The sequence below is a fragment of the Bacillus sp. CH_70 genome (genome assembly GCF_038007045.1).
GTDB classification, from domain to species: Bacteria; Bacillota; Bacilli; order Bacillales; family Bacillaceae_G; genus Bacillus_A; species Bacillus_A cereus.
The window spans coordinates 4,144,489-4,375,174 of the sequence record NZ_JBBOWL010000001.1 but is presented as its reverse complement, the minus strand read 5'-3'; the positions used below and the strand labels follow the sequence as shown (position 1 = coordinate 4,375,174).

Here is a 230,686-nt window from a genome sequence, read left to right as displayed (position 1 = left end):
CAACACCTTGCAGGTGTTATGACAGGTCTTGCTCTTCACCATGCATGGCAAGGTGAGAAGAAAGTAGTAGACTTCTTCGTTATGAAAGGTGTACTAGAAGGACTATTCGACGTACTTGGCGTTTCAAACCAAATCACATATGCACCAGCAAAACGTGAAGGTATGCATCCAGGCCGTACAGCTGATATCGTATTAGATGGCGAAGTAATTGGTTTCATCGGTCAATTGCACCCAGAAGCAGAAAAACAATTAGATGTGAAAAATACATTCGTATTTGAACTATCTCTTGTAAAAGTATTCGGTGCAGACGCTGAAGAAACTTACTACTCATCAATTCCACGTTTCCCATCTATGACACGTGACATGGCTGTTGTGGTAACAAAAGAAACAAAAGCTGGTGAAATGAAGCAAGTCATTGCTGAAGCTGGCGGAGAACTTCTGAAAGACGTAACACTATTCGACTTATACGAAGGTGAAAAAATGGAAGAAGGCAAGAAATCACTTGCATTCTCTATGACTTACTTCGATGCAGAACGTACGTTAACAGATGAAGAAGTAACAGAAGCGCATAACCGTGTATTAACAACGGTAGAAGAGAAATTTGGTGCGGAGTTACGTAAGTAATTAGAAAATTGCCGGATTCATTCCGGCAATTTTTTTTATTGCACAATCGTCGAAAGATGTCGGTAAGTCGATATATTACAAAAATCGCTTATATATTTTCTGGCATCTTGCATCTTTCTCTCGAATGTAGTACATTAATTTTAGTTTAACAAAATGAAAGACGATGATAAGGAAAAGTAGTATATACTATAATCCAAAGCGAGTCAGGGGCGGTGAGAGCCTGATGAGGCGGTATATGTGAAGAACACCTTGGAGTTGCTAACCGAAATTGAATCTTGTATTCAAGAGTAGACTTAGACGGGAATCCGGCCTGTTACAAACCGGGAAGTATGTATTACATACGAGTTAAAGTTGGTCTTTATGACAAATTGGGTGGTACCGCGAAGTTTAACCTTTCGTCCCTTTATGGATGAAAGGTTTTTTTGTATTTAAATATATCAGCAAAGGAGAATTTCACTATGGAAAACACATTAGTAAAAAGTCTGTATAGAGATACAGAAAAGTATGCAGGTCAAACAGTACAAGTATCAGGGTGGATTCGTAACTTACGTGATTCAAAAGCATTTGGTTTCATCGAATTAAACGACGGTAGCTTCTTCAAAAGCGTTCAAATCGTTTTCGATACAGAATTAGAGAACTTTAAAGAAATTGCAAAGCTTCCACTTAGCTCTTCAGTGAAAGTAGAAGGTAAAGTAATTGCAACGCCTGGAGCGAAGCAACCATTTGAAATTAAAGCAGAAAAAATTGATATCGAGGGCTTATCAGATTCTGATTACCCACTTCAAAAGAAGCGTCATACGTTTGAATACTTACGTACAATCGCTCACTTACGTCCAAGAACAAATGCATTCTCTGCAACGTTCCGCGTACGTTCTATCGCAGCATTTGCGATTCACCAGTTCTTCCAAGAGCGTGGATTTGTACATGTTCACACACCAATCATCACTGGTAGTGATACAGAAGGTGCTGGCGAAATGTTCCGCGTAACAACACAAGATTTAAACAACGTACCAAAAGGTGAAGACGGACAAGTTGATGAATCAAAAGACTTCTTCGGTAAAGAAACAAACTTAACAGTAAGTGGACAGCTGAACGCTGAAGCGTATGCATTAGCATTCCGTGATGTATATACATTCGGACCTACATTCCGTGCGGAAAACTCAAACACAACTCGCCACGCTGCTGAGTTCTGGATGGTTGAGCCTGAGATTGCATTCGCTGAGTTAGGCGATGTAATGGATCTTACAGAAGATATGCTGAAATATGCAATGAAATATGTATTAGAGCATGCACCAGAAGAAATGGACTTCTTCAACAGCTTCGTTGATAAAACAGTTCTAGAGCGTATGAACAACGTGATTAACTCTGACTTCGGTCGCATCACATATACAGAAGCAATTAAAGTACTTCAAGAATCAGGTGCTGACTTCAAATACCCAGTAGAATGGGGTATTGACTTACAAACAGAGCACGAAAGATACTTATCAGAAGAAATCTTCAAACGCCCTGTATTCGTAACTGACTACCCGAAAGACATTAAAGCGTTCTACATGCGTATGAATGAAGATGGAAAAACAGTAGCTGCTACTGACCTTCTAGTTCCTGGCATCGGCGAATTAATCGGCGGAAGTCAACGTGAAGAAAGAATGGACGTTTTAGTAGACAGAATTAAAGAATTAGGTATGAACGAAGAGGACTACTGGTGGTACTTAGAACTTAGAAAATACGGCGGTACAAAACACGCTGGATTCGGTCTAGGTTTCGAGCGCTTCCTAATGTACATCACTGGTATGGCTAACATCCGTGACGTAATTCCATTCCCAAGAACTCCAGGTTCTTCTGAGTTCTAAAATGTGAAAAAAGCGAGAGGATTTCCTCTCGCTTTTTATTTTGCATAGTTTATTACCCTGTAGCAAAAAGTAACGCGAAGGGGTGAATATAAATGAGTAAAAAAGTAAAAAAAGATCATTCAAGATCGGGCCTAGGTTCTCCAGAAGTAGAAGGACAAGGAACGACGACACATGAAACAGGTTCTCATAAAGTACCTTCATCTAATAAGAAGCAGAAACGAAGCTAACATAACAAAGGAGAGTCTTAAGGGCTCTCCTTTGTTATGTGTTACATCTTATTATCGTTAATTTCTTTTGTAATCTTATTTATGTCTTTGTCTAATCGATCTAAATAGAAAAACCACAGTAAACTTATGAACACGTAATAGATGGCCATCACGCCAAGATTATCAGATATATTTTCAAATGTAGATTTAGTAGTGAAAAAAGCTCCCCAAATGGTAGAAATAGTGAGGTAAGAAAGAGGACCTACGATGTGTACGAAAGCATAAAGTACCTTTTTTATTTTTACAGCGTTCATATGAAAAACCTCCTTTTTCTAATCATACATTCAAGTTCCTCACAGAAGTGTTGTAGTTTTGCTGGATTATGTATTAACAAGCGGGCATCGTGTTTCCCGATAAACCTGCGGATCCGAAAGGTTAATAAAAAAGATCGACCATAACGCTCTATTAAATCGTTGAACTCTCGTTGTTCACTTAGTAGCTGAATGTTTTCCCTAATTTTGAACTGTCTTTCATGTGGATCACCTAGTAAAATATTTAGAATCATTTGTAGAAGTAGTAATGGGAATCTCCTCCTATGTTGGAATAATATGTACATTGTAATTGTAACAAAACTATAAGGACAATAGTAGGGTGAAACAAAAAACAGGAGTTTGTAGGCTCCTGTTTTTGTCGATACTATTTTAATAAGCGAAACGCCTTCTCCGTATTAGCGAAATGCAGTTTCACAAACTCGGGTAATCGTTCTTTACCAAGCTTTTGAATTAATTTAGCTGCAGCGATATCAACTTGTTTACCAGCACCTTTTGGAAGTGGCATACCAGCTTTTTTACTTAGTTCGTCAAACTGTTTTACGAATGAGTAGCGAGCTAAAATAGAAGCAGCGGCTACTGCTAAATGGACACTTTCGCCTTTCGTTGCGAAGTAAACATTCTCACGCTGTACCTGTTTTTGTTTTGCTAAATATTTATAGTATGTATCAGGTTGTGTGAATTGATCGATTAAGACGCCTTCAGGTTTTGTAGGTGCCATTTTAGCTAATAAGTTTGTAATAGCTTTATTGTGTAGTAAAGCTTTTAACTTACCTTGATTGTTTCCTTTATCAAATAGCTCGTTATATTTTTCATTATGAAGGACAAGAGAGCTGTAAGGAACAACGTGTAGAAGTTGTTTCGCAATGGCAGTAATTTGATCGTCATTTAAGTTTTTAGAGTCTTTTACACCAAGTTCTTTTAGCAGTGGGATTTGCTTTGCATCCACATATACAGCAACGACTGTCATCGGTCCAAAGAAATCTCCCGTACCAACTTCATCAGACCCTACAATAGACATTGTACCGATGGAAGCGGGCGGCGCATAACGATGGGAATCGACAGATTTTTTTACAGCTGTTTTCGGTGTTTGAGAGACAGTTTGCCAACGAGAAGCTTCTGCTTCAGCGCGGCCTCCTTGGAACATTACTTTTCCAGATTTATACGCTGTAATTGTGCAAGATGGTACCTTTGCCATGAAGATTCCGCCTTGTGGAATTTTTGGGCTAAGCGAATGTTTATATTGTTGTTTCATGTCTTCAATTACTGTAGAATTTGTTTGAATTACGATAGAATTTGACATAATGGTCGCCCCTTTTTTTATATTGTTATTTTTATCATATCGGATTGTTCTTTCTGTTTCCATATTATGAAGGTTCATGGTATGATAAACTTTAGGATTCTGTACGTGATTGGAGGCCGGTGAGTTGTCACAACAAAAGGGAAAGAAAAGTCGAATTAATGTAGAAATCTATGGTCAGCAATATTCAGTTGTTGGCGATGAAAGTACAAGTCATATCCGCATGGTAGCAGCGATTGTGGATGATAAAATGCGCGAACTCAATGCCAAGAATCCTTCGCTTGACACGAGTAGACTAGCGGTATTGACGGCGGTAAACGTCATACACGATTACATAAAATTAAAAGAAGAACATGAGAAATTGAAAGAAAGTATGACAAAAAAAGGAATGGAATAACATGATTGATATTATTATCATTTTACTGCTTGTTATGGGATTTTTCCTCGGCTTACGCAGAGGGTTTATTCTGCAACTTGTAAAGTTAACAAGCTTTATTATCGCATACCTTGTTGCATACTGGTACTGTAAAGATTTAGCGCCAGCACTTGCGAAATTTATTCCGTATCCATTTGATAAAAACGTATCTGTTCCAGAATGGATTGATGCAAATAATATTGAGACAGTATTTTATCAAGCGCTTGCGTTTATCATATTGTTTATTATCACTAAAATTGCACTTTCATTACTTGGTAATTTGTTAAATATGTTTGCAGAAATACCGGTTTTAAAGCAAGTAAATGCGTTTGCGGGGGCAATCCTCGGATTTTTAGAAGTATATATTATTTTGTTTGTCTTAATTATCATTGGAAATATTCTTCCGATTGAACAAGTACAAACACCATTACAAAAATCATCAATTAGCAAAATAATTGTAGACGATACACCGATTCTATCTGAAAAGGTGAAGGAACTATGGCAGACAGGTAGCAGAGTATAACTTCTCTTTTTTCGGAAAGAGAAGTTTTTTTCTATGAAAGAAAGGCGGGGCAATGATGAAAGTAAATAAAAAACAAGTTATCAAATTATTAGAGACAATCGGGCTTTTTATGGAACTAAAGGGTGCGAATCCATTTAAAATATCTGCATTTCGTAAAGCGGCAGCAGCATTAGAAAGTGACGATCGTAGTCTTTCTGAAATTGAAGATTTTACAAAGATTCCAGGAATCGGAAAAGGAACAGCAGCCGTTATTCAAGAATATATAGAATCGGGAACATCTGAAGTATTGCAAGAACTTGAGAAAGAAGTACCAAGTAGCTTATTGCCGTTATTAAAACTACCAGGACTTGGTGGTAAAAAGGTGGCTAAGTTATATAAAGAACTTGGTGTTGTTGATATGGAATCGCTAAAAGCTGTTTGTGAGGAAAATAAAGTACAGGCTTTAGCAGGTTTCGGTAAGAAGACAGAAGAGAAAATATTAGAAGCAATCGATCAAGTAGGCTCTCGTCCAGAGCGTTTACCAATTGCGATGGTATTGCCTATTGCCGGGGAAATAGAGGAGAAATTGTCGAATATTGCTGAAGTAATTCGTTTCTCTCGCGCTGGTAGCTTACGCCGTGTTCGTGAGACAGTGAAAGATTTAGATTTTATCATTGCAACGACAGAACCAGCAGCGGTACGTGAGCATTTACTACAATTCGATAACATGATTGAAGTAATCGCGAGTGGAGATACGAAAGTTTCTGTCCGTCTTCAATATGAATATGATATTTCAATCGATTTTCGTTTAGTAAAACCAGAAGAGTTTATTACAACTCTTCACCATTTCACAGGATCAAAGGACCATAACGTAAAAATGCGTCAAATCGCAAAAGATAAAGGCGAGAAAATTAGTGAGTACGGTGTAGAGAACTTGGAAACAGGTGAAGTGAAAACATTTGAGACTGAAGAAGACTTCTTCGCTCATTTCGGTCTGCCATTTATTCCGCCAGAAGTGCGTGAAGATGGAAAAGAAATTGAATTAATTAAAGAGTATCCAAACTTAATTCAGTTTTCCGATATACAAGGTGATTTACATATGCATACAACTTGGAGTGACGGTGCTTTTTCTATTGAAGAAATGGTACAAGCGTGCCGTGCTCATGGATACAAGTTTATGGCGATTACTGATCACTCGCAATATTTGAAAGTAGCGAATGGTTTAACGAAAGAGCGTCTTCGTGAGCAAGCGAAAGAAATTGAACGTATGAATGAAAAGTATCCAGACATTACAATTTTACGCGGAATTGAAATGGACATTTTACCAGATGCCTCTCTTGATTTTGATGATGAAGTATTAGAAGAATTAGACTATGTCATTGGAGCGATTCACTCTAGCTTCTCACAAGACCGTGAAACGATTATGAAGCGTCTGCGTACTGCACTTGAGAATAAACATGTCACAATGATTGCCCATCCGACAGGACGTCTTCTCGGGCGCCGTGAGGGTTATGATGTAGATACAGATTTATTAATTGAACTCGCAAAAGAGACAAATACAGTTTTAGAATTAAATGCGAATCCGAACCGTCTAGATTTAAGCGCGAAATTATTAAAACAAGCACAAGATGCTGGTGTAAAAGTAGCGATTAATACGGATGCTCATACACTTGAAATGTTAGAGGATATGGAAACAGGTGTAGCTGCAGCACGTAAAGGTTGGATTCAAAAAGATAACGTGATTAACACATGGGATATTGAACGTTTATTAGACTATATTAAACGTAATAAGTAACACAAGGGGGACCTGCAACATGTTAGAAAGAACGTTGCGTGTATTAGAATACAATAAAGTAAAAGAACAATTACTTGAACATACAGCCTCTTCACTTGGCCGTGATAAAGTGAAGAATTTAGTGCCGAGCACTGATTTTGAAGAAATTGTAGAAATGCAAGATACAACGGATGAAGCAGCGAAAGTCATTCGTTTAAAAGGTAGTGCACCATTAGGTGGCATTACGGATATTCGCTCGAATGTGAAGCGTGCAAAGATTGGAAGTATGTTAAGCCCGAATGAACTACTTGATATTGCGAATACGATGTATGGTAGTCGTAATATGAAACGTTTCATTGAAGATATGGCTGATAACGGTGTCGAGCTTCCGATTTTAGAAACTCATGTCGCTCAAATTGTATCTTTATATGAGTTAGAAAAGAAAATTACAAATTGCATCGGTGATGGCGGTGAAGTAGTCGATAGTGCGAGTGATAAACTGCGTGGTATTCGTACTCAAATTCGTACTGCGGAAAGCCGTATTCGTGAAAAGTTAGAAAATATGACGCGTTCTTCAAACGCGCAAAAGATGCTGTCTGACTCGATTGTAACAATTCGTAATGAACGTTACGTAATCCCAGTAAAACAAGAATACCGCGGCGTATATGGCGGTATTGTTCACGACCAATCTGCTTCTGGACAAACATTATTTATTGAACCACAAGTAATTGTAGAATTAAATAATGCACTACAAGAAGCACGAGTGAAAGAAAAACAAGAAATTGAACGCATCTTATTAATGTTAACAGAAGAAGTGGCAGTAGAAGCCGATATCGTTTTATCAAACGTAGAAGTAGTTGCAAATCTTGATTTCATCTTTGCGAAAGCTTTTTATGCGAAACGAATTAAAGCAACGAAACCAATTGTAAATAACGAGCGTTATATGGATTTAAGACAAGCTCGTCATCCGCTAATCGATCCAGAAATTATTGTGCCAAATAACATTATGCTAGGTAAAGATTTCACAACAATTGTTATTACAGGACCGAATACAGGTGGTAAAACAGTTACGCTGAAAACAGTTGGTATTTGTGTATTAATGGCGCAATCTGGTCTTCACATTCCAGTAATGGATGAGTCAGAGATTTGTGTATTTAAAAATATCTTTGCTGATATCGGTGATGAGCAGTCGATTGAACAAAGCTTAAGTACGTTCTCCTCACATATGGTGAACATTGTAGATATTTTAGAAAAAGCTGATTTTGAAAGCTTAGTTTTATTTGATGAATTAGGTGCTGGAACAGACCCGCAAGAAGGTGCTGCACTAGCAATTTCGATTTTAGATGAAGTATGTAACCGCGGTGCTCGCGTTGTTGCTACGACGCATTACCCAGAATTAAAAGCGTACGGATATAACCGTGAGCAAGTTATTAATGCGAGTGTTGAGTTCGATGTGAACACATTAAGCCCAACGTATAAATTATTAATCGGTGTACCAGGTCGTAGTAACGCCTTTGAAATTTCGAAGCGCCTTGGATTATCTGATCGCGTTATTGACCAAGCACGTAACCACATTAGTACAGATACAAACAAAATTGAAAATATGATTGCGAAGTTAGAAGAAAGTCAAAAGAATGCAGAGCGTGACTGGAACGAAGCAGAGGCACTTCGCAAACAATCTGAGAAACTTCATCGTGAGTTGCAACGTCAAATTATTGAGTTTAACGATGAGCGTGATGAAAAACTATTAAAAGCGCAAAAAGAAGGGGAAGAAAAAGTCGAAGCTGCGAAGAAAGAAGCAGAAGGTATTATTCAAGAACTTCGTCAATTGCGTAAAGCACAGCTTGTAAATGTGAAAGACCATGAGCTTATTGAAGCGAAGAGCCGTCTAGAAGGAACAGCGCCAGAGCTTGTGAAGAAACAAAAAGTAAACGTGAAAAACACTGCGCCGAAACAACAGTTACGCGCAGGTGATGAAGTAAAAGTATTAACGTTCGGTCAAAAGGGTCAATTACTTGAAAAAGTAAGTGATACAGAGTGGAGCGTACAAATCGGTATTCTGAAGATGAAAGTAAAAGAATCTAACATGGAATACATTAACACACCGAAGCAAACAGAGAAAAAAGCAGTCGCAAGTGTGAAGGGTAGAGATTACCACGTTTCATTGGAACTTGATCTTCGCGGTGAACGTTATGAAGATGCAATGATGCGCGTTGAAAAATATTTAGACGATGCCCAGCTTGCAAGTTATCCTCGTGTATCAATCATTCACGGTAAAGGAACAGGAGCGCTTCGCCAAGGTGTACAAGATTACTTGAAGAAGCATCGCGGCGTGAAGAATTACCGTTACGGTGACATGGGCGAGGGAGGCCTAGGCGTAACAGTTGTCGAATTAAAATAGCAAACAACGAAACAAAGGGGAAACCATTATATGTTTATGGACAAACTTGCAAAAGTATTGTTAGCTTGTTGTGGAATATTTTTGGTGATTGGGGTTATTTATTTAGTTGTTTTTGCGAAGTGAAAAAGCGTCAATCGTGGCATAATGATATTGCCATAGATTGACGTTTTTATTATATATGAAAAGGAATAAAACATGAAAATCAACCAATACATAAGCGAAGCAAAATCATGCTCAAGACGTGAAACAGACCGCCTTATTAAAGCTGGACGCGTGGCTATTAATGGCGAAATATGTACGCACGGTGCACTTGTGAGCGATGGTGATGTTGTAACGATTGATGGACAGGTTATTGCGAAAGAAGAGAAAGAAAAGGTGTATATCGCATTCCATAAACCAGTCGGAATTACTTGTACAGCAGCTGATCATATTGAAGATAATATTATTGATTATATCAATTACCCAGAGCGAATCTTTCCAGTTGGGCGATTAGATAAAGCATCGGAAGGACTTATTTTATTAACGAATGATGGCGCGATTGCCAATCAAATTTTACACGGTGATCACGAACACGAGAAAGAATATGTTGTCACAGTCGATAAACCTTTTACGGACTGGTTTATTGATGAGATGTCTAGCGGTGTAAAGATTAAAGATGGTATGACGAAGCCGTGCAAAGTGACGAGAGTCGATCAATCAACATTTCGTATCGTTTTAACGCAAGGAATGAACAGGCAAATTCGTAGAATGAGTCGTGCTTTCGGATTTACTGTAATAAAGCTAAAGCGAGTGCGCATTATGAATATAGAGCTAAATGAGCTTGGAGTAGGAAAATGGCGGAACATTGCAACTGAGGAATTAGAGATATTAAAAGGGCAGTTATAGGGAGGAAAAATTTTCTCCCTATATTTTTTTGTCAGAAAAAATAAAACTATTGATTTTTTTAAAAATAGCCCATATAATAAAAAACAACAAGTTTCGACAAGATATTTTATAAAAGTAATGATGAGGACATGAGTTGTATTTTACGATTCTCAGAGAGGGGAGCCTTAGGCTGTGAGCTTCCTAATACGAAAAGACAAGCTTACCACCTCTAAACTTCAAGAGTGAACTGCATGCATGATGCATTGTAATTCTTGACGGATAAAACCGTTATCAATTTACACGAGCTATAAAATGAGCTTATTTTGCTATAAATTCATTTTATTAGAATAAGGGTGGAACCACGATTTCAACACTCGTCCCTTTGTTAGGGACGGGTGTTTTTTGCGTTCTTTTTACGGGGAAGTATGCTTGAAAGAGGATATGTGACGGATTTCAATTCAGAATATTTTGTCAATTTATTATTTTAGGAGGTTAGTAGAAATGAAATCATCTTTAAAGTTTTCAGAGATGTTTGCAATAAGTTTAATGTTATTTGCACTGTTTTTTGGTGCAGGCAATATGATTTTTCCACCAGCGTTAGGGCAAGGTGCTGGAACGGACGTATGGATCGCGCTGTTTGGTTTTATCGTAACAGGGGTTGGACTACCTTTATTAGGAGTAATTGTTATAGCTTTAAAGGGAGATATTAATGAGCTAGCAGGACGTGTACATCCTATATTCGCACTTGTTTTTATCACTGCAATTTATTTATGTTTAGGCGTATTCGTAAGTGTGCCGCGTACAGGAACAGTAGCTTATGAGATGAGTGTTGCACCGTTTTTACCAAGTGAGATAGCTGGTCAGTCATATCCACTTGTTATCTTTACACTTATTTTCTTTGCAGTCACTTTCTATTTAGCTTTAAATCCTTCGAAATTAGTGGGGCGTATTGGTAAAGTACTAACTCCAATATTATTAGCAGTTATTGCAATTATCGTAGGTAAAGCACTTATTACACCAATTGGAGAATTTGGTGCACCGACAGAAGCGTATAGTGCTCCTCTCTTCAAAGGATTTATTGATGGATATTTAACTTTAGATGGACTTGCAGCACTTGTTTTCGGAAATGTTGTAATTCATGCGTTAAAAGAAAAAGGCATTACAAATAAAAATAGTATTGCAAAAGTAACAATCTTTGCAGGATTTATTGCAGCACTTGGTTTACTACTTGTATATTTAGCGCTTGCGTATCTTGGAGCTTCTAGTGTATCGCTTGGAATGGGCGCAAACGGAGGAATTATTTTAACAAATGTCGTGAATCATTTATTTGGTAGCTACGGAACTTTATTACTAGGGATCGCAATTACAGCAGCATGTTTAACAACTTCTGTAGGTATTGTTGCAGCTTGTGGTGATTACTTCTCTTCCTTATTACCAAAGCTTTCTTATCAAAAAGTCGTTTTCATTTTCTGTGTATTAGCATTTATGGTAGCAAACCTTGGGTTAACTCAGTTAAATGCATTAGCATTACCAATCTTAATCGCCATTTATCCAATTGGAATCGTACTTATCGTATTATCACTTGTTGAAAACTACGTTCGTCTTCCATTAGCGATGTATGTGGGCGGGATTGTAGGAGCATTTGCAATAAGTTTCTTTGATGGGTTACACAATGCAAACCTTCAAATTGCAGCGCTAGCACCTATTTTAGATAAGATTCCATTATATAGTGTAGGAATTGGTTGGTTAGTTCCAGGCATAATCGGTATAGGATTTGGTTATATAGTTTCTAAGTTTCAAAAGCAGGAAATTGCTGTAGAAAAATAGGGAAAAGAGGCTTTCTATAATAGAAAGTCTCTTTTTTTGTAGAAAAAGCCACATATAGAGAAATTCAGATATTAAAAATTTTATACGTAATATAGTTGACAAAAAATTTATGAGTAGGCTAAGATTGACTTAGTTGTGGAAATATTGGAAGGGAAGTGAGGGAAAAGGGTTTTCTATAACTAAAGTGTTGTTAGGGGGAAGAGGTGAAAGAAGAGGAGAAGAGATAGTTTATTTTTTTTGATTTATATTGAGAATGATAATCAATAAATAAGTTTTGAAATTTTTTCTCAGTTTCTATGCCTTCATATAAGGAATAGGGTGAGATATTATTTTTAACATTCAATGAGAATGATAATCAATAATACTTATATTACATAAAAGAATGCTAATTAAATAATAGGTAGAAGAGATTATTTTTTTTCTTATAAATTGAGAATAATTATCATTTTCAAAAAGTGAAGTGAAAGATAACCAAGGAGGAAACAAGAAAAATGAAAAAGGTTTCTGTATTACCCGCTTTTATTATAACGTTCGTATGTATGCTAGCTTTTCTTGTAATGCCATACGGGAATGCTTCAGCAAAACTAGCTGATGGTACTTACGATATTAATTACGTAATTCAAAAAGCGGAAAATGATTCAGCTTCAATGGCAAATGACTATTTTGAAAAGCCAGCAAAATTAATAGTGAAAAACGGTGAGATGAGAGTACAAGTTCCGATGAATCATAGTGCTTGGATTACAGAATTTAAAGCACCAGAGAACGGGAATTTTGTTGATGCGAAAGTTGTTAGTAAAGATGAATCGGCAGATAAAAGAACAGTAGAGTTTAAAGTAGATGATTTATCCAAACCAGCAGCTGTAAAAATTCATGTTGTTGTACCAAATGCAAACTATGACCACCACTACACAATTCGTTTTGCTTTTGATGCAAATGTAAAAGCTGTAGGTGGCGATAACGGCGTAGCTGCTACAACAAAAAATAATGATCAAGCGAAAACAGATACACAAGTAAAAGAAGAGAAAACAAAAGTAGAGAGTAAGGAAACAGCTAAAGAAGCGAACAAAGAAACAAAAAATGAAAATGTAAAAGCTGAAAAAACAGATAACCCAAAAACAGGCGATGAAGCACGTATTGGATTGTTTACAGCGTTAATTCTTATTTCAGGTGCTTTCTTAATTCGTAAAGTGAAATTGAGTAAATAAATCTTTTGAAGGGTGATGAATATATGTTTAAACAATTTAAAATGATTATTGCCGTATTTGCTGTTTTATTTACGTTTATCGCAACACTAGGTTTACAAGATGCAAAGGCTGCTACAAAACTAGCTGATGGAAAATATAATATTGCTTTTACTGTATGGAAAGGCGATAAAGATGAATCGTCTAGAATGAATAGTTATTTTGAAAGCCCAGCAACATTAACAGTTAAAAATGGAAAACAATATGTTTCATTTAAAGTGAAAGATAGTGCTTCTATTAAAAGTTTCCAAGTAGAAAAAGATGGTCAATTTGTAGAAACAACCGTGTTAAGTGAAAACAAAAAAGATAATACTAGAGTTGTAGAATTTGAAGTTGCTGACTTGTCAAAAAAACTAAATGGCAAGGTGAAAATTAATATTCCAATTATTAATTATAATGCTTCGTATGATATTCGCTTTGTATTTGATGGGAACAGTATTAAATAATTTTCAAAAGGGAGAGTCGTTCCATTGAACAGGTATACAAAAATTATTGTTGCTATGTTTTTAATGATATTTACATTCGTATCAACATTACAACCACTTGCAGTTCAAGCAGCTACCAAGTTGGCTGACGGTGAATATTCAATTGGCTTCAAAGTTTTAAAAGATACATCAGATGAAGAATCGATGATGAATCAATATTCAGTAAGCCCGGGAACTTTAAAAGTGAAGGATGGGAAAAAGAAAGTATCCTTTACATTAACGAATAGTTCATGGATTACGAAGTTTGAAACAGAAAAAGCAGGTAAGCTAGTTGCGACAAATGTAATTAGTGAAGATAAAGAAAAAGACACAAGAGTAGTAGAATTTGATGTAGAAGATGTAGAGAAGGTATTAAATGCAAAAGTAAAAGTAGATATTGATTTTTTAAATTATCATCATGAGTACGACGTTCGTATTGCATTTGATCAAAATAGCATTACACCAATTCATGTAGAAAAACCAAATGAAAAAGAGGACCCAGCTAATAAGCCAGATCCAAATGAAACTACCGATCCAGGTCAGAAGCCCGACCAAAAGCCTGACCCAGATCAACAACCAAATTCTAACACAATTACAGATGGTGCGTACAGCATTCCATTTAAAGTATTAAAAGATCAAACAGATGAAGAATCTAAGATGAATACTTACATGGTAAATCCAGGAGTATTAAAAGTAGAAAACGGTAAGAAAAAAGCAATTGTAACACTAAAAAGTAGCTCATTAATTAAAAATTTCCAAACGGAAAAAGATGGCGCATTTGTTGATGCAAAAGTAGTGAGTGAGGATAAGGAAAAAGATACAAGAGTAGTAGAGTTTGAAGTAAACGATTTATCTAAAAAACTAAATACAAAAGTATTTATCGAAATGGCATCAAGAAATTATAAGCAAACGCATGATGTACAACTTTTATTTGAACAAGATAAACTTGAACAAATTAAAAATGAAGAGAAACAACCAGAAGTAGAAAAACCGGAAGCAGAAAAACCAGAAGTAGAAAAACCAGAAGTAGAAAAACCAGAAGTAGAAAAACCAGAAGTAGAAAAACCAGAAGTAGAAAAACCAGAAGTAGAAAAACCAGAAGTAGAAAAACCGGAAGTAGAAAAACCGGAAGTAGAAAAACCGGAAGCAGAAAAACCAGATGAAAATAAAAAACCAGATGCTGAAACAATTAAAGATGGTGAATACAGCATCAATTTTAAAGCATTAAAAGATCAAACAGACGAAATTTCAATGATGAACACATATACAAAAAGTCCAGGTGTGCTAAAAGTAAAAGATGGTAAGAAGTATGTATCCTTTACGTTAACGAACAGTTCTTGGATTACAAAATTTGAATTTGAGAAAAATGGTTCATTTGTTGATGCAAATGTAATAAGTGAAGATAAAAAAGCTGATACACGCGTAGTGGAAGTAGAAGTACCAGATTTATCGAAAAAGTTAAATGCAAAAGTAAAAGTAGATATCGATTCAATGAATTATCACCATTTTTACGATATTCAATTTGCATTTGATAAAGGTAGCATTAAGCCGTTAGATAACCAAGGTGGAAACAACAACCAAGGTGGAAACAACAACCAAGGTGGAAACAACAACCAAGGTGGAAACAACAACCAAGGTGGAAACGACAACCAAGGCGGAAATAACAACCAAGGTGGAAACAACAACCAAGGTGGAAACGACAACCAAGGCGGAAATAACAACCAAGGTGGAAATAACAACCAAGGTGGAAACGACAACCAAGGTGGAAACGACAACCAAGGCGGAAATAACAACCAAGATAATAACACAACAATTGATCCAAAAGCTCTTAAAGATGGTGAATACAGCATTGGCTTTAAAGTGTTAAAAAATCAAACAGATGAAATCTCAATGATGAACACATACACAAAAAGCCCAGGTGTATTAAAAGTAAAAGATGGTAAGAAATACGTATCGTTTACATTAACAAATAGTACATGGATTACGAAATTTGAATTTGAGAAGAATGGTTCTTTCGTTAATGCAAAAGTGTTAAGTGAAAATAAAGAACAAAATACAAGAGTAGTAGAAGTAGAAGTAAACGATTTGTCTAAAAAATTAAATGCAAAAGTAAAAGTAGATATTGATTCAATGAATTATCACCATTTCTACGATGTTCAATTTGTATTTGATCAAGACAGTATTAAAGCTTTAGGGAACCAAGGAGGAAACGACAACCAAGGAGGAAACGACAACCAAGGCGGGAATGGAAACCAAGGTGGGAATGGAAACCAAGGTGGAAATAATAACCCGAAAGTAATAGTTGATCCGAAAAATTTAGTAGATGGCCAATATGATATTACATTTAAAGTATTAAAAGATAAAACAGATGAGATTTCAAAGATGAATGACTATGTTGTAAATCCAGCGAAATTAATCGTAAAAGATGGTAAAAAATACATTGAGATGACGCTGAAAAATAGTGCGTGGATTACGAAATTCCAAACGGAAAACAAGGAACTATTCGCTGATGCGAAAGTAGTAAGCGAAGATAAAAATGCAAATACGCGAGTAGTACAGTTTGAAGTAGAAGATCTATTTAAAAAATTAAATGCAAAAGTAAAGGTAGACATCGATGAGATGAACTACCATCATTTCTACGATGTACAAATTCAATTTGATACAAATAATATCGGCGCGTTAGGAACTATTAAAGAGGAACCGAAAAATGAACCGAAAAATCCAGTGACTACACCGAAAGTAGATAATGTAAAAACAGTAGGTACTCCTGATTTTAACCGAAATGCAGATGGTCAGAAGAAAAAAGAAGATACAAAAAATGATTCGAAAAAAGAGAAAAACTCAAAAACTGCAGATACAGCACAACTTGGTTTATACATGGTGTTACTGCTAGGTTCACTTGCTTTACTAGTTCGTAAATATAGAGCAGGTAGATTGTAATTTTTGGAGTCTTGATGCATGTTCGCGTGCATCAAGACTTGTTTCATATTGTATGGAAGGGAGTGGTGATTGAGAGTGAAGAAAATCGTAAGTGTACTAATGGCTATCATTTTGTTAATGAGTATAGCCGGGTGCTCATCACCAAAAAAAGAAACAGCAAAGCAGGTAAAGAGTGAGAGTAAGGAGCGCGTTGTTGCAACAACAGTGGCTGTTACTGAAATTATGGATGCGTTAGAAGTAGATTTAGTCGGCGTTCCAACAAGTTCTAAAACTTTACCGAAGCGATATAAAGGTTTACCTGAAGTTGGGAATCCAATGAGTCCAGATATGGAAAAGGTAAAGTCATTAAAGCCTTCAGAAGTGTTATCTGTGACAACACTTGAATATGAATTAAAGCCAGTTTTTGATGGTGTGGGTATGAAAGCAAACTTTTTAGATTTAACGAGTTTAAAAAATATGCAAAGTTCTATTAGCGATTTAGGTAAGAAATATGGACGTGAAAAGCAGGCTGAAGCAGTAGTAACTAAGTTAGATAAAAAGGTTGCTAGCATTCAAAAGGAAGTAAAAGGAAAGAAAGAACCGACAGTGCTAATTTTATTAGGTGTGCCGGGCAGTTATTTAGTAGCAACAGAGCATTCTTATATTGGAGATTTAGTGAAACAACTAGGTGGTAAAAATATTGTGCAAGGTGAACAAGTAGAATATTTAGCTTCTAATACAGAGTATTTAAAGAAAGCTGATCCAGATATTATTTTACGAGCAGCTCATGGTATGCCTGATGAAGTTGTAAAAATGTTTGATAAAGAATTTAAAACAAATGACATTTGGAAACACTTTGCTGCGGTTAAAAATAACCGTGTATACGATTTAGAAGAGCGTTTATTTGGAACGACAGGCAATTTAGCAGCAATTGAAGCGTTAGATGAATTGAAAAAAATGATGTATCCGTGATGCATTTTAATATAAAGGAAGAGCAGAATGAATAAAAAAACTTGGAGTTTCCTCATTGTTACTGCATTGCTCATTGTTATGACATCATTGTCAGCGATGAAAGGGAGTTTAGAAGTAGGTATTGTTGAACTTGTGCAAGGGATATTTACAGGTGGGAATGAAGATGTTGAAGTCATTAAAGATTTACGTTTCCCGCGTATTATTATTGCGCTGTTCACTGGAGCGGCTCTTGCTGTTTCAGGGGTGCTTTTTCAAGCTGTTATGAAGAATCCACTCGCTGATGCTGGGGTAATCGGTATATCTTCAGGAGCTAGTTTTATGACACTCGTTATTATTACGTTGTTCCCGCAATTCTTTTTCTGGACACCCGTATTCGCCTTTTTAGGTGGTGCGTTTGCGTGTTATCTCGTTTATTCGTTTTCATGGAAGTCAGGGTTAAGCCCGCTTCGCATTATTTTAATTGGTATTGCCATTAATGCGATGTTTACTGGATTAAATGAATCATTCGTTACGATTTGTGGGTATTTTATTAAGAGTATTAAGCAAACGACGACTTCTAACATAACAATGAAGACGTGGGGCGATGTAGAAATAATGGTGACTTATGGAACGATTGGTCTTATTCTTGCTCTGTTCGTAGGAGCTTGGTGTAACTTATTATCGCTACAAGATAAGACTGCGAAAAACTTAGGCTTGCACGTGACGAGAGTTCGTCTTATTATTTCTGCCATTGCAGTACTCTTAGCGGCAGTATCAACAGCGATTGCAGGTGTTATTGCTTTTGTAGGATTACTAGTTCCGCATATTTCAAGACAATTAGTCGGTTCAGACCATAAAGTATTAATTCCATTTTCTGCTCTTGCAGGCGCGTTATTAATTTTGACGGCGGATACGATTGGAAGGTTAATTGTGCCACCTAACGAAATTCCAGCAGCAACAATTATGGCGGTTATTGGTGGTCCATTCTTAATATTCTTGCTTAGAAAGAGTGATAAAGTTCATGGAAATTAAAAATGTAACCTTTTCATACGATAACGTAACAAATCGTTTAAAGTCTGTTAGTAGTGAAATAGAAATTGGGAAAATTACAACAATCATTGGCCCGAATGGATGCGGGAAATCAACATTACTTAGTGTCATGTCTAGAAATCACGTTCCTAGCAGTGGAGAAGTAATACTTGATGGGAAAGCGATTAGTGAATATAAACCGAAAGAGTTTGCTAGAAAGCTAGCAGTTGTCCATCAACAAAATGAGGCTCCAGCAGATATTACAGTGGAAAAGCTAATAAGCTTTGGGCGTATGCCATATAAAAATATTTTCTCTCCGCAAACAGATGAAGATAGAGAAGCGATAGAGCGCGCACTAGTATGTACGAATTTACAAAGTAAGCGTGATAAGCCAATCTATGCTTTATCTGGTGGAGAGAGGCAGCGAGTTTGGATTGCAATGACATTAGCTCAAAATACACCAATGCTTTTCTTAGATGAACCGACAACATATTTAGATATTTACTATCAGCTAGAAATATTAGAGTTAGTGAAAGAGTTAAATGAAGTGTATGGGCTAACGATTGTAATGGTATTACATGATATTAATCAAGCCATTCGTTATAGCGACCATATTATCGTTATGAAAGATGGAAAGATCATTACGAAAGGTAATCCTAATGATGTAATAACAGAAGAAATGGTTAAAGCAATATATGGTGTAGATGTCATTGTAAAGCAGGATGAAGATACCGGATTGTACATGGTACCTATGGGAATCTAAAGGCTGAGCATAATCCGTTTTGAGGTGATAATTTGAATAGTAAGAAAGGACGGAAAAAGAATTCTTTTTTTCAACGTATACTTACAATTGTGTTTTTAGGAATCTTTTTCTATTCAATGTATGAGTTGGGCGGGATTTTCATGGATTATTATGAAAATCGTAAAGTAATGGCTGAGGCACAACATATTTATAAAAGAAGTCCAATGGAAGAAAAATCAGAAGATGGAGAGGTACGTAAACAGTTTCAGGATCTCCAGAAAATTAATCCAGAGATAGTCGGATGGATTACGATGGATGATACACAAATTAATTATCCAATCGTTCAAGCAAAAGATAATGATTACTATTTATTTCGTAATTATAAAGGTGAAGATATGAGAGCGGGCAGCATTTTTATGGACCATCGTAATGATGTGAAATCTCGAAATCGCAATACGATTTTATATGGTCATCGTATGAAAGACGGTTCTATGTTTGGTAGTTTAAAAAAGATGTTGGACGAAGACTTTTTCATGTCCCATCGTAAATTATATTACGATACATTATTTGAAGGATACGACGTTGAAGTTTTTTCAGTATACACGACAACAACGGACTTTTATTACATTGAAACGGATTTTGAAAATGATGCAGCATATACATCGTTCTTAAAGGAAATTCAAGAAAAATCACTGTACAAAACGGATACGGAATTGACGGCTAATGATGAAGTTGTAACACTTTCTACTTGTGACTATGCGCTTGATCCAGAGGCTGGAAGGCTAGTTGTACATGCAAAATTAGTAAAAAGAAATTAAAGAAAAAAGTATAGAATATGAGAAGTGATAGATAACGCTCCTCATATTCTATACTTTAAAAAAGAACTGTTTTTACTGTGCTGCAGCCATTGGCATACGTACAACTTTTACATCATAGTAAGCAATTTTATTATCAAGAATATATTCTGGCATCCCGCCTTGATGTGAATGAGCATCTTTAAATGCGGCGCTCTTTGTCCAACCTTGGAAATCTTCTTTTGCATTCCAGCGAGTGCTAATTGTTACTTCATCATAATCAACTGTATTTTGCGTTAAAAGAACTTCTAGACCTAAAAAGCCTGGCATCGTCTCAACTTTACCTACTTTATTAAAACGCTCAATTAATTTATGTCCATTTCCCTTTGTAATTTTAGCTGTATTTGTAACAATAATCATGTTTATTCCTCCTATAAATGTAGCTATATTTTCAAGAACTCATATACATTAAATGATAATGAAAATCATTATCATTGTCAATGGTAAATGTGAAATATATAATTTTTTTCTATTATTTTGGACAGTGAGATTTCCATTTCAAAACGTAGTAAATATGTGGCGGTTAAGTGCGAGAATGAGCGAGTTGTACTAGCAAAGCAATAATATGGTATAGTGAAACGAGGCTGTTTTTTCAGGCTCGTTTTTTAAATGCTTCCTATAGAGAAAGCATGCAAATGGAAAGGAAGTTATTATATGCGATCAGAAGTAACTATAAAAATAAAACCGAAATTTATAAAAGAAATTAAAAGTGGATATCCACTTATTTTAAAAGATGCAATTCAAAATTTAAACGATGTTCGTGAAGAAGGGACAATCATCAAAGTAGTAGATGAGAAGAACAACTTTGTCGGAAAAGGTTATTATGGAAAACAAAATAAAGGATACGGCTGGATTTTAACGAGAAAAGAGAGTGAACAAATTAATCAATCTTTCTTTGAAAGTAAAATCAAATCAGCCTTACATAAACGAAAACAATTTTATAAATCAAGTGATACGACAGCATTCCGTGTGGTGAATGGTGAAGGTGATGGTCTTGGCGGATTAATTATTGATTACTATGACGGATACTACGTAGTAAGTTGGTATAGTGAAGGGATTTACACTTTCAGAGATGAGATTATAGCAGCTCTTCAAAAAGTAGCAAACTTTAAAGGCATTTATGAGAAAAAGCGTTTTGATACGAAAGGGAAATACATTGAAGGTGATGATTTCGTAGCAGGAGAGCGCGGTGAGTTTCCACTTATCGTAAAAGAGAACGGTGTGAACTTCGCTGTTTATTTAAACGACGGGGCAATGGTTGGTGTATTTTTAGATCAACGTAACGTTCGAAAACAAATTCGTGATAAATATGCAAAGGGAAGAACAGTGTTAAATATGTTCTCTTATACAGGTGCTTTCTCTGTATTTGCAGCGCTGGGCGGAGCGAGTAAAACGACGAGTGTTGACCTTGCAAATCGTAGTTTAAGTAAAACAATTGAGCAGTTTAGTGTCAATGAAGTTGATTATGAAGCACAAGATATTATTGTAGAAGATGTATTTCTTTACTTCAAATATGCAGCGAAGAAAAAGATGAAATTTGATATGGTCGTACTTGATCCTCCAAGCTTCGCCCGATCAAAAAAATATACATTTAGTGCAGCAAAAGATTATAAAAATTTATTAAAAGAAACAATTGCTATTACAGAAAATAACGGGATTATCGTTGCTTCTACAAATTGTAGTGCGTTCGATATGAAAAAGTTTAAAGGCTTTATCGATACGGCATTTAAAGAAATGAATGGCAAATATAAAATATTAGAAGAACATTCTTTACCAGAAGATTTCCGTACCATTGATCAATTTAAAGAAGGAGACTATTTAAAAGTAGTTTTCATCGAGAAAATTAAAGGGTAATAAAGAAAAGGAGCTCGAGTTTACTTGAGCTCCTTTTCTTATTGAACGATATTTTGTACTCTACCGACTTGCCCGTCTTGCAATCGTACTTTAATGCCATGCGGATGGGAAGGGGAGTTTGTTAAAATATCTTTTACAATTCCACGTGTTAATTTGCCGGTGCGTTGATCTTGTTTTAATACAATATCAACTTCAAGGCCGGGTGCGATATTAGAACGTTTTTGTCCGTTCATTTATACACCTGTACGTCTACGTTGGTTGTTTGTTTTCTTCGTTTGTTGGTTTTGTAATTTTTTTGTTTCTTGGCTTTGGTTTTTGGCATTCTGACCATTACCGTTACCTTGCTTTTTCTTTGCAAGTTGTTCGCGCATTAAATCAGCTAAGCTTACTTTTTTGTTTTCTGACATGATAAGTCTCCTTTATATAAAGTTAATTATGAACTATCGTAGTAAATTTCATCATATCATTGTTATGGAAGGAAGGGAAGTTGGTTTGAAAATTCATATTATTCTTCACAGTGTTCATTCGTTACGATACAATTAGCATGTTAATGTTTGTAAAAAGGGGATAGACATATGTCACATCATATTTTATTAGTGGAAGATGATATTTCAATTCAAGAGATGGTGGAAAAGTATTTAATAAAGGAAGGCTTTCAAGTTACGATTGCGTCTGACGGAGAAGAAGGGGTGCAAGCCTTTTTTAAATCATCTTTTGATTTAGTAATCCTTGATATAATGATGCCAAAGTTAGACGGATTAGAGGTTGTACGTATTATTCGTGAAAAAAGTGCAGTTCCGATTTTAATGATGTCGGCAAAAGATACAGATGTTGATAAAGCTGTTGGATTAGGACTTGGAGCAGATGATTACATTTGTAAGCCGTTTTCTATGATTGAATTGGCTGCACGTGTAAAAGCAGGTATTCGGAGGTCTACGAAATACTCGGCTACAGAAACAATAGAAAAAATGATTCAAATTGGTGATTTAACAATTGATCCAATTAATTTTACAGTTGAAAAAAACGGGAAGCCTCTCAAACTTACTTTAAAAGAATTTGAGATTTTAAAGCTATTCGTAAAGAACCAAAATCGTGTATTTACAAAAGCGCAAATATATACGTTAGTTTGGAATGAAGAGTATTACGGTGATGATAACGTTATTAATGTTCATATGAGAAGATTGCGTGAGAAAATCGAAAGTGATCCATCTAATCCAGAATATATTAAAACGTTATGGGGCATCGGCTATAAGTTGGAAGTGATGTAATATGGTCAATTTGTTAATAGGTATTATTTTTATATTGTTATGTGTTATTTATATGCAATATAGAATGAGAAAAAATAGTAGTAAAAATTTACGATACACATATGAAAAGTTAGAAAGTATTGTAAATGACAAAACAGGCGAGACGTTACTCGTTATGACAGATGATCTAGAATTGCAAAAATTATTAGTGGCAATTAATCAATTATTAGATGCAAAACAGAAAACGAATGCAGATCATGCAAAAGTAGAAATTTCGATGAGAAAAATGCTTTCAAATATTTCGCATGACTTGAAAACACCACTAACAGTTATTCTTGGATATACAGAAATGTTAAATAAGGATAAAACGATAAATAAAGAAGAACAACAAATATTACTTGAAAAAGTGCATACGAAAACACTAGAAGTGATGGAGTTAATTCATAAGTTTTTTGACTTGGCAAAATTAGAATCTGGTGACAAAGCAATTGAAATGACAAAAGTAAATATGAATGAAGTTTGCCGCGAGAAGATTTTATCTTTTTATGATTTAGTGACGACGAAAGGTTTTCAGGTTCATATTGATATACCAGAAAGAAATATATACGCACTTGGAAATGTAGAAGTATTAGGTAGGGTATTGAATAATTTAATATCAAATGCGATTACATATGGAGACGATGGAAAGGCACTTGGTATGACGTTAAGAGATGATGAAACGAGTGTGTATATAGACGTATGGGATAAAGGAAAAGGGATTGATGAATCTCATATTGATAAAGTATTTGAGCGTATGTACACACTTGAAGATTCAAGAAATAGATTGTACCAAGGAAGCGGTCTAGGATTAACGATTACGAAACGGCTTGTGGAAGCGATGGACGGAAAAATTCACCTTTCTAGTAAACCGTATGAAAAAACAATTTTTACAATTGTATTAACAAAGATGCAGTTTTAGCTTGTAGAGCAGTAGATTCTACAAGCTTTTTTTCAGCGTAAGGAATTTGTAAGAAACGGGTAAGAAAAAAGAGATTTCCGTTGTCTATTATAGAAATATAGAGTATTGCGAAAGGGGAAAGTAACATGACATATATATTAAAAACAAACCAGTTAACGAAAGTGTTTAAAGGGAAAGAAGTTATTTCCGGTGTTAACATGCATGTGAAAAAAGGAGAAATTTACGGTTTTTTAGGACCAAACGGTGCTGGTAAAACAACGATTATGAAAATGATTACAAATTTAATAAAACCGACGAGTGGTGATATTGAAATCTTCGGTGAAAAATTAACAGATACATCTTATGAAGTATTAAAAAGAATGGGGACAATTATTGAATACCCAATCTTTTATGATAAATTAACGGCGAAAGAAAACTTAGACCTGCATTGTGAATATATGGGCTACTACGATAAAAATGCAATTGACCATGCTTTACATTTAGTGAAACTACAAGGGATAGATAATAAAAAAGTAAAAGATTTTTCATTAGGAATGAAACAACGACTCGGTATTGCAAGGGCAATCGTGACAAAGCCAGAATTGCTCATTTTAGATGAACCAATTAACGGTTTAGATCCAATTGGTATTAAAGAATTACGAGACTTATTTAAAATGCTCTGCAAAGAATACGGTATTACATTATTAGTTTCTAGTCATATTTTAGGTGAGATGGAACTAATGGCGGATACAATTGGTGTGATTCAAAATGGAAAACTAATAAAAGAAGTTTCAATGAAGAGTATTAACGGAAAACAAACAGAGTACATTGAAATCACTGTTCCTGATGTGAAACGTGCAGCTTATATTTTAGAAGATAAACTTGGTATAAAAAACTACAAAATAATGAGTGGAACCATGATTCGTGTGTATGATACGTCAGCGTCTCAGCAGGCCATTTCAAAAGCACTTATTATGAACGATGTGGAAATTGAAAGTATTAATAAGAAACATAGTTCCTTAGAAGAATATTTCTTAAATGTAATGGATGGAGAGGGTATTCATGCTTAATGGACTGTGGCTGAACCTGGTAAGTGGATTTATCGTAATGCTAATAAGTGGAATTTTATATTATAGAAAACCAGAGCGGAAATGGTTGTTCATTGTACTAGTGATAGGAATGTTAAGCTTCGTTACTGCTGGAATTAGAATGTTAGCAGCGTAGAGACAGGTATATAAAGAATGGAGGCGTAATTTATATGTTTAAATTAATGAAGCTCGAATGGAAGAAACATAAATTATCTAGTTACTTTAAAAGTGTAGCAATTTGTATTATAGCAATTTTCGCTGCAGTAAGCCTTATGGCATTGGGAATGAAAGCCGAGGAAGACATGCTCTTCTCTGACTTCACACAGAATATGGCTTTAGTAAATATTTTTATTAGGATAACATTCATTATTTTTAGTTCGGTCATTTTATCACGTTTAGTAATTGATGAGTATAAGAATAAAACGATACAACTATCATTTATGTATCCGCTTCAAAGGAAAATGCTAATGAGTGCGAAATTAACAATTGTTTTTTGTTTTTGTTTTGTGAGTACCATTATCGCGACTTTCATTATTAGTTTGCTCGTATATTTTGTGAGTCCAATGATGGGACTGATTGAAACACCAGCTACGATAGGTGAAATAATAGCTATCGTTCCAGGTACTATTATAAGTGCATTTATGATATCTGGTATAAGTTTAATTCCTTTATTTTTTGGAATGAGAAAGAAATCGACACCGACAACGATTACTTCGGCAGTAATAATTGGTATGCTGATTAGTGGTAACTTTGGTCCTGGAAACGGTCAAGTAAGTATGTTTGATTTTATAGCTATCCCAATCGTGCTCTGTTTATTAGGAATTTTCATTAGCTATCTATCGTTTCGTAAAATTGACAAGATAGATGTGGCGTGAAGTAAGCCTAAAACAACAACGAACTGGGGTATAAATGGTGAAAAAAATAATAGTAATTGCAATATTATTCATTACAATTGCTAGTGTAGTTTTTGGTATTAAGGTATTTCAGGGGAAAGATTTTAAGAAAGAAAAGTCTTTTGAGATAAATAATATAAAAGCAATAGAAGTAGACATTGAAAACTGGAATCTTGAATTTAAAAGTACAGACGCTAATAAAATAGTAATTTCCGCTCAAGGTGAACAAGCAGATAAAGAGATAGATCCCGTCAAAATAGAAAATGATGAAAATAAACTTGTGATTAAGCAAAAGCAAAAGGTGAACAGATTTTTTTATGGTTTTACGTTTAGGAAGAAAAATAGTATATCTATAGCTATTCCGAAGAAAGAAATAGATAAAATTGTATTAAATAATAAATCGGGTGATGTGAAAATAAACGATATAGTAGTAAAAAGCATCGTGACAAAAGGAAAATCTGGAGATGGAATGATTACAGGACTATCGGCAGAGAAGGGTGAATTTACATCCGAAAGTGGAGATTTAATGTTAAAAGATGGTTCATTACAAGAAGTAAATATAACTTCCACTACTGGTGATAATTATGTAAAAAATGTAAAAAACGAAAATATGAACATCACTTCAACATCTGGGGAAGTATTACTGAAAGATATGACAGAAGGAAAATCATTATTTGTAGAAACAAAATCAGGGGATATTGGCGTACGATATAAAGGTGTCCCGGCATCATTGAAGCTTATGGCTAAAAGTAATTCGGCTGACGTAATAGTGGATTTAAAAGGATTTAAGAAAGATAAAAGTACAGAAAAAATAAAAGTAGGAACCATTGGTGATGCAAAAAACAAAGTGGAGATTTTAAGTAAGACAGGGGTAATTTATATCGATTAAAATATAAATGAAAGGAGGACTATCATGCTACGTCTTATGAAGCTAGAAATGAAGAAGTTTAAGCTTGGATGGTATGTAAGGAGAGCGATTATTGCAAATATCGCTATACTGGCATTAATGATCTTTACGAGCATCGTTGCTCAAGTAGAAGGGGATCCGGAAATAAGGGATCCACAGATGATGTTGTTAACGGCTAGTACATTAGTAAGAGCAACATTTATTATTTTTGGTAGTGTGTTAATCGCAAGGTTAATAATTGGTGAATATAAAAACAAAACAATACTACTTATGTTTTCTTATCCTATTAATCGGAAGAAAATGATGATTAGTAAGTTGGTTATTACAGCAACATTAACATTTATAACAGTTATTGTATCTAACATTTTAGTAGTAGGAGTTTTCTTTGGGATAGATAGCTATTTTTCAATTCTTCCTAATCCATTTACAGTAGAGCAATTGACGCAAGAAGGAATAAAACTGGTTCCTTTAGCCATTGCCACTGCGGGAATAAGTTTAATCCCAATATATTTCGGAATGCGTAAACGTTCAGTGCCAGCTACAATTGTTTCGTCTCTTATCGTTGTATCAATTGCAATGAATACCAACCCAGCGTTTTCTACAGCAACTTTTCTTCCCCTTCAACTAGCACTTGCAGCAATTGGAGTTGTGATTGCATATTACGGCATTAAAAATATAGAGAAGGAAGATATAACTGTATGATAAGAATATACAAAAAAGAGTTGGCGTTACACCAACTCTTTTTTGTATATGTACGCTTCGTTACTACTCTGTAAATTTAGAGTGTGTGCTTAAATACTTTTGCACTTCTGGAGAAATGTTAAAGTTATTAGGACTTTTATATTCGATAGTAAACTCGCCGTCGGTACTTGTTTCAAAGGAGATTGCATAGCTATTCATTTTAGCATCGTAAGAAGTGTTTTTGACTTCTGCATCTAGATTAAAATATTTTGTAATATATTCTTTTGATTCCGTAATTGCTACTTGTTTTCCCCAAGGGGTACCATAATAGGTGAAATAAAGAGATACACTAATAACTCCAATAAGAGAAGTTAGTAAAATAGTTCCCATAGCTATTTTTTTATTTTTTGTATTCAATTTGGTTACTCCTCTTCGTAATATGTATTCATTTTAACCTATCTTTTCCATAAAACAACCATTTTTAAAAAATAGTTTCACATGAAACAAGTTACAGAAAAAGACAAGATATGTAAACATCTTGTCTTTTTTGTCGTTACATTTTAGGAGCTTCCATTCCAGCCGCAGCCCATTCTTCTTTTGCGGGGCCATATACGCCAGGAACTGTTAAGCCAGCTTGTCGCATTAAAACCGTCATTTGTCCGCGGTGGTGATTTTGATGATTAATGAGTGTCATTAAAAATATAGAATTCGGCATAGGGCGACCAAAGAAGTCATTAATAGTAGCTAAGTCTTTATCAGTCCATTTACTTTGAAGTGTTTCAACAAAAGCCGCGTTTACTTTACGGTATTCATCTGCAATTTTTTTTGCAGAAGTTGGAACAGGATAATCTTTCGTTTCTCCTTCAAACTTTAGCCCTGTGCCAGATAGTATAACAGGAATTGCTGTCACGATATGCCAAGCAACTCTTCCTAAAGTCCAATGTTCAGGTGCAATTTCCCGTGATAAAGATGCATCGGTTAATGAATCAAGCATTTTCTGAGTAGACTCTGCTTCGTATGTCCATGATTGCAAGAAGCCTTCAATTGTTTGGTACATTATTGTTATCCCCCTCTACTTATGTTCATAGATTAAGTTCGAGAAGAAATGACAAGTTCCCTTTATGTTTTAATGATGGTATTTAAAATTTTATATATAAATTTTATGATACTATTGAGTGTATATAGAATTATATTAATTTAGGGGGATATTATGAAAAGATTGATTTTAGGAATCATAATTTTATTTTTAATGGTAGGGTGTAGCAATGAAACCTATAAAAAAGCAATGGATCAAGGGAAATTGGCGTTAGCGAGTAAAGAATATGACACGGCAGTAGCATCATTTGAGCTAGCATTAGAAGAGAAAAAGGATGATAAAGAAGCAAAGGTATTAAAAGACCAAACTACTAAGATGATAAGTTCGATAAAAGAGAAATCGAGTGGAAATATAGAACAAGCAATAGGTTTGTTTCAAGAAGTAGAAAAGATGAAAGATGGTTCCGCAATCCTTCAAAGTCAAGCGAAAGAACAAAAAGATTCGCTCATAGAGCATAAAGAGTTAAAAGGTCAATATATAGGTCAATTGGAAAAGGCAGAGAAGTTAAAGAATGATAAAAAGTATGAAGAGGCTAAAGGGATAGTAAATAAAATTGTTAACGATACTGGCCAAAATCAACAATTTATTTCGGAAAATCAACGGGCCGAAGAGCTGAATAAGCAAATAGATGGCTTACTAACTCAACAAGCAGAAGTTAAGAAAAAAGAGGAAGAGTTAAAAAATGAAAAGAAAAAAGAGGCTGATATTGGAAAGTTAAAGGGGTCTTGGATGTCATCAGAAAGTACAGACAGGCCAGTTGGGTTGGAAATAGAATCTATTAATAGTGAGAAAACAGGCGGAGAATTTATGGAACATAATATTTTTGGGAAAGGGACTACTATAGGAGACTTTCGAATATTAAGTGTGGACCAAGGGATTATTTCCATAGAGCTTGTATTTTTAATGGGAGAAAGAAAACAGAAGGTTGATTTGAAACTTGAGGAGAACACATTAACTGTACATCATGAGTTTATGGGAGGGACTAAATCTGTGAAATTAGTGAGATCAGAGTAATTTATCCCGCTATTCACCTGCAGTAAAATTCCCACCTCAAGATTCGGCTGGAGCAAAGAAGTTGGGTGGGAGATCTACTGCTCATAAAAGCCCAATTGGTTTGGGTTAATAATCAGTGGGGATGAAGAACCCCCCACTAATTAAAGTTTCACTTTATTTAGTATATAAAAAGGAGGCTTCTAAAACGAAGCCGTCTTTTAATTAACCTTCTTCCCACTCTTCCTCATCAACCATAAGAAATAAGGCGCTCCAAGTACAGCGACGACAAGGCCAGAAGGGATTTCTTTCGGATATGCGATTGTACGTCCAAGTAAGTCAGCAACAGAAAGAAGGATTGCTCCAAATAGTGCTGAACAAACGAATAGTCTTTGATGGTTCATACCAACAACAATTCTTGCTAAGTGAGGTGCGACAAGGCCTAAAAAGGCAATTGTACCGACAGCAGCGATATTTACTGATGCAAGTAGTGTCGCTAGCACAATTAGAGCAAGACGTGTTTTATTTACTGGTTGCCCAAGTCCAGTTGCTAGATCGTCTCCCAGTACGAGAACGTCAAGTTGTTTTATTAAGAAAAAGATAATGAATACAAGAATTAGAGATGGATATAGAATGATATTTTCTAAGTGATTCCACCCTCTTGCATACGTACTGCCAGATAACCATGTTAAAGCAGCGGCAACATTCAAATTGGCTCTAACGATAAAGATTTGAATAATTGCTGAGCCAAGTGCAGAAATACCAATCCCTATTAAAGCAAGAGCTGTGGGGCTAAACCCTGATTTCCATGAGAAGAAGAGGACAATTCCTACTGCAAGTAGTCCACCAATAAATGCACCAATTGGTAGGAAGAAACCAGGAAGTGCAGGAAAGACATACATAACAGTTAAAGCACCGACACCAGCTCCCGATGAAATACCAATAATAGAAGGATCGGCAAGTGGGTTTCGTAATATACCTTGGAAAACAAGCCCACTTATTGCAAGGCATGCACCAGCAATAGCGGCAACGAGCATTCTTGGTAATCGAAGATTCATCATCATGTTTTTGTCAAATTGTGTTAATTGACCTGATATAACATTTGTAATGCTTTCGATATAAGCGTTACTACCGATTGTAACACCAAGAGCAATCGTCACAATACAAAGTGTGATAGATATAATGATTACCTTTTTATAAGAGTAATAGCGGGAACTAGCTCCAGCTGCATTCGCACCGTTATCATTCATATATTGTTTCGACTTCATCATTCGATAAACTAAGTAAATAAGCCAAGGAGATCCAATCATTGCTGTGACTGCCCCAACAGGAAGTTCTGCACCGGTTGGATCTATTAATCTACCGACAACATCTGCTCCAAGCAATAATACTGCCCCCCATAAGAAAGAAGAGAGAAGAAGAGTAAAGTGTTGACGGTATCCGATAAGGCGCATTAAATGAGGTGCAACTAAGCCGACAAATCCAATTGGTCCAACAACAGTAACAATTACTGCTGTTAAAAAGATTGCAGCAATGAAGGCGATAAGACGTGTTACTGCTGTTTTTTCACCAAGAGAAACAGCAACATCATCACCAAATAAGAGAATGTTGAGTTTACGAGATATAAATAGTAAAACTAGGAAAGAAATAATGATAAATGGAAAAGCAAATTGAACGCCATCCCAGTTATTTTGAATAAGAGATCCAGCTCCCCATAAAAATAAACCAGCTGTTTCATTTTCATAGAAAAGCTGCATCGTTCCGGTAAAGGCAGAGAGCATTAATGTAACGACCATACCAGCTAATGCCATTCTGAGTGGGGTTCCCTTTTTTCCACCAGAAATACGGTATACAAATAAAGCAATAATAGCACCGCCGATAAATGTGAACAGAAGAGAATTAATTTGTAAACCTTTCGGTAAGAAAATTGTAGCCGCTACTAGAAAGAAATATGCACCAGAGTGAATACCCATTGTACTGGATTCAGCAAGTGGATTTTTCGTTAACGTTTGTAAAATAACCCCAGATGCAGCAAGAGCACCTCCAGCTAAAATGGCAATTACAGCTCTAGGTAATCGAAGCATGATTAAAGTTTGATGTTCTAGCGATTGGTTCGGTGAGATAAGAGCATCAATAATCATACTATAGGAAATGTTTGCTTGACCTTGTCCGATATGAATAAAGAAAAGGAGGAGCAAGAGAGCTGCTCCTCCTCCGAATACAAAACTTGCTCGAAGTGTATGTTGTAGGCTATTCATCGCTTAATCACTTCTTCGCTGTCATTACATCTGCTACTTGTGTTGCTAAAGATGTTGCAGACTCAGGACCACCGAAAATCCAAGTGTCGCCTTTTAATTTATATATTTTGTTTTCTTTTTTGAACTTTAATTCTTCCCAAGCAGGGTTGCCTTTTAGTTGCGTGTCAAAAATGTTATCTTCATCCGCTACAATGTAAATGAAGTTTGAATCTTGTACACTTTGTAATGATTCTACAGTTGTTTGTTTAAAACCATCTGGCTCAGATTTTCCTGCTTCAAAAGTATTTGTTAAACCTAGTTTTTTTGTAACTTGTAAAGCTAAAGAATTGTCAGTTAAGATACGGAACGTTGGTACGTTTTTAGCAGTAAATGCTTGTGCCATTGCGATGTTTTTATCTTTTAAGTCTGCTTTCTCAATTTTTGCTTTTGCATCAGCGAATGCTTTATCCATATCAGCTAATACTTTTTTACCTTCTTCTTCTTTTCCAACTGCTTTTGCAATTTGTTTAAATGTTTCTGTCATTTCAGCAAAGTGATCGTTATTGCTTGTTGATGGATCAAACATAACTGTTGGTGCAATTTGCTCTAATTCATTTTTAATTGCTTTACCACGGAATGAAGCTGTGATAATTAAGTCTGGTTTTAAACGGCTAATTTCTTCTAAGTTTGGTTGTTGACGTGTCCCTACATCTACAACATCTTTACTTGGTTTTGTTTTTGTATTTACCCATTTATTATAATTCTTAATGTCTGCCATCCCTACTGGCTGAACACCAAGTGCTAATAAGTCTTCTGAATATACCCACTCAAGTACAACTACTTTTTTCGCTGGTTTATCTAACTTCGTTTCCCCTTCAGCGTGTTTAATTGTTATAGCTTGATTTTTATTGTCCGCTTTTGTTTCTTTTTTCTCCTCTTTTTGCTGTCCGCATCCAACAGCGAATAGAAGAACTACTATGAAAATACTGAGAATTTTCTTCATCTTCTGCCCCCAAATTAAGTGTTTTTTGTAACTAGCACCATAAGTGAAAATGGTTATCAATTACAACACCCAAATCATACTATGAGGGTATTTTAAGTGTCAATATATTTTTAAAATTTTGACGAAAAATAACAAATTATATGAATTTTTATATATTATAGTCGTTATTTATCCCGTTATTTGCCCGGCTGTAAGATTCACATCTCAAAATTTGGATGGAGCAAAGAAGTTAGGTGGGAGTCGGGCTGATTAAAGTTTCACTTTATGGAGAGTAAGTCTCTTTACTAAAAAGATTGGCGAATGTGAAAAGTTTAAATGGGAACTTGGCTGTACGAAAGTGTAATGTGTATGGTTAATAATCTGTGGAGATGGGGCGAAAGTACAAGCAAAAGGAGTGAGAATCGCATGTAATAATTACTAGAATGTATGGAATAAACCTGTGTTTATCCCTAATAGGTAAAGTATTTCTTTGTTATTTAGATAGATGTTTTCTAACTCGGTGATTGTACTTAAAAGATTGCATGTAAAGGAAGTGATCAACATGTCTTCATGGAGCAATAACGTAAATGGATATTGTGGGTGTAATAATCAAAATGGTGTACATGTTGATTCATGCTGTTTTAGTTGCGATGGGACAGTTCCTAAGGTTGGTCCAACCGGTCCGACGGGGGCAACAGGTGGCACAGGCCCAACGGGGGCGACAGGAGTAACAGGCGATACAGGGGCAACGGGTCCAACAGGAGCGACAGGAATAACAGGAGCAACAGGCCCAACGGGAGCGACGGGAGTAACAGGCGATACAGGGGCAACGGGTCCAACAGGAGCAACAGGCCCAACAGGAGCAACAGGCCCAACGGGAGCGACAGGAATAACAGGGGCAACGGGTCCAACAGGAGCAACAGGAGCAACAGGCCCAACAGGCCCAACAGGAGCAACAGGTCCAACAGGAGCAACAGGCCCAACAGGAGCAACAGGTCCAACGGGGGCAACAGGAGTAACAGGCGACACAGGTCCAACAGGAGCAACAGGCCCAACAGGAGCAACGGGTCCAACGGGGGCGACAGGAGCAACAGGCGATACAGGTCCAACAGGAGCAACAGGCACAAGTATAACGGCAACATACGCATTTGCAAATAATACGTCGGGTACAGCAATATCGGTACTACTAGGTGGAACAAATGTCCCGCTTCCAAACAATCAGAATATTGGTCCAGGTATTACAGTGTCTGGGGGGAACACAGTATTTACGGCTGCAAATGCAGGGAATTATTATATTTCATATTCAATTAATATAACGGCTTCATTATTAGTTAGTTCACGAATTACAATTAATGGGGCACCGCTTGCTGGGACTATTAATTCTCCTGCATTAGCAACGACATCATTTAGTGCGACAATTATTACGACTCTTGCGGCGGGGAGTGCAATTAGTTTGCAATTATTTGGTTTGTTAGCTGTTGCGACATTATCAACAACTACCCCAGGAGCGGTATTAACAATTATAAGATTAAGTTAATGACAAACTCTCTTACTCTTTTAAGAGTAAGAGAGTTTCTACATATAATAAGAAGTTAATGAAGTAAAGCATAGTTATACAAAAGTCAGAATATTATGATTGTAACGCTATGGTGACTATAATATAATGAAAATAACCATCATGAATGAACATTCATTTATTTTTTATGTATTTGAAGGGGGAATGAAGGTGGAAAAACCATGGTTGAAAAGTTATCCAGAGGAAATTCCGAGTACGATTTCTTATGATATTCAGCCGCTTCATAGATATGTAGAACAGATGGCTTCTCGCTACCCAGAAAAGAAAGCGCTTCACTTTTTAGGGAAGGATATTACGTTTTCGGACTTCCATGATAAGGTGAAGCGGTTTGCAAATTATCTTCAAAAGCTCGGTGTGGAAAAGGGTGATCGAGTTGCTATTATGTTGCCGAATTGTCCGCAAGCTGTAATTGGTTATTACGGTACATTACTTGCGGGAGGTATCGTAGTACAAACCAATCCACTGTATACAGAAAGGGAATTAGAATATCAGCTTCATGACTCGGGAGCAAAAGTAATTCTTTGTCTCGATTTAGTGTTTCCAAGAGTAACGAATGTTCAATCTGCTACAAAAATTGAGCATATTATCGTAACTCGTATTGCAGACTTTTTACCATTCCCTAAAAATCTATTGTATCCATTTGTGCAGAAAAAACAGTCGAATTTAGTTGTGAAAGTATCAGAGAGTGAAACGATTCATCTTTGGAATTCAGTAGAAAAAGAAGTGAATACGAATGTTGAGGTGCCTTGTGATCCTGAAAATGATCTAGCTCTTTTACAGTACACAGGAGGAACAACCGGATTTCCGAAAGGAGTTATGTTAACGCATAAAAACCTCGTCTCTAACACGTTAATGGGAGTTCAATGGTTATATAATTGCAAAGAAGGAGAAGAAGTCGTTCTTGGGGTTCTTCCATTTTTCCATGTTTATGGTATGACAGCTGTTATGAATTTAAGTATTATGCAAGGATACAAAATGGTCCTTATTCCAAAGTTTGATATGAAAATGGTTTTTGAAGCGATTAAGAAGCATAAAGTGACATTGTTTCCAGGGGCACCAACTATTTATATCGCTCTTTTAAATAGTCCGCTTTTAAAAGAATACGATATTTCTTCTATTCGTGCTTGTATTAGTGGATCAGCACCACTGCCAGTAGAAGTACAGGAAAAGTTCGAAAAAGTTACAGGTGGTAAACTAGTAGAGGGATATGGTTTAACAGAATCCTCTCCGGTTACACATAGTAATTTTTTATGGGAAAAGCGAGTGCCAGGTAGCATCGGAGTTCCGTGGCCAGATACAGAAGCAATCATTATGTCGCTTGAAACTGGTGAGGCATTACCGCCAGGAGAAATAGGTGAAATTGTAGTGAAAGGCCCTCAAATTATGAAAGGATATTGGAATAAGCCAGAGGAAACAGCGGCTGTATTGCAAGATGGCTGGCTCCATACAGGTGATGTTGGCTACATGGATGAAGATGGATTCTTCTATGTAAAAGATCGCAAGAAAGATATGATTGTCGCGAGTGGATTTAATGTGTATCCTCGTGAAGTTGAAGAAGTATTATATGAGCATGAAAAAGTGCAAGAAGTAGTGACAATTGGAGTTCCAGATCCGTACCGAGGAGAGACAGTTAAAGCATTTGTTGTGTTAAAAGAAGGTACGGAATGCTCTGAGGAAGAATTAAATCAGTTTGCACGTAAATATTTAGCGGCTTATAAAGTTCCGAAAGTATATGAGTTTAGAGATGAATTGCCGAAAACGACAGTAGGGAAAATTTTGCGCCGTGTTCTAATAGATGAAGAGAAGAGAAAGAATGAGGATGAGCAAACGGGCTAAGGCCCTTTCTTTTTGAAAAAATAGGATTGACACTTTTCTAAATAGTCAGTATTATAAGAATATGAATGACTATTCATTCAGTCATCTTCTTGAAGGAGACAGTAAAGTGAAGAAAAATAGACCGAAATACAATCAAATTATTGATGCGGCAGTCATTGTGATTGCGGAGAATGGGTACCACCAAGCGCAAGTTTCTAAAATCGCAAAGCAAGCTGGGGTAGCTGATGGCACGATTTATTTATATTTTAAAAATAAAGAAGATATATTAATATCCTTATTCCAAGAGAAGATGGGAGAATTTGTCGAAACAATTCGTCAAAAAACAGCAGGAATTGAAAGCGCTGTATCGAAGTTATTCATGTTGGTAGAAACGCACTTCTTGCTGTTGTCGCAAAATGATCCGCTTGCTATCGTTACGCAATTAGAGCTAAGGCAGTCCAATCAAGACTTGCGCCTTAAAATAAATGAAGTATTAAAAGGCTACTTACAAGTTATGGATGAGATTTTAGAGACTGGTATAAAACAAGGTGAATTTCAAGCAGATTTAAATGTTCGCGTGGCAAGACAAATGATCTTTGGAACAGTAGATGAAGTTGTGACCAATTGGGTAATGAGCGATCATAAGTATGATCTGGTCGCACTTTCAAAAACGGTACACGGGCTACTTATTGCAGCTTGTGGTTATCGTCAATAATGGGAGGGATCATGTTGAAATTCCTATCTGTAAGAGTTGAAGATCATATCGCGGTGGCGACGTTAAATCACGCACCAGCGAATGCGATGTCTTCACAAGTTATGCATGACGTTACTGAATTAATTGATCAAGTGGAAAAGGATGATAACATTCGTGTTGTTGTTATTCACGGTGAAGGACGTTTCTTCTCAGCAGGAGCAGATATTAAAGAATTTACATCTGTTACTGAAGCGAAGCAAGCAACAGAATTAGCACAGCTTGGACAAGTTACGTTTGAGCGTGTTGAAAAATGTTCAAAACCAGTTATTGCGGCAATTCATGGAGCGGCACTGGGCGGCGGCCTTGAGTTTGCTATGTCTTGCCACATGCGCTTTGCAACTGAAAGTGCAAAACTTGGTTTACCTGAATTAACACTTGGATTAATTCCTGGCTTTGCAGGTACACAGCGCTTACCACGTTATGTTGGGAAAGCGAAAGCTTGTGAAATGATGTTAACAAGTACACCAATTACTGGTGCAGAAGCATTAAAGTGGGGACTTGTTAACGGATTGTTCTCTGAAGAATCATTTTTAGATGATACGCTTAAAGTTGCAAAACAAATTGCTGGAAAAAGTCCAGCAACAACTCGTGCTGTACTAGAGTTATTGCAAACGACAAAATCGTCTCATTACTATGAAGGTGTACAACGTGAATCACAAATTTTTGGTGAAGTATTTACGAGTGAAGATGGAAGAGAAGGTGTAGCCGCATTTTTAGAAAAGCGTAAACCTTCATTTAGTGGCAGGTAGTTCAATTATTTTTTTAATATAAATTAACAGAAAATTAAAATTGATAGAATCTTTCTGAAAAACAAGGGGGTAAATGGAATGAACATCTACGTACTCATGAAACGAACATTTGATACAGAAGAAAAAATCGTAATTAAAAACGGTGCAATTTACGATGGCGAAGCGGAATTCATCATCAACCCTTACGATGAATATGCAATTGAAGAAGCAATTCAAGTAAGAGACGCACAAGGTGGAGAAGTTACAGTTGTAACAGTCGGTGGCGAAGATAGTGAGAAAGAACTTCGTACTGCATTAGCAATGGGCTGTGATAAAGCGGTATTAATTAATATTGAAGATGATGTAGAAAATGGTGACCAGTTCACGACAGCAAAAGTACTTGCTGAGTATTTAAAAGATAAAGATGCAGATTTAATTTTAGGCGGAAACGTTGCAATTGATGGTGCATCTGGACAAGTAGGGCCACGCGTAGCTGAAGCGTTAAATATTCCATATGTAACGACAATTACAAAACTTGAAATTGACGGTACAAATGTGAAGATTGAGCGTGATGTTGAAGGTGATACAGAAGTGATTGCAACTTCATTACCAGTTTTAGTAACAGCACAGCAAGGTTTAAATGAACCTCGTTACCCATCGCTTCCAGGTATTATGAAAGCGAAGAAAAAGCCACTAGAAGAATTAGAATTAGATGATTTAGATTTAGAAGAAGATGATGTGGAAGCAAAGACAAAAACAATTGAAATCTATTTGCCTCCTAAGAAAGATGCAGGAAAAGTGTTACAAGGCGAGCTGCAAGATCAAGTAAAAGAACTTGTATCGTTGCTCCATACAGAAGCGAAAGTAATCTAATAAAATACGAAATTATATATGCAGGAGGGAAAATCTATGGCTCGTAAAGTATTAGTAATGGGTGAAGTTCGTGATGGATCGCTACGTAACGTTTCGTTTGAAGCGGTAGCAGCAGCAAAAACAATTGCAGAAGGCGGTGAAGTAGTAGGTCTTCTAATTGGAGACAGCGTTGCCTCTTTTGCAAATGAATTGATTCATTACGGTGCAGATCGCGTTGTGACAGTTGAAAATGATAAATTAAAATCATATACATCTGATGGTTATGCACAAGCGTTTTTAGCTGTACATGCTGAAGAAAATCCAGAAGGTATTGTCTTTGGACATACGGCACTTGGTAAAGATTTATCACCAAAATTAGCAGCGAAGCTTGAAGCTGGTTTAGTTTCTGACGTAACTGCTTTAGAGGTTGAAGGTGGAAATGTTATCTTCACTCGTCCAATTTACTCTGGTAAAGCATTCGAGAAGAAGATTGTAACAGACGGCATCTTATTTGCGACAGTGCGTCCAAATAACATTGCAACTCTGGAAAAAGATGAGTCTCGCAGCGGTGACGTATCTTCTATTACAGTTGATGTGAAAGATTTACGTACAATTATTCAAGATGTTGTCCGTAAAACAGCAGAAGGTGTGGATCTTTCTGAAGCGAAAGTTATTATCGCTGGCGGACGCGGTGTGAAGAGTGAAGAAGGATTTAAACCATTAAAAGAGTTAGCTGACGTACTAGGCGGCGCTGTTGGGGCATCTCGTGGTGCTTGTGACGCTGAATACTGTGAGTACTCATTACAAATTGGTCAAACTGGTAAAGTTGTTACGCCAGACTTATACATTGCATGTGGTATTTCTGGTGCGATTCAGCATTTAGCAGGTATGTCTAACTCAAAAATAATCGTTGCGATTAATAAAGATCCAGAAGCAAGTATCTTCAAAGTAGCTGACTACGGTATTGTTGGTGACTTGTTCGAAGTTGTACCTCTTTTAACAGAAGAGTTTAAAAAGTTAAAAGTACATTCATGATTTAAGTACCCTTGAGTTCCAAGTGAAGTACCCCTATATATAGAAAAAGGTGAGAGATCCCCTGTCTCTCATCTTTTTAGTATTTAATCCATATTTTTATATAGTATAAAGGAACATTTTTTTGTTACAATACATAACGATACATATTATTCGCCACGTATATAAGTTAATGATATACTCTTGGTAGAATATACTTGAAGGAGGAAATAAAATGGCAATTGTAAACGCAAATGACCAAAGCTTCGCAGCTGAAACTAGCGAAGGTGTTGTATTATTAGATTTCTGGGCACCTTGGTGTGGACCTTGTAAAATGATCGCTCCTGTATTAGAGGAGATCGATGCAGAACTAGGCGAAAAAGTAAAAGTAGTAAAAGTAGATGTTGATGAGAACCAAGAAACTGCTCGTCAATTCGAAGTAATGAGCATTCCAGCTCTTTTCGTATTAAAAGACGGTAAAGTAGTTGATCAAACGTTAGGTTACAAACCGAAAGAAGCGTTAGTAGAATTAGTTTCTAAACATTTCTAAAATAAAAAAAGCTACCAGTTGGTAGCTTTTTTTATTTTCTTTTTTACAGTCTTTCCGTTACAATAAAAGAACGTATGTTGGGTGTTTGAGCATAGTATGTTTTCAAGGGAAAATAAAAATGCTAAGTATGTAGAAATGGAGGGAGACGAGTGCACGAACATTTGAAAGAGAAGTTGGCTATTTTACCAGATCAACCTGGTTGTTATTTGATGAAAGATAAGCAAGGAACGGTTATATATGTTGGAAAGGCAAAAGTGCTTAAAAATCGTGTGCGCTCGTACTTTACTGGTTCACATGATGGGAAAACACTGCGGCTTGTAGGAGAAATTGTTGATTTTGAATATATTGTAACCTCTTCGAATTTAGAAGCACTTATTTTAGAGTTAAATCTAATTAAAAAATATGATCCGAAATATAATATTCAATTAAAAGATGATAAAACATATCCTTTTATTAAAATTACGGCGGAGAAGCAACCGCGCTTACTCATTACTCGAAATGTAAAAAAGGATAAAGGAAAGTATTTTGGTCCTTATCCAAATGCACAATCTGCTCATGAAACGAAAAAACTGCTAGATCGTATGTATCCACTTCGGAAATGTACGAATATGCCAGATAAAGTTTGTTTGTATTATCATATGGGTCAATGCTTAGCGCCGTGTGTGAAAGAAGTGACGGAAGAACAAAATAAAGAAATTGTAGATGAAATTATTAAGTTTTTAAATGGTGGACATAAAGAAGTTCGTTCAGAATTAGAAGTAAAAATGTATGAGGCCTCAGAGAAACTAGAGTTTGAACGTGCAAAAGAGTTGCGTGATCAAATTGCTCATATTGATGCGATTATGGAAAAACAAAAGATGATTATGAGTGACTTAGTGGATCGTGATGTGTTTGGATATGCAGTGGATAAAGGATGGATGTGTGTTCAAGTTTTCTTCGTTCGAAAAGGAAAGCTAATTGAACGTGATGTTTCTATGTTTCCAATTTACGATGAACCAGAAGAGGGCTTTTTAACGTTTATCGGCCAATTTTATGAAAACAGTAGTCATTTTAAGCCGAAGGAAATTGTCGTTCCAGGAAGTATAGACTCGGAATTAGTAGAGCGCTTTTTAGAAGTAGAAGCGACACAGCCGAAACGTGGTAAGAAAAAAGACCTTGTAGAATTAGCAAATAAAAACGCGAAAATTGCTCTTGAAGAGAAGTTTTACTTAATTGAACGTGATGAAGAACGAACGATTAAAGCAGTAGATCATTTAGGGAAGCAGCTTGGGATTGAAACGCCGTATCGTATTGAAGCGTTTGATAACTCAAATATTCAAGGAACAAATCCTGTTTCTGCAATGATTGCTTTTATCGATGGGAAACCGGCGAAGAAAGAGTATCGAAAATATAAAATTAAAACGGTTCAAGGACCAGACGATTATGAGTCTATGAGAGAAGTTGTGAGGCGCCGTTATACAAGGGCCCTTAAAGAAAATTCACCTTTACCTGATTTGATTATTATTGATGGAGGAAAAGGCCATCTAGCGGCTGCAAGTGATATTCTAGAGAATGAGCTCGGATTATATATTCCGATGGCAGGTCTTGTGAAAGATGATAAACATAAAACCTCCCATTTAATTATTGGGGACCCACCGGAACCTGTGATGCTTGAGAGAAATAGCCAAGAATTTTATTTATTGCAGCGTATTCAAGATGAGGTGCATCGATTTGCGATTACATTCCATCGTCAATTACATGGGAAATCTGTCATTCAATCAGCATTGGATGACATTCCAGGAATAGGTGATAAACGGAAAAAGGTATTGTTAAAACATTTTGGTTCATTAAAGAAGATGAAAGAAGCTTCTATAGAGGAATTTGTCGAAGCGGGTATGCCGAAAAATGTCGCGGAGACGATTTATACGTATTTAACAGATAAGAAGACGTTGTAGTTTACAACGTCTTCTGTTTTTTGGTATAATTTCTGAAGATTTAAAATAAATGCATCTGAATGAAAATACAAAAAAGTCAACTAAACTGATATGTCTAGTTGACTGTAGGTAATGCTTACACTTCAATGAGATCTTTTATATCCCATTTTACAAGAAATGTAATAGAGTCAGAACGTTTTTTCTTTTCTTCGTATGACTCTGCAACGACGTTCCGTTGCTTTTGAATTTGTTCAGCGATGAATCCAGCTTCTAGTTGATAAGAAGAATGTCGTTTTTGTTTTTGACGTTCTGCAATGAGTGTGCCTTTAAGTTGGAACTGCATTTCACGACGCTTATGTTCAATAATGCTTAAAGTGCCCCAGCCAGCTTTTTCAAAGAACTGAATGACTTCTTCAATTGTTTCTAGCGGATATTTTCTTGCAAGGTTTCTACCAGACCAGTATAAAATACCATCTAAATCGTTGCCGATTAAATCAGGTAGTAATTCTTCACGTAGCAATTCATAAGCGAAGGCGTTCAATGAAACATCTTCTAAAGATGTTATATCGATTGTATTTTTACTCACAATATTCCCCTCTTTCTATAGGGATTATTATATAACATTTTTCATTTATAAAAACAGATTTTTCTTTAGGGAAATCTGAATATCTAAGAAGAAAAAAAGAATTGCCAAATTATATGCAAATTATGTATACGTTTTCTTGACGCTTCGACAAAAATAGGGGTAAAATGAACTTGTTATCAAATTATGCTGAAATATTTCGAATAATTTTTTCAGTTTTTCTTATGCCAATAGTGAAAAAACATTATTGTTATAAATTAATCTGAAAACAGCAGTCAAACATTCAAGGGGGTAATGGGGACATGAAAGGCCGCGAGTATACGTTTCGTAAGTGGCACTCATTAATGGGGGTCATCCCGGTTGGTGTCTTTTTGACGCAACATCTAATTGTAAACAACTTTGCAACAAGAGGAGCAGAGGCTTTTAACAAAGCTGCAGGCTTTATGGAGCTCCTTCCATTCCGGTATGCGCTAGAAATTTTCATCATCTTTTTACCGATACTGTACCATGCTATATATGGCTTATATATTGCATTTACAGCTAAGAACAATGCGGTTTCTTACGGTTATTTCCGTAACTGGATGTTCGTTTTCCAAAGAATTTCAGGTATCGTTACGCTGATTTTCATTTCTTGGCACGTCTGGGAAACTCGTATTCAAGCAATGTTAGGTAAAGAGGTAAACTATGATATGATGGCAGATATTTTAAACAATCCAGCTATGTTTGCATTCTACTTAGTTGGTGTTGTTTCAACAATTTTCCACTTTGCAAATGGACTATGGACATTCTGCATCAGCTGGGGAATTACAGTATCTCCACGTTCACAAAGAATCTCTACTTATGTAACATTAGCTATTTTCTTAGGTCTATCTTATGTAGGTGTGAGTGCATTATTAGCGTTCATCGATCCACAGCTAGCAAATCAGTAAGGAGTGGGAGAGCATGAAAGGGAAACTTATAGTAGTCGGCGGTGGCTTGGCTGGCTTAATGGCAACGATTAAAGCGGCAGAAGCAGGAGTAAATGTTGAACTGTTTTCTTTAGTACCAGTAAAACGTTCACATTCTGTATGTGCTCAGGGCGGAATTAACGGTGCCGTAAATACGAAAGGTGAAGGGGATTCTCCATGGATCCACTTTGACGATACAATTTATGGTGGGGACTTCTTAGCGAACCAACCACCAGTTAAAGCAATGTGTGAAGCAGCACCTGGTATCATTCATTTAATGGACCGTATGGGTGTTATGTTCAACCGTACGGAAGAAGGACTTCTTGATTTCCGTCGATTTGGTGGAACGCAACATCACCGTACAGCATTTGCTGGTGCAACAACTGGACAGCAATTACTTTACGCATTAGATGAGCAAGTACGTCGTCACGAAGTAGCAGGACTTGTAACGAAATATGAAGGCTGGGATTTCTTACGAGCTGTTGTTGATGATGAAGGTGTGTGCCGAGGAATCGTTGCACAAGACTTACAAACTATGGAGATTAAAAGTTTCGGAGCTGATGCCGTGATTATGGCAACAGGGGGCCCTGGTATCATTTTCGGAAAATCAACAAACTCCATTATTAATACAGGTACAGCAGCTTCTGCTGTATATCAACAAGGTGCATATTATGCAAATGGTGAGTTCATTCAAATTCACCCAACGGCAATTCCTGGAGACGATAAATTACGTCTTATGAGTGAATCTGCACGTGGTGAAGGTGGACGTGTTTGGACATATAAAGATGGTAAACCATGGTACTTCTTAGAAGAAAAATATCCGGCTTACGGAAACCTTGTACCTCGTGATATCGCAACGCGTGAAATCTTTGATGTTTGCGTAGAGCAAAAACTAGGTATTAACGGTGAAAACATGGTGTACTTAGATCTTTCTCATAAAGATCCGAAAGAACTAGATATTAAACTTGGTGGAATTATTGAAATCTATGAGAAATTTACAGGGGATGATCCTCGTAAACTACCAATGAAAATCTTCCCAGCTGTTCACTATTCAATGGGTGGACTATGGGTTGACTATAAGCAAATGACTAGTATTCCAGGTTTATTTGCAGCAGGTGAGTGTGATTATTCTATGCACGGTGGTAACCGCCTTGGTGCAAACTCACTATTATCAGCAATTTACGGTGGTATGGTAGCAGGACCAAACGCAATTGAATATATGAAAGGTCTTTCTAAATCATCAGATGCTGTTTCATCTACTGTATATGAGCAAAATGAATTAATCGAAACAGAGAAATTTAACAATATTTTAACGATGGATGGTAATGAAAATGCATATGTTCTTCATAAAGAGCTTGGAGAATGGATGACAGATAACGTTACAGTAGTTCGTGAAAATAAAAAGTTATTAGAAACAGATGCGAAAATTGAAGAGTTAATGGATCGTTACAAACGTATTAACATTAACGATACAGCGAGATGGAGTAACCAAGGTGCTTCATTTACACGTCAACTTGCAAATATGTTTGAGTTAGCACGTGTTATTACAATTGGCGCATATAACCGTAATGAGAGCCGCGGGGCGCATTACAAACCTGAATTCCCAAATCGTGATGATGCAAACTTCTTAAAAACTACTATGGCAAAATTTGAAGGAGAAGGAAATGCACCAGCATTCCATTACGAAGACGTTGATGTTTCATTAATTAAACCACGTAAACGTGATTATTCTTCAAAACATGATGTAGCTGCTAAGGGTGAAGAGAAGGGGGATAAACAACATGTCTGAGAAAACAATCCGCCTCATCATTACGAGACAAGATGGACCAGATGCACAAGAGTTTGACCAAGAGTTTGAAATTCCATATCGTCCTAATATGAATATTATTTCGGCGCTTATGGAAATTCGTCGTAATCCTGTTGATTCAAAAGGAAACCAAACAACTCCGATCGCATGGGATATGAACTGCTTAGAGGAAGTATGCGGTGCATGTTCGATGGTTATTAACGGAAAGCCACGTCAATCATGTACGGCTCTTATTGACCAATTAGAACAGCCAATTCGCTTAAAGCCGATGAAGACATTCCCAGTTGTACGTGATTTACAAGTTGATCGCAGTCGCATGTTTAATGCTCTAAAACGCGTTAAAGCTTGGATTCCAATTGATGGTACGTATGACTTAGGTCCAGGACCAAGAATGCCTGAGAAAAAGCGTCAATGGGCTTATGAGCTTTCAAAATGTATGACATGTGGTGTTTGCTTAGAATCATGTCCAAACGTAAACAGTAAGTCTGACTTTATTGGACCAGCGCCGTTATCACAAGCTCGTTTATTCAACTCACATCCAACGGGTGAAATGCATAAAGCAGATCGCTTACGTGCAATTATGGGAGATGGAGGACTAGCAAACTGTGGTAACTCTCAAAACTGTGTGCAATCATGTCCGAAGGGTATTCCTTTAACAACTTCAATTGCGGCATTAAACCGTGATACAACAATTCAATCGTTCAAAGATTTCTTTGGTAGCGATAATAACTATTAATAAATATTGCCTCTTCATCTTGAAGGGGCAATATTTATAACTTCATTTTTCAGTTTATTCTGTTTTTTTGGCAGGAAGGGGAGATAGCGTTGAAGAGAATTTCTTATATTGAAGACTTCGAGAAATGGGAAAGTGGTTTTTCATTTTACAATCCTGTAAAGGTTCGTTTTGGTGAAGTAGATATGTTTGGACATGTAAATAATGTCGTTGCTTTTACTTATTTTGAAGAAGCTCGTATCGCGTTGTTTAAAGAACTTGGATTTATGCAAGAGTGGACACATGCATCATCAGAAACGATGATCGTTGTTGCGGATTTACAATGTAATTTTATTAAGCAAATATATTTTGATGAACAGTTGAAGGTGTATGTAAAGGCAGGATCGGTTGGGAACTCTTCTTTAGATCTACATTATATGGTGAAGAATGCAGAAGGAGAGGTTTGTTTAGTAGGTCGTGGAATGATGGTTCAAGCGTCGAAAAAAACAGGAAGAGGCGAACCATGGCCTGAAGAATGGAAGAAGAAATTACTACAATGATAGAGTGAAAGAAAAATAAGAGAGCAATTTGCTCTCTTATTTTTTGTCTTCCATCGCTTCTTCTAATGTTAAGTGATGTTTATATAGGTATGTAGCGTATGGATTACCAACGTAGCGTAAGTGCCATGGTTCATATGCATATTCTGTTGTATCTGTTTTATCTTCTAAGTAACGAATGACAAAGCCGAATTCATGAGCGTGTTCCGCGACCCATTTTCCTTCTGCTGTCTCCCCGAAAATAGGCTCTAATTGAAATTTAGCTGTTTTTGAACTAATATCCATTGCTAAACCCGTTTGGTGTTCACTCGTACCAGGAATTGCGCTTACTGAATTAGCCTCAGCTTTTCCTTGACGCCTAACGTATGTATCATGCAACGATTTTTGGCGTTTGTATGAACGATAACCAGATACAGCTGTAAGATCAAGCCCTTCTTTTTTCGCAGCTTTGAACATGTTTTCAAGTGCCTCTGCAGCATCTTTGCGTAGCAATGTTTTTTCTTTATCTTTTGGACTAGCAAATGGTACGTTTGGTCTCGTTAAGTCTTCAGGAATGTATCCATCTGGTAGTTTTCGATGTTTATTAATTAAGACAAGATTAGATTTTGGATTTGTTACAACTGAAAAGTCATTGTCTATTTTCTTTGCATTATGATCAGCTTTTGGAAAAGCAGGAATCTCTTCTTTTGGGTGGTTAGTATGTTTTTGACTTTCGACAGCTTTCGCTTCATTATGTAGTGGTGATTTAGAACCAAAGTAAGTGAAAGATGTGATACCGATTACAATAGTAGTGGCAGAAATAATTATTATCTTTTTCATAATGCCTTGTAATCACAGTCCCTTCTTAATAAAATGTGTATCGTTTTTTTATTATAAGTCTAGTTTGTTGGAAAAGGAATATAAGAGTCATAACGTAATAGAAATGCAAAGAAAATGTCAGAAAATGTGTGAATTTGTAGTATTTTTTTATATAATTCATTTCTTATCTTTCATGAATTGCATTTTTTATGTAATATATATACATAAGAAGATGTAGCGATTATCGAGAATAAAGAACTTCTTGTATAGACTAGGAGTGAATGGGAATGGATTTTGCAACAATTATTGGACTTGTTTTAGGATTTTTAGCAGTGGTAGTAGGGATGGTCGTCAAGGGCGCTGACGTAACAGCCTTATTAAATCCTGCCGCAGCATTAATTATTTTTATCGGTACATTTGCTGCAGTATGTATTGCATTTCCGATGAATCAACTAAAAAGGGTTCCAAAACTATTTAAAGTTCTTTTTGGTTCAAATAAAAAGGATTTAAGTTATGAACAGTTGCTAGAATTATTTGTTCATTGGACATCTGAAAGTAGAAAATACGGTATTTTGTCTTTAGAGCAACAATTAGACAAAATTCAAGATGAATTTCTTTTGCGCGGTATGAAATTTGTGATTGATGGCGTATCCGCAGAAGATTTAGAGCAGATTTTGGAATCTGAATTAGAGGCAATTGAAGAAAGACATGCAAAGGGAGCTGCTATTTTTTCACAAGCTGGTACGTATGCACCGACATTAGGAGTTTTAGGTGCTGTTATCGGTCTTGTAGCTGCGCTTGGTAACTTAACTGATATTGAAAAGTTAGGTCATGCTATTTCGGGTGCGTTTATTGCAACGATTTTTGGTATTTTTTCAGGTTATGTATTATGGCATCCATTTGCAAATAAGTTAAAGCAAAAATCTTCAGCTGAAATTGAGAAAAAACGTTTAATCATTGATTGTTTATTAATGTTACAAGAAGGTACATATCCGTTTATTATGAAGAACCGCATTTTAGGTGCACTTTCTGCAACTGAGCGTAAAAAGCTAGAAAAAGGAGCAGAAAAAAATGCGGAGTAAGAAAAATAGAAGAGGCAAAAAGAAAAAACATGATGAGCATATCGATGAAACGTGGTTAATTCCATATTCTGATATGTTAACGTTGTTATTTGCATTGTTTATCGTTTTATTCGCAATGAGTAGTATAGATGCTGCGAAGTTTAAACAGATGGCAGTTGCTTTTCGAAGTGAATTAGCTGGGGGAACAGGTAACAAAGAATTTTTAAGTGATCAAAAGCCAAATGAGGAAAAAGAATTATCAGCAAGTAGCCTTGAGGCAGAACAAGCAAAAAAACAAGAAGAAGCTAGAGCTAAAGAAAAAAAAGAGATGGATGAATTGAAAGCATTACAAAAAAAGATTGATCAATATATTAATGAAAAACAATTATCCTCTTCTTTTCAAACTAAATTAACTGAAAAGGGATTAATGGTGACAATATTAGAAAATATACTGTTTGATTCGGGGAAAGCAGATGTGAAATTAGAATCTTTAGGGATTGCGAAAGAGATGTCTAGCTTACTTGTTTCAGCGTCACCTCGTGAAATTACAGTATCGGGTCATACGGATAATGTCCCTATTGCCAATGCGCAGTTTGCGTCGAATTGGGAATTAAGTACGCAGCGGGCAGTTAATTTTATGCAAGTATTACTGCAAAATAAAGAATTACAACCAGAAAAATTTAGTGCGATTGGATACGGGGAATACCGTTCAATTGCTCCAAACGATACACAAGAAGGAAAGGCAAAGAATAGACGTGTGGAAGTGTTTATCTTGCCTTTAACAGAGAAAGTAAAATAAAAGAGGATGGCGAATGCCATCCTCTTTTATTTTACTTCAAATGATTTTAAGTTGTTGCGACGGATTTTATCTTTTTCTGCATCTGATTTTTTGAAATCATAATCATATAAAGCGCCTTCCCAATCGCCATACATTGGATTCGGGAAAATAATGAATTTCTCACCAAATTGTGCTTTTGAATCTTCTACTGTTTGGTTACGATCTTTTACAGATTTTCCATCAAAACCTGTGAAATCAGATAAGTTATCACCGAAGAATAAGACAATATCATGGGTTTGAGAAACGAGTTCACGGCGTTTTTCTTTTCCTTTTTCTTTCGGATCTTGTAGTAATATATGTTCTTTCGTTGCTTGAGGAGCACCTACACGCTCAAGATTTTTAATTGTTGCATCTAGTTGGTTCGTTTTACGATTTGAGACGTAGTAAATATCTACACCTTTAGACTCTGTATATTTTAAGAAATCAATTGCGCCTGGAAGGGCTTCAGCCTCAGCTTTATTAATCCAATCATCCCATTTGTAAGGATAGCCTTTGCCTGTTTTTACGCTCATTGCTTGATGAGGACTGTTATCTAAAACAGTTTCGTCTAAATCAAGTACGATAGCAGGTTTTTTCTCTGTCCCTTTTGCAAGAACTGCATCAAGCTTTAATTGACCGATATTGTACCCTTGGTAGTAAAGTGCTTTCGTTTCGCCAGCTGTTTGATACCATAAATCAGCCATTAATTGCTGTTCTGTTAATTTTACTTTCTCTTCTTTCGCCACTGTTTTCTCTGGTGTTCCTGAACATGCTACAAGTGATGTAGATAGAACCGCTACAGATAATAGAGTGGTAATGCCCCTCTTCATCTTCATATGTACCCTCCTTGATGTTAGAAAATCATTTTATATTATATATTAAAATATAATATTTTTATATGAACATTTGCATATTGTCTTTTGTATATATAGTAGTATGTCCTATATTAGAAAGATGAGCAAAATAATAATAGTTATTTTGACAAGTTTTATTGTCGTAATGACAATTATAATTGACAAAAAGAGTTTTGTTATTTACAATTTTAACTAAATAGAACAAATGATGGATTAATGACGGTGTTTACATATAAGAGGATGAAGTGTAGTGCTATATTTTTTCTTGAATAAACATAGTCTTTGAAAGAGAGTACGAATGATACTAAAGGGGAGGCTTTATACTTTGAGTTTACAAATTCAAAACTTAACGAAACAATTTGGGGAATCAAAAGCAGTTAACGGTTTGCAAATTTCGTTACCAAAAGGTGAAGTACTAGGATTACTTGGACGAAATGGTGCAGGGAAAACAACAACAATCAAAATGCTTCTCGGATTATTAACGCCTAATGAAGGTACGATTACGTGGGATGGAAAAGCATTTGGGGATAGTGGCGTAACAATTGGGTATTTACCAGAAGAAAGAGGTTTATATACAAAAAGTAGAGTAATAGATCAGTTGCGATATTTTGGTAGATTAGAAGGAATGTCGAAGAAAGAAGTAGATCAAGCTATTGATCATTGGTTAGAGCGTTTAGCGATACCAGAATATAAATTTAAAACGGCTGGAGAGCTTTCAAAAGGGAATCAGCAAAAAATCCAATTAATTGCTGCTCTTCTTCATAATCCGGAACTTCTCATTTTAGATGAACCATTCAGCGGCCTTGATCCAGTTAACGCCGGGATGTTAGCTAGTATTATTGAAGAACAAGTACAGAGCGGAAAGACGATTATTTTATCAAGTCATCGTATGGAACAAGTAGAGGCTTTTTGCCAACATGTATGTATTTTGAAAAAAGGTGAAGCAGTCGTAAAAGGACAGCTAAGTGATATTAAGAAAGAATACGGTTTCCGTAATTTAACGATTGAAGATACAGTAGAGAATGAAAAGGGATTAGAAGCTATACATGTATCGTATGAAAAACAACAAGGCCTTCTTTATGTGAAAGTACAAGACGATGCGGAAGCTCTCAAGATTTTGCAACAGTTGCAAGAGCAAGGTGTTAGCTTACGACAATTTAAAATGTTAGAGCCGACGTTAAATGAAATCTTTGTAGAGAGGGCGAAATAACGATGCGTAAATTTTCTCACGTATTTTCATTTTATTTTAGGGAAGCATTTTTATCTAAAAAATCATTAATTACGAGCGCGATTTTATTTTTAGTTGTGTTTGGGATTTTTGCATTTAATCATTTTACTTCAGGCGATGATAAAAATAAGGATAAAGATAAAATTGCAGTTGTAGTAGAGAGTTCCACATATAAAGTACAAAAAGATGAGCTAAATAAGCTATTGCCATCAGCAAAAATAACACTTGGTTCAAAGGATGATTTTGATAAACTGCATAAGCAAGTAGAAGAAGGCGATTTAGATGGTCTATTCCATGTGACGGAAAAGGGGGGGGCTCCATCGATTACATATATGTATAATGGATTTCCAAGCCAAGCAACTTCTGCAATTATGGCAGGATATTTAAAGCAACAATATACGATGGTGACAATTGCCAAAAATAATGTTTCACCAGAAATTGCACAGCAATTACAAACAGAAATTCAAGTAAAGCAAGAAGCGATAAAAGATCGTACATCTTCTTTCGGAATTGCCTATTTCTTTACATTTGCTTTATATATGTTTATTGTAGCGTTCGGAAATACAATCGCAATGAATATTGCATCTGAGAAGGCGTCACGTGTAATGGAAGTAATGCTTCCGAAAGTGAAACCTCTTACGATGATGTATGCGAAAATTTTAGCGGTTGTTTCAACGGCTTTATTGCAACTTGTCATATTGGCGTGTGGTTATCTTATTCCATATTTGTTAGGTTGGGTCGATTTAGAAAGTGCCTCACTATTTGGTATTCCAATTGACTTTACGAAATTAGATGCAAAGGTTGTAAGCATGTTTCTTGTTTATTTCATTACGGGATATTTACTTTATGCAATGATGTATGCTGCTGCTGGAGCTGTCGTGTCTAAGACGGAGGATTTACAAGCTGTATCTTTCCCGGTAATGATTTTAATTATGGCTGCATTCTTCATTAGTATTAAATCATTAAGTGATCCGAATAGTACTATCGTTGTTGTAAGTTCTTACGTTCCATTTTTTACACCGATGGTTACCTTCTCACGTATTGTAGCTGGTGAAGCAGGTATGCTAGAAATTACGATAACATTAGCAGTCTTATTGGCGACAATTGCGATATTAAATGCTGTTACAAGCCGCATTTACGTAAATGGCGTAATGAATTACTCAGATAAAGTGAAATTTAAAGATTTAGCGAAATTTATAAAGCGTCAATAATGAGAGAAAAGCATGATTTCCTATTGAAATCATGCTTTTTCTTTATGTATAAATTAAAAATAGTATATAATAATAAGAGTCGTCTTTTAATAGAATGAATAAAAAGGAGGGTGTGCAGATGGGGATTAGTAGTCGTTTTACAGTAGGTGTTCATATGCTGACATTACTTGCGATAGATCGAAACTCTCGCTGTACCTCTGAATGGATTGCCGGTAGTGTGAATACAAATCCAGTTGTGATTCGTCGCATTACAGGAATGTTGAAGAGAGCAGGACTTGTTGATGTACAAGCTGGTAAAGGTGGTACGACACTTGCTCGAGATTTAGAAGAAATTACATTACTTGATGTATATAAAGCAGTGGAAGTTGTAGAAGAAGGACAGCTATTTTCCTTCCATGAAAATCCCAACATTGAATGTCCAGTAGGAGCTAATATTCAATCAGTATTAGAAATTATTTTAATGCAAGCGCAAGAAGCGATGGAAAACGTGCTTGCAAATGTAACGGTAGATCAATTAGTTACAAATTTAAAGTCTAAAATGAAAGAATAAAAAAGCGAGCTTCCTCATAATGAGGGCTCGCTTTTTTTTATTCAGAAATATTGAAAATTCTATTTTTCAGTATTTAAAATGAATTTACCTACGATAGCTGCGAAGATACCACCAAGAATTGGTGCTACGATGAATACCCATAGTTGAGAAAGTGCTTCTCCACCAACAAATAAAGCTGGTGCGATACTACGAGCTGGGTTAACAGATGTTCCAGTTAACGGAATTCCTAATAAGTGGATTAAAACTAATGTGAAACCAATTACTAGTCCAGCTAAAGAAGAACTTCCTTTTTTACCTGTTACAGCGACGATAACTAAAATAAATACGAAAGTTAAAATGAACTCAACTAAAAATGCTCCAGATAAACCAAGAGTTCCGAAACCATTTTGTCCTAAATTATCTAAAGGTGTTTTAGCAGATTTTAAAATTGTTACTAACGTTGCAGTTCCTAATAAACCACCTAAAATTTGAGCTAATACATAATAACAAAGTTCCATAGCGTTCATGCGTTTGTTGATGAACATAGCTACTGATACTGCTGGGTTAATGTGACATCCAGAAATTGTTCCGATGCTATATGCCATAGCTACAATAGATAAGCCGAAAGCCATAGCGATTCCTAATGTTCCAATTCCTTCGATTCCGCCGCCAGTGACAGCTACTCCAGTTCCGAATAATACAAGTACAAAGGTACCAATAAATTCAGCGATTGCTTTTTTTAACATAATTTACCTCCTATTAATGCGCATGAAACGTATTATAACATACGTTTTAGTATAAACAGCCAATGAAATACTATTCTGATAAGGCAAAATAGGGGGACAATAAAAAAGAGTATGGTTCATCTCTATAGAACCATACTCTTTTTTTATGCTGATTTTTTCTGTTTAACGGCTGGAATAGATCGGTTTAAAATACTATTTGCAACCATTCCTAACATAATAATAATCATTCCAAGTAGGGAAAGCCCGCCAGGAAACGAACCATTCAAGAAAACAATTTCTCCAAGTACGGTAAAGACCATCGTTCCAGCTTGTGTTGCTTCAACAGCTCCAAGTAAAGCCAGGTTATCTTTTGCTAAGTCAGTAGCAAAGAAAAATGTCATCGTTGCAATAACGCCGGAACATAATGCTAACAAAAATCCTTGAAGCATTTGGCTAGATGTTGGAATACCCGTAGTAGAAAATCCGTATACACCAAGCAAAATTGTTATAGGAAGACTTCCAATTGCCATTCCTAATACACGTTGGAACGTATCAAGGCGTCCGCCAACAAGCTCCATCATTTTTCGGTTACCGAACGGATATAAGAAAGCGGCTAATACGACAGGTAAAAAACCTGAAATGAACTGAGTCATTGTAATATGGCCTGCGGCAGTTGCTTGCATACAAATTACACCAAGTAAAATAAATAAAGCAACATATAAGCTACGAAGTGGAATTTTTCCACGTACAAGTTTCGTACCTGATTTTGTTTCTATTTTCACAAAAAATAGTGGTGATAGTAGTAAACCAGCTAAAATCGTAACTTGCCAAGTTCCAGCAACGAGCCAAGCTGGAGAAAAGACAGCTGCGAAACTTAATAAAGAATAAAAAACAATACCGGCAACAGAACCCCATCCGATCCACGCCAATGGATGTTTTTTTAACTCTTCCCATAATCCCCTAAAGTTTTTGCGAAATAAAACGATAAGGAATAAAATAGGGAGAGCAAATAAAAAACGGAAGGAAGCTGTCCAAGCCCAGCTCGTTCCAGATACATTCATTGCTCTATTAATAATAAAGGTTGCAGAAAAAAAGGCCGATGATAAAAGACCTAATAAAATTGCGCGCATGAAGTATAGCACTCCTTTCGAAAATAAATAATTATGTATAGTATGATATACTTTAATTTAATAAAAGTAAACTATTTTATACCTAGAGGTGGTTTTATATATGAAAGAAAATGAAGATATGCAAACGAAAGAAGTCATTCAACAAGTTGGACAGTTATTGAGACAAATTCGAAATGAACAGAAATTAAGTTTAGAAGAATTAGCTCATAAAACAGGAGTTAGTAAATTAACACTAGGAAAGATCGAAAGAGGGGAAACAAATCCGACGCTAGCTGTCATTTGGAAAATAACGAAAGGGTTATCAATTCCTTTATCTAGATTAATGGTTTTTGGAGAACCAGTAGCCGTTGCGCGCTGTGGAGAAGGATTTGCAGTAGATGTAGGACAAGCATGGCATTTAGAAACGATGTTCCGTTATACGAAAGAAACAGGGATGGAAATGCACCGTGCTTGTTTACGATCAAATAGTATATATGAACCAGAAGCTCATCATGAAGGTGCGATTGAGCTTGTAACGGTAATGAAAGGGAAAGTGTCTATTCAAGTGGAGAATGATGTATATGAATTAAATGAGTTTGATTCCATTCAATTTGAAGCGAATAAGAAGCATATTTATAAAAATGAAGAAGAAGAAGTGGCGGTATTACATTTAACGATGAAATATTCTTCATGAAAAAATCCCCTATAGAAAAATCTATAGGGGATTTTGTATACACTATGCTCAAATATATGAAAGAATGTTATTAGTAAGAGCGTGGCATAAGTAATAAACAAATAAAATAAACTAAAAACCCCGTCCCAAAACATAAAACTGCAATGACCCAAAGTATGCGAATGAGAGTAGAGCTAATATCAAAATATTCTCCTAAACCACCGCATATACCAAATAGCATTTTATCAGTTTCGGATTTACATAATCTTTTTGACATCTTCCAATACACTCCTTTTTATAGCAAACTCTATACTTCCATTCTATATGGAAATCTATGAGGAGACTATGAGGTTGTATGACATTTTTTTAGGGAACAGTCATATTAATTGTCTTAATTTTCAGTTGATATTAAAATTATAGTAAGAGGTAACTTTTAATAAAGGGTGGGGAAATAGAGATGACGGTATATTGGTTGACTAATGTAACGCTTGAATCGGGGTATACATATGAAGAGGGGAGAATTTCAAAAACAGAAACAGAGTTATGTAGTTTACTTATTGAAGAGGGACGAATTAAAAAAATTATAGCAGGGACTGTTCAAGAGGAAGGGGTACTCATTCTTGATGCTAATCGTTTATTAATTTTGCCCGCTTTCGAAGAGATGCATATTCACATTGATAAGACATATTATAGTGGTCCTTGGAAAGCTTGTATGCCAGCAGAAAGTATTTTTACACGTTTTAATGAAGAAGAAAAAATTTTACCAAAGCAATTAGCGACTGCCCAAAATAGAGCGGAAAATATGCTAGAGTTACTACTGCAAAATGGTGCAACGAATATTAGAACGCATTGTAATGTTGATCCAATTATTGGGCTTGGTAATTTGGAGGCGACGTTAGCGGCATTAGAAACATATAAAAATCGAGTGTCTAGTAGAATTGTTGCGTTTCCGCAACATGGATTATTGCGCAGTAATTCTGTGCAACTCGTGAAAGATGCGATGCGTATGGGTGCTCATCTAGTCGGAGGCGTAGATCCAGCTACAGTGGATAATGACATTGAAAAATCATTACATACAATTATGGATATCGCAGTAGAATTTAATGCGGATGTTGATATTCATTTGCATGATGCGAATAATCTTGGAACATTTACGATGAAGAGATTGGCAAGTTTAACAGAAGAAGCAGGATGGCAAGGTCGTGTAACAATTAGTCATGCACTTGGACTTGGTGGTGTTACTGATAAAGAGGCTGAAGAAGTGGCAGAAAGACTCGCAAATGTAAATATTGATATTACTTCAACGGTACCAATTGGTAAACAAGTAATCCCAATTCCGTTATTAGATAAAAAAGGTGTTAAGGTTTCATTAGGAAATGATAGTATTACAGATCATTGGTCACCGTTTGGAACAGGTGATATGCTTCAAAAGGCGAATCGATTAGCAGAGCGTTTTGGGTGGAGTGACGAAAGGTCTTTAGGAAAAGCACTTCGCTTTATTACAGGAGGAAAAGAAACGTTAAATAATGAAGGGAAGCGAGTATGGCCGAATGTAGGGGATGAAGCGAGTTTTGTTTTGACAAATGCGACATGCGCTGCTGAAGCAGTAGCGCGTCAAACAGAAAAACGTTTAGTCGTGTATAAAGGAAATATTGTTGTTGGAAGTTTAAATGAGGTGGAATTAAATAATCTTGTGTAGAAGAATCGTTTAAATATTTTGAGGGGGGGTTCTAATGGTAAGTCTAGAACTCTTCTTTTTTATTCTTACAGTATATTTTTTATAGGAAAGCTAGAAGGGATGAAAATTTTGGACAATCAACATAACCAAAATCATATTATGGGAACTTTGCAATGGTTTATATTTTTATTAGCAAATTCAATCGCACTACCAATTGTCGTTGGCGGATTATTTCATCTTACGACGGAAGAAATATTTTATTTAATGCAGCGTACGTTTTTTGTAGTTGGTATATCTTCTTTTTTACAAGGCTGGCTTGGGCATAGACTGCCAATTGCGGATGGGCCGGCTGGATCTTGGGTTGGTGTATTTACCGTGCTTGCTTATGCAACGGCCGGACAGGATCAATTACATAGTACACTGCAAATTTTAGAATTAGGAATGATAATCTCCGGTGTTATTTTAATAGGATTAGGAGTAACTGGTTTTATAGGACGTATTTTATTTTTATTTACGCCGCTTGTGACAGGGACGTTTTTACTTTTATTATGTTTACAATTAAGTGGTGTATTTTTAAAAGGAATGTTAGGGATTACAGCTACTATTTCTCAAATTGACGGATTTACAGCAATGATCGCGTTTAGTATATTTTTGTTCGTTATTATACTATCTAATTTCGGAAAAGGCTTTGTCAAAAGTTATGCAGTTTTAATAGGATTAATTAGTGGGTGGATTATTTTTCTCATTGCAGGAAAAGTGACAATCCCATCTCAAGTAACTCATTTTGTGCAACTTCCACATATATTTGCTTGGGGACTTCCAAAATGGAATACAGGTATGGCTGTATCAAGTTTCGTTATGGTATGTATTTTAGTTTCGAATACGGTGGCAGCTATTATAGCAATTAATCAAGCAACTATTCATAAAGTGACTATTGAACAAAAACAGTTGAAAGATGGAACATGGGTTGGGGGGATTTCACATATCATCTCTTCTGTATTTTCAACTGTAGGTGTCGTTCCGTTACCAGCAACGGCAGGATTTATACGTTTAACAAAACAAAAGTATATACGATCGTTCTTAATGGCATGTGCGTTACTAGTCGTAATGTCTCTTTTTCCAAGTATTATTCGTTACTTAGCATCTTTACCATCTGCTGTCGCATCGGCTGTTTTAATGGCTTCGTTCGTACAGTTAATTGGAATTGGATTTAATAATATAAAACAAGTGCCGATGAGTGAAAGGAATGTAACGATTTTAGGCGTTGCAGTATTATTTGGCAGCGGCGTTATGTTTTTACCGTCTGGAGCACTCCAATCCTTACCGTCTGTTATGCAATATATATTCGGTAATGGTTTATTTGTAGGTACGGTTGTAAGTATATTGCTAGAACAAATATGGCGCGTTGGAAAGTAAGTGGATAAAAAGAGTGTACGCACTGTATAAAAGTCTAAAATAACATAGGAAATAAAGCCCATTTTCATTCACCACCTGCACATTTCGTTCATACAATATCTTGACTAAATAAACACCCAACTTACACATACACAGCTCTGGCTTAAGCAAGGAGGGTTATACCAGTTGAAGGAAAAAGCGTATCAATCTAAACCTTTACTCACAAAGAGAGAAAGAGAAGTATTTGAATTACTGGTTCAAGATAAAACAACGAAGGAAATTGCAGGTGAACTTTTTATAAGTGAAAAAACAGTTCGCAACCACATCTCAAACGCAATGCAAAAGCTAGGGGTTAAAGGACGTTCACAAGCAGTTGTGGAGCTTCTTCGTATGGGAGAGCTCGAACTATAAGAAAGCAGCCGACTTTTATACAAAGAGTCGGCTATTTTTTTGTTTGCTTCACTTGCTATATGAATGATAAGAACACTCCATATATAAATAGGTAATAAGGAGGGGATAAGTTGAAAAGGATACTGTTAGTTTCAACAAGTGCTCATGATATGAATGGACACCCGACTGGTTTGTGGCTTGAAGAGCTCGCAGCTCCTTATCATTTATTTAAAAAGGCTAAGTTTGATGTTGATATTGTGTCAATAAAAGGCGGGAGAGTACCTATAGATAGAGTGTCTATTCCGAATGGTATACCTCGTGAATTCAAGCATGTAGCTTCTTTATTGCAAAATACGAGGCCGATTTCAAATGTTCATTTCTCGGATTATGATGCGGTTTTATTTGGTGGTGGGCACGGGGCGATTGTAGATTTTCCAGGTAATCCATATGTAGCAAATTTGATTGAGAATATGTATAACGATAACCGGATTGTAGCGGCTGTTTGTCACGGAGTAAGTTCCTTTGTCGGTGTGAAAAATAAGGATAGCTCGTTTTTTGTTGCCGGTAAGCGTATAACAGGTTATACAAACGATGAAGAAAAAGCTGTACATTTAGAAAAGCGCGTTCCGTTTTTGTTAGAAAGTAAGTTGAAAGAAGAAGGAGCTTTGTTTTATGTAGCTCCCAATTTTACGCCGCATGTGGTAGTAGATGGGCATTTAATTACAGGACAAAATCCACAGTCTAGCGTGGAAATAGGTAAGGCTATAAAAAGGGCTGTAAATAAATTATAGAAAAAGTACCCGCTACTAACAAAGGTAGTGGGTATTTTTATCCCGCTATTTGCCGAGCAGCCCGTAAAAGCCCAATTGGTGAGGGTTGATTAAAGTTTCACTTTATCCTAAAATTCCCCCCTCAAAATTGGTTTGTAACCGTCCAGTTGGTGATAATGGATTATAGTTTTTTATGTATAGTATATGAAAATGTAATAAACTAAAAAGGCGTAATAAGTATAATAACTTCATTTATAATCATTCGTGAATTTGCTATACTATTTTGTATGGACAAAAGGGGAGGCTCTTTTAAATGAGAAAAGTCGCATGTGCAAATACTTATATTAATAAAATAAAGCCCGTTATTAGAAAGACGAGTTTTAGCCAATTGAAAATAGATGAAATTGCGAAATATATGGATATTAGTAAAGCTACTTTATATAAACGTTTTTCTTCGAAAGATGAAATTATTGAGGCGGTAGTAGAGGATTTCATGAATTATCTACTCGAAGGTGATGTGGATAATCAAGATGAAAGCATGTCTTTTGCAGAACGTTTCCAAAAGACGTTTATCCACTCTTTAAAATGTGTGACATATATTTCGGATGTTTTTTTGCAAGATTTGAAAGAAGCATATCCGCATTTGTCAGATCAATTAGTCGCTGCACAACAAAATCGTAATCATAATTTGCAAATGTTTTTTGAAGCGGGTATGGAACAAGGTTATTTTAATAAAATGAATGCACAATTATTTATGGTACAAGATGATGTGATGTTACGACGTATTATAGATCATTCTTTTTGTATTCAGTACGATATTACTTTAAAGAAAGCGATACTTGATTTTTATCAATTAAAGAAGTATCAACTTTTTAAACCAGAGTATATAGAAGCAATTGATGATTCTGAAATTGAAAAAGAAGTTATTGCTATTTTGCAAATGATTTCGTAAAAAAGCAGATCTCCCTTAATAGAGGGAAATCTGCTTTTTTTAGTACATATTATTTTTGCAACTGTTTTAATACTAATTCGGCTACTGGACCACCTGAAGCTGGGTTTTGACCAGTGATAACACGATTATCTTCTAGAGCAAAAGCTTCCCAAGGCTGTGCAGCTTTTTCGTAAAGTCCTCCATTTTTAATGAGTTCATCTTCTGTTAAAAATGGAACGAATTGATCTAATTCAGCTAATTTTTCTTCTTCATTTGAAAAGCCTGTTACCTTCTTACCGCTAATTAAACGATCCCCATTACTTAATGTAATATGAAATAAACCAGCAGCTCCATGACAAACGGAAGAAACAATACCGCCGTTTTCATAAATATTGCGGCTAATATTTTGAAGTTCTTTATTTTCTGGGAAGTCCCAAATAACCCCGTGACCACCTGCGTAATAAATAACAGCGTAGTCTTCTGGATTTACTTCACTTGGTTTCATTGTAGAACCGAGGCGATTCATAAACTCTTTCTTTTGATACCATTCCCAATCGATGCTCTCCGCCATTGCTAAACTATGTGGATCAATTGGTGTATAACCGCCTTGTGGACTGACGTAATCAACTTCGTAACCCGCTTCTTCTACTTTTTTTACGAAATGTACAGCTTCACCGAGCCAAAGTCCGGTAGCCCTATTTAAATTTGGGTATTTTTCTACGCTTGTTAATACAACTAACATTTTTTTCTTCATCATAATCCTCCTATAATGTCTCTTCTATATAAAAGTTCTGTATTCGTTTCATTTTATTAAGTTAAAAAATGCAAATTTGAATAATCATGCCAGTCCTCCTTATATCAGCTTCGAAATTAGTGTATAATAACTTTTGAACAAAGTAAACTAAAAAGACTAAATTAGTTTACTTTGTATTTTTTTCGTTGACAAACTGTAATGCTGAAACTATGATAGTTCCATGAATATCGAACAATATACGTGTTTCGTTTCGAATTCAATTTATCGCACGATAAATTAGCACCATTTATACATTTAATGAAGTTGTTTAGTGGTGATACAACATTTAAATGACTTCATTTTTTTATCAATAGTTTGACAGTTTTAAAATTGTAATCAGGAGAGTGTTACACATGGGGAAAGATATAAGTAACCATTCGAAATGGTTTGTTTTTACATTATGTTTTATTGTTTTGTTAGGACCGATGAACGCTGTGTTATTTAATGTAGCGTTAGAGGATATTGCCAATGATTTATCAATTAGTCAATCGAAAGTAAGTTGGGTTGTAGTAGGGTATTCTTTAGTCGTCGGTATCGGTTCGATGATATATGGAAAACTGGCTGATCGTTACAGTGTAAAAAGGCTATTAATTATTTCTATTATCATATTTGTAGCTGGTTCTATTGTTGGGTTTGTGAATCAATCTTATGAGATTATCATTTTCGCAAGGTTAGTGCAGGCGAGCGGAGGAGCAGCGTTTATTGCGCTTAGTATGATTGCGGTGGCAAAATTAGTTGCTCCAGCTAAAAAACCGGGTGCGTTAGCAATGATTAGTTCTTCTATTGCATTAGCGGTTGGTATTGGACCTTTAGTTGGTGGGGCAATTACAAATACGTTAGGGTGGCCGTATTTATTTTTATTTATGGTTATTTCAATGGTTGGTATTTTCTTGCTCGTAAAATTTATGCCAGAAGAGGTGCAACATACCGATGAAGTGTTCCACTTTGATTTCATTGGAGCAGTTTTATTATTTGTATTGATTACGACCGTTTTATTAGGAGTGAATATTAATAGTTGGCTTTTTGTGTTATCTGTTGCTTTCCTATTTTTATTCAAGGCTCATATGAAGAGAACAGAGTCGCCGTTTATTGATATTGAGTTGTTTACAAATAAACCATTACTGCGTTTAATAGCGGTCGGATTTATCATTAATGTGGCGTTATGTGCTAGTTTATTATTATTACCATTACTGTTAGGAAGAGGGCACGGATTGTCTCCGTTCGTTATTGGAATTGTATTGTTTGTTGCATCTCTCTTTGGTATTGTATCTAGTTTTATTACCGGAAAGATTATTCCTGCGTTTGGGAATGTGAGGATGATGTATGTAGCGTCTGTAGTTATGATCATTGGCTTTTTAATTTTAGGGATTATTCCAGACGGGAACTTACTCTTTATTTTATTTGCGGTTATTTTAACATTTATGAGTTATTCGGCAATTCAAGTATCATTAAACACATTTATTCCGAAAACATTAAATCCAGCTAAAGTTGGAGTCGGCCTTGGTTTATATAATTTAATTAACTTTTTCGGTATGGCATTCGGGCCAGCTGTAGCGAGCAAAATTATGGAATCTACAAATAGTTATCGATTGAATTTTATTTTGATCGTCATTTTAATTTCTGTTCATTTCGTCTTATTAATGGGAATGTCTTCTTTTCAAAAAAAGATGGAGCAATGAATATGCACTTTATATAGAAGAAACCGACTTTCTTATAGAAGGTCGGTTATTTTTCTATCTTGCAAATTATGAAAAAAAGGAGCAAAATAAAAAAGGTCCTAGTCTATACATGGGCAAATGAAAATTTTCATACAGAAGCATTTGAAGTGAGCGAACTTAAAGTGTGTAAAATATAATGATAAACATAAAAGATGATGAATGAGAAAACGGGTGATGAAGTTGAATAGAGCAATCGGTGTTATCGATTCAGGAGTTGGCGGTTTAACAGTAGCGAAGGAATTAATTCGTCAGTTGCCGAAAGAACGTATCATATATTTAGGAGATACAGCACGTTGTCCTTATGGTCCGCGTTCTCGAGAAGAAGTGCGTCAATTTACGTGGGAAATGACGGAGCATTTACTAGATTTAAATATCAAAATGTTAGTTATTGCGTGTAATACAGCAACTGCGGTTGTATTAGAAGAGATGCAAAAACAATTACCAATTCCAGTAGTGGGAGTTATTCACCCAGGATCACGTACAGCTTTAAAAGTGACAAACACGTATCATGTTGGGATTATTGGAACGATTGGAACTGTGAAAAGTGGTGCATACGAAGAGGCGTTAAAGTCTATTAATAACCGTGTTATGGTAGAAAGTTTAGCTTGTCCACCTTTCGTTGAACTTGTAGAGAGTGGGAATTTCGAAAGTGAAATGGCGTATGAAGTTGTAAGAGAAACGCTGCAACCACTGAAAAGTACCGATATTGATACACTTATATTAGGGTGTACACACTATCCAATTTTAGGACCTGTTATTAAAAAAGTAATGGGAGATAAAGTACAACTAATTAGTTCTGGTGATGAAACAGCACGTGAAGTAAGTACAATCTTATATCATAGTAAAATGTTGAATGAAGGAGAAGAACAAAGCGATCATCTCTTCTTAACAACAGGAAAAATAGGCTTGTTTAAAGAAATTGCATCAAAATGGTTCGGTCAACCGATTGAAAATGTGAAGCATATTCATTTAGAAAAAGAATAATAGTAGAATTCATATAAGTGAGCTCCTGAGAAATCAGGAGTTTTTTTGTTTTATCTTGCTATTTGCTGGGCAGTTAGAACCTCCACTGATTAAAGTTTCACTTTATAAGAGGCACAGCTTGTTCTAAAATGTGAAACGGCTCGTATACATAATAGTACAAACTTAGATTTTAGGGGGGAATGGCATGCCTAAATCCACTTTTAAATGGGTTGTTGGTGCTACTGTGAGCGCTGTTTTACTAACAGGGTGTGGCTTTATAAATCAGGAGAAAGCAACTGAACAAATTGATCCGCCAAAACAAGTTACGTATACAGAGGGTGGGAAGAAAGAAGTAGCTAAAAAAGATAAGCAAGGGCAAATGGTAAATAGAGAACTATACCTTGTTGATAAAAATGGTTATGTTGTACCACAAACGTTAGCTATACCTACTCCGAAAGCAAATGAGACTGTGAAGCAAACGTTAGAATACCTTGTGAAAGATGGACCGGTAACGAATTTATTACCGAATGGGTTTCGTGCAGTCATTCCGGCGAATACAACGATGACTTTAGATTTGAAAAAGGACGGGACGGCAGTTATTGATTTCTCTAAAGAAATGAAAAACTATGCGAAAGAAGAAGAGCGTCAAATCATTGAATCTATAGCGTGGACGTTGACGCAATTTACAGAGATAAAACAAGTGCAGTTCCAAATAAATGGTGAGAAATTGGCGAAGATGCCGGTTGCTGGTACACCGCTTGGTGAAGGAGTGAGCCGTGCAAATGGTATTAACTTCGATGATGAACAAGTAGCAGATGTAACGAATACAAAACCAGTCACACTATATTTCATGGCGCAAAATAATAATAAACAGCAATACTACGTACCAGTCACACGCCGCGTTGCGGAAGGAAAAGAAAATGATTATGCAGCAATTATAGATGAACTTGTAAAAGGTCCGATTCATCAATCACTCCTGAATGATTTTAATCCAGGCGTTAAGCTTATTACGAATCCGAAATTACAAGACGGAAATCTTACATTAAACTTTAATGAAAATATATTTGTAAACCCAGATAAAAATATGATCTCAAATTACGTATTGAAGTCGTTAGTTTTATCTTTAACAGAAAAGAAAGGTGTGAAAAATATTTCTATTGAAGTGAATGGAAAAGCAAATCTTATAGATGAAAAGGGCGGAAAGTTAATAAAACCTGTAGATCGTCCAGAAAACGTGAATACAGGTAGTTTTTAATCTTGAATAATTTGATATACTTAAGTAAGAAAGGAGAATTGCTTTTTGGGTTCTCCTTCTTTTATTGTATACATATCATACATTTAAATTTGGCTATACTAACGAGTAGTAATTAAGAGGAGGTTATTTTTATGCGAGTAGATGGTAGAGAGAAAACAGAATTACGCCATATACATATTCACACGAATTATTTAAAACATCCAGAGGGATCTGTATTAATTGAAGTTGGGGATACAAAGGTGATTTGCTCAGCAACAATTGAAGAGCGTGTACCACCGTTTATGCGTGGAGAAGGAAAAGGATGGGTAACAGCTGAATACGCGATGATTCCGCGTGCAACAGAACAACGTACAATTAGGGAGTCAAGCAAAGGGAAAGTAACAGGACGTACAATGGAAATTCAACGTCTAATTGGACGAGCATTACGTGCGGTAGTTGATTTAGAAGCGCTTGGCGAGAGAACAGTTTGGATTGACTGTGATGTTATCCAAGCAGATGGTGGAACGAGAACAGCGTCTATTACAGGTGCATATGTAGCGATGGTATTAGCTTTCGAGAAATTATTACAAGCAGAAAAAGTATCTAAAATTCCAGTAAAAGATTATTTAGCAGCAACGTCAGTAGGAATTGTTGAAGAGCAAGGTGTTGTTTTAGATTTAAACTATGCAGAAGATTCTAAAGCAGACGTTGATATGAACGTAATTATGACTGGAAAAGGCCAATTTGTTGAAGTGCAAGGAACTGGAGAAGAAGCGACGTTTAGTAGAGCGCAGTTAAATGAACTACTTGATGCTGCGGAAAAAGGCATTTTCCAACTGATTGATATACAAAAAGAAGCTTTAGGTGACATCGTATCTCATATAGAGTAGAGGTGGAAAGTATGAAACAAGTTGTTGTAGCGACAAAAAATATGGGAAAAGTACGTGAGTTTGCTGAGTTATTTGAGCGATTTGATTTAGAAGTGAAATCATTACACGATTTTCCTCATATTGAAGAAGTCGAAGAAACTGGTGAAACATTTGAAGAAAATGCGATCTTAAAAGCGGATAGTTTGAGTAGACAGTTGAATTCTATCGTAATTGCGGATGATTCGGGTCTTATTGTAGATGCTTTAAATGGAAAACCAGGAGTGTATTCAGCGCGTTTTGCTGGTGAACCGAAAAATGACCAAGCAAATATCGATAAAGTGTTACAAGAATTAAATGGCGTTGACTTTGAAAAGCGTAAAGCTCGTTTCTATTGTGCATTAGCAGTTGCTTTCCCTGAAGGTGATAAAAATCCTGTCATTGTAAATGGGACATGTGAAGGATTTATCTTAGAACAACGCCGCGGAGAAAATGGCTTTGGATACGATCCGATTTTTTATGTGGAAGAATACAAAAAAGCAATGGCGGAATTAAGTTCAGATGAAAAAAATGCTATTAGCCATCGTGGCCGTGCTCTTCGTAAGTTAGAAGAAAAAATCCCGGAATGGTTTTTAGGAGAATAAGGGAGAGAGAATGATGAAAGCTTTAATCGTAAGCGATAGTCATAGCTCTGTGAAGGAATTACAGCAGTTGAAAGAGAAATATGAAGGGAAAGTAGATATCATGATTCATTGCGGTGATTCAGAGCTAACGCCTGCTCATGAAGAACTGCAAGGTTTCCATGTTGTAAAAGGAAACTGTGATTATGCTAACTTTCAAGACGAAATTGTAACTGATGTAGATGGAATTCGCTTCTTAGTAGTGCATGGACATCGCCATAATGTGAAAATGACATTACAAACGCTAGCGTACCATGCTGAAGAAGTGGGAGCGCAAGTTGCATGCTTCGGACATTCTCACGTATTAGGTGCGGAATTAATCGAGGGCGTTTTATTTATTAATCCAGGCAGTATTTTATTACCACGTCAGCGTGTAGAAAAGACATTTGCTTTATTAGAAATGGATGAAAATCAAATGGAAGTTCGTTTTGAAACGTTAGACGGACAACTAGTTGAACAAGCAGTTTTTAAAAGAGGATAAGAAAATTTATCCTCTTTTAAAAAAGGTGTTGACTTTATGTGTGGTTATACATATAATAAATATTGTCGATAGGGCAACGGCGCTAACGAAGAAAAGAAAATAAAATATGCGGGTGTAGTTTAGTGGTAAAACAAGAGCCTTCCAAGCTCTGGTCGAGAGTTCGATTCTCTTCACCCGCTCCATGTCCCAGTAGCTCAGCCGGATAGAGCATACGCCTTCTAAGCGTACGGTCGGGAGTTCGAATCTCTCCTGGGACGCTAAAAAAACCTTGTTATCTTTTGATAACAAGGTTTTTTGTTTGTCTACAAATTGATGTATGTGCAAGAAGTGTAAAATATAACGCAATATATGATAATTATTATTTATTATGGATTGAAGTACATTAAGAAAAGAGCGCCATTTATGCGCCCTATTCCTCTTATTTAATTTAAAGAATCAATAGGTTTATGATGGAACTCAAATCCATATCCAGATTCTCCTAATTGTTCACTTACAATATTATAAAACTTTTTCCCGTAAAAACTAGGTTCATTCTGCGAATACACTTGTATAATGAAATGTGTTCTTCCTATTGTACTTGGAACTTTTTCGTAGATTTCATCACTTTCAATGAATCCTAAATATGTATTGATTTTGTCTTGTAAAAGTAAAATGTGTTCATCGTCAAGTTCCTCGCTTTTATTCCACTCTAAAGCATCAAAGATTGTTAAGTATACATTATCTTTATTATCCTCATCTATTAAAACTAAATCGACTTGATCCGTATCATGTAATGCCATATAAAAGCCTCCTTATTCTTCTTTTCTTATTACATTTATTTTCGTTGGTGGAATCTCTTCTAAATGTTCAAATGGTGGTTTGTTCCTACTTTTAACTATTGCACCTGATTCCGCAATTTCAGGGAAGGCTTTTTTCTGATTTTTAGTAAGAGGTGCAGTAGGTGAAGATTTTAACTCTACTAAGTCAATCTTGCCATTTGCGTCCTTGCCTCCTATATCTATACGAGTGCGTACGCCCGATTTTGTTTGTACGGTTATTTGTTCATTCAATTCAGATTTAGGTTTTTGTTGTTTTATAACCTCGAACATTTTTGTTTCGTATTCTTTACCTGCTAAGCTATTAGCTTTTAAAGTTTTCCGTTGTTTTTCTAGTGTGGCTGCTGCATCTATTGCATTGGAAACTTTTTTTGCGCCTTTGACTACTTTTATTCCCTTACCAACAGGCGTAAGCCCCGCAAAAACCATGACACCAGCACCAGTGCGTTCCCACCATGAAAGTTTTTCGCCAGTATCGGGATCAACACCTTCTATAACACGTCGTACATCGTATTCTCCCGATAACTCGCCCACTAGGTCTCTAGTAACTTTCTCTAAACTTTCACCATCTTTTTTCGAAGAAGATGCACCAGGTGATGTGTTGTTATTTTCTGAAGAAGGGGTATTAGCTATAATCTCACTTTCAACTAGATTGCCGTCGTACTCAGCATCTGCCGTGCGGAACTTTTCCGCAACTCTTTCTAATTCGGTAGCTATTTTATCGAATTCCGTTAAAACTGTGAACATTTTTGGTTTAGCTTCGTTAAACATTTGATAGAAATGTTGGCTAGTTGCTCCTGCCCAGTTTGCGGCAATATGTTCTGTTTGATTGTATAAACCATTATGTATTTGTTCTAAGTAAGGTGTACCGTACGTTCTTTACCGTCTTGGCTACTTGCTCTAGACGTTCAGGTGTTACTTTTATTTGTACCATACCATCCCTGCTTCTCCTATAATATTTTCACAAGAAGTGATTACTTATAAGTTTCGCGTCTAGTTTGGGTTATAATTGTAGCTCATTCTTAATATCTGTAACCGTTCCTTCGATATTAAGCAGTTAGTATGTAATTCTTTTTCTTAAATAAAAGGAGCGCCGTTTATGCGCCCTGTTCCTCATAGTATTTAATTTAAAGAATCAATAGGCTTATGATGGAACTCAAATCCATATCCGTATTATCCTAATTTTTTACTTAGAATGTTCTAAAACTTTTTACCATTCTAGTAAGATTGAGCATCGATTGTCGGAACTTATCCCCGGCAGTGTGTTACAATTAATAGAAGCGGAAAACGAGAATCTCCAATTGACTGGACCTGTGATTGGTTAGAGGGTTTAAGAAGGTCGTATAAAAAAGGGAGATGGCGCAAAGATGGCGAGATCAAACGAGAATGATTTAACGGAGAAATTGGCAGAAGGTCACCGGAAATATGGTGATGGCAATTTTACAGTACAGAACATCGGTGATGAAACTAACCCGAATTGGACTGTTGTAAAAAATGTGAGGAAGGGATCAGCAGGCATTCGCGAGGGCGAAGATATATTAAGACTGCGATCAAAATATATAAAATAGTACGGAAATGGCCGGAGTGGGAGTTCTCATCTCTCCTAGGACGCTAAAAAAACCTTGTTATCTTTTGATAACAAGGTTTTTTGTTTAATTATTAATAAACTTCTCAAATACAAAACCATAATCTTTCACATTATATTGTTTCTTCGTATCAACAAGCCAGTTAAAGGCAATCTCGTTCATTTCTTTAAATTGCTCTGCTAAGTTTACTTGTGCGTTTGAAATACGGCTAAAGGCATTAGATGCCATATCTAAACTTTTATGTGCATATTGTAATGTAATATCGTTGTCGTATGAAATTTCTTCGATTTTAAGTAAAGCCTTATATAAATCTTTTAATTCTTCAATATGTTTTTTATGAACATCAATTGAGTAATGTTCATCGCCCATTTGAAACTTAATTTCTACATCTAAATCAATTGTTCCTGCAGTTTCAAGTGCTACGTTTTTAATTTGATATTTGCTATAACTAAAGCGGCGTAGTGTACGTTTTTTACTTGTTGCGCTTGTACCGTCTAAGTGAATTAACCCTTTGTTTGTGAAGCAATATTCATCTGATTTGGATTTAATTAGAAAGTAAATTTTCTCCCCATCTTCATGCATCACATAATCATCAGCATCGACCTTATCATAGTCTTTAGGTGTAATGACAGAACCTACATCGCTTAGTCCTAATACATCTGCCGCCATTTTTTTAAACATATATAATCCCCCTTGTAAATTAAATTCTTAATTGTACAAAAATATATTAACACGATTTTCACCAGTTGTTTTCTTGTAATACGAAAATATCTGAAAGTAAGTTAAGAAAAGTAACGAATAATTATTTTGATTCTAAATTATTTAGTAAATCTATTAGTTTAAGAGTCGATTCGTCCAAAAATAACTAAAAGAAAAAAGTTGATTTTACAAGTGATTATAGAGAAATTCCGTGAAAGCACCTCAAGCGATATGAGGTGTTTTTCAATCTCTTTTTGAAATCTTACAATTCTGTAAGGTAACTGTAAGGTAGTTCGATGGTAAGAAATTGCTAATCTTTTATAATGAAGATAACAACGATAAAACGAGGAGGAAGAAATGATGAAAGGATTAGTTGTAACGGGCTTAACGGTTGCTTTTGGATTTGTAGCGTATGAGAAATTAACGTATGTAGTTGATGTTGTGAAACATTTGATCGCTTAGAGAAAACAGCCATGAGAGGGAAAGGGAATGAGTGAATGAATGGAATGGTTATTTGGAATTATAGGTACTTGTAGTGTAGTGTTATTGTTCTTTGTCCCAAGTGGTATACTTAGTTCGACAACAAGTTTGTTCTTCTTAAGTTTGTTTGCTTGTACGATGCTTATTATTATGTTTTTAATGAAGCGAAGTAAACCAATCTTCTATTTTAGCATGATTGTTATGGCAATTATTGTTCTCCAAATTATTACCCTTGTAATATACCCCACAATTATAAAAGCTTTCCATTAATGATGAATCCTCTGCGCTTGTTGCTGGGGATTTTTATTTGTACAATTTTAATTTTTAGTAGAGATTTATTCGTATTGGAATGTAAAAATTAAATATTTTTATATTTCAAACAAATAGTTTAGGGATGTTGTGTTCTCATTACGCATTTGATATATTTACTTTGAACATAATTAAAATCAAGAAAAAGAGGCGGACGTATGGATAAAAAAGAAAATACGGTCGTATTGTTTCCACAACTATCAGAGCGCTATATTGATGAAGGTTTTTTAGCGCTGAAAGAGCGGGAATTCGAAGATGCATTGCGTTGCTTTGAAATACTACGTCAGTATAATGCGGAAACGGAACAAACGGAATTAGCTTCAGTTATTTGTTTACTTGAATTAAAACGTATGGAAGAAGCGAAAGACAAATGTGAACAGTTGCTTAAAACAGGAGTTGTCTTATTTGGTGATATTCTTGAAACGTACGTAACTATTTTAGTTCAAACAAATGATTATGAAGGTGTTATTGAAACTGTTGAAAAGGTTTTACAAACGAAAGATATAATGCCTGATCAAAAGGAAAAATTAGCGCAGCTTGCTTTATTTGCAGAAGGTATGCTAAATGAGGGAGACGCATCGCTAGTGGATTCAAATTTTGAATTGGATGAGTTTACTAATGAAATTTTTGGAGAAAACTTTGGACAGAAGCTAAGAGCGATTCAGCGACTTTCGTTAAAAGACTTAGATCTTGCATTACCTGTTTTAAAGAAATTTTTAATAGACGAAGAGCAGCACCCCTATTTGAAAACCTCTATTTTGTATAAAATGATAGAAAGTCAGGTAGAAGAAGAAATAGAGGTAGAAAAGTTTGGAAATACGATTAAGGTGATTCCAGCATTTACAGGTCATAATGAGGAGCAATCCAATAACATTATACATAAATTATCAAGCCGATTAGAGCAAAATTATCCCGATATATTTGAAGCAATGGTTACATATTGGAAAGAGTTGCAAATTAGCGTTTTCCCATTCGCTCTATTAATGGATAAAGAAGAGATTTGGTCAGCTGTTTTAGAGAGAATTGGAAGAAAGCGTTTCGGATTGGCTATAGATGAAGAAGAGCTTATGGCAGCATATAATATCGAATTGGAAGAGTTTCATATTGCCTATCAATGGTTATTACGTGTTGAAAGAGAAGGATATTTGCCCGTATAATTATGAAAAAGAATCGTTCAGTTCTTGAAACGAGCATATTCTATGTTATAATGTAAGGGTTGCAAAAGGCAGAAATCTGCCTGTTTGTAAGAGAAGAGAAGTGTAATTCTCTTACTTAATATGTTTCATATTATTCTCGAACAAAATATACCGTAGTTGTCTTCTGGGCAATTAGTAGATTGGAACATTATATCTGAAAGCTTTTGCTAGAGGATTATTTGTTTATTTGTTATTTCAAAAAAGAGATAATGAAGATCTTAATCTATAGAGGTATGTGCATACATTATTATAGTTGGAGGGAAAGAATAAATGTCTACAAAATGGGAAAAATTAGAAGGTAACGTTGGCGTTTTAACAATCGAAGTTGATGCTAAAGAAGTAAACAACTCTATCGACGCTGCGTTCAAAAAAGTAGTAAAAACAATTAACGTACCAGGTTTCCGTAAAGGAAAAATGCCTCGTCCATTATTCGAACAACGCTTTGGTATTGAATCTTTATACCAAGATGCTTTAGATATCATTTTACCAAAAGCATACGGTGAAGCGATCGAAGAAGCTGGTATCTTCCCAGTTGATCATCCTGAAATCGACATCGAGAAGTTCGAAAAAAATGCTAACCTTATCTTCACTGCAAAAGTTACAGTGAAACCTGAAGTTAAATTAGGTGAGTACAAAGGTTTAGCAGTAGAAAAAGTTGAAACAACTGTAACTGACGAAGATGTAGAGAACGAATTAAAATCTTTACAAGAGCGTCAAGCTGAACTAGTTGTTAAAGAAGAAGGAACTGTTGAAAACGGTGATACAGCTGTAATCGACTTCGAAGGTTTCGTTGATGGCGAAGCATTTGAAGGCGGAAAAGGCGAAAACTACTCTCTAGCAATCGGTTCTGGTACATTCATCCCAGGTTTCGAAGAGCAAGTAATCGGTCTTAAATCTGGTGAGTCTAAAGACGTTGAAGTATCATTCCCAGAAGAGTACCATGCTGCTGAATTAGCTGGCAAACCAGCAACATTCAAAGTAACAATTCACGAAATCAAAACAAAAGAACTTCCTGAGTTAAACGACGAGTTCGCTAAAGAAGCAGACGAAGCGGTTGCAACTCTTGATGAATTAAAAGCAAAACTTCGCACAAACTTAGAAGAAGGCAAAAAGCACGAAGCTGAGCACAAAGTACGTGACGAAGTAGTAGAATTAGCTGCTGCTAACGCTGAAATCGAAATTCCAGAAGCTATGATCAACACTGAGTTAGATCGTATGGTTCGTGAATTCGAGCAACGTTTAAGCCAACAAGGTATGAACCTTGAGCTTTACTACCAATTCACAGGTACTGACGCTGACAAATTAAAAGAGCAAATGAAAGAAGATGCACAAAAACGTGTAAGAATCAATCTTGTTCTTGAAGCTATCATTGAAGCTGAAAACATCGAAGTTACTGAAGAAGAAGTAACTGCAGAAGTTGAAAAAATGGCTGAAATGTACGGTATGCCAGTAGACGCTATCAAGCAAGCTCTTGGAAGCGTAGACGCTTTAGCTGAAGATCTTAAAGTGCGTAAAGCTGTAGACTTCTTAGTAGAAAACGCTGCATAATAAAATAACAAGGCACGATTTTAATCGTGCCTTGTTTTATAAATATAGAAATATATTTATAAAACTTTTCGATGGAGAAGGAAAAGTTCCTTTACAAGTCGAATATACATATTTCAAAAGTTTTAAAATTTTTTTTATTTGTACATAACTAGTCATATTATTTGTATTTCTCGCCACGTAGTGACATAATATGTATTTACATACGATACATTTATCGTGTACATACGAAGGCAAGAGGTTAGCACTTTGTAAGGGGTGTGAAAATATGTTTAAATTTAATGATGAAAAAGGGCAATTAAAATGTTCTTTCTGTGGTAAAACACAAACGCAAGTTCGAAAGTTAGTAGCAGGTCCAGGTGTTTACATTTGTGACGAGTGTATCGAACTTTGTACTGAAATTGTACAAGAGGAGCTTGCGAAGGACGAAGAAGTAGAATTCAAAGATGTACCGAAACCGGTAGAAATTCGTGAAATCTTAGATGAGTATGTCATCGGGCAAGATAGCGCGAAAAAAGCACTAGCGGTAGCGGTATATAACCATTACAAACGCATTAATTCTAACAGCAAAATTGATGATGTAGAATTAGCGAAGAGTAATATCGCACTTATCGGGCCAACAGGTAGTGGTAAAACATTACTTGCACAAACGTTAGCGCGTATTCTAAATGTTCCATTTGCAATCGCGGACGCAACATCTTTAACAGAAGCTGGATATGTTGGGGAAGATGTAGAAAATATCTTACTAAAATTAATTCAAGCAGCTGATTATGATGTAGAGAAAGCGGAAAAAGGAATCATTTATATTGATGAGATTGATAAAGTGGCACGTAAGTCCGAAAATCCATCAATTACACGTGATGTATCTGGTGAAGGTGTGCAGCAGGCACTTCTGAAAATTTTAGAAGGTACTGTAGCAAGCGTTCCACCTCAAGGTGGTCGTAAGCATCCGCACCAAGAGTTTATTCAAATTGATACAACGAACATCTTATTCATTTGTGGTGGAGCGTTTGATGGCATTGAGCCGATTATTAAACGTCGCCTTGGTGAGAAAGTAATTGGATTTGGTTCTGAGAAGAAAAATGCTGATGTAAATGAGAAGCATGTTTTATCTCACGTATTACCAGAGGATCTTTTAAGATTTGGTTTAATTCCAGAGTTTATCGGTCGTCTTCCAGTTATTGCGAACCTAGAGCCACTTGATGAAGATGCTCTTGTTGATATTTTAACGAAACCGAAAAATGCACTTGTTAAGCAATTCCAAAAACTATTGGAGCTTGACGATGTTGAGTTAGAGTTTGAAGAAGGTGCACTGATCGAAATTGCGAAAAAAGCAATTGAACGTAAAACGGGTGCTCGTGGACTTCGTTCTATTATTGAAGGCTTAATGCTTGATGTAATGTTCGAACTTCCATCTCGTAAAGATATCGAGAAGTGTATTCTTACAAAAGAAACAGTAGCTGATAATGAACCGCCAAAATTGGTGTTACAAGACGGTACTGTACTTGATACAAAAACATCTGCATAATGCGAAAGGGAAACAGCAATTTTTATAATTGCTGTTTTTCTTTATGTTTAGCTACGTTCCTCCGCGGAAATACTAAGAGATAAAATATTGCGGGAGGAAATAAATAATGAGCTGGACAAATATATTTTTAGTTGTTCAACTTGTTTTTGGTGTAATTGTCGGATTATATTTCTGGCATTTACTTCGAAATCAACGAACACAAAAAGTTTCAATTGATCGAGAATCGAAAAAAGAATTAGAACAGCTTCGTAAAATGCGTGAGATTTCTTTAACAGAGCCGCTAGCAGAAAAGGTGCGTCCTACAACCTTTTTAGATATTGTAGGGCAAGAGGACGGGATTAAGTCCTTAAAAGCGGCTCTTTGTGGTCCGAATCCGCAACATGTAATCATATATGGCCCGCCAGGTGTTGGGAAAACAGCGGCAGCACGTCTTGTATTAGAAGAAGCGAAACGAAATCCTAAATCTCCATTTCGTACGAATGCAACATTTATTGAACTTGATGCGACGACAGCTCGGTTTGATGAACGTGGTATCGCAGACCCTTTAATTGGTTCGGTGCATGATCCGATTTATCAAGGTGCTGGGGCGATGGGGCAAGCAGGTATTCCGCAACCGAAAAAAGGTGCTGTAACAGATGCGCATGGTGGTATTTTGTTTATTGATGAGATTGGCGAACTCCATCCGATTCAAATGAACAAAATGTTAAAGGTGTTAGAAGATCGAAAAGTATTTTTAGAAAGTGCGTACTATAGTGAAGAAAATACGATGATCCCAACATATATACATGATATTTTCCAAAAAGGCTTACCGGCAGATTTTCGCTTAGTTGGAGCAACGACACGTTCGCCAGAGGAAATTCCTCCTGCTATTCGGTCACGTTGCTTAGAAGTATTTTTCCGTGAATTAGATACGGAAGAGATTCAAAAAGTAGCGAAAAACGCCGCGGAAAAAGTGGAAATGCAAATAGGTGAAAATGGTATTGAAATGATTGGGATGTATGCAAGAAATGGACGAGAGGCGATTAATCTCGTACAAATTTCTGCTGGTATGGCGATAAATGAAGAACGTTCTTTCATTAAAGATGAAGATATAGAGTGGGTTGTTCACTCAAGTCAGCTTACGCCGAAATACGAAAAGCACATTTATCCGATTCCAAGGATTGGTCTTGTAAATGGTCTTGCTGTATACGGACCAAATACAGGTGCGTTATTAGAAATTGAAGTAACAGCAATTCCGGCGAAAGATAAAGGGTCGGTAAATGTTACCGGAATTGTAGAAGAAGAAAGTATTGGTAGTCAAACGAAATCGATTCGCCGTAAAAGTATGGCAAAAGGCTCTGTTGATAATGTATTAACAGTACTTCGTTCTTTAGATGTGTTGCCAGAAGGATACGATATACATATTAATTTTCCAGGTGGTATCCCAATTGATGGACCTTCTGCAGGAATCGCTATGGCAACAGGTGTATATTCTGCGGTGCATCGCACATATGTAAATAATGAAGTAGCGATGACAGGTGAAATAAGTATACACGGAGAAGTAAAGCCTATTGGTGGCGTGTACGCAAAAATAAAAGCTGCGAAAAAAGCGGGAGCTAAGAAAGTCATTATTCCTGCTGAAAATATGCAACCATTTTTGTATACGATAAAGGGAATCGAAATTATTCCTGTCCGTAAATTAAAAGAAGTATTTGAGTTAACGTTTATGCAAGAAAATATGCATAGAGAGCTAGATGTACATACTAACGTAGACGAAACAGATGCACAATCTATGTAAAAATAAACAATAATAAAATTTGCCAGACTTCGTTTAAGTTTGTATGCTTAATCGGAGTCTTTTTTCTTTTCGTGAGGTAGAAAAACAAGCTATTTACAATTGCGAGGAATCTCAGCAATTGCATCTAGGTGTATTGTAATATAAAATAGTTGAACAGGAGTTTAATTTATTATGGAGGTGCTATGTCTAGTATGAATACGAACGAAAGAATCGTGCCCCTCCTACCATTAAGAGGCGTTCTCGTATATCCAACGATGGTTTTGCATCTTGATGTAGGACGTGATAAATCGATACAAGCACTAGAGCAGGCGGCAATGGATGAAAATATCATCTTTTTAGCAATGCAAAAAGAAATGAATATCGATGATCCGAAAGAAGATGACATATATAGTGTAGGTACAGTGGCGAAAGTAAAGCAAATGCTAAAATTGCCGAACGGTACGCTTCGTGTCCTTGTGGAAGGTTTACATAGAGCAGAAGTAATAGAGTTTATCGAAGAAGAAAATGTAGTACAAGTGTCTATTAAAACGGTAACTGAAGAAGTAGAAGATGATTTAGAAGAGAAAGCTCTTATGCGTACGTTACTGGAGCATTTCGAACAATATATTAAAGTTTCGAAAAAAGTTTCAAATGAAACATTTGCAACGGTAGCTGATGTAGAGGAACCAGGGAGATTAGCTGATTTAATTGCTTCTCACTTGCCGATTAAAACGAAGCAGAAACAAGAGATTCTAGAGATTGTATCTGTAAAAGAACGATTACATACACTTATTTCAATTATTCAAGATGAACAAGAGTTACTTAGCCTAGAAAAGAAAATTGGGCAACAAGTGAAACGTTCAATGGAGCGCACGCAAAAAGAATATTTCTTACGTGAGCAAATGAAGGCGATTCAAACTGAACTTGGCGACAAAGAAGGTAAGGGCGGAGAAGTAGAAGAACTTCGTGAAAAAATTGAACAGTCAGGAATGCCTGAAGAAACAATGAAGGCTGCGCTGAAAGAATTAGATCGTTATGAAAAGTTACCAGCAAGTTCTGCGGAGAGTGGTGTTATTCGCAATTATATTGATTGGTTATTAGCGCTTCCGTGGACAGAGGCAACAGAAGATATAATTGATCTTGCTCATTCGGAAGAGATTTTAAATAACGATCATTACGGTCTTGAAAAAGTGAAAGAGCGTGTACTTGAATATTTAGCTGTACAGAAGTTAACGAATTCATTAAAAGGACCTATCCTTTGTTTAGTAGGCCCTCCTGGGGTCGGAAAAACTTCGTTAGCGCGTTCAATTGCAACATCATTGAATCGTAACTTTGTCCGTGTATCTCTTGGTGGTGTGCGTGATGAATCTGAAATTCGTGGTCACCGCCGTACATATGTTGGAGCAATGCCAGGACGCATTATTCAAGGTATGAAAAAGGCGAAAACAGTTAATCCAGTCTTCTTATTAGATGAGATTGATAAAATGTCTAACGATTTCCGTGGAGATCCATCAGCAGCATTACTTGAAGTATTAGATCCAGAACAAAACCATAACTTCAGTGATCATTACATTGAAGAACCATATGATCTATCGAAAGTTATGTTTGTAGCAACTGCTAATACACTTTCAAGTATTCCAGGTCCGTTACTTGACCGTATGGAAATCATTTCGATTGCTGGCTATACAGAACTTGAAAAAGTACACATTGCTCGTGAGCATTTATTGCCGAAACAATTAAAAGAGCATGGCTTACGAAAAGGTAATTTACAAGTACGTGATGAAGCGCTTCTTGAGATTATTCGTTATTATACACGTGAGGCTGGTGTTCGTACGCTAGAACGCCAAATTGCAAAAGTTTGCCGTAAAGTAGCGAAAATTATCGTTACAGCAGAACGTAAACGTATCGTTGTGACAGAGAAAAAGATTGTTGATTTACTTGGTAAACACATATTCCGTTATGGGCAAGCTGAAAAAACAGACCAAGTTGGTATGGCAACAGGTCTAGCTTACACAGCAGCAGGCGGCGATACACTTGCAATTGAAGTTTCTGTAGCGCCAGGAAAAGGGAAACTAATTTTAACAGGGAAACTTGGGGATGTTATGAAAGAATCAGCACAAGCTGCGTTTAGTTATATACGTTCTCGTGCAGAAGAGCTTCAGATTGATCCGAATTTCCATGAGAAAAATGATATTCATATTCATGTTCCAGAAGGAGCAGTTCCGAAAGATGGACCGTCAGCAGGTATTACGATGGCAACGGCACTTATTTCTGCACTAACAGGTATTCCTGTAAGTAAAGAAGTAGGTATGACAGGTGAAATTACACTTCGTGGTCGTGTATTACCAATTGGTGGCTTAAAAGAAAAAACATTAAGTGCTCACCGCGCAGGCTTAACAAAAATTATTTTGCCAGCAGAAAACGAGAAAGATTTAGATGATATTCCAGAGAGCGTAAAAGAAAACCTTACGTTTGTGCTTGCATCTCATTTAGATGAAGTATTGGAGCACGCATTAGTAGGAGTGAAACAATGAAAGTAACAAAAGCAGATATTGTAATTAGTGCTGTTAAACCAGAACAATATCCAGACAGTGATTTACCAGAAATTGCATTAGCAGGTCGTTCAAATGTCGGGAAGTCTTCCTTTATTAATAAAATTTTAAATCGTAAAAAGTTAGTGCGTATTTCTTCTAAACCAGGAAAAACGCAAACGCTGAACTTTTTCTTGATCAATGAGATGATGCATTTTGTTGACGTTCCAGGTTATGGATATGCGAAAGTGTCTAAATCGGAGCGCGCGGCATGGGGGAAAATGATTGAAACGTACTTTACAACGCGTAAGCAATTAGACGCAGCTGTATTAGTAGTTGATTTACGTCACCAACCGACAAGTGATGACGTGATGATGTATGATTTCTTAAAGCATTATGAAATCCCAACAATTATTATTGCGACGAAAGCTGATAAAATCCCGAAAGGGAAATGGCAAAAGCATTTAAAAGTTGTAAAAGAAACGCTTGCTGTTGAAATTGGCGATGAAATCGTTCTATTCTCTTCTGAAACAGGACTTGGAAAAGAAGAAGCGTGGAAGGCAATTCATAAAATGACAAAAACAAAAAACGCGTGACGAATGTCGCGCGTTTTTTTCTTTATATAAGCTGTTAACGTACGTTTAATGTAACTTCAATATTACCTCGTGTTGCTTTAGAGTAAGGACATACACCGTGAGCCGCTTCTACAAGTTCTTGTGCTTCGCTATGTGAAACGCCAGCGACATGTACATCAAGCACGGCAGATAGGCCAAAACCACCATCTGTATCTTTTCCGATAGAAACGTGAGCGGTTACTTCTGTACTTTCTACTTTCATACGTTTTGTACGAATGACAAGTTGTAATGCACTATCGAAACAAGCTGCATAACCAGCTGCAAATAGTTGTTCTGGATTTGTTGCTTCTCCACCTGCACCACCTAGTGCTTTCGGCATTTTCACATCAAGATTTAATATGCCATCATCTGAAACTACTTTCCCATTTCTTCCACCTGTTGCTGTTACTGAAGCAGTATATAATTTATCCACATTTATTCCCCTTTTCCATCATTAATTGTTTTCATTGTTTCAATTAGTTTATTTAGTTGAATTAATAAAGAGCGATATTCTTGCTCTGTAATTCCTAAGTTTGTAGCCATCGTTGTCGGTAATGAACAAGCCTTTTCCTTTAAATCTTTGCCTTGTTCTGTTAATTCAATACAAACTTTTCGCTCGTCTTCTTTGGAACGAACACGTTTTACAAGTGTTAATGATTCCATTCGTTTTAACATAGGTGTTAACGTACCGGAATCTAAAAATAGACGTTCTCCAATTTCTTTTACTGTTAGTCCATCTTGCTCCCATAGTACGAGTAAAGTAATGTACTGGGGATACGTAATACCCATCTCTTCTAAATAAGGTCGATAAAAACGAGTAACCTCTCTAGAACAGGCATAAATAGAAAAACAAAGTTGGTTATCTAGATGCAAAGAGTCCTCTGTCATACATAACTCCCTTCTTATTAAGTTGTGCACAATTTAATTTTGTAAAATCAATATAACGAAAAAGAAATAAAATGTCAAATACATTGTATTGAGAAAGTGTCTGCTACATTTTGGAACAATCATACATATTTTCCTTCATGATGAAAGAAGATAGGAAAGATGATGTTATAATTTATATGGAATAGTTTCCATCACTTGATTATGAGGACTTTTTTTGGTAACGTACAAATAGAGTTATTAATTTATAATCATTATAAAGTAGAAGTTTTTTTATTAGTTTGCTGAATCTCCTTTACTACATACGGAGAATAATTAAAAAATAATCGGTTGTTCACACGATTGTCAGATTCATAAGAGGAAAGTTGTATTATGATAGTAGATAAAGTGATAAAACGGGTGAAGGGGGACATGCTGCGTGCATATTCTTGTTGTTAGTGTAAATTATCGAACAGCCCCTGTAGAATTTCGTGAGAAACTCACATTTCAGGCAGCAGAGCTAGAGCGAGCGATGACTACATTACAAAATCAAAAGAGCGTGTTAGAGAATGTCATTGTATCAACTTGTAATCGCACTGAGATTTATGCTGTTGTAGATCAATTACACACGGGACGGTATTATATTAAGAAATTTTTAGCTAATTGGTTTCAGCTTGAAATAGAAGAAGTCGCACCATATTTAACTATTTTTGAACAAGATGGTGCAATAGACCATTTATTCCGCGTAACGTGCGGTTTAGATTCTATGGTAGTGGGAGAAACACAGATTTTAGGCCAAATAAAAGATAGCTTTTTAGAAGCACAACAAGTTAAAGCAACAGGCACAATTTTTAATGAATTGTTTAAGCAAGTCATTACATTAGCAAAACGTGCCCACTCAGAAACAACAATTGGTGAAAGTGCGATGTCTGTTAGTTATGCTGCTGTTGAGCTTGGAAAGAAAATATTTGGCGAGTTAACAGATTGTCATGTGCTTATTCTTGGTGCTGGTAAAATGGGCGAACTTGCATTGCAAAACTTATATGGAAGTGGTGCTCGTAAAGTAACAGTTATGAATAGGACGCTTTCGAAAGCAGAAGTAATGGCTGAGAAATATATGGGACATGCAAAATCGTTAAGCGAATTACAATGTGCATTATTAGAAGCAGATATTTTAATTAGTTCAACTGGTGCATCAGAGTATGTCATTACGAAAGAGATGATGACAAAGGTAGAGAAAATGCGCTCTGGTCGTCCTTTATTTATGGTTGATATTGCAGTACCACGTGATATTGATCCAGCGATTGATGAGTTAGAAGGTTCTTTCTTATATGACATTGATGATCTGCAAGGAGTAGTGGAAGCAAATCGTGCTGAGCGTTTGAAAGAAGCGGAGAAAATTCAATTTATGATTGAAGAGGAAATTGTTCTATTTAAAACGTGGTTAAGTACACTTGGTGTTGTTCCGTTAATAGCAGCTCTTCGTGATAAGGCACTTGCAATCCAAAGTGAAACGATGGTAAGCCTAGAGCGAAAAATACCAAACCTTAGTGATCGTGAGAAAAAAGTTATTAGTAAGCATACGAAAAGTATTATTAATCAATTATTAAAAGACCCAATTTTAGTAGCAAAAGAAATAGCTGCTGAAGAGGGAGCGAGCGAAAAACTAGCGTTATTTGCAAAGATTTTTGATTTAGAAACGGAAGAAGTAGAGAGTCGTGCGGAAGAAGTAGAACATAAAAGAGTGTGGACACCATCCGTTCCATCTTTATAATTTGGAAGGATGATCGGATGAGTTTTTTAAATAACAGTATTATTTATCATATTGCAATTATTTTATATGCTTGTAGCATTAGTTTATATTTTATAGATTATTTCCAAAGTAACCGAAAGGCGAACCGATTTGCTTTTTGGTTACTTTCGATTGTATGGGTATTGCAGTCTATTTTTATGTTGCTTAGGGCGACAGATTCAGAAACGAATCCCATTTTAACTTTATTATCAGGGATTTATTTTTATGTTTGGTTATTGATTACGATGTCGTTAGTCATAAATCGATTTATGCGCGTTGACTTTTTAGTCTTCTTTACAAATGTTGTTGCATTTGGCGTAAGCGCTTTTTCTATTTTTACACCGCTCGGAAAGATGTCGCCAGTACTTGCAGAGCAATTAGTTTCAGAACTTGTATACGTGCATGTTGGAATGGCGATTATTTCTTATGCAACGTTTACGGTATCGTTTATTTTTTCTATTATGTATTTACTGCAATATCGCCTATTAAAAAAGAAAAAGTGGAATGCGAGATTAAGAAGGTTAGGGAATTTACCGAAGCTTGAATCTACGTCTTACGGATTAAATTTATTTTCTGTTCCATTTTTCTTACTAGCAATTTTATTGGGGTGTATATGGGGATATACAAAATTGGACAATTTCCATTGGTATGATACGAAAGTAATCGGATCTTTTGTCGTTCTATTTGTGTATTGCACAGGTTTATATTTACGAGCGGCAGATGTGTTGCAAGGTAAGAAAATTGTACAGTGGAATATCGGATCGTTTCTCGTAATGCTAGTAAACATTTTTCTATTAAGCAGTTTATCCAATTTCCACTTTTGGTATTTATAATGAGGAGAGAGAATTATGCGCAAAATTATTGTAGGGTCACGAAAGAGTAAACTAGCATTAACGCAAACAAACTGGTTTATTGATCAGTTAAAAGCGCTAGGTCTACCATATGAATTTGAAGTGAAAGAAATTGTCACAAAAGGTGATGTTATTTTAGATGTTACTCTTTCAAAAGTAGGCGGAAAAGGCTTGTTCGTTAAAGAAATTGAGCATGCGTTACTTACGAAAGAAATCGATATGGCTGTACATAGTATGAAAGATATGCCGGCCGTACTTCCAGAAGGTTTAATGATTGGCTGTACACCAAAGCGTGTTGACCCTCGGGATGCTTTTATCTCAAAAAATGGAGCATCGTTTAAAGAGTTAGCGGAAGGTGCTATTTTAGGTACGAGTAGTTTAAGACGTAGTGCACAGCTACTCGCTGCGAGACCAGATTTACAAGTGAAGTGGATTCGCGGGAATATCGATACACGTTTACGTAAATTAAAAGAAGAAGATTACGATGCGATTATTTTAGCGACAGCTGGATTACAAAGAATGGGCTGGGATGATGAAGTTATTACAGAACATTTAGATGAAACGTTATGTGTACCTGCTGTAGGACAAGGTGCATTAGCGATTGAATGTCGTGAGGATGATAAGGATTTATTGCAATTGTTAGCGCATATTAATGATGCGATAACAGAAAGAACAGTGGCAGCGGAGCGAGTATTTCTTCATAAACTTGAAGGTGGATGCCAAGTTCCAATCGCTGGATATGCAACCCTTACAGAAAACGATGCAATCGAATTAACAGCTCTTGTCGGCTCTATGGATGGCTCTGTTTTATTAAAAGAGACAGTAGTGGGTACTAATCCTGAAGAAGTAGGATTAGAGGCCGCGGACCGTTTAATTAAACAAGGCGCCAAAGAACTCATTCTTGCTGCAAATAAGGAGCAACAATAAATATGAACGCTCTCGCTGGAAAAACGGTATTGATTACACGTGCCCAGCATCAAGCGAAACAAATGAGTGTAGCAGTGAAAGAAAAGAGCGGAATTCCATTGGAAATTCCGCTTTTGCGTATGGAAGGTATGTCTCATAGGCAAATTCAACATATTGAAGAGCAGCTACATTCATACGACTGGGTTATTTTTACGAGCAGAAATGGTGTAGCTTTTTTTCTAGATAGTTTAAAAAAGAAACTACCACTAACCATTAAAATCGCTGCGGTAGGTGTGAAAACAAAATTAGAGTTAGAAAAAAGGGGCTATCAAGTTCATTTTGTCCCGAATTCATTTGTTGCAGAAGCATTTGCCGAAGAGTTTCTAAAAGAATTAAATGGAAACGAACGTATTTTATTTCCAAAAGGCAATTTAGCAAGAGATGTAATACCAGTTAAACTGCGTGAAATTGGTGTTTCTCTAGATGAGTTGATCGTATACGGTACGAAAGTGAATGTAGAAAAAAAGCAAGAGCTTATAGCAGCGTTGAAGTTAGGAGAAGTAGACATTATTACATTTACGAGTCCTTCAACTGTTACTAGTTTTGTTCGTTTACTTGAGGGTGCAAACTGGAGAGAATGGACAAAAAAATGTACAATTGCTTGTATAGGACCTATTACGGAAAAAGAGGCAAGTCGTTATTTTCCGTCTGTTATTGTGCCGAAAGAGTACACTGTAGAAGCATTACTACAATGTGTTTGTGAATCTATAAAATGAAAGAATGGGGATAGAAATCTATGAACTCTTTACAATTTAATCGTCATCGTCGTTTAAGACAAAGCGAGGGCATGCGTGCGCTTGTGCGTGAAACGTTTTTACATACGGAAGATTTTATTTACCCTATTTTTGTATTAGAAGGTGAAAATGTTCGTAATGAAGTTCCTTCTATGCCAGGCGTATATCAAATTTCTTTAGATTTATTGCAAGCTGAAATGCAAGAAGTTGTTGATTTAGGTATTCGTTCTGTTATTGTATTTGGTTTACCTGCTGAAAAGGATGAAGTTGGATCATCAGCATATTGTGATCATGGAATTGTACAACGTGCTATTCAGCAAATTAAAGGTGATTTCCCTGAGCTAGTAGTAGTCGCAGACACATGTTTATGTCAATTTACAAGCCATGGTCATTGCGGTGTAATTGAAGATGGTATTATTTTAAATGACGAGTCTCTTTCAGTTCTTGCGAAAACAGCTGTAAGTCAAGCGAAAGCAGGAGCGGACATTATTGCGCCATCAAACATGATGGACGGCTTCGTAACAGCAATTCGCCATGCATTAGACGAAAGTGGTTTTGGACACGTGCCAGTTATGTCGTACGCTGTGAAATATTCATCAGCATTTTATGGACCATTCCGTGATGCTGCGCACGGTGCACCGCAATTTGGTGACCGTAAAACATATCAAATGGATCCGGCAAACCGTATGGAAGCGTTCCGTGAAGCAGAATCAGATGTAATGGAAGGTGCAGATTTCTTAATCGTAAAACCAGCTCTTTCTTACTTAGATATCGTTCGTGATGTGAAAAATAACTTTAATTTACCAGTTGTCGCTTATAATGTAAGTGGTGAATATTCGATGATTAAAGCGGCAGCGCAAAATGGCTGGATTAATGAAAAAGAAGTTGTTCTTGAAAAATTAATTAGTATGAAACGTGCAGGAGCAGACTTAATTATTACGTATCATGCGAAAGATGCAGCAAAATGGTTACAAGAAGGAGGCGCTAAATAATGAAAAAGTTTGATAAATCGATTGCGGCGTTTGAAGAGGCACAAGACTTAATGCCTGGTGGCGTAAATAGCCCGGTTCGTGCTTTTAAATCTGTTGGGATGAATCCGTTGTTTATGGAGCGTGGAAGAGGCTCTAAAGTATATGATATTGATGGGAATGAATACATCGACTACGTATTATCATGGGGGCCTTTAATTCATGGTCATGCAAATGATCGTGTTGTAGAAGCGTTAAAATCTGTTGCTGAAAGAGGTACAAGCTTCGGTGCACCAACAGAAATTGAAAATAAATTAGCAAAACTTGTTATTGAGCGCGTGCCATCAATTGAGATTGTGCGTATGGTTAACTCTGGAACGGAAGCAACAATGAGTGCACTACGTTTAGCTCGTGGTTATACAGGTCGTAATAAAATCTTGAAATTTATTGGTTGTTACCACGGTCATGGTGATTCGCTATTAATTAAAGCTGGTTCTGGTGTGGCGACTTTAGGTTTACCAGATAGTCCTGGTGTACCAGAAGGTGTAGCGAAAAATACGATTACAGTAGCTTATAACGATTTAGAAAGCGTAAAATACGCGTTTGAACAATTCGGTGATGATATTGCTTGTGTAATTGTAGAACCAGTAGCAGGAAATATGGGGGTTGTTCCTCCGCAGCCTGGATTTTTAGAAGGTCTTCGTGAAGTAACAGAACAAAACGGTGCATTGCTTATTTTTGATGAAGTAATGACAGGGTTCCGAGTAGCTTATAATTGTGGCCAAGGTTATTATGGCGTAACACCTGATTTAACATGCTTAGGTAAAGTAATCGGTGGTGGTTTACCAGTAGGAGCATACGGTGGTAAAGCAGAAATTATGCGCCAAGTTGCACCAAGCGGACCGATTTACCAAGCTGGTACTTTATCAGGTAATCCACTTGCAATGGCAGCAGGTTATGAAACGTTAGTACAGTTAACGCCAGAATCATATGTAGAATTTGAGCGTAAAGCTGAAATGTTAGAAGCAGGATTACGTAAAGCAGCTGAAAAACATGGCATTCCACATCATATTAACCGTGCAGGTTCTATGATTGGTATTTTCTTTACAGATGAGCCCGTTATTAATTACGATGCAGCAAAATCTTCAAACTTAGAATTCTTTGCGGCTTACTATCGTGAAATGGTAGAACAAGGTGTATTCTTACCGCCATCTCAATTCGAAGGTTTATTCTTATCGACAGCACATAGTGACGCAGATATTGAGGCGACGATTGCAGCAGCTGAAATTGCAATGTCAAAATTAAAATAATGTATTAGAGAAAAATCGCTCTCCATAAGGGGAGCGATTTTTTTTTATTCATAAAGTAAGCTTTCCCTACATAAATCTGTAATGACATATAGTTTGGGAGGGGGAAAAGAAGTGGCTGCAGATCATTCGTTACGATTTTCATTAAAAGAATCTGTTTGGTTCCAAAAGGGACAGGAAGTCGATGAACTTTTGTCAATTTCGTTAGATCCAGACGTTGAGATAGAAGAGCTTGATCATGAAGTAATCGTGAGAGGGCAATTAGATTTAACGGGAGAGTATGTTGCACGAAAAGATGATTCGGCGTATTCATTAAGAGAACTATCGCCAGCAAAGTCAATTGATTATGTAGAAACAAGGGAAGATGGGGTTAATGAACTTGTTCATTCCTTTCCGCTTGAAATATCAATTCCGAGAAATCGAGTGAAAGTAATTGAAGAGCTATATGTATCAATTGAGGAATTTGATTATGAATTAAAGGAAAATGGTTGCTTACAATTATTAGCGGATATATCTATTACCGGTTTGTGTGATGAAGAGAGAAACGAGGATGAAGCTGAAGAGGAAGAAACGGTGTATGCTGAGTTAGAAGAAGATTCAGCGCAAGAGGATGAAAATAGACCGGCGCCGCATGTAGAAGAACCAGCATATAAGGAATCAGATGAGTGGGAAGATTACGCATTTGAACCGTTCCAATTAGAGGAAAGAAAAGAGCAGGAATTAGAAGAAGAGAAGATAGAGGAACATGAATTTGTGGAGCGTGAAGAGGAGCAAGAAACAACGCCGCAATTTGAATTGTTTGGGCGAAAAGATTTCAAGAAAGAAAAAGCGAAAAAGCAGGAAGAACAAGAAGAAGAGTACTCACAGCGAGATGAAAATGCGCTTTATTTAACAAAACTATTTACGAAAGAACCGGAAGAAGAATTTACAAAGTTAAGAATGTATTTCGTGCAAGAAGGGGATACAATTGAATCTATTGCAGAACGTTATGAAACGTCTGTGCAAAATGTGTGCCGTGTCAATCAAACAGAAGATATATTTTTAAATACGGGGCAAATTATTTATATTCCCGTTTCAAGGGTAAAGGCGAAATAAGGAAGTGAGTGTTTTCACTCGCTTCTTTTCTTAGAGGCTATGTTTTGAATAGAAAGGGTTATTCGTATGGATATTGAATTACGAAATCACTATGAACCTATCGTGAGGCAATATAGATTGGATACGCAGCATATGGAAGAGCACGGAAGCGTAATGAAAATTTATACGAATCAAGGTCCATATGCACTCAAGAAAATAGAAGGCAGAAAGTTAGAGCGGAATAATTTTCTGCATCATATTCAATATTTGAAGGAGAAAGGTTTTTCAAATTATGTACCTATATACCACGCGACGGATGGAAATTATATTTTAAGTGACGGGACCTATAATTATTATTTAATGCCTTGGTTAGAACGTGCAGAAGGAAACGGCGAGGATAATGATCAATACCATAAAATGTTTCAGACACTTGGAACGTTGCATCAAAAAACTGTGAAGGAAGAAACATATACGGAAGAAGATTTAGAAAAACATTATACAACTATATCCGATCGCTGGGAAAATGATGGTGAGATGTTAGAAGAGTTTCTCGTAGAATCTGAATCAAAATGGTATATGTCCCCGTTTGAATTACAATATTGTACGTACTATCATCATGTAATGAGAGCGCGTGAATTTGCAACGAAGCAATTAAATGAGTGGAACGATGCGATGAAAGAAAAAGAGAAAACACGTATTACTTTTGTGCATGGTAACGTGTCACTTAATCATTTTTTATTTGACTATGAGCGAAATGGCTATTTTATTAGTTTGGAAAAATCGAAGTTTGCAACGCCTGTGCAAGATATAGTAGGTTTTTATTCACGGTCTTTAAACACATATCCAATCGCAAGAAGTGATCGGTTTGAATGGTTTCAAATGTATCAAAAAAATTTCCCTTTTACGAAAGAAGAGCAACTACTTATGTTTGCGTATATGACGTATCCATCGCAATTTATTCGGCAAATCGGGTCTTATAAGAAAAGAAGAGATAATCGCAACGAGGAAAATGAACTGCGCGGAGTAAAGAGTTTGCAACAATCGCATTGGCTTGTTAGCAATATAGAATATTTCCTGTCACAATTACAAGCTGCCCAGCAAGGGAACGGGTAAAGTGAAACTTTAATCAGTGGGTGGCTCCCATCTAACTTCTTTGCTTCAGTTGAATTTTGAGGTGGGGGTCTTACTGCCCGCAAATAGCGGGATAAAGAAGATAAGTAGAGAATGCTACTTATCTTTTTTGTATTCACCCGAAAAGCCATAGTTTTAAATTTATCTTGACGAATAAGGTTTCGTTTTTTACACTATTGTATATAATAATTAACAATCATATAAATGCCTTGAAGGGGAAGAGTATAACATGAAACGTCTTCAGAGAGGAGAATCAGTAGCTGGGAGATTCTCTAGATAGTTATGTTAGAAGGTAGCCCTGGAGCATCTTTTCTGAACAGAATAGTTCTCATTAGGAAAAGACGGATTTGTCCGTTATCAAATTAAGAGTATAAGCAAATTATGAATTTGTTTGTAAATAAAGGTGGTACCGCGATGTCCCTCGTCCTTTTTGGATGAGGGACATTTTTTATTTTAAGGAGGGAAAATAATGTCAAACACGGAAAAGAATTTACCAACTAAATATGATCATATGTCCGTTGAAGAAGGCCTTTATCAATGGTGGCTTGAAGGCAAATATTTTGAAGCAACAGGAGACGAGAAGAAACAACCGTATACAATTGTAATTCCACCTCCGAACGTAACTGGTAAGTTACACTTAGGTCATGCTTGGGATACAACTCTTCAAGATATTTTAACTCGTACGAAGCGTATGCAAGGTTACGATGTGTTATGGCTTCCAGGAATGGACCATGCCGGTATCGCAACACAAGCGAAAGTAGAAGGAAAACTTCGTGAAGAAGGTATTTCACGTTACGATCTTGGCCGTGAGAAATTCCTTGAAAAAGCTTGGGAGTGGAAAGAAGAGTACGCTTCTCACATTCGTCAACAATGGGGGAAAGTCGGTTTAGGACTAGACTATTCTCGCGAACGTTTCACATTAGACGAAGGTTTATCTGACGCGGTTAATAAAGTATTCGTTCAATTATACGAAAAAGGCTTAATTTACCGCGGTGAATATATTATCAACTGGGATCCAGCAACACGCACAGCTCTTTCTGATATTGAAGTAATTCATAAAGAAGTTCAAGGTGCATTCTACCATATGAACTATCCGTTAACAGACGGTTCAGGTCACATTCGCCTTGCTACTACTCGTCCAGAAACGATGCTTGGTGATACAGCGGTAGCAGTTCATCCAGAAGATGATCGTTACAAACATTTAATCGGAAAAACAGTTACACTTCCAATCGTAGGCCGTGAGATTCCGATTATTGCTGATGAGTACGTAGAAAAAGACTTCGGAACAGGCGTTGTAAAAATTACACCAGCTCATGACCCGAACGACTTTGAAGTAGGTAACCGTCATGACTTACCACGCATCTTAGTAATGAACGAAGATGGATCGATGAACGAAAAAGCTGGTAAATATAACGGTATGGATCGTTTCGAATGCCGTAAAGAATTAGTGAAAGACTTACAAGAAGCTGGCGTATTAGTAGAAATCGAGCCACATATGCATTCAGTAGGTCATAGTGAGCGTAGCGGTGCAGTTGTTGAGCCTTACTTATCAACACAATGGTTCGTAAAAATGGCTCCACTTGCTGAAAAAGCAGTAGCGCTTCAACAAAAAGAAGAAGAAAAAGTAACGTTCGTACCAGAGCGTTTTGAAAACACATATTTACGATGGATGGAAAATATTCATGACTGGTGTATTTCTCGTCAATTATGGTGGGGGCACCGTATTCCAGCTTGGTACCATAAAGAAACTGGTGAAGTATACGTAGGTACAGAAGCACCAGCAGATATTGAAAACTGGAATCAAGATAACGACGTACTTGATACATGGTTCAGTTCAGCGCTATGGCCATTCTCAACACTTGGTTGGCCAAATGAAGATTCAGCAGACTTCAAACGTTACTATTCAACAGATGCACTAGTAACGGGTTATGACATCATCTTCTTCTGGGTATCTCGTATGATTTTCCAAGGTTTAGAGTTTACAGGCGAGCGTCCATTTAAAGATGTATTAATTCACGGTTTAGTTCGTGATGAGCAAGGTCGTAAGATGAGTAAATCTCTTGGTAACGGTATTGACCCAATGGATGTTATCGAGAAGTACGGTGCAGATGCAATGCGCTATTTCTTATCAACAGGAAGTGCACCAGGTCAAGATTTACGTTTCAGCATGGAAAAAGTAGAATCTACTTGGAACTTCATTAATAAAATTTGGAACGCATCACGTTTCGTATTAATGAACATGGATGATATGAAGTATGAAGAAATCGATTTAACTGGTGAAAAATCAGTTGCAGATAAGTGGATCTTAACTCGCTTAAACGAAACAATCGAGAGTGTAACACGTAACATGGATAAATATGAGTTCGGTGAAGCTGGTCGTTCATTATACAACTTCATTTGGGATGATTTCTGTGACTGGTACATTGAAATGGCGAAACTTCCACTATACGGTGAAGATGAAGCAGCTAAGAAAACGACTCGTTCTATTTTAGCTTACGTATTAGATCAAACAATGCGTCTATTACACCCATTCATGCCATTCGTAACAGAGAAAATTTGGCAACATTTACCGCATGAAGGCGAATCTATTACAGTAGCTGCGTGGCCAACAGTTCGCGAAGATTTACAAGATACGGAAGCTGCGGCAGAAATGCACCTTCTAGTTGATATCATTCGCTCTGTGCGTAACATTCGTGCAGAAGTAAATACGCCAATGAGCAAAAAAGTTCAAATGCAAATTAAAGCAAAAGATGAGGCTGTACTTGCTCAACTTACGAAGAATAGCTCTTACATTGAGCGTTTCTGTAACCCAAGCGAATTAACAATTCAAACGGACTTACAAGCGCCAGAAAAAGCAATGACTGCAATCGTATCAGGTGCAGAGTTATTCTTACCGTTAGCTGATCTTATCAATCTTGATGAAGAGAGAGCTCGTCTTGAGAAAGAACTTGAGAAGTTCGATAAAGAAGTAGAACGTGTACAGAAGAAACTTTCTAACCAAGGTTTCGTAGCGAAAGCTCCTGCAGCGGTTATTGAAGGAGAGCGTGCGAAAGAGCAAGATTACCTAGAAAAACGCGAAGCAGTTCGTCAACGTCTAGCAGATCTTGAAAAGTAAAAATATTTTTAGAGACTCACTATATTGGTGAGTCTCTTTTCTTTGCGTATAATAGAACTATGAAAGTTGTCTTTTGAAAGGGGAAAAGCATACGTGATACATACATACGAAGAAGCGATAGGGTGGATTCATAGCCGATTGAAATTTGGTATTAAACCAGGATTAGAAAGAATGAATTGGATGCTAGAAGAGCTCGGAAATCCAGAGCGTCATATAAAATGTGTTCATCTTGCTGGTACAAATGGAAAAGGTTCAACGTTAACATATATGCGTTACATGTTAGAAGGCGCGAAATATAAGGTAGGAACGTTTACCTCCCCTTACATCGAAACATTTAATGAACGCATTAGTGTGAATGGAACACCAATTGCAGATGAAGAGATTACTGAACTCGTAAAGATGGTAAAACCAGTCGTGGAAAAACTAGATGAAACGGATTTAGGGGAAGCGACTGAGTTTGAAATTATTACTGTTATGGCAATTTGCTATTTCGGTAAAGTCAATTTCTGTGATGTTGTTTTATTTGAAACAGGGCTCGGTGGACGTTTTGATTCTACCAATGTTATACACCCTGTTCTCACGATTATTACGAATATCGGTCACGATCATATGCATATTTTAGGGAATACACTAGGAGAAATTGCATATGAAAAGGCGGGGATTATTAAGTCTGGTGTGCCGGTAATTACTGGTGTAAAAGATGAAGAAGCTTTGCAAGTCATTCAAAATGTTGCAAAGGAAAACCATGCAAACTTATACGAACTTGGCAAGCATTTTACAGCGTTACATAAACAGTCTAACGAAGATGGGGAACAGTTTGATTTTACTTGTCCTTTTACCGCATTTGAAGATTTGCAAATCTCAATGAAAGGTATTCATCAAGTAGGAAATGCAGCGCTAGCACTTATGGCAGTAATGTATGTAAAAACATATTTATCATTTTTAATTGAGGAAGAGGGAATAAGAACGGGATTACGGGAAGCGTATTGGATTGGGCGCTTTGAAAAGCTACAAAGTAACCCGGATATTATTATAGATGGTGCTCATAATCCAGAAGGTATCGAAAGCCTTGTGAAAACAGTAGAAGCGCATTACAAAGATAAAAATGTAATAATTTTATTTACTGCCCTTGGTGATAAACAATTGCATAACATGGTAGGCGGATTAGAAACCATTGCAGATGAAATGATTTTTACAACATTCGCCTTTGATCGTGCTATTTCTGCAGACAAGCTTGCATCATATTCACAAAAAGAATCAAAATTAGTTTTTGAAAATTGGAAAGAGGCAATTGATACAAAAGTTGAAATGATAGGGGAAAATGATGTTTTTATCATAACAGGTTCTCTTTATTTCATTTCTGAAGTTCGAAAATATATTCGAGAGAAAAACTAGATAGTCTTTGCTATCTAGTTTTTTGTTCTACAAATGAAGTCAAATGCATACATATAAGATAAATATATAGGGTTATTTGGCGAATTCCTCTGACAAATATCTCGTTTTTTTGTGAAATGAATATGATATGATGCGGACAACGATAAGAGGTGAGGTGTGAGTGTATGGACAAGCAATCACGAACGATCTCAGTGAAAGTGAATGGAACAGAAGCGAAGTATGAGGAAAAGAAGAAAGATGAATTTGAATGGATGGTAGTAGAAAGTGAACGACCTAAAAATGTTGTTCCGTTTCAAAAAGCGAAATCAGTGTCTGTAGAAAAATACCGAAAGAAGTGGAGTAATACATTAATTGCAATCGTTGCAACCGCAATTATTATCGGTACGACGTTTGGAATGGGGATGCTTCATTTACTTACTGGACAAGGAACAACAGGAGGAAGTGAAGTAACTGCTTCAAGGCCGACTGGAAATGGAGAATCAAAGGTGGGTGGAACGGCAGAACAAACACCAGCACCGAAAGAAGAAAAACAAAAGGCGCAGACAGGAACGTCATTGGATCCGATGAAATTATTCTTTGTTCAAGGGGGGCTTTATTCTTCTGAAGAAAAGGGACAGGCAGCTCTTGAAGAATGGAAAGGCAATGGGGGCATTGGTGCTTTGAGACCGAGCGGGGATAAGTATGCAATAGTTGTTGGTATTGCTAGCGATGAACAGGCTATAAATCAATTGATGACTAAGTATAAAAATGATGGTGTCTCCGTTTTAAAAAAGAACTGGGATATAACAGATAAAGCATTGCTGAAAGATGATAAAGAAGTAGGAACATTTTTAACAAAAGTGCAGCCATTATATACTCATTTAGCAAAATATGCTTCTAGCGTACAAGTTGGTGGAAAAAGCAGCGCAAAAGATATAGAAGTGATTGAAAAAGAATGGAAAGCGATTGAAAAAGAAGGGAAAAGTATGAAGCGAGAAGAAGCAAAGAAACTGTATATGTATACGTCGGTAGCTGTACAAACAGTAAAAGATGGGAAAATGGATAAGGAATCTTTGGCGAAATTAAATCAAGTTATTATTGATGGCTTACTCTCGTATGAAAAAATTGTTTCGTAGAAAGTGAAATGATAGGATAATAAAATGAGTAAGAAAGAAGTACATGTACTTCTTTCTTTTCTTTTGAATTTAGAGCAAAGTGCTTTCTCTATGACAGGAATATAATCGTATGCAATAAAGAAGTGTTATTTTTAGTTAGAGAAATTAATATTTCTTTCATTTGTGGGCAAACTATTCCTTTGATACGATTGATATAAATTGTTCTGCTTCATGTGAGAAAGGAAGGAGAAAATATGAAAAAAATAATTTTAGCTTCAGGGTCACCTCGGAGGAAGGAATTGCTTGAGTTAGCTAGCGTGCCATTTGAAATCGTTGTAAGTGAAGTAGAGGAAACAATTGGTGCATATTCATCGCCTTCTGATATTGTAATGTCGCTTGCCTTGCAAAAAGCATCAGCGGTTGCAGAAAATAATAGTGATCACATTGTGTTAGGTGCAGATACAATTGTTACATATGAGTCGCGTATCCTTGGTAAGCCTTCTAATGAGGATGAGGCGAAAGAGATGTTACAATTACTATCTGGGAAAACACATGAAGTGTATACAGGTGTTGCGATTATATCAAAAGAAAAAACGGTTACTTTTTATGAGCGTACAGAAGTTACGTTTTGGGAATTAACAGAAGAGGAAATTGATACATACGTTGCGTCGAAAGAACCTCTTGATAAAGCAGGTAGTTATGGGATTCAAGGTAAAGGGTCTATTTTCGTTCAACATATTCAAGGGGACTACTATAGTGTAGTTGGCTTACCAATTGCACGTCTCGTTCGAGAATTAAAACAATTTGATATTGATGTAACCCATGCGTAAAATTGCATGGGGTTTTCTTTGAGAGAACAAATAAAGGGGTGGAGAGATGAACGGTATTCGTGATGTTGTAAGAGAAGAACAACCACGGGAGCGTTTATTGTCAGAAGGTGCTGGAAGTTTATCAAATCGAGAACTCCTCGCAGTGTTACTCAGAACAGGTTCTAAAGAAGAAACAGTTTTAAAGTTGTCAGATAAAATTTTACACCAATTTGATGGCTTACGTATGTTGAAAGATGCAACATTAGAAGAGCTAATTAGTATACATGGTATTGGGATTTCAAAGGCATCGCAACTTATGGCAGCCTTTGAGCTAGGCAGAAGAATGGTACGTTTAGAATATCAAAATAGATATAGTATTCGAAGTCCAGAAGATTGTGCGAAATACATGATGGAAGAAATGCGCTTTTTACAACAAGAGCATTTTGTTTGTTTATATTTAAATACAAAAAATCAAGTTATACATAGGCAAACGATCTTTATTGGAAGTTTAAACACGTCAATTGTACACCCAAGGGAAGTTTTTAAAGAAGCCTTCCGTCGTGCAGCAGCCTCTATCATATGTCTTCATAACCATCCCTCAGGAGATCCCACGCCGAGCCGTGAAGATATTGAAGTAACAAAACGCTTAGTAGAATGCGGTCAGATTATCGGAATTGAAGTGCTTGATCATATTATAATAGGTGACCATAAATTCGTGAGTTTAAAGGAAAAAGGTCATATTTAAGACTATGCTTTTTACTTATTTTGTTTTATAATGTGATTTATGAGTTTTTTGTAGAAATTTATCTACAAAAAGGATAAAGATATAAAAAACGTACTGTTTTTATAATATAAAGTAAGAAAAAATGAGTCCGTGAAAACAAGAAAGGAAGATAAATAATATGTTTGGATTTGGTGGATTTACTCGCGATCTTGGAATAGACTTAGGAACTGCGAACACGCTTGTATATGTAAAAGGAAAAGGTGTAGTTTTACGTGAACCTTCAGTAGTTGCGTTACAAACTGATACGAAACAAATCGTTGCTGTAGGTAGCGATGCAAAACAAATGATTGGTCGTACACCAGGGAACGTTGTGGCACTTCGCCCGATGAAAGACGGTGTAATTGCTGATTATGAAACAACTGCAACAATGATGAAATATTACATTCAACAAGCTCAAAAATCAAACGGTTTCTTCTCACGTAAGCCGTATGTAATGGTATGTGTACCATCTGGTATTACAGCTGTAGAAAGACGTGCAGTAATCGATGCGACTCGTCAAGCGGGTGCTCGTGATGCTTACCCTATCGAAGAGCCATTTGCAGCAGCAATTGGTGCAAACTTACCTGTTTGGGAACCAACTGGTAGTATGGTTGTTGATATCGGTGGTGGTACAACAGAAGTTGCAATTATTTCTTTAGGTGGTATTGTAACAAGCCAGTCAGTTCGTGTTGCTGGTGATGATATGGATGATTCAATCATTCAGTACATTAAGAAAAGCTATAACTTAATGATTGGTGAAAGAACAGCTGAAGCATTAAAATTAGAAATTGGTTCTGCAGGCGAGCCAGAAGGTATCGAGCCTATGGAAATTCGCGGTCGTGATTTAGTAAGTGGTTTACCAAAAACAGTACTAATTCAGCCAGAAGAAATTGCAGATGCATTAAAAGATACAGTAGATGCGATTGTAGAATCAGTTAAAAATACGTTAGAAAAAACGCCACCTGAATTAGCGGCTGATATTATGGACCGCGGTATCGTATTAACAGGCGGCGGGGCATTACTACGTAATTTAGATAAAGTAATTAGTGAAGAAACGAAAATGCCAGTTCTTGTTGCAGAAGATCCATTAGATTGCGTAGCAATTGGAACAGGTAAAGCATTAGACAATATCGATCTTTTCAAAACTGCTGCTCGATAATATTGCAAAATAAAAATCAGTGAAATTAAGAGGGTGTGAACGTGCCACAGTTTTTCTTAAACAAAAGATTAATTGTTTTGTTGGTTAGTATTATTCTTCTCGTGGCATTGATTGGAATCTCATTGAAAGAACGGAACAGTTTAACATGGCCAGAGCAGTTTGTTAAAGACACTGTCGGTGTTGTAGAACGTGTATTCCAAAAGCCAGCGAAATACGTAGCTGGATTCTTCGAAAATGTAGAAGATGTAAAGCGCACGTATGAAGAGAATAAAGAATTAAAAGCAAAATTAGATAATTATGCAGGTCTATCAGGGAAAGTAAAACAACTAGAAGATGATAACAAGAAGCTACAAGAGCTAACTGGTAAAAAAGAGTTAAATAGCGGGTATACTGAAATTCCAGCTACTGTTGTTTCTCGTAATCCAGATAAATGGTACGATTTAATTGGAATTGATAAAGGGGCACAGCAAGGAATTAAAAAAGATATGGCTGTAGTAACTTCACAAGGGTTAGTTGGAAGAGTGAAAAGTGTATCTCAGTTTACATCATCAGTAGAATTACTAAGTTCTATGAGCCGAACAAATCGCGTTTCTGCTATTGTACAAGGGCAAGAGAAAATCTTTGGTTTGATTGAAGGTTATGACAAAGAAAAACAATTACTTCTTTTCACAAAGATTGGCTCTGATGCACCGGTAGAAAAAGATCAACTAGTTGTAACATCTGGACTTGGTGATATTTTCCCGAAAGGTCTTGTAATTGGAAAAATCGTTGATGTTCAGCCGGATGCATATGGCTTAACAAAAACAGCTTATGTAAAACCTGCCGCTGATTTAAATGACGTAGAGCATATTACGGTTGCTAAACGTGCAACACCTTCAGCGCCATTAGAATAGGAGGAGAAGAAGAGATGATGAAGATATTAAAAAGAGCAGCTCTTCCTCTTTTGCTCCTTTTTGTGTTTCTATTTGAAAATATGTTTGCTACTGTTGTTCCAACGGATGTGTTTTGGAAAGACAGTATAGCAGCACCGCATTTCTTTATAATCGTCTTATGTTTTATTACAGTGTATTATAGTCCGGTCCAAGGGATTTATTACGGACTATTATTTGGCTTCTTATTTGATACCGTATACACAGAACTTGTCGGGATATATATTTTTGCTTATCCGATTTTAGCTTATTTAGTTTATAGTGTGATGAAAGTATTACAATTGAATTTATTTATTGTTGTTTCTATCATATTAGCTAGCATTGTAGCACTAGAGTATTATGTGTATGGATTCTTAACTTTGTTAGGACGTACTCATATGCCAGCGCATGTCTTTTTCACAGATCGTCTCCTTTCTACTTTATTGTTAAATGCTATTTTCTTATTGATAGTTTGTTTCCCACTGAGACGATATATAGTGCGTCTTTCAAAAGCGATGGAAGAAAAAGAAAAAAGGATTTTCTAATTTTATGTCGAATTGAATCGGTGGGGTGAACTTTAGTGGAAGAAAAAAAGCAACAAAATGTAACGATAAAAGGGACAAAAGATGGGATAACGCTTCATTTAGATGATTGTTGTTCATTCTCAGAATTATTGATGGAATTAGACGAAAAACTTTCTACACATTACTACGATGGTGATGGGCGCTCTTTAATTGAAGTGCATGTGAAAGTAGGAAATCGTTATTTAACAGAAGTCCAACAAGAAGAGATTCGTACGTTAATTCGTAATAAAAAGAATCTTGTTGTGGATTCAATTGAAAGTGATGTTATCACTAAAGCAGAAGCAATAGCTTGGAAAGAAGAAACAGAAATTGTCCCTATTTCCAAAATTGTTCGCTCTGGACAAGTTTTACATGTAAAAGGAAATTTGTTGTTAATTGGAGATGTTAATCCAGGCGGAACGGTTATCGCTGGGGGGAATATTTTTGTCGTAGGATCATTAAGAGGAATTGCACATGCTGGGTATTATGGGGATTCAGATGCTGTAATCGCTGCATCTGTTATGAACCCGATGCAACTTCGAATTAGTGATGTGGCAATGCGGGCTCCGGAAGAGAAAGAAGACGGAGTGGAGGCGGCAGAATGTGCGTATATTAATGAGAACAATCACATTGTTGTCGATCGCCTGCAACTTCTCACTCATCTTAGACCTAATTTAACAAAGTTAGAAAGGGGAATTGTATAGCTGTGGGAGAGGCAATAGTAATTACATCTGGAAAAGGCGGAGTAGGTAAAACTACTACATCTGCGAACATTGGTACGGCCCTAGCGTTATCTGGAAAGAAAGTGTGCTTAATTGACACAGATATCGGTCTTCGAAATTTAGACGTAGTAATGGGGCTGGAAAATCGTATTGTATTTGATCTTGTTGATGTCGTTGAAGGGCGTTGCCGTTTACCTCAGGCTCTTATTAAAGACAAACGTTTTGATGATCTTTATTTATTACCTGCAGCACAAACGAGTGATAAATCAGCGGTAACACCTGAACAAATGGATGAATTAATACAAGTATTACGTCAAGATTATGATTACATATTAATCGATTGTCCTGCGGGGATTGAGCAGGGATTTAAAAATGCGGTAGCTGGTGCGGATAAAGCAATCGTTGTTACGACTCCAGAAGTATCCTCAATGCGCGATGCGGATCGTATTATTGGGCTTTTAGAAAAAGAGGATATTGAACCACCGAAACTTGTTATTAACCGTGTACGTAGTCATATGCTTCATGAACAGGATATGTTAGATGTTGATGAAATTGTACGTACATTGTCAATTGAGCTTCTTGGTGTTGTCGAAGATGACGATGAAGTTATTCGAGCTACAAATACAGGTGAACCTGTGGCGTTGCAACCAAGCGGAAAAGCAGCGTTGGCTTATCGTAATATTGCAAGACGCTTGTTAGGTGAGAATGTACCATTACAAGCATTTGAACAAGAAAAGGTATCGGTATTTGCAAAGGTGAAAAACTTCTTTGGAATCCGTTAAGAGCACTTCGCACATATGCGAGGTGCTTTCTTTTTTCTTCACACGAATATCTTTCTTTCTTAGCTCATACATATGTACAAACTGTATACAACTGTTTCTATTGAAATTAGCTTAACGAAAGAAAGGAGACAGTATGAAGAATAGACGCGTAGAAGAAATTAAAAAGCGGATTGCAAAAAGGAAGGCCGAGCAAGAAAGGATGGAGGAAGAACAGTATTTTACCGGAGGGAATTTTGATAGCGAAACAGTAGTTATTGAAGATGGAGAAAAGGAAATGCATCCTTTATTTCGAAAGGAAGTCTTTTTCTTCAAAGTTTTATTATCGGCAATATTAGTTCTTTCGGTTGCTATTTTATATAAGAATGCTCCTTCTTCATTCAATGGAGCTAAAGCTGTTACAGAAAAAGTGATGAAAGAGGAATTTCAGTTTGCTACTGTAGCGAAATGGTACGAAAAGCAATTTGGAAAACCGCTCGTATTCTATTCGCCAAACGAGAAAAAAGAAGGAAGTATTCAGCAAAAAGATTATGCAATTCCCGCTTCTGGAAAGGTAATGCAAGGGTTTCAAAAAAATGGCCAAGGTGTATTTGTCCAAACAGCTACAAATGCAACGGTTGAGTCAGTGAATGAAGGATTAGTTGTTTTTGCGGGTAAGAAAGAGGAACTTGGAAATACAGTTCAAATTCAACATGCAGATGGTACGGAGTCATGGTATGCAAACTTAAACGATATGTCAGTGAAATTATATGATTACGTTTCAAAGAAACAAAAAATTGGAACGGTGAGTAATGATACAAATGATAAAAATGGAAAGTTTTATTTCGCGATAAAAAAGAATGAAAAATTTATTGATCCGATCCAGGTGATATCATTTGATTAAATATAGAGACGTTTTGACGAAAATTTCCGTGCATCCATTATTTTGGGTTATTATTGTCATTGGTATTTTTACTGCACGTTTTAAAGAGTTACTGCTGTTATTTTGTATCGTTCTTATTCATGAACTTGGGCATGCTATTGCAGCAGCACACTATAATTGGCGTATAAAAAGAATTCAGCTTTTGCCGTTTGGTGGCGTGGCCGAGCTTGAGGAACATGGTAATAAGTCATTGAAAGAGGAACTTGTTGTCGTAATTGCAGGGCCGATTCAACATGTTTGGATGATGCTGGTAGGTTATATGTTGTTTGAAGCCGGTTGGTTGAATGCAGATTTATATTATTTCTTTATGTGGAATAATATAATTATTTTAGCGTTTAATTTACTCCCTATTTGGCCGTTAGATGGCGGGAAAGTATTGTTTAATATACTATCATATCGTTTTCCTTATTTACAAGCACATGAAAAGATGATGAAATTGTCATGTGTTTTTTTTGGTGTAATATTAGGATGGCAGTTGCTCTGGAATAGTAACAATATTATGATGTGGGTACTACTCATATTTTTGGCAGTGTCGTTATATCAAGAGTGGAAACAAAGACGGTATGCATTTATGCGTTTTTTATTAGAACGTTATTATGGAAATAAAAGAGGAATTGAAAAGATTGCACCTATTGAAGTGCAATCAGAAGATCATTTATATAAGATATTCACAAAATTTCGTAGAGGATATAAGCATTCTATTATCGTCCGTGGAAAATATAAAGAGCATTACACATTGGATGAAAATGAATTGCTCTATGCATATTTTACTGAAAAACGAACAACCTCATCAGTTGAAGAATTAATCGGTTAGTGTTGACGATAGCACTAACCTTTTATTATTGTAAAAGCAAAGAAGATTATAAAGTGAGGAAATAATTTTGAAAACGTTATATGTGAATTACGCTGGTTCGGAAAAGCGCGTTGCAATTGAAGAGAAGAAAAAGATTGTTGAGTTTTTATGGAAACGTAATGAAGAGCAAGAGATTGTTGGGCATATTTATGTTGGACGTATCGTAAGAACAATTGCTGGAATGAACGCAGCTTTTGTAAATATAGGTTTAGAAAAACATGCGTATCTTTCATACGATGATGTACCACCTTCTTATCGTATACATGAAGGGCAAGCGATACTCGTACAGGTTGTGAAAGAGGCAATTGATACGAAAGGGCCTAAATTGACAGCGAATATAGAATTTACCGGGAAATATGTCGTTTATATGCCGTTTGATGAGATGCGAGCTGTTTCTCGGAAAATAAAAAATAATAAAAGAAGACAACAGTTACTTGAAATTGAAGTAGAAGGAACGGGAGGTTACATTTTCCGCTCTGCTTCTGAAAAAGGGGGAATTGAAGAAATACAAGCTGAAATGCAAGGGTTACAACAGTTGTATGAAGAGTTAAAAAGAAAAGAGGATCAAGGAAAGGCGCCGTTATTACTTCATCGACCGGCGACCTTTTTAGATCGTGTATTTCAAGAGAATCCAATTGAAACAATTGAAAAAGTAGTTGTAGATACAAGAAGTATAGTAAAAGAGTTAGAAGACAAAGTTGGAAAAGAAAAAGTATCTTTTTATAATGAAAAGTCTTCGATGTTTAACCATTTTGGAATAGAGCGTGAAATTGAGAAAGCACTCCAAAAAATTGTGTGGCTTCCAAATGGTGCTTATTTAATTGTAGAGCAAATGGAGACGATGACTGTAATTGATGTGAATACGGGCAAGTTTACTGGAAAACAAAATTTACAAGATACAGTACTTCGCACAAATGAGATGGCAGCTGAAGAAATTGCACGCCAATTAAGACTTCGTGATATTGGTGGTATGATATTAATTGATTTTATTAATATGAAAAAAAGAGAAGATAAAGAAAAGGTAAGAGAATGTCTCATAGCTGCTATGAAAGATGATCGTACTTATACAAGAGTACTTGGATTTACTGAGTTAGGAATTTTGGAGATGACACGAAAACGTAAAAAACATTCTTTACGTGACGTATTACTAGAAGAGTGTGTATCTTGCAAAGCGACGGGTTATGTAATGTCGTATGAAACAATTGCGTATGAGCTAGAGAGAGAATTAATCACATATGGCAACATAGAGGATGAGGCAGTATTAATCGCTGCGCCTAAAGAACTGCAAAAACAATTTTTGCAAAAAGAATTACAAAAAAATATTCCATTTGAAATTTATTTCAAAGATGATATTATCGAAAAGTACGCTATTATCCGTTTTGGAAGTAAAAAAGAAATTGTAGAACGGAAAAAATAGTTAGTAGAAGATTCATTGACAATACTCAATGAATTATGGTAACATCTTTATGTTATAGTTTATAGCACCTAAACGGCTATATGCTACAACCGCACAAGACAGGTTCCCTAAAGGCATTTATGTCTACCTCGTTTTTGGCGAGTCTTAGTAATTAAGAGGAGGTGCAAGTATGTACGCAATTATCGAAACAGGTGGAAAACAAATTAAAGTTGAAGCTGGTCAAGCAATCTACATTGAAAAATTAGATGTTGAAGCTGGTGAAACTGTTACTTTTGACAAAGTTCTTTTCGTTGGTGGTGAAAACGTTAAAGTTGGTAGCCCAGTTGTAGAAGGTGCAACAGTTACTGCGAAAGTTGAAAAACAAGGTCGCGCTAAGAAAATCATCGTTTTCAAATACAAAGCGAAAAAGAACAATCGTAAGAAACAAGGTCATCGTCAACCTTACACTAAGCTAGTTGTTGAAGCTATCAACGCTTAATTCTGGTTAACATGATTAAAATTACGATAAGTCGCACGAAATTAGGAAGTATCCAATCATTTAAAATGACTGGACATGCCGATTATGCGCCACATGGACAAGACCTTGTCTGTGCTGGAACTACAGCGGTTGTGTTTGGTTCTATAAATGCAGTGGAAGAACTTTGTAATGTGCAGGCAACTATTGAACTCGGAAGTGATGGCGGATTCTTAACGTATGAATTGCCTAATGATTTAGACGTTCATTCAGCAGAAAAAGCACAGATACTTTTAGAAGGATTGGTTGTTTCGCTTAAGACGATCGAACTTGATTACGGAAAGTATATCCGTTTAATAGAAAAAGTGCAGGAGGTGTAACGTATGTTAAGATTAGATCTTCAGTTTTTCGCATCTAAGAAAGGTGTAGGTAGTACAAAGAACGGTCGTGACTCTCAGTCAAAACGTCTTGGTGCTAAACGCGCAGATGGTCAAACGGTTTCAGGTGGTTCAATTCTTTACCGTCAACGCGGTACAAAAATTTATCCAGGTGTTAACGTTGGTCGTGGTGGCGATGACACTTTATACGCGAAAGTTGACGGCGTAGTACGCTTTGAGCGTCTTGGCCGTGACCGCAAACAAGTGAGCGTATATCCTGTTGCTCAAGAAGCATAAGAACTCACGGAAAACTCTAACCTGAGTGCAGGTTAGAGTTTTTCTATATTAAGGGGTATCTAAATGAATGAAAAATGGACAATTATAGATGCATTGCGCCATTCAAGACATGATTGGCTCAATCGTATGCAGATGGTGAAAGGAAACCTTTCACTTGGAAAAGTGGAAGAAATTCATAGTCTCATCGATCGTTTTGTCCAAGAAGCGAGACAAGAATCCAATCTGATGGGGCTATCAATGCCTTTATTTTCAGAGTGGATTTTAACATATAATTGGAAACAGCAGCCGTGCTTATTGGAGTACGAAGTATTAGGGAAATTACATAACTTATCTCACTTAGATGAGACTGTATGTACATGGACGAATCAATTTTTCTCAATGCTTCAGCATAGTTTAGACGTATATGTTGAAAATTATGTTTGTATCACAATTGAATGTGACGCGGAGAATGCTCGTTTCTTTTTTGATTTTCGTGGTAAGCTAACGAGTGTAGAAGAACTACAGAATTGGCTTGCGACCCAAAACAATAAATGGTATTCCATTTCTTATACAGTGCGAGACGAAGAAGTCTCAGTTATATTACAACCAATTGAAAAAAGTGTGGTGAAATAATGTTTGTAGATCAGGTCAAGATATATGTAAAAGGCGGCGACGGTGGTAACGGTATGGTTGCGTATCGTCGTGAGAAGTATGTTCCTAAAGGTGGCCCAGCAGGTGGCGACGGCGGTAAAGGTGCAGATGTTGTTTTCGTAGTTGAGGAAGGCTTACGTACATTAATGGACTTCCGCTACCAACGTCATTTCAAAGCTGATCGCGGTCAGCACGGAATGAGTAAAGGTCAGCACGGGCGTAAATCTGAAGATTTACTTGTAAAGGTTCCGCCAGGAACAGTAGTAAAAGATGAAAAAACTGGTCAAATTCTTGCCGATTTAGTAACGCATGGACAAACTGCTGTAATTGCAAAAGGTGGCCGTGGTGGCCGTGGTAACTCACGTTTCGCAACAGCTACGAACCCAGCGCCAGAAATCGCTGAGAACGGGGAACCAGGTCAAGAGCGTGATGTCATTCTAGAACTTAAAGTACTAGCAGACGTTGGACTTGTTGGATTCCCAAGTGTAGGTAAATCTACATTATTATCTGTTGTATCATCAGCGCGTCCGAAAATTGCAGAGTATCACTTCACAACAATCGTTCCGAATCTTGGTGTTGTTGAAACTGGTGATAACCGCAGCTTCGTTATGGCTGACCTTCCAGGACTAATTGAAGGCGCACATGCTGGCGTCGGACTTGGACACCAATTCTTACGTCATATTGAGCGTACACGTGTAATCGTGCATGTTATTGATATGTCTGGTTTAGAAGGCCGTGATCCATATGAAGATTACGTAACGATTAATAATGAATTAAAAGAATACAATCTTCGCTTAACTGAGCGTCCACAAGTTGTTGTTGCAAACAAAATGGATATGCCAGATGCAGAAGAAAACTTACAAGCATTTAAAGAGAAAGTGGGAGACGAAGTAAAAATTTTCCCAATCTCAGCTGTAACAAGACAAGGTGTTCGTGACTTACTGTTTGAAGTAGCAAACTTAATAGAAACAACACCAGAATTCCCAATACATGAAGTTGCGGATGAGTCTGATACAAGTGTAATGTACAAATTTGATACTGAAGGTGTTAAATTTGAAATTACACGTGAAAGTGATGGCACGTTTGTTATCTCTGGTTACGATATCGAGAAAACATTCAAGATGACAGACTTCTCACGTGATGAATCTATACGTCGTTTCGCTCGTCAAATGCGCGGAATGGGTATCGATGAAGCGCTTCGTGCACGTGGTGCAAAAGACGGAGATATTGTGAAAATTCTTGAATATGAATTTGAATTTATCGATTAAGACTGCCGAAATACGGCAGTCTTTTTTTATATCGTAAAAATCGGATTTATATAGGAAAAAATCCCCACTAATTAAATTTTCAATTTATAATGGAAAAAGGAGTAAATGTAGAAGAATTCTTTTATGGGGAGAAAAAGAACATGTATAAAATATTAATTGTAGAAGACGATGAGAAAATTGCGGGAATATTAGAGGAGCATTTAGAAAGGTATGGCTATCAATCATTTAGAGCAAGTGATTTACGTCATATAAAAGATGAGTTTGTAAAAATAAATCCTCATCTTGTGTTACTTGATATTAATTTACCGTACTTTGACGGTTTTTATTGGTGTCGTCAAATTCGTACTGTATCCAATGCGCCGATTATTTTTGTTTCTGCAAGAACAGGGGAAATGGATCAAGTAATGGCGATTGAAAATGGCGGCGATGATTATATTACGAAGCCATTCCATTTAGATATCGTAATGGCAAAGGTGAAGAGTGCGCTTCGCCGTGGCTATGGAGAGTATGCCTCTGCTGCTGAGAGTGATTGTTTAGGTGTAAATGGACTGTTGTTATTCCCGTCCCAGCATATCGTTGAGTGGCAGGGACAACAAACTGAACTGACAAAAAATGAGTTTTACTTATTAGAGTGTTTAATGAAACAGGTGAATCAATATGTAACGCGTGAAGAACTGTTAGAAGCTCTATGGGATGAAGTAGCATTTGTGGATGATAATACATTAACCGTAAATGTAAAACGTGTAAGGAAGAAACTAGAAGAGCTAGGCATTAAAAATGCAATTGTAACGAAACGTGGATATGGTTATGCGCTTCTTACAGAGTGGGGCGAAGGGCATGAAGGTTAAAAATTACCTCATGGACCGTTTTTCTTTAATTCTTTCTTATATTGTTAGCCTTTGTTTATTTGGGCTTGTTTTGCAGTTGCAAAGTCTTTTAGAAAAGAAATCCATTGATTGGAGTACGTGGTTATATGGACTTTTATTAGGAACAGTTGTGTTTACTGTATACCTCATTTACGATTACCGAAAACGGAGTGTGTTTTTAAAGAGTATCAAAAAGTATGTTACTGGCGGAAATACATTACATGACTCTTTACTTATTGATGAATCTTATACATTAGAGCAAGAAATGGTCGTTGAATCTTTTACGTTATTAAGACAGCAATATATGAATGAAGTTCATAAACAGCATGCGAAAGAGCAACAGCAAATGATATTTATGAACCAATGGATTCACCAAATGAAAACACCAGTATCTGTTATTGAATTATTGCTGCAAAAGTTTGGCAAAGAGCATCGTGAGGCAAGAGCAACAGTTGAAAGTATTCGTGAAGAAAATAACCGTATACTAAATGGTTTAGATTTAGCGTTACATATGGCAAGACTAGAGCAGTTTGCGAAAGATTATAAGGTAGAAGTAGTAAATGTTATAGATGTCGTGCGAGGTATTATTAATGAAAATCGGAAATCCTTCATTCAATCGTCTGTATTTCCGAAAGTGATGTTTGAAGAAGATACTTGTATGGTTGCCTCTGATAGAAAATGGCTAAGTATTGCTATAGGTCAAATTGTTGTAAACGCAATTAAGTATACAAAAATTTCAGCGGCAGAGAAAAAAGAAATTCAATTTCAAATTGAAGAGAAAGACCAAAAGGTGTTATTACATATTAAGGACAATGGAATCGGTATTCCAGAGCAAGATGTAAAGCGCATATTTGATCCATTCTTTACGGGGGTAAATGGCCGTAAAACGAGAGAAGCGACTGGAATGGGTTTATATATTACGAAGGAAATTTGCGATAATTTACATCATGGAATGTATGTTCAATCGGCTGAAGGAGAAGGGACAACATTCACGTTCCAATTTGCAAAAGATGAAGAATATCATACATTGATGAGAAAAATGACAAAACTGTAAGATAACAAAACGTTTTGTAAGGGAAATCACTCGTTTCTTTTTCTTATTTTTCTTATAGTAAATGTAAGAAGAAAACACATAGGGGGATTAGAAATGAGTGTTCTTGAAGTAAAAGGATTAACGAAGGTGTACCAATCAAAAGGTTCAGTAGCGACGACTGCTTTAAACGATATAAATTTTAAAATAGAAGAAGGCGAATTTGTAGGGATTATGGGTCCTTCAGGAAGCGGGAAAACGACGCTTTTAAATTTATTAGCAACAATTGATAAGCAAACTTCAGGTCATGTGCTTGTAAATGGTGAAGAAATTAATCAAATGCGTGCTGCAAAATTAGCGGAGTTTCGCCGTACACATTTAGGGTTCATCTTTCAAGATTTTAATTTACTTGATACGTTATCCATTAAAGAAAATATTATTTTACCACTTGTAATGGCGAAGAAATCTGTAAATGAAATCGATGCGAAAGTACTGGAAATTGCGAAGTTTTTAAACATCGAAGAAATTTTAAATAAAAAAGTATACGAAGTATCTGGGGGACAACAACAACGTGCAGCAGCAGCGAGAGCAATCATTCATGAACCGACGTTAATTTTAGCAGATGAGCCAACTGGAAACTTAGACTCGAAGTCAGCGAAATCGCTAATGGGCGCTCTGCAAGATTTACACGAGCAAAAGAAAGTAACGATTGCAATGGTTACGCACGATCCAGTAGCGGCTAGTTATTGTGAACGTATCCTTTTCATACGCGATGGGGAAATTTTCTCGGAAATACATAAAGGAAGAACGAAACAAGCCTTTTTCCAAGAAATTCTGGACGTACTTGCGATGCTAGGAGGAGAATATCATGAACTTTCGCCAGCTCGCGCTTAATAACGTAAAAGGAAATTGGCGTAACTATAAAGCGTTTCTTATAAGTAGTTGTTTATCGATTGTCGTATTTTTCATGTATGCTTCTTTTATTTATCATCCAGATGTCGTAAGCGGTAATATTAGTATGAGAAAGATGATCACAAAAGGATTAGAATCGATGAATTATATTGTGGTCATCTTCTCGGCACTCTTTATTTTATATGCAAATTCAACGTTTTTACGAGCAAGAAAAAAAGAGTTTGGTCTACTAACATTAATAGGCGGAACGAAATCGCAGCTCGGCCGAATGATTATATTAGAGCAACTGATGTTAGGTAGTATTGCAATTGTAGTTGGTATTGGGGCTGGAATGCTTTGTTCAAAATTATTTTTCCAAGCGTTAAGCGTATTATTGAAAATAGATAAGACACTTCCACTCGTTTGGAATAGTAAAGCAATTCTTATTACAGCTGGTGTATACTTTATCCTATTTTTAATCCTATCATTGTTTAGTGTTTGGACAGTCGGACGCTTGCAAATTATTGATTTATTAAGAGAAGCAAGAAAGCAAAAAGTAGAGCCGTTTGCATTTACATGGTTATGTGTAGTTGGTATAGGATGTATTATTGCTGCGTATGTACTTAGCTTCCAAGTAACGTTTCTGAATTTCCTCATCCTCTTTTTACCGGTTGTAGGACTGACAATTGGCGGAACGTATTTACTATTTACACAAGGTAGTACAGTCGTATTAAAAGCATTGCAAAAACGAAAACAATCTTTTTATACGTACCCAAATATGTTCGTCCTTAGTAACCTTATTTATAAAATGAAAGATAATGCTCGTTTTCTATTTGTAATTTCTATTATTACGGCGGTTGTATCCTCGGCAGTTGGCACGCTTTACGTATATTTTGAAAATTTGAGTGCGAAAACGGTAGAACTTACACCACACGCTATTTCATATGAGGAAAAGGGGTTAAATACGCATAGCCTTATTAATGAAGAAAAGGTACAGGAGCTTGTGAAGAGACATGGGTTTGAAGAAGCGCGAAAAGTAACCTACGTTAAACTACCGGCAACACAGAAAATAACGTTGTTTAATAGTGAACATGAAGTACCGATGACGATTATTTCAGAAAAAGAATATAATACGGAAGTGCGCAAACAAAAGAGAGAGCAACCTACAGAAGTTCATAATGCACCAGGTAGTGCAACAATGGTTATGGTTGATATGTCAAATGAACTGATGAAGCTAGACCGCACGAAACCGTATGAATTTACAATTAACGGACAAAAGCAGTCTGTTCAATTAAATAATCCAACGCAGTATTCTGTTTTTAATGATAGTGAATATCTCGTTGTAAATGATCAAGATTTTGAGAAGTATGCAAAACTCGTACCAGATGAAGAAAAGACGAAATATTACGGTTATTATATTGAGGATTGGAAAAGTACAGAAGATCTTGTATTAGATTTGAAAAATGAAATTGCACCAGAAAAGCAAGGAGAATTGAGAAATTCAGTGTTTGCGTATAAGGATATAAGAGAAGGTGGAGCGATTACAATGTTCATCGGTTTCTTCGTGGCGGTACTATTCTTCTTCTTCGCTTGTAGTATGACATACTTTAAATGGTTTAACGATAAAGAACAAGATCGCATTCAATTTAAATCGTTAAAGAGAATCGGTATGACAGATAAAGAAATTCGCAAAATTGCGATTCGACAAATGGGAGTTATCTTCTTTATACCAATTTTAATCGGTTCCATTCATAGTGGATTTGCTCTTCATACGTTAGGGAAAATGCTTTATATTAATTTGTGGAAATCAGGTGCGCTTGTAATTGGAGCATACATTTTAGCTTCTGCCATTTACTTTATGATCGCGCAAAGAGGATATTTAAAACACGTAAAAAGCTAGGGGAACCTCTAGCTTTTTGCCTATGTAGTAAGTTACAGGAGGAAGATAGATGAACATTCGGCAACTAGCGCTGCAAAATATAAAAGGAAATTGGCGTAATTATAAAGTGTTTTTCTTAAGTAGTTGTTTTGCGATATTTGCATCTTTTGCATATATGTCTGTCATTGTACATCCGTATATGCAAGAGACGATGTGGTATCAAAACGTACGTTGGGGACTTATCATATGTAATGTTATAATTATTTCTTTTTTCGTCATATTTATTTTGTACTCTACTTCTATTTTCATAGAAGCACGTAAGAAAGAATTAGGGTTATATATGTTAATGGGAGCAACGAAGTCTAACGTAATAGGAGTAATTATGACCGAGCAAATATTAATTGGAATTTTTGCTAATATTTTCGGTATAGGGCTGGGCTTGATCTTTTTAAAGCTCTTCTTCATGGTGTTTAGTATGTTACTGGGGCTTCCGAAAGAACTCCCTGTTATATTTGACGTAAGTGCGATTGGTGTAACATTTATTACATATATGGTCGTTTTTATTCTGTTATCTTTTATAAGTGCTTTACGTATATGGAATATAAAAATCATTCGGTTATTGAAAGAATTTCGAACAGATAAAAAAGAGAAGAAAACATCAAAGTGGCTTTGTATATTCGGCTTTATTTGTTTAGGGATAGGATATGCGTTAGCGCTACAAGTGACGATGGCTACGATAGCAATATACTTTTTCCCTGTGTCTATACTTGTCTTTTTGGGAACGTATTTTTCTTTCGCGCATGGTGCTACCCAAGTGTTAGAAATGATAAAGCGAAATAAAAAGATTATGTATACATATCCATATTTGTTTATAGTGAATCAATTGTCACATCGAATGAAGGAAAATGGTCGCTTTTTCTTTCTGATGTCTATGGCAACGACGTTTGTAGTTACGGCAACAGGTACGGTGTTCTTGTATTTTTCTAGCATGCAAGATATGTGGCGAACTGGAGGGGTACACTCGTTTTCGTACATAGAAAAAGGTATTTCTACTTATGAAGTCTTTGAAGAAGGTGCGGTTGAAAAATTACTGAATCAATATGGGTATGATGATTTTCAATATATGAGTTTTGTTGGAGTGTATGCATCCTTTCAGTCTAATAAAGGAGAAACAACAATAGCACCGCTTATAAAAGAAAGTGATTATAACCAAGAAGCGAGGAAACAAAAACAGAAAACATATCATCCTAAAAAAGGTACAGTGACACTCGTTTATTATAATAAATACAATAATTCGAATGTATATAATCAAAAAGAGATTCAATTGCAAGTAATGAATCAACCATATCAATTCGTATTTAACGGTCAGAAAGAAGAGGTTCAATTTAACTATCACCCTTCGTACATTAATGGTCTGTTCTTCATTATGAATGATGAAGACTTTGATAATATAGCAAATAAGGTTCCTGATTCTGAAAAGATGATATATAGAGGCTACACATTATCAAATATCGAAAAGACGAAGGAATTGAACGAAGATTTACGGAAACATATGAAACAAGATAATAATAATGCATTTCGAAGTAATATGGAGTTATATGTAAGTATGAAAGAAGGCGGCGATATTACTCTATTTGTGGGCTCGTTTATTAGTATATTATTCTTTCTTACTTCATGTAGTATCGTGTATTTTAAATGGTTCCATAATATTGCATCGGACCGAAAGCAGTATGGTGCACTCTCTAAACTTGGAATGACGAAGGAAGAAGTATGGAAAATTTCTCGTTGGCAATTATGTATGCTATTTTTTGCGCCAATTATAGTAGGGAGTATGCATAGTGCAGTTGCGTTATATACGTTTCATAATACTTTTTTTATGGATGGATCATTAAAAAAAGTAGGTTTGTTCATTCTGTTTTATATCGTAGCATGTATCATTTATTTCTTCTTCGCTCAAAGAGAATATAAGAAACATTTAGACTAGCAAATGCTAGTCTTTTTTTAATATTCGAAATTTACATAGAAGAATATAAAAAAGTATGGTATAACAGTAAGAAAACGAAAAAGAGGGGAAAAGACGATGATTCGAGTAGGATATTTAGGACCAGAAGCAACATTTACAAATATGGCGGTGAGTCGTTTTTTTCCGGAAGCAGATCATGTACCGTATCGAACGATTCCAGATTGTATAGATGCAGCTGCAAATGAAAATGTAGACTTCGCAGTCGTACCGTTAGAAAATGCAATAGAAGGTTCAGTGAATATAACGGTTGATTATCTTGTACATGAGCAGCCGCTTTCTATTGTAGGAGAAATTACAGTACCAATTCAGCAGCATTTACTTGTACATCCGCAGTATGCAGAAGTGTGGGATGAAGTATATGCGGTGCATTCTCATCCGCATGCCATTGCACAGTGCCATAAGTTTTTAAATGAAGAATTAAAAGGAGTAACTGTTCGAGATATGACATCCACAAGTGCCGCTGCGCAATATGTGAAAGAACATCCTGAAGAAAAAATTGCCGCTATTGCAAATGAAGCAGCTGCAGAAAAATACGGATTAACAATTGTAAGACGTAGTATTCATACGCATAAAAATAATCATACACGCTTCCTAGTACTCCATAAGAAAAAGAAAGCAATACTCCCGAATAACGGAGAAAACCGCGGAGAGAAAACGACGCTTATGATAACGTTACCTGCAGATTATGCAGGTGCCCTATATCAAGTGCTATCAGCTTTCGCATGGAGAAAATTAAACTTATCAAAAATCGAATCGCGTCCGATGAAAACAGGTCTTGGAAATTACTTTTTCTTAATCGATGTCGATAAAGCATACGATGACGTATTATTGCCAGGCGTAACGATGGAACTTGAAGCACTCGGTTTTTCTGTTACTGTACTGGGGAGTTATTCTTCTTATTGGTTGTAAGATGTAGATGGAATATTTGTATTTGCCTAATCGTCCATATCATTTCATTGCCTAGTATATTTTTTGATAGATTAATAAAATCCCACCTGCAAAAGGTGGGATTCTTTATCCCGCTATTTGCCGGGCAGCCCGATTGGTGAGGGCTGATTAAAGTTTCACTTTATTTTAACTTCGCAAGACGATCTTCTAACTGACCACGCCAAATATCAGCTAGTTCTGGAACAGCAAGAATTTTTTCAATGCCATCTTTATCTTTTCTATTATGAAAATAAATTTCGTTAGAGAACAAAACAGAAACATTGCTCGGCTGACGTTCTAGTAATGTAATTTTAGAATCTTTACGTACAGTACCTTCTTGAAGAACACGGCATAGGTAGCCTGTAAATCCAGTTGCTACAATGCGCGGCAAAATGCCAGGGATGCCAAGGCGTTTTGAAATTGTGCTACAAGGTACGCGAGCTTGCGTTACTTGAATGATTGCTTCGCCTAGTTGATATGTATCTCCGATGCATACATCATGCTCTAACATATTTGTTACGGTAATGTTTTCACCAAATGTGGAAGCTGGAAGCATAGTTTGAAATTCCTCTTCCCATAGTGCGTAATGCTCGTGTGGGTACACACAAACAGCACGATCAGGTCCCCCGTGATGTTTTAAATCCGCTACGTCATCACCACGAAATCCGTCTTTTGAGAGAAAGGCCTCTTCTGTAGGAGCTTTACATATACCTGTTATCATTTCTTTATCTTCGCCATATTTCATTTGTTTCGGTTTGCCAATGCTAAAGTGAACGAGTTCAATTCCCATATTTGATCTCCTTTACGATTGATTACAATATTATAGCATTAAAAAAGCACAGAGAATGATAAAAACTCTGTGCTTTACATTAATAAACGAGAAATCCTGCTTTATCCAGTGCCTCACAAGCAGCATTTAATTTTTCTTTAGAATCTGCCTCGATTGTATGTAAGTGAATACCATCTGTTAGTTGTGAAAGATAGGAAGCATTTGTGTTTTCGATTTTTTGTAAATATTGCTCTACATCAAAGCGATTGCTTACCATAATGGATGCTGTTAAGTCACCGTATACAGGATGCTCAACTTTTACGTCTTTAATCGTAACGCCATGGTCAACAAGCATTGTAAGTTCCTGACGTACTTCTGCTGGTTTATGTTGGCATACAATTACGCGTTCGAAAGTTTGTTGCTTCTCTTGTGGCTTTAAATATAAATAACCTTGAGCAGTCGCAATAATTGGTTCGTTTCGTGCTTTAAGCAAGGAAATATCTTGCACGATAACTTGTCTACTTACGTTCGTCTTTTTCGATAGTTCATTCCCCGATAACGGTTCATTTGCAGCAAGAAGCCACTGGAGGATAAGCTGTCGTCTTTCTTCACCTAAAATCTTTTTTTGTTCATTTTGTTTCATTATGATTTAACACCTCTATAAAATTGATTTCCAATTGTGTGTAGTGCATGAATAGTAGTATCAATTTGATCTTTCGTTGTTTGTTGTCCGAAAGAGAAGCGGACATATTGTTTGGCCTCTTCATACGTTTTTCCAATTGCAAGCATAGTTTTCGAAGGTTCTTGTTTACCGACTTGGCAAGCACTTCCGGTGGAAATGGCAATACCATGACGATTACATTCTAGCATAGTATATTGACCTTCTATTCCTTTTATTGTAACCCCAACAATATGTGGTAAACAAGAAGTAGAATGACCTTCTACTTCAATTTCTAGCGGAAGTGTTTGTATTTGCTCTAAAAAGTAGGATCGTAACTCTTTAAAACGTAAACTTTCTTCCCATTGAGTTTTTAATATATTTTCAGCAGCTGTTAAAAAAGATGCGATGCCGGGAACATTTACTGTACCTGGGCGAAATCCTTTTTCGTGAGAAGTTCCTGGAAATACTTGTTCCCAGCGAGATTGCGGATTTATGTAGCAAGCGCCGACACCTTTTGGTCCGTATATTTTATGTGCTGAAACAGAAAGACTATCAATCCCCATCTCAAAAACATGGATAGGCAGTTTACCAAACGTTTGCACACAATCCGTATGAAATAAAACATTATATGTTTTTAAAAGTGCCCCGATTTTTGTAATGTTTTGAACGGTTCCGATTTCAGAGTTTCCATGCTGTATACTTGCTAGCACAGTATCTTCTGTAATAGCTGCCTCTAAATCTACTAAACAAATGAGTCCGCTTTTATCAACAGGAATTTCAGTGATCGTATAGCCTTTTGATTTTAGAGATTGAAAATAACTTCGAATGGATGCATGTTCCATAGGTGTCGTAATAATATGCTTCTTATTTCGGGCATTTAGAAGTGATTGAATCGCAAGATAGTTCGATTCCGATCCACCGCTTGTGAAAAATACTCCTTGTTCTTTGCCTCCAATCATTTCCGCAAATGTTTTTCGGCAAACTTGTAATAAAGAAGAAGCCGTTCCTCCAATATCATGTAAACTTTGTTCATTTCCGAAGTATTGCGAAGCTGCTTTCATATATGTTTGTAACGCTTCCTCGCTCATAGGTGTAGTAGCTGCATAGTCAAGATATATCATCATGTAAGTTCCTCTCTCTAGTAAGAGTTACATTTCTTTTACTTTTTAAATGGTAGTGAAAATAAGAATTATAAAAAAACTCTTGTCATTATTTTAAAACTATGTAAATATAGGTGTCAAGACAGTTGAAAAGTGTAAAGTAGGAGGCAACAATTATGCCAAGTGCAGATGTCTTAATTATTGGAAGTGGCGTTGCGGCACTTCGTGTTGCAAAAGAGATTTGTCACGAAAAGAATGTGATTATTATCACAAAGGAGACGAAACGTAATAATAATACACATTTAGCTCAAGGTGGAATTGCCGCAGCGGTAGCTACATATGACAATCCTAATGATCATTTTGAAGATACGTTAGTAGCAGGGTGTCATTATAACAATGAAGAAGTGGTCCGTTATTTAGTCGAGGAAGGACCGAAAGAAATTAATAACCTTATTGAAAGAGGAATGAAATTTGATGGAGATGAAACAGGTCCTCATCTTGGAAAAGAAGGAGCGCATCGAAAACGTCGTATTTTACATGCAGGTGGCGATGCAACAGGAAAGAATTTATTAGAGCATCTTATTCAAGAAGTAGCTCCATACGTTACGGTAGTGGAACAGGAAATGGTGCTCGATTTTATTATAGAAAAAGATAAATGTGTTGGGGTTTTAACTCGCAACAATAAAGGAGAACTGAAACGTTACAATGCAGATTATACGGTGTTAGCTTCAGGCGGTATTGGCGGTTTATACGCCTTTACTTCTAATGATGAGACAATTACAGGTGATGGACTTGCAATGGTGTACCGTGCAGGCGGAGAGCTTGTAGATTTAGAGTTTATACAATTTCATCCGACGATGTTATACGTGGGTGGGCGTTGTTCCGGCCTCGTGTCCGAAGCTGTTCGCGGAGAAGGAGCTGTCCTTATAAATGGCAAAGGGCAGCGTTTTATGATGGATATACATTCCGAACAGGATTTAGCGCCTCGTGATGTAGTCGCAAGGGCTATTCATGAACAGCTACTTGCGGGTGAAAAAGTGTACTTAAACATCGAAATGATTCAAAACTTTGAACAACGCTTTCCGACTGTGTCATCGATATGTAAAACGAATGGAGTCGATATAAATAAAAACCTTATTCCAGTCGTGCCCGGTACTCATTTTCACATGGGTGGCGTGAAAACGAACTGTGATGGAGAGACGTCTATTCCGAACCTATACGCAGTCGGGGAAGTAGCTTGTAATGGGGTTCATGGTGCAAATAGATTAGCGAGTAATTCATTATTAGAAGGTCTTGTGTTTGGAGGAAGAATCGGAAGACACATTTTATCTAGAGAGACAAAAGAAAAGGTGAACATGCTAGCCGAAAAAGAAGCAAAGTTTATCGTTCTGAATCATTTACCGACGAAAGAAGAAATACAAAAATGCATGATGAAATATGTTGGGATTGTGCGAACAGAGCAAAGTTTATCTTATGCGAAGAGATGGCTTAGTAAGTATGGTGTTCGAAATATGATATTACAACATGATGTTCTTACGAATGAAGAGATAACGCTTATTAATATGTTAACAGTTTGTGAGCTTATAGTTGTTTCAGCCCTGCAAAGAGAAGAAAGTATTGGCGGGCATTACCGAAGTGATTATCCAGATAGAAATATAGGAAAGAAAGAGATTGTTCGAGTAAAGAGAAAACTACAACTTGTGTGATGAGGGGAAGAGGGGCTTTATGAACACGATAAAAGTTAAAGAAGCATTAAATCGATTTTTTTTAGAAGATATAGGAGAAAGAGATGTAACATCTCAGCTTATTTTTCCAGATAACTTACTTTCGAAAGGAACGTTTCTTGCGAAGGATACAGGGGTCTTTGCAGGACGTTTAGTAATTGAATCAGGATTTAAATTAATTGATGAGAGAATTGAAGTAGAGCTTCATAAAAAAGATGGGGATCTTGTAGAAAAAGGCGAAATCATTGCAACTGTGCAAGGGCCAATTGCATCGTTATTAACAGCAGAGCGCGTTATATTAAACGTTATTCAGCGTATGAGCGGAATAGCGACGATGACGCGTAAAGCGGTTCTTGCTTTAGATAGTAGCCATACTCGCATTTGTGATACGCGAAAAACGATGCCAGGACTACGTATGTTTGATAAGTATGCAGTCGTGTGTGGTGGTGGATTTAATCATCGCTTCGGTTTATATGATGGTGTCATGATTAAAGACAATCATATTGCGTTTGCTGGTTCTATTACAAAAGCTGTTACATCAGTGAAAGAAAAGTTAGGACATATGGTGAAAGTAGAAGTAGAAACAGAAACTGAGGAACAGGTGAGAGAGGCTGTTGCTGCTGGTGCGGATATTATTATGTTCGATAATCGTACGCCAGATGAAATCCGGGAGTTTTCGAAAATTGTACCAAGCGCTATCGTTACAGAAGCTTCAGGGGGCATCACAATTGAAGATTTATCGAAATACGGAAAAACAGGGGTAGATTATATTTCACTTGGAGCGTTAACACATTCAGTGAAAGCACTTGATATTAGTTTCAATATTGAAGGGTAAGGAAAGTGGCTTAGAGGGGGAGAAACGTATATGAGTATTTTAGAACAAGTACAGCCAATTGAAACGATGTTACCAGAGCGTTATTACACGATGTCAACGGAAGATATGGAAAAGCGTGTTCGTGAAATTAAAGAGAAGATGGGGAAAATGTTATTCATTCCAGGGCATCATTATCAAAAAGATGAAGTGGTACAATTTTCAGATGCAGCAGGGGATTCACTTCAGCTTGCGCAAGTTGCAGCGAGCAATAAAGACGCAAAATATATTGTGTTTTGCGGGGTGCACTTTATGGCGGAAACAGCAGATATGTTAACGACAGATGATCAAGTTGTCATCTTACCAGATATGCGTGCAGGTTGTTCGATGGCGGATATGGCAGATATTGAACAAACAGAAAGAGCGTGGAAAGAGTTAAAGAAATTATTTGGAGATACGATGATTCCGTTAACATATGTGAACTCTACAGCTGCAATTAAAGCGTTTTGTGGTCGTAACGGAGGAGCAACAGTAACTTCTTCTAATGCAAAGCAAATGGTATCTTGGGCGTTTACTCAAAAAGAGCGTCTCGTCTTTTTACCAGACCAACATTTAGGGAGAAATACAGCGTACGATTTAGGTATCCCGTTAGATAAAATGGCAGTATGGGACCCACACACAGATTCATTAGAGTACGATGGGGATATAGAAGAAATTCAAGTGATTTTATGGAAAGGGCATTGTTCTGTTCATCAAAATTTTACAGTGAAGAACATTGAGAGCGTACGAAAAAATCATCCTGATATGAATATTATTGTACATCCAGAATGTTGCTATGAAGTTGTAGCTGCTTCAGATTATGCAGGCTCAACGAAATATATTATTGATATGATTGAATCGGCGCCATCTGGTAGCAAATGGGCGATTGGTACAGAAATGAATTTAGTGAACCGAATTATTCAGCAACATCCAGATAAAGAAATTGTTTCACTTAATCCATTTATGTGTCCATGCTTAACGATGAACCGAATTGATTTGCCTCACTTATTATGGGTACTTGAAACGATAGAAAGAGGAGAAGAAATTAACGTTATTAGCGTAGATAAACAAGTAACGGCAGAAGCGGTTCTTGCATTAAATCGTATGTTAGAGCGTGTGTAAAGCAACGGTATTCCCGTTGCTTTTTTTCATACATATAATCATAACAAGAACAAAATGGGCATACATTGTTTTGAAGAAATCATTGTGGTTCTTTATGCTTATTCCACTTCGAATGATATTGAAAATCGAAGAAGTGATAAAAGTGAAAAGAAGTTAATGTTATTTAGAAAGAGTTACTTCATGAGATTTGTTACTTATAGATAAGTTATACAGGAGGGGGAAAATTTGAAAATTCATATCGTGCAAAAAGGGGATACCCTTTGGAAAATTGCGAAAAAGTACGGAGTGGATTTTGATACGTTGAAAAAAACAAATACACAACTTAGTAATCCAGATTTAATCATGCCAGGTATGAAAATTAAAGTGCCATCCAAGAGTGTTCACATGAAACAACAGGCTGGAGCAGGTTCAGCGCCTCCAAAGCAATACGTAAAAGAAGTGCAACAAAAAGAATTTGCAGCAACACCAACTCCACTTGGAATAGAAGATGAAGAAGAAGTTACGTATCAATCAGCACCAATTACACAGCAGCCAGCTATGCAACAAACACAAAAAGAAGTGCAAGTAAAACCGCAGAAGGAAATGCAGGTAAAGCCGCAAAAAGAAGTACAGGTGAAACCGCAAAAAGAGGTGCAAAAAGAACAGCCAATTCAAAAAGAGAAACCAGTTGAAAAACCGTCTGTTATTCAAAAACCACCTGTGATAGAAAAACAAAAACCGGCGGAAAAAGAAAACACGAAGTTTTCGGTAAATGTATTGCCACAGCCGCCACAACCACCAATAAAACCGAAAAAAGAATATAAAATTTCAGATGTAATAAAAAAAGGAAGCGAGTTAATTGCTCCTCAAATTAGTAAAATGAAACCTAACAATATCATTTCTCCGCAAACGAAAAAAAATAATATAGTATCGCCGCAAGTGAAGAAAGAGAATGTAGGGAATATAATATCGCCACAAGTGAAGAAAGAAAATGTAGGAAATATAGTATCGCCGCAAGTGAAGAAAGAAAATGTAGGAAATATAGTATCGCCGCAAGTGAAGAAAGAAAATGTAGGGAATATAGTGTCACCGCAAGTGAAAAAAGAAAATGTAGGGAATATAGTGTCACCGCAAGTGAAGAAAGAAAATGTAGGGAATATAATATCGCCGCAAGTGAAGAAAGAAAACGTAGGGAATATAGTATCGCCAAATGTATCGAAAGAAAATGTAGTTATTCCACAAGTCATACCGCCAAATATTCAAATGCCAATTATGGATAACAACCAGCCACCGAATATAATGCCAATTATGGATAACAATCAAATGCCGAATATGATGCCAATTATGGATAACAACCAACCACCGAATATGATGCCAATTATGGATAACAATCAAATGCCGAATATGATGCCAATTATGGATAACAATCAAATGCCGAATATGATGCCGATAATGGATAACAATCAAATGCCGAATATAATGCCAATCATGGATAACAACCAACCACCGAATATGATGCCAATGATGGATAACAATCAAATGCCGAATATAATGCCAATCATGGATAACAATCAAATGCCGAATATGATGCCAATCATGGATAACAACCAACCACCGAATATGATGCCAATGATGGATAACAATCAAATGCCGAATATAATGCCGATAATGGATAACAATCAACCACCGAATATGATGCCACATCAAATGCCGTATCAACAGCCCATGATGCCGCCGAATCCGTATTATCAACAACCAAATCCATATCAAATGCCATATCAGCAAGGAGCGCCGTTTGGACCACAATATACGTCTATGCCAAATCCGAATATGATGCCAATGGATAATAATATGCCGCCGCTTGTGCAGGGTGAGGAAGATTGTGGATGCGGAGGAGAAAGTAGACTATATAGTCCACAACCAGGTGGTCCGCAATATGCGAATCCTTTATATTATCAACCAACTCAGTCTGCATATGCACCACAGCCAGGAACGATGTATTATCAACCAGATCCACCAAATGTATTTGGAGAGCCCGTTTCAGAAGAAGAGGACGAAGAAGAAGTTTAAAAAGGCGGGAGTATTCCCGCCTTTTTTGCATGCGTGTTAATTAAGAAAATGAAGTTTTTTTTATGAGGTGCTAGAAAATTCCCAGTGAAATATTAACAGTGTAAAAACCTTCTCTGTTACTCATCATAAGAGGGAGCTTTTCAGTAGAGAAGCTCATTCTAACAGAGGGGGTTTTTGTATTGAATACGAAAGTAAAAGTGATTGCTGCTTCTTTGTTAGTTACCAGTGCATTAGCTGCATGTGGTACACCAAAAGATAACAATGCAATGGATGGACGTAACTACAATTACGAGCGTACATCTTATAATGATACACACCAGTATCGTGATAATGTAACGCGTAATGATCGTTATACAGATTATGTAACATATAGAAATGGTCGTAACGATACAGGATATAATAATTATTACCGCGATGTAAATTATAATGGCCAAATTGCTAATCCACATCCAACACGTAATATTACAATGAACAATTCATACATTAACAATGATGGTAAAACAGCTGAAAGAATTACAAATCGTGTGAAACGTATGAATAACGTAGACCGTGTGTCTACAGTTGTATATGGAAACGATGTAGCGATTGCGGTAAAACCACGTAATCCAGTATCGAACGAAACAGCGCTTGCAAATGAAGTTCGTCAAGCTGTTGCAAATGAAGTTTGAAACAGAAACGTATATGTTTCTGTAAGAAATGATATGTTTACTCGTGTCGATGCAATGAGCACGCGTCTACGTAACGGTACAGTTACAAACGATTTTAATCGTGACATAGTGAATATGTTCCGAGACATTCGTTACGGTTTAACTGGTACAGTGCGATAACAAAACAAAAGAGGAAGGGTGAGCCCTTCCTCTTTATTCATCGTTGTCTTGTAAACGACGTTTTTTAATAAAATAACCAACGGAGTAAGAAACTAAAAAGCATATGAAAAGAATACTACCTGTTAAAATAGCTTCAAACAGTGGTCTTTCTGGACTGAAAATAATATAAATAATAGCCATAACGATTCCTACAATAAGGGAGCGGAAGACAAGTTTATAATAAGGAGTTAACTTTATTTCCTTTTCACTTTCTTCTACATCGATTGAAACACTTAACTGTAAATAACTAAGGACGATACTTGTAAGAATAAATAATAGCCATAATGGAGATTTCGTAATTTGATCCATTCCTTCAGTGAATCCGATATAGCCTAAAATGCCAATTATACCAAGCGATTGAAAAAGAAAGGCAATACGTATGTTTTTTAATGTTTTCAGAATGAGACGTTCATCCTTTATTTTTTTCACAATATCCATCTCCTGTTTATTATGATTTCGCTGTTATATTAATTGTAACATATATATTACTTTTATCAATTTATAATTTACATATTATTCAGTTGGATAAAAGAGGGAATAAAATATTTTTATAAACATGTTGCACTTATAATTTATTAATGTTATATTAACAAAGCGATGAGCTAATTTACGTAAGACGAGAGATATGCTTAAGTGCTAAACACGCGAATGTGGTCGCCTGGTCTCTCGCCGTAAACGCATCAAGACGCCTGCTTTGCAGGCGTCTTTCATTTTATATAAAAGTAAATGATACATGCAGATGAGGTAAACCCTTATCTGCATTTTTTATTTTTCGAAAGAAATGTAATATGGATAAAACCACCATTTCCGGAAAAACTACTAATGAAAGTATGATCTTGCCTAAAAGAGGTGAACGGAAATGAAATGGATACTGATTGCGATGCAAGCTTTCGTTATGATGTTTTGTTTCGTTTATGAAACGAATGTGAAGGCGGAAGGGCCAGTACCAGAAGTAACGGAAAAAGAACCTGAGGTTACAATTTTATTAGAGCGTATGTATGTTGATGGAGAAGTAAGTGAGGAAATCTTTACAGAAAAAGTAGCGGACTTAGAAAAATTTTTACGGCAGTATAAAGAATGGCAGCTTGTTGATCGTGATGATGTACAAATTGTATTGCAAAAGAAAGTTGATGATATTTCTCCGTTATTGAAAACAAGTGGGTATTTTGGTGTTTCAGAGGAAGGGATATTACAAATTTTCAAAGGCGTGCCGAAAAGTGATAATGCGATCCATTCTTTCTTTCAAATTGATATGAAAAAGCTTGAGAGCTATGAGCGTGCGAAATTGAAACGTGGTATTCGTATTAAATCAAAAGAAGGTTTTGTGAAGACGATTGAAAAAATGAAGCAATATGCAGTGCAAAATAAGAAAAAAAGCAGCTCATGGTGAGCTGCTTTTTTTCTTATTTATTCTTAGCTAAAATTTCTTTTGCGATTTCATCAATTAGCATATCTTTTCCAATTGGATTGAATGCTTTCGTATTGAATGCTTCATTTGATACTTCATATACGTGATTGTTCTTAACTGCTTTATTGTCTTTCCAAACAGCACTATTTTTGTAGTCTTCGTACACTTTATCAGCTTCGCCACCAAAGTTTACAATAAACATTTGGTCAGGCTGGAATGCAACTAGACCTTCTAGTGATACTTGCGCCATCGTTTGTTTTAAATCTGTACCTTTTGTTGCAGGAAGTTTTAAGTCGTTAAAGATGATGTCACCGTATCCGAAGCTGCCGTATACACGGAAGTTTTGAGGTGTAACTGCAACGAACATAAAGTTCTCATCTTTTGTTTTCTCTTTAATTTTTTTAGATAAAGAGTCTGCTTTCTTATCGTAGTCTGCAATCCATTTGTCTGCTTTCTTCTCTTCGTCAAATAGCTTACCTACTTCTTTAAACTTACCACGCCAGTCTTCTAAGTTTGTTTCTAGAACAACTGTAGGTGCAACCTTTTCTAGTTGATCATAAATTTTTAATTGACGGTTGTTTAAAATTATTAAGTCTGGTTTTAAAGCAGTAACAGCTTCTAAATCAACTTTAGGTGCCCAGTACCAACCAACTGCTTTTACTCCATCTAATTTGTCTGTTAAGTGATTTTGGATTTTATCTTTATATGTATTTGCTGTACCAACAGGTTTGTGTCCAAGAAGTAATAGTTCTTCTGTTGATCCAGATAAGTCAACAATTCTCTTTGGATTTACTGGAATTGTAGCTTCACCTTTAGCATGTTTTACAACTTTTGTTTTCGGTTGTTCTTTTGCTTTTGATTCTTCTTTTTGAGAAGAACAGCCAACGATAGAAAGAACAACAAGCATAATAGTAAATAAAATAAATAGCTTACGTTTCATCCTAATGTAACCCCCTTTAATTAGTATTGATAATCATTATCGACCTCTGTATATTAAGGTGCTTTAACCTTTCTGTCAATGGAAAATAACAGAAGTTTCAAGTGGAGAACATTTGTTGGGGCAGTCTCGCTTTTCTATCATTAAATATGTTAAAATGGAATACATGATTTAAGAGGGAGAGATCGTATTTTGTTTGAATATGTTACAGGTTACGTGGAGTATGTAGGGCCGGAATATGTCGTAATTGACCATAATGGAATTGGTTATCAAATTTTCACACCGAATCCGTATGTATTTCAAAGAAGTAAGCAAGAAATCCGTGTCTATACATATCATTATGTGAGAGAAGATATTATGGCACTTTACGGGTTTAAAACACGTGAAGAGCGTTTATTATTTACAAAGTTGTTAGGCGTGTCTGGCATTGGGCCAAAAGGCGCTCTTGCAATTTTAGCTTCTGGTCAAACAGGACAGGTCGTTCAAGCAATTGAGCATGAAGATGAGAAGTTTTTAGTGAAATTCCCAGGCGTCGGAAAGAAAACAGCACGCCAAATGATTTTAGATTTAAAAGGAAAACTAGCAGATGTCGTACCAGATGCATTTGTGGATTTATTCTCAGACACAGAACGTTTTGATGAGAAGAAAGGTTCATCAGCTGAGCTTGATGAGGCACTGGAAGCTCTGCGCGCACTTGGATACGCAGAACGCGAAGTTTCTCGCGTTGTACCAGAGTTATTAAAAGAATCATTAACGACGGATCAGTATATTAAAAAGGCACTTAGTCTTTTACTAAATGGTAAGAGGTGAGTATAATGGACGAACGTCTCCTTTCAGGGGAATCTGCATATGAAGATGCGGATTTAGAATATTCATTACGGCCACAGACGCTCCGTCAGTATATTGGCCAAGATAAAGCGAAACATAATTTAGAAGTATTTATTGAAGCAGCGAAAATGCGTGAAGAAACGTTAGATCACGTGCTTTTATATGGACCGCCAGGTCTTGGTAAAACGACGCTTGCGAATATTATTGCAAATGAGATGGGCGTTAATGTTAGAACAACTTCAGGTCCCGCGATTGAAAGACCAGGAGATTTAGCTGCTGTATTAACAGCGCTTCAGCCAGGGGATGTATTATTTATTGATGAAATTCATCGTTTGCATAGATCGATTGAAGAAGTATTGTATCCTGCGATGGAAGACTTTTGCCTTGATATCGTAATTGGAAAAGGGCCTTCAGCACGTTCTGTACGCCTAGATTTACCGCCATTTACATTAGTTGGAGCAACGACACGCGCCGGAGCATTATCGGCACCGCTTCGTGACCGCTTCGGTGTACTTTCAAGGTTAGAGTACTACACAGTAGATCAGCTTTCTGCGATTGTTGAACGTACAGCAGAAGTGTTTGAAGTTGAAATCGATTCGTTAGCTGCATTAGAAATTGCAAGACGTGCTCGTGGTACACCTCGTATTGCGAATCGTCTTTTAAGACGTGTACGTGATTTCGCGCAAGTTCGTGGTAACGGAACGGTTACGATGGAAATTACGCAAATGGCATTAGAGCTACTGCAAGTAGATAAATTAGGTCTAGATCATATTGATCATAAATTACTGCTTGGTATTATTGAGAAATTCCGTGGTGGTCCAGTTGGATTAGAAACGGTTTCAGCAACAATTGGAGAAGAATCTCATACGATTGAAGATGTGTATGAGCCGTATTTATTACAAATTGGCTTTTTACAACGAACGCCAAGGGGCCGAATTGTAACGCCGCTTGCGTATGAACATTTCGGAATGGAGATGCCAAAAGTATGATGGAGATGCCCAAAATGCTTATTACAGCGGGAATCTTACTCATCGTTGTTGGATTAGCTTGGAAGTTCATTGGCAGGCTTCCAGGCGATATTTTTGTGAAAAAAGGAAACGTTACCTTTTATTTTCCTATCATTACATGTATTGTGTTAAGTATTGTACTATCTTTTATTATGTATATAATAAATCGATTTAAATAAGAAATAGGTGGATATAGCTATGGATATAAATCTGTTTGATTTTCATTTACCAGAAGAACTTATTGCACAAGTCCCGTTAGAAGATCGTGAAACATCAAGATTAATGGTGTTAGACCGTGAAACAGGTGATATTGAGCATAAACATTTTACGGACATTCTTTCTTACTTACATGAGGGGGATTGCTTAGTTTTAAATGAAACGAAAGTTATGCCTGCTCGTTTGCACGGTGTGAAAGAAGATACAGGCGCGCACATTGAAGTACTTCTTTTAAAACAAGAAGAAGGCGATAAGTGGGAAACGCTTGTAAAGCCAGCGAAACGTGTAAAAGAAGGAACTGTTATCTCTTTTGGCGAAGGGAAATTAAAAGCAACTTGCACAGGAACTGCAGATCAAGGTGGACGTCAGCTTGAATTTTCATATGACGGCATCTTCTATGAAATTTTAGATGAACTTGGGGAAATGCCACTTCCTCCATATATTAAAGAGACGCTAGAAGATCGCGATCGCTATCAAACAGTATATGCGAAAGAAATCGGTTCAGCAGCAGCGCCGACTGCGGGACTTCACTTTACAGAAGAGTTACTTGAGAAGTTAAAGCAAAAAGGCGTTCAGTTGGCATTCATTACACTTCACGTAGGGCTTGGAACATTTAGACCAGTTTCTGCAGACACGATTGAAGAACACCATATGCACGCAGAATATTACCATATGTCTGAAGAGACAGCGGCATTATTAAATCGTGTGAAAGAGAATGGTGGACGTATTATTACTGTAGGTACGACATCAACTCGTACGTTAGAAACAATTGCAACAGATCATGACGGTAAGCTTTGCGCCGCTTCTGGATGGACAGATATTTTCATGTATCCGGGATATGAATTTAAAGCAATTGATGGTTTAATTACAAACTTCCACTTGCCGAAATCAACATTAATCATGCTTGTAAGTGCATTTGCAAATAGAGATAATGTACTTCATGCTTATAATGAAGCAGTAAAAGAAAAATATCGTTTCTTTAGCTTCGGTGATGCAATGTTCGTTGCATCTCACGCTAAAATGAGAAACAAATAAAAGGAGTAAGTTATGACAGCAATTCGTTATGAATTTATTAAGACATGTAAACAAACGGGTGCCCGTTTAGGTCGTGTGCATACACCGCACGGTTCATTTGATACACCAACATTTATGCCAGTTGGTACACTTGCGACAGTTAAGACAATGTCACCGGAAGAATTAAAAGCAATGGATTCTGGCATTATTTTAAGTAATACGTATCATTTATGGCTACGTCCAGGTCATGAAATTATTCGTGAAGCAGGCGGCTTGCATAAATTTATGAACTGGGATCGTGCAATCTTAACAGACTCTGGTGGTTTCCAAGTATTCAGTTTAAGTGACTTCCGTCGTATTGAAGAGGAAGGCGTTCACTTCCGTAATCACTTAAATGGAGATAAATTATTCTTATCACCAGAAAAAGCGATGGAAATCCAAAATGCATTAGGTTCGGATATTATGATGGCATTTGATGAGTGTCCGCCATTCCCGGCTACTTTTGAATATATGAAGAAGTCTGTAGAGCGTACGAGCCGCTGGGCAGAGCGTTGTTTAAAAGCGCATGAACGTCCGCAAGATCAAGGTTTATTCGGTATTGTACAGGGCGGGGAGTACGAAGAGCTTCGTCGTCAAAGTGCGAAAGACCTTGTTTCAATGGACTTCCCTGGTTACGCTGTAGGTGGTTTATCTGTTGGTGAACCGAAAGATATTATGAACCGTGTACTTGAGTTTACAACACCACTTCTTCCAGATAATAAGCCTCGTTACTTAATGGGTGTAGGTTCTCCTGACTCATTAATCGATGGTGCAATTCGTGGTATTGATATGTTTGACTGCGTACTTCCAACTCGTATCGCTCGAAATGGTACATGTATGACAAGTGAAGGTCGACTCGTTGTAAAAAATGCGAAATTCGCAAGAGACTTCGGTCCGCTTGATCCAAACTGTGATTGCTACACATGTAAAAACTACTCACGTGCGTATATTCGTCACTTAATGAAATGTGATGAAACGTTCGGAATTCGTTTAACGTCTTATCACAATCTTCATTTTCTGTTAAACTTAATGGAGCAGGTGAGACAAGCTATTCGTGAAGACCGTCTTGGCGATTTCCGCGAAGAGTTCTTTGAACAGTATGGCTTTAATAAACCGAATGCTAAAAACTTCTAATACATAATTTAAAAGGAGGAACAAAAGATGAATGCAGGTATGATGAATATCGTTATGATCGTTGCGATGTTTGCGATTTTCTATTTCTTATTAATTCGCCCGCAACAAAAACGTCAAAAAGCAGTTGCTCAAATGCAAAGTGAGTTAGCAAAAGGTGATGCTATCGTAACAATCGGTGGTTTACACGGTACAATCGAATCAGTAGATGAGACGAAAATCGTTATTAAATCTGGTGGTTCACACTTAACTTTCGATCGCAATGCGATTCGTGAAGTTGTGAAAAACTAATGTGGAAGGCCCTGCATGAAATGTGCAGGGCCTTTTTTTAGTTACTTTGCTTTGACATATTTACACCGAAAATACCACCTAGTGTACTCGCCCCCATTAATGCTAATTGATAAAGTAATTGTGAGTTCGATAAGGTTTGAGAAAAGCCTAAATAGTTAACTAGAAAGACGAGTATAGTGAATGTGAGCCCTGTTGTGAAACCTACTAGCCAACCTTTTCCTTGAGCCTTTTTGCCGGCAGTAAATCCAGACATAAGCATAGATAAAAGAGCGAGTATAAAAATAGTAACGGTTAATGTCCCTTCATTTATATTTGTAAACTTTAATAAAAGAGCCATAATCATACTAGTAATAGATGCGAGAATTAGTAGTGTAACAATACCGAAGCCAATTGCAGTTGATAATTTTTTCGTTCCATCCATTTATGCATTCCCCCTTTTTAATACAAGCATATTTTCCTTTTGCCCAAGTTAGACTAGTTTCTTTTTTATAGGGGAGTCTATACGTAAAAAAGGAGATGTAGAAATGGAATGGATATCAATAATTGGACGGACAATGCTTTTGTATATCATCATCTTAATTATTTTTCGTCTTATGGGTAAACGTGAGATAGGAGAGCTAAGTGTATTAGATTTAGTCGTATTTATTATGCTTGGAGAAATGGCCGTAGTGGCAATTGAAAATACCGATAAATCACTTTGGCATCAATTAGTTCCGATGACTTTTCTTATGTGCATCCAAATTATTTTGTCAGTCATTTCCCTAAAGTATCAACGCTTTCGGCATTTAATAGAAGGTGAGCCAGCTATTCTTGTAAACGCGGGGAAGATTGATGAAAAGAAGATGAGAAAGCAACGGTATAATATAGATGATTTAATGATGCAATTAAGGGAACAAGGAGTTGGAGATATTCGGGATGTAGAATATGCTATTTTGGAACCGTCTGGGAAGTTATCTGTCTTTCAAAAACAAAAAAATAAACAAGATACATTACAGTTTACGCTTCCTCTTATTATTGATGGAGAAATTCAATCTAGTCATTTACAAATGATTGAGCATACAGATGAATGGCTTATTGAGAAATTAAAAAACTTAGGTTATAACGATGTAACACAAATTTTATACTGTAGTTTTCAAAACGGACAATTTTTTGTTGATGTAAAAGAAAATTAGAGATTTATCCTTTGAAAGAGTAAGAATGATTGGTTTAACTAATAATCAGTGGAGATTACCCCACTGATTAAAGTTTCATCTTATTTCAAAAATGAAAGTTTACGAATGATAGGGAGACGACTTAACTCTTCTTTTCGAATGAGTTTGAAAGTGAAGAGAAGTACGATATAAACAATTGTTGTTAAAGTGATTTCCCATAATGTTTGTATGCCAAGGGAATGAGAGAAAATAATATATTTATGGAGATAAAAACCGAAGGCGCCTGAGATACCGATGGCAAGTCCGCCGAAAATATAGTCTTTTGCGTAAATGGTAAATGTAATCTTTTTTAAAACAGTAGCGTAGTGAAGAAATGTTACTGTTACAATATTTGCAGCGATAGCAAGTGCAACCCCCATCATTTGAAATTCTGGCCTTGATGCTAGTACAAAAATAACGATTAATTTCACGATGGCACCAATAAATGTATTCATCATTGCAGCCCTTGCTAAGTTTAAAGCTTGCAAAACAGAGGTAAGTGGACTTTGGAAATAATGAAATAAAAAGCAAGGCGCAAGAAGTTGAATGAATGCTGTTGCGCTGTCTGATCCATACATAAGAGTTAAAACAGGAGAAGCGAATACGTATAATATAACGACAGACCATCCGCCGGTAATTAATGAAATTCGAAGTGCTTGTTGTAAACGGTGCTCCACTAATTTATGTTGTCTTTTTGCCATTGCTTCACTAATAGAAGGGACGAGCGCTGTAGAAAGAGCGTATGTAATAAAGGCGGGTAGTGATAGAAGCGGGAATGCATAACCGTTTAATATACCGTATTGCTGGGTTGCAACAGAAGCAGCGACACCAGCGATTGCTAAGCTTTGCATAACGACAATAGGTTCAAAAAAATATGAAACGGAGCCGATTAAACGACTTCCTGTAGTTGGAAGGGCAATATCCATCAGAGAATAAAATGTCCCTTTGCTTTCCTTTACAGTAGTGAAAAATCCAGAGCGTATTGATAAATGTTTTTCTCGCTGAAATAACGTGAGTAAAAATAATAAGGATGCAACTTCACCGAGAACAGCTGATAACATAGCGCCGGCTGCAGCGTATTCTATGCCGTAAGGTAAAAATAACTGGATGCATATAGCGATAATGGTAATGCGGACGACTTGTTCTAGAACTTGCGCATAAGCGCTAGGTTTCATGTTTTGTTTCCCTTGAAAGTAACCACGCAAAACAGAAGAAACAGCAATAACCGGGACAACGGGCAAAATGGCCATTAATGGATAGTACGTTCTTTCGTCGGTTAATAATGTTTTTGCTAAAATAGGCGTGAGGAACATAATTCCGATTGTTAAAATGATACTAATAACGGATGTAACAGCTAGTGATACGGTTAATATTTTTTTAACTCTTTGTTTATCGTTTACAGCTTCCGCTTCTGCTACAAACTTTGCGATTGCGACAGGAAGACCAATTTGTGTCAATGTAATTGCTAAAATGAATGTAGGAACGGCCATCATATAAAGACCAACGCCTTCTTCTCCTAAAATACGTGCCATTACTATGCGGTTGATAAAGCCAAGTATTTTTGTAATAAAGCCGGCTATCATTAAAATAAATGCGCCTTTTAAAAAGCTTTGTCTCGTCATGTTCTTCTCCTACCTTCTCAAAATCAATGGAATGATTTACAATAATTTATATGCACGTACGAGACAAGAATGACAAGCATTTAAGAGAGTGAAGTATGATAGTGCTCTTGAAAGTAGTTATTGCTGTCCATTAGAGCGGGATTAAAGCGACTTTTTCGTGCTGAAATAAGAAGGAGATGTTATAAATGTTAGATAGAGAGGCTTTGGTAGAATCATACCGCGGACAGTTACAAGTCGTTTTAGAAAGTAAAGTAGAAGAGTTTCAAATGTTCGGTTACGACCGAGTAACAGATGATGACATTTGGAAGTTTCTCAAAGTGAAAAAGTGGAAGAAGATAGACAGCGATGTTAGATTGTATGAATTAGTTAATGACGTATTAACAGTAAGTACTAATGAATATATGACATATTTAACTGTTGAAGCTTACCAAGCACCGCTTTGGTCATTTGATGAGTACGAAAATAAATAACCGACTGCAATTGGTTTGTTCTTCCTTTTGCAGTATAATGATATGTATTGATAAAGAGGAAATAATTGTGTCTAAGATTATATATAAAGGAGGTAGTGAAGAGGAAAATAAATGATGAAAGTGTAGGGAGTGTAAAAGCTTACCTATACAGCTAGTGATGAGCTAGCAAAAATTATAGAAAGGAAGTCTACTAACTAGGCGTATGCACACGTATAGCAGTGAATCGTAAAAGATTTATTGAAAGTGTTAGTAGCAGAAAGAGGGTACATATGGCAAAGCGTGGTACGAGAATTGCCGCCTTTTTCCTCATCGTCTTATTAATCGGTGGAGTAATTGGTGCGGCAGGAAAAGACATAGCAAAAGGAATTAGTCTAGGACTAGACCTTCGCGGTGGTTTTGAAATTCTGTATGAAGTAAAACCAGCCAAAAAAGGTGATAAAATCGATCGAGACGTACTTGTAAGTACAGTAGGTGCTCTTGAAAATCGTGTCAATGTTCTCGGTGTAAGTGAGCCGAACATTCAAATCGAAGGGCAAGATCGAATTCGTGTACAGCTTGCTGGTGTACAAGATCAGCAAAAAGCACGTGAAATGTTATCAACACAAGCGAAATTAACATTCCGTGATGTGGATGATAACCTTCTTATGGATGGAACGGATTTAAAAGGCGGCGGAGCGAAGCAAACATTTGATGAGCAAGGCCGTGCGAGCGTAGGTCTTACACTAAAAAGCGCTGAAAAATTCCGTGAAGTAACTGAAAAAATTTCTAAAATGCCACCACCAACGAATTTAATGGTAATTTGGCTTGACTTTGAAGAAGGAAAAGATTCGTATAAAGCAGAATCTGCAAAACCGAATCCGAAGTTCTTATCAGCAGCAACAGTAAACCAAGTATTTAACCAAGCTGAAGTATCTATCGTAGGTGGAAACTTCACAGTTGAAAGTGCGAAACAACTTTCATCTTTATTAAATGCAGGTGCACTTCCTGTTGATTTAAAAGAAATGTATTCAACATCTGTTGGAGCGAAATTTGGTCAACAAGCGTTAGAGCAAACGATTTTCGCTAGTGCGATTGGTATCGCTCTTATTTTCTTATTTATGCTTGTATTCTACCGTTTACCAGGACTTGTAGCGGTTATTATGTTAGGTTTATACATTTTCGTTACATTACTTGTCTTTAACTGGATGCATGCAGTTCTTACGTTGCCAGGTATTGCGGCGTTAGTGCTCGGAGTAGGTATCGCAGTTGATGCGAATATTATTACGTACGAGAGACTGAAAGAAGAGCTGAAAATTGGTAAGTCAATGATGTCGGCATTCCGAGCTGGTAACCATCGTTCCTTAGCAACAATTCTAGATGCAAACGTTACGACTCTTGCAGCAGCTGGTGTATTATTCGTTTATGGTAATAGCTCTGTAAAAGGATTCGCAACAAGTTTAATCGTAAGTATTTTAGTTGGTTTTATTACGAACGTATTCGGTACTCGTTTCTTATTAGGTTTACTTGTAAAGAGCCGTTACTTCGATAAAAAACCAGGATATTTTGGTGTGAAACAAAAGGATATTATTCCTTTAACAAAAGGTGTAGTACATCCACCGACAAGATTTGATCGTATTAATTTCGTAAATATCGGTCATAAATTCCTTATCTTCTCGATTGTAGTTGTAATTGCAGGAGCAATTATCTTACCAATTTTCAAATTGAATCTTGGTATTGACTTTGCGAGTGGTACACGTATCGACTTGCAATCAAAACAAGCCGTTACGGTATCTGATGTTCATAAAGATTTTAAAGAATTGAACATTGATGTGAAGGAAGAAAATATTGTACCGACTGGAGATGACAATAAAGGTTTCGCAGTTCGTACATTAGGTGTTTTATCAAAAGATGAAATTGCAAAAACAAAAACATTCTTCCACGATAAATATGGTACAGATCCAAACGTAAGTACAGTTTCACCGACAATCGGTAAAGAAATTGCACGAAATGCATTTATCGCTGTACTGATTGCTTCTGCAGTTATCATTTTATACGTAAGTATTCGATTCCGATTTACGTATGCGTTATCTGCAGTGCTTGCATTATTACATGACGCATTTGTTATGATTGTTATGTTTAGTATTTTCCAATTAGAGGTAGACTTAACGTTTATCGCTGCAGTGCTAACAATCATCGGTTATTCTATTAATGACTCGATTGTTACATTTGATAGAAACCGTGAATTATACAAACAGAAAAAACGAGTGCGCGATATAAAAGACCTAGAGGAAATTGTAAATGCAAGTATTCGCCAAACGCTTGGTCGTTCGATTAACACCGTATTAACAGTGTTATTCCCAGTAATTGCACTGCTTATCTTTGGTAGTGAGTCGCTACGTAACTTCTCGTTTGCGTTACTTGTTGGATTAATTGTAGGTACGTACTCTTCTGTTTTCGTTGCCTCTCAAATTTGGTTAATGCTTGAAAACCGTCGTTTGAAAAAGGGGAAAAACAAGAAGAAGGTTGAGAAAGTAGAATCTGAACCGCAAGTATAGAAAAGATGATGCCTCATTATGAGGCATCTCTTTTTTCGTTTGTGGATACAATAAGATAGCAACTTTTTGATGGGAAGAAGATGGAAGAAAGTGGTGGTGTTATCGCTGTTTTTGTTAAAATAAAAAGATAGGTTAAGAAAAGAAGGGATTTTAATTATGGAAAAAGATGAACGTTTTAAACAGGCCGAGTTTGGTGCTATTGTCGGGATCGTTGGTAATATTATATTAGCAATTGTAAAGGCGGTAATTGGTTATATTGGGAACAGTAAAGCACTGCTAGCAGATGCGGTGCATTCTGCATCAGATGTAATTGGTTCGCTAGCTGTACTTTTTGGATTGCGAGCGGCAAAGCAGCCACCTGATGAAGATCATCCGTATGGTCATGGTAAAGCGGAATCGATTTCAGCGATTATTGTTGCGGTATTATTATTTATTGTGGGACTTGAAATCGCGATTTCATCTATAAAAGCTTTTTCGCAAGAACTAGAACCGCCGAAAGGAATTACGATTTTTGCTGTTGTTCTTTCAATCGTCGTGAAAGAAGGAATGTTTCAATATAAATTCCGATTAGGGAAGAGGGTAAATAGTGATGCAATTATTGCAAATGCATATGAGCACCGTTCGGATGTATTTTCTTCAATTGCAGCTTTAATCGGTATTTGTGCAGCTATACTCGGTGGTAAGCTTGGTATAGACTGGCTTGTATATGCTGATCCGATTGCAGGATTAGTTGTTTCGCTTCTTGTTGTAAAAATGGCATGGAGCATTGGAGCGGAAGCAATTCATGCAACGCTTGACCATGTTCTTCATGAGGAGGATGTTATTCCGCTTAGAGAAGCGGTTCTTCAAGTAGATGGTGTGAAAAAAATTGGTTCTTTATATGCACGGGAGCATGGTCATTATGTTATTGTCGATATTAAAGTGTCTGTAGATCCATACATTACTGTAGAAGAAGGACACCGTATTGGAAAACATGTGAAAGAAATACTTATGAAACAAGATAATGTACAAAATGTATTCGTACATATAAATCCGTATTCTCCAAATTAAACATCATTAACATTTTAGTATATAGATATTGCATCGTAGTTTGCATTATATTGTCACCCCTTAATCTGTCTTGTATAATGAACAGGTTAAGGGGTGATTTCGTGTTACAACCGAAGACGCGTTGGAAAGAAAAAGAATATAATGACGAACGAGTGAGTGAATTAGCAAGTAAATTACAGTTATCGCCACTTGTCGTTTCATTATTCCTCGGTAGAGGACTAGATACAGAAGATAAGATTTTAGATTTTTTAAATACAGAAAATCAAGAATTTCATGATCCATTTTTATTAGAAGGAATGGATAGAACGGTAGAACGTGTAAATAAGGCGATTCAAAATGGAGAACAAATATTAATATTTGGTGATTACGATGCAGACGGAGTAAGTAGTACAACTGTGTTATATCTTGCTCTTCAAGAATTAGGTGCAGAAGTAGAATTTTATATTCCAAATCGTTTTACAGAAGGGTATGGGCCGAATGAAGAAGCGTTTCGTTGGGCGCATAGTGCAGGGTTCTCACTGATTATTACTGTCGACACTGGCATCGCAGCAGTACATGAAGCGAATGTAGCGAAAGAGCTTGGAATAGATCTAATTATTACAGATCACCATGAGCCACCGCCAGAATTGCCAGAAGCACTTGCGATTATACATCCGAAATTAGATGGCGGTGTATATCCGTTTCACTATTTAGCTGGTGTAGGTGTTGCGTTTAAAGTTGCGCATGCACTATTAGGCCGTGTACCAGAACATTTATTAGAGATTGCAGTAATCGGTACAGTAGCCGATTTAGTGTCACTTCATGGTGAAAATAGGTTGCTAGTGAAACGCGGTTTAAAACATATGCGTATGACGAAAAATATTGGTTTAAAGGCATTGTTTAAAGTTGCTAACGTTTCGCAAAGTGAAATTACAGAAGAGAGTATCGGCTTCTCAATTGCACCGCGTATTAATGCGGTTGGGCGTTTAGAAGATGCAACGCCGGCTGTACACCTTTTATTATCAGATGATCCTGAGGAAGCAAAAGAGTTAGCCGAAGAAATTGATGAGCTGAACAAACTGCGAAAAGATATTGTAAAGCAAATTACAGAAGAGGCTATCGCTGAAGTTGAAAATAACTTCCCGCCAGAAGAAAACAAAGTGTTAGTACTTGTAAAAGAAGGTTGGAATCCGGGTGTAATTGGGATTGTCGCTTCTAAATTAGTTGAACGTTTTTATCGTCCGACTATTGTATTATGCATTGATCCTATAAAAGAAACAGCAAAAGGCTCAGCGCGTAGTATTGCAGGATTTGATTTGTTTGCAAATTTATCAGATTGTAGAGAGTTATTGCCACACTTCGGAGGGCATCCGATGGCAGCGGGAATGACGCTACATATGAATGATGTAGCTGAATTACGTCGCCGCTTAAATGAACAAGCAGATGCAATTTTAACAGAAGAAGATTTTATTCCAATTACAGCAGTTGATGTTTTTTGCAAAGTAGAGGATGTAACACTAGCGGCAATTGAAGATATGCAGAAGTTAGCACCATTTGGTGTTGGAAATCCGAAACCACGTATTGCAGTGAAAGATGCAGAGTTAGAAAGTATTCGCGCAATCGGATCAGATGGCTCTCATTTAAAAATGGCTCTTCGTGATGGACAAGCAACACTGGATACAATTGGATTTGGTTTTGGTGCATATGCGAAAGAAATCTCTCCAGTTGCAAAAGTATCTGTAATAGGAGAAGCATCCATCAATGAATGGAATAATTTTAAGAAGCCACAATTAATGGTACAAGATATTGCTGTAGAGGCGTGGCAATTATTTGATTGGCGTAGTATGCGTAATGCAGAAGCAAATTTAGCAGAACTTCCGAAAGAAAAAATAACAATGGTGTATTTTTCTGAAGAGGTATTGAATAAATTTTCTTTAGAGAGCTATAAAGAGAAGCTCATGCATGCTTCAGAAGTAACGCATTTAGATGATCAATATATCGTGTTACTTGATTTACCAAAAGGAACAGATGAATTAAGTGAGCTATTTAAAGTAGGATTCCCAGCGCGAATTTATACGCTGTTTTATCAAGAAAATAACCATCTATTTAGTACAGTTCCTACGAGAGAACACTTTAAATGGTACTATTCTTTCTTAAGCCAAAAAACACCATTTTCTTTAAGACAATATGGAGAACAACTATGTCGCCATAAAGGCTGGTCAAAAGATACAGTAAATTTCATGACACAGGTGTTTTTTGAGTTAGAATTTGTTACAATAAAAGATGGCGTCATTTTTATGGCAGACAAAAAACAAAAGCGTGATTTAATTGAATCGAACACATATCGTGAGAAAATGAACCACTTACAATTAGAAAAAGAATTGGTTTATAGCACATATCAGCAACTATATACATGGTTTGAAACGATTCGTAATCATAAAGAAGTAGAACAGTTAGGGTAAAGGATTTGTATTTACAAACCTTTTAGATCTGAGGAGGATTCAGAAATATGGATTTCAAGCAACATATCGCAATTGTACCGGATTATCCGAAAGAAGGTATTGTGTTTAAGGACATTACGCCTTTAATGAATGACGGTAAAGCATACAAAGCAGCAACAGATGCAATCGTTGAGTACGCAAAAGAAAGAGATATCGATGTTGTAGTAGGACCAGAAGCTCGTGGTTTCATTATCGGTTGCCCAGTTTCTTATGCGTTAGAAGTAGGATTTGCGCCAGTTCGTAAATTAGGAAAATTACCACGTGAAGTAATTACAGTTGACTACGGTAAAGAATATGGTAAAGATGTTTTAACAATCCATAAAGATGCAATTAAGCCAGGTCAACGCGTATTAATTACAGATGATCTATTAGCTACAGGTGGAACAATCGAAGCGACAATTAAGTTAGTTGAAGAGCTAGGCGGAGTTGTAGCAGGGATTGCATTCTTAGTAGAGCTTACTTACTTAGATGGTCGTAAAATGTTAGATGGTTACGATGTATTAGTATTAGAAAAATACTAATCACTATATAGGTAAAACTACGGTGATAAAAAGTACCCGTGAATCTCTTGGAGAGGAGCGGGTACTTTTGTATAATTGAACAAAAAATCATGGTGAAATGTCAGTAAAATCTTTTCCTTTTCACAATTCACAATCATTGGGTTATAATGATAGAATATAATTTATTCTATTAAATAAAGATAAAGTCAATTTTCAATAAAAGGTGATTCGATGGCAAATGAGCAGGTACTAACAGCTGAACAGGTACTCGAGAAAGCAAGTCAATATTTAGCGGATGAAGATATTGAGCTAGTGGCGCGTGCCTATGAATATGCACGTGATGCGCATAGCGAACAATATAGAAAATCGGGTGAACCGTATATTATTCATCCGATTCAAGTTGCAGGTATTTTAGTTGATTTACACATGGATCCAGCTACGGTATCAGCAGGTTTCTTACATGATGTAGTGGAAGATACAGAGATTACGTTAGAAGATATTGAACGGGAATTTAACAAAGAAATTGCTATGCTTGTTGATGGTGTTACAAAACTTGGGAAGATTAAATATAAATCTCACGAACAACAACAAGCCGAAAACCATCGCAAAATGTTTATTGCAATGGCTCAAGACATTCGAGTTATTTTAATTAAACTAGCTGATCGTCTTCATAACATGCGTACATTGAAACATTTGCCTCAAGAGAAGCAGCGTCGCATAGCGAATGAAACGTTAGAAATCTTTGCACCTTTAGCACATAGACTCGGAATTAGTACTATTAAATGGGAGCTAGAGGATACGTCACTTCGCTATTTAAATCCCCAACAATATTATCGTATTGTAAATTTAATGAAGCGTAAACGTGCAGAACGTGAAGAATACTTAGACGAAGTAATGACTGGTATTCGTGAGAAATTAAAAGAAGTTGCAATTCAACCTGAGATTTCTGGAAGACCGAAACATATTTACAGCATTTATCGTAAAATGGCACTGCAAAATAAGCAGTTCAATGAAATTTACGATTTATTAGCTGTACGTGTCGTTGTAAATAGTATTAAAGATTGTTATGCGGTGCTTGGAATTATTCATACGTGCTGGAAGCCGATGCCAGGTCGTTTTAAAGATTATATTGCAATGCCAAAAGCAAATCTATATCAATCTCTTCATACGACTGTAATTGGACCAAAAGGTGATCCACTTGAAGTGCAAATTCGTACGAAAGAAATGCACGAAATTGCAGAATTCGGGATCGCGGCACACTGGGCGTACAAAGAAGGAAAAACAGCAGAAACAACAGGTACATTAGAGAAGAAACTCACATGGTTCCGTCAAATACTAGAATGGCAAAATGAAGCTTCTAATGCAGAAGAATTTATGGAGTCATTAAAAATTGATTTATTTTCTGACATGGTATTCGTCTTTACACCGAAAGGCGATGTAATGGAATTACCACTTGGATCGGTTCCGATTGATTTCGCGTATCGTGTCCATTCGGAAATTGGGAATAAAACAATTGGTGCAAAAGTAAACGGTAAAATGGTGACGTTGGATTATAAATTAAAAACAGGCGACATCATTGAAATTTTAACGTCGAAACATTCATATGGCCCAAGTCAAGATTGGGTAAAACTTGCTCAAACATCTCATGCGAAAAATAAAATTCGTCAATTCTTTAAGAAACAACGTAGAGACGAAAATATTGAAAAAGGCCGTGAACTTGTTGAAAAGGAAGTACGTGGTCTAGAGTATGAGATGAAAGAAGTATTAGCGCCTGATAACTTAAAACGCGTCGCTGAGAAATTTAACTTTGCAAATGAAGAAGATATGTTTGCAGCAGTTGGATATAGCGGAATTACAGCTTCGCAAATTGTTACGCGACTAACGGACAAGTTCCGCAAACAACGCGAAGAAGAAGAAATTGTTGAAGTTAAAGAAGTTCGTAAACCGATGAAAATTCGAAAATGGGATTCTGGTGTAAAGGTAAGCGGTGCTGATAATTTATTAATCCGTTTATCGAAATGCTGTAACCCAGTTCCAGGCGATGATATCGTTGGATATATTACGAAAGGCCGAGGTGTATCGATTCACCGCCGTGATTGTGTAAACGTTCATACAGAAGAAGCTGTAGAACGTTTATTAGAGGTAGAGTGGGAAGGTAGCCCTGAAAAAGAAATTGAGTATAACGTTGATATTGAAATTTCGGGTTACGATCGCCGTGGTTTATTAAATGAAGTACTGCAAGCTGTTACAGAGACGAAAACGTACATTTCAGCTGTTTCTGGTAGAAGTGACCGTAATAAAATGGCAACAATTAATATGTCAATCTCGATTCGTAACTTACAACACTTGAAAAAAGTAGTAGAACGCATTAAACGCGTTCCAGAAATTTATGCAGTACGACGCATGATGCATTAATAGGGAGTGTAGAAAGATGAGAGTTGTTTTACAACGATCAAAGAAAGCGTCTGTCACAGTAGACGGTGAGATCGTAGGACAAATTCCGTTCGGTTTAACATTACTAGTTGGCATTACGCATGAAGATACAGAAAAAGATGCAACTTATATTGCGGAAAAAATTGCAAACTTACGTATTTTTGAAGATGAGAGCGGAAAGATGAATCATTCTGTACTTGATGTAGAAGGACAAGTTCTATCTATTTCGCAATTTACATTATACGGAGATTGTCGCAAGGGAAGACGTCCAAACTTTATGGATGCTGCGAAACCTGACTACGCAGAGCGTTTATACGATTTCTTTAATGAAGAAGTTCGCAAACAAGGATTGCATGTGGAAACAGGAAAGTTCGGAGCAATGATGGACGTTTCTTTAATCAATGATGGTCCGGTGACCTTAATTGTTGATAGTAAATAGTGTTGATAAAAAAGAGAGGATTATATAATCCTCTCTTTTTTATACATTGTTGTGTGTTTTGTTTATTTATCCCGCATTAACGGGCAGTAAGACCCTCCACCTCAAAATTCAGCGGAAGTAAAGAAGTTAGGTGAGGATTAACTGCCCGTAAAAGCCCGATTGGTTCAACTAATAATCAGTGGTGGATGAACAAAACCCCCACTGATTAAAGTTTCACTTTATCATAGGATTAATTTAAAGGGGAATAAAAGAAAAAGAAGGTGTAGCATGCTTCAAGAATTTAATATAGCTTTACGTTTTATGTTAGAGTTATGTATTCTTGGGATTGTTGGATACTGGGGATATCGAGTAGGAACAACAATGGCTATAAAAATTACACTTGCTATTATTATTCCAATTGTTATTGCTGTCATTTGGGGGCTATTTGGAGCTCCACATGCAGAATGGGAAGTACAAGGTATATTACATGTATTATTAGAAATTATCGTATTTGGAGTAGGTGTTGCAGCGTTATATCATTTGAAGCATCATATGCTCGCAAGTGGACTGGCTATTGTTATTGTTGTAAATCGAATACTAATGTTTATTTGGAATCAATAGCAGTTTCGGTTATGTATAACTCTCTCATCAATATGGAACAATAAAAAGTAAAACATCCATATTGAATGTGAGGGATATACGTATGCGTATGAATGAAAAAGGGCATTCTGTTACAAATGGTGCAAATCAACTGTTTAACGTGAATTTTCATGATTTTATTTCAAAAGAGCAAAATAATACTTCAATGGAGCTTGCTTCCGAGTTTGGGATTTCTCTTCAAGATGTAAAGCGTTTAAAGAAGCAGATTGAACGTTCTTAGAGCACTTGACAATCCTACTTAACAAACGTATAGTAATTTTATATTTACATATGAATATAACCGTTGATAGAGAAGAGTAAATGAGATACACATGGAAAGAGAAGGAATGTCTTAGGCTGAAAACATTTCTGCATGATGACTGATTGAATGACACTCTAGAGGTTTCAACTTGAACGGCATATATGCTTAGTAGGGATGAACGCATATTTAAGCGTTATTAAAAAAGTGGAAGCATACGTGCTTCAATTAGGGTGGCACCACGGGTATAATACTCTCGTCCCTACTGTTTAAACAGTAGAGGCGGGAGTTTTTTTATTTTTATTAAGATTAAAACAATTTGAGGAGGAACTGAATATGTCTATTCAAATCCCACGCGGAACGCAAGATATTCTTCCAGGCACTGTTGAGTTATGGCAGTATATCGAAGGGCAAGCACGCGAAATTTGCCGTCGTTACAATTATAAAGAAATTCGTACACCAATTTTTGAGCACACTGAGCTATTTTTACGCGGTGTTGGTGATACGACAGATATCGTACAAAAAGAAATGTACTCATTCCAAGATCGTGGAGAGCGTAGCTTAACATTACGTCCAGAAGGTACTGCACCTGTTGTACGTTCTTACGTTGAAAATAAAATGTTTGGTGATGCAACACAACCAACGAAATTATACTATATCGGTCAAATGTTCCGTTATGAAAGACCACAAGCAGGTCGCTATCGTCAATTCGTACAATTCGGTATCGAAGCAATCGGCAGTAATGACCCTGCAATTGATGCAGAAGTAATTGCACTTGCTGTTGAATTTTACCGCGGCATGGGCTTAAAAAATATTAAAGTTGTATTAAACAGTTTAGGTGACGCAGCGAGTCGTCAAGCACACCGTGATGCATTAATCGCACACTTTGAGCCACGTATCGGCGAATTCTGCTCTGACTGTCAATCTCGCTTAGAAAAGAACCCACTTCGAATTTTAGACTGTAAGAAGGACCGTAACCATGAATTAATGGCAACAGCTCCATCTATTACAGAATACTTAAACGAAGATTCAGCAGTATACTACGACAAAGTACAAGAACTATTAACGATGATGGATGTTCCATTTGAAAAAGATCCGAACTTAGTGCGTGGTTTAGACTACTATCAACATACTGTTTTTGAAATTATGAGTGAGGCAGAAGGTTTCGGTGCGATCACTACATTAAGCGGTGGTGGCCGTTATAACGGACTTGTACAAGAAATCGGTGGACCAGAAATGCCAGGTATCGGTTTTGCAATGAGTCTTGAACGTTTAATTATGGCGCTAAAAGCTGAAAACATTGAATTACCACTTGAACATAGCATTGATTGTTACGTTGTAGCGCTTGGTGAAAAAGCGAAAGACCATGCTGCAAAAGTGGCATTCGATCTTCGTAAAGCTGGATTGTCGGTTGAAAAAGATTATTTAGATCGCAAAATGAAAGCACAATTTAAATCAGCAGATCGTCTAAAGGCGAAATTTGTAGCTGTATTAGGAGAAGATGAGCTAGATAAAGGCATCATTAACTTAAAAGATATGGCAACAGGTGAACAAGAAGAGGTAGCTTTAGATGTATTTGCTTCATACGTAGCAGAGAAATTAATATAGGGGGAACTTACAGTGGCTGAAAGAACACATGCATGTGGAAAAGTAACAGTAGAAGCTGTTGGACAAACAGTTCAATTAAAAGGTTGGGTACAAAAACGCCGTGACTTAGGTGGATTAATCTTTATCGATTTACGTGACCGTACAGGTATCGTACAAGTTGTATTTAACCCAGAAACATCAAAAGAAGCGTTAGAAGTAGCAGAAACAATTCGTAGCGAATACGTATTACACATAGAAGGTACAGTTGTTGAACGTGGTGAAGGCGCAATTAATGACAATATGGCAACTGGTCGTATTGAAGTACAAGCAACAAAAGTAAATGTACTAAATGCAGCGAAAACAACACCAATTATTATTGCTGATGATACAGATGCATCAGAAGATGTGCGTTTAAAATATCGTTATTTAGACTTACGTCGTCCTGTAATGTTCAACACATTCAAAATGCGTCACGACGTAACAAAAACAATTCGTAACTTCTTAGATACAGAAGAGTTCTTAGAAGTAGAAACACCAATTTTAACGAAAAGTACGCCAGAAGGAGCTCGTGACTATTTAGTACCAAGTCGTGTACATGACGGTGAATTCTATGCATTACCACAGTCACCACAGTTATTTAAACAGCTTCTTATGGTCGGCGGATTTGAGCGTTACTATCAAGTAGCACGTTGTTTCCGTGACGAAGATTTACGTGCAGATCGTCAACCAGAATTCACGCAAATCGATATTGAAGCTTCATTCTTAACACAAGATGAGATTTTAGAAATGATGGAGCGTATGATGACGAAAGTTATGAAGGATGCAAAAGGTGTAGAAGTTAGTGCACCATTCCCTCGTATGAAATATGCTGATGCAATGGCTCGCTACGGTTCTGATAAGCCAGATACACGCTTTGAAATGGAACTAACAGACTTATCTGAGTTTGCAGCAGGTTGTGGCTTTAAAGTGTTTACAAGTGCTGTAGAAAGCGGCGGACAAGTAAAAGCAATTAATGCAAAAGGTGCTGCAAGTAAATATTCTCGTAAAGACATCGATGCATTAACTGAATTCGTGAAAGTATACGGTGCAAAAGGTCTAGCTTGGCTTAAAGTTGAAGAAGACGGCTTAAAAGGACCGATTGCGAAATTCTTCGGTGAAGAAGATGCAAACGTGTTAATGAGTACATTAGAAGCTACTGCTGGCGACTTATTACTATTCGTAGCAGATAAGAAGAGCGTTGTTGCAGATAGCTTAGGCGCACTTCGTTTACGTCTAGGTAAAGAGCTTGAGTTAATTGATGAAAGTAAATTTAACTTCCTATGGGTAACTGATTGGCCACTTCTTGAGTACGATGAAGATGCAGATCGTTATTTCGCAGCTCATCACCCATTCACAATGCCATTCCGTGAAGACGTTGAGCTACTAGAAACAGCACCAGAAAAAGCACGTGCACAAGCATATGACCTTGTATTAAACGGTTATGAGCTTGGTGGTGGATCACTTCGTATTTACGAGCGTGACGTACAAGAAAAAATGTTCAAAGCACTTGGATTCTCACAAGAAGAAGCGCAAGAGCAATTCGGATTCTTATTAGAAGCATTCGAATACGGTACACCACCACACGGCGGAATCGCATTAGGTTTAGATCGTCTTGTTATGTTACTTGCAGGCCGTACGAACCTTCGTGATACAATTGCATTCCCAAAAACAGCAAGCGCAAGCTGCTTATTAACAGAAGCTCCAAGCCCAGTTGCAGAAGCACAGCTTGAAGAGTTAAACTTAAAATTAAGCTTAAAAGAAGAAAAGTAAGAATAGGGTCTAGATGGTTATACTATAACCATCTAGACTTTTTTTGAGGGGAAGTTTAAAAAGTCCGGTGCTCGAGTAGTTAAAGCTACACTGCGCTCCTCCTGGCATAAGCGCCTCGATCTGCTCGGTTCTTTAAATCCTCTTTTTTAAACGTGTATTTAGGAAGAAGTAAAATTCTGGTCTATGTTTTCATTCTCGAAATATGTATTTTTAGGAATTCTATAACTTTTTCTATACAAATAGTCGGAAAAACGCTAGAATACATGGTAGACCATTTTTGTAATAGGAGTGTAGAGCTGAATGTTACATCAATTTTCACGTAATGAATTAGCCTTCGGTAAAGAAGGACTTGAAATATTAAAAAATAGTACAGTCGGTATTTTAGGAATTGGCGGCGTAGGTTCATTTTCAGCTGAAGCGTTAGCGCGTTCTGGAGTAGGACGTCTCGTATTAGTTGATAAAGACGTTGTAGATATTACAAACGTAAACCGTCAAATTCACGCTTTAGTATCTACTGTAGGACGTTCAAAAGTAGAATTAATGAAAGAGCGTATTGCAGACATTAATCCGGAATGTGAAGTAATTGGATTAGAAATGTTTTATACAGATGAAACATATGAAGAGTTCTTTAAACACGGTTTAGATTTCGTAGTGGATGCATCTGATACGATTACGTTCAAAATCCATTTAATTAAACAATGTTTACGTCGTAAAATTAAAATTATCTCATGTATGGGTGCAGCAAATAAAATGGACCCAACTCGTTTCCGTATTGCGGACATTTCTAAAACACATACAGATCCAATTGCGAAAGTAATTCGTACGAAGCTTCGTAAAGAGGGTATTAAAAAAGGTGTAAAAGTTGTCTTCTCTGACGAAAACCCAATCGTAATTCGTGAAGAAGTACGTAAAGAAATCGTACCAGACGAGAATGCAAAAATTCGTAAAGCGAAATTACCGCCTTCATCAAATGCATTCGTACCATCTGTGGCAGGCTTAATTATGGCAAGTCACGTTGTACGTGAACGTATTAAAAATGTAGAAGTGAAACGTGTAGGGCAAGAATAAAAGAAAAGCATATATCCATTTTGGATATATGCTTTTTTATATGTATTAAAGAAATATGAATATTTGCATCACTACTAGTTCAAATGTAAGTAAGGTTAGTAAGTAATAATCATATTTATCTGATTTATAGGCGGATGTCTTTTTTAGACTGTTAATGGTGAAAAGAGCTAAAGTCAGGACGAGAAGGCCAAGAGTTATTTTGAAGATTATTAATGAAATAGCAACCATCTCCCTTTAAAGGTATATGGTTATAATAACATTTTAGTAAAAATTATCCAATATGTTTTAGGGGTTTTCTTGTATGACAGGGAGTAATGTTATTGTAAATATTTGTAATTGAATCGATCTCCTTTATTGAAGCGTTGATATATTGTAAGTTGTGATAGATATATTTGAAAAATCGTTGATATATTGTAAGTTGTGATAGATATATTTGAAAAATCGTTGATATATTGTAAGTTGTGATAGATATATTCGAAAAACCGTTGATATATTGCAAGTTACGATAGATATATTCGAAAAATCGTTAATATAATTTCATTTACCGATATGTATATATGGTTTATCGAAAACAAACAAGGATGTCACTTAGTCAAAAAAGTGACATCCTTATTTTTAATTCTCTGCAGAATATATAATATCTAAATTTCCATTTTGATCTGTCTTGAAAATGGGAGCAATCTGTTCTTCTTGTTCTTCAACCGAAACGAGTTTTCGAGCGCGATCCATAATTCGAACAAGCATCGCGTAATCTTCTTCGATTGCTTGTTGTTTTTTTGTGAGTACCGCTAATTTCGTTTCAAGTTCATGATTCGTTTTTTGCAGAGAAGTGAGCTGAGCTTGTAATACATCATTTTCAGTTTGCAACTTTGCAAGTGAAGGATTGTTATGTTCTAAATTTTGTAAAAATGAGATGACATTTTGCATTGTAAGATCTTGTTTACTTGGCGTAATATCTTCTGAAAAATCGGCGTCAATTACGAGTTGTTTCGTTTTCGTGAACCGATCTTTTTCTATATTAGCTTCAGAACGTTTTAATTCTTTACGTTGTTTTTTTGCAAGCTGCACCGCATCTTCGTAATCCGGTCTTACTTCAGCATTCCATCTAAAACCACAAGCTGCGGAAGTGCGGTTTAAAGCGTCGCCAACTTCATCAAACGCTTTTATTTGTGTACTTCCGCTGCGAATATGTCGCAAAACAGTTTCTGCTAAAAGGAGATCATCTTCTTTTGTCCATGCATCTTGACGTGTTTTCATAAGCGAAGCCTCCATAATGGTGACGTTTTCGTTTATGTTACCCTTTATTTTTCGTTTTATTCGAAGTTTGTAATCTTTCATAAACAGTAGAAAGTGCTTGCTCAAATTTCCCTGTCGTTTTCGGTTTATAATATTGCTTGTTTTTTATTTTATCAGGTAAGTATTGTTGCCTTACCCAGCCATTTGGATGGTCGTGTGGATATAAATATCCAATGCCTCTTCCGAGTGATTCTGCGCCTTTGTAATGACTATCTTTTAAATGGCTTGGAATGTCACCTGTTTGACCGTTGCGTAAATCGTGTAATGCAGCATCAAGTGCTTTATAAGCTGAATTTGATTTTGGTGATAAGCATAGCTCTATAACGGCATTTGCAAGTGGGATGCGTGCTTCTGGGAATCCAACTCGTTCAGCTGATTCAATTGCAGCTAGTGTACGCGGTCCAGCTTGTGGGCTAGCAAGTCCAATATCTTCATAAGCCATAATAAGAAGGCGTCTGCCAATACTTTGTAAATCACCTGCTTCAATAAGGCGTGCTAAATAATGGAGCGCTGCATTTACATCACTTCCGCGTACTGATTTTTGAAATGCTGATAATACGTCATAATGAGCATCGCCGCCTTTGTCATGAACGAAGCTCTTCTTTTGTAAGCATTCTTCTGCAATCTCGAGTGTGATTTCAGCCGCTTGATCGTCTGTAGTAAAGCTAGATAATACAGCAAGTTCAAGTGCGTTATAAGCGGAACGCATATCACCACCAGAGGCATTTGCAAAATGATGTAGTGCTTCATCTGTTACCGTTACAGCATATTCTCCAAGGCCTTTTTCTTTATCTTCTAAAGCTCTTTTTAACCCAATTAAAATATCATCTTCTGTTAGTGCGTGTAATTCGAAAATTTGACACCTGCTTCGAATAGCGGAGTTTATTGCATGGAATGGATTACTTGTCGTTGCACCAATTAAAGTAAGAAGTCCGCTTTCTAAGTGAGGTAATAGAAAGTCTTGCTTTGCTTTATCTAGACGGTGAACTTCATCTAAAATTAAAACGAGGTGTCGATGCATCTTTGCTTCTTGTACGACAACTTCCATATCTTTTTTATTGTGAGTAACAGCGTTTAATAGACGAAACGGGGTACCGGTACTTCCTGCAATTGCACTGGCAATGGATGTTTTTCCTGTACCTGGAGGACCGTATAAAATCATAGATTGAAAATGATTTGCTTGGACCATTCGCCATAAAATCTTTCCTTCACCAACTAAATGTTGTTGCCCAATAATTTCTTGAATATTTGTAGGGCGCATTCGATGTGCGAGTGGTTGTTTCATTTAGACCGTCTCCCTTAATATATAATCTCGTTCTATCGTATCATTTTTTTCTACGAAATTTGAAATAGGATGCTGTTTTATGGGAAAAATGAAGAAGAATATTTTCATTTTTCTTTCAATTGTAATAATTTCCGAGTTTTTCAATGTGATTTTATGTTATCATTTTGATACACAAGTTGAAATTTCTTATAATACTATATTATGCTATAATTTCATAGGATTTTAAATTGTGTTCTTTTTATAAATAAGATATAACCAATAGAAGTGAAAATTTGAAAAGAGGTGCAAAATAGATGAAGATTTCAACAAAAGGCCGCTATGGCTTAACAATTATGATTGATCTTGCAAAAAAGTTTGGTGAAGGTCCAATTTCATTAAAATCAATTGCGCAGGCGCATGACTTATCCGAGCATTACTTAGAGCAATTAATTTCACCACTTCGTAACGCTCGTCTTGTAAAGAGTACGCGCGGGGCATATGGCGGATATGTATTATCTGATCAACCGGCTAACATTACAGCTGGGGATGTAATCCGTGTATTAGAGGGACCGATTAGTGTTGTAGAAATGATAGAAGAAGAAGAGCCAGCACAACGCCAGTTATGGATGCGTGTTCGTGATGCGGTGCAAGAAGTGTTAGATAGTACAACGTTAGAAGATTTAGTACGTTATGAGGAAGAAAATCACGGGGGCTATATGTTTTACATTTAATTCCTTGTGAAACGATTTGGAAAGAAGGAGATTTAATGGAACGCATTTACTTAGATCATGCTGCGACATCTCCGACTCACCCAGAAGTGGTCGAAAAGATGATTCCATATATGACAGAAATATTCGGGAACCCGTCTAGTATTCACTTTTATGGACGTCAAACTCGTCACACAGTAGATGAGGCGAGACGAGTGTGTGCACGCAGCATTCATGCGAATCCGAATGAAATTATATTTACGAGCGGTGGTACAGAAGCTGATAATTTAGCGCTTATAGGTGTAGCACGTGCGAACCGTCATAAAGGTAACCACATAATAACGACGCAAATTGAACATCATGCGATTTTGCATACGTGCGAATTGTTAGAGCGTGAAGGGTTTGAAGTGACATATTTACCTGTCGATGAAACAGGACGCATTCAAGTTTCTGACATACAAAAGGCATTAACAGAAGAGACGATTCTTGTATCTATTATGTTTGGGAATAATGAAGTAGGGACAATGCAACCAATTGTGGAAATAGGAAAGCTGCTAAAAGAGCATCAAGCTTATTTCCATACAGATGCGGTACAAGCTTACGGTTTAGTAGAAATTAATGTGAAAGAGTTTGGTATTGATTTATTATCAATTTCAGCTCATAAAATTAATGGGCCAAAAGGTGTAGGGTTCTTATTCGCTGGTGCAAATGTGAAATTTGAGCCGTTATTAATAGGCGGAGAGCAAGAAAGAAAACGCCGTGCTGGTACGGAAAATGTGCCTAGTATTGCTGGACTTCAGCATGCAATTCTTATAGCTGAAAAAACTCGTGAGCAAAAAAATGCCCAATATGAAGAGTTTAAAGATATAATGGTATCTGTCTTCAAAAATGAAGGCATTACTTTCGAGGTAAACGGAAACTTAGAACATCGCTTACCGCATGTACTTAATGTAAGTTTTACAGGAATGAACATTGAACCGTTTCTTGTGAACTTAGACCTAGCTGGCATTGCAGTATCAAGTGGTTCTGCTTGTACAGCTGGTTCGATTGATCCATCACATGTATTAGTAGCGATGTTTGGAAAAGACTCCGATCAAATACGTTCATCCGTACGCTTTAGTTTTGGACTTGGAAATACGAAAGAGCAAATTGAAAAAGCGGCGTACGAAACAGTGAAAATCGTGAAGCGATTAACACAAAATTAGCATGGGAGGTGACATGATGAACAAACTACCTCACGAAACACGCGTTGTCATCGGAATGTCCGGTGGCGTCGATTCATCTGTAGCAGCACTTTTATTAAAAGAGCAAGGTTATGATGTAATCGGAATTTTTATGAAAAACTGGGATGATACAGATGAGAATGGTGTCTGCACAGCAACAGAAGATTACAATGATGTAATTGAAGTGTGTAACCAAATTGGTATTCCGTATTATGCAGTAAATTTTGAAAAACAATACTGGGATAAAGTATTTACGTACTTCTTAGATGAGTACCGAGCTGGTCGTACACCAAACCCAGATGTAATGTGTAATAAAGAAATTAAATTTAAAGCATTTTTAGAGCATGCAATTGCGCTTGGTGCCGATTATGTAGCAACAGGCCATTATGCACGCGTTGCTTATATGGACGGCGAATATAAAATGCTTCGCGGCGTTGATGACAATAAAGATCAAACATACTTCTTAAATCAATTAAGCCAAGAGCAATTATCAAAAACAATGTTCCCGTTAGGTGAACTGAAGAAACCACAAATTCGTGAAATGGCGAAAGAAGCTGGCTTAGCGACAGCGGCGAAAAAAGATAGTACAGGTATTTGCTTCATTGGTGAGCGTAACTTTAAAGATTTCTTAAGTAACTACTTACCAGCACAACCAGGTGTAATGCAAACATTATCTGGTGAAGTGAAAGGGAAGCATGACGGTTTAATGTATTATACAATTGGACAACGTCATGGTCTTGGAATTGGTGGTAATGGTGATCCATGGTTTGCTGTTGGAAAAAATCTAAAAGAAAACATTTTATATGTTGATCAAGGATTCCATAACGAACTTCTATATGGTGATGAAGTTATTGCTACGAATGTAGGATGGGTAAGTAACAAAGAAAAAGAAACAGAATTTAAGTGCACGGCGAAATTCCGTTATCGTCAAGAAGACAATAAAGTAACGGTTCAAATCGTTGATGAAAATACAGTTCGTATTCTTTGTGATGAGCCAATTCGTGCAATTACACCAGGACAAGCAGTCGTTTTCTATGATGGAGATGAGTGCTTAGGCGGTGCTACAATTGATGAAGTATACCGTAGTGGTAAGAAATTGGATTATTTAGGATAAATGAGAAGCCTCTGCCGATTAGCGGTTAGAGGTTTCTTTTACATAAAGCGAGTTTTCGTTCGCTTGGAAAATACATTCTTTGTTATAATTTGTTGTAGAGGTGAAGGACATGTCAAACAAACTTGAAACAGGTATTCAATATATGCAAGAAGGAAATTGGGAAGAAGCAGCTAAAAATTTTACAGAAGCAATTGAAGAAAATCCGAAAGATGCGCTTGGATACATTAATTTTGCAAATTTATTAGACGTATTAGGAGATAGTGAGCGAGCGATTTTATTTTATAAACGTGCATTAGAGTTAGATGATAAATCTGCAGCTGCTTATTATGGCTTAGGAAACGTATATTATGGCCAAGAGCAATTTACTGAGGCGAAAGTTGTATTCGAACAAGCAATGCAAGCTGGATTACAATCAGCTGATGTAACATTTATGTTAGGTATTACACATGTACAGCTTGGAAATGATCGTCTTGCACTACCATTCTTACAAAGAGCAACAGAATTAGATAAAAACGATGTAGAAGCTGTATTCCAGTGCGGACTTTGCTTTGCGCGACTAGAACATATTCAAGAGGCGAAACCTTATTTTGAAAAGGTATTAGAAATGGATGAAGAGCATGCAGATGCGTATTACAATTTAGGTGTTGCTTACGTATTTGAAGAAAATAACGAGAAAGCTCTCGCTTTATTTAAGAAAGCAACTGAAATTCAGCCAGATCACTTTTTAGCTGGTAATGGCGTTCGTTTATTAGAGCAAGAAGCTGAATAAGATAAAAATATAGTTTAATGGGTAGTTATCCCTCATCTAAAAAGGTGGGGGATGTACTGCTCATTAAAGTGAAAATATCGGAAAGGAGAGGAAAGATGGGAAATCAACATGCAATGGATTTGTTTGAGGAAGAGAAAAAATTTATAAAAGCGCAAGTTCTTCATACCATTTTCCACAACGAAGAAAACCTCTATTCCGTTGTCAGTATGAAAGTCATTGAAACGAATGAAACGTATGACGAAAAGAAAGTAATGATAAACGGTCATTTTCCCCGCATGCATGAAGATGAAGTGTTTACATTGACAGGTCACTTTAAGGACCATCCAAAGTATGGAAAACAATATATGGTTGAAACATTTAAAAAAGAATTGCCGCAAACAAAAGCAGGTATGGTGCAATATTTAGCGAGTGATTTATTTAAAGGGATAGGAAAGCGTACAGCGGAAAAAATTGTGGATCATCTCGGGGAACATGCTATTTCTAAAATTATGGATGACCCTGAGGCGTTAAATGGTGTTGTTAACAAACAAAAGGCTCAGGAAATATATGAGACAATTGTTGAACATCAAGGATTAGAGAAAGTAATGAGCTTTTTAAATGGTTACGGTTTTGGAACGAAACTTTCTATTAAGATTTACCAGCAATATAAAGAGATGACATTAGAAGTGATTCGTAATAATCCGTATCAACTTATTGAAGAAGTGGACGGGATTGGTTTTGGACGAGCGGATGATATAGGGCGTGCGTTAGGGATATCGGGTAATCACGACGACCGTGTACGAGCGGGATGTTTTTACACATTAGAGAATGTCTCATTGCAACTTGGTCACGTTTATATGAAGAAAGATCAACTTGTAAGAGAAACGATGTCACTTTTAAACAATCAAGAAGGAAGAGTGACTGAAGAAGATATTATAGGTTGTATTGAAACGATGCAAAGTGAAGGGAAAGTCATCATAGAAGAAGAACGAGTGTATTTAGCAACTTTATTCTACTCTGAAAAAGGTGTTGTAAAGTCTATTCGTCGATTGATGAATCAAGAGGAAACACCTTCATTTCCTGAAGCAGAAGTGTTAAAAACATTAGGTGAAATTGAAGAACAGTTGAATGTACAATATGCACCGTTTCAGCAAGAAGCGATTCAAACGGCACTTCATAAACCGATGATGTTATTAACAGGTGGACCAGGAACAGGAAAAACAACCGTTATTAAAGGGATTGTTGAAATGTATGCGTCACTTCACGGATTATCGTTAAATCCGAATGAATACAGTGATGATAACCCATTTCCAATACTATTAACAGCTCCAACAGGAAGAGCAGCGAAGCGGATGAGTGAATCGACAGGACTTCCAGCTTGCACAATTCACCGTTTGCTTGGCTGGACGCCAGAAGGATCTTTCCAGCGTAATGAAACGGATCCTGTCCAAGGTAAGCTCCTTATTATCGATGAATTTTCAATGGTTGATATTTGGCTCGCAAATCAGCTATTTAAGTCGCTACCAACGAATATTCAAGTTATCGTTGTAGGTGATGAAGATCAGTTGCCATCTGTAGGACCTGGACAAGTATTAAAAGATTTATTAAATGCAGGTGCAGTTCCGACAGTGAAGCTTACTGAAATTTATCGTCAAGCAGAAGGCTCATCTGTTATTCAACTTGCCCATGCGATCAAAGACGGCACACTCCCGCCAGATTTAGCGCAAAATAAAAAAGATCGTTCGTTTATCAGCTGTACAGGGGCTCAAATTGTTGAGGTTGTGAAAAAAGTTTGCGAAAACGCTAAAACAAAAGGCTTTAGTGCAAGGGATGTTCAAGTATTAGCACCGATGTACCGCGGGCCTGCTGGTATTAATGTATTAAACGAAGCGCTGCAACAAGTATTTAACCCGAAAAGGGAAAAGAGTAAAGAAATCCAGTACGGTGATGTTGTATACCGAAGAGGCGATAAAGTACTGCAACTCGTTAATCAGCCGGAGAGCCAAGTGTTTAATGGGGATATCGGAGAAATTGTTTCGGTGTTTTATGCGAAAGAAAACGTTGAGCAACAAGATATGATTATCGTTTCATTTGATGGAATTGAGGTAACGTATACAAAGCCGGATTTAAATCAAATTACACATGCATATTGTTGTTCGATTCATAAATCACAAGGTAGTGAATTTCCGATTGTTATTATGCCGATTGTGAAAAGTTACAACCGTATGTTACGCCGTAATTTAATTTACACGGGCATTACAAGAAGTAAGAAGTTCCTTATTATTTGCGGGGAGGAAGTAGCTTTCCAATCTGGTGTAAATCGCCTTGATGATGCAATGCGTCAAACAACTTTAGCTAGTCGCTTGCAGGAATCACAAGGAGAAGTACAGATGGTCACAGTTAATGGCGAGGAAATGGACGTGGAAAACATTTCACCGTATGATTTCATGTAACAAGGTGAAATTATATAGTGAAACTTTCAAACGCATAGCGTTGAAAGGCTCCAGCAATGTATAAATGAATGCGGTTTGGACATAATGGCGAATAGAATCTGGGAGACTGTAAGGAGATGAAAGCCATATGTTCATTTGTCCAAATTGCAAAGGGAAAGACATTGGGAAAATAGGTGTCAACCAATTTTATTGCTGGAATTGTTATATCGAATTATCGGTTTCAAAGGGGAAAATCCATACGCATCAAGTTGAGGAAGATGGTTCATTAAGCTCTCTTGATGATTTATTTGATGAGAATGAAAGAACGATCGGATAACGAAAAGGGGGATTTACTTTGAATCTACGCAATTCATTAATCGCATTAGGTGTTGGAGCTGCAGCATATCAATATGCTCGTAAGCAAGATGTATTTTCAAAACGCAATATGAAAAAAGCACGTAAGATGATTAAGTCTTACTTATAATCATTTCGATAAAGTGAAAACTCCCTTATAGACAAGGGAGTTTTTTTATGCACTCATATGCAAATAAAAAAGTCCAATTTCTGAGAAAAGATAAGATAGACCGTAACAGCCGACGCCAAGTATTCCATACTGCCATAATTGCTTCGCTTTTTCTTTACGTGAGGAACGAATAAAGAACCCCTTCCAAATACCAAAGCCGATACAAATCCATTCAAGAATCATAAAAAGTGCTGATAATCCAAGCATAAACAAAACCATAATTAGCCCTCCTGATTACATTATTTCATGCTGTATTCTCAGGGGTGGTTGTCCTTGTTATGTTATTTATATGTACGTCTTTAAAAAACAGTATGGTCCGTATGAAAAGATTTTAAAAGTTTCACACATAACCTAACCCATTTATTTTCAAAATAAAGGTGGAGGAGGTTTTTCATGTGAAGAATCTTAAAATCATTTGGATATATCGTTTAGGGTTATTGTTACTTGTTTTTCTTTGTTTGCTCGTCTTTTTAAAAATTAAGCCACTATGGGCACCGATTATTTTTGTATTTAAAGTAGCAATTACGCCGTTTCTTATCGCCTGTTTTATTGCGTATTTATTGCACCCTTTAATTGAAAAAATTCATAAGGAAGGGATGCCCCGTACACTTGCCATTTTGCTCATTTATATCCTTTTCTTCGGCGGAATTGGTTATGGGATTTATAAAGGAACACCAGTCGTTATTAAACAGTTACAAGAGATTAATGAACAATTTCCGCAGTTTACAAAGATGTACGATTCGTGGATGGATGGCGTTACAGAACAAACAGCGAATTTCCCTTCGTTCATTCATGAAAAGGTGAAACAACTTTTTGTGGGTGTGGAAACGAAGATTCAAGCGCTTTTAAATAAAGTGATGAGTACAGCTCGTGGTGTACTCGATTCATTGCTCATTATTTTCTTAATACCGTTCATTGTATTTTACATATTAAAAGATTATGGTGAGTTTTATCATATCTTTTGGAAACTAGTCCCAAGTAAATGGCGAGGTACGGGGCAAATGCTTGCGAAAGAAATTGATAAGTCACTTGGAAGTTATATTCGAGGACAGTTATTTGTTTGTTTAGTATTAGGGGGAGTATCAGCTCTTTCTTTTTGGTTTATCGGTATGAAATATCCATTATTGCTTGGCATTATTATTGGGGTAACGGATATAATCCCGTACTTTGGTCCTATTTTAGGAGCGATCCCGACGTTAATGATTGCAGCAACAGTATCAACGAGTTTACTTATTAAGGCGGGGATTACGATTGCTATTTTGCAATTTGTGGAAAGTAACATTTTATCGCCTTACATTGTTGGCAAGTCACTTCGTATGCATCCTGTTATTATTATGCTTGCATTACTAGTTGGGGGGGAAGTAGCTGGTATTGTAGGATTACTAATATCGGTTCCGATTTTAGCAGTTATTCGTACTGTCATTGTTCATGTGAGACCTCTCTTGAAAAAAGAAAATGTGTAAGTATAGAAGCCCTCTATGTAAGAAATAGAGGGCTAATCATATATTTATTTAGAAAGCTGCTCGTGTATCTTTTGAACGAGGGAGCTCACATCATTTGTTTGAATATGTTTTATTTTTTTCCATTCGTTATCATACATAAATACAATTTGATTGTTGAAAAGATGCTTTTGTTCTTTTAGATTAGAAATTTTTGCGAAAGAGTACTCTTCAAATATTGGATTCTTACTTACATCTGGCCCGTAAAAGAATAGCCTTTTGTTCGTTAAAATTAGCAATCCTGACCTTGCGACGGAACGATAAATAAATATGTCTAATGAACATGCTGCGTAAAATAATATCGTTTCGTCAGTCGCTAATATGTTTTTAGCTTTGTTAAGTAAGGTTGTCATTGTGATCGCTCCTTTATTTTATTCACAATAATTTAATTATAGCAAAAAAAGTAATATTTAGAAATTTTTATAAATTATTATTGTAAGGAGATTCCAATTTATTAATAAACGCATAATATATGAAAAGGCTGTTAAGAATGAATAGTAGAATACCTATGATTAATAAGCGATTAATACAATATAAATGATTATCTACATTGACAAACTTAAGAGAATTCTATTATATTTAGTCATATAATACATTAAATCAATGACGGAACAAGTACGTTACAGTCCATTTATAGAGAGAAGCTTCCATATGGCTGAAAGAAGCTTTAAATGAAGGGTAACAGAAAGCTAATCCTGAGAGCAGCTAATCACTGCCGTCTTGCCACGTTACGGCACCATGAGGTGATGAATTGATTGTTATTGTAATCAATTCATAATTAGGGTGGTATCGCGAGTTAACTCTCGTCCCTTTTATAGGGACGGGAGTTTTTTATATTTAAGGAGGAAAATACAATGAAACAACTAACAGGCGCACAAATTCGTCAAATGTTTTTAGACTTTTTCCAAGAAAAAGGACATGCAGTAGAACCTAGTGCATCACTAGTTCCACATGAAGATCCATCTCTTCTATGGATTAATAGTGGTGTAGCAACATTAAAAAAATATTTTGATGGACGTGTAATCCCACAAAATCCACGTATTACAAATGCTCAAAAATCAATTCGTACAAACGATATTGAAAACGTAGGGAAAACAGCTCGTCACCATACATTCTTTGAAATGTTAGGAAACTTCTCAATCGGTGATTACTTCAAAGAAGAAGCAATTACATGGGCTTGGGAATTCTTAACGAGCGACAAATGGATCGGATTCGATAAAGAATTACTATCAGTTACAATCCATCCAGAAGATGAAGAAGCATTCACAATTTGGAATGAGAAAATGGGCGTTCCAAAAGAGCGTATTATCCGCTTAGAAGAAAACTTCTGGGATATCGGTGAAGGACCAAGTGGACCGAATACAGAGATTTTCTATGACCGCGGAGAAGCTTACGGTAATGACTTTAGTGACCCAGAATTATATCCAGGCGGAGAAAACGAGCGTTACTTAGAAGTATGGAACCTTGTATTCTCTCAATTTAATCATAATCCAGATGGTTCATATACACCACTTCCTAAGAAAAACATTGATACAGGGATGGGTCTAGAACGTATGACATCTATCGTTCAAGATGTGCCTACGAACTTTGATACAGATCTATTCATGCCGATGATTGGTGCAACAGAATCAATTTCTGGTGAGAAATATCGTAATGGCGATTTAGAAAAAGATATGGCGTTTAAAGTAATTGCTGACCATATCCGTACAGTAACATTTGCTGTTGGTGACGGTGCTCTTCCTTCTAACGAAGGCCGTGGTTATGTATTACGTCGTTTATTACGCCGCGCTGTTCGTTATTCGAAGAAATTAAACATTAACCGTCCATTCATGTTTGAATTAGTACCGGTTGTTGGAGAAGTAATGAAAGACTTCTATCCAGAAGTACTTGAAAAGAAAGATTTCATTGCGAAAGTTGTGAAAAACGAAGAAGAGCGTTTCCATGAAACACTTCATGATGGTGAAGCAATTTTAGCTGAAGTTATTACAAAAGCAAAAGAAGAAAAAACAACTGTTATTTCTGGAGTAGATGCGTTCCGTCTATATGACACATACGGTTTCCCAATCGAATTAACAGAAGAATATGCAGAAGAAGCTGGTATGACAGTTGACCAAGAAGGCTTCGAAAATGAAATGGAAAAACAACGTGAGCGTGCACGTGCTGCTCGTCAAGACGTTGACTCAATGCAAGTTCAAGGCGGTGTACTTGGAGAAGTTAAAGTAGCGAGTGAGTTCGTTGGTTACGGTACAGTTGCAACAGAAAGTAACGTTGTTGCACTTGTGAAAAACGGCGAATACACAGACAGCTTACAAGCTGGTGAAGAAGGACAATTAATGCTTGATGTAACACCATTCTATGCTGAGAGCGGTGGACAAATTGCAGACCGTGGTTACCTTCTTGCTGATGGCGTGAAAGTTCTTGTAAAAGACGTGCAAAAAGCACCAAATGGTCAAAACTTACACAAAGTTGTTGTTGAAGAAGGTACATTAACGAAAGATGCGGCTGTGAAAGCTATTATCGATACGAAAAACCGTAGTAGCGTTGTGAAAAATCATACAGCAACTCACTTACTACACCAAGCATTAAAAGATGTACTTGGAACACACGTTAACCAAGCAGGTTCTCTTGTAACTTCTGAACGTTTACGCTTTGACTTCTCTCACTTCGGTCAAGTACAAGCTGACGAATTAGAAAAAATTGAGCGTATGGTAAACGAGAAAATTTGGGAAAGTATTGATGTTGAGATTTCTCAAAAAGCAATCGAAGAAGCGAAAGAAATGGGCGCAATGGCATTATTCGGTGAAAAATACGGTGATGTTGTACGCGTTGTACAAGTTGGCGATTACAGCTTAGAGCTTTGTGGTGGTTGTCACGTTGAAAATACAGCTTCTATCGGTATTTTCAAAATCGTTGCTGAGTCTGGTATCGGTGCAGGAACTCGTCGTATTGAAGCAGTAACTGGTAAGTCTGCATACGAATTAATGAACGATCAAGTAGGTTTATTAAAAGAAGCAGCAGGAAAAATGAAAACAAATCCGAAAGATATCTTAACAAGAGTTGATGGTCTATTTGCCGAAGTAAAACAACTTCAAAAAGAAAACGAATCTCTTGCTGCGAAATTAAGCAATATCGAAGCTGGAAACTTAACTGATTCTGTAATGACAGTTGATGGCGTAAATGTATTAGCAGCGAAAGTAAATGTTGCAGATATGAATAACTTACGTACGATGATGGATGATCTAAAAAATAAATTAGAGTCAGCAGTTGTTGTATTAGCGTCTGTTAATGACGATAAAGTAAACATCCTAGCAGGTGTAACGAAAGACTTAATTGGCCAAGGTTACCATGCTGGTAAACTTGTGAAAGAAGTAGCTTCTCGTTGCGGCGGTGGCGGTGGTGGCCGTCCTGATATGGCACAAGCAGGCGGTAAAAACCCAGCTCAAGTCGAAGAAGCTTTAGCATTTGTACAAGAGTACGTTAAATCTGTTTCAAAATAAAGAGATAGTAGTGTACAATGGTAGGGAGAGGAGAAGTTCTTCTCCCTATACTTACTATATAAGTGAGGTGCTTGAAATGGACGGTTTTGATAAAACAATGAAGTTTAGCATTCAAGATGAAAAACAGAGTGTCCATGTAAATGATGTACTTTTAACTGTGTATGATGCACTTCAAGAAAAAGGCTATAATCCGATTAACCAAATCGTCGGTTATTTATTAAGTGGAGACCCAGCATACATACCTCGCCATAAAGATGCACGTAGCATCGTTCGCAAGCTTGAACGTGATGAGATTATTGAAGAGCTTGTGAAGTCTTACTTGAAACATCATCGTGAGGAGTAGTTTATGCGGATATTAGGTTTAGATGTAGGTACAAAAACAGTCGGAGTTGCAATTAGCGACGAAATGGGCTGGACAGCACAAGGATTAGAAACAATTAAGATTAACGAAGAACGAGGTCACTTTGGTTTTGATCGTATTTCTGAGTTAGTAAAGCAGTACAATGTGGATAAAATAGTAGTAGGTTTACCTAAAAATATGAATGGTACAATTGGCCCACGTGGTGAAGCGTGCCAACAATTTGCAGAAAACCTACGAGAGCTGTTACAATTAGACGTTGTAATGTGGGACGAGCGTTTGTCAACGATGGCAGCGGAACGTCTACTCATTTCAGCTGATGTAAGTCGTAAGAAGCGAAAACAAGTAATCGATAAGATGGCTGCAGTCGTAATCTTACAAGGATTTTTAGATAGAAAATAAGAGGTGACCAAAATGGAAGAACGTCAAATTACAATTGTAGACGAAAAAGGTAACGAACATTTATGTGAAATTATTTTCACTTTTGATGCTGACAAATTTGGTAAAAAATCATACGTAATCTTCTCTCCAATCGGTGAAGTAGATGAAGATGGAGACCCAATTTATGATGCAATGGCTTATGAGCAAAATGAAGAAGAGGGCGGAGTTTTACTTCCAATCGAATCAGAAGAAGAGTGGGAAATGGTACAAGAAACGTTTAACACTATTGCTGATGAGCAAGAAGCTGAATAATAAGTACTGAAAAGATGGACGACATACAGTCCATCTTTTTTTGTATTTATATGTAAAATGAAAGATTTTTTGTCGAAACTGTGTAAGTCTTTGTAGTATAATGAGACGGATTGTAGAAAAATAAAGTGCCAATTAAAAAAGATAAGTGAATTTGTTGCGTTTTTACATCGTGCTGTATAGAAAGGTGTACATACGGTCTACAATTAAGTAAGGAGGAAATGTTTTGATAGAGAATCAAGTGAAAAAGAAGCGTAGACGCATCTTTTTATTTTCGATTATTGCACTGCTTTTAGTTTGTGGTTCAGTCTATGCGTATATTTCATCCGCATTAGGACCAGTTGATAGCGGGAATAAAAAAGAGATTGAAGTAGAAATTCCGAAAGGATCATCTACAAGTAAAATTGGAGAAATTTTAGAAGAAAAAGGCGCTGTAAAAAACGGTACAGTTTTTAGTTTTTATACAAAGGCTAAATCGAAAAGTTTACAAGCAGGTACATATTTATTAAACCCTTCAATGAATGCTGAAGATGTGATCGAACAAATGTCATCTGGCAACGTGCATCGTCCAGCTCTTTATAAAGTGACGATTAAAGAAGGGGCGCAAGTAACTGAAATTGCAGAAACGATTGCGACAGAACTAAAGTGGAATAAAGATGATGTTACGCGTCAATTAAACGATAAAGCATTTATTCAAAAAATGCAGCAAAAGTATCCGAAGTTATTAACGGATAAAATCTTTGATAGTAATATTAAATACCCATTAGAAGGTTATTTATATCCTGCAACGTATTCGTTTTATAAGAAAGATACAACGTTAGAAGAAATTGTAATTCCGATGCTTGAGAAAACAAATGCAATCATTGTTCAAAATGAGGCGAAAATGAAAGCGAAGAACTGGGATGTTCATCAGCTTTTAACATTATCTTCACTTATTGAAGAAGAGGCAACTGGTTTTACAGATCGTCAAAAGATCGCTAGTGTCTTTTATAATCGTTTAGCAAAAGGTATGCCGCTTCAAACGGATCCAACGGTATTATATGCACTTGGAAAGCATAAACAACGTGTATTATACGAAGACTTAAAGGTCAACTCACCGTACAATACGTATGTTGTAAAAGGATTGCCGGTAGGGCCGATCGCAAACTCTGGTAAACATTCAGTGGAAGCTGCGTTAGAACCTGCGCAAACAGATTATTATTATTTCTTAGCTGCACCAAGTGGTGAAGTGTACTATGCGAAAACATTAGAAGAGCATAATGCATTAAAGCAAAAATACATTACGAAAAAACAGTGAAATGGGGAGGGATAGCGAAAAAAGTCGCACATCCCTCTTTTTTGTGGTAAAATATATCGGGTTAAAAACTGGCAGAAGAATCGTTTTTAATATCAAAACGGGACGTACAAGCTAAGGGTAAAGCTGGCTTGTATTTTTATTGCATTCTATGTAGGAAAAGACGTCATAGAGGCACTTCTCCATGTAAATAAGGAGGACCATTTATGGAGGATGCAGTTAACGAGTACCTATTATCATTTATTGATCCGAAAGATAAATTAATTCTTGAAATGGAAGAATATGCAACAGAAAATCATGTGCCGATTATGGATCGACTTGGAATGGAATTTATGCTGCAATTTTTACGTTTAATTGGACCGAAAAGCATTTTAGAACTTGGAACAGCAATCGGTTATTCTAGTATTCGTATGATGCAAGCTATTCCAAATTCACGTATTGTGACAGTTGAGCGCAATCGTGAGCGATATGAAAAAGCACTTGAATATATAGAACGTTCCCCAGTAACAGATCGTATTTCAGTTATTTACGGTGATGCGTTAGAGACAGGTGAACAAGTAAAAGAACACGGGACATTTGACGTTATTTTTATTGATGCAGCAAAAGGACAGTATCGTCGCTTTTTTGACTTATATGAACCGTTATTAAATCCTGGTGGCGTAATTATTTCAGATAATGTTATGTACCATGGTCTTGTAACGACAAAAGAGAAGATTGAAAACAGACGTACACGTGGTTTAATCCGTCGTATTAAGACGTACAATGAGTGGCTTATGAACCATGAAGGATATGATACAACGATTTTCCCAATTGGTGATGGAGTAGCTGTTAGTAAAAAGAGAGGGTGACCAAGGTATGAAGAAACCTGAATTGTTAGTAACGCCAAGAGCGGTGGCGGATATCGAACTTCTTGCGAAAGCAGGAGCAGATGCGGTAATGATCGGTGAGCAAAAGTTTGGTTTACGTTTAGCAGGGGAGTTTTCACGTGAAGATGTAAAACAAACTGTGAAGATTGCGCATGAAAATGGTGTGAAAGTATACGTAGCAATGAACGCTATGTTCCACAACGATAAAGTAGAAGAATTAACAGATTACGTTTCATTTTTAAATGAAGTAAATGTAGATGCAATTGTTTTCGGAGATCCAGCAGTATTAATGGCTGTTCGCGAAGTAGCGCCAAATATGCAGTTGCACTGGAATACAGAAACGACAGCAACGAATTGGTTCACTTGTAATTACTGGGGCCAAAGAGGAGCGAAGCGTGCTGTATTAGCTCGTGAGCTGAGCTTAGATGAAATTGTTGATTTAAAAGAAAATGCTGAAGTGGAACTAGAAGTACAAATTCACGGTATGACTTGTATGTTCCAATCGAAGCGTTCATTAGTAGGAAACTACTTTGAGTATCAAGGACGTAATCTTGACATTGAAAAGAAAAAATATGAAGAGAATATGTTCTTATATGACCCAGAGCGTAATAATAAATATCCAATCTATGAAGATGAAAATGGTACTCATATTATGAGTCCGAACGATATTTGTTTCATCGATGAATTAGAGGAACTAATCGAAGCTGAAGTTGACAGCTTAAAAATCGATGGTGTACTGAAAAGTTCTGAATACATTATTGAAGTAACGAAGAAATATCGTCAAGCGATTGATTTATGCGTAGAAGATCGTGATGCGTATTATGACGTGAAAGATGCTCTATATAAAGAAATAGAAGAAATGCAACCAGTAAATCGTCCGTTAGACACAGGATTCTTCTTTAAAGAAACGGTTTACTAAACGAGGAGGGTGTAGGAAATGACTGTACAAGAAATTTCACGAGTGATCGATGGCAAGCGCGTTATTGTGAAGAAACCTGAACTGTTAATCCCTGCGGGTAACTTAGAAAAATTAAAAGTAGCTATCCATTATGGGGCAGATGCTGTATATTTAGGTGGACAAGAATTTGGTCTTCGTTCGAATGCAGGTAACTTTACGCTGGAAGATATGGCAGAAGGCGTTGAATTTGCAAAGAAATATGGAGCGAAAATATATGTAACAACAAATATTTTCGCACATAATGAAAATATGGACGGGCTAGAGGAATATTTAAAAGGGATTGAAAAAGCTGGCGTAACGGGAATTATCGTTGCTGATCCGCTTATCATTGAGACGTGTAAACGTGTAGCGCCTTCTGTTGAGGTGCATTTAAGCACACAGCAATCACTATCCAACTGGAAAGCAGCACAGTATTGGAAAGAAGAAGGTTTACATCGTCTTGTATTAGCTCGTGAAGCAAGCTATGAAGAAATGAAAGAAATTAAAGACAAAGTGGATATTGAAATTGAAGCATTCGTCCATGGTGCAATGTGTATCGCATATTCAGGAAGATGTACACTAAGTAACCATATGACAGCGCGTGACTCTAATCGTGGCGGTTGTTGCCAATCTTGCCGCTGGGATTATGATTTAGTTCAAACAGTATCACAACATAAAGATGCAAAAGAGCTTCCTCTATTCCAAGAAGAAGATGCTCACTTTGCGATGAGTCCAAAAGATTTAAATTTAATTTTATCAATTCCGAAAATGATTGAAATTGGAATCGATAGTTTAAAGGTAGAAGGACGTATGAAATCAATCCATTATGTAGCGACTGTAGCAACTGTATATCGTAAAGTAATTGATGCTTATTGTGCGGATCCGGATAACTTTGAGTTTAAACAAGAATGGTTAGATGAGCTTGATAAATGTGCAAATCGTGATACAGCTCCTGCATTCTTTGAAGGGGTTCCAGGACATCAAGAGCAAATGTTTGGAAATCATAGTAAGAAAACAACGTATGATTTTGCTGGTTTAGTGTTAGATTATAATGAAGAAACGGGCATCGTAACGCTTGAGCAACGTAATCATTTCAAACCAGGACATGAAGTGGAGTTCTTTGGACCAGAAATAGAAAACTTTACGCAGACGGTGGAGAAAATTTGGGATGAGGATGGAAACGAATTAGATGCAGCGAGACATCCGTTGCAAATCGTGAAATTCAAAGTGGATCAACCAGTGTATGTGAATAATATGATGCGCAAAAGCATACTTCAATAAGAAAGAGTGGTAGTCGAATGGGGACGAATAAGCCTGTTGTAATTGGAATCGCTGGTGGTTCAGGATCAGGAAAAACAAGTGTAACGAAAGCGATTTTTGACCATTTTAAAGGTCATTCCATTTTAATCTTGGAGCAAGATTATTATTACAAAGATCAAAGCCATTTACCAATGGAAGAGCGTTTAAAAACAAATTATGATCATCCGCTTGCGTTTGATAATGATCTGTTAATTGAACATTTGCAGCAGTTGCTTGCATATGAGCAAATTGATAAGCCTGTATATGACTATACATTGCATACGCGTTCAGAAGAAATTATTCCAGTTGAGCCGAAAGATGTAATTATTTTAGAAGGAATTCTTATTTTAGAAGACCCACGTCTTTGTGAGTTGATGGACATTAAGTTATTCGTTGATACAGATGCTGACCTTCGTATTCTGCGCCGCATGCAGCGTGATATTAAAGAGCGCGGTCGTACGATGGATTCAGTTATTGATCAGTACGTAACTGTTGTACGTCCAATGCACAATCAATTTATTGAGCCTTCTAAGAAGTTTGCGGATATTATTATCCCTGAAGGTGGACAAAACCATGTTGCAATTGATATTATGGTGACAAAAATTGCAACAATTCTTGAACAAAAAGTAAATTTGTAATAGCATAGTAAAAGATATACGGTAGGAAGGGATTTTTTCCCTTCCCATCGAATACAATGAAACATGCAACCTCATCTATATATAGGTGAGGGCATATTTATATCAACTTTCCATACATATCTTCTTTATATAAAGAAGAATTGGAAATACGGGGTTGTATGTGACAACTCCGCTAGTGCAAGGGTACTAGAAACCTCCGCTAACAATGGAAGCGGAGGAGTTTTCATATGGAACTCCTCTTTTTTTCGGGGGATTGGTATATAAAAGGAGTGGAAAATATGTCAACAGAAAAAACATACCCTATGACGCAAGAGGGTAAGCAAAAACTAGAGAACGAACTTGAGCAATTAAAAACAGTAAGACGTAAAGAAGTAGTAGAACGTATTAAAATCGCACGTAGCTTCGGGGACCTTTCTGAGAACTCTGAGTACGATGCAGCGAAAGATGAGCAAGCATTCGTAGAAGGACGTATTACACAATTAGAAAATATGATTCGTAACGCAGTTATCATTAAAGATAATGGCGAAGTATCTACTGTTGTTACATTAGGTAAAACAGTAACATTTAAAGAATTACCAAATGGAGATGAAGAAGCGTACACAATCGTAGGTAGTGCGGAAGCTGATCCATTTGAAGGAAGAATTTCTAACGATTCTCCAATCGCAAAAAGCTTATTAGGTAAGCAAATTGGTGAGAAAGTAACAATCCAAACACCAGGCGGAGAAATGCAAGTAGAGATTGTCTCTGTAAAATAATAAAAAAATCACTCGTGTAAAAACGAGTGATTTTTTTATTTGTATAAAAGATGAAACACTCCGTCCAAACTATAACAGACGAGGTGTTTTTTTATGAAAATAAAACGGAGAATTACAATTGTTTTAATTTGTTTTATGGGCATTATGTTTTTATTGCTTTGTCGTTTAATTCAAATTCAAATTATAGATACAGAATCATTTACTGATCGCAAAATAAATTTAATTGAAAAAAGTGTTACGCAACGTACGCAATCCATTGCAGTAGACGATGGACGTGGGCAGTTTATAGATCGTAGTGGTAAAGAAATAGGTGAGGAAAAGTATCCTGTTTTAATTGTTTTTCCATTTTTACAAATAAAAAATGACATGTTAGAGAAAATCGCGCATATCATTGGTGTGTCGAGACAAGAGATCAGAAGACAAATGAAAAATAAAAAAAATGCATTTATACTGCAAGGGGAAACTGCTCCATTTCGAGTGACAAGAGAGCAGATGGAGAAGGTGAATCAATTAGATGTATTAGGTATTGTAGCAGCTGAAGTGCGATTAAAACAAACTGGGGAGATAAATCATTTAATTGGTGATGTAGGGGAGAACGAAAGAGAATTTCAAAAGCGATATGGAGAAGTGAAAAAAATTTCAAAACAAACGCCGATAGGTATTTCAGGATTACAGCAATCATTTGATGAATTTTTATTGACTGATGGAGAGGCAAAAGTATTGTATCAAGTAGATCGGCAAGGAGAACCGATTTTCGGAAAGCAAGCGAAATATACTTCACCAGGAAATCCATTTTACCCCGTTAGGATTCAAACTACTTTACATAAAGGGTTGCAGCAAAAAGCAGAAGAAGTGATTGAAGCAAATGAAATAAAGAAGGGGGGATTAGTATTACTTGATGTAAAGACAAATGAAATATTAGCGATGGTCAGTAAGCCGTCTTTACAAGTAAGAGATAAGAATTTATATAAGACTACACTTGAAAATCAAATGTTAACGCCGCATTTTCCAGGCTCTGTTTTTAAAACAGTAGTTGCAGCTGCAGTCATTGATCAAAAAGTAAATTTGTTTAATCGGACATTTAATTGTAATAAAGATTTATATGGTGAAAACGACCCACAAGTTATGATGGGTACACTTAACTTCAAAGAGAGCTTTGCTAGGAGTTGTAACAGGACATTTTCCGAGTTAGGTAACGACCTATTACAAAAGGATAGGACGGTGCTAGAAACATACGTAGCAGCTTTAGGAGCAAATGAAAAGGTCGGATGGAAAGGTTCTGTATTTCATACACCTCATTTCGAGCAAATGCCAGAAGAAAAAGGCACTACTATTTGGGGGAATGAAGAAAACAAAAATAGTAAAAAAGCGGTAGAGCAAACAGCGATTGGACAGAAAGATGTACGTATATCACCTCTAGCAATTGCTAATATGATGGCGACGATTGCGAGGAATGGAGAAAAGATGGAAGTGAAAGCTGTTGAAAAAATAGTATATAAAAATGGAGCGGATTTTTTTACATTTGAGAACCATACGTTACATGGAAAACAGCTTTCGTATGAAACAGTGAAAACATTACAAGAGTTATTAAGAGGCGTTGTAACAAGGGAGAAAGGAACAGGAACGGCATTCCGCTCGTTACCGCTCAGTGTCGCTGGAAAATCCGGGACAGCGCAAACAGGGAAAGGGACGAGGGTGAATCGCTGGTTTGCAGGTTATTTTCCGTATGAGAATCCAAGATATGCTTTAGTTGTTGTTGATCTAGAGACTGATAACAAAGTGAATAAAGTCACACCTATTTTTAAAGATATGGTAGGAGCAATCTATCAATTGGAGAATGAAAAGTAATCTTGCAATTTATAGTGAATTGTTTTCATTTCATGAAAATATCATTGTAAATGTTCAACCTTTCTAGATTTAATGTTACAATAGCAATTAGGAAAAACTGCATGGAGGTTTGGAGAATGGCAGGAGGATCAAGATTCCAACAGAAACAACAAAAACGTCGTCAAAACGGTGTTTTAAATATTGCAATCGCTATTGTATTACTATTAGTAGCTATTGTAGCATATCAATTGTTCGTTCCTAGTACGAAAGAGCAAGCATCTTCTACTGATAAGAAAGTCTCTCAACAAACAACAAAGAATGAGAAAGCTGGAAAATCAGAAGATAAAGAATCTGCTAAGAAAAAAGAAAAAGAAAAAGAGCAAGCAGAAGCTAAGCAAAAAGCTGAAGAAGAGAAGTTAAAGGCTGAGGAAGAAAAGAAAAAAGCTGAAGAAGAAGCGAAAGCTAACGAGAAAGTATCAGCTGAAAAAACTGTATCCAAGGCAAAAGAGGCTTATACAAAACCTTCTTGGAAAGCTGTAGGAACAGAACAAGGTTCATCACCAGCGATGACGTTTAAACAGGGGTCATCAGATTGGAATGAGATGCAAAGTGCAATTGCTGCAGGTATTGAAGTGCCGAAGGAGCAATTAGTATTCCATTTTGTTGGAAGAGACAAAACTGGAAAGAGTAAAGCTTATGGTGACGTTCAAGATAAGCAAAGTGGAAAAAGATATTACGTAAATATTGATTGGGTAGACAATGAGGGCTGGAAACCAGTACTTGTTCAAACTCTAAACTAAAAAAGAGAAGCTCCTTAGGAGCTTCTCTTTTTTAGTTAACGCAATTTCTTTAATTTAAAATGAACAACCGCGCTATAATACGGTCTTTTGCTTTCAGGATCCATAACCATTTGATGTGAGATGTGATGAACTTCAAGCATAAGTGCTTTATTATTATCGATTTGTTCACTAATTTTTCGTTCTAAAGAAGCTAAGTCTCCCGCTTCAAAAAATTCTACTTTATCTTCTAACATTTCAAAGGTAAATGACATGAAGACGGCCCCTCTCCTATGTAATCAACTATAGTGTAACAAAGAAAAGAAGGAAATACCATGTACATTTCAATTGACATTTTTAGAAAGAGGGAATATCATACTGATAAAACCGATAAGAAAAAGGGGAATTTTTATGGGCACAGAATTTAATGGTTTATTTGATGAGTGGGCTCATACGTACGACTCATTCGTACAAGGCGAAGATATACAATATAAAGAAGTTTTCGCCCATTATGAGGATATTCTAGAGGATGTAGTTAACAAGTCATTTGGTAATGTATTAGAATTTGGTGTCGGTACAGGTAATTTAACAAATAAATTATTACTTGCTGGCCGCACAGTTTACGGTATAGAACCGTCGCGTGAAATGCGTATGATTGCAAAAGAGAAATTGCCAAAAGAATTTTCGATTACAGAAGGTGATTTTCTTTCGTTTGAAGTCCCAAATTCAATTGATACCATTGTAAGCACCTATGCATTTCATCATTTAACAGATGATGAAAAAAATGTAGCGGTTGCGAAGTATAGTCAATTGCTAAACAAAGGTGGTAAAATAGTGTTTGCTGATACGATATTTGCAGATCAAGATGCATATGATAAAACTGTTGAAACAGCAAAACAAAGAGGTTTTCACCAGTTAGCAAACGATTTGCAAACGGAATACTATACACGCATTCCAGTTATGCAGACTATTTTTGAAAACAATGGCTTCCATGTAACGTTTACGAGATTAAATCATTTCGTTTGGGTAATGGAGGCAACTAAGCAATAGAAAGAGGGATTAGATTGAGAATTGCTGTAATTGGAGCAATGGAAGAAGAAGTACGTATTTTACGTGACAAATTAGAACAAGCAGAGACAGAAACGGTTGCAGGTTGTGAATTTACGAAAGGACTATTAGCAGGACATGAAGTAATCTTGTTAAAGTCTGGTATTGGTAAAGTAAACGCAGCGATGTCAACGACAATTTTATTAGAAAAATATAAGCCTGAAAAAGTAATTAATACTGGTTCAGCTGGTGGATTCCATCATTCTCTAAACGTTGGTGATGTAGTTATTTCCACTGAAGTTCGTCACCATGACGTAGATGTAACAGCATTTAACTATGAATATGGTCAAGTACCAGGAATGCCGCCTGGATTTAAAGCTGATGAGGCGTTAGTTGCATTAGCTGAGAAATGTATGCAAACTGAAGAAAATATTCAAGTTGTAAAAGGCATGATTGCAACAGGCGATTCATTTATGAGTGATCCGAACCGCGTTGCAGCCATCCGTGATAAATTTGAAAATCTTTATGCGGTAGAAATGGAAGCAGCAGCTGTCGCACAAGTATGCCACCAATATGAAGTTCCGTTTGTTATCATTCGCGCACTTTCTGATATTGCTGGTAAAGAATCAAATGTTTCATTTGATCAGTTTTTAGATCAAGCAGCTCTTCATTCTACAAACTTTATCGTAAAAGTGTTAGAAGAGTTAAAGTAATGTAACAAAAAGGCAACTGTCTCATATAAAGAAAATACATACAGTTGCCTTTTCTTTATTGGCAAACAAGGGGGAGAACACGATGAATGTATATCGTGGAGTTCATGAGTTAATTGGTCATACACCAATTGTAGAAATTACTCGTTTTTCACTTCCGAAAGGGGTCCGCTTATTTGCAAAGCTTGAATTTTATAACCCAGGCGGAAGCGTTAAGGATCGTTTAGGAAGAGAATTAATCGAAGATGCGCTAGAAAAAGGGCTTGTTACCCAAGGTGGAACAATTATTGAACCGACTGCTGGGAATACTGGTATTGGACTGGCACTTGCAGCATTAGAACATGATTTACGTGTTATCGTTTGTGTACCAGAGAAATTTAGTATTGAAAAACAAGAATTAATGAAAGCACTAGGTGCAACGGTCGTGCATACACCGACTGAGCAAGGAATGACCGGTGCAATTGCAAAAGCAAAAGAATTAGTAAATGAAATACCGAATTCATACTCTCCAAGTCAGTTTGCGAATGAAGCAAACCCGCGTGCTTATTTCAAAACACTAGGTCCTGAACTTTGGGATGCACTGAATGGAGAGATTAACATATTTGTTGCTGGAGCAGGAACTGGCGGTACGTTTATGGGGACTGCATCTTATTTGAAAGAAAAAAATATAGATATTAAAACAGTTATCGTAGAGCCAGAAGGATCTATTTTAAATGGTGGTAAGGCTGGTTCACATGAGACCGAAGGAATTGGACTGGAATTTATCCCGCCATTTTTGAAGACATCTTATTTTGATGAAATTCATACGATTTCTGATCGGAATGCATTTTTACGAGTGAAAGAATTAGCGCAAAAAGAAGGACTTCTCGTTGGGAGCTCTTCAGGAGCAGCATTTCATGCGAGCTTACTTGAGGCAGAGAAGGCAGCACCAGGTACAAATATTGTAACCATTTTTCCTGATAGCAGTGAGCGCTATTTAAGTAAAGACATATACAAAGGATGGGAATAAAAAATGAGAGCAAAGACAAAGTTAATTCATGGTATTCGCATAGGAGAACCTTCAACTGGATCTGTAAACGTACCGATCTATCAAACAAGTACGTACAAACAAGAAGCGGTTGGTAAGCATCAAGGATATGAATATTCACGTACAGGCAACCCAACACGTGCAGCTTTAGAAGAAATGATTGCCGTATTAGAAAATGGTCATGCTGGATTTGCATTCGGTTCTGGAATGGCTGCTATTACAGCGACAATTATGTTGTTCTCAAAAGGTGACCACGTTATTTTAACAGATGATGTTTATGGTGGAACGTATCGTGTTATTACGAAAGTATTAAACCGCTTCGGTATAGAACATACATTTGTAGACACAACAAACTTAGAGGAAGTTGTAGAAGCAATTCGTCCAAATACGAAAGCTATCTATGTGGAAACACCAACGAACCCATTACTAAAAATTACTGATATTAAGAAAATATCTACTCTTGCTAAAGAGAAAGATTTATTAACAATTATTGATAATACATTCATGACGCCATATTGGCAGTCGCCGATTTCTTTAGGAGCAGACATTGTACTTCATAGTGCAACGAAATATTTAGGAGGTCATAGTGACGTAGTTGCAGGTCTAGTAGTGGTAAATAGCCCACAACTAGCAGAAGACCTTCACTTTGTACAAAACTCAACAGGAGGTATTCTTGGACCACAAGATAGCTTCTTACTACTTCGCGGTTTAAAAACATTAGGAATTCGTATGGAAGAACATGAAACGAATTCACGCGCTATTGCTGAATTCTTAAATAATCATCCAAAAGTAAATAAAGTATATTACCCAGGTCTTGAATCACATCAAAACCACGAATTAGCAACAGAACAAGCAAATGGATTTGGTGCTATTATTTCGTTTGATGTAGATAGTGAGGAAACATTAAATAAAGTACTTGAGAAACTGCAATACTTTACACTTGCTGAAAGCTTAGGAGCAGTAGAAAGTTTAATTTCTATCCCATCTCAAATGACACATGCATCAATCCCAGCAGATCGCCGTAAAGAATTAGGAATTACAGATACATTAATTCGTATTTCTGTCGGTATTGAAGATGGTGAAGATTTAATTGAAGATTTAGCACAAGCGCTAGCGTAATAAAAAATGCACTGCTAATGTGGAGCAGTGCATTTTTATTATGTTAATTTGTGAAATATTTCACAAATTAGACATACACAAATGAAATGATTTCATGTATATTGAATTCATGAAATGTTATTCACGAGTAAACTTGTGAAATGTTTCACAAACAATGGGATTCATGTAGGACGGTAACTCTATTTTTTTTCGCTAATCGGGACTTTTTATGACCTATAGGGACTTATAAAGACCGTGATAACAGAATAGGAGGAAATTTACATGGTAGTCAAAGAGAAAGTTGTCAATGAAATGCAAGAGGTAAAAGAGATGATTGATACGTTAGTAAATAACGGTCAACAAGCTTTACAAGCATTAGAAAGTTTTACACAAGAGCAGATTGACAACATTGTTCATGAAATGGCATTAGCAGGTGTTGATCAACATATGCCACTTGCAAAATTGGCTGTTGAAGAAACAGGCCGTGGTGTCTATGAAGACAAATGCATTAAAAATATTTTTGCCACTGAATATATTTGGCATAGTATAAAGCAAGATAAAACGGTAGGAATTATTCACGAAGATCCTCATGAAGAAATAATAGAAATTGCAGAACCTGTCGGTGTAGTAGCTGGGGTAACACCAGTAACGAATCCAACGTCGACAACAATGTTTAAAGCTTTGATTGCGATAAAAACGAGAAATCCAATTATTTTCGCATTTCATCCTTCTGCACAAAATTGTTCGGTGGCAGCAGCGAAAACCGTATATGATGCAGCAATGAAAGCTGGTGCACCAAAACATTGTATTCAATGGATTGAAAGACCGTCTGTCGAAGCGACGAAACAATTAATGAACCATGAGGGTGTGGCACTCGTTCTAGCAACTGGAGGCGCTGGTATGGTGAAATCAGCTTACTCTACTGGAAAACCAGCGCTAGGTGTAGGTCCTGGTAATGTACCGTGTTATATAGAAAAATCAGCACATGTAAAACGAGCTGTTAATGATTTAATTTTATCGAAAACATTTGATAACGGTATGATTTGTGCATCGGAACAAGCAATCATTGTCGATAAAGAAATCTATGATGATGTTAAAACAGAAATGATCGAAAACAATTGTTACTTTGTAACAGAAGAAGAAAGAAAAAAATTAGAAAAGCTCGTTATAAATGAGAATACATGTGCAGTAAATAGTGATATTGTAGGGAAATCAGCACAGTATATTGCCGAATTAGTTGGGATTACTGTTCCTGAACATACAAAAATGCTTGTAGCTGAAATTCAAGGTATCGGAGCAGCATACCCGTTATCTCGTGAGAAACTGAGCCCAGTATTAGCCTGTGTGAAGGCGAATTCATTAGAAAAAGGATTTACATATTGCGAAGAAATGTTGAACCTCGGTGGTTTAGGACATTCAGCAGTTATTCATTCTACAAATAAAGAAGTGCAAAAGCAATTTGGATTACGTATGAAAGCTTGCCGTCTCATTGTAAATGCACCTTCATCACAAGGTGGAATAGGGGATATATATAACGGATTTATTCCATCACTTACACTTGGTTGTGGTTCTTACGGAAAAAATTCAGTTTCCCAAAATGTAACAGCGACTCATTTATTAAATATAAAAAGGCTGGCAAATAGAAAAAAGAATATGCAGTGGTTCAAATTGCCACCAAAAATTTATTTTGAAAAACATGCTACAGCGTATTTAGCAAATATGCCTAACATTTCACGTGCATTTATTGTAACGGATCCTGGAATGGTTGAACATGGCTATGTGGATACAGTCACGCACTATTTAAACAAGCATGCAAATGATGTGAAAATTGAAGTTTTCTTTGAGGTCGAACCAGATCCATCAGATGAAACTGTCTTTAAAGGTGCGGAAATGATGAGAAGCTTTAAGCCGGATGTAATTATCGCACTTGGTGGTGGTTCAGCTATGGATGCAGCAAAAGGAATGTGGTTATTCTATGAGCATCCAGAAACGACATTCTATGGCATTAAACAGAAGTTTTTAGATATAAGAAAACGTACATGTAAATATCCGGAATTAGGAAATAAGGCGCAGTTTGTTGCGATTCCAACAACATCAGGAACAGGATCAGAAGTGACACCATTTGCGGTTATTACAGATAAGAAAAATAATATAAAGTATCCGCTCGCAGATTATGAATTAACACCAGATGTAGCAATTGTTGATCCACAATTTGTAATGACAGTACCACCACATGTAACAGCAGATACTGGTATGGATGTTTTAACACATGCAATTGAGGCGTATGTGTCTGTTATGGCAAATGACTATACAGATGGATTAGCATTAAAAGCTATTGATCTCGTATTCAAATATTTACCGAGAGCATATAAAGATGGAAATGATGAAGAAGCACGGGAAAAAATGCATAACGCTTCTGCAATTGCAGGGATGGCATTTGCAAATGCTTTTCTAGGTATTAATCACAGCTTAGCACATAAAATTGGTCCAGAATTCCATATTCCGCACGGACGTGCAAATGCAATTCTTATGCCGCATGTAGTCCGCTATAATGCTATTAAGCCAAGAAAACACGCATTGTTCCCAAAATATGAGCACTTTGTAGCAGATGAACGCTATGCACATATTGCGAGAATGCTCGGGCTGCCAGCAAGCTCAGTAGCAGAAGGTGTGGAATCACTCGTCAAAGCAATTATTGAGCTTGGAAAAAGCTTAAATATTAATATGAGTATTGCAGGACAAGGGGTAGATAAAGAGCAATTTGAAGAGGTTGTTGGAGTATTAGCAGAAAGAGCTTTTGAAGATCAATGTACAACTGCTAATCCAAAGTTACCGCTTATTTCAGAGCTGAAAGAAATTTATATGGAAGCATATAAAGGTGAATAATGATTAAAAAAGAGCCGCAGTAAAGCGGCTCTTTTTTTGTTGGAAAACATCTCCCAGAATGGCTGTATTTACTGGTCTTTCAGTTTCATAGAATATGATAAAGTGAAATGGAGGAGTGAGAATATAATGAAAGAATTACAAGGAAAAATAGAAGATTATACTAGGTTCGGACAAATTCTTCTCGCTGTAAGTACATTGTTAATGGTTGGCTTGTTGATTCCGGATGGAGCAAAAGAGACAATCCAATTTTTTGTTATGATGGGGAGCATCGTTATATTTTTAAGTTTATCGTTCTTTTTCTTTCAGCGTGTGAAAGTGATGCGTGACCAGTTAGAGGAAAACGAATGTGAATAATATTGTTAACTAGAGCGCGGCGAAAAGAAAGAATCTTTTTGTCGCGCTTTTTGTTTTTTGTAGAAAAATGTATGCGTTTCATGTTGACAATGATAATCCTTATCAATTAAAGTATAATAGTAGTTAATGATTATCATTATCAATTAGAGGTGAAGGAATGAAAAAATCTATTACGCTATTTACAGCGATTTTATCTATTTTTTTCTTGTTAATAGGTTGCAGTGCCAAAGGGGACGAGAAAGCGTCTGCAACCAAAACAGAAAAAGGAAAAGAAAAAATCGAAATTACCGACCTGTCAGGGAGAAAGGTAACATTCGATAAAGTACCAGAAAGTTTTGCAACATTAAGTATGGGAGACATGGATATTATTCATGCTTTAGGTGGAAAAGTAGTAGGTCGTCCGGATACGAAATTAACTCTTCCAGAGGAGTTAAAGAAAGCAAAAGTAATCGGGAATGCACATCAACCGAACTTTGAGCAAATTGCTAGTTTAAAGCCCGATGTACTTGTTGCTAACAATGGATTCCAAAAGAATGTGCCAACGGTTGAAGGACAGGGAACGAAAGTAATCATTTCTTCTGCGAATTCTGTACAAGATATTCAAAAGAATATTGAATTATATGGAACGGTAATGAAGAAAGAAGATAAAGCAAAAGAACTTAATCAAAAAATCAATGATCAAATGAAGAAATATGAGAAAAAGAGCGATGTGAAAGCATTGCTAGTGTATGGCGCACCAGGTACTTATTTAGCGGCATTACCAACATCTTTATCAGGTGATGTTTTAGAAAAAACAGGCGGGAAAAATATTGCTTCTGATTTTCCAGAAACGAAAGAATATCCGCAATATGCACAGCTAAGTGTAGAACGTATTATTGAGGCGAATCCAGATGTCATTTATTTAATTACACACGGAGATCCCAAAAGTGTGAAAAAAGCATTCGAAGGCGAAATGATGAAAAATGAAGCGTGGAAAAATTTAGATGCAGTAAAACAAAACCGCGTAGTTATTTTGCCACCTGATTTATTTGGATCTAATCCTGGGACAAAAGTTACAGAAGCAATGGACTTTATGTATAAAAGTATACAAGATGTAAGGAAATGATACGTATGGAAAGTAGTGAAGTAGTAAGAGAAAAGGAACATCCTTTTGCGAAAAAAAGATGGATAATAGCAGTTACTTTAGTTGTATTAACAATTCTAGGCCTCTTTTACGGACTTTTCGCAGGAAGTTTATCTTTTTCTGTACGAGACATTCTAACAGGTATACAAGATGAAGGTTCGACAGTTCATCGAATTGTATGGGATCTTCGCATACCGAGAGTTCTCGTTGGGTTTATAGTAGGAACATGTTTAGCTGCATCTGGTACACTGCTGCAAGGGGTTATGAGAAACCCTCTTGCAGATCCTGGTATTATCGGGGTTTCATCTGGAGCAGGCCTTGTAGCAATTGTCATCATGATTTTATTCCCACAGCATCTAGCTTTTTTACCACTAGGGGCGTTTTTAGGAGCTTTCATAACAGCGATGGTTATTTATGCTTTATCATGGCAAAAAGGGGCACCACCTTCAAGAATCGTCTTAGTAGGAGTGTCAATCAATGCATTAATTGGTGCAGCAACGTCAGCTTTAATGTTATTACATAGTGACAAAGTACAATCCGTGTTACCGTGGCTAGCGGGCGGCATTGGTGGTGTAAGTTGGGCACATTTAAACATGATTATTTATTATGCAATATTCGCCATTATATTAGCTTTCTTTGGTATTAAGCATATTCGAGTGTTAATGCTTGGAGATGAAATGGCAAAACTATTAGGACATAATGTGGAAAAAAGTCGGTTTTATTTAATCGTAGTAAGTACATTATTAGCTGGAATTGCGGTAAGTGTGTCTGGTCTTATTGGATTTGTCGGTCTTGTCGTACCACATATGCTACGTTTATTAGTTGGAAATGATTATAGATATTTGCTACCTTTATCATGCCTTGGCGGCGGGGTATTACTTGTTTTTGCAGATGCAATAGCTCGAAGTTGGTTTGACCCAATCGAATTGCCTGTTGGTATTTTACTGTCCTTCTTAGGTGGTCCTTTCTTCTTATATTTAATTCATAGAGGAGGAAAACAACGTGATTTCCGTTAACAAAGTGTTTTATGCACACTCTGAAAGATTTCAAATGCAAAATATGAATGTACATATTAAGGCTGGAGAAATCGTTAGTTTAATTGGTCCGAATGGATCGGGAAAATCTACTTTGCTTCGTTTAATAGCAAGGCTACTGAAACAAAGCGAAGGGGACATCATTTTAGATGGGAAAAATATTCATATGATGAAGAGTGCTGATGTAGCGAAGCAATTAGCGATGTTACCACAAATGCATGATCATCAATTAGATTTGACAGTGAAAGAACTAATTGAGTTCGGAAGAGGTCCACATAAATCATGGAGTAGCCGCTTAAATAAAGAAGATGAAGAAATTGTTGATTGGGCATTGTCTGTTACAAATCTTGAAGGGTATGAATATCGTCTTTTACATTCTTTATCAGGAGGGGAACGGCAACGTGCTTGGATTGCGATGACGCTAGCGCAACGTACAAATGTCTTATTATTGGATGAACCAACAACCTTTTTAGATATCGTTCACCAGTTGGAAGTAATGGAACTTGTGAAACGATTAAATGAGGAGTTTGGAATGACAATTATAATGGTTTTACATGACATTAACCAAGCTGCTCAATATAGCGATCGTTTACTCGTATTAAAGCGAGGAAAGATTCAGTATGATGGTATACCAGAAGAAGTACTATGCCATGAAATGTTTCAACATGTATTTGGCATAGATGTAGATATTTTTCAAGGAAATGACAAACCGTTTTTTACACCGAAACGAATTTCTAGAAGGGGAGAAGAGCGATGCAAACAGAAGAGCGTATTACCACTGAATTAGTAAGAGAATTTGTTATGGCAGCTCACGGGAATTTAGAGAAAGTACAAGAGCTATTAGCTGAATCGCCAAGCTTACTTCACGCCTCTTATAATTGGGGTGGATCAGATTGGGAAAGTGCGTTAGGTGCATCGGCACATGTAGGTCGTAAAGATATTGCTCTTTATTTACTAGAAAAGGGTGCTCGGATGGATATTTTTGCAGCAGCTATGCTTGGTGAATTAGAAGTTGTACAAGCTATTTTAGTAGCTCAACCAGAAGCATTGCGTGCATCTGGCCCTCATGGTATTTCTCTTCTTCAACATGCACGAATGGGTGGAGAGAAATCTAAGCGTGTATATGATTATTTAGCAATACTATCTTAATGAACGAAGGAAGTTCTTATGTGCGGTAAACTTTTCACTTGAAACAATTGGAAAGTTTACCGCCCGTTAGAACGGGATAAGTATCTAGTATATTTGAAAATCCTACACCCCCCTCAATTGTAGTTTTCTTTATGCTAGTTATGATATGGATGCAGTGGACAATATTTGTCTACTGCTTTTTTTAGTTATTAAGAATGAATATTCTGTATTTTATTGTTGGTTCATTTATCCCGCTATTTTCCAGGCAGTAAGACTCCCGCCTAAAAATTCGGCTAAAGCAAAGAAGTTAGACGGGAGATACACTGCCCGTAAACGCCTGGTTGGTGAAGGCTAATAATCAGTGGGGATGAACAAAATTTCCCACTGATTAAAGTTTCACTTTATAATAAATAGTAACATTTCGTATACACACAAAACGTGATCGTGAAATGAAGAAAAAATTAGTGGAAAGGAGTGCCAGCATGTTTCATACAGAACGTTTACAAATTCGCAAATATACAATGGATGATTTACAGTTCTACGCTTCACTGTGGGGGAACGAGAAGGTAATGCGTTATATTGGAAATGGGACGTTAAAAACATATATGCAGTGTAAAAAAAGTCTGGAGGAATGGGTGATTCCTAGCTATAAAAACGGTCTCGGTTTATTTGTATTGATTGAAAAGGAAACGGGAACAAGAATTGGTCATGCAGGGCTGGTAAAGCAGAAGATAGATGGAAAAGAGGAAATTGAAATTGGTTATTGGTTACTTCCTCAGTATTGGGGAAAAGGGTATGCAAAAGAAGCGGCGGCAGCATTTCGTGACTATGGTTTCCAAGCATTACGAATGAATAAATTAATTTCTCTTATTAATCCGAATCATCCCGCCTCAATATTTGTTGCTAGAAAAACCGGGCTCAGCTATGAGAAAACAACGTCATTTCATGGAATCGATGTTCTAGTTTATTCTATTAAGCGTGTTGGATGAAAAAATTACTTTTTTAAAGGTAAATTGCATTTTTTGAAGAATGGTATATGAAAATAAAGGGAGGGGTTACATGTACATTTATCATAATGGACTTATTATTCGTGAGGGAACGAGTAGCGTACCAGCATATGCAATTAAAGCTTTGTTTGAAGATGCTGGTTGGAGTAATGATAATATCCCTTCTTGGCAAATTGAAAAATTTACGATAGCATTCGAAAATTCAACATGGGCTTTCACAATTTGGGATGAGGAAGAGATGGTTGCGATGGTTAGAGTCATTTCTGATGGAATTATGATTGCGAACATAGTAAATTTAGTTGTGAAGTGTGAATATAGAGGGAAGGGATTAGGTAAGAAGCTTGTAGCTCTTTGCCTGCAAAAACTTCCCCACGGTGATTGGTTTGCGCATACATCAGCGAACAATTTTGATTTTTATAGAAGTTGTGGATTTGAAGTTAGAGAGCTATCGAGAAATGGAACATGTGCGTATTATGGATACCAAGTCGCGAAAAGAGATGGTCACCGATAAATGAATGGAAAGTAAAAAAGTATAGCGAGGTAATTTTGAGACTTTTGATAATAGAGAATGGATTGAGGCTCGTTTTATGATAAAATAAAAGAAAATTCTGTTTATTATTAGGGGGATAAAAATGAGTGTAAAAGCTGGGGATGTATTTAAATATGAAAGAAGATTTACTGAGGAAGAAGTTTTTGAATTTTCAAATATTACCGGTGATAAAGGTAGACACCATGTGGAATACGATGAAAATGGAAGATTAATGGTTCATGGTTTATTGACTGCTAGCATTGGGACGAAAGTGGGAGAAGAGTTACATTACATAGCAAGAGAATTAGTAAGTGAGTTTATTAGACCAGTTTTCACAGGAGATACGATCACTTGTGAACTAACTTTAACAAATGTTGAGCAAATGGAAGGCTATAAAAAAGTTTCAATCGAGTCAGTTTATCGCAATCAGCATGAAAAGACTGTACTAGTTGGGACAAGTTATGGAATTATAAGGGGATAAAAAAGAAGCCTGTTTAACAGGCTTCTTTTTTTTATTATTTAATAAACACGTTTTCGATTTTCCGCATAACTAGAGATGAGTAATAATGCAGTTTCTTCTCCTATATTACGAACAATATGAGGAACGCATGCATTCCATGAGAAAGAATCACCTTCTTCTACAATTGCAATATCTTCACCGTGCTGAACTTCTAGTTTTCCGCGTAATACAAGGTGACATTCTTCCCCTTCATGGGCATTTGGTGAGTTTTCTTTCGGGAATCCAGTAGGGATTTCTACTAAAGATAGGCGAAGGCCCCCTTGCTCCGCAACATGTTCAATTCTTTGCTCATCTTTGCCGTATACACTGTATTTCCGTTCTTCTTTTTTGACAATTTTTAATCGATCTTTTTGCTCTAACAATAAATAGGGAAGGGGAACGTTTAAAAAATTGGAGATCGTTTCTAAAGTTGAGATAGATGGTGATGTTTTATTATTTTCAACCTGACTCATAAATCCTTTAGAAAGACCTGTTCCCTCGCAAATTTGTGCAATTGTTATGCCTCTACGTTGACGAATTTCACGTATTGCAGAACCAATATTCATAAAATCAAGCTCCTTTTTGTAAACAACTATTTGTATCATAGCAAAAAAAATATATTTTTTCCCAGTGAAAATGAATTGACGAATAAAAAAAATTAGTGTATGTTTTGTAATGTAAATAAAAGTTTTGTATAAGGGAACTATAAAGGAGAGAATGAAATGAATCAACATATTGGTAACTTAATTATTCGTATCGTGTTAGGGGTAACATTCTTCATGCACGGTTTAACAAAATTCCAATCAGGAATTGACAATATTGCAGGATGGTTTACAAGTATTGGTTTACCAGGAGGACTTGCATACGGTGTAGCAACGTTTGAATTAGTTGGAGGTCTATTATTAATTCTAGGTTTAGGTGTAAGATATATTGGATTATTATTTGCACTTGTTATGGTTGGAGCAATCGTAAAAGTGAAATGGTCAGCTGGTTTATTGGGAGATGGAAAAAATCCTGGTTTCGAATTAGAACTTGCATTATTAGCAATGGGTGCATACTTATTTGTTGCAAAAGCTGATGGTTTTGTAGATAATTTCTTAAAAGAAAAAATGTCAAAAAAGAACTAATTTAAATGGGGGGGCTAACAAGATGAGTTTTCAACTTCATCCCGATACAACACTTGATGTTGTTCATTTATACGTATCTAATGTAAAGAAATCACTAGAGTTTTATACGGAAGTACTAAGTATGAAGGTGCTAAGAGAAGAAGAAGCAGTCGTTACATTTGGGAATGAAAATGATGAACCACTTCTTATCATTGAAGAAAAGAAAGAAGCTTTTCCGAAGCAAAGAGGAAGAACAGGGTTATATCATTATGCAATTTTATTACCAAGTAGACAGGATTTAGCGAATGTTCTTCGTCATCTTGTAGAGATGGTATATCCACTACATGGCGGAGCCGATCATTACTTTAGTGAAGCTCTTTATTTAGCTGATCCAGATGGAAACGGGATTGAAATTTATCATGATCGACAAAAAGAAGTTTGGCGTGATGAGAATGGAGAACTCCCATTTGTTAGTAACCCGTTAGCTGGTGAAGAATTATTACAGCAAGGAAGTACATGGAATGGCTTTCCAGCTGGTACTGTGATGGGGCATATTCATTTTCATGTAGCTGATTTAGAGGAAGCGAAACGTTTCTATGTTGATGGTCTTGGTTTTGAAGTAACGATTCCAGCTCGTAATGGAGCATTGTTCGTATCTGCAGGTGGTTATCATCATCATATCGGTTTAAATACATGGCAAGGTGAAGGGGTACCACCGCAAATGCCAGGTTCTGTTGGTTTGAAATATTTCACAGTTGTACTAGCGAATGAAAAACAAAAAGAGCAAGTATGTGAAAGCTTAAAAAATATTGGCAAGATTGCTACGTACAAAGATGGAATATTACAAGTCGAGGATCCATTTGGACATTGTATCCATTTCAAAATAAAAGGAGAAGCCTAAAAAGGCTTCTCCTTTTATTTTCTTATAATTGCTTTTTCGTTTTGTAAAAATAGTTCATCAAATTGTTTTGCAAGCTCAAAATCTAGTTTCGTTAAACCTTTTGCATTCCAAGATGACAAAGTAATAATAACTGCTTTATACTGGATAAGGATAAATGGATGGTGATTATGTTCTTCTGATAGTTTGGCGGCTTCAGAGACAAATTCGACTCCTTTTAAGTAGTCGGAAAACATATATTTTCGTTCAATCCATTTCTCATCTTTTACCATCCATTTATCTACCTTCAATAATTCTTCGTGAACTTGTTCTTCAGTTAATCTTAGCATCATTTTTCACATCCTTTACTGGAAGTAACGCAAGACCATTGTTAATAAGGCGTGTTACAGCTTCGTCAGTTGTGAAAGTAGAAAGTTGATGTAGTAATGCTGCCGATGTTTCATGCCCTTTGTTATGCTCTAAAAGTAACTCTAATACTTCAAGGCGCAGCAACCATTCTTTCGCATAAAATTTATTTAATACTTCTTGAATTGCTACTAATTGATCGATATGCGCGTCGTGTAAAATCCCCTCACTTCGAATATCTCGAACTGTTTGATACATACGTTCAAGTTCATTCAGTACAAGTGGAGCAGGAATTTCGTGAACTTCTTCATCCATTGGGAAAAATGCTGCGGCATCTGCGGCACCTGGGAATACTGAAGTGATTTGTGAGCCAACAGCCATATCAAATGCGCCCCATGAAGCATCAAATAAAACGCGGGCGTTATAAGTAACTGTGCAATCGATAAAGGAAATAAGAGCAATTTTCTTATCGTTTTTTACAATATCTGTTACTGTTCCTTTTACATGAATACCACTTGCAAAAGTAAACTCAGCGATAGTTCCAATTGTAATTCCTAATGATTGTAGTTGTTCGTCTGTACAATTTTCTAATGCAATATTTTCAGTGAGTAATCCAATCGGTGTTCCAAATCCGTCACTGTGTACAGAAGTAGAATGATTTGCTAACTGTTTATTATGAAGCGCTAATGCCGTTGGCGAATTTGTTCGCATGTAAATTAATTCACCTGCATCGTTTTCAATTGTCTCGCTAAATGTACCTGTAATTTGTAATCCACTATTTAGCTCAGCTGTTGCATAGTTCTCAGAGCGAATTGCTTTTTCTAAACCTTCTTTTCCACCTGTTTTAAAGGCCATTGTTTTAGAAAATGTTTCAAGCGCATCTGTTAATTCTTCAAAGGATTCACAAACAAATAGTTGTGGTTGCATTTTTGTTACGTCATAAGTTGTCCCTATACATGCTTCGATAGAAAATGGAACCTTTTCTACAGCGTCTGTTAAGCAATGTTTGCTTTCGCCAACAGAAGAAAGGAGACCAGCACCATATATCTTTGGATCATCTATATTTCCGATCAATCCATATTCTACTGTCCACCAGAAAAGACGTGAAATTTGTTCAGCTTCTGATAAACCAGAAACTAAGTTTTGTTTTTCAATTACAGCATTTTCAGCAGCCTTAACTTCATCAGGAGTAGAAGTAGGGCTTTCTTTCACTATCGTTAATGTACGAACAGCTTCAAATGCATCATGTTCTTCTTTTGTAGAGAAAGCTTTTGCACCAATTTGCCCAAAACGTTTCACATATTTTGCATATGTAGGATCAAGTAAAATCGGTGCGTGTCCTGCGGCTTCGTGTACGATATCTGGAGCTGGTGTGTACTCGATATTTTCTACTTTCCGAATATCTGTTGCGATCGGTAGTAATCCGTGTCCTTGAAAATCGAAGAATGCTACGCCGGGAATAAGTCCGTCAATCGTTACAGCGCCCCAGCCACTTGGTGCCAAACACTCATTCATTTCTTCTACTTTTGGAATTGCATCTATATTAATACCAGATGATTGTAGTCCGTTCACATAGGCTGGATGAGCAACGTCTTTTAAGAAGCTATGATTTTGTCTCATAATGTAACGCCACACAGCGTGATTCACCGGTGTGTATTGATCATAATGTTGTGTGGATACGAATGGTTTTAAATGCGATGGAATTTCTGTTTTCTTTGTCATTTAGACATCCTCCTTTTTTTCTATAAAATTGAATATCGATTTCGTATAGCTTGTATCACCTCCCTTCATTATTTGTAAGCGCTTATAAAATTTTATCATAAGATTCGGAATTATTTAACATCTGTTTCAGTGAGAAATAGAAAAAGCCCCTATCGGAAAATCCGATAGGGGCGAAAGAATCGCGGTACCACCCTATTTGTAAGTGAAAATATACTTACATCTCAATTAATGATAACGGAAAAATTCCGTCTTTTCCTTCATGCATAAAAGCACTACGAAAAAGAAGCTCCAGAATTGTAATTCATACTTATATATGTGCTAATTTCCACCGACCATTAGCTCTCTGTAACAGGGATATAAGATACTACTGCGATTCTTTCAACGCGTATATATGAAATTGTGTAAGAGGATGGACGCAAAAAAGTCCCTATCGGAAAATCCGATAGGGACGATAAAAATCGCGGTACCACCCTATTTGTAAACAACTAATTGTTTACCACTCACTTTACGATAACGGAAAGATCCGTCTTTCTCTTCATGCATAAAAAGCATTACGGGAAAGAAGCTCCAGAATTGTAATTCACGCTTGTATATGTACTGATTCGCACCAACCATCAGTTCTCTGAGACAGTGATATAAGTCGCTACTAGTATTCCTTCAAAGCCGATATATAATTCGTTCAACTAAACTATGTTTTGTATTATAAAACTATATTAAAAAAATTGTCAACAAAAATTTTTTATCCCGTGTTAATGAGCAGTAAAATTCCTACCTCAAAATTCGGTTGGAGCAAAGAAGTGAGATGGGAGATTAACTGCCCGTAACTCCCGATTGGTGAAGGGTAATAATCAGTGGGGATGAACGAAATCTCTACTGATTAAAGTTTCACTTTATTTCACTTCTAAATTAACAGTTAAATTAGAGGTATTGCCAGCTGCATCAGTTGCTACAATGTGAATAGTATTTTTTCCTTCTTGTAATTGAGTACGATCGAAATAAATGTCATAGCTTTTCTCCCAAGGGTTCAGGAATGCCTGGTCCCATACACCATTTCCGTTAATTTCATATTGCATTCTCACTGGAATACCAGGTGCTATCCAACCAGATTCTGACATCCAATCTAGTAGAATATCATCAACTTTTCCTCTAATTACGAGATTTTCTTGGTCAACTTTGTATGTTAACTTAGGTGCAGTTTGATCAAGAAATACAGCAGCTGTTTGTTTTGTTTCTCCGCCAGAATTAGAAGCAACTGCTTCGATTTGATATAGCCCGTCAGCTAAAGGAGTTCCATCGGTTTTTGTACCATTCCATTTGAAAGGTTTGTATCCAGGAGTTGCATTTTTAGCTTGATGGATAATCCCTTGATACGTTACACGTTCTTTCGTAACTAAATTTGCATGCAATGTTACATCATCCACAGGCGCAACTAAATAGTAGTTGATGAGATTATCATCTAGTACGTGGTCGCCATTTGGGCTAAAAGTAGAATTAATAATTTCAAGTCCATCGATACGTTTATAATCTTTAGGATCGATACTAAATGTGAATGGAATTCGAATTTCTTCTTTTGCCCCTTGTTCTTTTACATATACATTTCCAGTATACACACCTTGTGGTAGTGAGCTATCTACAGTGATAGTAAATGGTTTTTCGGTACTACTATTCGGTTGAATGCTAATCGATGAAGGGACAGAAGCTTTTAATTTTGTGTTTGTGTTTGCATCTAGTAACTCCACACGAGTTACAAAACTTTTCTTTTTACTAGAAAGGTTTTGTAATGTAACATTTTGCGTCAGTTTTACTTTTCCGCTATTTGGCTTAATAAGACCAAAGCTGACATTGTTAGGTTTTACTAATACATTTGTTTGAGCTGCTTTCGGAATGTTAATTAAACCTGATCCTTGTGCCATAACAGGGTATGTATTTTCATTGACATCATGTAATGTTTTTGCATTGTTAGCAAGAGCCGCTTTCAATTGTTCTGTCGTCCAATCAGGATGCATTTGACGCAAGAGGGCAACCGCTCCAGCTACTTGCGGAGCAGCCATACTTGTTCCGTTATGCGATTCATAGCCGCCTCGCGGTACTGTACTAGTAATTTGTACTCCAGGTGCAACAACATCAGGCTTTATTAGCCAACTTCCTTGTGATGGTCCTCTTGAACTAAAGTTACCGATAAGTTCTGTTTGCTTTGGTTGTCCAATTTTTATATTTTTCTTTCGTTTTGTAATTAAAGTTTTTAATTCTTCCCCATTTGTATTTGATAATTGCATTACTGGGACAGCTAGATGTTCACGTGAAAAATATTCCGGCATCATATTAATTTCTTTTTCGCTAGAGATTAATAACACACCAAGTGCCTCAGCTTGCTTCGCTTGTTCTGATTTTACTAATGTACTAGAAGTACCTTGTAAAATAAGTGCGAATTTCCCTTTCACATCTTGTTTTGCATAATCACTTGGATTGCCATAACCAACGTATACAAGAGGGGAATCATTTCCTATTGGAAAATCGGATTTTGATAACGGTAACCCTTGATATGTTTTGCTGGAACCAGCTACTTGGAATGTTGGAAACGGGATAGAAACCGTAGATGCTCCAACAGAAATGACACTACTTGCGTTACCGGGAGCATCAACAGACCAAGGCTTTGGTCCGTCATTTCCATTTGAAACGACAGTAGTAACACCAAGTTTCGCTGCTCGTTCTAACGTTAATGTTACAGGCTGATCAGGTACATTTAAATCCTGCCCAAGGGAGAGGTTTAACACATCCGCACCATCTTGAATCGCTCGCTCAATCCCTTGGATAATATCATCTGTTGTACCAGTTCCACCGTCATTCATTACACGATAGGCTAGAATAGAAGCGTTTGGAGCAACGCCTTTAATTTTTCCATTACCCGCAATAATTCCAGCTACATGAGTACCATGTACGTTACCATCCATTGGATCGCTATCTTCATCAACCGTGTCATATCCACCGATATAATTTGCCTTTAAGTCAGGGTGTGTATAGTCTACGCCAGAGTCGATAATGGCTACTTTCATGCCTTTTCCATCAAGCGGTTTGCCAGATGGATCTTTTAAATTCCACGCTTCAGGTGCACCAATTGTCGGTCCACCGATATTTGGTGCTTCTTCGTTAGTAGTACTTTTTGATGTTTCATGCAATTTATATGTTAAGTTCGGATAGACTGCTTTTACTTCAGGTAAAGAGGCAAGAGAGGTAATTTGATCTCCAGGAACTGAAATAGAGAATCCGGAAAATAACGTATTATACACTTCTTTAATTTTTGCACCAGGTGCTTTTTCTTTTATTTTCTTAGTCGTATCTTCTTGTGCTTTTTTTAGCTCAGCATGATAAGACTGCGCATTACTATTTTGTAAATCTGGAGCATGCTGAATATTACTTTGAGCAGCGAGAGGTGCATGTTGCAATTCTACAATTACTGATATTTCTTTTGTTGTTTTCGTTTCAACATTTTGAGCAATTTTATGTTCTCCCCACTGTTCAATCGTTGTTTTTAATTGTGGACTAAATTGCTTCTCCTTTTGTAGTGATTCAGCATGAGCGCTTAAAGCTCCAAAACTAGAAAAGACAAGCGCCATGCTTAATAGTGTAGATGTAGTTTTTTTCATTGATACTCCCCCTAATAAAAAGTGCCAATATTCAGAAATGTAATCTTACATTTTAGTTAGAACTTATAAATATAAATGTTGGCTAAACTATACTTTCGACATAATTCATACCAATCCTCTATGAATTGAAAATTTCTTGGGGAATTTTTTCTGATTATGTCGAATCGATATTTTTCACATATTGTAGGAAGAAAGTGAGGAATGCTATGAGGGAAATGGAGTGATGGTATGAAAAGGCTAATAGTAAGTGGTAGTGTAGTGTTGTTTATGTTTTTATGTTCTATCGCTATTACTAGCGCAGAAAATAATAGTGTGAAAGTTGCTTTTATTCGTCATCATAACCTTTGGATTAAAGTTGATGGGAAAGAAAAACAACTTACAAAAGGAGAGAACATAACAGGGCCAAAGTGGTCACATGATGGAGAATGGCTGGCATATGTAAAAGGGGAGAAACAAAATGTTCTTGAGTTATATCGGCTGAAAGATGGAAAGAAAGTTACGCCGTTTCACTCAGAAGCATCGAATTATCAATGGTCACCAACAGAAAATATAATTGCATTTATATTTACAGGTACATTGAATACATTTGATGTAGAAAAAAAGAATGCAGATTTTGAAAATGTATCGGCTGGTGTGGGTGATTATGCATGGTATCCTGATGGAAAGAACTTTCTTGTATCCTCTGAAGCGCACTTACTTCCAACAGGATGGACAGGGGCTCAGCTATATGAAGTGCAAAAAGATGCACATATGAATCCTCACAAAATGAAGCATTTGTATGCATTGCCAAATGAACATGATGATTTTCTAGCGCTAGTAGCAAGTGGCTTTAAGTGGTCACCAGATCAAAAGTGGATTTCATTTTTAGCGGTACCGACAGCTTCATGGTCAGCTGATAGTAATACGCTTTGCTTAGTTCGAGCAGATGGTAGTCGGTTTGAAATAGTAGATCAAATGCTATTAAATACAGAATGGTTCAAATGGGCGCCATCAAAAAACATATTGGCTTATATTGAAGGAAGCGGGAGAGTTGCATTAGAGAATAAACATTTAAAAATAAAAGAACTGCCAGTACTCCAGCAGCAAACATTTACGCCGAAAGGATATGTGGATTGGGATTTTACATGGAAGAACAATAATGTAATTATCGTTTCACGAGCAAAAGAGGGAGGGTTTGAAACTCTGCCAGAAAAAAGGCCATTCCCATCTTTATATGAGATAAATAGCACAAGCGATAAACAATATCAAATTACAAAGTCATCTAATAAGCAAGGCGATTATCATCCAATTTTCATGAAGAAGAGCAATCAATTAATATGGATACGTTCAGATCGTAAGAAAGCTGATATATGGATAGCTCATAGTGATGGAAAACATGAAAAGAAGTGGATTGAAAATGTAGATGTACCAGAGTGGCATTATGAGAAATGGAATTGGGAAAATGTTATCTCGGTGAAAGAAGAATAAAAAACTGCCTAAAAGATTGTTTTAGGCAGTTTTTTACTGTTATTTATGTGTTTTATTTGGCTTTTTTTTCGCTGGGTTTCCGTTCCCTTGGCGCTTTCTATTTCGTTCATCTTTTGCTTGTTTTTCATGTAGTGTATCTAAAAATTCATTCGAGTTACTCATGTTTATATCTCTCCTTTCATTTTGTCATGATTACTATAACCATTTAGGAGGATAATCATGAGTTAGAAGTTAGGCACTTAATTTTCTTCGATAATGTAAGTAAAATATTCCATACATAACAAATAGCATGAGTAAAACTTGTAACTCTACATTTGCCTTTAAAATAGCTGCGATAGGGTCTGGTAAGTACGGTGAGTTATCATTTGTGCTTAAACCTAACCATTTATTTAAGAGGCTAATGGTACAAAACATAAAAACACCGGACCAGCTTGCCGTAATTGCTTTTTGTTTAATTTTTGTTTCACGTTCATCATCTGTAATCCAAGGATTAGCAGTTTTATCACTACTAAAGAAGCCGTTTATATATCCCCATACAATCATTCCAATAAAGACAATTATCCATTTCATATATGTAATTCTCCTTTCGGTGTAAAAAGTATTTTACATGTAATATTGTAATATTTTACAAACTTTCGTGTCAAACCTTTTTTACATATCGGTTTTTATACAGCAGGAATAAAGAATGCAATAGGGAAGAAATATGTGTGAGGATTTTATAGTAAGAGGAGACTGAATATGAAAATCGTTTTTGTTCGGCATGGTGAAGGTGAACATACAACGGATTTACCAGAAAGTTTACAAGTGTTTGACCCACCATTGACGAGAGTAGGAAAGGCTCAAGCTAAATTACTTCAACGTGATGTATCATTACAAGAAGCGGATATATTAATTGTTAGTCCTACACTTAGAACTTTACAAACGGCGACAATATGGAGTGCGAAAGTAGCTTGTCAAAAAATAGTCCATCCATATGTATCTCCGCGTATTTTTCCTTATCGAGAAGGAGCGAAAACATTACCGTGCGATTATATAGTAGATCAGGGAATGATAACAAAGTTATTTCCGCATTTTTCGATAGAGAAAAGCTCAAATAATCAGTTATGGAAGGAAGGTATAAACACTATTTCAGAGAATAGTTTTCAGCAAATAGCAGATGAATTTCTTCTTTGGTGTTATGAACTGGGTGCGGAAAGAATTTGCATTGTATCTCACGATGGAACAATTACAGCATATAGGCAATATTTACAGAAAGTCGTTTTAACTAGATCAGATTTTTTGAAAGAAACAGGTATATATGAAATGGATTTATCCCATAAAAGTCTGATTGATAAGGGCTGATTATAGGATGGAGGTTGTTTGTTGAATATTGCATTAGTAGTTGGTTTTAATTCGGATTTAGAGGCGCAATCAATACGAGCATCTCTTGAGTATTTTGGTGCAAGAGTTGTGACATATTGGATTGGTAGACCGAAAGATTTTGTGGAAGTTCTTTCTGGAAAGAACTTATTTAACGATATTAATTATATTATTTTTTGCTTTCATGGTGAAGAAGGGAAGTTTGTCATGGAAGAGTTAGGCGAAGAAGTATATGAACAAGATGAACCGAGAGGGTATTTTGGTAAAGCAGAAATTTATAAATATGCAAAATTGCATAATACACATATTGTAAATAGCGGGTGCACATTAGGGGAGCAAAAACTTGCAAAATCTTTTTTACATAGTGGTGCAAAATCATATATTGGATCGATTGATTATGTAGATGGAAATGCAGCACTTATGTTTACTATACGCTTATTTTATGGGGTTATTAACCATGGGAAAACGTTAGAAGAAGCGTTTCAAGAAGCGAGTTTAATTGATGAGGAGACACATACATTTCGATTCTATAATTAGTATGAAACACGTTTATTCTATATTCGAATAAACGTGTTTCACATTTAACTCACAATTTTTTTACATTTTTTTTAATGAAAATGATTATCACCTGTGGTATGATATGTTCAAGTTTTTACAGGTAATAAAAGTTACTATATAAACGTTAGTTTTTAATGTTTCATACACATGTCATGAATTATTCATAATTAACGTTTGAAAAATAAGTAACTAATGTTATTATATTAACTGTAACTAACTTAATTACAACTTTAGGAGGAAGATATGGTTATTCAATTTTTAAGAGAAAACAAAGCAGTTTCTTTTGTATTAGCAGTAATTCGAGTATATCTTGGTTACACATGGTTAATGGCTGGAATCGGTAAACTACAAGGAAAAGGATTCGATGCAACAGGTTATTTGCAAGGCGCAATTGAAAAATCTAAAGGTGCACAACCGGCTGTTCAATCTTGGTGGGCATCATTCTTACAAGAATTTGCAATTCCAAATGTAGATTTGTTTAATACGCTTGTAACATGGGGAGAAATTTTAGTCGGAATTGGTTTAATTGTAGGCTGTTTAACAAAAACAGCGGTCTTTTTTGGTCTTGTAATGAACTTTTCCTATATGTTTAGTGGGTCAATTGGTGTGAACCCTGAGATGGTTATCTTATCTATGTTTGTTCTTGTTGCCGGTATGAACGCTGGGAAATTTGGAATGGATGGCTTTGTTATCCCGAAAGTATTAGGATCAAAAACTCAAAAACGCCAAAAGCAAGCTGCTTAATATATGAAAACGGGTATCTCAAAATGAGATACCCGTTTATGTTATTTTTCAACTTTGATCGGATTGTTCTTAAAGAAGTCTTGTACATACCCGACAAATTCTTGTGGTTCTTGGCGAAATGGTGCATGATAACCTTTTTCAATAATATGTAAAGTGCTATTTTTTAAGAATTGATGATACGTTTCTCCTTCTTTCCAAGAAACGCTACTATCATTTCTGCCCCATATAATTAAAGTCGGCTGTTTCATTTCATTCGCATTAATTTTAAGACGTCTAGGCCATAGTTTCATTTTGTTATAATGCTCTTCATCGTTACGTTTGAATTTCACTTTGCTCTCATCATAATCAGTAATAGAAGAAACGGCATTTAAATCAGTCGGCAATTGTGGTTTTGGTGAGCCTTGTTTAGTAACGAATGTATGAGGACCACCTGTAGCATCAGTTAAAATAAGGTGAGTAACTGCTTCAGGATATAAATACGTTAAATTTAGAGAAATTTCTCCCCCCATGGAATGCCCCAGTATTGCGAATGAATCATACCCTAGTTTTTTCATTAATTTATAATACAAATTTGCATGAGTTGGAAAAGAATAATAAAAATCCATTGGCTTAGATGAGCGCCCGAATCCTAAAGCATCTACAGAAATAATTGTATGATCTTTTGCTAAATCGGAGTAAATCTTTTGAAAACCATCTGATGACCCTCCAAAGCCATGAATCATAAGTAAAGGTGGTTTTTCATTACCAATCTTTTTAAAGTAAATGGTTTGACCATCTATTTCTACCATTTTTTCCTCGGTAGCTAGTTTAGCTGTAATTGTATTTTTCACTTGCTTTACTTGTTCTACTGGCTTTTCTGCTGCACTACATCCTACTAATAGTGTAAGAGTAAGACAACCTACCATAAAATAGCTAAATCGCTTTAATTAGGTGTCTCCTTTCTAACATAACGCTGTATCTATCATAGCAAATAGCATATTACGATTTCCAGGAAGTTGGCTACCATTTTTTATCATAAGAGGTGAAAGGAGCGTTTCTTGGAAATTTTCTGTTTGAAGAAATTTACGAAATATAAATTGTGAGTGTGGGACATCAATTCGTACTATACCATTCCAACATTCACATATCTTTTTTAATAATTGAATAGCATCTTCTTCTTGCTTGGCGATAAGTGGATGGATACATAATATATTGCCCTTTTGTATGCATAATGAAAAAGCTTCTATACGGTTATTTCTTTCAATTTTAAAAGCGTGTATGGCCCTTGGTAATAGCAAAGAGTAAAGTAGAGAACGATTCACACCAGTTGCAATTTGATCAAGAGAAGTAAGAGATATAAGGTCTTCTTCTCGTACTTGTTTTAAGTGAGAAGGATACGTCTTAGTAGTTTGCTTTTCAAAACGATGAATTGTTGTTGCTGTTTGAAATCCACATGATGTGTATAGAGGTTCGCCAGCTTTTGTCGCAATAAGTGCAATTGGTTGTTTTGGATGAATTTGTTCCAAGCAATGATTTAGCAACATGCGCCCTATTCCTCGTCCTTGAAAATTAGGGTGAACGATTAACATACCAATGGAAGTGAAGTTACTTGTAAAAGGAAATACTCCTCCAGTCGCAATGAGTTTGTTTTCATGAATATAACCTACAAGTGTGCCGATAGAAAGATACATTTCGAATTGCTTTTTCATAAAAATTTCATCGTGTAACCATCCAACAGATTTGCAAAGATTAAGTAATTCAAAAATAAAAGACTCATTTAGCTTTACTATTTTCATAAAGGCTCACCGCATTTCTATTTAATTTCATAAAAATAGAGTCAAAATGTAAAAAAAGAGATTTACGTTAAATGAAATCCAACCTGTTTATATTTAAATTGTAAAGGGCAGGATGGCTGATACGAAGAGACAAAGTTATACAAATTATAACTTATATTTACATAAGTTAACAAAAAATTTACATACAGCTAATTTTCTCTTAATAGTCTTCCATTAAATTTGATAGTGGGAAATGAATAACCTAATTAGGGGGACAAGACAGTGAAAAAGTTTGTGAAAAAAGCATGGCCATTTGCAGTTGTGGCATCATTAGCAGTTACTTCGGTAGCAACATGGAATTTTACTCGTTCTAGTGAGGTTAATGCAGATGAGAACGGAAGCAATGCAAAGATTAAAAATGTTATCGTATTAATTGGGGATGGTATGGGCCCTTCATATATGACGGCTCACCGTTATATGAAAGATAATCCAAAAACCTTTGAAATGGAATCTACAGAATTTGATAAGCATCTTGTAGGAACACAAAAAACATACCCAGAAGATGAGCATGAAAATATTACAGACTCTGCATCAGCAGCAACAGCTATGTCAGCAGGGATTAAAACATATAATGCTGCAATTGCAGTTGATAATGATAAAGCGGAAGTGAAAACGGTTCTTGAGCAAGCGAAAGAAAAAGGGAAATCAACGGGACTTGTTGCAACTTCTGAAATTACACATGCAACACCAGCTGCTTTCGGTGCGCATGACATTAGCCGTAAAAATATGGACGCAATTGCAAATGATTATTTTGATGAGAAAATTAAAGGGAAGCATAAAGTAGATGTTATGCTTGGCGGCGGCGTAAAGAACTTTGTTAGAAAAGATCGTAATCTTACAGAAGAGTTTAAGAAATCTGGTTATAGCTATGTAACGGATCGAGATCAATTGTTAAATGATAAAAATGATCAAATTCTTGGTTTATTTGCACCAGGTGGATTAGATAAAATGATTGACCGTAATGATAAAACACCTTCATTAGAAGAAATGACTAATGCAGCAATTGAGCGTTTGAACAAAAATAAAAATGGTTTCTTCTTAATGGTGGAAGGAAGTCAAATCGACTGGGCTGGACATGATAATGATATCGTTGGTGCAATGAGTGAAATGGAAGACTTCGAAAAAGCTTTCAAAGCAGCGATTGAGTTTGCGAAAAAAGATAAAAATACGTTAGTTGTTGCAACGGCAGACCACGCTACAGGTGGATTATCTTTAGGGGCCAATGGCGAGTATAACTTTAAAGTAGATCCAATTAAAGCTGCAAAACGCACACCAGACTTTATGGCAAATGAGATTGCAAAAGGTGCAAATGTAGAAGAAACATTGAAAAAGTATATTGATTTACAATTAACTCCAGAAGAAATTCAAGCTGTAAATGATATAGCTCCGTCAAAAGATGTAACAAAGATTGATAATGCAATTGAAGATATTTTCAATAAGCGCTCGGTTACAGGCTGGACAACTGGTGGACATACAGGGGAAGATGTGAACGTGTATGCATTTGGTCCAGGTAAATACTTATTCTCAGGCGTTCAAGAGAATACAAATATAGCGAAACGTGTCTTTGATATCGTTGGCGGTGGCGATCCGAATAAAGGAAGACGTTAATTAAGAGCGAAAGTGAGGCGAAATGCCTCACTTTTCTTTTTAGGAGTTGGGAATATGGAAAAAATATTTAGGAAATTAAGATTCCTTCTAGTATTTGTAGTATTACTAGTTGGATGTCAACAAGAAGAGAATAACGTAGAACAAAAATCTACTACTAAAAAAACTGAGGAAAAGGTACAAATAACAAAAGAAGAAGAGAAATCTATTCAAGATGTTATTACTACATTTGTGCGAACGACGAATGAAAAAAATCTTGCAGAACATATGGAGTTATTTTCAAAGAAGATGCCTAGTGCTGAAGACTTAAAAACACAAAAAGAAGCCGCATTTCAAAAGGGAAATAAGAAGATTGAATTGGAACATATAGATATGAAAGCTAGTAAAGTAGGGTATGTTATTGTTGAAACGAAAGAAAAGGAAGTAGACGATAGTGTCACTCTTCAAAAGAAAGTACAGTACGCTCTTGGAAAAGAAGATGAGAAATGGAAGATTGAAGAGGTTCGCACGATAGAGAAAAAATAACGTGAAACTTTAATAAGTGTGGGAGTCGCACTTTCCAAAAATGGTATAAAAAAAGGTTCTCATTGGCGAGAACCTTTTTTTATAGTGGTAGCATAATTTGATTTGAGCATGCCTCAATATCATCAATATCTTGACGAATTGTGGCCATTTTATTATCAAGATCTTCAGCTTTCATTGCTGCATCATGTAGTTCATCTTTTAAATACTCCGGTATTTTCCCTTCATATTTATAATAAAGTTTGTGTTCTAAACTTGCCCAAAAGTCCATTGCCAGTGTACGTAACTGAATTTCTGCAAATACATCTTTTGTACCAGAATTCAGTGATAAAGGATATTTAATAATCATGTGTAAACTTTTATAACCGTTTCCCTTTGGATTAGCGATATAATCTTTTACCTCTATGATTTCCATATCTTCACGCTTTTGAATGACTTCTTTTAAATGATAAATATCTTCTACGAAGCAACATGTAATACGAATACCAATAATATCTTGTAAATGCGTTTGAGCATTTTCAACTGTCGGTAATAAATTTTTACGTTCCAGCTTTTTAATAATACTTTCAGGTTGTTTTAGTCTTGTTTTTATATGTTCAAACGGGTTGTAATCCTCTAAAAATTGAGCTTCCCGGTTCATAATTTCAAATTTAGTTTTTAACTCTTCTAAAGCAAATGTATATGGTAATACAAAAGCTTTCCAGTAGTTAACTGTTGATTGATTATATTCCATTTTATATACACACCTTTTCCTATTTACAAGTGAGGTTGTTATTATACTAAATACCAAATCATATAAGCACAAGCGGCAAATGATGAGATCATAAAGCGATATTTAGTTTTCATACTTTCAACTCCTTTCGAGTAAGATTCTATATAAATAAACGTGATTGTTAATAAGTTCACTATGTACAATTTCTATAGTAATAGATTCGTGTGAATTTCGTATGAACTAATTGTTTCAGCTTTTTGTCTTTTTTGCTGTTAATCATAATTATTATTCGGATTTAAAGTGTTTTTATTTGATTTATCCATTTGTATAAATTAATGTATATTTAAATTTATAGTTATTAAGGAGGATATACGGTGAACTTTGAAGAATTAGCAATTGCTAGACGTTCTGCAATGAAATTTATACAAGGTATAGAAATCCCTGATGAGGATTTTAAAAAAATATTTGAGTTAACTAAGCTTTCTCCATCTTGCTATAATTTGCAGCACACACATTATGTTGTAATTCGTGATCAAGAGCGAAAAGAAAGATTAAAAGAATTAGCGTTCGGTCAATATAAAGTATCGAGTGCATCAGCGGTAGTGCTCGTTTGTGGTGATAAAAGAGCATACCAAAATGTTGAAAATATTTACTTCGGTATGAAAGTTTTAAAAATGATTGATGAATGCGAATATGAAGATACCATTAGGCAAACGAAAGGTTTATATGAAGGAAAAGGAGAGCGTTTCATGGAGGATGAAGCGATTAGAAATGCTTCGTTAAGTGCGATGACTTTTATGTACGCAGCTAAATATTATGGATATGATACATGTCCAATGATTGGTTTCGATGAAAAAGCAGTACAAAGTGAATTAAATATGCCAGAGCATGTAATACCTGTTTTAATGATTACGATAGGGAAAAGTGATACGACTAAAGTTCGTCCAAGAGGATATCGAAAGCCAATTAGTGAGTTTGTTACATACGAATCGTTTTAATAAAATTTATTTAACTATAAAAACAAGGGGATTCTAAATAGAATCTTCTTGTTTTTGCAATTGACAAATAGAATGAAGTTTTATAATATATAAATCGTAATCATTACGTTTTAGTTTGCGATCTTTGAAAGAAAGGAGAATTACCTATGCGTGTAAATATTACATTAGCTTGTACGGAGTGCGGTGATCGTAATTATATTTCTAAAAAAAATAAACGAAACAATCCAGAACGTATCGAACTAAAAAAATATTGTCCACGATTAAAGCGAGTAACGTTACACCGTGAGACGAAGTAGAAGACTAGAGATATCTCTAGTCTTTTTTTTGTTAATAAGTTTTGGTTTTCTTTGTTATAATTACCTTAAATTGTAACAAAGGAGAGGGCATGGTGAATCAAAAAGATAAAGAAAGAAAAGAGCACGTAGCTCATATTATTGAAATTCCAGATGAATATAGGCTTGTTGTAGATGATCAAGAAGGGGTTGATGACCCGTATCATCTATTATGGTGGGGACATAAAGATGATGAGGAGAAACAGATACAAATTACATTAAATAGACATACTGGTAATTTAATTGAATTTAGGATAGATGATGGAAATTCTTTTTCGAGTGATAAGGGAGCGATAGAGGAGAATAAAGCAAGAGAGGTTGCAAATACATTCTTAAAAAAATATACAAAAGAAGGATATGAATTCTATACATATGTAACGGTTAAGGACGACAGGCGCGGTTGGAAAGAAGTAAATTATATGCAAGAAGTGAATAGCTATCCATTGCCGAATACTGGGTGTGTTGTGCGAGTGCACCCTTCAGGTAATGTTGTGCATTTTCATTACAATGGACAAAAAGCCATAGAGAAAAAACCGTTATGGCCAAGTGAAATTGTTGGGGAGAATATCGTTTTAGAAAATTTGAAAGCTAGACAAGATATGAGACTTGTATTTGTAGATTTAACATACTCTTCATGTGAGTATGAAAACGGGGAAGAAGTAAAAGGGTACCATCTTGTATATGAACCAGAGCCTAGTCATGCGTTTATTGATGCAAGTACAGGTAAAGATTTATATGGGCCAGAACACTATAAATTACCTTCTACAGTACTTGTTGATAAACCGCTAAAGAGTAGTCAAAAAAAAGATGTGTTTGATTTATTTGATTGGGACAAGGAGAAGTTTGTCAAAATAGATGAAAAAGTAGATGAGGATGAAGTCCGGATAAAATTTGTATTAAAAGAAGAATTACAAAAAGAAATAGAAGAGAAGGATTCATATTCAATGGATGAGTTTTATAAAAAACATTTTCCAATGTTGAAACATGATGAATTCGTTGTAATTACTCTAGATAAAGAAACAAATCAATTGCTTTCTTTTTTTATGTGGAAGGATGAGAAAAAAAGGAAAACAATCTTATCGAGAGAGCAATGTTTAAGCAAGGCACTTCAATTTTTAGAGCATATTATCCCAGATGCGACAAAGTATGTTCAACTTTGGGATAATTATGAGGAGGAAGAGGGGATAGAGAGGTTTTCCTTTTCAATCTATGTAAATGACATTCATGTAGAGCGGAAATATATTATGATCAACATCAATGCAGAAAATGGTGCTGTGATGCACTACTCTGGAGAGTCTGGCAACTTTATAAAAGAATTACTTACATATGAAACAACACCAAAAGTAACAAAAGAAAAAGCGTTAGAAATATACAGAGAGGCTATCCGAGTTAAATTAGAATGGTTTGTAGATCATGATGCAGAGGAAACGAAATACAAACTACTGTATAAACAAACGACAGATGAAAAACATAAAGAACCTTTTGATTGTAGTCGGGAAATTCGTTATATTGATGCCCAAACTGGGAGAAATATTTGGAGTAAGTAAAGTAAAAAGAGTTATTTTTCAAAGAAAATAACTCTTTTTATTTTTATAATTTGCCTGTTCGTTTTTCAAAATTAAATGTGATAGGAAGATTGGAAGAAGAATTATCACTTTTAAATGTTACTTTCCATTCTTTAGTATGGGCTTTAATTTCAAAATTAAGAAGATTCATCGCTCTACGTTTATCTATTTCTAAAAACATATTATGAATTTCTGGTTCTTGCTGTAAATTAAGAGCCTTTAGTGTGACTGTTAATGTGAAAAAATTTTGCCCTTCATATACTATTTTTGATATTTTTGTTTTTTGTGTATTTAACAGTATATAAAAACGGTCTGATGGAGTTAATTGTACAGAGTCATCAGTAATTTCATTCTCGCTATTATAAAGTTCAACTAAGAAAGATGTACTATGGGAAGAATGTTTTTTGCTTGTAATCTGTAATTCAGTAGGAATCATCGGTATTTCATAAAAATCATTCCTTATTATGTTATTGTAATCCTCTGAAAATTTACGGACTTCTTTTGGAAAAGAGTCTTCTTGTGTACTTAAAAAAGTTTTATGTTGCTTTGGAGTTTTTTTACTAAAATTTAATGTTTCTTTAAAGTAATAATTGGATTCAGTTAAAAATAAAAAACTACAAATTAATAAAAAAATTCGATACGGATTTTGAAAGTTAAAGAACAGTAGTATACATGTAATAAATCCAATTACATAGAAAATAAAGATAAGTAGTTCTAGTTTTGAGTGAAAGGAGAAACCATAATTATGAAAAAATTTCATTCCAATTATAATTTGAGCTCCAAAAAACAAAGAAATTCCAAATTGAAAAAATAATAAATCAGGCCCTCTCTTAATAACAAAAGTAATGAACGAAATGAAAAGTAAAAATACCCCTAAATAAATTGTTACATTTAATAATCGATCTAATGTAAGCATGAATAGTTTCCCCTTTAATAGCATATTCATATATAAATAACAATTTTATATAATTATAATATAACAATAAAATATTTTAAATGTTGGAAGTGTTGAGTTTTATAAATAAACTGTACAGACACAAACAACCTCAAGCCCACATACACATAATAAAGACCACTATTTTGGCGGAGGTGAAAGGTTTGAGTCTATTCGCCGCAATTGGATATATGGTTCGAGAAGTGTTTGTCTTTGTTTCTTATGTGAAAAATAATGCGTTTCCGCAGCCGTTATCATCAGATGATGAGAGAAAGTACTTAGAGTTAATGGAGCAAGGTGATGCTCAAGCGAGAAATCTTTTAATTGAACATAATTTACGGCTTGTAGCTCATATCGTTAAAAAATTTGAGAACACAGGAGAAGATGCAGAAGATTTAATTTCAATTGGTACAATCGGACTCATTAAAGCGATCGAGAGCTATTCTGCAGGAAAGGGAACGAAGCTTGCGACGTATGCAGCACGCTGTATTGAAAATGAAATTTTGATGCATTTACGTGTACTAAAGAAAACGAAAAAAGATGTTTCACTTCATGATCCGATCGGGCAAGATAAAGAGGGCAATGAAATATCGCTTATTGATATATTAAAATCAGAGTCTGAAGATGTAATTGATATGATTCAGCTTAGTATGGAGTTAGAAAAAATTAAAGAGTATATCGATATTTTAGACGAAAGAGAAAAAGAAGTGATTGTGAAACGTTTTGGACTTGGGCTAGATAAGGAGAAAACACAGCGGGAAATAGCTAAGGCGCTTGGCATTTCTAGAAGTTACGTATCACGGATCGAAAAGCGTGCTTTAATGAAAATGTTCCACGAGTTTGTAAGGGCAGAGAAAGAGAAAAAAGCGAAAGAGTAAAGTGTATTAGAAGCAGCCATATTTTAAAATGGGCTGCTTTTCTTATTGTAAATAAGAAAAGAAAACGCGTTATGCTAAGAAGAAATACATGTTCACTGTTGAAAATGACGGATTCTATCTGTAATATTAGAAGGTGCTAAATAATTTAAGAATAATACCATACTTAGTTTTCTGTATGTATAATAAGGCTGCTTTATATGATATGTGGGAATAAGAACCAATTTTACGTATGATATAGAAAGAAAATAAGGGAAAACTAAAGTTATAGACTGATTAGGGGGTTTCGCAATTTGCGACGTACATTATATCGACTTATGATAGAACTTACAAATGGTCGCTTTACTTCTTATATATTACGTAAATTTGCACAATCTCGTTTGAGCTCTATCATTATTCCATCGTATGCGAAAGTTTTTCAAATTAATCAAGATGAGATGGAAAAGGGTTTGAAGGAATATAGAACATTGCATGAATTATTTACGCGTAAGCTAAAAGAAGGAAAGCGTAGTATTGATACAGATGCATCGAGTATCGTTAGTCCTGTTGATGGTGTTTTTGCAGATCATGGTCCTATTGAGGATACAAAAACATTTGATATTAAAGGAAAGCGCTATTCAATTGTGGATATGCTAGGTAATGAAGAACGTGCAACGCGATATGCAGGCGGTACATATATGGTAATTTATTTGAGTCCAAGTCACTATCATCGCATTCATAGTCCGCTTTCTGGTTCTGTGACTGAAAGATTTGTACTCGGTAGAAAATCGTATCCGGTAAATGCAGCTGGTATGGAATACGGGAAAGAACCGCTGTCAAAAAATTATCGTTCTGTTACAGAAGTAAGCAGTGATGGCGAACATATGGCTCTTGTAAAAGTAGGGGCCATGTTTGTTAATAGTATTGAGCTTTTGCATGAGAGAGACACTGTTCAAAAAGGTGAAGAAATGGCATACTTTACATTTGGTTCAACAGTTGTGTTATTGTTTGAAAAAGATATGATAGAAGTAGTGCAGGAATTAAAGAGTGGACAAGAGCTGCGTCTTGGTGAAAAAATAGCTACTCGATTAGCTCATAAATAAAGAAAAGCTTTTATAACCGTAAGTAAGAGTTATGGGCAAAGATACTTAATGATGAAATCCCCTAGATGGGAGTACTTGTTTATTCGAGAGCCATCGTAGGATGGCTCTTTTTACAGGGCATTCAATAATGTATCCTGTAACTGTTTGATTGGTACGGGCTGATTAAACTTTCACTTTATATGTAATCAAGAAGATTTGACAAGCTTGTCCTCTAATGAGCGTCTAATGATTTCTTGTTTTATAAGTAAAATGAAGTCGGGATTTAATTTTAGTTCTTTTGCTTTATAATAAGACTCAGTGAGTAACTCAGTGGATAACTGTTCCATATGTTTTGTTTTCAAGGTGAGTCACCTCCTAATAATATAAGGATTGATTCGTTGATGCATTTAATGTACCAAAAAAGTATGACAGTCACAAACGAGTGGTTATCCACATACCTAGGTGGATAAAGTGTGTATAGTTTGTTAGTAAATTCCAAATTAACTGAAAGATTAATGTGGAAAATGTGTACAATTTTATCCACAGGTTATATATCGAAAAATGTTGTCGAAAAATTTTATGAAAAATCCTCAAAGAGGTGAAAGAAATTGAAGCTATTTTTACCAAATGAATACGTGAAAAATGTATATCATGTTCAACCAGAAGATTTAAAAAAACGTGGGATTAAAGGTGTTATTACTGATTTAGATAACACTTTAATTGAATGGGATCGTCCAAATGCAACCCCGCAACTTGAAGAATGGTTCTTAAAAATGAAAGAGCAAGGCATCCAAGTAACGGTTGTTTCAAATAATAATGAGCAACGTGTAAAAGATTTTGCTGACCCATTAGGTATTCCATTTATTCATAGTGCACGTAAACCATTTGTTCGAGCGTTTAAGCGTGCGATACAAGAGATGCATCTGCAGGCAGAGGAAGTTGTAGTAATTGGAGATCAGTTACTGACTGATGTGCTTGGTGGAAACCGAGTAGGGCTTCATACAATTTTAGTTGTACCGGTAGCACAAACAGACGGATTAGTGACGCGCTTTAATCGAAAAATTGAACGAAGAATCATGAAAAATATGAAGAAAAAAGGTTTAATTAACTGGGAGGAATAAAGTTTGACTGAAACAATTAAATGTATTGGTTGCGGTGTAGAAATTCAAACAGAAAATAAAAACGAAGTGGGGTATGCTCCTACCTCATCTTTAGAGAAAGAACAAGTCATTTGTCAACGTTGTTTTCGCTTGAAGCATTACAATGAAATTCAAGATGTATCGTTAACAGATGATGACTTCCTACGCATTTTAAATGGAATTGGAAAATCAGATGCATTAGTAGTCAAAATTGTAGATATTTTTGATTTTAATGGTAGCTGGTTACCTGGCTTACATCGTTTCGTAGGAAATAATAAAGTATTACTTGTTGGAAATAAAGCTGATTTAATTCCAAAGTCAGTAAAACATGATAAAGTAAAGCATTGGATGCGCTATAGTGCAAAGCAGCTAGGATTAAAACCAGAAGATGTCTTTTTAATTAGTGCAGCGAAGGGACAAGGAATTGCTGAACTAGCAGATGCTATTGAGTATTATCGCGGCGGCAAAGATGTTTACGTTGTTGGATGTACGAATGTAGGGAAATCGACATTTATTAATCGTATGATTAAAGAATTTAGTGATGAGACTGAAAATGTAATTACAACATCTCATTTCCCAGGAACAACACTGGATTTAATTGATATTCCATTAGACGAAGAATCTTCTTTATATGATACGCCAGGTATTATTAACCACCACCAAATGGCTCATTATGTTGGGAAGCAAAGCTTAAAGCTTATTACACCAACAAAAGAAATTAAGCCGATGGTATTCCAATTAAATGAAGAACAAACGTTATTCTTTAGTGGATTGGCACGTTTTGATTATGTAAGTGGTGGTCGTCGTGCGTTTACTTGTCACTTCTCGAATCGTTTAACAATCCATCGTACAAAGCTTGAGAAAGCAGATGAATTATATAAAAATCATGCTGGAGATTTACTAAGCCCGCCAACACCAGAAGAATTAGCAAATATGCCTGAGTTAGTGAAATACGAATTTAATATTCGTGAACCAAAGACGGATGTTGTATTCTCTGGATTAGGATGGGTTACTGTGAACGAACCAGGCGCAAAAATTGTTGCACACGTACCAAAAGGAGTAAGTGTTTCACTACGTAAATCTTTAATTTAATATGGAGAGGGATTTATGAAACAATTATATGGTGTAATCGGAAATCCAATTGGACATTCATTATCACCCGTTATGCATAACGATGCATTTGAACACTTGAATATGGATGCCCATTATCATGCATTCCTTGTTGAAGAGGAAGCGCTAGGGGAAGCAGTAAGAGGTTTAAAAGCATTAGGTATTTCAGGATTTAATGTAACAACTCCGCACAAGGTTGCTATCATGGAGTATTTGGATGAGATTGATCCATTGGCAAGGAAAATCGGTGCAGTAAATACAGTGGTTCATAAGAATGGAAGGTTAATTGGCTACAACACAGATGGAATTGGTTTTGTTCGAGCGCTGCAGTCAATTAGTAATGAACCACTTCAAGGGAAACGTATTTTGTTACTTGGTGCAGGTGGTGCTAGCCGAGCTATTTATTTTTCTCTTGCTGATGTAGGTGTAAAAGAGATTGATGTAGCCAATCGTACAGTAGATAAGGCGAAAGAACTTATTGCTGCACGTACGGCCGATGTTAATTCTGTTGCTTTGTCGTTAGAAAAAGCGACAGAAGAACAAGGAAATTATGATATTATCATTCAGACGACAACGATAGGTATGCATCCACACGTCGAACATACGCCATTACAAATGTGTTCGTTAAAAAAAGGAACGATTGTATCAGATATAATTTATAATCCATTTGAAACGAAAATTTTATGTGAGGCAAAAGAGCAAGGTGCAATCATTCAAAATGGTATTGATATGTTTGTTTATCAAGGAGCACTTGCATTTGAAATGTGGACAGGACGTGTACCAAATATTGATCGAATGAAACAATTAGTTATAGAAAAGCTTGGAGGCTAACATATATGTTAACAGGAAAACAAAAAAGATTTTTACGTGCACAAGCACATCATTTAACACCAATTTTTCAAGTAGGAAAAGGCGGAGTAAATGAAAATATGGTAAAACAAATTGGAGAAGCGTTAGAAGTTCGTGAACTATTTAAAGTGAGTGTATTACAAAACTGTGAATTTGATCGCCGTGAGGTTGCGGAAGAACTTGCAAAAGGTGCACGTGCTGAAATCGTTCAAGTAATTGGAAGTACAATCGTTTTATACAAAGAATCAAGAGAAAATAAACAAATTAAGCTTCCTCGATAAAAAGATTAGCATGCGCTATTTTTTATCGCTGATGCGTAATGATGTAGAGAGCGAAACCAATTGAACTTTTATTAATAGCAACTCTCTTCGTTCCTAACCAAGGAGAGTTGCTGTATGTAAAAGGAAGGGGCGTTTCTTTTGAGGAAAATTGGCATCATTGGCGGTACATTTGATCCGCCTCACTATGGACATTTGCTAATTGCAAATGAAGTATATCACGCTTTGGAATTGGAAGAAGTATGGTTCTTGCCAAACCAGATTCCGCCACATAAACAAGGACGTAATATTACAAGTATAGAAAGTCGTTTACATATGTTAGAGCTTGCGACTGAGGCAGAAGAACACTTTTCTATTTGTTTAGAAGAGCTAAGCAGGAAGGGCCCATCTTATACGTATGACACTATGTTACAATTGACGAAGAAGTATCCGGATGTGCAGTTTCACTTTATTATCGGTGGGGATATGGTTGAGTATTTACCGAAGTGGTATAACATTGAAGCTTTACTTAATCTTGTAACATTTGTTGGAGTTGCAAGACCTGGGTATACATTGCATACACCATATAAGATTACTACAGTGGAAATTCCGGAATTTGCAGTTTCTTCATCCTTATTACGTGAGAGATATAAGGAGAAGAAAACGTGTAAATATTTACTTCCTGAAAAAGTACAGGTATATATCGAGAGGAATGGGTTGTATGAATCGTGAGAATGCACTTCATATTGTCAAACAACAAATGCATGAAAAACGTTATATACACACAATTGGTGTAATGGAGACAGCGATTGAGCTTGCTAAGTTATACGGTGTGGACGAGAAAAAAGCAGAGATGGCAGCTATATTCCATGATTATGCGAAATGTAGAGCAATTTCAGAGATGGAAGAGATTATTAAACGTGAAGATTTGCCGAAAGATTTACTTTGCTATAATAAAGAGTTGTGGCATGCGCCTGTTGGGGCATACTTAGTAGAAAAAGAGGTAGGCATTACGGATTCTGAAATATTGCAAGCTATTACATATCATACAAGTGGTCATGAGAACATGACGATGTTAGATAAAGTGATTTATGTAGCTGATTACATTGAGCCAGGGCGAAAGTTTCCAGGTGTGGAAGAGGCTCGTAAACTCGCATATACGGATATAAATCAAGCTTTATTATTTGCCTTAAAGAGAACAATTCAATTTTTAATGGAAAAAAATCAGACGATTTATCCATTAACATTCCAAACATACAATGCAGTTATCAAGGAGGAAATGAGTAAATGAACGATAAAGATTTATTAGTGTTAGCGGCAAAAGCAGCTGATGATAAAAGAGCAGAAGATATGGTTGTCCTAAATATGCAAGGTATTTCACCAATTGCAGATTATTTCATTATTTGTCACGGTAATTCAGATAAACAAGTGCAAGCAATTGCACGTGAAATTAAATCAAAAGCACATGAGTTCCAAATCGACGTACAACGTATGGAAGGTTTTGACGAAGCACGTTGGGTATTAGTTGATCTTGGAGATGTAGTTGCCCATGTATTCCATAAAGATGAGCGTAATCACTATAATTTAGAGCGTCTATGGGGCGATGTGCCACGTGAAGATATAACAGAAGAGCTAGGCCAATGAAATACGAACAATTTGCATTGTTGTACGACGAACTGATGAATGATGTCCCTTATGATAAATGGGTAGAATTCACAGAGGAAAGCCTGCAGCAGGCAGATATGAAAGAGGCAAAAATTCTTGATGTAGCATGCGGTACGGGTAATGTAACCCTTCCGCTTGTGCAAAAGGGTTACGATTTAATAGGTGTCGATCTTTCAGAAGAAATGTTAACAGTCGCTCAGCAAAAACTAGGAGGAGAGGGATACTTTATTCCTTTTTACCAACAAGACATGCGAGAGCTTGATGTTCCAGGTGAGTTTGACTGTGTCACTATCTTTTGTGATTCATTAAATTATGTATTGCAAGAAGATGGAGTACAAGAAACATTTAGAAGAGTGTTTCACCATTTGCGTCAAGATGGTTTGTTTTTATTTGATGTACATTCTTTATATAAAATACATCATGTATTTCAAAATGAAACGTATACAGTGAATGGAGAAGAAATATCTCTTATTTGGAATTGCTTCCCTGGTGAAGAATCAAATAGTGTAGAGCATGATTTGACATTCTTTGTTCAAGATCCGGAAGAAGATGTGTACCATCGGTTTGATGAATGTCACGTGCAACGTGCATATCAAGTGGAAGAGTTAACGAAATGGCTTGAAGAAGCAGGTTTTACAGTTCTTCGTGTAACAGGTGATTTTGAGCGACTTGAAGTTACAGAACAAACAGAGCGTATTTTCTTCATGGCGAAGAAAAACGGATAAAACAAATAAAACAAAAGCAACCGAGAAGGTTGCTTTTGTTTTATAAAGAAGATGTATTTTTAGTTCTAGCATAATCTGAAGATCGTATGCGTAAAGTGTGGGAATAGTAGTTAAAGTGAAAATGTATTGTAAAAAAGTAAGTATTTATAAAAAGGATTTGGAATGAAAATGACGTATTTATTATGTGTGTTTATTGAATTGCTGATCAACGCATTCTAAATCTTCATCAAATTTTTCATGTGTTCGCTCGATTAACTTATGGAACATATCTCCAACGTGTTCTTCTAAAACCCGAATGCCTTCCCCGGTAACGCCGCCTTTCACGCAAACCTTTTCTTGTAAGGTAGGTAATGTGAAGATTTCTTTTTCAAGTAATTTCCCCATCCCCACGACCATTTCACTTACTAAAGTAGTAGCCTCTTCGTGTGTAATATTTGTTTTATCTACAGCAGCGTTAATGAAGCATTGTAGTAAATAACTAAAGAAAGCAGGACCGCAACTTGCTATATCAGATGAAACACGTGTTATATCTTCTTCTATTACAAGAGGTGTAGAAATATTTTTGAATAGACGAAGTAGTTTTTGTTGCCATTCTTCAGAGCAATTATTTCCAAATGTAAATAGTGAGGCGCCAGAGAGGGCGCGATTTGTGATACTTGGAATGATACGTGCGACGTGGCACGGTACGAGAGTCTCTAATTGTGATGGAGATATTGGACTTGTAATAGAAACTAAGCACGTTTCATCAGAAAAATGTTCAGCGTATTTTTTTAGGATAGGGTATATATCTATCGGCTTAACGCAAATAAAAATAAGTTGTGATTGTTCGATTACTTCCGGGATTGTTTTTGCTATATGAACAGAAGGGTATTTTTCTTTTATGTGATATGCTTTGGCAGGCGTCCGATTAATGATTGTAAGGCACGAAGGTTTGACAGCACGGGTTTCTAAAAATGCATCGATTAGTATATTCCCCATGTTTCCTGTCCCTATAATTCCTATGTTCAAAGTTTCATCCCTCCTTCGTAACAGCTTTCTCCTAAACAATATGAATGATGTTATAAATTTATGATTAGAGGTGTAAAATGATGTGGGATTTTCCGAAAAAGTGGTTAGGTTTAGTAGCTATTATTGGAACTTTACTTTTTCTTGTTTTTTGGAAAACGAATCAGAGTGTAGAACGAACGCCTATTACAATGAATGTGCAAGAGAAGGAGATAGAAAAAAAGGGTAAACCGAAAATATCGGATACAAAGGAACAGAAAAGAACAATTATAATTGATGTGAAAGGAGCGGTTAATAAAGAAGGGGTATATGAAATGAAGGAAGGAGATCGCGTAAAGGATGCGGTTCAAAAGGCTGGTGGTTTTTTATCAGAAGTAGATATGAAAAAAGTGAATTTAGCACAAATTGTACAAGATCAAATGCTTCTTTATATACCGAGTAAAAATGAGCCAGAACAAGGGATGTTTACTTCTTCTAAGGAAGATGGCAAGATTCGAATAAATACAGCAGCGAAAGAGCAATTGGAAAAAATTACAGGGATTGGCTCTCGAAAGGCAGAAAGTATTTTGAAATATCGAGAAGAGCATGGTCCGTTTCAGAAAATAGAAGATTTATTAGAGATTGATGGGATTGGTGCGAAGTCTCTTGAAAAGATAAAAGATCAAATTATTATTCCGTAAAAGATTGACGAAGTTTTTCTTCTTTCGCTACACTACAAGTAGACAAAAAAGTAGGTGAAAAATATGGAACGAATTTCATGGGATCAATATTTTATGACGCAAAGCCATCTACTATCGTTACGTAGTACATGTACAAGGCTTGCGGTAGGAGCGACAATCGTTCGCGATAAACGAATTATTGCTGGTGGATATAATGGTTCGATTAAAGGTGGCGTACATTGTATAGATGATGGTTGTTACGTAATCGATAATCATTGTGTTCGGACAATTCATGCCGAAATGAATGCTTTATTACAATGTGCCAAGTTTGGTGCGAAAACAGAGGAAGCAGAAATTTACGTTACGCATTTCCCTTGTTTACAATGTTGTAAGGCAATTATTCAAAGTGGTATTACAGCGGTTTATTATGCGCAGGATTATAAAAATCATCCATACGCCATAGAGTTATTTGAACAAGCGAATGTAACAGTGAAGCACGTTCCGCTAGAATATGATATCGCTGCATTAGAGGAGCAAAAACGTTATACGGAGTTAAAAGAATTATTTGCGTCTTTAGAAAAAGATAATTTATCAATGGAAGAATTACAGCATGTATTCACGAAAGCAAAAATGATGCTATAAGGAGTGAGTATAAGTTGCAGGAACAATGGGGGTATGTTGCAATCTCGTTTATAATAGGGATTGCAATTGCCTTTTCCTCGTCACTTTTATTAATAGTTTTTTGCCTCTTTTTAAATGTTTTCTTCTGTTTATATCGCACTTCGCGTAAAACCTTCTTTTTTTGCATTGTAGCGTGCTTTAGTGGCGCTATATACACTTCCTATGTTCAAGGGTGGAATAAGTCTCTAGGAGAGTCCTATGGAGTTACAAGAGGGGTTATACAAAATACACCGCTTGTTAATGGAGATCGCCTATCTTTTCAGTTTGAAGATCACAATAAAAATATAGTGCAGTTAAGTTATAGAATAAAATCAGCCTTGGAAAAGGAAAAAATGCAACAATTATACGCAGGGATATCATGTGTATTCGAGGGTGAGAGGAAAGAACCGCAAACAGCTCGGAATTTTCATGGTTTTAATTACCGTGATTATTTATACAAGCAACATATTCATTTCACATTTGAGGCTACATATATTTCTGAATGCTATAGAACATCACTGTCGCTCATGCAACGGATTCTCCTTTTGAGGCAACAAGTAATCTCGAAAGTTACAGAGATGTTTCCAGAGCAATCAGGTGCTTTTATGAATGCGTTACTATTTGGTGATAGACAACAAATGACGTTTGAAGTGGAAGAGCAATATCAACAGTTTGGTCTTGTACATTTGTTAGCAATTTCAGGTTCGCACATTGTATTGTTAATGGTGATAGTATATTTTATTTTGCTAAGAAGTGGTGCGACGAGGGAGGTAGCAACAATTTGCCTTATCATTTGTATTCCTTTGTATATGGTTTTAGCAGGGGCGTCACCCTCTGTTATAAGGGCTTCTATAACGGGAGTTTTGACGTTGATTGCTTTTATGTGCTCGATTCGTTTATCTAGTTTAGATGCTTTAAGTGTAACAGCTATATGTATGCTTATATATGACCCTTATCTTGTTTTTAATATTGGATTTCAGTTTTCTTTTGTAGGTAGCTTCGCTTTACTTTTGTCTGCTCCGTTATTGTTAGTGAGTAGCAACGGAGTAATCCGAAATTCTATTTATATTTCTATCATTTCACAGCTCGTTAGTACTCCGATTTTGTTATATCACTTTGGTTATTTTTCTCCATATAGCATTTTCCTCAATCTTTTATACGTTCCGTTTTTATCTATCATTGTATTACCATGTAGCATTATTATTTTACTGTGTATGCCAATTGTCCCGTTTCTCGCAAAAGGATTTGCGGATGTGTTATCAATAGGCTTGAGTATGTCTAATGTTTTTCTAAGTTATTGTGAAAGTTTACCATTTAACCAGCTTATTTTCGGGAAAACGTCCTTCAATCTTGTAGCTGTATATTGCGCGAGTATTGTCAGTATATTGATGGTTTGGGAAAGGAGAGCGCCGAAAAAAATGGTTTGTATAGTTGTGAGTATATTTCTTTTTATTAGCACGTGTCATTATGTATATCCATATTTTAGAGGAAGTGGAAGTGTAACATTTATTGATGTTGGACAAGGTGATGCAATATTAATTCGCCTTCCGTATGATAAAGGGGTTTATCTTATTGATACAGGTGGAACGCTTCGTGTCAATAAGGAAGAGTGGCAACAAAAAAAGCATGAATTTTCTGTTGGAAATGATGTTTTAATACCCTATTTACAAAAAGAAGGTATTAAAACAATTGATAAATTAATCGTAACGCATGGAGATGCAGATCATATAGGTGCTGCGCAAGAATTATTATCATATATACCTGTAAAAGAAGTTGTGTTTGGCCGGAAGGGAAAAGATGCAGTATTAGAAAAAGTAGTAAAGAAACAGGCATTAGAAAAGGAAATAAAAATAACTGAAGTGGGGGAAGGGGAAAGTTGGAGTGTAAATGAAGCTGAATTTTTCGTTTTAGCTCCAAAAGGAAAAGAAAAAAGTGAAAATAATGCTTCAATTGTAATATGGGCAAAATTTGGAGGATTGACGTGGCTATTTACAGGCGATTTAGAAGAAGAAGGAGAGCAGTTTTTAGTATCTGCGTATCCAAATTTGCGAGTAGATGTTTTAAAAGTTGCTCATCATGGAAGTAACACGTCATCTATAGAGTCTTTTTTGAACGTTATACAGCCCCGTGTAGCGATTATATCTGTTGGTAAGCAGAATAGATATGGACACCCGCATAAAGAAGTGATAGAGCGTTTGGAGAAGATGGGGAGTGCGATATGGCGCACGGACAAGCAAGGTGCTATTTCCTATGTTTTTAAAGGGGAAAATGGAACCTTTCAAAGTAAAATCACATACGATAAGACATATAATAGGTGAAAAAGAGAAGACTGCCATGAAGTGGCAGTCTTTAAGAACCGATAAATTTAATAACAGTTGCAATGATGAAAAGTGTTGCGAAAAAACCAAATGAGACGATAAATCCTACCCCTGAATCAATAGCGTCATTGCGTTTACTTTGAACGTTTTGTTCAAAATCATTCATTTAGAATCCCTCCCCAACATTCCACTTTAGTATAAAATATTGTCAGAAAAAAATCTACAATTTCCATATGAAGAGAAAATGAGCTTTTTTGCTACTTTTAGATCATGAAGTAACGTGAGTTTTTTGTTTCCAAGCATGTTAACAGTTGGCACTTATACTCGAATTTTTATTGTGAATAATAAAGGGAAGGTGATTACCGCACACCAATAAGAAACCCGGGGCTTATTGCGTGGCGTTTAATATAAATAAAGGGACGGGTTATACAGCCTGTTCCTTTGTACTTGTAAAACAAAAGCTAGGGCATTAGTATAAATATATATTGCCAAGTTAGGGAGTAGGAAAAAGTATGAGTGATATACATAAAAAAATTAAAAAGAAACAGTTTGCTTCGTTATATTTACTATATGGAACGGAAGCTTTTTTTATAAATGAAACGATAAAGCTTATTACGACAGAAGCACTTGAAGAAGAAGATCGAGAGTTTAATGTTGTGACATACGATTTGGAAGAAGCATATTTAGAAGATGTGGTTGAGGATGCGCGTACGCTTCCTTTCTTTGGAGAACGGAAAGTACTGTTAATAAAATCACCGCTATTTCTGACTTCGCAAAAAGAAAAGTTAGAGCAAAATATAAAAATTTTAGAAGAATACATTGGTGAACCTTCTCCATTTTCTATTCTTGTTTTTGTTGCGCCTTACGAAAAACTTGATGAGCGAAAAAAAATTACAAAACTATTAAAGAAAACAGCAGATGTAGTAGAAGCGAATGCGATGCAAGTGCAGGATGTTCAGAAGTGGATTATTGCTCGTGCAGATGAAGTGCATGTGCACATTGATAACGCGGCTGTTAGTTTGTTGCTAGAGCTTGTGGGAAGTAATGTAACGATGTTGGCGAAGGAAATGGACAAGTTAACGTTATACGTTGGTATGGGCGGAGAGATTACGACGAAACTTGTTGCAGAGCTTGTGCCAAAATCAGTTGAGCAAAATGTATTTGCTTTGACAGAAAAAGTGGTGAAAAAAGATATTGCAGGTGCAATGCAAATTTTGGATGGATTATTTACGCAGCAGGAAGAACCGATTAAATTGCTTGCGTTATTAGTGAGTCAATTCCGTTTGTTGTATCAAGTGAAAGAGTTACAGCAACGTGGTTATGGGCAAAATCAAATTGCATCTCATATTGGTGTACATCCGTATCGTGTAAAATTGGCGATGAATCAAACGAAATTTTTCTCTTTTGAAGAATTAAAAAAAGTGATTATAGAATTAGCGGAAGCTGATTATAGTATGAAGACGGGAAAGATGGATAAGAAACTTGTGCTCGAGTTTTTCTTAATGCGATTAAATCATATGTGATGACACAAAAAAAGTTCATGTACCTAGTGCATGAACTTTTTTTGTATATAAAAAAACGATCCAAATGGATCGTTTTTTAAACGCCTTACGCGTTTACTTGTTTCGCTAAGCGAGATTTTTGACGAGATGCAGCGTTTTGGTGGATAAGACCTTTACGAGCTGCTTTGTCAAGTTTTTTAGAAGCAGTTTTGAAAGCTTCTTTAGCATTTTCAAGATCGTTATTAGTAACTAAAGCTTCTACAGTTTTAACAGCAGAACGCATGTCAGACTTGATAGAAGCGTTATGTGCACGACGCTCTTCGCTAAGTTTAGCGCGTTTGATAGCAGATTTGATGTTTGCCATACTTTTCACCTCCCTGGTGCAATCGAATGACTCGATTCTTACATAGAACAAGTGATATTCTATCAAACGGTGAAGAGAATTGCAATAGTATATCCATGAAATTTCACGTAAAGGAAAGAATGACCTTATATAACTTTGGGAAATCTAACGATATTTACTATGAATTACGGAGGAGATACGATGAAAGAACCATTGGATTTAAGTAAATATAGCGTTAGAACTGACCTTGCTGTAGAAGCTCATCAAATGTTGCAAGAAAGCCAAGAAGAACAAAAAGGGATACAGGGGGTAATTGTAAAAGAGAGGGAAGAAGAAGGTACTATAATTACAAAAGTAACAATTGATGAAGCTGCCTCTGAAGCGATGGGTAAAAAACCTGGAAATTATTTAACGCTTGAAGTACAAGGTATACGTCAGCAAGATACAGAACTTCAACAAAAAGTGGAGCGTATTTTTGCAAAAGAATTTTCTTATTTCTTAGAAGAGGTTGGTGTTACAAAAGAAGCGAGCTGTTTAATTGTAGGCCTTGGGAATTGGAATGTAACACCGGATGCTCTTGGGCCAATAGTTGTAGAAAATGTATTAGTAACGAGACATTTGTTTCAATTGCAGCCTGAAAGTGTAGAAGAAGGATTCAGGCCTGTTAGTGCAATTCGGCCGGGGGTAATGGGGATTACAGGCATCGAAACGAGCGATGTTATTTATGGGATTATTGAGAAGACAAATCCAGACTTTGTAATTGCGATTGACGCATTAGCTGCCCGTTCTATTGAACGAGTAAATAGCACGATACAAATTTCTGATACTGGAATCCATCCTGGATCAGGGGTTGGGAATAAACGTAAGGAACTAAGTAAAGAGACATTAGGTATCCCTGTTATCGCAATTGGTGTTCCGACTGTGGTCGATGCCGTTTCGATTACAAGTGATACGATTGATTTTATTTTGAAACATTTTGGTCGAGAGATGAAAGAAGGAAACAAACCTTCAAGATCTTTGTTACCAGCGGGATTTTCATTTGGAGAAAAGAAAAAATTAACAGAAGAAGATATGCCAGATGAAAAGAGCCGAAATATGTTTTTAGGTGCTGTTGGTACGTTAGAAGAAGAAGAAAAAAGAAGGTTGATTTATGAAGTGCTATCGCCCCTTGGTCATAACTTAATGGTGACCCCAAAAGAAGTAGATACTTTTATTGAGGATATGGCGAATGTAATAGCGAGTGGTTTAAATGCAGCGCTGCATCATCAAATTGATCAAGATAATACGGGAGCGTATACACATTGAGGGAGAAAGATGATAATAGTTTGAGTCGTTTTGCGCTTTTGTGTATATGTAGTGTAGCTTTATGTTTACTTATGATGATAGCAGGAGTGTCACTTGCTAATCATGGTTTGAAAAGTATGAAAGGTTATCGGCAATTGTCGTATGAACAAATAGCTCATATGACAGGGACAGAGAGTACAGGTGTTGAATCAGAAATTTTGGGTAGTTCGTTTTCAGCTTCAGAAAAACAACAACAATTAGAACGTTTAAGAAGTTTTAATGTTGTAGAAGGAATTGGGATGGCGGTAGCAAGTGTAGCTTATGAAATGACGAAGTTCGGAACGGATATAGTTGTTGGGAAAATAAAGGGGATTTTTAGCTAAGAGTAGCATGGGAGAAGGTTGTTTTACTGATTTGTAAGACAACCGTTTTAAAATTTGAAAAGGGTTTGTCTCTTATGGTTTATTCGCATAAGATATAGATAGAATGATTTGTATCGTAAGCAGCACGAGTTTTCATTGAATCTTTGTTGCTCTATTGATATAATCAGTGCTAGTGTATATTGGCGAGACTATTAGGAGTTGAGAACATAGATGAACAAAGAAGAAAGAGCAAAAAGACAGTCCAAAATTCGTAATTTCTCTATTATTGCTCATATTGACCACGGAAAATCAACGTTAGCAGACCGTATTTTAGAGAAAACAAATGCGTTAACACAACGCGAAATGAAAGCTCAGTTGCTTGACTCTATGGATTTAGAGCGTGAGCGTGGTATTACAATCAAATTAAACGCAGTACAATTAAACTATAAAGCAAAAGATGGTGAAGAGTATATTCTTCATTTAATTGATACACCAGGACACGTCGACTTTACGTACGAAGTATCTCGTAGTTTAGCGGCTTGTGAAGGTGCGATTCTTGTAGTAGATGCAGCGCAAGGTATTGAAGCGCAAACGTTAGCGAACGTATACTTAGCGCTCGATAACAACTTAGAAATTTTACCAGTTATCAATAAAATCGACTTACCAAGTGCGGATCCAGAACGTGTACGTCAAGAGGTAGAAGATGTAATTGGTTTAGATGCATCAGAAGCGGTACTTGCTTCTGCGAAAGCTGGAATTGGTATTGAAGAAATTTTAGAACAAATTGTTGAAAAAGTACCAGCTCCGGCAGGTGATTCAGAAGAGCCGTTACAATGTATGATTTTCGACTCTTTATATGATCCGTACCGTGGTGTAATTGCTTATATCCGTGTTGTAAATGGAACGGTAAAAGTTGGCGATAAAGTACGTATGATGGCAACGGGTAAAGAATTTGAAGTAACAGAAGTAGGTGTATTTACACCGAAAACTACGCAACGTGACGAGTTAACAGTAGGTGATGTAGGTTTCTTAGCAGCATCTATTAAAAACGTAGGTGATACACGTGTTGGTGATACGATTACACATGCGAAACGTCCAGCTGCAGAGGCGTTACCAGGTTACCGTAAATTAAACCCGATGGTATTCTGTGGGCTGTATCCAATTGATTCTGCTCGTTATAACGATTTACGTGATGCGTTAGAAAAATTAGAGTTAAACGATTCTGCTCTTGAGTTTGAACCAGAAACATCTCAAGCGTTAGGATTTGGTTTCCGTTGTGGATTTTTAGGACTTCTTCACATGGAAATCATTCAAGAACGTATTGAACGTGAATTTAAGATTGACTTAATTACAACAGCGCCAAGCGTTATTTATAAAGTTTATTTAACAAACGGTGAAGATGTTATTGTTGATAATCCATCTAATATGCCAGATCCACAGTCTATCGATCGTGTAGAAGAGCCGTTTGTGAAGGCTTCAATTATGGTTCCGAATGACTATGTTGGAGCTGTAATGGAAATTTGCCAAGGTAAACGTGGAACGTTTATTGATATGCAATATTTAGATGAAACGCGTGTTACATTAACATATGAAATCCCGTTATCAGAAATCGTATATGACTTCTTCGATCAATTGAAATCAAATACGAAAGGGTATGCATCATTTGACTACGAGTTAATTGGTTATAAACCATCTAAACTTGTGAAAATGGATATTCTTTTAAATAATGAACAAGTGGATGCTTTATCATTTATCGTACACCGTGATTCAGCGTATGACCGTGGTAAAGTAATTGTAGAGAAATTAAAAGAATTAATTCCGAGACAACAGTTCGAAGTACCAATTCAGGCGACTATCGGAAATAAAGTTGTAGCACGTTCTACAATTAAGGCGATGCGTAAAAACGTACTTGCAAAATGTTACGGCGGTGACATTTCTCGTAAGCGTAAACTTCTTGATAAGCAAAAAGAAGGTAAAAAACGTATGAAGTCTGTTGGTTCTGTAGAAGTGCCACAAGAGGCATTCATGGCTGTACTGAAAATGGATGACAACTAATATTTGAAATAAAAAAGAAGTCGTTTGTGCGGCTTCTTTTTTCTGTATAATTACTTTTTAGACATCTGAGCAGCTCTCATTTACAATAATGAGAGAGCTTTTTAGTTCATATAGAGTTAGGAGATTGTTAATGTCCGAAAATATTCGAAAAGATATTCAAGATAAAATACAAAATGGCAATTTTAATTGTGAAAAGGAATTGACGCTTTCTATTATTAGTGGAAAGTGGAAAGTTGTGATACTGTGGCATCTTGGTGTGGAAGGGCCTCATCGTTTTAGTGAATTACAACGGTTATTCCCAAGCATTTCTCATAAAGTTTTGTCGAACCAATTAAAAGAGTTAATGGAAGATGGGATTGTTGATCGAACAGTATATCCCGAAATTCCTCCTCGTGTTGAGTATTATATGACGGAACTAGGCATGTCACTTTTACCGATCGTTGAAATGATGTATGATTGGGGAAAAATGCGAATGGAACAAATTCGTAATACGTTAGAGAAGTAGAGAATCCTCCGGAGTGCGGAGGTTTTCTTTTTAGAAAGGTAGGAGTTATATTTGGTACAAGCTGCATATATTCATATTCCGTTTTGTCAGCACATTTGTCACTATTGTGATTTTAATAAAGTGTTTATTGAACGCCAACCGGTTGATCAATATTTAGATTATTTAGAGAAGGAAATAATAAATACGGTTCAAAAAGTTCCGTTTGATAGTATGAAAACGATTTTTGTGGGCGGTGGAACTCCGACAGCGTTAAATATGGAACAGACAAAAAAATTACTCGAGATTATTAATCGTCATTTGCGTCCGTTTGCTCCGAATTGTGAATTGACATTTGAAGCGAATCCAGGAGATCTACCGAAAGAGAAGTTGAATGTACTACTAGAAGGTGGAGTGAATCGAATTAGTTTTGGTGTGCAAACGTTCCGTGATGAACTGCTTGAGAAAATCGGGCGCAAGCATACGAGGGAAGATGCATTCCTAGCGATTCGAGAAGCTCAGGAAGTAGGCTTTAAAAATATTAATGTAGATATTATTTATGCTTTGCCAGGACAAACGATAGAAGATGTGAAGGAAACATTAGACATTGCTTTTACGCTTGGTGTACAACATTTCTCGGCATATTCATTAATTGTGGAACCTAAAACAGTGTTTTATAACTTAATGAATAAAGGGAAATTGCGTCTTCCGGGTGAAGACCATGAAGCTAAAATGTATGAAATGGTAATGGATGAAATGGAGAAACACGGTTATAACCAGTATGAAATTAGTAATTTCTCAAAAGGTGACAATAAAAGTAGACATAATCTCACATACTGGAATAATGAAGAGTATTATGGCTTTGGAGCTGGAGCTCATAGTTATGTGAATGGGGAACGTATTCAAAATGTAGGTCCGCTGAAGCAATATTTTAATAAAATTGATGAAACAGGATTTCCGTATTTAGATGTTCATAAGGTGACGGAGAAAGAAAGAATGGAAGAAGAACTGTTCTTAGGACTTCGAAAAACAAAAGGTGTTTCTAAAACGGCATTCCGCGATAAATTTAATGTGGAGATGGATCAAGTTTTCGCGAAGCAGTTACAAAGCAATCAAGAACAAGGATTACTTGAAGAGGAAAATGGACATGTGCGTTTAACGCGAAAAGGAAAATTATTAGGGAATGAAGTATTCCAATCATTTTTGATTGACTAATTAAATGTTCCATAGGCGTGAAAAAGTTTCATTATTTCGTGACGTTTCCGTTGACAATTGAATGTCAATTTTGGTAAGTTATTAATAGATTTAGCACTCAAAGACAAAGAGTGCTAACAGAGGTGATGATGAGATGCTTACGGAACGTCAGCTCTTAATTTTACAAACAATTATTGATGACTTTATTGGATCAGCGCAGCCTGTTGGGTCTAGAACGTTGGCTAAAAAAGATGAAATTACATTTAGTTCAGCTACTATTCGAAATGAAATGGCGGACTTAGAAGAATTAGGTTTTATTGAAAAAACGCACAGTTCTTCTGGACGTGTTCCTTCTGAGAAAGGCTACCGATTTTATGTAGACCATCTTTTAGCGCCGCAAAACTTACCGAACGCTGAAATTGTACAAATTAAAGATTTATTTGCTGAAAGAATTTTTGAAGCGGAAAAAATTGCACAGCAATCTGCTCAAATTTTATCAGAACTTACGAATTATACGGCCATTGTTCTTGGACCGAAGTTAAGTACAAATAAACTTAAAAATGTACAAATTGTGCCGCTTGATCGTCAAACTGCAGTCGCTATTATTGTAACTGATACAGGGCATGTACAAAGTAAAACGATTACCGTTCCGGAATCTGTTGATTTATCAGATTTAGAAAAAATGGTTAATGTTTTAAATGAAAAGCTATCTGGCGTACCGATGGAAGAACTTCATAATAAAATCTTTAAGGAGATTGTTACAGTTTTACGTGGGTATGTTCATAATTACGATAGTGCAATAAAAATGTTAGATGGTACATTTCAAGTTCCGTTATCGGAAAAGATATACTTTGGAGGAAAAGCAAATATGCTTTCGCAGCCAGAGTTCCATGACATTCAAAAGGTTAGATCTTTGCTTACCATGATTGATAATGAAGCCGAATTTTATGACATTTTGCGTCATAAACAAGTCGGGATTCAAGTGAAAATTGGTAGGGAAAACACTTCGACGGCTATGGAGGATTGCAGTTTAATTTCTGCAACATATTCGATCGGCGAAGAGCAACTTGGAACAATTGCTATTTTAGGTCCTACGAGAATGCAATATTCTCGTGTAATTAGTTTGTTACAGTTATTTACGAGACAATTTACTGATGGACTTAAAAAGTAAATGAGAGTAATACATTCGCTCAAGTGATGAAATTTTCATTGCTGTGTGTAATATATAATGCTTAGGTAATCATGCTATGCATGATACCTAATACCTTTTAAGGAGGTGAATATTGTGGAAGAGCGTAACGAACAAGTGGTAGAAGAAGTAAAAGAAGCGCAAGTTGAAGAAGCTGTCACGCCAGAAAACAGTGAAGAAACTGTAGAAGAAAAAAGTGAGGCTGCTCTTTTACAAGAAAAAGTAGATGAGTTACAAGCGAAACTAACGGAAACGGAAGGTCGCACATTACGTCTACAAGCTGATTTTGAAAATTATAAGCGCCGTGTCCAAATGGATAAACAGGCTGCTGAAAAATATAGAGCACAAAGTCTAGTTTCAGACATCTTGCCAGCTCTTGATAATTTTGAAAGAGCAATGCAAGTGGAAGCGACTGATGAGCAAACGAAATCCTTGTTACAAGGTATGGAAATGGTGCATCGTCAATTGTTAGAAGCGCTGACTAAAGAAGGTGTGGAAGTGATTGAAGCTGTTGGTAAACAGTTTGATCCTAATGAACACCAAGCTATTATGCAAGTGGAAGATAGTGAATTTGAATCAAACGCGGTTGTGGAAGAATTCCAAAAAGGTTATAAATTAAAAGACCGTGTGATTCGCCCATCAATGGTAAAAGTAAATCAATAATTTACATAAAACTAGGAGGATTCGCCATGAGTAAAATTATCGGTATTGACTTAGGTACAACAAACTCTTGTGTAGCTGTTATGGAAGGTGGAGAACCAAAGGTTATCCCAAATCCAGAAGGAAACCGTACAACACCTTCTGTTGTAGCTTTCAAAAATGAAGAACGTCAAGTTGGGGAAGTTGCAAAGCGCCAAGCAATTACAAACCCAAATACAATCATGTCTGTTAAACGTCATATGGGTACAGACTACAAAGTAGAAGTTGAAGGTAAAGATTATACACCTCAAGAAATTTCTGCAATCATTTTACAAAACTTAAAAGCTTCTGCTGAAGCATACTTAGGTGAAACAGTAACGAAAGCTGTTATTACAGTACCTGCATACTTCAACGATGCAGAGCGTCAAGCAACGAAAGATGCTGGTCGTATCGCTGGTTTAGAAGTTGAGCGTATCATTAACGAACCAACAGCAGCAGCACTTGCTTACGGTTTAGAAAAACAAGACGAAGAACAAAAAATCTTAGTATATGACTTAGGTGGCGGTACATTTGACGTATCTATCCTTGAGTTAGCAGACGGCACATTTGAAGTTATTTCAACTGCTGGTGACAACCGTCTTGGTGGCGATGACTTTGACCAAGTTATCATCGATCACTTAGTAGCTGAGTTCAAAAAAGAAAATAACATTGATTTAAGCCAAGATAAAATGGCGCTTCAACGCTTGAAAGATGCAGCTGAAAAAGCGAAAAAAGATCTTTCTGGTGTAACACAAACTCAGATTTCATTACCATTCATTAGTGCTGGAGCTGCTGGTCCATTACACTTAGAATTAACGTTAACAAGAGCGAAATTCGAAGAGCTTTCAGCAGGTCTTGTTGAAAGAACATTAGAGCCAACTCGTCGTGCATTAAAAGACGCTGGTTTTGCTCCAAGCGAATTAGATAAAGTTATTCTTGTTGGTGGATCTACTCGTATCCCAGCTGTACAAGAAGCTATTAAACGTGAAACTGGTAAAGAGCCATATAAAGGTGTAAACCCTGATGAAGTTGTAGCATTAGGTGCTGCAGTTCAAGGTGGCGTACTTACTGGTGATGTAGAAGGCGTTCTATTATTAGACGTAACTCCACTTTCTTTAGGTATTGAAACTATGGGTGGCGTGTTCACGAAATTAATCGAGCGTAACACTACAATTCCAACAAGTAAGTCACAAGTATTCTCGACAGCTGCTGATAATCAACCAGCAGTAGACATTCACGTATTACAAGGTGAGCGTCCAATGTCAGCTGACAACAAAACGTTAGGTCGTTTCCAATTAACTGACCTTCCACCAGCACCACGTGGTATTCCACAAATCGAAGTAACATTCGATATTGATGCGAACGGTATTGTTAACGTACGTGCGAAAGACTTAGGAACAAGCAAAGAGCAAGCTATTACAATCCAATCTTCTTCAGGTCTTTCTGATGAAGAAGTAGAACGTATGGTACAAGAAGCGGAAGCAAATGCTGACGCTGACCAAAAACGTAAGGAAGAAGTTGAACTTCGTAACGAAGCTGACCAACTTGTATTCCAAACAGACAAAGTTGTAAAAGATTTAGAAGGTAAAGTAGATGCAGCTGAAGTTGCAAAAGCAACAGAAGCGAAAGAAGCATTACAAGCTGCAATTGAGAAAAACGAGCTTGAAGAAATTCGTGCGAAAAAAGATGCTTTACAAGAAATCGTACAACAATTAACTGTTAAATTATACGAGCAAGCTCAAGCAGCTGCTGGTCAAGCAGAAGGTGCGCAAGACGCTGGCACGAAGAAAGACAATGTAGTTGACGCTGAGTTTGAAGAAGTAAAAGAAGACAAGTAATTCAACTGTAAACATAATAAGTAAGATGACAAAAAGTCAAAGTCAAGCGTGCCTTGACTTTGGCTTTTTTCACGAATGAGAAGCGATGTGTGAGGATCTTAAGTTTTTCGCTTTGCATACTGTAAGTGAGGAAACTTTGTTGCAAAGCACTTTCTTTCGGTGTTAAAATTACGTTTATGTGAAAGATTCGGGGGTTGTAAATTTATGAGTAAACGAGACTATTATGAGGTCCTTGGACTTAGCAAGGGCGCTTCAACAGATGAAATAAAAAAAGCGTATCGTCGTTTGGCTAAAAAATACCATCCAGACGTAAGTAAAGAAGAAAATGCAATTGAAAAGTTTAAAGAAGTACAAGAAGCATACGAAGTGTTAAGTGATGATCAAAAGCGTGCGCAGTACGATCAATTTGGTCATGCTGGTGCAAATCAAGGATTCGGTGGATTTGGCGGCGGAGGAGACTTCGGCGGTGGCTTCGGTTTTGAAGATATATTTAGTTCTTTCTTTGGCGGTGGCGGCGGCAGACGTCGTGATCCAAATGCTCCGCGCCAAGGTGCTGACTTACAATATCAAGTCACTTTAGATTTTGAAGAAGCTATTTTTGGTAAGGAATTAAATGTGGAAATTCCAGTAGAAGATCCATGTGATACTTGTAAAGGTAGTGGAGCAAAACCAGGAACTTCAAAAGAAACATGTAAACATTGTTCAGGCTCTGGTCAAGTGAGTGTAGAACAAAACACACCGTTTGGTCGTATCGTAAACCGTCAAGCTTGTGGTCATTGTTCAGGAACTGGACAAATTATTAAAGAAAAATGTACGACATGTCACGGTTCAGGTAAAGTTCGTAAGCGTAAAAAAATCAATGTTAAAATTCCAGCAGGTATCGATAATGGTCAACAAATTCGTGTGTCTGGAAAAGGTGAAGCCGGCGTAAATGGCGGACCAGCAGGAGACTTATATGTTGTCGTTCATGTAAGAAATCATGAATTCTTCGAGCGTGAAGGAGATCACATTATTTGCGAAATGCCATTAACATTTGCGCAAATGGCGCTTGGTGAT

The 230,686-nt window shown here is 36.4% G+C and carries 232 protein-coding genes, 2 tRNA genes, 2 pseudogenes and 8 other annotated features (2 of these 244 running past the window's edge); of the genes and pseudogenes, 188 read left to right on the top strand and 48 right to left on the bottom strand.

Annotated features, from left to right (window positions below):
- The 3 genes from pheT to N2V79_RS22330 all read left to right on the top strand — a co-directional run.
- Positions 1-624, top strand: the 3' portion of a protein-coding gene (gene pheT, locus N2V79_RS22340) for a phenylalanine--tRNA ligase subunit beta (protein ID WP_053563575.1). 1,797 nt of this gene lie to the left of the window's left edge; the window shows 624 of its 2,421 coding nt (coding positions 1,798-2,421); its start codon lies off the left edge, out of view; its stop codon occupies positions 622-624.
- A gap of 154 nt (positions 625-778) precedes the next feature.
- Positions 779-1,030: a binding site (T-box leader), on the top strand.
- A gap of 52 nt (positions 1,031-1,082) precedes the next feature.
- Entirely contained in the window at positions 1,083-2,474 is a 1,392-nt protein-coding gene (asnS, locus tag N2V79_RS22335) for an asparagine--tRNA ligase (protein ID WP_000432189.1), read from the top strand.
- A gap of 92 nt (positions 2,475-2,566) precedes the next feature.
- A complete protein-coding gene (locus tag N2V79_RS22330) occupies positions 2,567-2,701 on the top strand; it encodes a YuzL family protein (protein WP_000039588.1) in 135 nt (44 codons plus the stop codon).
- Positions 2,702-2,742: 41 nt separating this feature from the next.
- On the opposite strand, the gene N2V79_RS22325 is transcribed toward N2V79_RS22330, so the two are convergent.
- The 3 genes from N2V79_RS22325 to rnhC form a co-directional block, all read right to left on the bottom strand.
- A complete protein-coding gene (locus N2V79_RS22325) occupies positions 2,743-2,994 on the bottom strand; it encodes a hypothetical protein (RefSeq protein WP_053563576.1) in 252 nt (83 codons plus the stop codon).
- Positions 2,991-3,245 (bottom strand): hypothetical protein, encoded by a 255-nt coding sequence (locus tag N2V79_RS22320; RefSeq protein ID WP_053563577.1) that lies wholly within the window; start codon positions 3,243-3,245, stop codon positions 2,991-2,993. Before N2V79_RS22320 ends, N2V79_RS22325 begins: the two co-directional genes overlap by 4 nt.
- Positions 3,246-3,376: 131 nt before the next feature.
- Positions 3,377-4,312 (bottom strand): ribonuclease HIII, encoded by a 936-nt coding sequence (gene rnhC / locus N2V79_RS22315; protein WP_053563578.1) that lies wholly within the window; start codon positions 4,310-4,312, stop codon positions 3,377-3,379.
- A gap of 124 nt (positions 4,313-4,436) precedes the next feature.
- On the opposite strand from rnhC, the gene zapA reads away from it, so the two are divergent.
- From zapA to srtB, 13 genes are all read left to right on the top strand, one after another.
- Entirely contained in the window at positions 4,437-4,706 is a 270-nt protein-coding gene (gene zapA, locus N2V79_RS22310) for a cell division protein ZapA (RefSeq protein WP_000082701.1), read from the top strand.
- Between the two features lies 1 nt (position 4,707).
- Positions 4,708-5,247 (top strand): CvpA family protein, encoded by a 540-nt coding sequence (locus N2V79_RS22305; RefSeq protein ID WP_000565409.1) that lies wholly within the window; start codon positions 4,708-4,710, stop codon positions 5,245-5,247.
- A 55-nt stretch (positions 5,248-5,302) separates the two neighbouring features.
- Entirely contained in the window at positions 5,303-7,021 is a 1,719-nt protein-coding gene (polX, locus tag N2V79_RS22300; protein WP_340720221.1) for a DNA polymerase/3'-5' exonuclease PolX, read from the top strand.
- 19 nt (positions 7,022-7,040) lie between these two features.
- Positions 7,041-9,401: an endonuclease MutS2 gene (locus N2V79_RS22295; RefSeq protein ID WP_000893743.1), complete on the top strand. Its 2,361-nt coding sequence runs from the start codon at positions 7,041-7,043 to the stop codon at positions 9,399-9,401.
- Positions 9,402-9,596: 195 nt separating this feature from the next.
- A complete protein-coding gene (locus tag N2V79_RS22290; RefSeq protein ID WP_000700737.1) occupies positions 9,597-10,286 on the top strand; it encodes a 23S rRNA pseudouridine(2604) synthase RluF in 690 nt (229 codons plus the stop codon).
- Positions 10,287-10,394: 108 nt separating this feature from the next.
- Positions 10,395-10,650: a binding site (T-box leader), on the top strand.
- Between the two features lie 116 nt (positions 10,651-10,766).
- Positions 10,767-12,092 carry a branched-chain amino acid transport system II carrier protein BrnQ6 gene (gene brnQ6 / locus N2V79_RS22285; RefSeq protein ID WP_000842650.1) on the top strand — a complete coding sequence of 442 codons (1,326 nt, stop codon included), beginning with the start codon at positions 10,767-10,769 and terminating at the stop codon, positions 12,090-12,092.
- A 491-nt stretch (positions 12,093-12,583) separates the two neighbouring features.
- Entirely contained in the window at positions 12,584-13,297 is a 714-nt protein-coding gene (gene isdC, locus N2V79_RS22280; protein ID WP_069356277.1) for a heme uptake protein IsdC, read from the top strand.
- A gap of 23 nt (positions 13,298-13,320) precedes the next feature.
- Entirely contained in the window at positions 13,321-13,779 is a 459-nt protein-coding gene (locus tag N2V79_RS22275; RefSeq protein ID WP_000476164.1) for an NEAT domain-containing protein, read from the top strand.
- Positions 13,780-13,803: 24 nt separating this feature from the next.
- The gene (locus N2V79_RS22270) at positions 13,804-16,737 is read left to right on the top strand and encodes an NEAT domain-containing protein (RefSeq protein ID WP_340720220.1); all 2,934 of its coding nucleotides are present in this window, start codon (positions 13,804-13,806) and stop codon (positions 16,735-16,737) included.
- Positions 16,738-16,806: 69 nt separating this feature from the next.
- A complete protein-coding gene (gene isdE / locus N2V79_RS22265; protein ID WP_001264109.1) occupies positions 16,807-17,688 on the top strand; it encodes a heme ABC transporter substrate-binding protein IsdE in 882 nt (293 codons plus the stop codon).
- A gap of 27 nt (positions 17,689-17,715) precedes the next feature.
- Complete coding sequence (locus N2V79_RS22260) at positions 17,716-18,699, top strand: FecCD family ABC transporter permease (RefSeq protein WP_001036841.1); 984 nt, start codon at positions 17,716-17,718, stop codon at positions 18,697-18,699.
- Positions 18,689-19,459, top strand: a complete 771-nt coding sequence (locus N2V79_RS22255; RefSeq protein ID WP_053563581.1) for an ABC transporter ATP-binding protein — start codon at positions 18,689-18,691, stop codon at positions 19,457-19,459. Before N2V79_RS22260 ends, N2V79_RS22255 begins: the two co-directional genes overlap by 11 nt.
- A 32-nt stretch (positions 19,460-19,491) precedes the next feature.
- Positions 19,492-20,256 carry a class B sortase gene (gene srtB / locus N2V79_RS22250; RefSeq protein WP_069356274.1) on the top strand — a complete coding sequence of 255 codons (765 nt, stop codon included), beginning with the start codon at positions 19,492-19,494 and terminating at the stop codon, positions 20,254-20,256.
- A 72-nt stretch (positions 20,257-20,328) separates the two neighbouring features.
- Here the strand turns inward: srtB and isdG are convergent, their stop codons facing one another.
- Entirely contained in the window at positions 20,329-20,652 is a 324-nt protein-coding gene (gene isdG, locus N2V79_RS22245; RefSeq protein ID WP_000587818.1) for a heme oxygenase, read from the bottom strand.
- A 294-nt stretch (positions 20,653-20,946) separates the two neighbouring features.
- Between isdG and N2V79_RS22240 the strand changes: the two genes are divergently transcribed.
- Positions 20,947-22,146 carry a class I SAM-dependent rRNA methyltransferase gene (locus N2V79_RS22240; RefSeq protein ID WP_053563583.1) on the top strand — a complete coding sequence of 400 codons (1,200 nt, stop codon included), beginning with the start codon at positions 20,947-20,949 and terminating at the stop codon, positions 22,144-22,146.
- A gap of 38 nt (positions 22,147-22,184) precedes the next feature.
- On the opposite strand, the gene N2V79_RS22235 is transcribed toward N2V79_RS22240, so the two are convergent.
- Together N2V79_RS22235 and N2V79_RS22230 are read right to left on the bottom strand one after the other, a co-directional pair.
- A complete protein-coding gene (locus tag N2V79_RS22235) occupies positions 22,185-22,379 on the bottom strand; it encodes a YwbE family protein (RefSeq protein ID WP_001014310.1) in 195 nt (64 codons plus the stop codon).
- Complete coding sequence (locus N2V79_RS22230; protein WP_001293578.1) at positions 22,380-22,553, bottom strand: hypothetical protein; 174 nt, start codon at positions 22,551-22,553, stop codon at positions 22,380-22,382.
- 168 nt (positions 22,554-22,721) lie between these two features.
- Between N2V79_RS22230 and N2V79_RS22225 the strand changes: the two genes are divergently transcribed.
- The 7 genes from N2V79_RS22225 to N2V79_RS22195 all read left to right on the top strand — a co-directional run bounded on the left by N2V79_RS22225 (position 22,722) and on the right by N2V79_RS22195 (position 27,920).
- On the top strand, positions 22,722-23,414 hold the full coding sequence (locus tag N2V79_RS22225; protein ID WP_075719095.1) for a response regulator transcription factor: 693 nt from the start codon (positions 22,722-22,724) through the stop codon (positions 23,412-23,414).
- A gap of 1 nt (position 23,415) precedes the next feature.
- Complete coding sequence (locus tag N2V79_RS22220) at positions 23,416-24,351, top strand: HAMP domain-containing histidine kinase (protein ID WP_061660443.1); 936 nt, start codon at positions 23,416-23,418, stop codon at positions 24,349-24,351.
- Positions 24,352-24,476: 125 nt separating this feature from the next.
- Positions 24,477-25,400, top strand: coding sequence for an ABC transporter ATP-binding protein (locus N2V79_RS22215; protein WP_043938371.1), 924 nt, complete (start codon positions 24,477-24,479; stop codon positions 25,398-25,400).
- A complete protein-coding gene (locus tag N2V79_RS22210; protein ID WP_000931813.1) occupies positions 25,393-25,554 on the top strand; it encodes a hypothetical protein in 162 nt (53 codons plus the stop codon). The genes N2V79_RS22215 and N2V79_RS22210 overlap by 8 nt, the downstream gene beginning before the upstream one ends.
- Positions 25,555-25,588: 34 nt before the next feature.
- Positions 25,589-26,293 (top strand): ABC transporter permease, encoded by a 705-nt coding sequence (locus N2V79_RS22205; RefSeq protein ID WP_000475542.1) that lies wholly within the window; start codon positions 25,589-25,591, stop codon positions 26,291-26,293.
- 34 nt (positions 26,294-26,327) lie between these two features.
- Positions 26,328-27,200: a DUF4097 family beta strand repeat-containing protein gene (locus N2V79_RS22200; RefSeq protein ID WP_340720219.1), complete on the top strand. Its 873-nt coding sequence runs from the start codon at positions 26,328-26,330 to the stop codon at positions 27,198-27,200.
- Between the two features lie 24 nt (positions 27,201-27,224).
- A complete protein-coding gene (locus tag N2V79_RS22195; RefSeq protein WP_197242802.1) occupies positions 27,225-27,920 on the top strand; it encodes an ABC transporter permease in 696 nt (231 codons plus the stop codon).
- A gap of 63 nt (positions 27,921-27,983) precedes the next feature.
- On the opposite strand, the gene N2V79_RS22190 is transcribed toward N2V79_RS22195, so the two are convergent.
- Together N2V79_RS22190 and N2V79_RS22185 are read right to left on the bottom strand one after the other, a co-directional pair.
- Entirely contained in the window at positions 27,984-28,316 is a 333-nt protein-coding gene (locus N2V79_RS22190; protein ID WP_197242800.1) for a YfjL-like protein, read from the bottom strand.
- A 136-nt stretch (positions 28,317-28,452) separates the two neighbouring features.
- Positions 28,453-28,956: a DinB family protein gene (locus N2V79_RS22185; RefSeq protein ID WP_069356269.1), complete on the bottom strand. Its 504-nt coding sequence runs from the start codon at positions 28,954-28,956 to the stop codon at positions 28,453-28,455.
- Positions 28,957-29,109: 153 nt separating this feature from the next.
- Here N2V79_RS22185 and N2V79_RS22180 point away from each other — a divergent pair, with 153 nt between their 5' ends.
- Positions 29,110-30,009, top strand: a complete 900-nt coding sequence (locus tag N2V79_RS22180; protein WP_025709896.1) for a hypothetical protein — start codon at positions 29,110-29,112, stop codon at positions 30,007-30,009.
- A gap of 197 nt (positions 30,010-30,206) precedes the next feature.
- Here N2V79_RS22180 and fhuB read toward each other — a convergent pair whose 3' ends face one another.
- Entirely contained in the window at positions 30,207-32,243 is a 2,037-nt protein-coding gene (gene fhuB / locus N2V79_RS22175) for a Fe(3+)-hydroxamate ABC transporter permease FhuB (RefSeq protein WP_340720218.1), read from the bottom strand.
- 7 nt (positions 32,244-32,250) lie between these two features.
- Positions 32,251-33,225 carry an ABC transporter substrate-binding protein gene (locus tag N2V79_RS22170; RefSeq protein WP_340720217.1) on the bottom strand — a complete coding sequence of 325 codons (975 nt, stop codon included), beginning with the start codon at positions 33,223-33,225 and terminating at the stop codon, positions 32,251-32,253.
- Positions 33,226-33,766: 541 nt separating this feature from the next.
- On the opposite strand from N2V79_RS22170, the gene N2V79_RS22165 reads away from it, so the two are divergent.
- From N2V79_RS22165 to uvrC, 8 genes are all read left to right on the top strand, one after another.
- The gene (locus tag N2V79_RS22165; protein ID WP_340720216.1) at positions 33,767-34,741 is read left to right on the top strand and encodes a BclA C-terminal domain-containing protein; all 975 of its coding nucleotides are present in this window, start codon (positions 33,767-33,769) and stop codon (positions 34,739-34,741) included.
- A gap of 189 nt (positions 34,742-34,930) precedes the next feature.
- Complete coding sequence (locus tag N2V79_RS22160) at positions 34,931-36,616, top strand: long-chain-fatty-acid--CoA ligase (protein WP_000414744.1); 1,686 nt, start codon at positions 34,931-34,933, stop codon at positions 36,614-36,616.
- A gap of 106 nt (positions 36,617-36,722) precedes the next feature.
- Positions 36,723-37,310, top strand: a complete 588-nt coding sequence (locus N2V79_RS22155; protein ID WP_000742223.1) for a TetR/AcrR family transcriptional regulator — start codon at positions 36,723-36,725, stop codon at positions 37,308-37,310.
- Between the two features lie 11 nt (positions 37,311-37,321).
- The gene (locus N2V79_RS22150; protein ID WP_000911291.1) at positions 37,322-38,098 is read left to right on the top strand and encodes an enoyl-CoA hydratase; all 777 of its coding nucleotides are present in this window, start codon (positions 37,322-37,324) and stop codon (positions 38,096-38,098) included.
- Between the two features lie 78 nt (positions 38,099-38,176).
- On the top strand, positions 38,177-38,950 hold the full coding sequence (gene etfB, locus N2V79_RS22145; RefSeq protein WP_001029028.1) for an electron transfer flavoprotein subunit beta: 774 nt from the start codon (positions 38,177-38,179) through the stop codon (positions 38,948-38,950).
- A 36-nt stretch (positions 38,951-38,986) separates the two neighbouring features.
- Positions 38,987-39,964 (top strand): electron transfer flavoprotein subunit alpha, encoded by a 978-nt coding sequence (etfA, locus tag N2V79_RS22140; protein ID WP_000101946.1) that lies wholly within the window; start codon positions 38,987-38,989, stop codon positions 39,962-39,964.
- Between the two features lie 211 nt (positions 39,965-40,175).
- Positions 40,176-40,490, top strand: coding sequence for a thioredoxin (gene trxA / locus N2V79_RS22135; RefSeq protein WP_001018944.1), 315 nt, complete (start codon positions 40,176-40,178; stop codon positions 40,488-40,490).
- Between the two features lie 149 nt (positions 40,491-40,639).
- Entirely contained in the window at positions 40,640-42,424 is a 1,785-nt protein-coding gene (gene uvrC / locus N2V79_RS22130) for an excinuclease ABC subunit C (RefSeq protein ID WP_000544300.1), read from the top strand.
- 115 nt (positions 42,425-42,539) lie between these two features.
- Here the strand turns inward: uvrC and N2V79_RS22125 are convergent, their stop codons facing one another.
- Positions 42,540-42,989 (bottom strand): YslB family protein, encoded by a 450-nt coding sequence (locus N2V79_RS22125; RefSeq protein ID WP_000042214.1) that lies wholly within the window; start codon positions 42,987-42,989, stop codon positions 42,540-42,542.
- A gap of 299 nt (positions 42,990-43,288) precedes the next feature.
- Between N2V79_RS22125 and sdhC the strand changes: the two genes are divergently transcribed.
- The 4 genes from sdhC (at position 43,289) to N2V79_RS22105 (ending at position 47,012) form a co-directional block, all read left to right on the top strand.
- A complete protein-coding gene (sdhC, locus tag N2V79_RS22120) occupies positions 43,289-43,915 on the top strand; it encodes a succinate dehydrogenase cytochrome B558 (RefSeq protein ID WP_000678354.1) in 627 nt (208 codons plus the stop codon).
- A 13-nt stretch (positions 43,916-43,928) separates the two neighbouring features.
- Positions 43,929-45,722: a succinate dehydrogenase flavoprotein subunit gene (gene sdhA, locus N2V79_RS22115; protein ID WP_000676743.1), complete on the top strand. Its 1,794-nt coding sequence runs from the start codon at positions 43,929-43,931 to the stop codon at positions 45,720-45,722.
- Positions 45,715-46,476 carry a succinate dehydrogenase iron-sulfur subunit gene (sdhB, locus tag N2V79_RS22110; RefSeq protein ID WP_001291830.1) on the top strand — a complete coding sequence of 254 codons (762 nt, stop codon included), beginning with the start codon at positions 45,715-45,717 and terminating at the stop codon, positions 46,474-46,476. Before sdhA ends, sdhB begins: the two co-directional genes overlap by 8 nt.
- An 89-nt stretch (positions 46,477-46,565) precedes the next feature.
- A complete protein-coding gene (locus N2V79_RS22105) occupies positions 46,566-47,012 on the top strand; it encodes an acyl-CoA thioesterase (protein ID WP_000822727.1) in 447 nt (148 codons plus the stop codon).
- Between the two features lie 36 nt (positions 47,013-47,048).
- Here N2V79_RS22105 and N2V79_RS22100 read toward each other — a convergent pair whose 3' ends face one another.
- The gene (locus tag N2V79_RS22100; protein WP_071729561.1) at positions 47,049-47,828 is read right to left on the bottom strand and encodes a M15 family metallopeptidase; all 780 of its coding nucleotides are present in this window, start codon (positions 47,826-47,828) and stop codon (positions 47,049-47,051) included.
- Positions 47,829-48,094: 266 nt separating this feature from the next.
- Here N2V79_RS22100 and motA point away from each other — a divergent pair, with 266 nt between their 5' ends.
- Both motA and motB read left to right on the top strand, forming a co-directional pair.
- Complete coding sequence (gene motA, locus N2V79_RS22095) at positions 48,095-48,889, top strand: flagellar motor stator protein MotA (protein WP_000344862.1); 795 nt, start codon at positions 48,095-48,097, stop codon at positions 48,887-48,889.
- The gene (gene motB / locus N2V79_RS22090; RefSeq protein WP_001256741.1) at positions 48,879-49,667 is read left to right on the top strand and encodes a flagellar motor protein MotB; all 789 of its coding nucleotides are present in this window, start codon (positions 48,879-48,881) and stop codon (positions 49,665-49,667) included. Before motA ends, motB begins: the two co-directional genes overlap by 11 nt.
- 26 nt (positions 49,668-49,693) lie before the next feature.
- Here motB and N2V79_RS22085 read toward each other — a convergent pair whose 3' ends face one another.
- Positions 49,694-50,521, bottom strand: a complete 828-nt coding sequence (locus N2V79_RS22085) for a 5'-nucleotidase, lipoprotein e(P4) family (RefSeq protein WP_265937882.1) — start codon at positions 50,519-50,521, stop codon at positions 49,694-49,696.
- Positions 50,522-50,864: 343 nt separating this feature from the next.
- Between N2V79_RS22085 and N2V79_RS22080 the strand changes: the two genes are divergently transcribed.
- The 3 genes from N2V79_RS22080 (at position 50,865) to N2V79_RS22070 (ending at position 53,528) form a co-directional block, all read left to right on the top strand.
- Positions 50,865-51,749, top strand: a complete 885-nt coding sequence (locus N2V79_RS22080) for an ABC transporter ATP-binding protein (RefSeq protein WP_000058130.1) — start codon at positions 50,865-50,867, stop codon at positions 51,747-51,749.
- A gap of 2 nt (positions 51,750-51,751) precedes the next feature.
- Complete coding sequence (locus N2V79_RS22075) at positions 51,752-52,978, top strand: ABC transporter permease (protein WP_001224987.1); 1,227 nt, start codon at positions 51,752-51,754, stop codon at positions 52,976-52,978.
- A gap of 118 nt (positions 52,979-53,096) precedes the next feature.
- Positions 53,097-53,528 (top strand): Rrf2 family transcriptional regulator, encoded by a 432-nt coding sequence (locus tag N2V79_RS22070; protein WP_000512998.1) that lies wholly within the window; start codon positions 53,097-53,099, stop codon positions 53,526-53,528.
- Between the two features lie 59 nt (positions 53,529-53,587).
- Here N2V79_RS22070 and N2V79_RS22065 read toward each other — a convergent pair whose 3' ends face one another.
- Positions 53,588-54,253, bottom strand: a complete 666-nt coding sequence (locus N2V79_RS22065) for an aquaporin (RefSeq protein WP_000913213.1) — start codon at positions 54,251-54,253, stop codon at positions 53,588-53,590.
- A 143-nt stretch (positions 54,254-54,396) separates the two neighbouring features.
- Positions 54,397-55,362, bottom strand: coding sequence for a DMT family transporter (locus N2V79_RS22060; RefSeq protein ID WP_053563593.1), 966 nt, complete (start codon positions 55,360-55,362; stop codon positions 54,397-54,399).
- Positions 55,363-55,462: 100 nt separating this feature from the next.
- Between N2V79_RS22060 and N2V79_RS22055 the strand changes: the two genes are divergently transcribed.
- Entirely contained in the window at positions 55,463-56,035 is a 573-nt protein-coding gene (locus tag N2V79_RS22055) for a helix-turn-helix domain-containing protein (protein WP_000661921.1), read from the top strand.
- Between the two features lie 70 nt (positions 56,036-56,105).
- Here the strand turns inward: N2V79_RS22055 and N2V79_RS22050 are convergent, their stop codons facing one another.
- The gene (locus tag N2V79_RS22050) at positions 56,106-56,291 is read right to left on the bottom strand and encodes a PspC domain-containing protein (RefSeq protein ID WP_000044337.1); all 186 of its coding nucleotides are present in this window, start codon (positions 56,289-56,291) and stop codon (positions 56,106-56,108) included.
- 180 nt (positions 56,292-56,471) lie between these two features.
- Between N2V79_RS22050 and N2V79_RS22045 the strand changes: the two genes are divergently transcribed.
- The 5 genes from N2V79_RS22045 to N2V79_RS22025 all read left to right on the top strand — a co-directional run bounded on the left by N2V79_RS22045 (position 56,472) and on the right by N2V79_RS22025 (position 61,199).
- A complete protein-coding gene (locus tag N2V79_RS22045; RefSeq protein ID WP_000219588.1) occupies positions 56,472-57,713 on the top strand; it encodes an amidohydrolase family protein in 1,242 nt (413 codons plus the stop codon).
- Between the two features lie 99 nt (positions 57,714-57,812).
- The gene (locus N2V79_RS22040) at positions 57,813-59,108 is read left to right on the top strand and encodes a purine/pyrimidine permease (protein WP_340720215.1); all 1,296 of its coding nucleotides are present in this window, start codon (positions 57,813-57,815) and stop codon (positions 59,106-59,108) included.
- Between the two features lie 165 nt (positions 59,109-59,273).
- Complete coding sequence (gene gerE, locus N2V79_RS22035; RefSeq protein WP_000659484.1) at positions 59,274-59,498, top strand: spore germination transcription factor GerE; 225 nt, start codon at positions 59,274-59,276, stop codon at positions 59,496-59,498.
- A 149-nt stretch (positions 59,499-59,647) separates the two neighbouring features.
- A complete protein-coding gene (locus tag N2V79_RS22030; protein ID WP_044784586.1) occupies positions 59,648-60,268 on the top strand; it encodes a type 1 glutamine amidotransferase domain-containing protein in 621 nt (206 codons plus the stop codon).
- A gap of 292 nt (positions 60,269-60,560) precedes the next feature.
- Positions 60,561-61,199, top strand: coding sequence for a TetR/AcrR family transcriptional regulator (locus N2V79_RS22025; RefSeq protein WP_001233034.1), 639 nt, complete (start codon positions 60,561-60,563; stop codon positions 61,197-61,199).
- A 49-nt stretch (positions 61,200-61,248) separates the two neighbouring features.
- Here the strand turns inward: N2V79_RS22025 and N2V79_RS22020 are convergent, their stop codons facing one another.
- Positions 61,249-61,932: a type 1 glutamine amidotransferase domain-containing protein gene (locus tag N2V79_RS22020; RefSeq protein ID WP_000728514.1), complete on the bottom strand. Its 684-nt coding sequence runs from the start codon at positions 61,930-61,932 to the stop codon at positions 61,249-61,251.
- Between the two features lie 392 nt (positions 61,933-62,324).
- On the opposite strand from N2V79_RS22020, the gene N2V79_RS22015 reads away from it, so the two are divergent.
- The 8 genes from N2V79_RS22015 to N2V79_RS21980 all read left to right on the top strand — a co-directional run bounded on the left by N2V79_RS22015 (position 62,325) and on the right by N2V79_RS21980 (position 68,170).
- A complete protein-coding gene (locus N2V79_RS22015; RefSeq protein WP_078401067.1) occupies positions 62,325-63,650 on the top strand; it encodes an MFS transporter in 1,326 nt (441 codons plus the stop codon).
- A gap of 213 nt (positions 63,651-63,863) precedes the next feature.
- Positions 63,864-64,673, top strand: a complete 810-nt coding sequence (gene racE / locus N2V79_RS22010) for a glutamate racemase (RefSeq protein ID WP_000774005.1) — start codon at positions 63,864-63,866, stop codon at positions 64,671-64,673.
- Positions 64,674-64,857: 184 nt separating this feature from the next.
- Entirely contained in the window at positions 64,858-65,907 is a 1,050-nt protein-coding gene (gene gerM, locus N2V79_RS22005; protein WP_001126743.1) for a spore germination protein GerM, read from the top strand.
- A 131-nt stretch (positions 65,908-66,038) separates the two neighbouring features.
- A complete protein-coding gene (gene rph, locus N2V79_RS22000) occupies positions 66,039-66,776 on the top strand; it encodes a ribonuclease PH (protein WP_001261762.1) in 738 nt (245 codons plus the stop codon).
- 11 nt (positions 66,777-66,787) lie between these two features.
- The gene (locus tag N2V79_RS21995) at positions 66,788-67,396 is read left to right on the top strand and encodes an XTP/dITP diphosphatase (protein WP_053563597.1); all 609 of its coding nucleotides are present in this window, start codon (positions 66,788-66,790) and stop codon (positions 67,394-67,396) included.
- Between the two features lie 13 nt (positions 67,397-67,409).
- Positions 67,410-67,913, top strand: coding sequence for a metallophosphoesterase (locus tag N2V79_RS21990; protein WP_000645488.1), 504 nt, complete (start codon positions 67,410-67,412; stop codon positions 67,911-67,913).
- A gap of 108 nt (positions 67,914-68,021) precedes the next feature.
- Positions 68,022-68,095: transfer RNA gene (locus tag N2V79_RS21985), tRNA-Gly, on the top strand.
- A 1-nt stretch (position 68,096) separates the two neighbouring features.
- Positions 68,097-68,170 (top strand) — tRNA-Arg (locus N2V79_RS21980).
- A 165-nt stretch (positions 68,171-68,335) separates the two neighbouring features.
- Here the strand turns inward: N2V79_RS21980 and N2V79_RS21975 are convergent.
- Both N2V79_RS21975 and N2V79_RS21970 read right to left on the bottom strand, forming a co-directional pair.
- On the bottom strand, positions 68,336-68,692 hold the full coding sequence (locus tag N2V79_RS21975; protein ID WP_001173693.1) for a DUF6572 domain-containing protein: 357 nt from the start codon (positions 68,690-68,692) through the stop codon (positions 68,336-68,338).
- A gap of 12 nt (positions 68,693-68,704) precedes the next feature.
- Positions 68,705-69,544 carry a pre-toxin TG domain-containing protein gene (locus tag N2V79_RS21970; protein ID WP_240992995.1) on the bottom strand — a complete coding sequence of 280 codons (840 nt, stop codon included), beginning with the start codon at positions 69,542-69,544 and terminating at the stop codon, positions 68,705-68,707.
- A gap of 551 nt (positions 69,545-70,095) precedes the next feature.
- Between N2V79_RS21970 and N2V79_RS21965 the strand changes: the two genes are divergently transcribed.
- Entirely contained in the window at positions 70,096-70,296 is a 201-nt protein-coding gene (locus tag N2V79_RS21965; RefSeq protein ID WP_000124460.1) for a hypothetical protein, read from the top strand.
- Positions 70,297-70,380: 84 nt separating this feature from the next.
- On the opposite strand, the gene N2V79_RS21960 is transcribed toward N2V79_RS21965, so the two are convergent.
- Positions 70,381-70,995: a PH domain-containing protein gene (locus N2V79_RS21960; protein ID WP_000473869.1), complete on the bottom strand. Its 615-nt coding sequence runs from the start codon at positions 70,993-70,995 to the stop codon at positions 70,381-70,383.
- A gap of 519 nt (positions 70,996-71,514) precedes the next feature.
- On the opposite strand from N2V79_RS21960, the gene N2V79_RS21955 reads away from it, so the two are divergent.
- The 7 genes from N2V79_RS21955 to ysxC all read left to right on the top strand — a co-directional run bounded on the left by N2V79_RS21955 (position 71,515) and on the right by ysxC (position 80,954).
- Positions 71,515-71,763 (top strand): hypothetical protein, encoded by a 249-nt coding sequence (locus tag N2V79_RS21955; RefSeq protein WP_001983650.1) that lies wholly within the window; start codon positions 71,515-71,517, stop codon positions 71,761-71,763.
- Positions 71,764-71,960: 197 nt separating this feature from the next.
- Positions 71,961-72,959, top strand: a complete 999-nt coding sequence (locus N2V79_RS21950; protein WP_000358255.1) for a hypothetical protein — start codon at positions 71,961-71,963, stop codon at positions 72,957-72,959.
- 309 nt (positions 72,960-73,268) lie between these two features.
- A complete protein-coding gene (tig, locus tag N2V79_RS21945; protein WP_000105215.1) occupies positions 73,269-74,546 on the top strand; it encodes a trigger factor in 1,278 nt (425 codons plus the stop codon).
- Between the two features lie 265 nt (positions 74,547-74,811).
- Positions 74,812-76,071: an ATP-dependent protease ATP-binding subunit ClpX gene (gene clpX, locus N2V79_RS21940; RefSeq protein WP_000472289.1), complete on the top strand. Its 1,260-nt coding sequence runs from the start codon at positions 74,812-74,814 to the stop codon at positions 76,069-76,071.
- Between the two features lie 106 nt (positions 76,072-76,177).
- Entirely contained in the window at positions 76,178-77,848 is a 1,671-nt protein-coding gene (gene lonB, locus N2V79_RS21935; RefSeq protein WP_000119173.1) for an ATP-dependent protease LonB, read from the top strand.
- Between the two features lie 182 nt (positions 77,849-78,030).
- Positions 78,031-80,361: an endopeptidase La gene (gene lon, locus N2V79_RS21930; protein ID WP_000097288.1), complete on the top strand. Its 2,331-nt coding sequence runs from the start codon at positions 78,031-78,033 to the stop codon at positions 80,359-80,361.
- Positions 80,358-80,954, top strand: coding sequence for a ribosome biogenesis GTP-binding protein YsxC (gene ysxC, locus N2V79_RS21925; RefSeq protein WP_000869118.1), 597 nt, complete (start codon positions 80,358-80,360; stop codon positions 80,952-80,954). Before lon ends, ysxC begins: the two co-directional genes overlap by 4 nt.
- A 34-nt stretch (positions 80,955-80,988) precedes the next feature.
- Here the strand turns inward: ysxC and N2V79_RS21920 are convergent, their stop codons facing one another.
- Both N2V79_RS21920 and N2V79_RS21915 read right to left on the bottom strand, forming a co-directional pair.
- Complete coding sequence (locus N2V79_RS21920) at positions 80,989-81,405, bottom strand: organic hydroperoxide resistance protein (RefSeq protein WP_000359774.1); 417 nt, start codon at positions 81,403-81,405, stop codon at positions 80,989-80,991.
- Positions 81,406-81,407: 2 nt separating this feature from the next.
- Entirely contained in the window at positions 81,408-81,860 is a 453-nt protein-coding gene (locus N2V79_RS21915) for a MarR family winged helix-turn-helix transcriptional regulator (protein WP_000133921.1), read from the bottom strand.
- 415 nt (positions 81,861-82,275) lie between these two features.
- Here N2V79_RS21915 and hemA point away from each other — a divergent pair, with 415 nt between their 5' ends.
- From hemA to pheA, 32 genes are all read left to right on the top strand, one after another.
- A complete protein-coding gene (gene hemA, locus N2V79_RS21910) occupies positions 82,276-83,610 on the top strand; it encodes a glutamyl-tRNA reductase (RefSeq protein WP_069356258.1) in 1,335 nt (444 codons plus the stop codon).
- Positions 83,611-83,627: 17 nt separating this feature from the next.
- Positions 83,628-84,461 carry a cytochrome c biogenesis protein gene (locus N2V79_RS21905; protein ID WP_000009005.1) on the top strand — a complete coding sequence of 278 codons (834 nt, stop codon included), beginning with the start codon at positions 83,628-83,630 and terminating at the stop codon, positions 84,459-84,461.
- Between the two features lie 15 nt (positions 84,462-84,476).
- Positions 84,477-85,406: a hydroxymethylbilane synthase gene (gene hemC, locus N2V79_RS21900; protein WP_016080168.1), complete on the top strand. Its 930-nt coding sequence runs from the start codon at positions 84,477-84,479 to the stop codon at positions 85,404-85,406.
- A 2-nt stretch (positions 85,407-85,408) separates the two neighbouring features.
- On the top strand, positions 85,409-86,161 hold the full coding sequence (hemD, locus tag N2V79_RS21895) for a uroporphyrinogen-III synthase (protein ID WP_053563601.1): 753 nt from the start codon (positions 85,409-85,411) through the stop codon (positions 86,159-86,161).
- 20 nt (positions 86,162-86,181) lie between these two features.
- Positions 86,182-87,171, top strand: a complete 990-nt coding sequence (hemB, locus tag N2V79_RS21890) for a porphobilinogen synthase (protein WP_197233653.1) — start codon at positions 86,182-86,184, stop codon at positions 87,169-87,171.
- On the top strand, positions 87,171-88,457 hold the full coding sequence (gene hemL, locus N2V79_RS21885; protein WP_340720214.1) for a glutamate-1-semialdehyde 2,1-aminomutase: 1,287 nt from the start codon (positions 87,171-87,173) through the stop codon (positions 88,455-88,457). Before hemB ends, hemL begins: the two co-directional genes overlap by 1 nt.
- 81 nt (positions 88,458-88,538) lie before the next feature.
- Positions 88,539-89,549, top strand: a complete 1,011-nt coding sequence (gene spoVID / locus N2V79_RS21880; protein ID WP_003271973.1) for a stage VI sporulation protein D — start codon at positions 88,539-88,541, stop codon at positions 89,547-89,549.
- A gap of 66 nt (positions 89,550-89,615) precedes the next feature.
- Positions 89,616-90,641, top strand: coding sequence for a spore coat protein YsxE (gene ysxE / locus N2V79_RS21875; RefSeq protein ID WP_078401071.1), 1,026 nt, complete (start codon positions 89,616-89,618; stop codon positions 90,639-90,641).
- A gap of 218 nt (positions 90,642-90,859) precedes the next feature.
- Positions 90,860-91,091 (top strand) — a binding site (T-box leader).
- A 37-nt stretch (positions 91,092-91,128) separates the two neighbouring features.
- Positions 91,129-93,774, top strand: coding sequence for a valine--tRNA ligase (locus N2V79_RS21870; RefSeq protein WP_000072222.1), 2,646 nt, complete (start codon positions 91,129-91,131; stop codon positions 93,772-93,774).
- A 93-nt stretch (positions 93,775-93,867) separates the two neighbouring features.
- Positions 93,868-95,169: a bifunctional folylpolyglutamate synthase/dihydrofolate synthase gene (locus tag N2V79_RS21865; RefSeq protein WP_340720213.1), complete on the top strand. Its 1,302-nt coding sequence runs from the start codon at positions 93,868-93,870 to the stop codon at positions 95,167-95,169.
- Positions 95,170-95,333: 164 nt separating this feature from the next.
- Positions 95,334-96,284, top strand: a complete 951-nt coding sequence (locus N2V79_RS21860; RefSeq protein ID WP_023523114.1) for a hypothetical protein — start codon at positions 95,334-95,336, stop codon at positions 96,282-96,284.
- Between the two features lie 233 nt (positions 96,285-96,517).
- Positions 96,518-97,093, top strand: a complete 576-nt coding sequence (locus tag N2V79_RS21855; RefSeq protein WP_029443367.1) for a Maf family protein — start codon at positions 96,518-96,520, stop codon at positions 97,091-97,093.
- A gap of 46 nt (positions 97,094-97,139) precedes the next feature.
- A complete protein-coding gene (gene radC, locus N2V79_RS21850) occupies positions 97,140-97,817 on the top strand; it encodes a RadC family protein (RefSeq protein ID WP_053563605.1) in 678 nt (225 codons plus the stop codon).
- Positions 97,818-97,974: 157 nt separating this feature from the next.
- Entirely contained in the window at positions 97,975-98,994 is a 1,020-nt protein-coding gene (gene mreB / locus N2V79_RS21845; RefSeq protein WP_000466736.1) for a cell shape-determining protein MreB, read from the top strand.
- Between the two features lie 41 nt (positions 98,995-99,035).
- Complete coding sequence (gene mreC, locus N2V79_RS21840; RefSeq protein ID WP_001135487.1) at positions 99,036-99,887, top strand: rod shape-determining protein MreC; 852 nt, start codon at positions 99,036-99,038, stop codon at positions 99,885-99,887.
- A 14-nt stretch (positions 99,888-99,901) separates the two neighbouring features.
- Positions 99,902-100,447, top strand: coding sequence for a rod shape-determining protein MreD (gene mreD, locus N2V79_RS21835; RefSeq protein WP_000975765.1), 546 nt, complete (start codon positions 99,902-99,904; stop codon positions 100,445-100,447).
- Positions 100,448-100,482: 35 nt separating this feature from the next.
- A complete protein-coding gene (gene minC, locus N2V79_RS21830) occupies positions 100,483-101,169 on the top strand; it encodes a septum site-determining protein MinC (RefSeq protein WP_340720212.1) in 687 nt (228 codons plus the stop codon).
- Positions 101,170-101,171: 2 nt separating this feature from the next.
- On the top strand, positions 101,172-101,969 hold the full coding sequence (gene minD / locus N2V79_RS21825) for a septum site-determining protein MinD (RefSeq protein WP_000503309.1): 798 nt from the start codon (positions 101,172-101,174) through the stop codon (positions 101,967-101,969).
- Between the two features lie 133 nt (positions 101,970-102,102).
- Complete coding sequence (spoIVFA, locus tag N2V79_RS21820) at positions 102,103-102,849, top strand: stage IV sporulation protein SpoIVFA (protein WP_000797475.1); 747 nt, start codon at positions 102,103-102,105, stop codon at positions 102,847-102,849.
- The gene (gene spoIVFB / locus N2V79_RS21815) at positions 102,842-103,702 is read left to right on the top strand and encodes a stage IV sporulation intramembrane metalloprotease SpoIVFB (protein WP_000599064.1); all 861 of its coding nucleotides are present in this window, start codon (positions 102,842-102,844) and stop codon (positions 103,700-103,702) included. Before spoIVFA ends, spoIVFB begins: the two co-directional genes overlap by 8 nt.
- A gap of 67 nt (positions 103,703-103,769) precedes the next feature.
- A complete protein-coding gene (locus N2V79_RS21810; RefSeq protein WP_168410194.1) occupies positions 103,770-105,158 on the top strand; it encodes an Rne/Rng family ribonuclease in 1,389 nt (462 codons plus the stop codon).
- A gap of 77 nt (positions 105,159-105,235) precedes the next feature.
- Positions 105,236-105,313: a sequence feature (ribosomal protein L21 leader region), on the top strand.
- A 14-nt stretch (positions 105,314-105,327) separates the two neighbouring features.
- A complete protein-coding gene (gene rplU / locus N2V79_RS21805; RefSeq protein WP_000270907.1) occupies positions 105,328-105,636 on the top strand; it encodes a 50S ribosomal protein L21 in 309 nt (102 codons plus the stop codon).
- Between the two features lie 11 nt (positions 105,637-105,647).
- On the top strand, positions 105,648-105,992 hold the full coding sequence (locus tag N2V79_RS21800; protein ID WP_197233251.1) for a ribosomal-processing cysteine protease Prp: 345 nt from the start codon (positions 105,648-105,650) through the stop codon (positions 105,990-105,992).
- 3 nt (positions 105,993-105,995) lie between these two features.
- Positions 105,996-106,286 (top strand): 50S ribosomal protein L27, encoded by a 291-nt coding sequence (gene rpmA / locus N2V79_RS21795; protein ID WP_000944957.1) that lies wholly within the window; start codon positions 105,996-105,998, stop codon positions 106,284-106,286.
- Positions 106,287-106,349: 63 nt separating this feature from the next.
- Positions 106,350-106,898, top strand: coding sequence for a sporulation initiation phosphotransferase B (locus N2V79_RS21790; protein ID WP_001003587.1), 549 nt, complete (start codon positions 106,350-106,352; stop codon positions 106,896-106,898).
- Positions 106,898-108,184 (top strand): GTPase ObgE, encoded by a 1,287-nt coding sequence (obgE, locus tag N2V79_RS21785; protein WP_000497127.1) that lies wholly within the window; start codon positions 106,898-106,900, stop codon positions 108,182-108,184. The genes N2V79_RS21790 and obgE overlap by 1 nt, the downstream gene beginning before the upstream one ends.
- A 140-nt stretch (positions 108,185-108,324) precedes the next feature.
- On the top strand, positions 108,325-109,032 hold the full coding sequence (locus N2V79_RS21780; protein WP_002082113.1) for a response regulator transcription factor: 708 nt from the start codon (positions 108,325-108,327) through the stop codon (positions 109,030-109,032).
- A complete protein-coding gene (locus N2V79_RS21775; RefSeq protein ID WP_069356239.1) occupies positions 109,022-110,104 on the top strand; it encodes a HAMP domain-containing histidine kinase in 1,083 nt (360 codons plus the stop codon). The genes N2V79_RS21780 and N2V79_RS21775 overlap by 11 nt, the downstream gene beginning before the upstream one ends.
- A 93-nt stretch (positions 110,105-110,197) precedes the next feature.
- The gene (locus tag N2V79_RS21770; RefSeq protein ID WP_000114529.1) at positions 110,198-110,974 is read left to right on the top strand and encodes an ABC transporter ATP-binding protein; all 777 of its coding nucleotides are present in this window, start codon (positions 110,198-110,200) and stop codon (positions 110,972-110,974) included.
- On the top strand, positions 110,949-112,871 hold the full coding sequence (locus N2V79_RS21765) for an ABC transporter permease (RefSeq protein ID WP_340720211.1): 1,923 nt from the start codon (positions 110,949-110,951) through the stop codon (positions 112,869-112,871). The genes N2V79_RS21770 and N2V79_RS21765 overlap by 26 nt, the downstream gene beginning before the upstream one ends.
- Positions 112,872-112,920: 49 nt before the next feature.
- Complete coding sequence (locus N2V79_RS21760; protein ID WP_340720210.1) at positions 112,921-114,834, top strand: ABC transporter permease; 1,914 nt, start codon at positions 112,921-112,923, stop codon at positions 114,832-114,834.
- 96 nt (positions 114,835-114,930) lie between these two features.
- Positions 114,931-115,782 (top strand): prephenate dehydratase, encoded by an 852-nt coding sequence (gene pheA, locus N2V79_RS21755; RefSeq protein ID WP_000621693.1) that lies wholly within the window; start codon positions 114,931-114,933, stop codon positions 115,780-115,782.
- 160 nt (positions 115,783-115,942) lie between these two features.
- Here the strand turns inward: pheA and N2V79_RS21750 are convergent, their stop codons facing one another.
- The 3 genes from N2V79_RS21750 to N2V79_RS21740 form a co-directional block, all read right to left on the bottom strand.
- Positions 115,943-116,590 carry an MOSC domain-containing protein gene (locus N2V79_RS21750; protein WP_197233244.1) on the bottom strand — a complete coding sequence of 216 codons (648 nt, stop codon included), beginning with the start codon at positions 116,588-116,590 and terminating at the stop codon, positions 115,943-115,945.
- Between the two features lie 79 nt (positions 116,591-116,669).
- Positions 116,670-117,212: a transcription repressor NadR gene (locus N2V79_RS21745; RefSeq protein ID WP_088025474.1), complete on the bottom strand. Its 543-nt coding sequence runs from the start codon at positions 117,210-117,212 to the stop codon at positions 116,670-116,672.
- Positions 117,212-118,354 (bottom strand): IscS subfamily cysteine desulfurase, encoded by a 1,143-nt coding sequence (locus tag N2V79_RS21740; protein WP_053563611.1) that lies wholly within the window; start codon positions 118,352-118,354, stop codon positions 117,212-117,214. Before N2V79_RS21740 ends, N2V79_RS21745 begins: the two co-directional genes overlap by 1 nt.
- A 152-nt stretch (positions 118,355-118,506) precedes the next feature.
- Here N2V79_RS21740 and nadB point away from each other — a divergent pair, with 152 nt between their 5' ends.
- The 5 genes and pseudogenes from nadB to N2V79_RS21715 all read left to right on the top strand — a co-directional run bounded on the left by nadB (position 118,507) and on the right by N2V79_RS21715 (position 124,902).
- Positions 118,507-120,036 (top strand): L-aspartate oxidase, encoded by a 1,530-nt coding sequence (gene nadB, locus N2V79_RS21735; RefSeq protein WP_098679252.1) that lies wholly within the window; start codon positions 118,507-118,509, stop codon positions 120,034-120,036.
- A gap of 19 nt (positions 120,037-120,055) precedes the next feature.
- Positions 120,056-120,889 carry a carboxylating nicotinate-nucleotide diphosphorylase gene (nadC, locus tag N2V79_RS21730; RefSeq protein WP_029443359.1) on the top strand — a complete coding sequence of 278 codons (834 nt, stop codon included), beginning with the start codon at positions 120,056-120,058 and terminating at the stop codon, positions 120,887-120,889.
- A gap of 30 nt (positions 120,890-120,919) precedes the next feature.
- Positions 120,920-122,026: a quinolinate synthase NadA gene (nadA, locus tag N2V79_RS21725; protein ID WP_000025335.1), complete on the top strand. Its 1,107-nt coding sequence runs from the start codon at positions 120,920-120,922 to the stop codon at positions 122,024-122,026.
- Between the two features lie 225 nt (positions 122,027-122,251).
- Positions 122,252-122,408 (top strand): annotated as a pseudogene (safA, locus tag N2V79_RS29255) (SafA/ExsA family spore coat assembly protein); the annotation flags it as partial.
- A 1,846-nt stretch (positions 122,409-124,254) separates the two neighbouring features.
- Positions 124,255-124,902 (top strand): annotated as a pseudogene (locus tag N2V79_RS21715) (YhcN/YlaJ family sporulation lipoprotein).
- 33 nt (positions 124,903-124,935) lie between these two features.
- Here the strand turns inward: N2V79_RS21715 and N2V79_RS21710 are convergent.
- Entirely contained in the window at positions 124,936-125,370 is a 435-nt protein-coding gene (locus N2V79_RS21710) for a branched-chain amino acid ABC transporter substrate-binding protein (protein ID WP_141240979.1), read from the bottom strand.
- A 430-nt stretch (positions 125,371-125,800) separates the two neighbouring features.
- On the opposite strand from N2V79_RS21710, the gene N2V79_RS21705 reads away from it, so the two are divergent.
- Positions 125,801-126,331, top strand: coding sequence for a BofC C-terminal domain-containing protein (locus N2V79_RS21705; RefSeq protein ID WP_023523098.1), 531 nt, complete (start codon positions 125,801-125,803; stop codon positions 126,329-126,331).
- Positions 126,332-126,344: 13 nt separating this feature from the next.
- On the opposite strand, the gene N2V79_RS21700 is transcribed toward N2V79_RS21705, so the two are convergent.
- Positions 126,345-127,289, bottom strand: coding sequence for an iron-hydroxamate ABC transporter substrate-binding protein (locus N2V79_RS21700; RefSeq protein WP_078993642.1), 945 nt, complete (start codon positions 127,287-127,289; stop codon positions 126,345-126,347).
- A gap of 189 nt (positions 127,290-127,478) precedes the next feature.
- On the opposite strand from N2V79_RS21700, the gene ruvA reads away from it, so the two are divergent.
- From ruvA to yajC, 6 genes are read left to right on the top strand one after another with little or no spacing between them, the layout of a single operon-like run.
- Positions 127,479-128,096 (top strand): Holliday junction DNA helicase RuvA, encoded by a 618-nt coding sequence (ruvA, locus tag N2V79_RS21695; protein WP_000464511.1) that lies wholly within the window; start codon positions 127,479-127,481, stop codon positions 128,094-128,096.
- A gap of 5 nt (positions 128,097-128,101) precedes the next feature.
- Entirely contained in the window at positions 128,102-129,103 is a 1,002-nt protein-coding gene (ruvB, locus tag N2V79_RS21690) for a Holliday junction branch migration DNA helicase RuvB (RefSeq protein WP_000344450.1), read from the top strand.
- Positions 129,100-129,300 (top strand): DUF2905 domain-containing protein, encoded by a 201-nt coding sequence (locus N2V79_RS21685; RefSeq protein ID WP_000970410.1) that lies wholly within the window; start codon positions 129,100-129,102, stop codon positions 129,298-129,300. Before ruvB ends, N2V79_RS21685 begins: the two co-directional genes overlap by 4 nt.
- Positions 129,301-129,319: 19 nt before the next feature.
- On the top strand, positions 129,320-130,372 hold the full coding sequence (queA, locus tag N2V79_RS21680) for a tRNA preQ1(34) S-adenosylmethionine ribosyltransferase-isomerase QueA (protein ID WP_000354014.1): 1,053 nt from the start codon (positions 129,320-129,322) through the stop codon (positions 130,370-130,372).
- Between the two features lie 12 nt (positions 130,373-130,384).
- A complete protein-coding gene (gene tgt, locus N2V79_RS21675) occupies positions 130,385-131,524 on the top strand; it encodes a tRNA guanosine(34) transglycosylase Tgt (RefSeq protein ID WP_000125365.1) in 1,140 nt (379 codons plus the stop codon).
- Positions 131,525-131,551: 27 nt separating this feature from the next.
- Complete coding sequence (gene yajC, locus N2V79_RS21670; protein ID WP_000991115.1) at positions 131,552-131,812, top strand: preprotein translocase subunit YajC; 261 nt, start codon at positions 131,552-131,554, stop codon at positions 131,810-131,812.
- A gap of 37 nt (positions 131,813-131,849) precedes the next feature.
- On the opposite strand, the gene N2V79_RS21665 is transcribed toward yajC, so the two are convergent.
- Complete coding sequence (locus tag N2V79_RS21665) at positions 131,850-132,233, bottom strand: TIGR04086 family membrane protein (RefSeq protein WP_000349148.1); 384 nt, start codon at positions 132,231-132,233, stop codon at positions 131,850-131,852.
- A 103-nt stretch (positions 132,234-132,336) separates the two neighbouring features.
- Between N2V79_RS21665 and N2V79_RS21660 the strand changes: the two genes are divergently transcribed.
- Complete coding sequence (locus N2V79_RS21660; protein WP_000454821.1) at positions 132,337-132,984, top strand: DUF421 domain-containing protein; 648 nt, start codon at positions 132,337-132,339, stop codon at positions 132,982-132,984.
- 80 nt (positions 132,985-133,064) lie between these two features.
- Here N2V79_RS21660 and spoVB read toward each other — a convergent pair whose 3' ends face one another.
- A complete protein-coding gene (gene spoVB, locus N2V79_RS21655; protein ID WP_089171792.1) occupies positions 133,065-134,624 on the bottom strand; it encodes a stage V sporulation protein B in 1,560 nt (519 codons plus the stop codon).
- A gap of 185 nt (positions 134,625-134,809) precedes the next feature.
- Between spoVB and N2V79_RS21650 the strand changes: the two genes are divergently transcribed.
- The 12 genes from N2V79_RS21650 to N2V79_RS21595 all read left to right on the top strand — a co-directional run bounded on the left by N2V79_RS21650 (position 134,810) and on the right by N2V79_RS21595 (position 149,871).
- Positions 134,810-135,094, top strand: a complete 285-nt coding sequence (locus tag N2V79_RS21650) for a post-transcriptional regulator (protein WP_000886979.1) — start codon at positions 134,810-134,812, stop codon at positions 135,092-135,094.
- A 269-nt stretch (positions 135,095-135,363) separates the two neighbouring features.
- Positions 135,364-137,628, top strand: coding sequence for a protein translocase subunit SecDF (gene secDF, locus N2V79_RS21645; RefSeq protein ID WP_001119066.1), 2,265 nt, complete (start codon positions 135,364-135,366; stop codon positions 137,626-137,628).
- 156 nt (positions 137,629-137,784) lie between these two features.
- Positions 137,785-138,678, top strand: a complete 894-nt coding sequence (locus N2V79_RS21640; protein ID WP_000409746.1) for a cation diffusion facilitator family transporter — start codon at positions 137,785-137,787, stop codon at positions 138,676-138,678.
- A gap of 101 nt (positions 138,679-138,779) precedes the next feature.
- On the top strand, positions 138,780-141,119 hold the full coding sequence (gene recJ / locus N2V79_RS21635) for a single-stranded-DNA-specific exonuclease RecJ (RefSeq protein WP_340720208.1): 2,340 nt from the start codon (positions 138,780-138,782) through the stop codon (positions 141,117-141,119).
- Positions 141,120-141,166: 47 nt separating this feature from the next.
- Complete coding sequence (locus tag N2V79_RS21630; protein ID WP_000346215.1) at positions 141,167-141,679, top strand: adenine phosphoribosyltransferase; 513 nt, start codon at positions 141,167-141,169, stop codon at positions 141,677-141,679.
- Between the two features lie 210 nt (positions 141,680-141,889).
- Positions 141,890-144,073 carry a GTP diphosphokinase gene (gene relA, locus N2V79_RS21625; RefSeq protein ID WP_001262795.1) on the top strand — a complete coding sequence of 728 codons (2,184 nt, stop codon included), beginning with the start codon at positions 141,890-141,892 and terminating at the stop codon, positions 144,071-144,073.
- Positions 144,074-144,089: 16 nt separating this feature from the next.
- Entirely contained in the window at positions 144,090-144,530 is a 441-nt protein-coding gene (locus N2V79_RS21620) for a D-tyrosyl-tRNA(Tyr) deacylase (protein WP_098126816.1), read from the top strand.
- A 267-nt stretch (positions 144,531-144,797) separates the two neighbouring features.
- A complete protein-coding gene (locus N2V79_RS21615; protein ID WP_069356225.1) occupies positions 144,798-145,130 on the top strand; it encodes a YrdB family protein in 333 nt (110 codons plus the stop codon).
- A gap of 82 nt (positions 145,131-145,212) precedes the next feature.
- A complete protein-coding gene (locus N2V79_RS21610) occupies positions 145,213-145,389 on the top strand; it encodes a hypothetical protein (RefSeq protein ID WP_001242605.1) in 177 nt (58 codons plus the stop codon).
- Positions 145,390-145,443: 54 nt separating this feature from the next.
- Positions 145,444-145,674 (top strand) — a binding site (T-box leader).
- 69 nt (positions 145,675-145,743) lie between these two features.
- Complete coding sequence (gene hisS / locus N2V79_RS21605) at positions 145,744-147,015, top strand: histidine--tRNA ligase (RefSeq protein ID WP_069356224.1); 1,272 nt, start codon at positions 145,744-145,746, stop codon at positions 147,013-147,015.
- Positions 147,016-147,027: 12 nt separating this feature from the next.
- Positions 147,028-148,803 (top strand): aspartate--tRNA ligase, encoded by a 1,776-nt coding sequence (gene aspS, locus N2V79_RS21600; RefSeq protein WP_000840885.1) that lies wholly within the window; start codon positions 147,028-147,030, stop codon positions 148,801-148,803.
- Between the two features lie 300 nt (positions 148,804-149,103).
- On the top strand, positions 149,104-149,871 hold the full coding sequence (locus N2V79_RS21595) for a tRNA threonylcarbamoyladenosine dehydratase (RefSeq protein WP_000903182.1): 768 nt from the start codon (positions 149,104-149,106) through the stop codon (positions 149,869-149,871).
- Positions 149,872-150,486: 615 nt separating this feature from the next.
- Here N2V79_RS21595 and N2V79_RS21590 read toward each other — a convergent pair.
- Complete coding sequence (locus N2V79_RS21590) at positions 150,487-151,128, bottom strand: RsfA family transcriptional regulator (RefSeq protein ID WP_069356223.1); 642 nt, start codon at positions 151,126-151,128, stop codon at positions 150,487-150,489.
- 37 nt (positions 151,129-151,165) lie between these two features.
- On the bottom strand, positions 151,166-152,452 hold the full coding sequence (locus N2V79_RS21585) for a replication-associated recombination protein A (RefSeq protein WP_000812919.1): 1,287 nt from the start codon (positions 152,450-152,452) through the stop codon (positions 151,166-151,168).
- A 293-nt stretch (positions 152,453-152,745) separates the two neighbouring features.
- Between N2V79_RS21585 and cymR the strand changes: the two genes are divergently transcribed.
- From cymR to N2V79_RS21550, 7 genes are all read left to right on the top strand, one after another.
- Positions 152,746-153,162, top strand: coding sequence for a cysteine metabolism transcriptional regulator CymR (gene cymR, locus N2V79_RS21580; RefSeq protein ID WP_000704116.1), 417 nt, complete (start codon positions 152,746-152,748; stop codon positions 153,160-153,162).
- Positions 153,163-153,197: 35 nt separating this feature from the next.
- Entirely contained in the window at positions 153,198-154,343 is a 1,146-nt protein-coding gene (locus N2V79_RS21575; protein WP_078400283.1) for a cysteine desulfurase family protein, read from the top strand.
- Positions 154,344-154,359: 16 nt separating this feature from the next.
- Positions 154,360-155,475, top strand: a complete 1,116-nt coding sequence (mnmA, locus tag N2V79_RS21570) for a tRNA 2-thiouridine(34) synthase MnmA (RefSeq protein WP_001038010.1) — start codon at positions 154,360-154,362, stop codon at positions 155,473-155,475.
- A 109-nt stretch (positions 155,476-155,584) separates the two neighbouring features.
- Positions 155,585-156,244 carry a tetratricopeptide repeat protein gene (locus N2V79_RS21565; protein ID WP_327905700.1) on the top strand — a complete coding sequence of 220 codons (660 nt, stop codon included), beginning with the start codon at positions 155,585-155,587 and terminating at the stop codon, positions 156,242-156,244.
- 95 nt (positions 156,245-156,339) lie between these two features.
- Positions 156,340-158,676 (top strand): SF1B family DNA helicase RecD2, encoded by a 2,337-nt coding sequence (gene recD2, locus N2V79_RS21560; protein ID WP_340720207.1) that lies wholly within the window; start codon positions 156,340-156,342, stop codon positions 158,674-158,676.
- 127 nt (positions 158,677-158,803) lie between these two features.
- A complete protein-coding gene (locus N2V79_RS21555) occupies positions 158,804-158,992 on the top strand; it encodes a hypothetical protein (protein WP_000469281.1) in 189 nt (62 codons plus the stop codon).
- Between the two features lie 18 nt (positions 158,993-159,010).
- Positions 159,011-159,139, top strand: a complete 129-nt coding sequence (locus N2V79_RS21550) for a YrzQ family protein (RefSeq protein WP_001053553.1) — start codon at positions 159,011-159,013, stop codon at positions 159,137-159,139.
- A gap of 45 nt (positions 159,140-159,184) precedes the next feature.
- Here the strand turns inward: N2V79_RS21550 and N2V79_RS21545 are convergent, their stop codons facing one another.
- Positions 159,185-159,397 (bottom strand): hypothetical protein, encoded by a 213-nt coding sequence (locus N2V79_RS21545; RefSeq protein WP_000242539.1) that lies wholly within the window; start codon positions 159,395-159,397, stop codon positions 159,185-159,187.
- Between the two features lie 176 nt (positions 159,398-159,573).
- Here N2V79_RS21545 and N2V79_RS21540 point away from each other — a divergent pair, with 176 nt between their 5' ends.
- A complete protein-coding gene (locus tag N2V79_RS21540) occupies positions 159,574-160,641 on the top strand; it encodes an AI-2E family transporter (RefSeq protein WP_000793129.1) in 1,068 nt (355 codons plus the stop codon).
- Positions 160,642-160,685: 44 nt separating this feature from the next.
- On the opposite strand, the gene N2V79_RS21535 is transcribed toward N2V79_RS21540, so the two are convergent.
- Positions 160,686-161,030 (bottom strand): PH domain-containing protein, encoded by a 345-nt coding sequence (locus N2V79_RS21535; protein ID WP_088025459.1) that lies wholly within the window; start codon positions 161,028-161,030, stop codon positions 160,686-160,688.
- Positions 161,031-161,271: 241 nt separating this feature from the next.
- Positions 161,272-161,491 (top strand) — a binding site (T-box leader).
- A 40-nt stretch (positions 161,492-161,531) separates the two neighbouring features.
- Between N2V79_RS21535 and alaS the strand changes: the two genes are divergently transcribed.
- From alaS to N2V79_RS21475, 12 genes are all read left to right on the top strand, one after another.
- Entirely contained in the window at positions 161,532-164,174 is a 2,643-nt protein-coding gene (gene alaS, locus N2V79_RS21530; protein WP_340720206.1) for an alanine--tRNA ligase, read from the top strand.
- A gap of 76 nt (positions 164,175-164,250) precedes the next feature.
- Entirely contained in the window at positions 164,251-164,517 is a 267-nt protein-coding gene (locus N2V79_RS21525; RefSeq protein ID WP_000348591.1) for an IreB family regulatory phosphoprotein, read from the top strand.
- Between the two features lie 3 nt (positions 164,518-164,520).
- A complete protein-coding gene (gene ruvX, locus N2V79_RS21520; protein WP_001221192.1) occupies positions 164,521-164,934 on the top strand; it encodes a Holliday junction resolvase RuvX in 414 nt (137 codons plus the stop codon).
- A 12-nt stretch (positions 164,935-164,946) separates the two neighbouring features.
- A complete protein-coding gene (locus N2V79_RS21515) occupies positions 164,947-165,225 on the top strand; it encodes a DUF1292 domain-containing protein (protein WP_000392730.1) in 279 nt (92 codons plus the stop codon).
- Positions 165,226-165,448: 223 nt separating this feature from the next.
- Complete coding sequence (gene mltG, locus N2V79_RS21510) at positions 165,449-166,519, top strand: endolytic transglycosylase MltG (RefSeq protein WP_000572135.1); 1,071 nt, start codon at positions 165,449-165,451, stop codon at positions 166,517-166,519.
- Between the two features lie 203 nt (positions 166,520-166,722).
- On the top strand, positions 166,723-167,364 hold the full coding sequence (locus tag N2V79_RS21505; protein WP_000389102.1) for an O-methyltransferase: 642 nt from the start codon (positions 166,723-166,725) through the stop codon (positions 167,362-167,364).
- A 7-nt stretch (positions 167,365-167,371) separates the two neighbouring features.
- On the top strand, positions 167,372-168,301 hold the full coding sequence (locus N2V79_RS21500; protein WP_000742793.1) for a peptidase U32 family protein: 930 nt from the start codon (positions 167,372-167,374) through the stop codon (positions 168,299-168,301).
- Between the two features lie 18 nt (positions 168,302-168,319).
- Positions 168,320-169,600: a peptidase U32 family protein gene (locus N2V79_RS21495; protein ID WP_000217961.1), complete on the top strand. Its 1,281-nt coding sequence runs from the start codon at positions 168,320-168,322 to the stop codon at positions 169,598-169,600.
- A gap of 17 nt (positions 169,601-169,617) precedes the next feature.
- Positions 169,618-170,256 (top strand): uridine kinase, encoded by a 639-nt coding sequence (gene udk, locus N2V79_RS21490; RefSeq protein ID WP_000537080.1) that lies wholly within the window; start codon positions 169,618-169,620, stop codon positions 170,254-170,256.
- Between the two features lie 278 nt (positions 170,257-170,534).
- A complete protein-coding gene (greA, locus tag N2V79_RS21485; protein ID WP_014894880.1) occupies positions 170,535-171,011 on the top strand; it encodes a transcription elongation factor GreA in 477 nt (158 codons plus the stop codon).
- A 93-nt stretch (positions 171,012-171,104) separates the two neighbouring features.
- Positions 171,105-172,859: a peptidoglycan D,D-transpeptidase FtsI family protein gene (locus N2V79_RS21480; protein WP_340720205.1), complete on the top strand. Its 1,755-nt coding sequence runs from the start codon at positions 171,105-171,107 to the stop codon at positions 172,857-172,859.
- A gap of 116 nt (positions 172,860-172,975) precedes the next feature.
- Complete coding sequence (locus tag N2V79_RS21475; RefSeq protein ID WP_000897094.1) at positions 172,976-173,638, top strand: YrrS family protein; 663 nt, start codon at positions 172,976-172,978, stop codon at positions 173,636-173,638.
- Positions 173,639-173,673: 35 nt separating this feature from the next.
- On the opposite strand, the gene N2V79_RS21470 is transcribed toward N2V79_RS21475, so the two are convergent.
- The gene (locus N2V79_RS21470; RefSeq protein WP_000010984.1) at positions 173,674-173,889 is read right to left on the bottom strand and encodes a YrzA family protein; all 216 of its coding nucleotides are present in this window, start codon (positions 173,887-173,889) and stop codon (positions 173,674-173,676) included.
- 136 nt (positions 173,890-174,025) lie between these two features.
- Here N2V79_RS21470 and N2V79_RS21465 point away from each other — a divergent pair, with 136 nt between their 5' ends.
- The 13 genes from N2V79_RS21465 (at position 174,026) to N2V79_RS21405 (ending at position 186,038) form a co-directional block, all read left to right on the top strand.
- Complete coding sequence (locus N2V79_RS21465) at positions 174,026-174,664, top strand: class I SAM-dependent DNA methyltransferase (RefSeq protein ID WP_000536323.1); 639 nt, start codon at positions 174,026-174,028, stop codon at positions 174,662-174,664.
- Positions 174,665-174,678: 14 nt separating this feature from the next.
- A complete protein-coding gene (mtnN, locus tag N2V79_RS21460) occupies positions 174,679-175,374 on the top strand; it encodes a 5'-methylthioadenosine/S-adenosylhomocysteine nucleosidase (protein WP_001217027.1) in 696 nt (231 codons plus the stop codon).
- Positions 175,375-175,456: 82 nt separating this feature from the next.
- A complete protein-coding gene (locus tag N2V79_RS21455; RefSeq protein WP_001103877.1) occupies positions 175,457-176,380 on the top strand; it encodes an O-acetylserine dependent cystathionine beta-synthase in 924 nt (307 codons plus the stop codon).
- 3 nt (positions 176,381-176,383) lie between these two features.
- Entirely contained in the window at positions 176,384-177,517 is a 1,134-nt protein-coding gene (locus tag N2V79_RS21450) for a bifunctional cystathionine gamma-lyase/homocysteine desulfhydrase (protein ID WP_001201921.1), read from the top strand.
- Between the two features lie 261 nt (positions 177,518-177,778).
- Complete coding sequence (adhE, locus tag N2V79_RS21445; RefSeq protein ID WP_000260463.1) at positions 177,779-180,382, top strand: bifunctional acetaldehyde-CoA/alcohol dehydrogenase; 2,604 nt, start codon at positions 177,779-177,781, stop codon at positions 180,380-180,382.
- 126 nt (positions 180,383-180,508) lie between these two features.
- Positions 180,509-180,736: a YrhC family protein gene (locus N2V79_RS21440; RefSeq protein ID WP_000661454.1), complete on the top strand. Its 228-nt coding sequence runs from the start codon at positions 180,509-180,511 to the stop codon at positions 180,734-180,736.
- 157 nt (positions 180,737-180,893) lie between these two features.
- Complete coding sequence (locus N2V79_RS21435) at positions 180,894-181,841, top strand: ABC transporter substrate-binding protein (RefSeq protein ID WP_016080223.1); 948 nt, start codon at positions 180,894-180,896, stop codon at positions 181,839-181,841.
- Between the two features lie 5 nt (positions 181,842-181,846).
- Positions 181,847-182,875: a FecCD family ABC transporter permease gene (locus tag N2V79_RS21430; protein WP_002082127.1), complete on the top strand. Its 1,029-nt coding sequence runs from the start codon at positions 181,847-181,849 to the stop codon at positions 182,873-182,875.
- Positions 182,862-183,680: an ABC transporter ATP-binding protein gene (locus tag N2V79_RS21425; RefSeq protein WP_000626528.1), complete on the top strand. Its 819-nt coding sequence runs from the start codon at positions 182,862-182,864 to the stop codon at positions 183,678-183,680. The genes N2V79_RS21430 and N2V79_RS21425 overlap by 14 nt, the downstream gene beginning before the upstream one ends.
- Positions 183,647-184,042 carry an ankyrin repeat domain-containing protein gene (locus N2V79_RS21420; RefSeq protein WP_053565472.1) on the top strand — a complete coding sequence of 132 codons (396 nt, stop codon included), beginning with the start codon at positions 183,647-183,649 and terminating at the stop codon, positions 184,040-184,042. Before N2V79_RS21425 ends, N2V79_RS21420 begins: the two co-directional genes overlap by 34 nt.
- A 428-nt stretch (positions 184,043-184,470) precedes the next feature.
- Positions 184,471-185,010, top strand: coding sequence for a GNAT family N-acetyltransferase (locus N2V79_RS21415; protein WP_002024815.1), 540 nt, complete (start codon positions 184,471-184,473; stop codon positions 185,008-185,010).
- 70 nt (positions 185,011-185,080) lie between these two features.
- Positions 185,081-185,539, top strand: coding sequence for a GNAT family N-acetyltransferase (locus N2V79_RS21410; RefSeq protein ID WP_000276127.1), 459 nt, complete (start codon positions 185,081-185,083; stop codon positions 185,537-185,539).
- 121 nt (positions 185,540-185,660) lie between these two features.
- The gene (locus N2V79_RS21405; RefSeq protein WP_340720204.1) at positions 185,661-186,038 is read left to right on the top strand and encodes an enoyl-CoA hydratase; all 378 of its coding nucleotides are present in this window, start codon (positions 185,661-185,663) and stop codon (positions 186,036-186,038) included.
- Positions 186,039-186,076: 38 nt separating this feature from the next.
- Here N2V79_RS21405 and N2V79_RS21400 read toward each other — a convergent pair whose 3' ends face one another.
- Positions 186,077-186,622 carry a helix-turn-helix domain-containing protein gene (locus tag N2V79_RS21400; protein ID WP_001020693.1) on the bottom strand — a complete coding sequence of 182 codons (546 nt, stop codon included), beginning with the start codon at positions 186,620-186,622 and terminating at the stop codon, positions 186,077-186,079.
- A 156-nt stretch (positions 186,623-186,778) separates the two neighbouring features.
- Between N2V79_RS21400 and N2V79_RS21395 the strand changes: the two genes are divergently transcribed.
- Positions 186,779-187,183, top strand: a complete 405-nt coding sequence (locus N2V79_RS21395; protein WP_001071553.1) for a DoxX family protein — start codon at positions 186,779-186,781, stop codon at positions 187,181-187,183.
- Positions 187,184-187,205: 22 nt separating this feature from the next.
- Positions 187,206-188,063, top strand: coding sequence for a VOC family protein (locus N2V79_RS21390; RefSeq protein WP_000009848.1), 858 nt, complete (start codon positions 187,206-187,208; stop codon positions 188,061-188,063).
- A 14-nt stretch (positions 188,064-188,077) separates the two neighbouring features.
- Here N2V79_RS21390 and N2V79_RS21385 read toward each other — a convergent pair whose 3' ends face one another.
- The 3 genes from N2V79_RS21385 to N2V79_RS21375 all read right to left on the bottom strand — a co-directional run bounded on the left by N2V79_RS21385 (position 188,078) and on the right by N2V79_RS21375 (position 193,771).
- The gene (locus tag N2V79_RS21385; RefSeq protein WP_000979553.1) at positions 188,078-188,392 is read right to left on the bottom strand and encodes a 4a-hydroxytetrahydrobiopterin dehydratase; all 315 of its coding nucleotides are present in this window, start codon (positions 188,390-188,392) and stop codon (positions 188,078-188,080) included.
- Positions 188,373-190,127, bottom strand: a complete 1,755-nt coding sequence (locus N2V79_RS21380) for an aromatic amino acid hydroxylase (protein WP_000163188.1) — start codon at positions 190,125-190,127, stop codon at positions 188,373-188,375. The genes N2V79_RS21385 and N2V79_RS21380 overlap by 20 nt, the downstream gene beginning before the upstream one ends.
- Before the next feature lie 163 nt (positions 190,128-190,290).
- Positions 190,291-190,518, bottom strand: a binding site (T-box leader).
- A 50-nt stretch (positions 190,519-190,568) separates the two neighbouring features.
- Positions 190,569-190,797 (bottom strand) — a binding site (T-box leader).
- Positions 190,798-191,017: 220 nt separating this feature from the next.
- Positions 191,018-193,771 (bottom strand): S8 family serine peptidase, encoded by a 2,754-nt coding sequence (locus tag N2V79_RS21375; protein ID WP_340720203.1) that lies wholly within the window; start codon positions 193,769-193,771, stop codon positions 191,018-191,020.
- Positions 193,772-193,999: 228 nt separating this feature from the next.
- Between N2V79_RS21375 and N2V79_RS21370 the strand changes: the two genes are divergently transcribed.
- Positions 194,000-195,238: a TolB family protein gene (locus N2V79_RS21370; RefSeq protein WP_340720202.1), complete on the top strand. Its 1,239-nt coding sequence runs from the start codon at positions 194,000-194,002 to the stop codon at positions 195,236-195,238.
- A gap of 39 nt (positions 195,239-195,277) precedes the next feature.
- Here N2V79_RS21370 and N2V79_RS21365 read toward each other — a convergent pair whose 3' ends face one another.
- Together N2V79_RS21365 and N2V79_RS21360 are read right to left on the bottom strand one after the other, a co-directional pair.
- Complete coding sequence (locus N2V79_RS21365) at positions 195,278-195,400, bottom strand: DUF4023 domain-containing protein (protein WP_016512308.1); 123 nt, start codon at positions 195,398-195,400, stop codon at positions 195,278-195,280.
- 69 nt (positions 195,401-195,469) lie between these two features.
- Positions 195,470-195,808, bottom strand: a complete 339-nt coding sequence (locus tag N2V79_RS21360) for a hypothetical protein (RefSeq protein WP_000871151.1) — start codon at positions 195,806-195,808, stop codon at positions 195,470-195,472.
- 168 nt (positions 195,809-195,976) lie between these two features.
- Here N2V79_RS21360 and N2V79_RS21355 point away from each other — a divergent pair, with 168 nt between their 5' ends.
- The 3 genes from N2V79_RS21355 to N2V79_RS21345 all read left to right on the top strand — a co-directional run bounded on the left by N2V79_RS21355 (position 195,977) and on the right by N2V79_RS21345 (position 197,899).
- On the top strand, positions 195,977-196,579 hold the full coding sequence (locus N2V79_RS21355) for a histidine phosphatase family protein (protein WP_340720201.1): 603 nt from the start codon (positions 195,977-195,979) through the stop codon (positions 196,577-196,579).
- An 18-nt stretch (positions 196,580-196,597) separates the two neighbouring features.
- Positions 196,598-197,134, top strand: coding sequence for a hypothetical protein (locus N2V79_RS21350; RefSeq protein ID WP_025118463.1), 537 nt, complete (start codon positions 196,598-196,600; stop codon positions 197,132-197,134).
- 264 nt (positions 197,135-197,398) lie between these two features.
- Positions 197,399-197,899, top strand: a complete 501-nt coding sequence (locus N2V79_RS21345) for a DoxX family protein (protein WP_000236608.1) — start codon at positions 197,399-197,401, stop codon at positions 197,897-197,899.
- A gap of 41 nt (positions 197,900-197,940) precedes the next feature.
- Here N2V79_RS21345 and N2V79_RS21340 read toward each other — a convergent pair whose 3' ends face one another.
- Complete coding sequence (locus tag N2V79_RS21340; RefSeq protein WP_340720200.1) at positions 197,941-198,804, bottom strand: alpha/beta fold hydrolase; 864 nt, start codon at positions 198,802-198,804, stop codon at positions 197,941-197,943.
- A gap of 36 nt (positions 198,805-198,840) precedes the next feature.
- Entirely contained in the window at positions 198,841-199,674 is an 834-nt protein-coding gene (locus N2V79_RS21335; RefSeq protein WP_095690196.1) for a GNAT family N-acetyltransferase, read from the bottom strand.
- A 261-nt stretch (positions 199,675-199,935) separates the two neighbouring features.
- Here N2V79_RS21335 and N2V79_RS21330 point away from each other — a divergent pair, with 261 nt between their 5' ends.
- Both N2V79_RS21330 and N2V79_RS21325 read left to right on the top strand, forming a co-directional pair.
- Positions 199,936-201,321, top strand: a complete 1,386-nt coding sequence (locus N2V79_RS21330) for an alkaline phosphatase (RefSeq protein WP_000714908.1) — start codon at positions 199,936-199,938, stop codon at positions 201,319-201,321.
- A gap of 54 nt (positions 201,322-201,375) precedes the next feature.
- Positions 201,376-201,843 carry a hypothetical protein gene (locus N2V79_RS21325; protein ID WP_071729627.1) on the top strand — a complete coding sequence of 156 codons (468 nt, stop codon included), beginning with the start codon at positions 201,376-201,378 and terminating at the stop codon, positions 201,841-201,843.
- A 79-nt stretch (positions 201,844-201,922) separates the two neighbouring features.
- Here the strand turns inward: N2V79_RS21325 and N2V79_RS21320 are convergent, their stop codons facing one another.
- Positions 201,923-202,573, bottom strand: coding sequence for a GTP pyrophosphokinase (locus tag N2V79_RS21320; RefSeq protein WP_000456213.1), 651 nt, complete (start codon positions 202,571-202,573; stop codon positions 201,923-201,925).
- Positions 202,574-202,926: 353 nt separating this feature from the next.
- Between N2V79_RS21320 and N2V79_RS21315 the strand changes: the two genes are divergently transcribed.
- The 3 genes from N2V79_RS21315 to N2V79_RS21305 all read left to right on the top strand — a co-directional run bounded on the left by N2V79_RS21315 (position 202,927) and on the right by N2V79_RS21305 (position 205,429).
- Complete coding sequence (locus N2V79_RS21315; RefSeq protein WP_001008498.1) at positions 202,927-203,550, top strand: nitroreductase family protein; 624 nt, start codon at positions 202,927-202,929, stop codon at positions 203,548-203,550.
- 146 nt (positions 203,551-203,696) lie between these two features.
- Complete coding sequence (gene rpmG / locus N2V79_RS21310; protein WP_001265617.1) at positions 203,697-203,846, top strand: 50S ribosomal protein L33; 150 nt, start codon at positions 203,697-203,699, stop codon at positions 203,844-203,846.
- An 89-nt stretch (positions 203,847-203,935) separates the two neighbouring features.
- Positions 203,936-205,429 (top strand): YcdB/YcdC domain-containing protein, encoded by a 1,494-nt coding sequence (locus N2V79_RS21305; RefSeq protein ID WP_200458075.1) that lies wholly within the window; start codon positions 203,936-203,938, stop codon positions 205,427-205,429.
- 43 nt (positions 205,430-205,472) lie between these two features.
- Here N2V79_RS21305 and N2V79_RS21300 read toward each other — a convergent pair whose 3' ends face one another.
- Complete coding sequence (locus N2V79_RS21300) at positions 205,473-206,393, bottom strand: hypothetical protein (RefSeq protein ID WP_340720199.1); 921 nt, start codon at positions 206,391-206,393, stop codon at positions 205,473-205,475.
- Positions 206,394-206,545: 152 nt separating this feature from the next.
- On the opposite strand from N2V79_RS21300, the gene sigK reads away from it, so the two are divergent.
- Together sigK and N2V79_RS21290 are read left to right on the top strand one after the other, a co-directional pair.
- Positions 206,546-207,259 carry an RNA polymerase sporulation sigma factor SigK gene (gene sigK, locus N2V79_RS21295; RefSeq protein WP_000051382.1) on the top strand — a complete coding sequence of 238 codons (714 nt, stop codon included), beginning with the start codon at positions 206,546-206,548 and terminating at the stop codon, positions 207,257-207,259.
- Positions 207,260-207,549: 290 nt separating this feature from the next.
- The gene (locus N2V79_RS21290) at positions 207,550-208,338 is read left to right on the top strand and encodes a phosphatidylserine decarboxylase (RefSeq protein WP_001255000.1); all 789 of its coding nucleotides are present in this window, start codon (positions 207,550-207,552) and stop codon (positions 208,336-208,338) included.
- A 185-nt stretch (positions 208,339-208,523) separates the two neighbouring features.
- Here N2V79_RS21290 and N2V79_RS21285 read toward each other — a convergent pair whose 3' ends face one another.
- Positions 208,524-208,679 carry a sporulation histidine kinase inhibitor Sda gene (locus N2V79_RS21285; protein WP_000850094.1) on the bottom strand — a complete coding sequence of 52 codons (156 nt, stop codon included), beginning with the start codon at positions 208,677-208,679 and terminating at the stop codon, positions 208,524-208,526.
- Between the two features lie 246 nt (positions 208,680-208,925).
- Between N2V79_RS21285 and N2V79_RS21280 the strand changes: the two genes are divergently transcribed.
- The 8 genes from N2V79_RS21280 to N2V79_RS21245 all read left to right on the top strand — a co-directional run bounded on the left by N2V79_RS21280 (position 208,926) and on the right by N2V79_RS21245 (position 214,062).
- The gene (locus N2V79_RS21280; RefSeq protein WP_000765307.1) at positions 208,926-209,438 is read left to right on the top strand and encodes a YqeG family HAD IIIA-type phosphatase; all 513 of its coding nucleotides are present in this window, start codon (positions 208,926-208,928) and stop codon (positions 209,436-209,438) included.
- A gap of 3 nt (positions 209,439-209,441) precedes the next feature.
- Complete coding sequence (yqeH, locus tag N2V79_RS21275; RefSeq protein ID WP_000140807.1) at positions 209,442-210,548, top strand: ribosome biogenesis GTPase YqeH; 1,107 nt, start codon at positions 209,442-209,444, stop codon at positions 210,546-210,548.
- Positions 210,549-210,563: 15 nt separating this feature from the next.
- Positions 210,564-211,397 (top strand): shikimate dehydrogenase, encoded by an 834-nt coding sequence (gene aroE / locus N2V79_RS21270; RefSeq protein WP_000812072.1) that lies wholly within the window; start codon positions 210,564-210,566, stop codon positions 211,395-211,397.
- A gap of 5 nt (positions 211,398-211,402) precedes the next feature.
- Positions 211,403-211,696, top strand: a complete 294-nt coding sequence (yhbY, locus tag N2V79_RS21265) for a ribosome assembly RNA-binding protein YhbY (protein ID WP_000955227.1) — start codon at positions 211,403-211,405, stop codon at positions 211,694-211,696.
- A gap of 138 nt (positions 211,697-211,834) precedes the next feature.
- Positions 211,835-212,404: a nicotinate-nucleotide adenylyltransferase gene (gene nadD, locus N2V79_RS21260; protein ID WP_001226037.1), complete on the top strand. Its 570-nt coding sequence runs from the start codon at positions 211,835-211,837 to the stop codon at positions 212,402-212,404.
- Entirely contained in the window at positions 212,394-212,963 is a 570-nt protein-coding gene (gene yqeK, locus N2V79_RS21255) for a bis(5'-nucleosyl)-tetraphosphatase (symmetrical) YqeK (protein ID WP_001078478.1), read from the top strand. The genes nadD and yqeK overlap by 11 nt, the downstream gene beginning before the upstream one ends.
- The gene (gene rsfS, locus N2V79_RS21250; RefSeq protein WP_000998173.1) at positions 212,960-213,316 is read left to right on the top strand and encodes a ribosome silencing factor; all 357 of its coding nucleotides are present in this window, start codon (positions 212,960-212,962) and stop codon (positions 213,314-213,316) included. The genes yqeK and rsfS overlap by 4 nt, the downstream gene beginning before the upstream one ends.
- Positions 213,313-214,062, top strand: a complete 750-nt coding sequence (locus tag N2V79_RS21245; RefSeq protein WP_000873069.1) for a class I SAM-dependent methyltransferase — start codon at positions 213,313-213,315, stop codon at positions 214,060-214,062. Before rsfS ends, N2V79_RS21245 begins: the two co-directional genes overlap by 4 nt.
- Before the next feature lie 180 nt (positions 214,063-214,242).
- On the opposite strand, the gene comER is transcribed toward N2V79_RS21245, so the two are convergent.
- Entirely contained in the window at positions 214,243-215,070 is an 828-nt protein-coding gene (gene comER, locus N2V79_RS21240) for a late competence protein ComER (protein WP_053563635.1), read from the bottom strand.
- A 77-nt stretch (positions 215,071-215,147) separates the two neighbouring features.
- Here comER and N2V79_RS21235 point away from each other — a divergent pair, with 77 nt between their 5' ends.
- The 3 genes from N2V79_RS21235 to N2V79_RS21225 all read left to right on the top strand — a co-directional run bounded on the left by N2V79_RS21235 (position 215,148) and on the right by N2V79_RS21225 (position 218,704).
- Positions 215,148-215,747, top strand: a complete 600-nt coding sequence (locus N2V79_RS21235; RefSeq protein ID WP_053563636.1) for a helix-hairpin-helix domain-containing protein — start codon at positions 215,148-215,150, stop codon at positions 215,745-215,747.
- 63 nt (positions 215,748-215,810) lie between these two features.
- A complete protein-coding gene (locus tag N2V79_RS21230; RefSeq protein WP_000439773.1) occupies positions 215,811-216,368 on the top strand; it encodes a ComE operon protein 2 in 558 nt (185 codons plus the stop codon).
- Positions 216,369-216,382: 14 nt separating this feature from the next.
- Complete coding sequence (locus tag N2V79_RS21225) at positions 216,383-218,704, top strand: DNA internalization-related competence protein ComEC/Rec2 (protein WP_256424379.1); 2,322 nt, start codon at positions 216,383-216,385, stop codon at positions 218,702-218,704.
- Between the two features lie 31 nt (positions 218,705-218,735).
- Here the strand turns inward: N2V79_RS21225 and N2V79_RS21220 are convergent, their stop codons facing one another.
- Entirely contained in the window at positions 218,736-218,870 is a 135-nt protein-coding gene (locus N2V79_RS21220; RefSeq protein WP_000997609.1) for a YqzM family protein, read from the bottom strand.
- A gap of 346 nt (positions 218,871-219,216) precedes the next feature.
- Here N2V79_RS21220 and holA point away from each other — a divergent pair, with 346 nt between their 5' ends.
- Positions 219,217-220,227: a DNA polymerase III subunit delta gene (gene holA, locus N2V79_RS21215; RefSeq protein ID WP_001279933.1), complete on the top strand. Its 1,011-nt coding sequence runs from the start codon at positions 219,217-219,219 to the stop codon at positions 220,225-220,227.
- A gap of 85 nt (positions 220,228-220,312) precedes the next feature.
- On the opposite strand, the gene rpsT is transcribed toward holA, so the two are convergent.
- Positions 220,313-220,570 (bottom strand): 30S ribosomal protein S20, encoded by a 258-nt coding sequence (gene rpsT / locus N2V79_RS21210; RefSeq protein ID WP_001274012.1) that lies wholly within the window; start codon positions 220,568-220,570, stop codon positions 220,313-220,315.
- 180 nt (positions 220,571-220,750) lie between these two features.
- Between rpsT and gpr the strand changes: the two genes are divergently transcribed.
- The 9 genes from gpr to dnaJ form a co-directional block, all read left to right on the top strand.
- Positions 220,751-221,854, top strand: coding sequence for a GPR endopeptidase (gene gpr / locus N2V79_RS21205; RefSeq protein WP_000662644.1), 1,104 nt, complete (start codon positions 220,751-220,753; stop codon positions 221,852-221,854).
- A complete protein-coding gene (locus N2V79_RS21200) occupies positions 221,851-222,216 on the top strand; it encodes a YqxA family protein (protein WP_001207095.1) in 366 nt (121 codons plus the stop codon). The genes gpr and N2V79_RS21200 overlap by 4 nt, the downstream gene beginning before the upstream one ends.
- A 210-nt stretch (positions 222,217-222,426) precedes the next feature.
- Entirely contained in the window at positions 222,427-224,250 is a 1,824-nt protein-coding gene (gene lepA, locus N2V79_RS21195; protein WP_001030948.1) for an elongation factor 4, read from the top strand.
- A gap of 130 nt (positions 224,251-224,380) precedes the next feature.
- Positions 224,381-224,755, top strand: coding sequence for a winged helix-turn-helix transcriptional regulator (locus N2V79_RS21190; RefSeq protein WP_001293539.1), 375 nt, complete (start codon positions 224,381-224,383; stop codon positions 224,753-224,755).
- Between the two features lie 51 nt (positions 224,756-224,806).
- Complete coding sequence (hemW, locus tag N2V79_RS21185; RefSeq protein ID WP_340720198.1) at positions 224,807-225,946, top strand: radical SAM family heme chaperone HemW; 1,140 nt, start codon at positions 224,807-224,809, stop codon at positions 225,944-225,946.
- Positions 225,947-226,079: 133 nt separating this feature from the next.
- Positions 226,080-227,096 carry a heat-inducible transcriptional repressor HrcA gene (gene hrcA / locus N2V79_RS21180; RefSeq protein ID WP_000954942.1) on the top strand — a complete coding sequence of 339 codons (1,017 nt, stop codon included), beginning with the start codon at positions 226,080-226,082 and terminating at the stop codon, positions 227,094-227,096.
- 114 nt (positions 227,097-227,210) lie between these two features.
- Positions 227,211-227,777, top strand: a complete 567-nt coding sequence (grpE, locus tag N2V79_RS21175; RefSeq protein WP_000392711.1) for a nucleotide exchange factor GrpE — start codon at positions 227,211-227,213, stop codon at positions 227,775-227,777.
- A gap of 26 nt (positions 227,778-227,803) precedes the next feature.
- A complete protein-coding gene (gene dnaK / locus N2V79_RS21170; protein ID WP_069356209.1) occupies positions 227,804-229,630 on the top strand; it encodes a chaperone protein DnaK in 1,827 nt (608 codons plus the stop codon).
- Between the two features lie 204 nt (positions 229,631-229,834).
- Positions 229,835-230,686 carry the 5' portion of a chaperone protein DnaJ gene (dnaJ, locus tag N2V79_RS21165; RefSeq protein WP_000043947.1) on the top strand. The gene runs 264 nt beyond the window's last position, so only the first 852 of its 1,116 coding nucleotides appear in the window; the start codon lies at positions 229,835-229,837; its stop codon lies beyond the right edge, outside the window.

Excerpts from the sequence above, each read along its gene's own strand:
- asnS (WP_000432189.1), top strand. The coding sequence starts at position 1,083 with ATGGAAAACACATTAGTAAAAAGTCTGTATAGAGATACAGAAAAGTAT.
- N2V79_RS22330 (WP_000039588.1), top strand. The coding sequence starts at position 2,567 with ATGAGTAAAAAAGTAAAAAAAGATCATTCAAGATCGGGCCTAGGTTCT.
- N2V79_RS22325 (WP_053563576.1), bottom strand. The coding sequence starts at position 2,994 with ATGAACGCTGTAAAAATAAAAAAGGTACTTTATGCTTTCGTACACATC.
- N2V79_RS22320 (WP_053563577.1), bottom strand. The coding sequence starts at position 3,245 with ATGATTCTAAATATTTTACTAGGTGATCCACATGAAAGACAGTTCAAA.
- rnhC (WP_053563578.1), bottom strand. The coding sequence starts at position 4,312 with ATGTCAAATTCTATCGTAATTCAAACAAATTCTACAGTAATTGAAGAC.
- N2V79_RS22305 (WP_000565409.1), top strand. The coding sequence starts at position 4,708 with ATGATTGATATTATTATCATTTTACTGCTTGTTATGGGATTTTTCCTC.
- polX (WP_340720221.1), top strand. The coding sequence starts at position 5,303 with ATGAAAGTAAATAAAAAACAAGTTATCAAATTATTAGAGACAATCGGG.
- N2V79_RS22295 (WP_000893743.1), top strand. The coding sequence starts at position 7,041 with ATGTTAGAAAGAACGTTGCGTGTATTAGAATACAATAAAGTAAAAGAA.
- N2V79_RS22290 (WP_000700737.1), top strand. The coding sequence starts at position 9,597 with ATGAAAATCAACCAATACATAAGCGAAGCAAAATCATGCTCAAGACGT.
- brnQ6 (WP_000842650.1), top strand. The coding sequence starts at position 10,767 with ATGAAATCATCTTTAAAGTTTTCAGAGATGTTTGCAATAAGTTTAATG.
- isdC (WP_069356277.1), top strand. The coding sequence starts at position 12,584 with ATGAAAAAGGTTTCTGTATTACCCGCTTTTATTATAACGTTCGTATGT.
- N2V79_RS22275 (WP_000476164.1), top strand. The coding sequence starts at position 13,321 with ATGTTTAAACAATTTAAAATGATTATTGCCGTATTTGCTGTTTTATTT.
- N2V79_RS22260 (WP_001036841.1), top strand. The coding sequence starts at position 17,716 with ATGAATAAAAAAACTTGGAGTTTCCTCATTGTTACTGCATTGCTCATT.
- N2V79_RS22255 (WP_053563581.1), top strand. The coding sequence starts at position 18,689 with ATGGAAATTAAAAATGTAACCTTTTCATACGATAACGTAACAAATCGT.
- isdG (WP_000587818.1), bottom strand. The coding sequence starts at position 20,652 with ATGATTATTGTTACAAATACAGCTAAAATTACAAAGGGAAATGGACAT.
- N2V79_RS22240 (WP_053563583.1), top strand. The coding sequence starts at position 20,947 with ATGCGATCAGAAGTAACTATAAAAATAAAACCGAAATTTATAAAAGAA.
- N2V79_RS22235 (WP_001014310.1), bottom strand. The coding sequence starts at position 22,379 with ATGAACGGACAAAAACGTTCTAATATCGCACCCGGCCTTGAAGTTGAT.
- N2V79_RS22230 (WP_001293578.1), bottom strand. The coding sequence starts at position 22,553 with ATGTCAGAAAACAAAAAAGTAAGCTTAGCTGATTTAATGCGCGAACAA.
- N2V79_RS22225 (WP_075719095.1), top strand. The coding sequence starts at position 22,722 with ATGTCACATCATATTTTATTAGTGGAAGATGATATTTCAATTCAAGAG.
- N2V79_RS22220 (WP_061660443.1), top strand. The coding sequence starts at position 23,416 with ATGGTCAATTTGTTAATAGGTATTATTTTTATATTGTTATGTGTTATT.
- N2V79_RS22215 (WP_043938371.1), top strand. The coding sequence starts at position 24,477 with ATGACATATATATTAAAAACAAACCAGTTAACGAAAGTGTTTAAAGGG.
- N2V79_RS22210 (WP_000931813.1), top strand. The coding sequence starts at position 25,393 with ATGCTTAATGGACTGTGGCTGAACCTGGTAAGTGGATTTATCGTAATG.
- N2V79_RS22205 (WP_000475542.1), top strand. The coding sequence starts at position 25,589 with ATGTTTAAATTAATGAAGCTCGAATGGAAGAAACATAAATTATCTAGT.
- N2V79_RS22200 (WP_340720219.1), top strand. The coding sequence starts at position 26,328 with ATGGTGAAAAAAATAATAGTAATTGCAATATTATTCATTACAATTGCT.
- N2V79_RS22195 (WP_197242802.1), top strand. The coding sequence starts at position 27,225 with ATGCTACGTCTTATGAAGCTAGAAATGAAGAAGTTTAAGCTTGGATGG.
- N2V79_RS22185 (WP_069356269.1), bottom strand. The coding sequence starts at position 28,956 with ATGTACCAAACAATTGAAGGCTTCTTGCAATCATGGACATACGAAGCA.
- N2V79_RS22180 (WP_025709896.1), top strand. The coding sequence starts at position 29,110 with ATGAAAAGATTGATTTTAGGAATCATAATTTTATTTTTAATGGTAGGG.
- fhuB (WP_340720218.1), bottom strand. The coding sequence starts at position 32,243 with ATGAATAGCCTACAACATACACTTCGAGCAAGTTTTGTATTCGGAGGA.
- N2V79_RS22170 (WP_340720217.1), bottom strand. The coding sequence starts at position 33,225 with ATGAAGAAAATTCTCAGTATTTTCATAGTAGTTCTTCTATTCGCTGTT.
- N2V79_RS22165 (WP_340720216.1), top strand. The coding sequence starts at position 33,767 with ATGTCTTCATGGAGCAATAACGTAAATGGATATTGTGGGTGTAATAAT.
- N2V79_RS22150 (WP_000911291.1), top strand. The coding sequence starts at position 37,322 with ATGTTGAAATTCCTATCTGTAAGAGTTGAAGATCATATCGCGGTGGCG.
- etfB (WP_001029028.1), top strand. The coding sequence starts at position 38,177 with ATGAACATCTACGTACTCATGAAACGAACATTTGATACAGAAGAAAAA.
- etfA (WP_000101946.1), top strand. The coding sequence starts at position 38,987 with ATGGCTCGTAAAGTATTAGTAATGGGTGAAGTTCGTGATGGATCGCTA.
- trxA (WP_001018944.1), top strand. The coding sequence starts at position 40,176 with ATGGCAATTGTAAACGCAAATGACCAAAGCTTCGCAGCTGAAACTAGC.
- sdhC (WP_000678354.1), top strand. The coding sequence starts at position 43,289 with ATGAAAGGCCGCGAGTATACGTTTCGTAAGTGGCACTCATTAATGGGG.
- sdhA (WP_000676743.1), top strand. The coding sequence starts at position 43,929 with ATGAAAGGGAAACTTATAGTAGTCGGCGGTGGCTTGGCTGGCTTAATG.
- sdhB (WP_001291830.1), top strand. The coding sequence starts at position 45,715 with ATGTCTGAGAAAACAATCCGCCTCATCATTACGAGACAAGATGGACCA.
- N2V79_RS22100 (WP_071729561.1), bottom strand. The coding sequence starts at position 47,828 with ATGAAAAAGATAATAATTATTTCTGCCACTACTATTGTAATCGGTATC.
- motA (WP_000344862.1), top strand. The coding sequence starts at position 48,095 with ATGGATTTTGCAACAATTATTGGACTTGTTTTAGGATTTTTAGCAGTG.
- motB (WP_001256741.1), top strand. The coding sequence starts at position 48,879 with ATGCGGAGTAAGAAAAATAGAAGAGGCAAAAAGAAAAAACATGATGAG.
- N2V79_RS22085 (WP_265937882.1), bottom strand. The coding sequence starts at position 50,521 with ATGAAGATGAAGAGGGGCATTACCACTCTATTATCTGTAGCGGTTCTA.
- N2V79_RS22075 (WP_001224987.1), top strand. The coding sequence starts at position 51,752 with ATGCGTAAATTTTCTCACGTATTTTCATTTTATTTTAGGGAAGCATTT.
- N2V79_RS22070 (WP_000512998.1), top strand. The coding sequence starts at position 53,097 with ATGGGGATTAGTAGTCGTTTTACAGTAGGTGTTCATATGCTGACATTA.
- N2V79_RS22065 (WP_000913213.1), bottom strand. The coding sequence starts at position 54,253 with ATGTTAAAAAAAGCAATCGCTGAATTTATTGGTACCTTTGTACTTGTA.
- N2V79_RS22060 (WP_053563593.1), bottom strand. The coding sequence starts at position 55,362 with ATGCGCGCAATTTTATTAGGTCTTTTATCATCGGCCTTTTTTTCTGCA.
- N2V79_RS22055 (WP_000661921.1), top strand. The coding sequence starts at position 55,463 with ATGAAAGAAAATGAAGATATGCAAACGAAAGAAGTCATTCAACAAGTT.
- N2V79_RS22050 (WP_000044337.1), bottom strand. The coding sequence starts at position 56,291 with ATGTCAAAAAGATTATGTAAATCCGAAACTGATAAAATGCTATTTGGT.
- N2V79_RS22045 (WP_000219588.1), top strand. The coding sequence starts at position 56,472 with ATGACGGTATATTGGTTGACTAATGTAACGCTTGAATCGGGGTATACA.
- N2V79_RS22040 (WP_340720215.1), top strand. The coding sequence starts at position 57,813 with ATGAAAATTTTGGACAATCAACATAACCAAAATCATATTATGGGAACT.
- N2V79_RS22030 (WP_044784586.1), top strand. The coding sequence starts at position 59,648 with ATGAATGGACACCCGACTGGTTTGTGGCTTGAAGAGCTCGCAGCTCCT.
- N2V79_RS22025 (WP_001233034.1), top strand. The coding sequence starts at position 60,561 with ATGAGAAAAGTCGCATGTGCAAATACTTATATTAATAAAATAAAGCCC.
- N2V79_RS22020 (WP_000728514.1), bottom strand. The coding sequence starts at position 61,932 with ATGAAGAAAAAAATGTTAGTTGTATTAACAAGCGTAGAAAAATACCCA.
- N2V79_RS22015 (WP_078401067.1), top strand. The coding sequence starts at position 62,325 with ATGGGGAAAGATATAAGTAACCATTCGAAATGGTTTGTTTTTACATTA.
- racE (WP_000774005.1), top strand. The coding sequence starts at position 63,864 with ATGAAGTTGAATAGAGCAATCGGTGTTATCGATTCAGGAGTTGGCGGT.
- gerM (WP_001126743.1), top strand. The coding sequence starts at position 64,858 with ATGCCTAAATCCACTTTTAAATGGGTTGTTGGTGCTACTGTGAGCGCT.
- rph (WP_001261762.1), top strand. The coding sequence starts at position 66,039 with ATGCGAGTAGATGGTAGAGAGAAAACAGAATTACGCCATATACATATT.
- N2V79_RS21995 (WP_053563597.1), top strand. The coding sequence starts at position 66,788 with ATGAAACAAGTTGTTGTAGCGACAAAAAATATGGGAAAAGTACGTGAG.
- N2V79_RS21990 (WP_000645488.1), top strand. The coding sequence starts at position 67,410 with ATGAAAGCTTTAATCGTAAGCGATAGTCATAGCTCTGTGAAGGAATTA.
- N2V79_RS21975 (WP_001173693.1), bottom strand. The coding sequence starts at position 68,692 with ATGGCATTACATGATACGGATCAAGTCGATTTAGTTTTAATAGATGAG.
- N2V79_RS21965 (WP_000124460.1), top strand. The coding sequence starts at position 70,096 with ATGGCGAGATCAAACGAGAATGATTTAACGGAGAAATTGGCAGAAGGT.
- N2V79_RS21960 (WP_000473869.1), bottom strand. The coding sequence starts at position 70,995 with ATGTTTAAAAAAATGGCGGCAGATGTATTAGGACTAAGCGATGTAGGT.
- N2V79_RS21955 (WP_001983650.1), top strand. The coding sequence starts at position 71,515 with ATGGAATGGTTATTTGGAATTATAGGTACTTGTAGTGTAGTGTTATTG.
- N2V79_RS21950 (WP_000358255.1), top strand. The coding sequence starts at position 71,961 with ATGGATAAAAAAGAAAATACGGTCGTATTGTTTCCACAACTATCAGAG.
- tig (WP_000105215.1), top strand. The coding sequence starts at position 73,269 with ATGTCTACAAAATGGGAAAAATTAGAAGGTAACGTTGGCGTTTTAACA.
- clpX (WP_000472289.1), top strand. The coding sequence starts at position 74,812 with ATGTTTAAATTTAATGATGAAAAAGGGCAATTAAAATGTTCTTTCTGT.
- lonB (WP_000119173.1), top strand. The coding sequence starts at position 76,178 with ATGAGCTGGACAAATATATTTTTAGTTGTTCAACTTGTTTTTGGTGTA.
- lon (WP_000097288.1), top strand. The coding sequence starts at position 78,031 with ATGTCTAGTATGAATACGAACGAAAGAATCGTGCCCCTCCTACCATTA.
- ysxC (WP_000869118.1), top strand. The coding sequence starts at position 80,358 with ATGAAAGTAACAAAAGCAGATATTGTAATTAGTGCTGTTAAACCAGAA.
- N2V79_RS21915 (WP_000133921.1), bottom strand. The coding sequence starts at position 81,860 with ATGACAGAGGACTCTTTGCATCTAGATAACCAACTTTGTTTTTCTATT.
- N2V79_RS21905 (WP_000009005.1), top strand. The coding sequence starts at position 83,628 with ATGAGTTTTTTAAATAACAGTATTATTTATCATATTGCAATTATTTTA.
- hemC (WP_016080168.1), top strand. The coding sequence starts at position 84,477 with ATGCGCAAAATTATTGTAGGGTCACGAAAGAGTAAACTAGCATTAACG.
- hemD (WP_053563601.1), top strand. The coding sequence starts at position 85,409 with ATGAACGCTCTCGCTGGAAAAACGGTATTGATTACACGTGCCCAGCAT.
- hemB (WP_197233653.1), top strand. The coding sequence starts at position 86,182 with ATGAACTCTTTACAATTTAATCGTCATCGTCGTTTAAGACAAAGCGAG.
- hemL (WP_340720214.1), top strand. The coding sequence starts at position 87,171 with ATGAAAAAGTTTGATAAATCGATTGCGGCGTTTGAAGAGGCACAAGAC.
- spoVID (WP_003271973.1), top strand. The coding sequence starts at position 88,539 with ATGACATATAGTTTGGGAGGGGGAAAAGAAGTGGCTGCAGATCATTCG.
- ysxE (WP_078401071.1), top strand. The coding sequence starts at position 89,616 with ATGGATATTGAATTACGAAATCACTATGAACCTATCGTGAGGCAATAT.
- N2V79_RS21870 (WP_000072222.1), top strand. The coding sequence starts at position 91,129 with ATGTCAAACACGGAAAAGAATTTACCAACTAAATATGATCATATGTCC.
- N2V79_RS21860 (WP_023523114.1), top strand. The coding sequence starts at position 95,334 with ATGGACAAGCAATCACGAACGATCTCAGTGAAAGTGAATGGAACAGAA.
- N2V79_RS21855 (WP_029443367.1), top strand. The coding sequence starts at position 96,518 with ATGAAAAAAATAATTTTAGCTTCAGGGTCACCTCGGAGGAAGGAATTG.
- radC (WP_053563605.1), top strand. The coding sequence starts at position 97,140 with ATGAACGGTATTCGTGATGTTGTAAGAGAAGAACAACCACGGGAGCGT.
- mreB (WP_000466736.1), top strand. The coding sequence starts at position 97,975 with ATGTTTGGATTTGGTGGATTTACTCGCGATCTTGGAATAGACTTAGGA.
- mreD (WP_000975765.1), top strand. The coding sequence starts at position 99,902 with ATGATGAAGATATTAAAAAGAGCAGCTCTTCCTCTTTTGCTCCTTTTT.
- spoIVFA (WP_000797475.1), top strand. The coding sequence starts at position 102,103 with ATGAAGAATAGACGCGTAGAAGAAATTAAAAAGCGGATTGCAAAAAGG.
- rplU (WP_000270907.1), top strand. The coding sequence starts at position 105,328 with ATGTACGCAATTATCGAAACAGGTGGAAAACAAATTAAAGTTGAAGCT.
- N2V79_RS21800 (WP_197233251.1), top strand. The coding sequence starts at position 105,648 with ATGATTAAAATTACGATAAGTCGCACGAAATTAGGAAGTATCCAATCA.
- rpmA (WP_000944957.1), top strand. The coding sequence starts at position 105,996 with ATGTTAAGATTAGATCTTCAGTTTTTCGCATCTAAGAAAGGTGTAGGT.
- N2V79_RS21790 (WP_001003587.1), top strand. The coding sequence starts at position 106,350 with ATGAATGAAAAATGGACAATTATAGATGCATTGCGCCATTCAAGACAT.
- obgE (WP_000497127.1), top strand. The coding sequence starts at position 106,898 with ATGTTTGTAGATCAGGTCAAGATATATGTAAAAGGCGGCGACGGTGGT.
- N2V79_RS21780 (WP_002082113.1), top strand. The coding sequence starts at position 108,325 with ATGTATAAAATATTAATTGTAGAAGACGATGAGAAAATTGCGGGAATA.
- N2V79_RS21775 (WP_069356239.1), top strand. The coding sequence starts at position 109,022 with ATGAAGGTTAAAAATTACCTCATGGACCGTTTTTCTTTAATTCTTTCT.
- N2V79_RS21770 (WP_000114529.1), top strand. The coding sequence starts at position 110,198 with ATGAGTGTTCTTGAAGTAAAAGGATTAACGAAGGTGTACCAATCAAAA.
- N2V79_RS21765 (WP_340720211.1), top strand. The coding sequence starts at position 110,949 with ATGAACTTTCGCCAGCTCGCGCTTAATAACGTAAAAGGAAATTGGCGT.
- N2V79_RS21760 (WP_340720210.1), top strand. The coding sequence starts at position 112,921 with ATGAACATTCGGCAACTAGCGCTGCAAAATATAAAAGGAAATTGGCGT.
- pheA (WP_000621693.1), top strand. The coding sequence starts at position 114,931 with ATGATTCGAGTAGGATATTTAGGACCAGAAGCAACATTTACAAATATG.
- N2V79_RS21750 (WP_197233244.1), bottom strand. The coding sequence starts at position 116,590 with ATGGGAATTGAACTCGTTCACTTTAGCATTGGCAAACCGAAACAAATG.
- N2V79_RS21745 (WP_088025474.1), bottom strand. The coding sequence starts at position 117,212 with ATGAAACAAAATGAACAAAAAAAGATTTTAGGTGAAGAAAGACGACAG.
- N2V79_RS21740 (WP_053563611.1), bottom strand. The coding sequence starts at position 118,354 with ATGATGATATATCTTGACTATGCAGCTACTACACCTATGAGCGAGGAA.
- nadB (WP_098679252.1), top strand. The coding sequence starts at position 118,507 with ATGCCAAGTGCAGATGTCTTAATTATTGGAAGTGGCGTTGCGGCACTT.
- nadC (WP_029443359.1), top strand. The coding sequence starts at position 120,056 with ATGAACACGATAAAAGTTAAAGAAGCATTAAATCGATTTTTTTTAGAA.
- nadA (WP_000025335.1), top strand. The coding sequence starts at position 120,920 with ATGAGTATTTTAGAACAAGTACAGCCAATTGAAACGATGTTACCAGAG.
- N2V79_RS21705 (WP_023523098.1), top strand. The coding sequence starts at position 125,801 with ATGAAATGGATACTGATTGCGATGCAAGCTTTCGTTATGATGTTTTGT.
- N2V79_RS21700 (WP_078993642.1), bottom strand. The coding sequence starts at position 127,289 with ATGAAACGTAAGCTATTTATTTTATTTACTATTATGCTTGTTGTTCTT.
- ruvB (WP_000344450.1), top strand. The coding sequence starts at position 128,102 with ATGGACGAACGTCTCCTTTCAGGGGAATCTGCATATGAAGATGCGGAT.
- N2V79_RS21685 (WP_000970410.1), top strand. The coding sequence starts at position 129,100 with ATGATGGAGATGCCCAAAATGCTTATTACAGCGGGAATCTTACTCATC.
- queA (WP_000354014.1), top strand. The coding sequence starts at position 129,320 with ATGGATATAAATCTGTTTGATTTTCATTTACCAGAAGAACTTATTGCA.
- tgt (WP_000125365.1), top strand. The coding sequence starts at position 130,385 with ATGACAGCAATTCGTTATGAATTTATTAAGACATGTAAACAAACGGGT.
- yajC (WP_000991115.1), top strand. The coding sequence starts at position 131,552 with ATGAATGCAGGTATGATGAATATCGTTATGATCGTTGCGATGTTTGCG.
- N2V79_RS21665 (WP_000349148.1), bottom strand. The coding sequence starts at position 132,233 with ATGGATGGAACGAAAAAATTATCAACTGCAATTGGCTTCGGTATTGTT.
- N2V79_RS21660 (WP_000454821.1), top strand. The coding sequence starts at position 132,337 with ATGGAATGGATATCAATAATTGGACGGACAATGCTTTTGTATATCATC.
- spoVB (WP_089171792.1), bottom strand. The coding sequence starts at position 134,624 with ATGACGAGACAAAGCTTTTTAAAAGGCGCATTTATTTTAATGATAGCC.
- N2V79_RS21650 (WP_000886979.1), top strand. The coding sequence starts at position 134,810 with ATGTTAGATAGAGAGGCTTTGGTAGAATCATACCGCGGACAGTTACAA.
- secDF (WP_001119066.1), top strand. The coding sequence starts at position 135,364 with ATGGCAAAGCGTGGTACGAGAATTGCCGCCTTTTTCCTCATCGTCTTA.
- N2V79_RS21640 (WP_000409746.1), top strand. The coding sequence starts at position 137,785 with ATGGAAAAAGATGAACGTTTTAAACAGGCCGAGTTTGGTGCTATTGTC.
- N2V79_RS21630 (WP_000346215.1), top strand. The coding sequence starts at position 141,167 with ATGGATTTCAAGCAACATATCGCAATTGTACCGGATTATCCGAAAGAA.
- relA (WP_001262795.1), top strand. The coding sequence starts at position 141,890 with ATGGCAAATGAGCAGGTACTAACAGCTGAACAGGTACTCGAGAAAGCA.
- N2V79_RS21620 (WP_098126816.1), top strand. The coding sequence starts at position 144,090 with ATGAGAGTTGTTTTACAACGATCAAAGAAAGCGTCTGTCACAGTAGAC.
- N2V79_RS21615 (WP_069356225.1), top strand. The coding sequence starts at position 144,798 with ATGCTTCAAGAATTTAATATAGCTTTACGTTTTATGTTAGAGTTATGT.
- N2V79_RS21610 (WP_001242605.1), top strand. The coding sequence starts at position 145,213 with ATGCGTATGAATGAAAAAGGGCATTCTGTTACAAATGGTGCAAATCAA.
- hisS (WP_069356224.1), top strand. The coding sequence starts at position 145,744 with ATGTCTATTCAAATCCCACGCGGAACGCAAGATATTCTTCCAGGCACT.
- N2V79_RS21595 (WP_000903182.1), top strand. The coding sequence starts at position 149,104 with ATGTTACATCAATTTTCACGTAATGAATTAGCCTTCGGTAAAGAAGGA.
- N2V79_RS21590 (WP_069356223.1), bottom strand. The coding sequence starts at position 151,128 with ATGAAAACACGTCAAGATGCATGGACAAAAGAAGATGATCTCCTTTTA.
- N2V79_RS21585 (WP_000812919.1), bottom strand. The coding sequence starts at position 152,452 with ATGAAACAACCACTCGCACATCGAATGCGCCCTACAAATATTCAAGAA.
- cymR (WP_000704116.1), top strand. The coding sequence starts at position 152,746 with ATGAAGATTTCAACAAAAGGCCGCTATGGCTTAACAATTATGATTGAT.
- N2V79_RS21575 (WP_078400283.1), top strand. The coding sequence starts at position 153,198 with ATGGAACGCATTTACTTAGATCATGCTGCGACATCTCCGACTCACCCA.
- mnmA (WP_001038010.1), top strand. The coding sequence starts at position 154,360 with ATGAACAAACTACCTCACGAAACACGCGTTGTCATCGGAATGTCCGGT.
- N2V79_RS21565 (WP_327905700.1), top strand. The coding sequence starts at position 155,585 with ATGTCAAACAAACTTGAAACAGGTATTCAATATATGCAAGAAGGAAAT.
- recD2 (WP_340720207.1), top strand. The coding sequence starts at position 156,340 with ATGGGAAATCAACATGCAATGGATTTGTTTGAGGAAGAGAAAAAATTT.
- N2V79_RS21555 (WP_000469281.1), top strand. The coding sequence starts at position 158,804 with ATGTTCATTTGTCCAAATTGCAAAGGGAAAGACATTGGGAAAATAGGT.
- N2V79_RS21545 (WP_000242539.1), bottom strand. The coding sequence starts at position 159,397 with ATGGTTTTGTTTATGCTTGGATTATCAGCACTTTTTATGATTCTTGAA.
- N2V79_RS21535 (WP_088025459.1), bottom strand. The coding sequence starts at position 161,030 with ATGACAACCTTACTTAACAAAGCTAAAAACATATTAGCGACTGACGAA.
- alaS (WP_340720206.1), top strand. The coding sequence starts at position 161,532 with ATGAAACAACTAACAGGCGCACAAATTCGTCAAATGTTTTTAGACTTT.
- N2V79_RS21525 (WP_000348591.1), top strand. The coding sequence starts at position 164,251 with ATGGACGGTTTTGATAAAACAATGAAGTTTAGCATTCAAGATGAAAAA.
- ruvX (WP_001221192.1), top strand. The coding sequence starts at position 164,521 with ATGCGGATATTAGGTTTAGATGTAGGTACAAAAACAGTCGGAGTTGCA.
- N2V79_RS21515 (WP_000392730.1), top strand. The coding sequence starts at position 164,947 with ATGGAAGAACGTCAAATTACAATTGTAGACGAAAAAGGTAACGAACAT.
- N2V79_RS21505 (WP_000389102.1), top strand. The coding sequence starts at position 166,723 with ATGGAGGATGCAGTTAACGAGTACCTATTATCATTTATTGATCCGAAA.
- N2V79_RS21500 (WP_000742793.1), top strand. The coding sequence starts at position 167,372 with ATGAAGAAACCTGAATTGTTAGTAACGCCAAGAGCGGTGGCGGATATC.
- N2V79_RS21495 (WP_000217961.1), top strand. The coding sequence starts at position 168,320 with ATGACTGTACAAGAAATTTCACGAGTGATCGATGGCAAGCGCGTTATT.
- udk (WP_000537080.1), top strand. The coding sequence starts at position 169,618 with ATGGGGACGAATAAGCCTGTTGTAATTGGAATCGCTGGTGGTTCAGGA.
- greA (WP_014894880.1), top strand. The coding sequence starts at position 170,535 with ATGTCAACAGAAAAAACATACCCTATGACGCAAGAGGGTAAGCAAAAA.
- N2V79_RS21480 (WP_340720205.1), top strand. The coding sequence starts at position 171,105 with ATGAAAATAAAACGGAGAATTACAATTGTTTTAATTTGTTTTATGGGC.
- N2V79_RS21475 (WP_000897094.1), top strand. The coding sequence starts at position 172,976 with ATGGCAGGAGGATCAAGATTCCAACAGAAACAACAAAAACGTCGTCAA.
- N2V79_RS21470 (WP_000010984.1), bottom strand. The coding sequence starts at position 173,889 with ATGTCATTTACCTTTGAAATGTTAGAAGATAAAGTAGAATTTTTTGAA.
- N2V79_RS21465 (WP_000536323.1), top strand. The coding sequence starts at position 174,026 with ATGGGCACAGAATTTAATGGTTTATTTGATGAGTGGGCTCATACGTAC.
- N2V79_RS21455 (WP_001103877.1), top strand. The coding sequence starts at position 175,457 with ATGAATGTATATCGTGGAGTTCATGAGTTAATTGGTCATACACCAATT.
- N2V79_RS21450 (WP_001201921.1), top strand. The coding sequence starts at position 176,384 with ATGAGAGCAAAGACAAAGTTAATTCATGGTATTCGCATAGGAGAACCT.
- adhE (WP_000260463.1), top strand. The coding sequence starts at position 177,779 with ATGGTAGTCAAAGAGAAAGTTGTCAATGAAATGCAAGAGGTAAAAGAG.
- N2V79_RS21440 (WP_000661454.1), top strand. The coding sequence starts at position 180,509 with ATGAAAGAATTACAAGGAAAAATAGAAGATTATACTAGGTTCGGACAA.
- N2V79_RS21435 (WP_016080223.1), top strand. The coding sequence starts at position 180,894 with ATGAAAAAATCTATTACGCTATTTACAGCGATTTTATCTATTTTTTTC.
- N2V79_RS21430 (WP_002082127.1), top strand. The coding sequence starts at position 181,847 with ATGGAAAGTAGTGAAGTAGTAAGAGAAAAGGAACATCCTTTTGCGAAA.
- N2V79_RS21420 (WP_053565472.1), top strand. The coding sequence starts at position 183,647 with ATGCAAACAGAAGAGCGTATTACCACTGAATTAGTAAGAGAATTTGTT.
- N2V79_RS21415 (WP_002024815.1), top strand. The coding sequence starts at position 184,471 with ATGAAGAAAAAATTAGTGGAAAGGAGTGCCAGCATGTTTCATACAGAA.
- N2V79_RS21410 (WP_000276127.1), top strand. The coding sequence starts at position 185,081 with ATGTACATTTATCATAATGGACTTATTATTCGTGAGGGAACGAGTAGC.
- N2V79_RS21405 (WP_340720204.1), top strand. The coding sequence starts at position 185,661 with ATGAGTGTAAAAGCTGGGGATGTATTTAAATATGAAAGAAGATTTACT.
- N2V79_RS21400 (WP_001020693.1), bottom strand. The coding sequence starts at position 186,622 with ATGAATATTGGTTCTGCAATACGTGAAATTCGTCAACGTAGAGGCATA.
- N2V79_RS21395 (WP_001071553.1), top strand. The coding sequence starts at position 186,779 with ATGAATCAACATATTGGTAACTTAATTATTCGTATCGTGTTAGGGGTA.
- N2V79_RS21390 (WP_000009848.1), top strand. The coding sequence starts at position 187,206 with ATGAGTTTTCAACTTCATCCCGATACAACACTTGATGTTGTTCATTTA.
- N2V79_RS21385 (WP_000979553.1), bottom strand. The coding sequence starts at position 188,392 with ATGATGCTAAGATTAACTGAAGAACAAGTTCACGAAGAATTATTGAAG.
- N2V79_RS21380 (WP_000163188.1), bottom strand. The coding sequence starts at position 190,127 with ATGACAAAGAAAACAGAAATTCCATCGCATTTAAAACCATTCGTATCC.
- N2V79_RS21375 (WP_340720203.1), bottom strand. The coding sequence starts at position 193,771 with ATGAAAAAAACTACATCTACACTATTAAGCATGGCGCTTGTCTTTTCT.
- N2V79_RS21370 (WP_340720202.1), top strand. The coding sequence starts at position 194,000 with ATGAAAAGGCTAATAGTAAGTGGTAGTGTAGTGTTGTTTATGTTTTTA.
- N2V79_RS21365 (WP_016512308.1), bottom strand. The coding sequence starts at position 195,400 with ATGAGTAACTCGAATGAATTTTTAGATACACTACATGAAAAACAAGCA.
- N2V79_RS21360 (WP_000871151.1), bottom strand. The coding sequence starts at position 195,808 with ATGAAATGGATAATTGTCTTTATTGGAATGATTGTATGGGGATATATA.
- N2V79_RS21355 (WP_340720201.1), top strand. The coding sequence starts at position 195,977 with ATGAAAATCGTTTTTGTTCGGCATGGTGAAGGTGAACATACAACGGAT.
- N2V79_RS21345 (WP_000236608.1), top strand. The coding sequence starts at position 197,399 with ATGGTTATTCAATTTTTAAGAGAAAACAAAGCAGTTTCTTTTGTATTA.
- N2V79_RS21340 (WP_340720200.1), bottom strand. The coding sequence starts at position 198,804 with ATGGTAGGTTGTCTTACTCTTACACTATTAGTAGGATGTAGTGCAGCA.
- N2V79_RS21335 (WP_095690196.1), bottom strand. The coding sequence starts at position 199,674 with ATGAAAATAGTAAAGCTAAATGAGTCTTTTATTTTTGAATTACTTAAT.
- N2V79_RS21325 (WP_071729627.1), top strand. The coding sequence starts at position 201,376 with ATGGAAAAAATATTTAGGAAATTAAGATTCCTTCTAGTATTTGTAGTA.
- N2V79_RS21320 (WP_000456213.1), bottom strand. The coding sequence starts at position 202,573 with ATGGAATATAATCAATCAACAGTTAACTACTGGAAAGCTTTTGTATTA.
- rpmG (WP_001265617.1), top strand. The coding sequence starts at position 203,697 with ATGCGTGTAAATATTACATTAGCTTGTACGGAGTGCGGTGATCGTAAT.
- N2V79_RS21305 (WP_200458075.1), top strand. The coding sequence starts at position 203,936 with ATGGTGAATCAAAAAGATAAAGAAAGAAAAGAGCACGTAGCTCATATT.
- N2V79_RS21300 (WP_340720199.1), bottom strand. The coding sequence starts at position 206,393 with ATGAATATGCTATTAAAGGGGAAACTATTCATGCTTACATTAGATCGA.
- aroE (WP_000812072.1), top strand. The coding sequence starts at position 210,564 with ATGAAACAATTATATGGTGTAATCGGAAATCCAATTGGACATTCATTA.
- yhbY (WP_000955227.1), top strand. The coding sequence starts at position 211,403 with ATGTTAACAGGAAAACAAAAAAGATTTTTACGTGCACAAGCACATCAT.
- yqeK (WP_001078478.1), top strand. The coding sequence starts at position 212,394 with ATGAATCGTGAGAATGCACTTCATATTGTCAAACAACAAATGCATGAA.
- rsfS (WP_000998173.1), top strand. The coding sequence starts at position 212,960 with ATGAACGATAAAGATTTATTAGTGTTAGCGGCAAAAGCAGCTGATGAT.
- N2V79_RS21245 (WP_000873069.1), top strand. The coding sequence starts at position 213,313 with ATGAAATACGAACAATTTGCATTGTTGTACGACGAACTGATGAATGAT.
- N2V79_RS21235 (WP_053563636.1), top strand. The coding sequence starts at position 215,148 with ATGATGTGGGATTTTCCGAAAAAGTGGTTAGGTTTAGTAGCTATTATT.
- N2V79_RS21230 (WP_000439773.1), top strand. The coding sequence starts at position 215,811 with ATGGAACGAATTTCATGGGATCAATATTTTATGACGCAAAGCCATCTA.
- N2V79_RS21220 (WP_000997609.1), bottom strand. The coding sequence starts at position 218,870 with ATGAATGATTTTGAACAAAACGTTCAAAGTAAACGCAATGACGCTATT.
- holA (WP_001279933.1), top strand. The coding sequence starts at position 219,217 with ATGAGTGATATACATAAAAAAATTAAAAAGAAACAGTTTGCTTCGTTA.
- rpsT (WP_001274012.1), bottom strand. The coding sequence starts at position 220,570 with ATGGCAAACATCAAATCTGCTATCAAACGCGCTAAACTTAGCGAAGAG.
- gpr (WP_000662644.1), top strand. The coding sequence starts at position 220,751 with ATGAAAGAACCATTGGATTTAAGTAAATATAGCGTTAGAACTGACCTT.
- lepA (WP_001030948.1), top strand. The coding sequence starts at position 222,427 with ATGAACAAAGAAGAAAGAGCAAAAAGACAGTCCAAAATTCGTAATTTC.
- N2V79_RS21190 (WP_001293539.1), top strand. The coding sequence starts at position 224,381 with ATGTCCGAAAATATTCGAAAAGATATTCAAGATAAAATACAAAATGGC.
- hrcA (WP_000954942.1), top strand. The coding sequence starts at position 226,080 with ATGCTTACGGAACGTCAGCTCTTAATTTTACAAACAATTATTGATGAC.
- dnaK (WP_069356209.1), top strand. The coding sequence starts at position 227,804 with ATGAGTAAAATTATCGGTATTGACTTAGGTACAACAAACTCTTGTGTA.